Source organism: Bacillus sp. ISL-51 (assembly GCF_018613535.1).
Classification (GTDB): Bacteria; Bacillota; Bacilli; order Bacillales; family Bacillaceae; genus Bacillus.
The window spans coordinates 172410-403095 of sequence record NZ_JAGGQB010000006.1 but is presented as its reverse complement, the minus strand read 5'-3'; the positions used below and the strand labels follow the sequence as shown (position 1 = coordinate 403095).

At 45.1% G+C, this 230686-nt stretch carries 237 protein-coding genes, 3 tRNA genes, 1 other RNA gene, 9 pseudogenes and 5 other annotated features (2 of these 255 only partly in view); of the genes and pseudogenes, 46 read left to right on the top strand and 204 right to left on the bottom strand.

Annotated elements, in window-relative coordinates; translation table 11 throughout:
* Positions 1-758, bottom strand: the 5' portion of a protein-coding gene (locus J7E26_RS10705) for an STAS domain-containing protein (RefSeq protein WP_214798473.1). 85 nt of this gene lie to the left of the window's left edge; 758 of the gene's 843 nt are visible here — the first part of the coding sequence; it begins with the start codon at positions 756-758; its stop codon lies off the left edge, out of view.
* A 76-nt stretch (positions 759-834) separates the two neighbouring features.
* On the opposite strand from J7E26_RS10705, the gene J7E26_RS10700 reads away from it, so the two are divergent.
* Positions 835-905, top strand: a tRNA-Gln gene (locus J7E26_RS10700).
* Positions 906-967: 62 nt separating this feature from the next.
* Here J7E26_RS10700 and J7E26_RS10695 read toward each other — a convergent pair.
* Positions 968-1348, bottom strand: a complete 381-nt coding sequence (locus J7E26_RS10695) for a Spx/MgsR family RNA polymerase-binding regulatory protein (RefSeq protein ID WP_214798470.1) — start codon at positions 1346-1348, stop codon at positions 968-970.
* Between the two features lie 235 nt (positions 1349-1583).
* Here J7E26_RS10695 and J7E26_RS10690 point away from each other — a divergent pair, with 235 nt between their 5' ends.
* Positions 1584-1829, top strand: coding sequence for a DUF2626 domain-containing protein (locus J7E26_RS10690; RefSeq protein WP_061527523.1), 246 nt, complete (start codon positions 1584-1586; stop codon positions 1827-1829).
* A gap of 42 nt (positions 1830-1871) precedes the next feature.
* Here the strand turns inward: J7E26_RS10690 and J7E26_RS10685 are convergent, their stop codons facing one another.
* Complete coding sequence (locus J7E26_RS10685; protein ID WP_214798467.1) at positions 1872-2510, bottom strand: MBL fold metallo-hydrolase; 639 nt, start codon at positions 2508-2510, stop codon at positions 1872-1874.
* 153 nt (positions 2511-2663) lie between these two features.
* Here J7E26_RS10685 and J7E26_RS10680 point away from each other — a divergent pair, with 153 nt between their 5' ends.
* Positions 2664-2837, top strand: a complete 174-nt coding sequence (locus J7E26_RS10680; protein ID WP_064485276.1) for a DUF2759 domain-containing protein — start codon at positions 2664-2666, stop codon at positions 2835-2837.
* Between the two features lie 32 nt (positions 2838-2869).
* Here the strand turns inward: J7E26_RS10680 and J7E26_RS10675 are convergent, their stop codons facing one another.
* From J7E26_RS10675 to J7E26_RS10655, 5 genes are all read right to left on the bottom strand, one after another.
* Positions 2870-3184 (bottom strand): MTH1187 family thiamine-binding protein, encoded by a 315-nt coding sequence (locus J7E26_RS10675; protein ID WP_214798464.1) that lies wholly within the window; start codon positions 3182-3184, stop codon positions 2870-2872.
* Positions 3185-3190: 6 nt separating this feature from the next.
* Complete coding sequence (locus tag J7E26_RS10670; RefSeq protein WP_214798461.1) at positions 3191-4222, bottom strand: YqgU-like beta propeller domain-containing protein; 1032 nt, start codon at positions 4220-4222, stop codon at positions 3191-3193.
* Positions 4223-4294: 72 nt separating this feature from the next.
* On the bottom strand, positions 4295-5419 hold the full coding sequence (locus J7E26_RS10665; RefSeq protein WP_214798459.1) for a M14 family metallopeptidase: 1125 nt from the start codon (positions 5417-5419) through the stop codon (positions 4295-4297).
* A gap of 84 nt (positions 5420-5503) precedes the next feature.
* Complete coding sequence (glcK, locus tag J7E26_RS10660) at positions 5504-6466, bottom strand: ROK family glucokinase (RefSeq protein WP_214798456.1); 963 nt, start codon at positions 6464-6466, stop codon at positions 5504-5506.
* Between the two features lie 27 nt (positions 6467-6493).
* On the bottom strand, positions 6494-6709 hold the full coding sequence (locus tag J7E26_RS10655) for a YqgQ family protein (protein ID WP_214798453.1): 216 nt from the start codon (positions 6707-6709) through the stop codon (positions 6494-6496).
* A gap of 202 nt (positions 6710-6911) precedes the next feature.
* Here J7E26_RS10655 and nhaC point away from each other — a divergent pair, with 202 nt between their 5' ends.
* On the top strand, positions 6912-8276 hold the full coding sequence (nhaC, locus tag J7E26_RS10650) for a Na+/H+ antiporter NhaC (protein WP_214798450.1): 1365 nt from the start codon (positions 6912-6914) through the stop codon (positions 8274-8276).
* 78 nt (positions 8277-8354) lie between these two features.
* Here nhaC and J7E26_RS10645 read toward each other — a convergent pair whose 3' ends face one another.
* From J7E26_RS10645 to rpmG, 3 genes are all read right to left on the bottom strand, one after another.
* Entirely contained in the window at positions 8355-8528 is a 174-nt protein-coding gene (locus tag J7E26_RS10645; RefSeq protein ID WP_214798448.1) for a hypothetical protein, read from the bottom strand.
* A gap of 63 nt (positions 8529-8591) precedes the next feature.
* The gene (locus tag J7E26_RS10640; protein ID WP_214798446.1) at positions 8592-9146 is read right to left on the bottom strand and encodes a 5-formyltetrahydrofolate cyclo-ligase; all 555 of its coding nucleotides are present in this window, start codon (positions 9144-9146) and stop codon (positions 8592-8594) included.
* Between the two features lie 77 nt (positions 9147-9223).
* Positions 9224-9373: a 50S ribosomal protein L33 gene (rpmG, locus tag J7E26_RS10635; protein ID WP_003153056.1), complete on the bottom strand. Its 150-nt coding sequence runs from the start codon at positions 9371-9373 to the stop codon at positions 9224-9226.
* Between the two features lie 346 nt (positions 9374-9719).
* Here rpmG and J7E26_RS10630 point away from each other — a divergent pair, with 346 nt between their 5' ends.
* Positions 9720-10073: a hypothetical protein gene (locus J7E26_RS10630; RefSeq protein WP_003153047.1), complete on the top strand. Its 354-nt coding sequence runs from the start codon at positions 9720-9722 to the stop codon at positions 10071-10073.
* Positions 10070-10534 (top strand): MltG/YceG/YrrL family protein, encoded by a 465-nt coding sequence (locus J7E26_RS10625; RefSeq protein ID WP_214798443.1) that lies wholly within the window; start codon positions 10070-10072, stop codon positions 10532-10534. The genes J7E26_RS10630 and J7E26_RS10625 overlap by 4 nt, the downstream gene beginning before the upstream one ends.
* 106 nt (positions 10535-10640) lie before the next feature.
* Here J7E26_RS10625 and pstB (J7E26_RS10620) read toward each other — a convergent pair whose 3' ends face one another.
* From pstB (J7E26_RS10620) to J7E26_RS10580, 9 genes are all read right to left on the bottom strand, one after another.
* Positions 10641-11369, bottom strand: a complete 729-nt coding sequence (pstB, locus tag J7E26_RS10620) for a phosphate ABC transporter ATP-binding protein PstB (RefSeq protein ID WP_251034489.1) — start codon at positions 11367-11369, stop codon at positions 10641-10643.
* Positions 11370-11434: 65 nt separating this feature from the next.
* Positions 11435-12241 (bottom strand): phosphate ABC transporter ATP-binding protein PstB, encoded by an 807-nt coding sequence (pstB, locus tag J7E26_RS10615; protein ID WP_214798437.1) that lies wholly within the window; start codon positions 12239-12241, stop codon positions 11435-11437.
* 18 nt (positions 12242-12259) lie between these two features.
* On the bottom strand, positions 12260-13144 hold the full coding sequence (gene pstA / locus J7E26_RS10610; protein ID WP_214798435.1) for a phosphate ABC transporter permease PstA: 885 nt from the start codon (positions 13142-13144) through the stop codon (positions 12260-12262).
* Positions 13144-14073: a phosphate ABC transporter permease subunit PstC gene (gene pstC / locus J7E26_RS10605; RefSeq protein ID WP_214798432.1), complete on the bottom strand. Its 930-nt coding sequence runs from the start codon at positions 14071-14073 to the stop codon at positions 13144-13146. Before pstC ends, pstA begins: the two co-directional genes overlap by 1 nt.
* Before the next feature lie 47 nt (positions 14074-14120).
* A complete protein-coding gene (locus tag J7E26_RS10600; protein ID WP_214798429.1) occupies positions 14121-15023 on the bottom strand; it encodes a phosphate ABC transporter substrate-binding protein in 903 nt (300 codons plus the stop codon).
* A gap of 155 nt (positions 15024-15178) precedes the next feature.
* Positions 15179-17326 (bottom strand): peptidoglycan D,D-transpeptidase FtsI family protein, encoded by a 2148-nt coding sequence (pbpA, locus tag J7E26_RS10595; RefSeq protein WP_214798426.1) that lies wholly within the window; start codon positions 17324-17326, stop codon positions 15179-15181.
* 101 nt (positions 17327-17427) lie between these two features.
* Positions 17428-18717, bottom strand: coding sequence for an MFS transporter (locus tag J7E26_RS10590; protein WP_214798423.1), 1290 nt, complete (start codon positions 18715-18717; stop codon positions 17428-17430).
* Positions 18718-18833: 116 nt separating this feature from the next.
* Positions 18834-19439, bottom strand: coding sequence for a superoxide dismutase (gene sodA / locus J7E26_RS10585; protein ID WP_214798420.1), 606 nt, complete (start codon positions 19437-19439; stop codon positions 18834-18836).
* 174 nt (positions 19440-19613) lie between these two features.
* Positions 19614-20096 (bottom strand): DUF456 domain-containing protein, encoded by a 483-nt coding sequence (locus tag J7E26_RS10580; RefSeq protein ID WP_061521932.1) that lies wholly within the window; start codon positions 20094-20096, stop codon positions 19614-19616.
* A gap of 134 nt (positions 20097-20230) precedes the next feature.
* Here J7E26_RS10580 and J7E26_RS10575 point away from each other — a divergent pair, with 134 nt between their 5' ends.
* The 3 genes from J7E26_RS10575 to ispG all read left to right on the top strand — a co-directional run bounded on the left by J7E26_RS10575 (position 20231) and on the right by ispG (position 22638).
* Positions 20231-20995 carry a DUF1189 domain-containing protein gene (locus tag J7E26_RS10575; RefSeq protein WP_396019835.1) on the top strand — a complete coding sequence of 255 codons (765 nt, stop codon included), beginning with the start codon at positions 20231-20233 and terminating at the stop codon, positions 20993-20995.
* 90 nt (positions 20996-21085) lie between these two features.
* Positions 21086-21388 (top strand): LysM peptidoglycan-binding domain-containing protein, encoded by a 303-nt coding sequence (locus tag J7E26_RS10570; RefSeq protein WP_214798414.1) that lies wholly within the window; start codon positions 21086-21088, stop codon positions 21386-21388.
* 131 nt (positions 21389-21519) lie between these two features.
* A complete protein-coding gene (ispG, locus tag J7E26_RS10565) occupies positions 21520-22638 on the top strand; it encodes a flavodoxin-dependent (E)-4-hydroxy-3-methylbut-2-enyl-diphosphate synthase (RefSeq protein ID WP_214798951.1) in 1119 nt (372 codons plus the stop codon).
* A gap of 25 nt (positions 22639-22663) precedes the next feature.
* Here the strand turns inward: ispG and J7E26_RS10560 are convergent, their stop codons facing one another.
* Positions 22664-23047, bottom strand: coding sequence for a DUF308 domain-containing protein (locus J7E26_RS10560; RefSeq protein WP_214798411.1), 384 nt, complete (start codon positions 23045-23047; stop codon positions 22664-22666).
* 132 nt (positions 23048-23179) lie between these two features.
* Between J7E26_RS10560 and J7E26_RS10555 the strand changes: the two genes are divergently transcribed.
* Entirely contained in the window at positions 23180-23761 is a 582-nt protein-coding gene (locus J7E26_RS10555; RefSeq protein WP_214798408.1) for a hypothetical protein, read from the top strand.
* Positions 23762-23814: 53 nt separating this feature from the next.
* Here J7E26_RS10555 and zur read toward each other — a convergent pair whose 3' ends face one another.
* A complete protein-coding gene (zur, locus tag J7E26_RS10550) occupies positions 23815-24225 on the bottom strand; it encodes a zinc uptake transcriptional repressor Zur (protein WP_214798405.1) in 411 nt (136 codons plus the stop codon).
* A 119-nt stretch (positions 24226-24344) separates the two neighbouring features.
* Positions 24345-25226: a YitT family protein gene (locus tag J7E26_RS10545; RefSeq protein ID WP_214798403.1), complete on the bottom strand. Its 882-nt coding sequence runs from the start codon at positions 25224-25226 to the stop codon at positions 24345-24347.
* 118 nt (positions 25227-25344) lie between these two features.
* On the opposite strand from J7E26_RS10545, the gene J7E26_RS10540 reads away from it, so the two are divergent.
* A complete protein-coding gene (locus J7E26_RS10540) occupies positions 25345-25599 on the top strand; it encodes a DUF2624 domain-containing protein (RefSeq protein ID WP_214798400.1) in 255 nt (84 codons plus the stop codon).
* 27 nt (positions 25600-25626) lie between these two features.
* Here the strand turns inward: J7E26_RS10540 and J7E26_RS10535 are convergent, their stop codons facing one another.
* Together J7E26_RS10535 and J7E26_RS10530 are read right to left on the bottom strand one after the other, a co-directional pair.
* Positions 25627-26520 (bottom strand): deoxyribonuclease IV, encoded by an 894-nt coding sequence (locus tag J7E26_RS10535; RefSeq protein WP_214798397.1) that lies wholly within the window; start codon positions 26518-26520, stop codon positions 25627-25629.
* Positions 26521-26530: 10 nt separating this feature from the next.
* On the bottom strand, positions 26531-27847 hold the full coding sequence (locus tag J7E26_RS10530; protein ID WP_214798394.1) for a DEAD/DEAH box helicase: 1317 nt from the start codon (positions 27845-27847) through the stop codon (positions 26531-26533).
* A gap of 165 nt (positions 27848-28012) precedes the next feature.
* Here J7E26_RS10530 and vrrA point away from each other — a divergent pair, with 165 nt between their 5' ends.
* Both vrrA and J7E26_RS10520 read left to right on the top strand, forming a co-directional pair.
* On the top strand, positions 28013-28702 hold the full coding sequence (gene vrrA / locus J7E26_RS10525; RefSeq protein WP_214798391.1) for a VrrA/YqfQ family protein: 690 nt from the start codon (positions 28013-28015) through the stop codon (positions 28700-28702).
* A gap of 123 nt (positions 28703-28825) precedes the next feature.
* The gene (locus J7E26_RS10520; RefSeq protein WP_214798388.1) at positions 28826-29770 is read left to right on the top strand and encodes a 4-hydroxy-3-methylbut-2-enyl diphosphate reductase; all 945 of its coding nucleotides are present in this window, start codon (positions 28826-28828) and stop codon (positions 29768-29770) included.
* Positions 29771-29789: 19 nt separating this feature from the next.
* On the opposite strand, the gene J7E26_RS10515 is transcribed toward J7E26_RS10520, so the two are convergent.
* The 25 genes and pseudogenes from J7E26_RS10515 to rpsU all read right to left on the bottom strand — a co-directional run bounded on the left by J7E26_RS10515 (position 29790) and on the right by rpsU (position 52776).
* Positions 29790-30911 carry a Nif3-like dinuclear metal center hexameric protein gene (locus J7E26_RS10515; protein ID WP_214798385.1) on the bottom strand — a complete coding sequence of 374 codons (1122 nt, stop codon included), beginning with the start codon at positions 30909-30911 and terminating at the stop codon, positions 29790-29792.
* On the bottom strand, positions 30904-31554 hold the full coding sequence (locus tag J7E26_RS10510) for a tRNA (adenine(22)-N(1))-methyltransferase (RefSeq protein ID WP_311379496.1): 651 nt from the start codon (positions 31552-31554) through the stop codon (positions 30904-30906). Before J7E26_RS10510 ends, J7E26_RS10515 begins: the two co-directional genes overlap by 8 nt.
* A 182-nt stretch (positions 31555-31736) precedes the next feature.
* Positions 31737-32099: a cytochrome c550 gene (cccA, locus tag J7E26_RS10505; RefSeq protein WP_214798379.1), complete on the bottom strand. Its 363-nt coding sequence runs from the start codon at positions 32097-32099 to the stop codon at positions 31737-31739.
* Between the two features lie 349 nt (positions 32100-32448).
* Positions 32449-33570: an RNA polymerase sigma factor RpoD gene (gene rpoD / locus J7E26_RS10500; RefSeq protein WP_214798376.1), complete on the bottom strand. Its 1122-nt coding sequence runs from the start codon at positions 33568-33570 to the stop codon at positions 32449-32451.
* A gap of 195 nt (positions 33571-33765) precedes the next feature.
* The gene (gene dnaG / locus J7E26_RS10495; protein WP_214798373.1) at positions 33766-35577 is read right to left on the bottom strand and encodes a DNA primase; all 1812 of its coding nucleotides are present in this window, start codon (positions 35575-35577) and stop codon (positions 33766-33768) included.
* Between the two features lie 21 nt (positions 35578-35598).
* Positions 35599-36105, bottom strand: coding sequence for a YaiI/YqxD family protein (locus J7E26_RS10490; protein WP_214798370.1), 507 nt, complete (start codon positions 36103-36105; stop codon positions 35599-35601).
* Between the two features lie 257 nt (positions 36106-36362).
* Positions 36363-37175: a pyruvate, water dikinase regulatory protein gene (locus J7E26_RS10485; RefSeq protein WP_061527536.1), complete on the bottom strand. Its 813-nt coding sequence runs from the start codon at positions 37173-37175 to the stop codon at positions 36363-36365.
* Between the two features lie 24 nt (positions 37176-37199).
* Complete coding sequence (gene ccpN, locus J7E26_RS10480; protein WP_214798368.1) at positions 37200-37838, bottom strand: transcriptional regulator CcpN; 639 nt, start codon at positions 37836-37838, stop codon at positions 37200-37202.
* A gap of 103 nt (positions 37839-37941) precedes the next feature.
* Positions 37942-39981: a glycine--tRNA ligase subunit beta gene (gene glyS, locus J7E26_RS10475; protein ID WP_214798365.1), complete on the bottom strand. Its 2040-nt coding sequence runs from the start codon at positions 39979-39981 to the stop codon at positions 37942-37944.
* Positions 39974-40861: a glycine--tRNA ligase subunit alpha gene (gene glyQ / locus J7E26_RS10470; protein WP_214798363.1), complete on the bottom strand. Its 888-nt coding sequence runs from the start codon at positions 40859-40861 to the stop codon at positions 39974-39976. The genes glyS and glyQ overlap by 8 nt, the downstream gene beginning before the upstream one ends.
* Before the next feature lie 300 nt (positions 40862-41161).
* Positions 41162-41929 carry a DNA repair protein RecO gene (gene recO, locus J7E26_RS10465; protein ID WP_214798360.1) on the bottom strand — a complete coding sequence of 256 codons (768 nt, stop codon included), beginning with the start codon at positions 41927-41929 and terminating at the stop codon, positions 41162-41164.
* A 35-nt stretch (positions 41930-41964) separates the two neighbouring features.
* Positions 41965-42108, bottom strand: a complete 144-nt coding sequence (locus J7E26_RS10460) for a YqzL family protein (protein ID WP_007408286.1) — start codon at positions 42106-42108, stop codon at positions 41965-41967.
* 150 nt (positions 42109-42258) lie between these two features.
* Positions 42259-43164, bottom strand: coding sequence for a GTPase Era (gene era, locus J7E26_RS10455; RefSeq protein ID WP_214798356.1), 906 nt, complete (start codon positions 43162-43164; stop codon positions 42259-42261).
* Entirely contained in the window at positions 43145-43555 is a 411-nt protein-coding gene (locus J7E26_RS10450) for a cytidine deaminase (RefSeq protein ID WP_251034452.1), read from the bottom strand. Before J7E26_RS10450 ends, era begins: the two co-directional genes overlap by 20 nt.
* A 122-nt stretch (positions 43556-43677) precedes the next feature.
* Positions 43678-44052: a diacylglycerol kinase family protein gene (locus tag J7E26_RS10445; RefSeq protein WP_214798944.1), complete on the bottom strand. Its 375-nt coding sequence runs from the start codon at positions 44050-44052 to the stop codon at positions 43678-43680.
* A complete protein-coding gene (gene ybeY / locus J7E26_RS10440; protein WP_214798353.1) occupies positions 44033-44506 on the bottom strand; it encodes an rRNA maturation RNase YbeY in 474 nt (157 codons plus the stop codon). The genes J7E26_RS10445 and ybeY overlap by 20 nt, the downstream gene beginning before the upstream one ends.
* A 1-nt stretch (position 44507) precedes the next feature.
* Positions 44508-46640, bottom strand: a complete 2133-nt coding sequence (locus J7E26_RS10435; RefSeq protein WP_214798349.1) for an HD family phosphohydrolase — start codon at positions 46638-46640, stop codon at positions 44508-44510.
* 75 nt (positions 46641-46715) lie between these two features.
* Positions 46716-47675: a PhoH family protein gene (locus tag J7E26_RS10430; protein ID WP_214798346.1), complete on the bottom strand. Its 960-nt coding sequence runs from the start codon at positions 47673-47675 to the stop codon at positions 46716-46718.
* Positions 47639-48869: pseudogene (yqfD, locus tag J7E26_RS10425) on the bottom strand (sporulation protein YqfD). The gene J7E26_RS10430 and the pseudogene yqfD overlap by 37 nt, the downstream one beginning before the upstream one ends.
* 18 nt (positions 48870-48887) lie before the next feature.
* Entirely contained in the window at positions 48888-49169 is a 282-nt protein-coding gene (gene yqfC / locus J7E26_RS10420) for a sporulation protein YqfC (protein ID WP_003152966.1), read from the bottom strand.
* 56 nt (positions 49170-49225) lie between these two features.
* Entirely contained in the window at positions 49226-49657 is a 432-nt protein-coding gene (locus J7E26_RS10415; protein ID WP_214798340.1) for a hypothetical protein, read from the bottom strand.
* 27 nt (positions 49658-49684) lie between these two features.
* Complete coding sequence (gene floA, locus J7E26_RS10410) at positions 49685-50680, bottom strand: flotillin-like protein FloA (RefSeq protein ID WP_214798337.1); 996 nt, start codon at positions 50678-50680, stop codon at positions 49685-49687.
* A 22-nt stretch (positions 50681-50702) separates the two neighbouring features.
* Entirely contained in the window at positions 50703-52019 is a 1317-nt protein-coding gene (locus tag J7E26_RS10405) for an NfeD family protein (protein WP_214798336.1), read from the bottom strand.
* A gap of 122 nt (positions 52020-52141) precedes the next feature.
* Complete coding sequence (locus J7E26_RS10400) at positions 52142-52588, bottom strand: GatB/YqeY domain-containing protein (RefSeq protein ID WP_007408278.1); 447 nt, start codon at positions 52586-52588, stop codon at positions 52142-52144.
* 14 nt (positions 52589-52602) lie between these two features.
* The gene (rpsU, locus tag J7E26_RS10395; protein WP_003152957.1) at positions 52603-52776 is read right to left on the bottom strand and encodes a 30S ribosomal protein S21; all 174 of its coding nucleotides are present in this window, start codon (positions 52774-52776) and stop codon (positions 52603-52605) included.
* Between the two features lie 171 nt (positions 52777-52947).
* Here rpsU and J7E26_RS10390 point away from each other — a divergent pair, with 171 nt between their 5' ends.
* Positions 52948-53874 (top strand): Na/Pi symporter, encoded by a 927-nt coding sequence (locus J7E26_RS10390; protein ID WP_214798335.1) that lies wholly within the window; start codon positions 52948-52950, stop codon positions 53872-53874.
* Positions 53875-53912: 38 nt separating this feature from the next.
* Here the strand turns inward: J7E26_RS10390 and mtaB are convergent, their stop codons facing one another.
* The 12 genes from mtaB to gpr all read right to left on the bottom strand — a co-directional run bounded on the left by mtaB (position 53913) and on the right by gpr (position 67834).
* Complete coding sequence (gene mtaB, locus J7E26_RS10385; RefSeq protein WP_214798333.1) at positions 53913-55268, bottom strand: tRNA (N(6)-L-threonylcarbamoyladenosine(37)-C(2))-methylthiotransferase MtaB; 1356 nt, start codon at positions 55266-55268, stop codon at positions 53913-53915.
* Positions 55268-56038: a 16S rRNA (uracil(1498)-N(3))-methyltransferase gene (locus J7E26_RS10380; RefSeq protein WP_214798331.1), complete on the bottom strand. Its 771-nt coding sequence runs from the start codon at positions 56036-56038 to the stop codon at positions 55268-55270. Before J7E26_RS10380 ends, mtaB begins: the two co-directional genes overlap by 1 nt.
* 22 nt (positions 56039-56060) lie before the next feature.
* Complete coding sequence (gene prmA / locus J7E26_RS10375; RefSeq protein WP_214798329.1) at positions 56061-56996, bottom strand: 50S ribosomal protein L11 methyltransferase; 936 nt, start codon at positions 56994-56996, stop codon at positions 56061-56063.
* A gap of 23 nt (positions 56997-57019) precedes the next feature.
* Complete coding sequence (gene dnaJ, locus J7E26_RS10370) at positions 57020-58147, bottom strand: molecular chaperone DnaJ (protein WP_214798327.1); 1128 nt, start codon at positions 58145-58147, stop codon at positions 57020-57022.
* A 193-nt stretch (positions 58148-58340) separates the two neighbouring features.
* Positions 58341-60179 (bottom strand): molecular chaperone DnaK, encoded by a 1839-nt coding sequence (gene dnaK, locus J7E26_RS10365; RefSeq protein WP_214798325.1) that lies wholly within the window; start codon positions 60177-60179, stop codon positions 58341-58343.
* A 24-nt stretch (positions 60180-60203) separates the two neighbouring features.
* Entirely contained in the window at positions 60204-60770 is a 567-nt protein-coding gene (gene grpE / locus J7E26_RS10360) for a nucleotide exchange factor GrpE (RefSeq protein ID WP_214798324.1), read from the bottom strand.
* 59 nt (positions 60771-60829) lie between these two features.
* A complete protein-coding gene (gene hrcA, locus J7E26_RS10355; RefSeq protein ID WP_214798322.1) occupies positions 60830-61861 on the bottom strand; it encodes a heat-inducible transcriptional repressor HrcA in 1032 nt (343 codons plus the stop codon).
* Positions 61862-61941: 80 nt separating this feature from the next.
* Positions 61942-63081 (bottom strand): radical SAM family heme chaperone HemW, encoded by a 1140-nt coding sequence (gene hemW / locus J7E26_RS10350; RefSeq protein ID WP_214798320.1) that lies wholly within the window; start codon positions 63079-63081, stop codon positions 61942-61944.
* A gap of 58 nt (positions 63082-63139) precedes the next feature.
* On the bottom strand, positions 63140-64975 hold the full coding sequence (lepA, locus tag J7E26_RS10345) for a translation elongation factor 4 (protein WP_214798318.1): 1836 nt from the start codon (positions 64973-64975) through the stop codon (positions 63140-63142).
* 133 nt (positions 64976-65108) lie between these two features.
* On the bottom strand, positions 65109-65447 hold the full coding sequence (locus tag J7E26_RS10340) for a YqxA family protein (RefSeq protein ID WP_214798316.1): 339 nt from the start codon (positions 65445-65447) through the stop codon (positions 65109-65111).
* A gap of 17 nt (positions 65448-65464) precedes the next feature.
* Entirely contained in the window at positions 65465-66661 is a 1197-nt protein-coding gene (gene spoIIP, locus J7E26_RS10335; RefSeq protein ID WP_214798314.1) for a stage II sporulation protein P, read from the bottom strand.
* Positions 66662-66727: 66 nt separating this feature from the next.
* Positions 66728-67834 carry a GPR endopeptidase gene (gene gpr, locus J7E26_RS10330; RefSeq protein ID WP_214798312.1) on the bottom strand — a complete coding sequence of 369 codons (1107 nt, stop codon included), beginning with the start codon at positions 67832-67834 and terminating at the stop codon, positions 66728-66730.
* A gap of 203 nt (positions 67835-68037) precedes the next feature.
* Between gpr and rpsT the strand changes: the two genes are divergently transcribed.
* On the top strand, positions 68038-68304 hold the full coding sequence (gene rpsT, locus J7E26_RS10325; protein WP_003152876.1) for a 30S ribosomal protein S20: 267 nt from the start codon (positions 68038-68040) through the stop codon (positions 68302-68304).
* A 17-nt stretch (positions 68305-68321) separates the two neighbouring features.
* Here rpsT and holA read toward each other — a convergent pair whose 3' ends face one another.
* Together holA and J7E26_RS18620 are read right to left on the bottom strand one after the other, a co-directional pair.
* Complete coding sequence (gene holA, locus J7E26_RS10320; protein WP_214798310.1) at positions 68322-69362, bottom strand: DNA polymerase III subunit delta; 1041 nt, start codon at positions 69360-69362, stop codon at positions 68322-68324.
* A gap of 39 nt (positions 69363-69401) precedes the next feature.
* Positions 69402-69554: pseudogene (locus J7E26_RS18620) on the bottom strand (hypothetical protein).
* A 40-nt stretch (positions 69555-69594) separates the two neighbouring features.
* Here J7E26_RS18620 and J7E26_RS10315 point away from each other — a divergent pair.
* On the top strand, positions 69595-69729 hold the full coding sequence (locus J7E26_RS10315; RefSeq protein WP_003152870.1) for a YqzM family protein: 135 nt from the start codon (positions 69595-69597) through the stop codon (positions 69727-69729).
* On the opposite strand, the gene J7E26_RS10310 is transcribed toward J7E26_RS10315, so the two are convergent.
* The 3 genes from J7E26_RS10310 to J7E26_RS10300 all read right to left on the bottom strand — a co-directional run bounded on the left by J7E26_RS10310 (position 69726) and on the right by J7E26_RS10300 (position 73347).
* Positions 69726-72095, bottom strand: a complete 2370-nt coding sequence (locus tag J7E26_RS10310; RefSeq protein WP_214798308.1) for a DNA internalization-related competence protein ComEC/Rec2 — start codon at positions 72093-72095, stop codon at positions 69726-69728. The genes J7E26_RS10315 and J7E26_RS10310 overlap by 4 nt on opposite strands.
* A 2-nt stretch (positions 72096-72097) precedes the next feature.
* Positions 72098-72667, bottom strand: coding sequence for a ComE operon protein 2 (locus J7E26_RS10305; protein WP_214798306.1), 570 nt, complete (start codon positions 72665-72667; stop codon positions 72098-72100).
* Positions 72668-72732: 65 nt separating this feature from the next.
* The gene (locus J7E26_RS10300; protein WP_214798305.1) at positions 72733-73347 is read right to left on the bottom strand and encodes a helix-hairpin-helix domain-containing protein; all 615 of its coding nucleotides are present in this window, start codon (positions 73345-73347) and stop codon (positions 72733-72735) included.
* A 57-nt stretch (positions 73348-73404) separates the two neighbouring features.
* Between J7E26_RS10300 and comER the strand changes: the two genes are divergently transcribed.
* Positions 73405-74226, top strand: coding sequence for a late competence protein ComER (gene comER / locus J7E26_RS10295; protein ID WP_214798303.1), 822 nt, complete (start codon positions 73405-73407; stop codon positions 74224-74226).
* A 69-nt stretch (positions 74227-74295) separates the two neighbouring features.
* Here comER and J7E26_RS10290 read toward each other — a convergent pair whose 3' ends face one another.
* From J7E26_RS10290 to J7E26_RS10255, 8 genes are read right to left on the bottom strand one after another with little or no spacing between them, the layout of a single operon-like run.
* Positions 74296-75036, bottom strand: coding sequence for a class I SAM-dependent DNA methyltransferase (locus J7E26_RS10290; protein ID WP_214798301.1), 741 nt, complete (start codon positions 75034-75036; stop codon positions 74296-74298).
* Positions 75033-75389 (bottom strand): ribosome silencing factor, encoded by a 357-nt coding sequence (gene rsfS / locus J7E26_RS10285; protein ID WP_214798299.1) that lies wholly within the window; start codon positions 75387-75389, stop codon positions 75033-75035. Before rsfS ends, J7E26_RS10290 begins: the two co-directional genes overlap by 4 nt.
* A gap of 16 nt (positions 75390-75405) precedes the next feature.
* A complete protein-coding gene (gene yqeK, locus J7E26_RS10280; protein WP_214798297.1) occupies positions 75406-75966 on the bottom strand; it encodes a bis(5'-nucleosyl)-tetraphosphatase (symmetrical) YqeK in 561 nt (186 codons plus the stop codon).
* A complete protein-coding gene (locus tag J7E26_RS10275) occupies positions 75956-76525 on the bottom strand; it encodes a nicotinate-nucleotide adenylyltransferase (RefSeq protein WP_214798295.1) in 570 nt (189 codons plus the stop codon). Before J7E26_RS10275 ends, yqeK begins: the two co-directional genes overlap by 11 nt.
* 10 nt (positions 76526-76535) lie before the next feature.
* Positions 76536-76826, bottom strand: a complete 291-nt coding sequence (gene yhbY, locus J7E26_RS10270) for a ribosome assembly RNA-binding protein YhbY (protein WP_214798293.1) — start codon at positions 76824-76826, stop codon at positions 76536-76538.
* Complete coding sequence (gene aroE / locus J7E26_RS10265) at positions 76820-77662, bottom strand: shikimate dehydrogenase (RefSeq protein ID WP_214798291.1); 843 nt, start codon at positions 77660-77662, stop codon at positions 76820-76822. The genes yhbY and aroE overlap by 7 nt, the downstream gene beginning before the upstream one ends.
* A 19-nt stretch (positions 77663-77681) precedes the next feature.
* The gene (gene yqeH / locus J7E26_RS10260) at positions 77682-78782 is read right to left on the bottom strand and encodes a ribosome biogenesis GTPase YqeH (protein ID WP_214798289.1); all 1101 of its coding nucleotides are present in this window, start codon (positions 78780-78782) and stop codon (positions 77682-77684) included.
* Between the two features lie 2 nt (positions 78783-78784).
* Positions 78785-79303: a YqeG family HAD IIIA-type phosphatase gene (locus J7E26_RS10255; RefSeq protein ID WP_061521878.1), complete on the bottom strand. Its 519-nt coding sequence runs from the start codon at positions 79301-79303 to the stop codon at positions 78785-78787.
* A gap of 357 nt (positions 79304-79660) precedes the next feature.
* Here J7E26_RS10255 and sda point away from each other — a divergent pair, with 357 nt between their 5' ends.
* Positions 79661-79801, top strand: coding sequence for a sporulation histidine kinase inhibitor Sda (gene sda, locus J7E26_RS10250; RefSeq protein WP_003152850.1), 141 nt, complete (start codon positions 79661-79663; stop codon positions 79799-79801).
* Between the two features lie 129 nt (positions 79802-79930).
* On the opposite strand, the gene J7E26_RS18475 is transcribed toward sda, so the two are convergent.
* From J7E26_RS18475 to J7E26_RS10240, 3 genes are all read right to left on the bottom strand, one after another.
* The gene (locus tag J7E26_RS18475) at positions 79931-80065 is read right to left on the bottom strand and encodes a hypothetical protein (RefSeq protein ID WP_285288978.1); all 135 of its coding nucleotides are present in this window, start codon (positions 80063-80065) and stop codon (positions 79931-79933) included.
* 73 nt (positions 80066-80138) lie between these two features.
* Complete coding sequence (locus tag J7E26_RS10245) at positions 80139-80843, bottom strand: SGNH/GDSL hydrolase family protein (protein WP_396019836.1); 705 nt, start codon at positions 80841-80843, stop codon at positions 80139-80141.
* Positions 80844-80940: 97 nt separating this feature from the next.
* The gene (locus tag J7E26_RS10240; RefSeq protein ID WP_214798285.1) at positions 80941-81675 is read right to left on the bottom strand and encodes a polysaccharide deacetylase family protein; all 735 of its coding nucleotides are present in this window, start codon (positions 81673-81675) and stop codon (positions 80941-80943) included.
* A gap of 276 nt (positions 81676-81951) precedes the next feature.
* Here J7E26_RS10240 and J7E26_RS10235 point away from each other — a divergent pair, with 276 nt between their 5' ends.
* Positions 81952-82578, top strand: coding sequence for a TVP38/TMEM64 family protein (locus J7E26_RS10235; protein WP_214798283.1), 627 nt, complete (start codon positions 81952-81954; stop codon positions 82576-82578).
* Between the two features lie 403 nt (positions 82579-82981).
* On the opposite strand, the gene J7E26_RS10230 is transcribed toward J7E26_RS10235, so the two are convergent.
* Positions 82982-84238, bottom strand: a complete 1257-nt coding sequence (locus tag J7E26_RS10230; RefSeq protein WP_214798282.1) for an MFS transporter — start codon at positions 84236-84238, stop codon at positions 82982-82984.
* 53 nt (positions 84239-84291) lie between these two features.
* Positions 84292-84530: a binding site (T-box leader), on the bottom strand.
* Between the two features lie 194 nt (positions 84531-84724).
* Between J7E26_RS10230 and sigK the strand changes: the two genes are divergently transcribed.
* The gene (gene sigK / locus J7E26_RS10225) at positions 84725-85453 is read left to right on the top strand and encodes an RNA polymerase sporulation sigma factor SigK (protein WP_214798280.1); all 729 of its coding nucleotides are present in this window, start codon (positions 84725-84727) and stop codon (positions 85451-85453) included.
* Positions 85454-85790: 337 nt separating this feature from the next.
* On the opposite strand, the gene J7E26_RS10220 is transcribed toward sigK, so the two are convergent.
* The 8 genes and pseudogenes from J7E26_RS10220 to J7E26_RS10185 all read right to left on the bottom strand — a co-directional run bounded on the left by J7E26_RS10220 (position 85791) and on the right by J7E26_RS10185 (position 91584).
* Positions 85791-86156 (bottom strand): hypothetical protein, encoded by a 366-nt coding sequence (locus tag J7E26_RS10220; protein ID WP_214798278.1) that lies wholly within the window; start codon positions 86154-86156, stop codon positions 85791-85793.
* Between the two features lie 374 nt (positions 86157-86530).
* Positions 86531-86788 (bottom strand): hypothetical protein, encoded by a 258-nt coding sequence (locus J7E26_RS10215; RefSeq protein WP_214798276.1) that lies wholly within the window; start codon positions 86786-86788, stop codon positions 86531-86533.
* A 93-nt stretch (positions 86789-86881) separates the two neighbouring features.
* Complete coding sequence (locus J7E26_RS10210; protein WP_214798274.1) at positions 86882-87115, bottom strand: hypothetical protein; 234 nt, start codon at positions 87113-87115, stop codon at positions 86882-86884.
* Positions 87116-87463: 348 nt separating this feature from the next.
* Positions 87464-87919: a sigma-70 family RNA polymerase sigma factor gene (locus J7E26_RS10205; RefSeq protein ID WP_214798272.1), complete on the bottom strand. Its 456-nt coding sequence runs from the start codon at positions 87917-87919 to the stop codon at positions 87464-87466.
* Between the two features lie 102 nt (positions 87920-88021).
* Entirely contained in the window at positions 88022-88645 is a 624-nt protein-coding gene (locus J7E26_RS10200; RefSeq protein WP_214798270.1) for a hypothetical protein, read from the bottom strand.
* A gap of 9 nt (positions 88646-88654) precedes the next feature.
* On the bottom strand, positions 88655-90736 hold the full coding sequence (locus J7E26_RS10195; protein ID WP_214798268.1) for an RHS repeat domain-containing protein: 2082 nt from the start codon (positions 90734-90736) through the stop codon (positions 88655-88657).
* 131 nt (positions 90737-90867) lie between these two features.
* A pseudogene (locus J7E26_RS10190) lies at positions 90868-91073 on the bottom strand (XtrA/YqaO family protein).
* 82 nt (positions 91074-91155) lie between these two features.
* A complete protein-coding gene (locus J7E26_RS10185) occupies positions 91156-91584 on the bottom strand; it encodes a RusA family crossover junction endodeoxyribonuclease (RefSeq protein ID WP_214813308.1) in 429 nt (142 codons plus the stop codon).
* Between the two features lie 29 nt (positions 91585-91613).
* On the opposite strand from J7E26_RS10185, the pseudogene J7E26_RS10180 reads away from it, so the two are divergent.
* Positions 91614-91763 (top strand): annotated as a pseudogene (locus J7E26_RS10180) (transcriptional regulator); the annotation flags it as partial.
* A gap of 563 nt (positions 91764-92326) precedes the next feature.
* Here the strand turns inward: J7E26_RS10180 and J7E26_RS10175 are convergent.
* Positions 92327-92725, bottom strand: coding sequence for a hypothetical protein (locus J7E26_RS10175; protein ID WP_214798264.1), 399 nt, complete (start codon positions 92723-92725; stop codon positions 92327-92329).
* Between the two features lie 127 nt (positions 92726-92852).
* Between J7E26_RS10175 and J7E26_RS10170 the strand changes: the two are divergent.
* The 3 pseudogenes from J7E26_RS10170 to J7E26_RS10160 form a co-directional block, all read left to right on the top strand.
* Positions 92853-93370 (top strand): annotated as a pseudogene (locus J7E26_RS10170) (ImmA/IrrE family metallo-endopeptidase).
* Positions 93370-93768: pseudogene (locus J7E26_RS10165) on the top strand (sigma-70 family RNA polymerase sigma factor); the annotation flags it as partial. The pseudogenes J7E26_RS10170 and J7E26_RS10165, both read left to right, overlap by 1 nt.
* A gap of 339 nt (positions 93769-94107) precedes the next feature.
* Positions 94108-94251 (top strand): annotated as a pseudogene (locus J7E26_RS10160) (excalibur calcium-binding domain-containing protein); the annotation flags it as partial.
* 83 nt (positions 94252-94334) lie between these two features.
* On the opposite strand, the pseudogene J7E26_RS10155 reads toward J7E26_RS10160, so the two are convergent.
* The 5 genes and pseudogenes from J7E26_RS10155 to ybaK form a co-directional block, all read right to left on the bottom strand.
* Positions 94335-94595 (bottom strand): annotated as a pseudogene (locus J7E26_RS10155) (beta-xylosidase family glycoside hydrolase); the annotation flags it as partial.
* A 93-nt stretch (positions 94596-94688) separates the two neighbouring features.
* The gene (gene manA / locus J7E26_RS10150) at positions 94689-95639 is read right to left on the bottom strand and encodes a mannose-6-phosphate isomerase, class I (RefSeq protein WP_214798262.1); all 951 of its coding nucleotides are present in this window, start codon (positions 95637-95639) and stop codon (positions 94689-94691) included.
* A gap of 15 nt (positions 95640-95654) precedes the next feature.
* Positions 95655-97616: a fructose-specific PTS transporter subunit EIIC gene (locus tag J7E26_RS10145; protein ID WP_214798260.1), complete on the bottom strand. Its 1962-nt coding sequence runs from the start codon at positions 97614-97616 to the stop codon at positions 95655-95657.
* Positions 97617-97768: 152 nt separating this feature from the next.
* Positions 97769-99721, bottom strand: a complete 1953-nt coding sequence (manR, locus tag J7E26_RS10140) for a mannose transport/utilization transcriptional regulator ManR (RefSeq protein ID WP_214798257.1) — start codon at positions 99719-99721, stop codon at positions 97769-97771.
* 346 nt (positions 99722-100067) lie between these two features.
* Positions 100068-100550: a Cys-tRNA(Pro) deacylase gene (gene ybaK / locus J7E26_RS10135; protein WP_214798255.1), complete on the bottom strand. Its 483-nt coding sequence runs from the start codon at positions 100548-100550 to the stop codon at positions 100068-100070.
* Between the two features lie 348 nt (positions 100551-100898).
* Between ybaK and J7E26_RS10130 the strand changes: the two genes are divergently transcribed.
* Positions 100899-101705, top strand: a complete 807-nt coding sequence (locus J7E26_RS10130) for an MBL fold metallo-hydrolase (protein ID WP_214798253.1) — start codon at positions 100899-100901, stop codon at positions 101703-101705.
* Here J7E26_RS10130 and J7E26_RS10125 read toward each other — a convergent pair.
* Positions 101670-102185, bottom strand: coding sequence for a type 2 periplasmic-binding domain-containing protein (locus J7E26_RS10125; RefSeq protein WP_214798251.1), 516 nt, complete (start codon positions 102183-102185; stop codon positions 101670-101672). The two genes, J7E26_RS10130 and J7E26_RS10125, sit on opposite strands and share 36 nt — an antisense overlap.
* 323 nt (positions 102186-102508) lie before the next feature.
* On the opposite strand from J7E26_RS10125, the gene J7E26_RS10120 reads away from it, so the two are divergent.
* Complete coding sequence (locus J7E26_RS10120) at positions 102509-103726, top strand: MFS transporter (RefSeq protein ID WP_214798249.1); 1218 nt, start codon at positions 102509-102511, stop codon at positions 103724-103726.
* Between the two features lie 142 nt (positions 103727-103868).
* Here the strand turns inward: J7E26_RS10120 and J7E26_RS10115 are convergent, their stop codons facing one another.
* The 7 genes from J7E26_RS10115 to J7E26_RS10090 form a co-directional block, all read right to left on the bottom strand.
* On the bottom strand, positions 103869-107027 hold the full coding sequence (locus J7E26_RS10115) for a bifunctional cytochrome P450/NADPH--P450 reductase (protein ID WP_214798247.1): 3159 nt from the start codon (positions 107025-107027) through the stop codon (positions 103869-103871).
* Positions 107028-107055: 28 nt separating this feature from the next.
* Positions 107056-107622, bottom strand: coding sequence for a transcriptional regulator FatR (gene fatR / locus J7E26_RS10110; RefSeq protein ID WP_214798245.1), 567 nt, complete (start codon positions 107620-107622; stop codon positions 107056-107058).
* A 209-nt stretch (positions 107623-107831) separates the two neighbouring features.
* Positions 107832-108371, bottom strand: a complete 540-nt coding sequence (locus tag J7E26_RS10105; protein WP_214798243.1) for a class I SAM-dependent methyltransferase — start codon at positions 108369-108371, stop codon at positions 107832-107834.
* A gap of 173 nt (positions 108372-108544) precedes the next feature.
* A complete protein-coding gene (locus tag J7E26_RS18265; protein ID WP_214798241.1) occupies positions 108545-108700 on the bottom strand; it encodes a hypothetical protein in 156 nt (51 codons plus the stop codon).
* Positions 108701-108872: 172 nt separating this feature from the next.
* Positions 108873-109013 carry a YrzI family small protein gene (locus tag J7E26_RS10100; protein ID WP_003152787.1) on the bottom strand — a complete coding sequence of 47 codons (141 nt, stop codon included), beginning with the start codon at positions 109011-109013 and terminating at the stop codon, positions 108873-108875.
* Between the two features lie 389 nt (positions 109014-109402).
* The gene (locus J7E26_RS10095) at positions 109403-110203 is read right to left on the bottom strand and encodes a formate/nitrite transporter family protein (RefSeq protein ID WP_214798239.1); all 801 of its coding nucleotides are present in this window, start codon (positions 110201-110203) and stop codon (positions 109403-109405) included.
* A 262-nt stretch (positions 110204-110465) separates the two neighbouring features.
* Positions 110466-110834: a Na-translocating system protein MpsC family protein gene (locus J7E26_RS10090; protein WP_214798237.1), complete on the bottom strand. Its 369-nt coding sequence runs from the start codon at positions 110832-110834 to the stop codon at positions 110466-110468.
* Between the two features lie 305 nt (positions 110835-111139).
* Between J7E26_RS10090 and fdhF the strand changes: the two genes are divergently transcribed.
* Positions 111140-114082 carry a formate dehydrogenase subunit alpha gene (gene fdhF, locus J7E26_RS10085; protein ID WP_214798235.1) on the top strand — a complete coding sequence of 981 codons (2943 nt, stop codon included), beginning with the start codon at positions 111140-111142 and terminating at the stop codon, positions 114080-114082.
* Positions 114083-114101: 19 nt separating this feature from the next.
* A complete protein-coding gene (locus J7E26_RS10080; protein WP_214798233.1) occupies positions 114102-114593 on the top strand; it encodes a helical membrane plugin domain-containing protein in 492 nt (163 codons plus the stop codon).
* A 41-nt stretch (positions 114594-114634) separates the two neighbouring features.
* Here J7E26_RS10080 and J7E26_RS10075 read toward each other — a convergent pair whose 3' ends face one another.
* From J7E26_RS10075 to J7E26_RS10055, 5 genes are all read right to left on the bottom strand, one after another.
* Positions 114635-114865, bottom strand: a complete 231-nt coding sequence (locus J7E26_RS10075) for a YrhC family protein (RefSeq protein WP_061522874.1) — start codon at positions 114863-114865, stop codon at positions 114635-114637.
* Between the two features lie 83 nt (positions 114866-114948).
* Complete coding sequence (locus tag J7E26_RS10070) at positions 114949-116091, bottom strand: bifunctional cystathionine gamma-lyase/homocysteine desulfhydrase (RefSeq protein WP_214798231.1); 1143 nt, start codon at positions 116089-116091, stop codon at positions 114949-114951.
* Position 116092: 1 nt separating this feature from the next.
* Positions 116093-117016, bottom strand: coding sequence for an O-acetylserine dependent cystathionine beta-synthase (locus J7E26_RS10065; RefSeq protein WP_214798229.1), 924 nt, complete (start codon positions 117014-117016; stop codon positions 116093-116095).
* A 46-nt stretch (positions 117017-117062) separates the two neighbouring features.
* Entirely contained in the window at positions 117063-117758 is a 696-nt protein-coding gene (gene mtnN / locus J7E26_RS10060; RefSeq protein WP_214798227.1) for a 5'-methylthioadenosine/S-adenosylhomocysteine nucleosidase, read from the bottom strand.
* Between the two features lie 20 nt (positions 117759-117778).
* Complete coding sequence (locus J7E26_RS10055) at positions 117779-118420, bottom strand: class I SAM-dependent methyltransferase (protein WP_214798225.1); 642 nt, start codon at positions 118418-118420, stop codon at positions 117779-117781.
* A gap of 184 nt (positions 118421-118604) precedes the next feature.
* Here J7E26_RS10055 and J7E26_RS10050 point away from each other — a divergent pair, with 184 nt between their 5' ends.
* Complete coding sequence (locus tag J7E26_RS10050; protein WP_061528568.1) at positions 118605-118808, top strand: YrzA family protein; 204 nt, start codon at positions 118605-118607, stop codon at positions 118806-118808.
* A gap of 47 nt (positions 118809-118855) precedes the next feature.
* Here the strand turns inward: J7E26_RS10050 and J7E26_RS10045 are convergent, their stop codons facing one another.
* From J7E26_RS10045 to J7E26_RS09985, 13 genes are all read right to left on the bottom strand, one after another.
* On the bottom strand, positions 118856-119566 hold the full coding sequence (locus J7E26_RS10045) for a YrrS family protein (protein ID WP_214798223.1): 711 nt from the start codon (positions 119564-119566) through the stop codon (positions 118856-118858).
* A gap of 63 nt (positions 119567-119629) precedes the next feature.
* Positions 119630-121384: a peptidoglycan D,D-transpeptidase FtsI family protein gene (locus J7E26_RS10040; protein ID WP_214798221.1), complete on the bottom strand. Its 1755-nt coding sequence runs from the start codon at positions 121382-121384 to the stop codon at positions 119630-119632.
* 51 nt (positions 121385-121435) lie between these two features.
* Positions 121436-121909 carry a transcription elongation factor GreA gene (gene greA, locus J7E26_RS10035; protein WP_214798219.1) on the bottom strand — a complete coding sequence of 158 codons (474 nt, stop codon included), beginning with the start codon at positions 121907-121909 and terminating at the stop codon, positions 121436-121438.
* A 254-nt stretch (positions 121910-122163) separates the two neighbouring features.
* Positions 122164-122799: a uridine kinase gene (gene udk / locus J7E26_RS10030; RefSeq protein WP_061522883.1), complete on the bottom strand. Its 636-nt coding sequence runs from the start codon at positions 122797-122799 to the stop codon at positions 122164-122166.
* 6 nt (positions 122800-122805) lie between these two features.
* Positions 122806-124074, bottom strand: coding sequence for a peptidase U32 family protein (locus tag J7E26_RS10025; RefSeq protein WP_214798217.1), 1269 nt, complete (start codon positions 124072-124074; stop codon positions 122806-122808).
* 17 nt (positions 124075-124091) lie between these two features.
* On the bottom strand, positions 124092-125021 hold the full coding sequence (locus tag J7E26_RS10020) for a peptidase U32 family protein (RefSeq protein ID WP_214798215.1): 930 nt from the start codon (positions 125019-125021) through the stop codon (positions 124092-124094).
* A 5-nt stretch (positions 125022-125026) separates the two neighbouring features.
* Positions 125027-125680, bottom strand: coding sequence for an O-methyltransferase (locus J7E26_RS10015; protein ID WP_214798213.1), 654 nt, complete (start codon positions 125678-125680; stop codon positions 125027-125029).
* A 150-nt stretch (positions 125681-125830) separates the two neighbouring features.
* Complete coding sequence (gene mltG, locus J7E26_RS10010) at positions 125831-126922, bottom strand: endolytic transglycosylase MltG (RefSeq protein WP_214813306.1); 1092 nt, start codon at positions 126920-126922, stop codon at positions 125831-125833.
* Between the two features lie 112 nt (positions 126923-127034).
* On the bottom strand, positions 127035-127316 hold the full coding sequence (locus J7E26_RS10005; protein ID WP_214798209.1) for a DUF1292 domain-containing protein: 282 nt from the start codon (positions 127314-127316) through the stop codon (positions 127035-127037).
* 18 nt (positions 127317-127334) lie between these two features.
* On the bottom strand, positions 127335-127751 hold the full coding sequence (gene ruvX / locus J7E26_RS10000) for a Holliday junction resolvase RuvX (protein ID WP_214798207.1): 417 nt from the start codon (positions 127749-127751) through the stop codon (positions 127335-127337).
* An 8-nt stretch (positions 127752-127759) separates the two neighbouring features.
* A complete protein-coding gene (locus J7E26_RS09995) occupies positions 127760-128026 on the bottom strand; it encodes an IreB family regulatory phosphoprotein (RefSeq protein WP_214798205.1) in 267 nt (88 codons plus the stop codon).
* An 84-nt stretch (positions 128027-128110) separates the two neighbouring features.
* Positions 128111-130747 (bottom strand): alanine--tRNA ligase, encoded by a 2637-nt coding sequence (alaS, locus tag J7E26_RS09990; RefSeq protein ID WP_214798203.1) that lies wholly within the window; start codon positions 130745-130747, stop codon positions 128111-128113.
* A 330-nt stretch (positions 130748-131077) separates the two neighbouring features.
* Positions 131078-132139 carry an AI-2E family transporter gene (locus J7E26_RS09985; RefSeq protein ID WP_214798200.1) on the bottom strand — a complete coding sequence of 354 codons (1062 nt, stop codon included), beginning with the start codon at positions 132137-132139 and terminating at the stop codon, positions 131078-131080.
* 231 nt (positions 132140-132370) lie between these two features.
* On the opposite strand from J7E26_RS09985, the gene J7E26_RS09980 reads away from it, so the two are divergent.
* The 4 genes from J7E26_RS09980 to J7E26_RS09965 are packed head-to-tail and all read left to right on the top strand — an operon-like array spanning position 132371 to position 135331.
* Complete coding sequence (locus J7E26_RS09980) at positions 132371-133099, top strand: amino acid ABC transporter ATP-binding protein (RefSeq protein WP_214798198.1); 729 nt, start codon at positions 132371-132373, stop codon at positions 133097-133099.
* A 21-nt stretch (positions 133100-133120) separates the two neighbouring features.
* On the top strand, positions 133121-133948 hold the full coding sequence (locus J7E26_RS09975) for a transporter substrate-binding domain-containing protein (protein ID WP_214798196.1): 828 nt from the start codon (positions 133121-133123) through the stop codon (positions 133946-133948).
* A 57-nt stretch (positions 133949-134005) separates the two neighbouring features.
* The gene (locus J7E26_RS09970) at positions 134006-134656 is read left to right on the top strand and encodes an amino acid ABC transporter permease (protein ID WP_214798194.1); all 651 of its coding nucleotides are present in this window, start codon (positions 134006-134008) and stop codon (positions 134654-134656) included.
* A gap of 18 nt (positions 134657-134674) precedes the next feature.
* Positions 134675-135331 carry an amino acid ABC transporter permease gene (locus J7E26_RS09965; protein WP_214798192.1) on the top strand — a complete coding sequence of 219 codons (657 nt, stop codon included), beginning with the start codon at positions 134675-134677 and terminating at the stop codon, positions 135329-135331.
* A 35-nt stretch (positions 135332-135366) separates the two neighbouring features.
* Here the strand turns inward: J7E26_RS09965 and J7E26_RS09960 are convergent, their stop codons facing one another.
* The 8 genes from J7E26_RS09960 to cymR all read right to left on the bottom strand — a co-directional run bounded on the left by J7E26_RS09960 (position 135367) and on the right by cymR (position 142132).
* Entirely contained in the window at positions 135367-135498 is a 132-nt protein-coding gene (locus tag J7E26_RS09960; RefSeq protein ID WP_064485278.1) for a YrzQ family protein, read from the bottom strand.
* 21 nt (positions 135499-135519) lie between these two features.
* Complete coding sequence (locus J7E26_RS09955; RefSeq protein ID WP_003225893.1) at positions 135520-135711, bottom strand: hypothetical protein; 192 nt, start codon at positions 135709-135711, stop codon at positions 135520-135522.
* A 12-nt stretch (positions 135712-135723) separates the two neighbouring features.
* On the bottom strand, positions 135724-136182 hold the full coding sequence (locus tag J7E26_RS09950; protein ID WP_214798190.1) for a PRC-barrel domain-containing protein: 459 nt from the start codon (positions 136180-136182) through the stop codon (positions 135724-135726).
* Between the two features lie 114 nt (positions 136183-136296).
* Positions 136297-138660: an SF1B family DNA helicase RecD2 gene (gene recD2 / locus J7E26_RS09945; RefSeq protein ID WP_214798938.1), complete on the bottom strand. Its 2364-nt coding sequence runs from the start codon at positions 138658-138660 to the stop codon at positions 136297-136299.
* Between the two features lie 35 nt (positions 138661-138695).
* Positions 138696-139316 (bottom strand): tetratricopeptide repeat protein, encoded by a 621-nt coding sequence (locus J7E26_RS09940; RefSeq protein ID WP_251034476.1) that lies wholly within the window; start codon positions 139314-139316, stop codon positions 138696-138698.
* An 89-nt stretch (positions 139317-139405) separates the two neighbouring features.
* A complete protein-coding gene (gene mnmA, locus J7E26_RS09935; protein WP_214798186.1) occupies positions 139406-140521 on the bottom strand; it encodes a tRNA 2-thiouridine(34) synthase MnmA in 1116 nt (371 codons plus the stop codon).
* Between the two features lie 36 nt (positions 140522-140557).
* Positions 140558-141697 carry a cysteine desulfurase family protein gene (locus tag J7E26_RS09930; protein WP_214798184.1) on the bottom strand — a complete coding sequence of 380 codons (1140 nt, stop codon included), beginning with the start codon at positions 141695-141697 and terminating at the stop codon, positions 140558-140560.
* 18 nt (positions 141698-141715) lie between these two features.
* The gene (gene cymR / locus J7E26_RS09925; protein ID WP_003152730.1) at positions 141716-142132 is read right to left on the bottom strand and encodes a cysteine metabolism transcriptional regulator CymR; all 417 of its coding nucleotides are present in this window, start codon (positions 142130-142132) and stop codon (positions 141716-141718) included.
* A gap of 195 nt (positions 142133-142327) precedes the next feature.
* Here cymR and J7E26_RS09920 point away from each other — a divergent pair, with 195 nt between their 5' ends.
* The 3 genes from J7E26_RS09920 (at position 142328) to J7E26_RS09910 (ending at position 145055) form a co-directional block, all read left to right on the top strand.
* Positions 142328-143596 (top strand): replication-associated recombination protein A, encoded by a 1269-nt coding sequence (locus tag J7E26_RS09920; RefSeq protein ID WP_214798182.1) that lies wholly within the window; start codon positions 142328-142330, stop codon positions 143594-143596.
* 120 nt (positions 143597-143716) lie between these two features.
* Positions 143717-144322, top strand: coding sequence for a TetR/AcrR family transcriptional regulator (locus J7E26_RS09915; protein ID WP_214798180.1), 606 nt, complete (start codon positions 143717-143719; stop codon positions 144320-144322).
* Positions 144315-145055 carry an SDR family oxidoreductase gene (locus J7E26_RS09910; RefSeq protein ID WP_214798178.1) on the top strand — a complete coding sequence of 247 codons (741 nt, stop codon included), beginning with the start codon at positions 144315-144317 and terminating at the stop codon, positions 145053-145055. Before J7E26_RS09915 ends, J7E26_RS09910 begins: the two co-directional genes overlap by 8 nt.
* A gap of 45 nt (positions 145056-145100) precedes the next feature.
* Here the strand turns inward: J7E26_RS09910 and J7E26_RS09905 are convergent, their stop codons facing one another.
* The 5 genes from J7E26_RS09905 to J7E26_RS09885 form a co-directional block, all read right to left on the bottom strand.
* Positions 145101-145865: a tRNA threonylcarbamoyladenosine dehydratase gene (locus J7E26_RS09905; RefSeq protein ID WP_214798176.1), complete on the bottom strand. Its 765-nt coding sequence runs from the start codon at positions 145863-145865 to the stop codon at positions 145101-145103.
* A 70-nt stretch (positions 145866-145935) separates the two neighbouring features.
* A non-coding RNA gene (gene ssrS / locus J7E26_RS09900) (6S RNA) lies at positions 145936-146128 on the bottom strand.
* A 61-nt stretch (positions 146129-146189) separates the two neighbouring features.
* On the bottom strand, positions 146190-147968 hold the full coding sequence (aspS, locus tag J7E26_RS09895; protein ID WP_214798174.1) for an aspartate--tRNA ligase: 1779 nt from the start codon (positions 147966-147968) through the stop codon (positions 146190-146192).
* A 17-nt stretch (positions 147969-147985) separates the two neighbouring features.
* On the bottom strand, positions 147986-149257 hold the full coding sequence (gene hisS / locus J7E26_RS09890; RefSeq protein ID WP_214798172.1) for a histidine--tRNA ligase: 1272 nt from the start codon (positions 149255-149257) through the stop codon (positions 147986-147988).
* A gap of 72 nt (positions 149258-149329) precedes the next feature.
* Positions 149330-149574 (bottom strand) — a binding site (T-box leader).
* 59 nt (positions 149575-149633) lie between these two features.
* On the bottom strand, positions 149634-149804 hold the full coding sequence (locus J7E26_RS09885; protein ID WP_214798170.1) for a YrzK family protein: 171 nt from the start codon (positions 149802-149804) through the stop codon (positions 149634-149636).
* A gap of 130 nt (positions 149805-149934) precedes the next feature.
* Between J7E26_RS09885 and J7E26_RS09880 the strand changes: the two genes are divergently transcribed.
* Positions 149935-151491 (top strand): N-acetylmuramoyl-L-alanine amidase family protein, encoded by a 1557-nt coding sequence (locus tag J7E26_RS09880; RefSeq protein WP_214798168.1) that lies wholly within the window; start codon positions 149935-149937, stop codon positions 151489-151491.
* Positions 151492-151519: 28 nt separating this feature from the next.
* Here J7E26_RS09880 and dtd read toward each other — a convergent pair whose 3' ends face one another.
* From dtd to J7E26_RS09840, 8 genes are all read right to left on the bottom strand, one after another.
* Positions 151520-151963, bottom strand: a complete 444-nt coding sequence (dtd, locus tag J7E26_RS09875) for a D-aminoacyl-tRNA deacylase (RefSeq protein ID WP_214798166.1) — start codon at positions 151961-151963, stop codon at positions 151520-151522.
* Positions 151964-151975: 12 nt separating this feature from the next.
* Positions 151976-154180 (bottom strand): RelA/SpoT family protein, encoded by a 2205-nt coding sequence (relA, locus tag J7E26_RS09870; RefSeq protein ID WP_214798165.1) that lies wholly within the window; start codon positions 154178-154180, stop codon positions 151976-151978.
* A 157-nt stretch (positions 154181-154337) separates the two neighbouring features.
* Complete coding sequence (locus J7E26_RS09865) at positions 154338-154850, bottom strand: adenine phosphoribosyltransferase (RefSeq protein ID WP_214798163.1); 513 nt, start codon at positions 154848-154850, stop codon at positions 154338-154340.
* A 5-nt stretch (positions 154851-154855) separates the two neighbouring features.
* Positions 154856-157216 (bottom strand): single-stranded-DNA-specific exonuclease RecJ, encoded by a 2361-nt coding sequence (gene recJ / locus J7E26_RS09860; RefSeq protein WP_214798161.1) that lies wholly within the window; start codon positions 157214-157216, stop codon positions 154856-154858.
* A gap of 55 nt (positions 157217-157271) precedes the next feature.
* The gene (locus J7E26_RS09855; RefSeq protein WP_214813303.1) at positions 157272-157598 is read right to left on the bottom strand and encodes a LapA family protein; all 327 of its coding nucleotides are present in this window, start codon (positions 157596-157598) and stop codon (positions 157272-157274) included.
* A 73-nt stretch (positions 157599-157671) separates the two neighbouring features.
* The gene (locus tag J7E26_RS09850) at positions 157672-158169 is read right to left on the bottom strand and encodes a cation:proton antiporter regulatory subunit (RefSeq protein WP_214798159.1); all 498 of its coding nucleotides are present in this window, start codon (positions 158167-158169) and stop codon (positions 157672-157674) included.
* Between the two features lie 126 nt (positions 158170-158295).
* Positions 158296-160515: a protein translocase subunit SecDF gene (gene secDF / locus J7E26_RS09845; protein WP_214798157.1), complete on the bottom strand. Its 2220-nt coding sequence runs from the start codon at positions 160513-160515 to the stop codon at positions 158296-158298.
* 36 nt (positions 160516-160551) lie between these two features.
* Complete coding sequence (locus J7E26_RS09840) at positions 160552-160848, bottom strand: post-transcriptional regulator (RefSeq protein WP_214798155.1); 297 nt, start codon at positions 160846-160848, stop codon at positions 160552-160554.
* A 114-nt stretch (positions 160849-160962) separates the two neighbouring features.
* Here J7E26_RS09840 and spoVB point away from each other — a divergent pair, with 114 nt between their 5' ends.
* Positions 160963-162519 carry a stage V sporulation protein B gene (gene spoVB / locus J7E26_RS09835; protein ID WP_214798153.1) on the top strand — a complete coding sequence of 519 codons (1557 nt, stop codon included), beginning with the start codon at positions 160963-160965 and terminating at the stop codon, positions 162517-162519.
* A 7-nt stretch (positions 162520-162526) separates the two neighbouring features.
* Here spoVB and J7E26_RS09830 read toward each other — a convergent pair whose 3' ends face one another.
* Complete coding sequence (locus J7E26_RS09830) at positions 162527-163183, bottom strand: DUF421 domain-containing protein (RefSeq protein WP_214798151.1); 657 nt, start codon at positions 163181-163183, stop codon at positions 162527-162529.
* Positions 163184-163363: 180 nt separating this feature from the next.
* Here J7E26_RS09830 and J7E26_RS09825 point away from each other — a divergent pair, with 180 nt between their 5' ends.
* Positions 163364-163750 carry a TIGR04086 family membrane protein gene (locus tag J7E26_RS09825; protein ID WP_214798149.1) on the top strand — a complete coding sequence of 129 codons (387 nt, stop codon included), beginning with the start codon at positions 163364-163366 and terminating at the stop codon, positions 163748-163750.
* 48 nt (positions 163751-163798) lie between these two features.
* Here the strand turns inward: J7E26_RS09825 and yajC are convergent, their stop codons facing one another.
* The 8 genes from yajC to J7E26_RS18470 all read right to left on the bottom strand — a co-directional run bounded on the left by yajC (position 163799) and on the right by J7E26_RS18470 (position 169011).
* Entirely contained in the window at positions 163799-164059 is a 261-nt protein-coding gene (gene yajC, locus J7E26_RS09820) for a preprotein translocase subunit YajC (RefSeq protein ID WP_214798146.1), read from the bottom strand.
* Positions 164060-164091: 32 nt separating this feature from the next.
* The gene (tgt, locus tag J7E26_RS09815; protein ID WP_214798144.1) at positions 164092-165237 is read right to left on the bottom strand and encodes a tRNA guanosine(34) transglycosylase Tgt; all 1146 of its coding nucleotides are present in this window, start codon (positions 165235-165237) and stop codon (positions 164092-164094) included.
* 27 nt (positions 165238-165264) lie between these two features.
* Positions 165265-166293 carry a tRNA preQ1(34) S-adenosylmethionine ribosyltransferase-isomerase QueA gene (gene queA / locus J7E26_RS09810; protein ID WP_214798142.1) on the bottom strand — a complete coding sequence of 343 codons (1029 nt, stop codon included), beginning with the start codon at positions 166291-166293 and terminating at the stop codon, positions 165265-165267.
* A gap of 25 nt (positions 166294-166318) precedes the next feature.
* Entirely contained in the window at positions 166319-166519 is a 201-nt protein-coding gene (locus tag J7E26_RS09805; protein WP_214798140.1) for a DUF2905 domain-containing protein, read from the bottom strand.
* Positions 166512-167516: a Holliday junction branch migration DNA helicase RuvB gene (gene ruvB, locus J7E26_RS09800; RefSeq protein WP_214798138.1), complete on the bottom strand. Its 1005-nt coding sequence runs from the start codon at positions 167514-167516 to the stop codon at positions 166512-166514. The genes J7E26_RS09805 and ruvB overlap by 8 nt, the downstream gene beginning before the upstream one ends.
* A 10-nt stretch (positions 167517-167526) precedes the next feature.
* On the bottom strand, positions 167527-168132 hold the full coding sequence (gene ruvA, locus J7E26_RS09795) for a Holliday junction branch migration protein RuvA (RefSeq protein WP_214798136.1): 606 nt from the start codon (positions 168130-168132) through the stop codon (positions 167527-167529).
* A gap of 136 nt (positions 168133-168268) precedes the next feature.
* Positions 168269-168745, bottom strand: coding sequence for an intercompartmental signaling factor BofC (locus J7E26_RS09790; RefSeq protein WP_214798936.1), 477 nt, complete (start codon positions 168743-168745; stop codon positions 168269-168271).
* 143 nt (positions 168746-168888) lie between these two features.
* A complete protein-coding gene (locus J7E26_RS18470; RefSeq protein WP_285288977.1) occupies positions 168889-169011 on the bottom strand; it encodes a hypothetical protein in 123 nt (40 codons plus the stop codon).
* A 187-nt stretch (positions 169012-169198) separates the two neighbouring features.
* Between J7E26_RS18470 and J7E26_RS09785 the strand changes: the two genes are divergently transcribed.
* Positions 169199-170647, top strand: a complete 1449-nt coding sequence (locus J7E26_RS09785) for an alanine/glycine:cation symporter family protein (protein ID WP_214798134.1) — start codon at positions 169199-169201, stop codon at positions 170645-170647.
* Between the two features lie 41 nt (positions 170648-170688).
* Here J7E26_RS09785 and J7E26_RS09780 read toward each other — a convergent pair whose 3' ends face one another.
* From J7E26_RS09780 to nadB, 5 genes are all read right to left on the bottom strand, one after another.
* Positions 170689-171294 carry a YhcN/YlaJ family sporulation lipoprotein gene (locus tag J7E26_RS09780; RefSeq protein ID WP_214798132.1) on the bottom strand — a complete coding sequence of 202 codons (606 nt, stop codon included), beginning with the start codon at positions 171292-171294 and terminating at the stop codon, positions 170689-170691.
* Between the two features lie 134 nt (positions 171295-171428).
* Complete coding sequence (gene safA, locus J7E26_RS09775) at positions 171429-172595, bottom strand: SafA/ExsA family spore coat assembly protein (RefSeq protein WP_214798130.1); 1167 nt, start codon at positions 172593-172595, stop codon at positions 171429-171431.
* Positions 172596-172722: 127 nt separating this feature from the next.
* Entirely contained in the window at positions 172723-173829 is a 1107-nt protein-coding gene (nadA, locus tag J7E26_RS09770; RefSeq protein WP_214798128.1) for a quinolinate synthase NadA, read from the bottom strand.
* Positions 173816-174679 carry a carboxylating nicotinate-nucleotide diphosphorylase gene (gene nadC, locus J7E26_RS09765; RefSeq protein ID WP_214798126.1) on the bottom strand — a complete coding sequence of 288 codons (864 nt, stop codon included), beginning with the start codon at positions 174677-174679 and terminating at the stop codon, positions 173816-173818. Before nadC ends, nadA begins: the two co-directional genes overlap by 14 nt.
* Positions 174661-176226: an L-aspartate oxidase gene (gene nadB / locus J7E26_RS09760; protein WP_214813300.1), complete on the bottom strand. Its 1566-nt coding sequence runs from the start codon at positions 176224-176226 to the stop codon at positions 174661-174663. Before nadB ends, nadC begins: the two co-directional genes overlap by 19 nt.
* Before the next feature lie 103 nt (positions 176227-176329).
* Between nadB and J7E26_RS09755 the strand changes: the two genes are divergently transcribed.
* Together J7E26_RS09755 and J7E26_RS09750 are read left to right on the top strand one after the other, a co-directional pair.
* Positions 176330-177481 carry an IscS subfamily cysteine desulfurase gene (locus J7E26_RS09755; protein ID WP_214798124.1) on the top strand — a complete coding sequence of 384 codons (1152 nt, stop codon included), beginning with the start codon at positions 176330-176332 and terminating at the stop codon, positions 177479-177481.
* The gene (locus tag J7E26_RS09750; protein WP_214798123.1) at positions 177478-178020 is read left to right on the top strand and encodes a transcription repressor NadR; all 543 of its coding nucleotides are present in this window, start codon (positions 177478-177480) and stop codon (positions 178018-178020) included. The genes J7E26_RS09755 and J7E26_RS09750 overlap by 4 nt, the downstream gene beginning before the upstream one ends.
* Before the next feature lie 28 nt (positions 178021-178048).
* On the opposite strand, the gene pheA is transcribed toward J7E26_RS09750, so the two are convergent.
* The 20 genes from pheA to valS all read right to left on the bottom strand — a co-directional run bounded on the left by pheA (position 178049) and on the right by valS (position 196043).
* Complete coding sequence (gene pheA, locus J7E26_RS09745) at positions 178049-178906, bottom strand: prephenate dehydratase (RefSeq protein WP_214798121.1); 858 nt, start codon at positions 178904-178906, stop codon at positions 178049-178051.
* Positions 178907-178920: 14 nt separating this feature from the next.
* On the bottom strand, positions 178921-179364 hold the full coding sequence (gene thrR / locus J7E26_RS09740; RefSeq protein WP_007408173.1) for a transcriptional regulator ThrR: 444 nt from the start codon (positions 179362-179364) through the stop codon (positions 178921-178923).
* A gap of 53 nt (positions 179365-179417) precedes the next feature.
* A complete protein-coding gene (gene obgE / locus J7E26_RS09735) occupies positions 179418-180704 on the bottom strand; it encodes a GTPase ObgE (RefSeq protein WP_214798119.1) in 1287 nt (428 codons plus the stop codon).
* Positions 180705-180735: 31 nt separating this feature from the next.
* Positions 180736-181314, bottom strand: coding sequence for a sporulation initiation phosphotransferase B (locus tag J7E26_RS09730; RefSeq protein ID WP_214798117.1), 579 nt, complete (start codon positions 181312-181314; stop codon positions 180736-180738).
* A gap of 315 nt (positions 181315-181629) precedes the next feature.
* Positions 181630-181914 (bottom strand): 50S ribosomal protein L27, encoded by a 285-nt coding sequence (gene rpmA / locus J7E26_RS09725; protein ID WP_003152662.1) that lies wholly within the window; start codon positions 181912-181914, stop codon positions 181630-181632.
* Positions 181915-181926: 12 nt separating this feature from the next.
* Positions 181927-182268 carry a ribosomal-processing cysteine protease Prp gene (locus tag J7E26_RS09720; RefSeq protein ID WP_214798116.1) on the bottom strand — a complete coding sequence of 114 codons (342 nt, stop codon included), beginning with the start codon at positions 182266-182268 and terminating at the stop codon, positions 181927-181929.
* A gap of 2 nt (positions 182269-182270) precedes the next feature.
* Positions 182271-182579: a 50S ribosomal protein L21 gene (rplU, locus tag J7E26_RS09715; protein ID WP_003152660.1), complete on the bottom strand. Its 309-nt coding sequence runs from the start codon at positions 182577-182579 to the stop codon at positions 182271-182273.
* A 13-nt stretch (positions 182580-182592) separates the two neighbouring features.
* Positions 182593-182666, bottom strand: a sequence feature (ribosomal protein L21 leader region).
* 58 nt (positions 182667-182724) lie between these two features.
* On the bottom strand, positions 182725-183591 hold the full coding sequence (locus tag J7E26_RS09710; protein ID WP_214798115.1) for a M50 family metallopeptidase: 867 nt from the start codon (positions 183589-183591) through the stop codon (positions 182725-182727).
* The gene (locus J7E26_RS09705; protein ID WP_214798114.1) at positions 183584-184387 is read right to left on the bottom strand and encodes a M23 family metallopeptidase; all 804 of its coding nucleotides are present in this window, start codon (positions 184385-184387) and stop codon (positions 183584-183586) included. Before J7E26_RS09705 ends, J7E26_RS09710 begins: the two co-directional genes overlap by 8 nt.
* A gap of 137 nt (positions 184388-184524) precedes the next feature.
* Entirely contained in the window at positions 184525-185328 is an 804-nt protein-coding gene (gene minD / locus J7E26_RS09700) for a septum site-determining protein MinD (RefSeq protein ID WP_214798113.1), read from the bottom strand.
* Between the two features lie 2 nt (positions 185329-185330).
* Complete coding sequence (gene minC / locus J7E26_RS09695) at positions 185331-186011, bottom strand: septum site-determining protein MinC (protein WP_061523004.1); 681 nt, start codon at positions 186009-186011, stop codon at positions 185331-185333.
* 52 nt (positions 186012-186063) lie between these two features.
* Complete coding sequence (gene mreD, locus J7E26_RS09690; protein WP_214798111.1) at positions 186064-186582, bottom strand: rod shape-determining protein MreD; 519 nt, start codon at positions 186580-186582, stop codon at positions 186064-186066.
* Positions 186579-187451, bottom strand: coding sequence for a rod shape-determining protein MreC (mreC, locus tag J7E26_RS09685; protein WP_214798109.1), 873 nt, complete (start codon positions 187449-187451; stop codon positions 186579-186581). The genes mreD and mreC overlap by 4 nt, the downstream gene beginning before the upstream one ends.
* A 30-nt stretch (positions 187452-187481) precedes the next feature.
* Complete coding sequence (gene mreB / locus J7E26_RS09680) at positions 187482-188495, bottom strand: cell shape-determining protein MreB (protein ID WP_061522939.1); 1014 nt, start codon at positions 188493-188495, stop codon at positions 187482-187484.
* 91 nt (positions 188496-188586) lie between these two features.
* On the bottom strand, positions 188587-189282 hold the full coding sequence (gene radC, locus J7E26_RS09675; protein ID WP_214798107.1) for a RadC family protein: 696 nt from the start codon (positions 189280-189282) through the stop codon (positions 188587-188589).
* A 31-nt stretch (positions 189283-189313) separates the two neighbouring features.
* Entirely contained in the window at positions 189314-189883 is a 570-nt protein-coding gene (locus J7E26_RS09670) for a Maf family protein (RefSeq protein ID WP_214798105.1), read from the bottom strand.
* A 141-nt stretch (positions 189884-190024) separates the two neighbouring features.
* Entirely contained in the window at positions 190025-191029 is a 1005-nt protein-coding gene (locus J7E26_RS09665; protein ID WP_214798103.1) for an SPOR domain-containing protein, read from the bottom strand.
* Between the two features lie 132 nt (positions 191030-191161).
* Positions 191162-191908 carry a prepilin peptidase gene (locus J7E26_RS09660; protein ID WP_214798933.1) on the bottom strand — a complete coding sequence of 249 codons (747 nt, stop codon included), beginning with the start codon at positions 191906-191908 and terminating at the stop codon, positions 191162-191164.
* Between the two features lie 138 nt (positions 191909-192046).
* Positions 192047-193342, bottom strand: coding sequence for a bifunctional folylpolyglutamate synthase/dihydrofolate synthase (locus J7E26_RS09655; RefSeq protein ID WP_214798101.1), 1296 nt, complete (start codon positions 193340-193342; stop codon positions 192047-192049).
* A 58-nt stretch (positions 193343-193400) separates the two neighbouring features.
* Positions 193401-196043: a valine--tRNA ligase gene (valS, locus tag J7E26_RS09650; RefSeq protein WP_214798099.1), complete on the bottom strand. Its 2643-nt coding sequence runs from the start codon at positions 196041-196043 to the stop codon at positions 193401-193403.
* 58 nt (positions 196044-196101) lie between these two features.
* Positions 196102-196325 (bottom strand) — a binding site (T-box leader).
* Between the two features lie 170 nt (positions 196326-196495).
* Between valS and J7E26_RS09645 the strand changes: the two genes are divergently transcribed.
* Positions 196496-196687, top strand: a complete 192-nt coding sequence (locus J7E26_RS09645) for a hypothetical protein (RefSeq protein WP_045926471.1) — start codon at positions 196496-196498, stop codon at positions 196685-196687.
* Positions 196688-196700: 13 nt separating this feature from the next.
* On the opposite strand, the gene ysxE is transcribed toward J7E26_RS09645, so the two are convergent.
* The 8 genes from ysxE to hemA form a co-directional block, all read right to left on the bottom strand.
* A complete protein-coding gene (gene ysxE / locus J7E26_RS09640) occupies positions 196701-197723 on the bottom strand; it encodes a spore coat protein YsxE (protein ID WP_214798930.1) in 1023 nt (340 codons plus the stop codon).
* 33 nt (positions 197724-197756) lie between these two features.
* The gene (locus tag J7E26_RS09635; protein WP_214798097.1) at positions 197757-199253 is read right to left on the bottom strand and encodes a LysM peptidoglycan-binding domain-containing protein; all 1497 of its coding nucleotides are present in this window, start codon (positions 199251-199253) and stop codon (positions 197757-197759) included.
* Positions 199254-199386: 133 nt separating this feature from the next.
* Entirely contained in the window at positions 199387-200676 is a 1290-nt protein-coding gene (gene hemL, locus J7E26_RS09630) for a glutamate-1-semialdehyde 2,1-aminomutase (RefSeq protein ID WP_214798095.1), read from the bottom strand.
* A 28-nt stretch (positions 200677-200704) separates the two neighbouring features.
* On the bottom strand, positions 200705-201679 hold the full coding sequence (hemB, locus tag J7E26_RS09625) for a porphobilinogen synthase (RefSeq protein WP_214798093.1): 975 nt from the start codon (positions 201677-201679) through the stop codon (positions 200705-200707).
* A 2-nt stretch (positions 201680-201681) separates the two neighbouring features.
* On the bottom strand, positions 201682-202461 hold the full coding sequence (locus J7E26_RS09620) for a uroporphyrinogen-III synthase (protein WP_214798091.1): 780 nt from the start codon (positions 202459-202461) through the stop codon (positions 201682-201684).
* Positions 202451-203392 (bottom strand): hydroxymethylbilane synthase, encoded by a 942-nt coding sequence (gene hemC, locus J7E26_RS09615; RefSeq protein ID WP_214798089.1) that lies wholly within the window; start codon positions 203390-203392, stop codon positions 202451-202453. The genes J7E26_RS09620 and hemC overlap by 11 nt, the downstream gene beginning before the upstream one ends.
* A gap of 35 nt (positions 203393-203427) precedes the next feature.
* Entirely contained in the window at positions 203428-204258 is an 831-nt protein-coding gene (locus tag J7E26_RS09610; protein ID WP_061522992.1) for a cytochrome c biogenesis protein, read from the bottom strand.
* A 7-nt stretch (positions 204259-204265) separates the two neighbouring features.
* A complete protein-coding gene (hemA, locus tag J7E26_RS09605; protein ID WP_214798087.1) occupies positions 204266-205633 on the bottom strand; it encodes a glutamyl-tRNA reductase in 1368 nt (455 codons plus the stop codon).
* 184 nt (positions 205634-205817) lie between these two features.
* Here hemA and J7E26_RS09600 point away from each other — a divergent pair, with 184 nt between their 5' ends.
* Positions 205818-206309 carry a hypothetical protein gene (locus tag J7E26_RS09600; protein WP_214798085.1) on the top strand — a complete coding sequence of 164 codons (492 nt, stop codon included), beginning with the start codon at positions 205818-205820 and terminating at the stop codon, positions 206307-206309.
* 33 nt (positions 206310-206342) lie between these two features.
* Here the strand turns inward: J7E26_RS09600 and yihA are convergent, their stop codons facing one another.
* The 13 genes from yihA to ilvB all read right to left on the bottom strand — a co-directional run bounded on the left by yihA (position 206343) and on the right by ilvB (position 223444).
* Positions 206343-206930 carry a ribosome biogenesis GTP-binding protein YihA/YsxC gene (gene yihA / locus J7E26_RS09595; protein ID WP_214798083.1) on the bottom strand — a complete coding sequence of 196 codons (588 nt, stop codon included), beginning with the start codon at positions 206928-206930 and terminating at the stop codon, positions 206343-206345.
* Positions 206927-209251 carry an endopeptidase La gene (gene lon / locus J7E26_RS09590; protein WP_214798082.1) on the bottom strand — a complete coding sequence of 775 codons (2325 nt, stop codon included), beginning with the start codon at positions 209249-209251 and terminating at the stop codon, positions 206927-206929. Before lon ends, yihA begins: the two co-directional genes overlap by 4 nt.
* Before the next feature lie 190 nt (positions 209252-209441).
* A complete protein-coding gene (gene lonB, locus J7E26_RS09585; protein WP_214798080.1) occupies positions 209442-211100 on the bottom strand; it encodes an ATP-dependent protease LonB in 1659 nt (552 codons plus the stop codon).
* Between the two features lie 148 nt (positions 211101-211248).
* Positions 211249-212511, bottom strand: coding sequence for an ATP-dependent protease ATP-binding subunit ClpX (clpX, locus tag J7E26_RS09580; RefSeq protein ID WP_061522998.1), 1263 nt, complete (start codon positions 212509-212511; stop codon positions 211249-211251).
* A gap of 271 nt (positions 212512-212782) precedes the next feature.
* Positions 212783-214057, bottom strand: a complete 1275-nt coding sequence (gene tig, locus J7E26_RS09575) for a trigger factor (RefSeq protein ID WP_214798078.1) — start codon at positions 214055-214057, stop codon at positions 212783-212785.
* Positions 214058-214283: 226 nt separating this feature from the next.
* On the bottom strand, positions 214284-215291 hold the full coding sequence (ddcA, locus tag J7E26_RS09570; protein WP_214798076.1) for a tetratricopeptide repeat protein: 1008 nt from the start codon (positions 215289-215291) through the stop codon (positions 214284-214286).
* Positions 215292-215410: 119 nt separating this feature from the next.
* Positions 215411-216010 carry a 3-isopropylmalate dehydratase small subunit gene (gene leuD, locus J7E26_RS09565; protein ID WP_214798074.1) on the bottom strand — a complete coding sequence of 200 codons (600 nt, stop codon included), beginning with the start codon at positions 216008-216010 and terminating at the stop codon, positions 215411-215413.
* A 14-nt stretch (positions 216011-216024) separates the two neighbouring features.
* Positions 216025-217443: a 3-isopropylmalate dehydratase large subunit gene (gene leuC / locus J7E26_RS09560; RefSeq protein WP_214798072.1), complete on the bottom strand. Its 1419-nt coding sequence runs from the start codon at positions 217441-217443 to the stop codon at positions 216025-216027.
* 49 nt (positions 217444-217492) lie between these two features.
* Entirely contained in the window at positions 217493-218590 is a 1098-nt protein-coding gene (leuB, locus tag J7E26_RS09555; protein WP_214798070.1) for a 3-isopropylmalate dehydrogenase, read from the bottom strand.
* Positions 218591-218610: 20 nt separating this feature from the next.
* A complete protein-coding gene (locus tag J7E26_RS09550; protein WP_214798068.1) occupies positions 218611-220167 on the bottom strand; it encodes a 2-isopropylmalate synthase in 1557 nt (518 codons plus the stop codon).
* A complete protein-coding gene (gene ilvC, locus J7E26_RS09545; RefSeq protein ID WP_214798066.1) occupies positions 220154-221182 on the bottom strand; it encodes a ketol-acid reductoisomerase in 1029 nt (342 codons plus the stop codon). Before ilvC ends, J7E26_RS09550 begins: the two co-directional genes overlap by 14 nt.
* A gap of 22 nt (positions 221183-221204) precedes the next feature.
* The gene (gene ilvN / locus J7E26_RS09540; protein WP_003152598.1) at positions 221205-221723 is read right to left on the bottom strand and encodes an acetolactate synthase small subunit; all 519 of its coding nucleotides are present in this window, start codon (positions 221721-221723) and stop codon (positions 221205-221207) included.
* Positions 221720-223444 (bottom strand): acetolactate synthase large subunit, encoded by a 1725-nt coding sequence (gene ilvB, locus J7E26_RS09535; protein WP_214798064.1) that lies wholly within the window; start codon positions 223442-223444, stop codon positions 221720-221722. The genes ilvN and ilvB overlap by 4 nt, the downstream gene beginning before the upstream one ends.
* A 110-nt stretch (positions 223445-223554) precedes the next feature.
* Positions 223555-223807: a binding site (T-box leader), on the bottom strand.
* A 415-nt stretch (positions 223808-224222) separates the two neighbouring features.
* Here ilvB and J7E26_RS09530 point away from each other — a divergent pair.
* Positions 224223-224558, top strand: coding sequence for a DNA helicase (locus J7E26_RS09530; RefSeq protein WP_214798062.1), 336 nt, complete (start codon positions 224223-224225; stop codon positions 224556-224558).
* A 47-nt stretch (positions 224559-224605) separates the two neighbouring features.
* Here J7E26_RS09530 and J7E26_RS18260 read toward each other — a convergent pair.
* The 3 genes and pseudogenes from J7E26_RS18260 to J7E26_RS09520 form a co-directional block, all read right to left on the bottom strand.
* Positions 224606-224791, bottom strand: a pseudogene (locus tag J7E26_RS18260) (hypothetical protein).
* Positions 224792-225250: 459 nt separating this feature from the next.
* Positions 225251-226417 carry an MFS transporter gene (locus tag J7E26_RS09525; RefSeq protein ID WP_214798060.1) on the bottom strand — a complete coding sequence of 389 codons (1167 nt, stop codon included), beginning with the start codon at positions 226415-226417 and terminating at the stop codon, positions 225251-225253.
* A 338-nt stretch (positions 226418-226755) separates the two neighbouring features.
* Complete coding sequence (locus J7E26_RS09520; RefSeq protein ID WP_003327077.1) at positions 226756-226902, bottom strand: hypothetical protein; 147 nt, start codon at positions 226900-226902, stop codon at positions 226756-226758.
* A gap of 53 nt (positions 226903-226955) precedes the next feature.
* On the opposite strand from J7E26_RS09520, the gene J7E26_RS09515 reads away from it, so the two are divergent.
* Positions 226956-227294, top strand: coding sequence for a site-specific integrase (locus J7E26_RS09515; protein WP_214798058.1), 339 nt, complete (start codon positions 226956-226958; stop codon positions 227292-227294).
* A gap of 90 nt (positions 227295-227384) precedes the next feature.
* On the opposite strand, the gene J7E26_RS09510 is transcribed toward J7E26_RS09515, so the two are convergent.
* The 6 genes from J7E26_RS09510 to J7E26_RS09485 form a co-directional block, all read right to left on the bottom strand.
* Positions 227385-227458, bottom strand: a tRNA-Arg gene (locus J7E26_RS09510).
* 135 nt (positions 227459-227593) lie between these two features.
* Positions 227594-227667: transfer RNA gene (locus J7E26_RS09505), tRNA-Arg, on the bottom strand.
* Between the two features lie 112 nt (positions 227668-227779).
* Positions 227780-228289, bottom strand: coding sequence for a YfcE family phosphodiesterase (locus tag J7E26_RS09500; RefSeq protein ID WP_214798056.1), 510 nt, complete (start codon positions 228287-228289; stop codon positions 227780-227782).
* A gap of 17 nt (positions 228290-228306) precedes the next feature.
* Entirely contained in the window at positions 228307-228903 is a 597-nt protein-coding gene (locus J7E26_RS09495) for an XTP/dITP diphosphatase (RefSeq protein WP_214798055.1), read from the bottom strand.
* A 12-nt stretch (positions 228904-228915) separates the two neighbouring features.
* On the bottom strand, positions 228916-229653 hold the full coding sequence (gene rph, locus J7E26_RS09490) for a ribonuclease PH (RefSeq protein WP_061523020.1): 738 nt from the start codon (positions 229651-229653) through the stop codon (positions 228916-228918).
* A gap of 110 nt (positions 229654-229763) precedes the next feature.
* Positions 229764-230686, bottom strand: the 3' portion of a protein-coding gene (locus J7E26_RS09485; RefSeq protein ID WP_214798054.1) for a GerMN domain-containing protein. Its footprint extends 163 nt past the window's final position; 923 of the gene's 1086 nt are visible here — the last part of the coding sequence; the start codon falls outside the window, past its right edge; the stop codon is at positions 229764-229766.

Below are 230686 nucleotides of genomic sequence, written 5' to 3'. Positions count from 1 at the left end.
AGCTTTACGACGGTTTGGGCGATTTCCGGACGGATGCCCGAAAGCGTCGTCTCAATGCCGAGAAGTTTTGTGCTGTCGATGACTTTAAAAATTTGATAGGCAACCATCGTATCAACAATCGGCACGCCGGAAATATCCAAGAACAAATAAGAAAGCCGTAACGAGGCACATTGCTCAAGCACTGATTCTAAAATGATTTTTGCCCGGTACGTGTCAATCTCGCCGACTAGGGGCAAAATGCCGATGCCGTCTGCAATCGGCATAATCGGCGCGCTTAATTCATTTATCATTTCTTTTTGTGCGTTTAATTGAGTAATCGTAACTTTATGATATTCCTCCGTAAATACTTCAATAATGTGGTCGATCGCCTGATTCAGCCGCTCGCCCCACTGAAAAACAGCATGATTCGACGGCTGCTCTGACATGGTTTCGCTGCATGTCTGTATCCGTTTCCAGACAAGGGTTCGGAATTCCTTAAGACTTCCGACGCTTTCATACACCGGTACCTCATGGACGGCGCGGTCCCTTGCAAATTGCAGCCCCCACATGGTCAGCTCCTCTTTTTCCTCGTCTTTTCCGACTAATGCTTTTGCGACAATTGTCAGTAAGAGGCGGTGCTCTTTTTCCGCTTCCTGATCAGCTGCGTTCCGCCCGGGCGGTGATTCCCGCTGACCTGCTGCCGTCAGCAGCCATTGATGTGTAATTCCCCCGGATTCATCTGTTAATGTTTGAAATAACGCTTCATTTAAATTTTCCACAGGTCTCCTCCATTCTTGTTTCGTTATTTTTTATGTATAAAAGCCCTCGGGCCGCACATACTACAATTACTGTCGGTGGGCTATAGCCAAGCGGTAAGGCAATGGACTTTGACTCCGTGATCGTTGGTTCGAATCCAGCTAGCCCAGTCTGCTAACCGCAAAAAACGAAGATTAGCTGATATTTTGATCAGCGGATCTTCGTTTTTCTCTTATGATACAGATTGATGTACTGTTTTTTTCTTTGTGAGCTTCATCAGCTCTCCGGGATTATAACCGATTACCAGTTTTTTATGATCGATGAGAATTGGCCGGCGCAAGAGCTTCGGTTTTTCAATTAACAGCTCCAGCACTTCATTTACAGTCATTTCTTCGATATTCAGATTCAGATTTTTAAAGGTTTGGCTTCTCGTCGCTAAAATTTCATCAATTCCTTCTGTCGTTAAAGATAAAATGTGCTTTAATTCATCGATTGTCGGTGTCTCCCTGAATAAATGGCGTTCATTAAAATCAATATTGTGGGCTTTTAACCAATGCTTCGTTTTCCGGCATGATGTGCAGCTTGGATATGAGTAAAAAATAAGATCTTTCATTTTTAAAAATTCCTCCCTCAAATGATCCGTCTCTTTGTTAACATAAGTACCCTGAACCTTTTTTCGTTAAACTCATTTCAAAAAGTTTTTCAGATTCTTTTTTAAAAGGACGGCATATCATAAGAACACAGGGAAAGACATAAATTCCACAATAAATATAATCATGAAAATGTTTACATTTTTACTGCCGATCTATTATAATGATGACAGATAGACTCTCGGGAGGGGATAAGGAATGAATCGCATGTTCCGGGTGTTAGGATTTTGGACGGGAATTTTTGCAGTCATGTTTTTTTTAGGTGATATGAAGGACGCATCTCTCTTGTTTTTTGGACAGACGATCTTTTTCGTATTTCTTTCTTATTTAAATTTAACTGAACGAATGTATATTTATATTTTCGGGGCGTACTTAACCGTGTTCTTCGCCGGATTTACATATTACTCTATTTTTATTATGACACCTGGCGGCGGGAGCCACTGATCTAAAAAGAGACAGACCGATAACGGTCTGTCTCTTTTTCTCTTATAAGGAAAATCCGTTGATAAACGGATTTTGCTCCTGTTCCGTCTGTACGTCTGTTTCCGGGCCGTGCCCGCTTAACACAAGCGTATGCTCCGGCAGCGTCAGCAGCTTTTGGTGGATGGACTTAAGCAAAACCTCTTGGCTTCCCCCATGTAAATCAGTGCGGCCGATGCCTCCCTGGAAGAGCACGTCGCCTGAAATCACCAGATCGGCGTCCTTCACATAATAAGAAACGCTTCCGGGTGAATGTCCGGGCGTAAACAAAGTCTCCAAATGAAACGGCCCGATGTCAAGTGCGCCGTCTCCTTCAATCAGCCGGTCGGCGGGCCGTGCCGTTACGGCGATGCCCCGTAAAATTCCCGACCCGTTTAGTGAAGGGTCTTCCAGCCACTTTTCTTCATTTTTATGAAGATATACGGGCACATTCCATTTGTCTCTTACATCATCAAGCGCGCCGATGTGGTCAAAATGGGCGTGGGTCAGCAAGATGGCCAGCGGCTTCAGATTTTTTTCTTTTATGTAATTGTTGATTTTATCCGGTTCGCCGCCCGGATCAAAAATGAGACATGATTGATCTTCACTGATCAGAAAATACGCATTTGCCTGAATGGGGCCTGCCGGCATCCGTCTCCATTTCACTTTCATCACCTCTTTATGTATATGCCCCTATTATGAAGGTTTTCAGCAGAAGATTCAATCAATGTATGCCCAAAACGCTATCGACAAACAAAATGAAAACGGTTAAAATAAAATGGAAAGATTTTCAGGTCCCAATGACAAAGGAGGCGCATGATGTTACTTGTTGTAATCTTCGGCCTTGTCGCGTTATTAGCTGTATTAGGAGTCCTGCGGGCTGTCAGACAGAGAAATATACTGGGATTTCTATTTGCCGGCGCCACGTTGTGCGTGTTTGGCTGGTTTGCCGTTATGACCGTTGTAAACAGCGGCTATCCGACTGTACATTAAAACCTGTATCCAATGGGATACAGGTTTATTTTTTATTTCTGTAAATGTTTGTTGACGCTTATAATTTTACTCTCCAGAGTCGTTTCTTTATCCCTTCTGTCATCGATGCGGATATTGGTCGCCACTCTGTGGAGGCCTTTTTGGAAAGGAGCTTCATGAATGTCCTGAATCACCGCAAAAAGGTCGCTCAGCTCCCCTTCGATTAATGTGTTCATCGGAGTGAGCTGAAATTTGATTTTCCCTGCTGCTTTATATCCCTCCAATATTTTCTGAACGTCCGCTACATACGCGCTGACGCTCGGCGTCTCAGTTCCGATCGGAATAATTGTTACATCTGCAATGGCCATCTGTATTCAAACTCCTTTTTCATTTGTTATGATGGGTTCCATCATACCTGTTGCCAGTGAAATCACACGGTCATATGTGTAACCGTATAAAGCATATTCCCCGTTTGGAGAAAGCTGAATCGGCTCCATTGCCGCATGCCCAAGCACCGTCCGCTCCTTTTCATCCTTCAGGTCAAAAACGATGAGCTTATATAAACGGCCGTCAGGCTTAAACGTGTAAAACCGCTTATGTTTTTGATCGTAATCATATTCCATCGGTGCCGGGCTCTCATATTTCATTTGAAGCGGGAAGCGGTGTGTGACGGCTTTCGGCGCTTGAAAAATAAACTCACCTGTTTGTCTGACGGCAACCGTCATCCCTAAATAGGAATCGGCTGCAATGACGTGATCGAGCTGCTTTTTCTCTTTTTTTGATTGTAAATCGTACGAATATAAGAGGCCCTCTTTATCGCTTTTCCCTTGTTTGATATATTGAAATCCTTTAGAGGACGTCCAATGGATAAAAGGGGTTTGCACCGGGCTGTTTCGCAGCATGCGGTTTTTCAGATCTGCCGTGTAGGTTTTAAAGTCCCAGGTTTCAGTAAAAACCGTAATCATCATTTTATACGGGTCGTGCGGATTCCAAGCGGTCTCTAATTCATATGTGTTAAACGATTGGTGAAACAGATTGTCACCTTGCCTGTTTAACAGCACCAGCTCGGTCCGCCCGCTGTATGTAACCTGTACGAGAATCATTTGTTCTTTCTGGTTAATCTTTACATTGACAATATGGCCCTTTGTTTCATAAAGCCTTTTTGATTTGCCGCTAAACAGGTCATATGTGAACAGCCGATGATGCGCATTATCAGACGATGTATAAAGAATGGTCCGGTCATCCACCCATCCATCCGCTTTCTCCGCTTCATTTTTGCAGAGCGGAATGATTTTCTGTTCTGCTGATTTCGCCGATACGCCTGTGTCATGCTGCTGATGAGATGGTTCACAGGCCGCTAAGCACAAAGCGAATGCGGACAGCAGAACAAAAGACAAATATCTCACCAGCCTTCCCCCCCATTCTTTTCTATTGTCCCATATTTGTTTATGTAAACAAATGAGAAATTTCATCGTGACTCAAAAAATAAGCGACCTCCATAAAATGCCTTTCGTCGCTTTATAAATATCAGCAAACATATGAAAAGGCAAAGGATTTTTTCCTTTCCCGAGCTCAACTGTATAGCCTTCTTTTCCATATTGCTGAATAAACCAATCTCTGAAGCCGGCATGGCTGTCGATATCCCTTATGCCTTGATAGCGGTTTTCGCTTATTGCTTCAAACTCCCGAACAACTTGATACGATTCTTCCGGCTCAATCCCCATGTATCCCCAATAAATTTCTTCCCCCTGTGTATGAAGGGCGATCAGTCTGTCAGGCGGCTCTTCCGTAATCAAACGGTGCATGGCTGCCGCCTCCGGTTCGGTCAGCGGAGCAGTGCCCGGAAAATCACGGTATGACGAAGCCTTTGGTTTGCGCTGGCGTTCAATGTCCCAATGAGCAGGAAAATGTTTATTTAAATCGACACCGTTAATATTGGCCTTCCATTCGCGAAAATCAGGGCGGTGTTCATTCAAAGCAGACAGACATTCACTTTTTCCCGATAAAGCGTCACTTCCATAAAGGACGAGGTTAACACCGTCCGGGTTCACCATCGGGACGAAAGACAATGATGTCCGGCTGAATATGTCAAGAGCAGAACACCCGAATACGGTTTTATTTTCGCATAATGCCGCACAGTATTCTTTAAACCATCTGAATGCAACAGACGTCGTAATCCATTCATTGGCATGAAAAGATGCGTTCATGTGCACTTTTTTCGGGGCTGTATTCGCTCCTGCCCTCAGTTCATACAGCGGATTGCCTAGAACGGAGAAGCCGATTTGCCGGCATGTGACAAACGGAAAGACGGCTGTTATGTTTTTTATTTCTGCTTCTGCCGCTTGAGCGCCGTAAATCCTTTCTTCCTTCAGCCAGTTATCAGCAGGAAGAATTTTTTTGCAGGTGCCGATAAAACGGGACAGCTCACTCAGCGTCTCAATTACACCGTCTGAATGCTTATTTATGACATACCCGGGACAGAATAATTCATCGCTTTTCGCCGTTTCGTTAGCGCTTGCCAGAAGCCTTTTATCAATGTGAAGCAGCTGTGCAACGTCAGACATATTTTGTTTTACTTCAGGCTTTACACGAATTCCCGCCATGTTCATCCCCCTTTTTTTGTTACTATATGACAGAGGGGATAAAAAAAGAAAGCTGCCCGCTTTTATGGGCAGGCAGACTTTCTGTCAGCAGTTTTGATGCTTCAGCCATTCATTTTTGGCAATCCACGCCCCGCCAATGACTCCGGCGTTATTGCCAAGCGACGCAATAGTAATGTCCGCAGCTTCTGCTGAACGCGGGAAAGCGGTTTTTTTAAAAGTCTCTTCCACTTTTGCCCGCAGAAGCTCACCGGCTTTTGAAACGCCTCCGCCGAGCACAATTTTTGTCGGATTCATGGCGCTTGCCAGATTTCCAAGCACAAGCCCGAGATGCTTTGCTACGTAATCGACGACTTCTAACGCCGTCTCATCCTGTTGCTCTGCCGCTTCAAATACGTCACGGGCCGTCAGATGGCGTACCTGGGACAGCGTCGACTTTTCGGCCGTTCCAAGCTTTTCTTTTGCGATCCTGACAATCCCGGTTGCGGACGCGATCGTTTCAATACAGCCCGACTTTCCGCAGTTGCACGGAGCCCCGCCCTCCGGAATGCTGCAAATATGGCCGATTTCTCCGCCGGCGCCGTTTTTTCCGTGAACGATCTCTCCATTCACGATAATGCCGCCGCCGACTCCCGTGCCGAGAGTAACCAAAATAACATCTTTTGCCCCGTCGCCGGCGCCTTTCCACATTTCTCCGAGTGCGGCGATGTTGGCATCGTTTTCGATGACGGCCGGAATGCCCGTTTCCGCCTCAATGTGATCTTTCAGGGGATAGTTTTTCCACCCCAGGTTCGTTGTTTCATAGACCATTCCCGTCGCCATTTCGACAGGGCCGGGCGCTCCCATGCCGATCCATTTTACAATTCGTTTCGGCCTGTTCAATTCCTCCAGCTTTTGGTCAATGGTCTTTGCTATAGTGACTGTAATTGTATTTCCCGATTTATCGGTCGGAACCTCCCATTTATGCTGAATTTCGCCGTACATATTAATAAACGCCAGCTTGATGGTTGTTCCGCCCAGATCAATACCCGCAAACCATGTCTCTTCCATAACTGTCTCCTTTTCTTATCATAACCACTATTTAACCTGTCTGTTGATCCGTTCTGATTCCTGCTGGAGAACACTTGCGGCCTTTTGCCATAGTTCTCTTTCAATCACGTTCGACAAGTACATCTCCTTTAATTCATCTTTCATAAAATCAATTTCCGCTTCTCTGTCACCGAAATATACAATATGCCCGAATGACTTTAGCAGCTGCTGTACGTCATAAAATGTATTCATCTTCTTCACCATTTCTTTTCTTCATAAAGTAAGCGTATTTCATCTCTGTTCCGTGCGTCAAGCAAAAAACGCATGGAGAAAATATCCTTGGGTTATTTCGATCATTTTATATTCATAATTGTAAAAAAACACGCATTTTTGCTTTTTTCTGTTACAATACTTTCGTGCCCAAAAGCACAAAAGGATTAGAGTTTTGATTTGATGGGGTGTTGTTTTGAAACCAGAAAAAAGGCTGACTTTCCTTTCAGCCATCAGTTTATTTCTTTTGATGTTAGCAGTCATTATTTCCTGTCTGTTTTTCTTTCATACCGAGCCGCATATTCCGCTGTTTTTCTGCATCGTCATTCTTTCAGCGGCCGGTTTATGGTACGGCTTTTCATGGGAGAGCCTTGAAAAAGGGATAGTGAACGGGATTAAAAACGGTGTACAGCCCATTATCGTGCTGGCGCTGATCGGTGTTTTAATCGGCGCGTGGATGTACAGCGGCGCCATTCCGACAGTTACCGTTTACGCTTTATCGATTATTCAGCCGAGCCAGCTGCTTTTGACCGCATTATTTTCCTGCATGATCATCAGCACGCTTGTCGGTTCCAGCCTGACAACAGTCAGTACAATCGGTGTTGCGCTGTTAGGAGTAGCCAGCGCGGCGGGAGTTCCGCTTGAATGGACGGCAGGGGCAGTGATCTGCGGGGCTTGCTTCGGTGATAAAATGTCACCGATGTCCGATACAACCAACTTTGCCGCCGGAATTGGCGAGATTCCGATTTTTACGCACATTCGCCATATGATGGGCACAACCGTCCCGGCTTTACTGATTACAATTGTACTCTTTTATTTTCTCGGTTTATCCGTTTCTGCGAATGCTGCCTCAACTCAGAATATTGAAGCTGTCATTACCGGCATTAAAGAGGCCGCACACGTCACTCCCTGGGCGCTGCTTTCTCCTCTTTTGGTGATCGTGCTTGCGGTCAGACGGATTCCGGTGGTTCCGGTGCTTACTGCCGGCATTATTTCTTCAGGCCTTCTGACAGCTGTTTTTATTCCTGACAGCAGTATTCAGGGATTCATGTCCGCCCTTCAAAACGGCACGATGTTTAAAACCGGCAGTCAGGCGGTTGCAAGCATTATTAACAGGGGCGGGCTCCAATCCATGATGGGATCCGTCTCTCTGATCATGATCGCTTTCGCTCTTGGCGGCTTGATGGAAAAAATAGGTTTGATTTCTGCACTGTTACAAGGTCTGACAAAAGGCGTCCATACGAAAGGAAGGCTCGTGCTGGCGACGGTCTGCTCAAGCATAGGAGTGAATCTCGCGACAGGCGAGCAGTATTTATCGATTTTAATTCCGGGGCAGTCATATAAACCGTTATATGACAGGCTCAATATTAAACGGGTCCATCTTGCCCGGTCGCTTGAAGACGGCGGGACATTGATCAATCCATTGATTCCTTGGGGCGTAAGCGGCGCTTTTATGGCAAGCGCGTTAGGGGTTTCTGTGATAGACTATTTACCGTTTACCTTTTTCCTTTATATCTCTCCAATGATTTCAATCTTGCTCGGGTTCCTCAAAAAAACCTGACAAAACGTTAACGCCTGCCGGCCGCAATCGTCGGCAGGTTTTTTTGCGTGAAAAAATCCCGCTTTAAAACGGGATTTTTTAAAATGCCTGCTGAATAAATTTATTTCTGATGAACGGTATCTTTAAAAAGAAGTGAATAAACGATTGTCTGATTCTCGGCTTGCTGAGCACGCTGTTCATAAGACGGTAGCGATTTTGATAAACAGCAAAAACAGAAACGGCGCATAATGAATAGATCAACAACTTTTTCATAATATCCCTCCTGCCCCTATCGTTTGTTAAATAACGATAATTATTCTGAGCGGGAGAAAAATTTCAGGTGATGGTTTCACACTCGGTCAATAAAATGTCAACCGGAATATCGTGGGGCATTCGGGGAATATCATTTGTGAGCTGGCAAGCAAAAAAAAGTGAAACCGTACGCCCATTATAACCGGCCAGGAAACGATCATAATATCCTCCGCCATAACCGATTCTGAAGCCTTCCCGGTCAAAGCCTACGCCGGGCACGATCACCAGATCAATGTCCTTTTGCTTCACTTCCTCCGTCCGGCTTACGATCGGTTCACTGAGACCCGAATAAACGATTTCAAGCTGATCCTCTGAGGAGAAGGTGCGAAACTGCATGGCTCCTGTATCTGGTGAGCATTTTGGAATACACACTTGTTTTCCCTCTTTCCAAGCCTGTTCAATTATCGGCCGCGTCGGGATTTCCAGGCCTCTCGAGATGGTGATGGCGATCATGCGTGCTTGTTCCCATTCTTTTAAAGAAAAAAGCTTTTCTCGTATGACGAGGGATTTGGCTTCCCATTCACTTTCTGTTATTTCTGAAAGCTTTGTTTTTATTTTTTTTCGGATTTGTGCTTTCACGTTTCTCAGCCTCCTGAAAGACAAAAAAGCCAGAACTTTTATCAAAGCTCCAGCTTTTGTCACCGTTATTAAACAGCTTATTTTGTTTCACGGTGTAACGTAGATTTTTTATCACGTGGGCAATATTTTTTAAATTCAACGCGGTCTGGATTGTTGCGTTTGTTCTTTTTAGAAATATAGTTACGCTCACCACATTCAGTGCAAGCCAAAGTAATATTAACGCGCATTATTTTCCCTCCAAACTAAATATCATTTACTTATTCAGACTTATATATAATACCACTATAATGGACGGAAAGCTAGAGCTGTTTTGATGAAATGTTTTTTATTAAGAAGAAATCATAAGATCATTCTCAGGATGCTGAAACCGGCCTGCCGCAAAGCGATGACAGAAAATGACGAAACAGGCCAAAAAAGGGCTTTTTACTGCGAATGTTATAGTGAAGCAAACGGTTATGCGCCAAACACAAAAGATTTCTCGACAAATTTCCGTTTTTTTCTCTAATTCCTTTTGAATGCCGGCGTTTTATGGTATAAAAAAGAAGGGCAAATAATAATAGAAGGTGATGAAACGTGGAAATTGCTATTATTGCGTTGTTTATCGTCAGTATAGCGCTTATTGCATTCTCATATTCTCAAAGAGATCCGATGAAAGATGTAGAACAGGAGCTTGAAACGCTTCAGCTCTCCGCCATGCAGGAAATTTACAAATTAAAAAAGAAAATGACGGTGCTTGAAGAAGAATTGCTGGAAACCAACCTAGTCATCCGCAAAGCAAAAAGCAGCGGCATTAACCAAAAAATCGCCAAACAAATCATTTCAAAATACAATAACGGGATGTCTGCTGAGGCCATCGCCAAAGCAGAGCACGTGTCTGTCGAGGATGTCAATACGATTATTAAAGACAACGAGAAGGTGCTCGTATGACGAAACGGGGCATTCAGGCTTTTGCCGCAGGCATCATTTTAGCGACTGCCGTCCTCGCCGCTGTCTTTTATTTGACTGACAACAGCCAAGCGTCTGCCGTCAAAACTGAAAAAACGGCGCTGACCGAAAAAGAAGTAAACAGTTACCTCGACTCTCAGCAAAAGGTTTCGGTCAACCGGGACGACTATCAAAAACTGCTTGATTCAAAAGAAAAATCCTTAGACACAGACCAAAATTCAGATACAAAAAAAGAAAAGAAAACATATAAACTGACGATTAAAGACGGAATGAGCACCGCTGATGTGTCGTCCATTCTTGAAAAAGAAGGAATTATTCCTTCTGCAGAAGACTTTAATGATTATGTGATTGACGCGGGCTATCATAAAGAAATCCGCGCCGGCCATTTTAAAGTAGATTCAGGTATGAGCTTCAAAAAACTTGTCAAAACATTAACCCGCTAAAAAAGCTTGCTGGCATCATCCATTCAGGTGGATACGGCCGACAGGCTTTTTTTTAATGAACGGCAAAATCAAAATAGGCCCGGTCATTTGACCAAGCCCTCCTTTTTCAGCCGAATTTTCCGGTTATATATTCATGTGTTTTTTGATGATCCGGCCGCGAAAAGATTTTGCCCGTATCGCCGCACTCTACCAGCTCTCCCATATAGAAAAACGCGGTTTGATCAGAGACCCTCGCTGCCTGCTGCATATTATGCGTCACAATGACAATGGTATAATTTTCTTTCAACTTCAAAATGAGCTCTTCAATTTTCCGGGTCGAAACGGGGTCCAAAGCAGACGTCGGTTCATCCATTAATAGCACATCCGGCTTTGTCGCCAGCGCCCTCGCGATACAAAGACGCTGCTGCTGGCCCCCTGATAACGAAAGCGCCTGCTGATGCAGACGATCCTTCACTTCATCCCAAAGCGCCGCTGCCTTCAAAGACTCCTCTGCGATTTCAAGCAGCTTTTTCTTGTTTTTTTCACCGTGAATTTTAGGTCCGTATACGACATTTTCAAAGATAGATTGCGGGAACGGATTGCCTTTTTGGAATACCATACCGATCTGTTTTCTTAATTCTGCTGCATCTGTTTTTTCCTTCAGCAAGTTGTGCCCGTTATAAAAAATATCACCCGTCACTTTGACGTTCGGAGCCATTTGCAGCATTAAGTTTAATGTTTTAATAAAAGTAGATTTGCCGCAGCCGGACGGCCCGATAATGGCAGTGACCTTATTCTGTTCAAAGCCGATATTTATGTCTTTTAAAGCGTGATGGGCGCCGTACCATACGTTCATCCCGCAAATCTCATACAAATGCTGTGTATTTACAGCTCCTTTCACAACGCTCACAGCCCTTCCCCCTATCCGAACTTCCCGTTAATATAATCATCTGTCTTCTGCGTCTTAGGGCTCGTGAAAATCTGTTCTGTCTGCCCGTATTCCACCACTTCTCCGTTTAGAAAAAAAGCCGTGCGGTCTGAGACCCTCAAAGCCTGCTGCATGTTATGTGTAACGATAATAATCGAATATTCTTTTTTTAGATCTGTCAAAAGCTCCTCGATCCTGGCGTTTGAAATGGGATCAAGGGCCGAGGCCGGTTCATCCAAAAGAAGCACGGCCGGCTTCATGGCAAGCGTTCGCGCAATGCACAGCCGCTGCTGCTGGCCCCCTGATAACGAAAGGGCTGACGAATGCAGGCGGTCTTTCACTTCATCCCAAAGCGCCGCCTTCGTCAAGCTTTCTTCCACCGCCTCATCCAGCACGGCCTTTCTTCGTTCTCCCGCATACCGTAATGCATGCGTAATGTTATTGTAAATCGATTTTGGAAAAGGGTTCGGTTTTTGAAAAACCATTCCGATTTCCCGTCTGAGCTGCACGACATTAATCGTTTCTCCTAAAATATTCAGGCCCTCATAAAGGATTTCTCCTTCGCTTTTGGCAGACGGTATAGAATCATTCATTCTGTTGATCTGCCTCAGAAACGTCGATTTGCCGCACCCGGACGGGCCGATAAGGGCAGTGACCGCATGTTTTTCAATATCCATATTTACATGCCGGACCGCTCGTTTTTCGCCGTAAAAGATGGATAAATCCTTAACCTCCAAAACCGAAGTCCCCGGCGCTAACATTGTCTGTTCCGCTTCTTCCTTTACGATGTGGTCAATCATGTTTTCGCCCCTTTTCAATTAATTTGCCGTAAGCTTCTTATAAATAGCTGATCCGAGCCATCTTGCCGAAAGATTAAACAGCAGCACCGAAATGACGAGCACTGCTGAGCCGCCGTTAGCAATCGCTTCCGCATCGGGAATAATACCTTGAGTATTGACACTCCATATATGAACCGCCAGCGTCTCAGCCGGTCTGAAAATGTTAAAAGGAGACGTTTCAGAAAACGGGTTCCAATCAGTAAAGTTCAGCCGAGGCGTCGTCAGCCCCGCCGTAAATAATAATGCCGCCGCTTCCCCGAAAACTCTTCCTGATGCCAAAATGGCTCCTGTCATAATTGAAGGAATCGCACTTGGAATCATGACGGTCTTCACGGTATGCCATCTGGACACGCCTAAAGCGAGAGAGGCTTCTTTCAGTTCCTTTGGCACTGCCGTGAGCGCCCCTTCTGTCACCCGCACCATAACGGGCAGATTAAAGACGGTTAATGCGAGCGCGCCGCCGATAATGGTGTATCCCCATCCTGTCAGATTCACGAACATCAGCATACCGAACATGCCGATGACAATTGACGGGAGAGAAGACAGAACTTCAATACACGTTCTGATAAAATCAGTGATTTTATTTTGCGGAGCATATTCAGCCATAAACACGCCGCCCCCTACGCCGAGCGGGATCGTGATCAGCATCGTCAAAAACAGAATGTAAAAGGAGTTAAACAGCTGATCGCGTATTCCCCCGCCTGAGGCAATGGCGCTTGATTTTGTTGTGATGAAATGCCAGCTGAGCTCAGAAACACCGTGAATGATAATATACAGAAACAATCCTGCCAAAATTGCCGCGATGACAGCGGCACATAAACCGAATACACCGGTCGCCAATTTATCCGTTACTTTCCGGTTCATTACACTTTCCTCCTAGATGACAAGTAGCGTATGAGTAAAATAAACAGAAACGACATGACGAGAAGAACAAGCCCCATAGACCATAATGTGTTATTTTCGATACTGCCGTATGTGGTATGGCCCATGTTTAACGTGATGATGGTTGTTAATGTCCCCGCCGTATCAAGCAGACTTTCCGGCAGGAGCTTTGTATTCCCGATCACCATCTGTACAGCCAGAGCTTCTCCGAACGCTCTTGCCATCCCGAGAACGACAGCGGTCAGCAAGGTCGGAAACGCCGCCGGGATGAGCACCTTTCTGATTGTCTGCCACCTCGTCGCACCAAGCGCATATGAACCTTCACGAAGATGCTTTGGAAGTGACGCGAGCGCATCGGCAGAAATCGATGTGACCGTCGGCAGAATCATAACGGAAAGCACGATTGTTCCTGCCAATAAGCTGTGGCCCGTTCCGCTCGTTTTAAAAGAGCCGATAAACGGAACCAATACTGTAAGACCTATGAATCCATAAACGACAGACGGAATGCCGACAAGCAGCTCAATAACCGGCTGAAGCACTTTTTTCCCCCATGTCGGCGCAATTTCCGTCATAAAAACGGCACCCGCAATACCGAGAGGCGCCGCAATCAGAGCGGAAAGAACCGTAACGGCAAATGAGCCGAAAATAAAAGGCAGCGCGCCGAACTCAGGTTTTGACTGGGTTGGATTCCACTTCAGACTTGTTAAGAATTCAATCGGGCTTACACCATTTATAAAAAAAGATTGCAGCCCCTTTATGCCGAGAAAGATTGTAATCGCAGCTGATGCGAGAATGATTATTGCCGCACAAACCGACACAATCACTCTTCCCCGGACTTCATCCAATTGCCTGTTTTGCTTTGAGCGGATTAAGCGTTCGCTTACAGACTCTTTTTCTCTATGATTTATCATTTGTTTACACTCCTATAAATGAGAGAGGCGGGAAGCCCGCCCTCCCCTCAGCTTTGCTTGCCGCTTGCGTCCCGTGTGACTTTCATATCTGAGATCGGAATGTAGCCCTGATCTTTCACGACGCTTTTCTGTACTTCATCACTGTGCAAATAGTCGAGAAATGTTTTCGTAAGGCCTGACGCTTCACCTTTCGTATAAGAGTGTTCGTAAGCCCAAATCGGATATTCTCCGGTTACGACATTTTTCTCTTCCGGTTTGATGCCTCCGATTGATAAAGGCGTTACTTTGTCATCGTTTATATAAGAGAACGCTAGATAACCGATCGCTCCCGGTGTTTCTGCAATGATTTTTTTCACTGTGTTAGAGGAATCCTCCGTTATGCCCTCTGCCGGATCTGCTCCGTCCAGCGCATATTTGACAAATGTAGCTCGTGTTCCTGATGAATCAGGGCGGTTGACTAGCGTGATCTTTTGATCCTTGCCGCCAAGTTCTTTCCAGTTTTTGATTTTACCTGTAAACACGTCTGTCAATTGTTTTTTCGTTACATCCTTCACACCCGTACCGGGGTTGACTGCAGCAGCCATTGCCACTACCGCTACACGGTGGTCTTTTAGGGCTTTAGCATCAATGCCTTCCTTTTCTTCGGCAAAGACGTCTGAGTTACCGATTTGAACCGCACCCTCGGCTACTTGAGAAAGCCCTGTGCCAGAACCTCCCGCTTGCACCTGCACATCAGCATCCGGATTTTTCTCCATAAACTTTTCCGCCGCTGCCAGTACTAACGGCTGCATGGCAGATGAACCAGAAATGGTTAAAGAACCTGATGCTTTTTTGTCTTCACTTGCAGATTGACTGTCTGTCTTGCTGCTTTCCTTTGCATTTCCGCATGCTGCAGCCACGATCATAACAGCAGCCATCAGAAGCATAAGCATCCATTTGTTTTTTTTCATTTCCTGAATTCCCCCTGCGTATAATGTGTAATTTGTCCTACACGTATAGACTAAAGGGTTCATGTAAAAAGCGTATAAATCGAATGTAAAGGTTTTGTAAATCTAAATGTTTTTTTGTATAAAAAAAACGCCCACATGTTGTGAGCGTTTTTCTTTTAGTTACTTGTATTGCCGTTTTCAGCTGCTTTTTGAATTTTATCTTCGTTTTTTTGCTTCGTGTTATCATCTTCTTGTTTCTTTTTCAGCTCGAAGTATTTGTCTAATGCTGCTCTCCCAATATCATCTGTAATTGAATACCGGGCACTGTAATCAATATAGGCCCAAGGAACGACTACAGAAATGGCTACTTCCGGGTTATCAGCAGGTGCATAAGCGACAAGAGTTGTATTATAAGTACCTTCACCCGTCTCTGATTTGTCAGGACCGTCATAGAAAGATTGGGCCGTACCTGTTTTTCCGGCAGGACTGTATTTTGCGGTTGCAAAATCAGTGGCGGCTGTTCCTTTTGTCATTACACGTCTGAACCCAGCCTGCACTTCTTTGATATCTGTAGTATTCATATCGATTTTGTTTAATACTTGAGGCTGAACAGATTCAACTACAGCCCCGATTCCTTTTTTGGCATCCGGCTGTCTGACTTCTTTCACAAGCTGAGGCTTTAAACGATAGCCCCCATTGGCAATAGTTGATACATATTGCGCCATTTGCAGCGGTGTGTACGTATCATACTGACCGATCGCAAAGTCTAATAGAAGACCGGAAATTCTTTGTGTGCCTTGATACCCGGTTGCTTCATTCGGAAGATCAATTCCTGTCTTAACGCCAAGTCCGAATTGATTGAAGTAATATCGGAACGTATCAAATGCCTTCATATCAAGCGGCAGCGACTGGCCTTTTCTATATTCCCCTTTACCGAGAGCAATCGCTGTTTTAAACATAAAAACGTTTGATGATTCTTGGAGCGCTTTTTGAATATCTACCGGTCCTAAATTCGTCCACGATTTTTTCGGCTTACTGCTCCCTTTGAAATACAAAGGTTCATCCTGAAAAACGGTGTTCAAATTAATCGCGCCCGTTTGGAGTCCCGTTAATACAGTCGCTCCCTTAACGGCTGACCCCATCGCATAGGAGGAAGTCATTGCGCCGAGGGCATAATCATCAATCTTGTACTTTCCGTGATCATTCGTAATCTGTTTACCCGCCATGGTCAGAACTTCACCGTTTTTCGGATTCATCATAACGACAAATGCGCGGTCCAGCAGCTTTGTACTCGGTCTTGCTTTTGCTGCTCTTAAATTTTTCTCAATAATTTTTTCAACGGACTTCTGCAAGTCCATATCAATGGTTAAAACTAAATCCTTGCCGGCCTCTCCTTTCGTTATCACTTTGCTTCCCGTGACATTGCCGGATGAGTCGGTCAGGTTCTGCACTTTCTCTTTTTGGCCCTGCAGCAGACTCTCATATTGGTACTCTAAATAGCTTTTTCCGACCCTGTCATTACGGCTGTAGCCGAGTGACAAATAATGCTCAAGCAAATTGGACGGAAGGCCTTCATTAGAACTGGACACACTGCCGAGCAGCGTGCGAATCAGGCTTTTGTAAGGATAAGACCGCTCCCAGTCAGACGTCACATCAACCCCCGGCAATTCATCTAAATGCTCGCTGACAACTGCCATTTCTTTTGCCGACACGTCTTCATTTTTGATGTATTGCGGCGTCAGTGAATACCCGGAGTCCATTTGCCTTTTTATCGCTAAGATCTGCATGTCTTTTGAGGTGAGCTCATTCAGCTGTTTGTCCGTGATGCGTTTAAGCTGAAGCTGGTATAAGTCATCGTCAGACAGTTTTTTGTCCTCAACTTTTTGTTGTTCTTTGGCCGTAATCAGTTTCTTTGCCTCTTTCGGCCTTGTTAAAATCCAATAATCTTTTTTATCCCGCTCTGTCACCTTTTTGGTGCTTACCTTAATCATCCCGGACAGCTTTTTCGCGATTTTTAAACGCTGCGCCTGAGTGGTTGAGGTGGAGCGTGTATATGTAATCGCATTTAAAGCTTTATTCGTTACGATGGGATTGAGGTTCCGGTCATATATTTTCCCTCTCGGAACCGCCGTGCTGACATCGGATTCCTCCTGTTTATTGGCGGCATTTTTATAATCATCGCCTTGAACGATCTGCTTGATGCCAAGCTCTACGATAATCCAAGTAAAAATAAGAAACGCGGTCAAAAACAATAGATTAAGCCGTATCGGCAGTGTTTTTTTCTTTTCTTTATTTCCTGCTATTTTATTTTTATTTCTCCTCATGACATCACCTTTTCTTATTTACAGAAAGAAATGACACCCTCGATTCAGGTGCCATTTTCATTCTAAAGGTTTTTTCGATATTTTTCTACAGATAACCCCTTTTATCTTTCTCCTTTTATAAAATTCGGTTCAGCAGCCCGTTTTTGACGGTCTTCTTCCACTGTTTCATCAGAGGTTTCCGTGTCCAGCTTGATATCTTTTATGAAGTAGTAAATCAGCGGGTGGCCGGCTCCGAGCAAAACGAGCGCCGTCGGTATCCCTACATCCTCTTTCAGCAGCGTAACGATAAGGAGGAAGCAAAGAATCGAAACGATTCGACCTGCATTTAAAAATAATTCTCTGAGCACGATGTATTCAATTCTCGCCTTTCTGGCCAGCCGCGCCCGCCCTATTACATCGTATGTAAGCGAGACGTATGGCACGAGCAGCACCGGATAGCCGATCGCAATAAACACTCCGTATATGAGGAGGGTGGTGAAACTCATGTGAAAAAGGATGAGAAACAGCGCGCCGTACAAAATCAATCCTCCGATAAGAATCGCCTTTTTTCTCGATCTTTTTTTAATGAGCCTTGAAGCGAAATAGTAAGCAAAAAAAGAAACGGCGGAATTAACAAGCCCGAAGGTTCCGAGCGCCAGCTCACTGTTCGTCGCAATAAATACAAATACGCTGATCAAAAAGACAAAAATCCCTTCTCTCAAGCCCTGAAAAAAATGCGCATTGGTAATCCGCCGCCAATTCATATTCGTATGCCGCTCATCAAAAACCTTTTTCAGCATAAACCGCCCTTTTGATTCTCTGCGCTTCAGAAAAAAACTCATCACGACGGCGAGGGCGAATAAACCGAGAGACAGGCTGAAAATGATCGTATAACCCGTATTATTTGTAAGTCTTGAGATGACATATCCGGCTACAATCGGACCGATCATACCCGCCGTCGATGACAAAATGCCTAAAAACCCGTTGAAAAAATCTCTCGTTTCAGGCTCTGTAATTTCGAAAGTCAGCACATTAAAAGCCAGCCAGTAAAAACCGTATCCCACTCCAAGCACTGCACCTATCAATACAAGACGTGAAGCAACGGTCTCCCCGGCAAGCAGTACACTTAAATAAAAGGCGGCCAAAAAAATAACGCCGAATCTGAGGATAAACACCCTGTCTATTTTTTTGGCCAGCCGGCCGGCCAAAAGAAAGGTTAACGGCTGCATCGATACGATCGATAAATTGTATATGGCTAAATCAATAAATTTTCCTGACTGCTTCCACAAATACACGTTGACAAATGTATTTGACAGCGCGATGCCCAGTGAGTAAAGGCCGCCAATCGTCAATAATAGCAGCAGACCTTTATTTATTTCGATGTCGCCAATTACTTTTTTTAATTTGCTCATCATTGACTCCCCTTTACTACACATTAGTTTGTCTCACTCAAACCGAGATATGTAAAAGGAATAAAAGTCAATAAAAAAACAAGGCCTCACCCAGGGAGGCCTTGTTATGCTTGCATTTATTTTGCTTCGCTGTAAAGGCGGGCAACTTCATCCCAATTTACAACATTCCAGAAAGCTGAAATGTAATCAGGACGGCGGTTTTGGTAGTTCAGGTAGTAAGCATGCTCCCAAACATCAAGACCGAGAATAGGCGTTTTGCCTTCTGAAAGCGGTGAATCTTGGTTTGGCGTGCTTGTAATTTCAAGTTTTCCATTGTTTACAACAAGCCAAGCCCAGCCTGAGCCGAAACGGCCTGCAGCTGCTGCCGCGAATTTTTCTTTGAATGCATCAAAGCTTCCGAATACGCTTTTAATCTCTTCAGCAAGCTCTCCTGTCGGTTCGCCACCGCCATTTGGAGATAAAAGAGTCCAGAATAAAGAGTGGTTTGCATGTCCGCCCCCGTTGTTGCGGACTGCCGTGCGGATGTCTTCCGGCACTGCGTTTAAATCAGCGACAAGCTCGTCTACAGATTTCTCTGCAAGCGCTGATCCTTCGATCGCTTTGTTTAAGTTCGTTACGTATGTGTTATGGTGCTTCGTATGGTGAATCGTCATTGTTTCCTTGTCAATATGCGGTTCTAAAGCATCATAAGCATAAGGCAGTTCTGGAAGTTTGTAAGCCATAATTTTTTCCTCCTTTAATATATGTACTGAAATGCCGCTTTTAGCGAACTTTTCTAATTTCAATGTAACAAAAGAAAGCGTGGTAATCAATGAAAAAGCTCACAATTCAGCGATTCCAGCAGACATAATACACTTTATCCGATAATGCCTGCCGTTAAACCTTCCGTAAGCCGTTTACAGCACCGTCCACAAAAAATACCCGATCATAAAAAGCTGGATGACGCTTTTGGCGACGACACTCGTTAAAAATCCGATTAATGATCCTAATCCGACTTTCACCGCTGATTTCATATCCTTTTGATGAACAAATATTTCAGCGCAGACAGCTCCGATAAACGGGCCTAATATAATTCCGGCCACGGGAATGACAAAGGGTCCGATCAATAGGCCGATCGTGCTTCCCCAGATGGCAGCCCTGCTCCCTCCGTACCTTTTGACGCCAAGTAAATTTGACACATAGTCGGCGGCGAATAAAACCGCGGCAAAGACTGCTTCAACGAGCCAAAACAGATAGGAATATGGACTGAATGAAAACAAAAATCCGTAAAGGATAAATCCGGCCACAATAAAGATAACACTCGGAATCGCCGGATATACAAGGCCGATAAAAGCGACGGCAAAAACAACGGCGATTATCAGCCAATATAAAATACTCATTTTTAAAAACCTCCTCTGACTGCTTTTTCTTATTATGTATGATTCCTTATCCTGCTTTAAATACTCTCACTTGTGTTCATCCCCGGTGAACGATACAATAAGCAACATATACCAGTTTAGGCTAGGAAGTGAAGATGTTGAACATATTTACGGCTTTATTAAAAAGTACATACTCTCCGAGAGATATTGCAAAAACACGGTTTCAGGGGATAGGAAAAGCGATCCTTTACGTATTTTTGCTGTCTCTCCTTTTTACGGCCCCGAGCGCGTACTACCTTTGCTCCGGCACCGTGAACTCAATGAACGGTTTCAAAACCGTGTTAGAGAAGGATTTCCCTGATTTCACGATTTCAAACGGAGAATTAAAAACCAAAGCTGCCGCACCAAAGGAATCTGAAGCAAACGGATTTGTCATGGTGTTTGACCCAACAGATGCCTATGGCACTAAACAAATAGAAGCTAAGCAAAACGCAATCGGCATTCTGAAAAATAAAATGGTGCTTGCGATAGACGGACAGGCCACAGAAATGAATTATTCATTAATGCCGGCGGATCTGACAAAAAAAGAGATCATGTCAGCCTTAAATCAGAATAAAACAATGATTGTCACTGTTCTTTCCATATTGTTATACATCATTACCGCCGCCGGAAAATTTATTGAAGTATCATTCCTTGCCGTCATCGGCCTGTTTTTAAAAAATGCCCAAAGAAAAACACTGAACTATCAGCAGCTTTGGAAGCTATCGGCATATTCAATTACACTCTCCACCATATTTTTTACCATTATGCGGGCGCTTGTCATTACGGTGCCGAGTGAATTTATAGTAAATTGGTTTGTAAACTTTATCATCCTGTTTCTCGTCTTAAAAGAGATACCGTCAAAAAAAACATCTGTTTAAACGGAGACTGCCTCTAGGCAGTCTTATTTTGTCATGAACAAAATGGGACAAGCATACAATGAAGTAAAACGTATGCGGGAGGCGGATGATATGAAGCGGTTTACCTTTGTTTTCGGCAGTTTATTTGTGATGTTTATTATATTTTACGATCTCAAAATCGGAACCATTCCCTCTCAAGACCTTCCTGTATACGCAGCGGCCGCACAGCCGGCAAAACAGGACGCGGGATACAAAACGGTCACTGTCAAAAAAGGGGATACGGTCATATCGATAGTCGGCGCAACCAAAACGCCTGACGATATCGTAAAAGATTTCGAAGCGCTGAATCCGAATGTAAAAGCAAATGCCATTCAAGCCGGTGCGGCTTATAAATTCCCTGTCTACCGTAATTAAACGTTAATTTCTTGTCAGTTCGGCAAATACACTGTTACAATATAACATGTAAATAGAAGTTGCCTGAAAACGTATGAGGACTGACTTACAAGCGGTAACTACAATTAAGGAGCGATTGACAAGTGAGTGAAATCACCCATCGTACAAAAACGCGTCCCGTCAAAGTGGGACCTTTAACAATAGGCGGAAATAATGAAGTTGTCATTCAGAGCATGACGACGACAAAAACACACGACGTAGAAGCAACAGTGGCGGAAATCAACCGTTTAGCCGAAGCCGGCTGCCAAATCGTGCGGGTGGCATGCCCGGACGAACGCGCTGCTAATGCCATTGCGGATATTAAAAAACAAATTTCCATCCCCCTCGTTGTGGATATTCATTTTGATTATAAGCTCGCATTAAAAGCCATTGAGGGCGGCGCTGACAAAATCAGAATCAATCCGGGAAATATCGGCCGCCGCGAAAAAGTGGAAGCCGTCGTAAAAGCGGCGAAAGAGAAAGGAATTCCGATTCGGATCGGGGTTAACGCAGGCTCTTTAGAAAAACGGATTTTAGAAAAATACGGCTATCCGACTGCTGACGGAATGGTTGAAAGTGCGCTTCATCATATTAAAATTCTGGAAGACCTTGACTTTCATGACATCATCGTCAGCATGAAAGCATCTGACGTGAACCTTGCGATTGAAGCGTATGAAAAAGCGGCAAAGGCTTTTGATTACCCGCTTCACCTCGGGATCACAGAATCAGGCACGCTGTTTGCCGGAACGGTAAAAAGCGCGGCCGGACTGGGCGCTATTTTAAGCAAAGGAATCGGAAATACAATGCGTATCTCCTTAAGCGCCGACCCGGTTGAAGAAGTGAAAGTGGCCAGAGAGCTGTTAAAATCATTCGGGCTTGCTTCAAACGCTGCCACGCTTATTTCATGCCCGACATGCGGACGGATTGAAATTGATCTGATCAGCATCGCAAATGAAGTGGAAGAATACATCTCGAAGGTAAAAGCACCGATCAAAGTGGCGGTTCTCGGATGCGCCGTAAACGGTCCCGGAGAAGCCAGAGAAGCAGACATCGGCATTGCCGGCGCCCGCGGCGAAGGACTTCTTTTCCGCAAAGGCGAAATCGTCCGCAAAGTTCCTGAGGAAACAATGGTCGACGAGCTGAAAAAAGAAATTGACAAGCTTGCTGAAGAACACTACGCAAAGCTTGAAGCGGAAAAAGCAAAATTACAGCAGGAAACACAAAAAGCTTGACGGATATCCGTCAAGCCTTTTTGTGTTAGAAAAACGGTGTGATAAAGATGCCGAGCACCAGAGAAACAATACCGATTCCCATCGCCCAGCCGCCTAAAGCGCCCGCGCCTCTTCTTCTTGCGATATAGCCGACGATAATGCCGCATGCTCCTAATAAAACAGGAAGCACAAACAGTGAGATGATCGAAAGGGCTAATGCTGCGTACCCTATCCCACGGCCTTCATTTACATTTGTGTCGCCGCGGTCATCATCGCGGTCGCTGATTCGGTCAGAAGCACGGTAAGGCTCTGCGATTTCAGCAGCTGTTTCTTCTGAATAAACATCACGCGTTATATCTGTACCTTCAGAACCATGGTCCACATAATAGTTGTTGCCTTCGCGTTTTTCGTAATCGTATGCCACCTTCAATTCCCCCTTCTCTTTTATTAAAGGAGCTTTTTTAGTTTTCACCTTTTTTCCGGAATCATGTTTGCTAAACTTTTCTGTTATTGTTAATTGTTTATGTTACACTGAAAGGGATGAAAATATAGGAGTGTGGACATGTTACGTTTAGGTATAGATATTGACGGCACGATTACGGCACAGGATACGTTTGTCCCTTATTTAAACCGCTCATTTCACCTTTCCATTACTTTGGATGATATGACTGATTATGATTTGACTAAGCTGCTGAAGATTACGACAGAAGAATTTTGGGATTGGATGAATGTCCATGAAGCAGCCATTTATAAAGAAGCAAAACTTGCGGATTTCGCCAAACAAGCGCTGGACGGGCTGAAAGAAGAGCACCGTCTCATATATATTACGGCAAGACGCGGTCACTTGGCGGATGTGACATTAGACTGGTTCACAAGCCGTGACATTCACTATGACCATGTCGAGCTTGTCGGCGGACATCATAAAGTGGAAGCTGTCAAAAAGCATGACATTGATTTGTTTTTTGAAGATCACCACGGCAACGCCACGATGATCGCAAAAGAAGCCGGCATTCCGGTGATTCTGTTTGACTCCCCTTACAATCAGCTCCCCATCGATTCAAATATTATCAGAGTTAACAATTGGCTTGAAGCCGTTTCATGGATAGATCAAAACAAACACAGCCTTCAGCGGGTAAAGAGCTGAGAAACGGAGCCTCTGTATAATAAAAAACCTCCTGGCGGGCAGGAGGTTTTTTATTATTGGCACGCAGGACATGTTCCGTAAATTTCAAATTTATGGCCGCTGATCTCATACCCTTCCAAATCATCGTGAAGCTTATCCATCGGACAGGACTCAATTTCCTTCGTTTTCCCGCAGGTTAAACAGATAAAATGGTGATGGTGATGGGTGTAGGAGCATGTAAAACGGAACAGTTTTTCTCCGGAAAGTTCCGTCGTTTCCAATATGCCGAGCTCTTCATATAAAGAAAGATTTCTGTATATAGTATCAAAGCTTAAACCCGGATAGTCATCATTTAATGCGGCAAGCACGTTTTTTGCGGTCAAATATTTATCAGAATCAGCAAAAAGCTGAAGCATGTCTTCACGCTTGCTCGTATATTTATACCCTTTTTCTTTCAGCAGGTTCAACGCTTCTTGTACGTTCATGAGGTCCTCCCCTTTACTTCACATATCGCTCCAAAAAGAAAATGGCAGCTGATCAGCAGGCCATTTTCTTATGATGTATAAAATTATACCTATAAAATTAATAAAAGTAAATGAAAGCCCTAGTGGATCGCAGTTTTGAACTTGCCTCCCCTGGTTTCATGGGTATTCATAATCGTAATAAACGCATTTTTATCGATTTCAAAAACAATGGATTTCAGTTTCGTCACTTCCAGCCTTGTCACAACCGCATAAATGACTTCTTTCGTTTCATCTGTATATCCGCCTTTTCCCTGAAGCTTAGTAGTTCCCCGTCCAAGCCGGTGCAATATAGCATCTGAGATCTCAGCATATTGCTCTGCAACAATAATGACTGCTTTCGTTTCATCAAGCCCCTGGATGACGGCATCAATCGTTTTCATGGCAATATAGTAAGTCATGAAAGAATACATTGCCTGCTCCGGACCGAACACAAAACCGGCCCAGATAAAAATAAACACATTGATGAGCATAACGAATTCCCCGACTGAAAAGGGCAGCTTTTTCGTGAGAAGGATACCGAGTATTTCCGTACCGTCCATCGAGCCTCCGTTTCGGATGACAAGGCCTACCCCGAAACCGAGCAAAAGCCCCCCAAATACCGTCGCCAAAATCGGCTGGGTGGTGATCGCTTCCACATGGTGCAAAGAGGATTCAATTAAAGCTAATCCGACAATTCCGATAACTGTGGAGATTAGAAATGTTTTTCCGATATATTTATACCCGAAAATCATAAATGGAATGTTGAGTAAAACAACGAATAAAGCGAAATTGAGGATGGGATTGGACATAAAGAGGTGGTCTAAAATTAGTGAAACACCGATAATGCCTCCGTCGATAAAATTATTAGGGACCAGAAACAATTCAATACTTACAGCCGCTGAACCCGCCCCGATCAGAATCATAATGACCCTGAAGATAAAGTGTAAAAATGATTCTTTTTTATGTTGTTTATTTGGGGACATAAAATCTCCTTTCCTGTAATAACTATTTTAAATAGCATATATCTCTATTTTACCATTAAAAGCTGTAACATTTTAATGATTTGCTCAATACATTATCTCTAAAGAGGTGAAATTGCCAATGATTTTAATTCAAAGAATTATTTTGCAGCGGCTCAATCAAGTCACTGCAGACGATTTGCTGAAGTATTCTAAGCAATACGGCATCAGTCTTACAAGAAACCAAGCTGCGGAAGTTGCGGAACTGATGCACGGTAAAAACATTAATATTTTTGATGAGCAGGAGCGCTTACGGCTGCTGAAAAAAGTGGAAACGATAACCTCTAAAGGAACAGCCCGGAAAGTTGACGAACTTTTCAATCAATTCACAAGTTAAAAAAGGAGGGACAATTGTCCCCCCTTCTTATTGAGCCAATATTTTTTCGAGCAGCTCCTCGTCGAACTGCTTTTCTTTCAGCATTTGAATTTCAAAACGGTATGGAGGTTTTTTATTTTTCTTATCTTCGCCTACATACGGTGTTTCAAGGATTTTCGGAATGCCGGCAAGCTGCTCATGATGAACGATATATTGAAGAGCGTCAAAACCGATTTCTCCAAAGCCGATATTTTCATGCCGGTCTTTTCTCGCCCCTCTGACATTTTTACTGTCATTAACATGAAGCACTTTAATCCTGTCGATGCCGACAATTTTGTCGAATTCATTCAGGACGCCGTCAAAATCATTGGCAACGTCATATCCCGCATCGTGTGTATGGCATGTGTCAAAACAAACGGAAAGATGCTCATTGTGCGTGACGCCTCCGATAATCTCGGCAAGCTCTTCAAAGCTTCTGCCACATTCAGACCCTTTGCCTGCCATTGTTTCGAGCGCAATTTGAACATTTTGATTCGGTTCAATGACTTCGTTTAAACCTTCAATGATTTTTTTTATGCCCGTTTCTGCTCCCGCTCCGACATGGGCGCCCGGATGAAGCACGATTTGCTTTGCGCCGATCGCTGCCGTTCTTTCAATTTCAGAACGGAGAAAATCAACCCCCAGCTCAAATGTTGCCGGGTTTGTCGTGTTTCCGATATTAATGATATAAGGCGCATGCACGACAATTTCATCGATGCCGTTTTCCTTCATATGGGCGCGGCCAGCCTCGATATTGAGGTCTTCTATTTTTTTACGCCGCGTATTTTGGGGTGCGCCCGTATAAATCATAAACGTATTCGCCCCGTATGAGACGGCCTCCTTACTTGCGGCAAGAAGCATATGCTTTCCGCTCATCGAGACGTGCGAACCTATTCTCAGCAACCCGATTCCCCTACTTTCCTTTGTTAGATTGATTTCTTCTCTGTTTTCTTTTAATTTTTTCCATTTCGTAGCCCATTTTCTTTTTATAGCCCGGCTTCACTTTTTTCGGTTTTTTCACAAGGCGCTGAGCGATTTGGTCAGCTTCATTTTGCGTCTTTTTCCGTTTTTTACGGCGATGGCGGTCATCACCTTTTTTCCATTCGCCGTTTACAAGCTCTGCATAGTCAAACTCGATGCCCATTTTTTCAAGACTGACGAGCGCGTCCTCATCGGAAATCTCATAAATGGTCAGCGCTTGTCCTGAAGAGCCGGCGCGGGCCGTTCTTCCGACACGATGGACATAAAAATCCAGATCATCCGGAAGCTCATAGTTTATGACATGGCTTACGCCTTTAATGTCGATCCCTCTGGCTGCAAGGTCCGTTGCGATCACGTATGTGAATTCAAGATCATTAATCTGTTTCATGACTTTTTTACGCTCACGCGGCGTTAATCCTCCGTGCAGGAGGCCGATCTTCATTCCTTTTTCCGTCAGATACCGCGCAATATGGTCAGCGGTGTTTTTCGTGTTTGCAAAAACAATGCCTAAATAAGGGTTTATATGTGACATCATGTCAAAAAGCAGCTTGTCCTTATCACGCTGTTTGGAAGGAATTAAAACATGCTCGATTTTATCTGCAGTGATTCTTTTCGGCTCTACATGCGCGTATTTCGGATTCTCCATATATTTTTTCAAAAACGGTTTCAGCTTTTCTGGGATCGTAGCCGAGAAAACGAGCATCTGCAAGTTTTCAGGCATCCGGGATCCAATGTAATCAACGTCTGCTAAAAACCCCATATCAAGCATGAGGTCAGCTTCATCAATAACAAGGGATTCCGCTTTGTAAACATTCAGTGCCTGTGCCTTAATGAGATCCGCAATGCGGCCCGGTGTACCGACAACGAGATGAGGCTGTGTTTTCAATTTGTCAATTGATTTTTGTTTGTCTGTCCCGCCGATAAAGCATTTTGACCGAATCGGCTGGTCTGTTGCACCCTGAGTAATTTTCAGCGCTTCCTGATGAATCTGATTGGCAAGCTCTCTCGTCGGCGCTGTAATGACAGCCTGTACAACGTCAGAACTCGGATCAATCCGGTTCAATAGAGGCAATAAGTAAGCGTGGGTTTTCCCTGTTCCCGTCTGGGATTGCCCTATTACGCTTTCGTTTTTCAATACAGCAGGTATCAGCCGTTTTTGAATATCTGTCGGTTCATAAAAACCGAGGCGGTGAACTGCATCTATAATAAACGGTTTTAAGTTGTATAGCTCAAATTTCGTTTCTTTCATTTTTCCCAGCTCCTTAAAGCGGCACATTATGTGTCCATCATCACATTATAACCGATTTTACTTAAAAACACCATGTCTTGGGGGAACCTGTTTTTTGAGACTGAAAAGCAAATGCCCCCTTCGATGCATATTGTAATAGCAGAGAGACAGAAAGGAGGTACAAGTATGTTTCCACAGCAGCCGATGAGAAATATAGCGCAGCAGGGCCGACAGATGATGAACCCGCGGATGATGGGAAGAGGAGCTTCTATGGCAGCCCGGCAGTTTTTCCCTCAGCAGCAGATTACAGGTGCAGGCGTAACAAACGGCGGCGCGGGCGGAGGTTTAAAAGGAATGCTGTCTAAGTTTTTGCCTGGTTCGGGAGGCGGGGCTGCGTCCGCACCAGCCGCGGCAAGCGGGGGCGCAAGCGCAGGCCTGCAAGGTATTCAGAATTTAGCCAGTCCGGCGTCACTGTCAAGTATGCTCGGCAACGTTCAAAAGGTGCTCGGCATGGCCCAGCAGGTTACGCCAATGATACAGCAGTACGGTCCTTTAGTCCGGAATCTGCCCGCCATGATGAAGCTGTACAGCCAATTAAGCAGCAATGATGATGAGACTGCAGAAAAGAAGGAGAACGAAACTGCCGAAACAAAAGAAGAAGCAGAAAAAGACGAAAAGGACGAAACAGAAAAAACGTCCGAGACAGATGACGATGCCAAATCAAGCACCTCTTCTAAAACAACAAAACAAACATCGAAAAAAACATCAGCGCAGGCTTCAGCCTCGAAAAAAAAAGAAGCGGCAGCGGCTGATTCAGCCGACCCGCCAAAACCAAAAAGAACATCAGGCAGATCGAAGCCCAAATTATATATTTAACATTCTTTGATATCTCACGGAAGATTAGCTATAATGAGATCAGAAGAATGCAAGATTAGAGCCGTTTAACTACGGCTTTTTATATTGCCTCTACACTCACTTTTTGATAGGAGGACATCTACATTGGACGTTATCAAAATCTCGCCGCGCGGCTATTGTTATGGCGTTGTTGATGCTATGGTCATTGCCAAAAACGCGTCACTCGATAAAAGCCTGCCAAGACCTATATATATACTCGGAATGATCGTTCACAATAAACACGTTACAGATGCATTTGAAGAAGACGGAATTTACACATTGGACGGCACAAACCGCCTGGAGATTTTAAAGCAGGTGGACAAAGGAACCGTCATTTTCACGGCTCACGGAGTGTCTCCCGAAGTTCGGAAAGCAGCTGAAGAAAAAGGGCTTGTAACGATTGATGCGACATGCCCCGATGTTACGAAAACACATGACTTAATTTTAAAAGTAAAAGCGGAAGGCTATCACGTCATCTATATCGGCAAAAAAGGACACCCTGAGCCTGAAGGAGCCGTCGGCGTCGCGCCTGAAATCGTTCATCTCGTTGAAACAGAGGAAGATGTCAGGAATCTCGATATCCAGGCAGAAAAATTAATCGTCACGAACCAAACGACAATGTCACAATGGGACGTCCATGACATTATGGAAGCGGTCAAGGAAAAGTATCCTCATGTGGAATACCATCAGGAAATATGCCTGGCAACACAGGTTCGCCAAGAAGCCGTATCAGAGCAAGCAAAAAAAGCGGACTTAACGATCGTCGTCGGCGATCCGAAAAGCAACAACTCAAACAGACTCGCCCAAGTGTCAGAAGAAATCGCAGGGACAAAAGCCTACCGGATCGGAGACCTCAGTGAACTAAAGCTTGATTGGCTCAAAGGTGTTCATACAGTCGCCGTTACCGCAGGCGCGTCCACACCGACGCCGATTACAAAAGAAGTGATCCGCTTTTTAGAACAATTTGATCATAACGATGAATCAACTTGGGGCGTTGAGCATAACGTGCCGCTCCAAAAAATTCTTCCGAAAGTAAAGATAAAAAACTGAGGCATCCGCCTCAGTTTTTTTATAAGAAGGTAAATGGATTTGTATCTGTTTCCGAAGCAAAAATACGCACCTCGTAATGTTTCTCCCCGGCCATGGCCGTTAGTTTGTCAGCTACGCCTTTTTTCATGATTTTTTCAGCGTAATGTCCAGGGTCAACGACGTTTAATCCCATCATCATCGCGTCATGCGCCACATGAAAATAAAGATCACCCGTCACGTAAACATCTGCGCCTTTTCGTTTTGCCTGATAAATATATTTATTCCCGTCTCCGCCGAGCACCGCTACTTTTTTAACCGTGCTGTCAGGCTCGCCGACCATGCGCACTCCGTTGACGTCAAACTTCTCTTTGACAAACAATGCGAATTCCTGAAGCGTCATGTCTTGCTGGAGTTTGCCGATGCGTCCGAGTCCTTTTTCAAGCGGAGACTGCTCTACAGGATAAATATCGTACGCCACCTCTTCGTAAGGATGGCTTTTCACTACCGCTTTCACGACGGCTTTTTCTAAACTGGCGGGGAAAACGGATTCAAGCCTTACTTCATGGACGAGCTCCAATTCTCCCGTGTGTCCGATAAACGGCTTAGCCCCGTCCAGCGGCTTAAAGCTGCCGATTCCCTCGGAAGAAAACGCGCAATGGCTGTAATTGCCGATATGTCCGGCCCCCGCATTGCCAAGCGCCGTTCTGACAGCTTCTTCATAGTCCTTCGGCACATACACGGCAAGCTTTTTAAGCGGGTCCGTATACGTAGGGACAAGCACTTCTGTTTCTGTAAGGCCGAGAGCCTCTGCAAGCAGGTCATTCACACCGCCGTCAGCCACATCCAGATTCGTATGGGCCGCATATACGGCGATATCATGTTTTAAACATTTTTCAATCAGTCTTCCGGCCGGCTGATCAGTCGTTATCTGTTTAAGCGGCCGGAAAATCGGCGGATGATGGGCGATAATTAAATCGGCCTGTTTTTCGATGGCTTCATCCACTGTATTTTCCAGAACATCAAGTGTGACCATCACATTTTTCACCGGCTTATTCAGACTCCCGATTTGCAAACCGATTTTATCTCCTTCAACCGCAAAAGCCTTCGGAGAAAATTGTTCAAATAACTGAATGATCTCTTGTCCGTTAATATGTTTAGGCATGTCCGATAACCTCCTTTAACAAAGCGATACGCTCTTTCAGTTCAGTTAATTTTTCATGATTCTGCCCGTCTTTCGCAGCACTGCTGATCTGTTCGTAAATATGTTCTGTATGCGTAAGCTCTTGACTCCATTTTTTGATGAAAACTTCATTTTTTTCCTTTAATAAGAACGGTCCCGCCAGCATTCCGGCGGCTATTGTCATATTTTGATACGGCGCATCCCGATCCCCGGATTCTGCGACGAGCACCTCATAACACTTTCCGTCTTCTTCAAGAATGGCTTCATCGATAAGTTCATAGCCTTCCCGATAAAGCCATTCTCTTATATGAACGGCATGAATATTCGGCTGCAAAATCAGCCGTTCACGCCCCGTTAATTTTGTTTTTCCCGTCTCCAAAATATGGGCGATAAGCGCTCCTCCCATACCCGCGATTGTAATGGCGTCGGCTTCTCCTTTTTCAATGACGCTGAGCCCGTCACCTTTTCTTACGGATATTTGAGGGCTTAAGTTCAGTTTTTCCACCTGCTGTTTTGCAGAAAGATACGGCCCGTCCGTAATTTCGCCTGCGATCGCACGGCTGGCCAATTTGTTTAAGACTGCATAGCAAGGAAGATACGCGTGATCCGACCCGATGTCTGCCACCGCCGCATTACGGGGGATATACTCCGCTACAGTCTGTAATCTTTTAGATAACTTCATTTCATTCACTATATCACAACTTTTCTCATGTTCTTTTTCCTCTACTATCATATAAAAAAACCGCCCGGAATCCAAGCGGCGGATAGAGTTTTTCATATGTCTTTTACAGGAGGCCTTCCGGCTGATTATTTAATCCCGGATACCCATTTCGCCATATCATCAAGTTTTTCGGCCGGGACGAGTCCTGCGGGCATTCCGTTGCCGCCTTTTTCAATTCTTGTTTTAATAGCAGCGACATCTTTTCTTTTTCCGACGCCTTTTAAGTTTGGCCCCGACACGCCTTCATAGTTTTCGCCGTGGCAGGTAATACAGTTCGCTTTATAAATCTCTTCAGGTGAAGCGTTTGCAGTTTCTTTTTCATCGGTCTTGCTTTCACCGCCGCTTGCGATTTGGTGCGCGTCCCCATTTCCTTTTACAGCCAAAAAGAAAGTCAAACCTATTCCAAGCACCGCAATCAGTAAAAAAGGAATCAGCGGATTCCATTTCATGTCTCCATCCCCCTTTTTCATTCTCCCCCTATGTAAACACTTCTAATTCTAACTTATTTTTACAAAAAGTAAATGGATTTGCAAAGCAATTTCATTGATTTCACAATTTATACAAAAAAGAAAAATAACTGATTTGTTTATCCAAATTTATCTTTATTCTATTGTATAATGAATTGTATACGCTTACAATAAAGAATATAAATAAACTTTCACATTCATTCCCCTCCAGACACACTGCAATTTAGCCAAAGCCCATTTGCAAAACATATGCTTATCCAGTAAAATAAAGGTATATTATCCATATATCTTTTTATATAAAAAAGAACGGATCAAAAAGACCCGTTCCATTCTATTCGAGAAAATCCTTCAGACGTTTGCTTCTGCTAGGATGTCTCAATTTACGAAGCGCTTTTGCTTCAATTTGGCGAATACGCTCTCTCGTTACTCCAAATACCTTGCCGACTTCTTCCAGCGTTCTTGTACGTCCATCATCAAGCCCGAAACGGAGACGCAACACGTTTTCTTCACGATCTGTCAACGTATCCAGCACATCTTCCAACTGCTCTTTTAACAGCTCATATGCCGCATGATCCGACGGAGACGTCGCTTCCTGGTCTTCAATAAAATCACCGAGATGTGAATCGTCTTCTTCACCGATCGGCGTTTCTAAAGAAACAGGCTCTTGAGCAATCTTTAAAATTTCACGTACTTTTTCAGGCGTAAGATCCATGTCCTCAGCAATCTCTTCCGGTGTAGGCTCTCTGCCTAAATCCTGAAGAAGCTGGCGCTGCACGCGGATTAATTTGTTGATGGTTTCAACCATGTGAACAGGGATACGAATCGTTCTCGCCTGGTCAGCGATGGCGCGTGTAATCGCCTGTCTGATCCACCAAGTTGCATACGTACTGAATTTATATCCTTTACGGTAGTCAAATTTTTCGACAGCTTTCATGAGACCCATGTTTCCTTCTTGGATCAAGTCTAAGAAAAGCATGCCGCGGCCGACATACCGTTTAGCAATGCTGACAACTAAACGAAGGTTTGCTTCAGCCAGTCTGCGTTTAGATTCCTCGTCACCCTCTTCTATTTTTTGAGCGTAGGTGATTTCTTCTTTAGCAGAAAGAAGATTTACCCGTCCGATCTCCTTAAGGTACATGCGGACTGGATCATTGATCTTTACACCAGGCGGTACACTGAGGTCATTAAGGTCAAATTCTTCTTCGGCTTTGGCAAGCTGTTGAATATTAGGATCTTCTGTTTCTTCATTTTCACTAATTAATTCAACACCTTGTTCTCCTAAAAATTCATAATACTCATCCATTTGGTCTGATTCAATTTCAAAGCTGGACATGCGTTCAGCAATTTCTTCATATGTTAAAACGCCACGTTTTTTCCCGGCTTCTGTCAACTGGTCTTTTACTTGGTCTAATGTGAGTTCTGTTTCTGTTTCGTGGGTTTGTTTATCAGCCATTATGGATCCCTCCTTCCAAAGCTTGCAACGAATTCTAAAAGCGGTATGTTTCTTATCCGTCCCCAAAGCATTATCTTTTTTTCAGCATGCGGGTAGCAGCGGATAATAAATGACAATTCATGGTGAGGTAAAGCGATCTATTTGCTCCTCCGCAAGGAATCATTGCCAACCTGAACGCTGTGCCTCTTTTTACTGTTATTTTAATGATCGGTTTAATGAGACAATTTCTTGAGCCAAAGACGCAGCTTTTATAAAGTCTTTCTGTCTCTCTGCATCTGCTCGTTCTGCTTCTTTTTCCTTTATCATTGACCATTTTCTGTGATCCAACACTTTTTTTACGTAATCGGATAACTCGGCCTCTGTCAGCTCCTCGTTTATTTGGAGCATCCATATATCTGAAAGCAGCTGGCTGATTTCCTCATCCTGCATTTTTGCCATGAGATACTGCGGCGTCAATTCAGCGCCTTCTTCATATACAGCGTACAGATATGCGGCCAGCGCACGATGTCCGTCAATGTTAAATTCAAAGCCGACACGTTCAATTACTTTTTTGATAACGTTTCGATCCTTAAGCATATGAGCAAGAAGAAGCCTTTCCGCATTCTCGTAGGCCGGACGCAGACGCCGCTGTTTCGCTTTTGTCGTAATCCGGGCCCGTCTCGTTTGCGTTTCGGCGTTTTTGGCGGCCGGTGTGTTTTGTTTCGAATAGATGGAAAGCTGTTCTGTTAACGATTCTTCAGAAAGGGAAAACTCGGATGCGAGCTGCTTCACATACATTTCCTGTTCAAGCGACCCGGAAAGAGCGCTGATCTCTTTCAGCACTTCTTTCATGTAAGCCAGCCGGTCTCCTTCGTCAGATAAGTTTTTCCCTTTCCGGAAATATTGCATTTTAAAAGCCATGACCGTGACGCTTGCCTCAACGATCTCGGTCTTGAATTTTTCTCCGCCCCGGCTTCTGATATAATCATCAGGATCCAGCCCGTCAGGCATCATGCTCACTCTTACTTTACAATCGGCTTTCTGAAGCAGATCTGCCGCTTTCAGCGTAGCTTCATAACCGGCTTTATCCGAATCGTAACAGAGAATAACCTCCTGAACGTTTCTTCTCAGGATCTTCACATGCTCTTCTGTAAGTGAGGTGCCCATTGTGGCGATGCTCTCTTTCACGCCCGAACTGACAGCGGAAATGACATCCGCAAATCCCTCAAACAGTACGGCTCTTTCCTGCTTTCTGATCGGCAGGCGCGCCTTGTGAAAGTTGTACAGAAGCTTTGATTTATGAAACAGCGGCGTTTCCGGGCTGTTCATATATTTCGGCTGCTGGCTCCCGAGCGCTCTTCCGGAAAAAGCTGCCACAGCTCCGTGATGATCATGGATAGGAAACATAATCCGGTTTCTGAAACGGTCAAAATATCCGCTCCCATCTTCCCTTCTGATCAAAAGGCCCGCTTTTTCCATCTGCTCTTCTTTAAAACCCCGTTTTGCTAAGAATTTCGTCATGAAATCCCATGAATCCAGCGCATAGCCGATTTCAAACTCATCTATGAGCTCTTTCGTAAAACCTCTTGATAAAAGGTAATCTAACGCTTCCTGGCCTTCCTTTGTGTTTATTAGCAAATGATGGTAAAATTTCTTAAGGAGCTCGTGAGCTTCAGCCATCTTTTGCTCTCCGGAAGATTCCGGCCGGGATGCAGAGTGAATCGTTATATCATCAGGGAAATCAATCTGATATTTATCCGCAAGGTGAGAAACGGCTTCCGTAAATGAATAGCCCTCCATCTGCCGTAAGAAAGAGAAAACGTTGCCGCCAGCTCCGCATCCGAAGCAATGAAAAATTTGCTTGTCGGACGATACAGAAAACGAAGGCGTGTTTTCCCCGTGAAACGGGCAGAGCCCAAAGTAGTTGCGGCCTTGCTTTTTCAATTGGACATAATCACCTATGACTTCAACAATGTCTGCCGACTGCTGCACCTGATCTACTACTTCATCTGGTATGCGGTTTCCCATCTTATAACACTCCGTCGTACATTATTCGATGTTTTGATTTGAAATCCCTTCATCATTCGACAGGATTTTTTTAAGCAGGGTAACAAATCGTTTCCGATCTTCTTTATTTAATTTTTTAGGTCCTTTGGAATAGATGCCGCTTCTTCTTAGTTTGCCTGACATATGACGGCTCATCAGAGCGAAGTCAATCGTGTCTTCTGTATAAGAACGGCCTCTTTCTGATAAAACGGTAACGTTTCTGTTCAAAAGCAGGGAAGCTAAACCGATATCCTGCGTAACAACGGCGTCTCCCGGCCGCACATGGTTTGCGATATATAAATCAGCCGCTTCTTTATGAGGATCAACGTATATCCAATTCTCGTCTTTGTTTCTGGAAAGCTGATAGTGTTCAAATGAGGCGACGAAAACAACCCGAACGCTGAATTGGGATGCAATAAGCAATATTTCCTCTTTTACCGGGCATGCGTCTGCATCGACAAAAATCGTCTTTTCTTTTTCATTTAGAAGACTAATTCTCCATCCCTCCATCAATCTCCTGCATAAAAACAAGCGAAATCGCATATGCTCCATGACTGCAGATCTATTCTGAGCGTTTGTCGAAAAATTTCCGGGAGTATTTCTTGACATCTTACCCGTAATAGTTTATTCGTATCCCACTAAGCTTAAACCTAAAAATAAACATTTTATCACAATTTTTTATTATAATACAAACTTCGCGAAGATGCCATCCTTTTTGGTTATTCCCTATTTGCATACCCAAAAACCCAGGATAAAGCGTCCTGAGTTTATCGGCCCTTTGTTTTCAGATGGTGAATGATATTAGCTGTTTCCTCAACCGCTTTATTCGAAACGTCAACGACTTGACACCCGATTCGGTCTACAATTTTCTCAAAATACTCCAGCTCTTCTTTAATTCTGTTAATGTTGGCGTAAATGGCTTTGTCGTTTAAGCCGAGAGATTTTAACCGTTCTTTTCGAATATGGTTAAGTTTATCAGGGCTGATCTTTAAGCCGATGCACTTTTTAGGATCAACGCTGAACAGCTCTTCCGGCGGGTCGACTTCAGGAACGATCGGAACATTGGCCACCTTCAGCCGCTTATGGGCAAGATATTGAGATAATGGGGTTTTAGACGTTCTGGATACACCGAGCAGGATGATATCGGCTTTTAAAATGCCCCTCGGGTCTCTGCCGTCATCATATTTGACCGCAAACTCGATGGCCTCCACCTTCTTGAAATAATCTTCATCAAGCTGGCGGACGCGGCCGGGTTCATATTTTGCCGTCAGGCCGTAGGCAGTTTCCATTTTATCAATAAGCGGGCCGATAATATCGTAATACAGAACATTGGCTTTTTCAGCTTCAGCAACTAAATATTCCCGAATCTCAGGAACGACAAGTGTGAAACAAATAATACCGCCGTCCGCTTTGGCGAGAGACACGACTTCATTAATTGTGCCGATATCTTCAACATAAGGAATTCTTCTGATATGCGTATCATCGGCGGAACCGTTAAACTGGCTGAGCGAAGCCTTTACCACGAGTTCGGCCGTTTCTCCGACTGAGTCTGATACTACATAAATGATGCGATTGTCCATGTTATCCCCCCGTTAGTTTTAAGCTTATATGATTTCATTTTCTGATAAACTGACGAGTATCTTCGTCATATTCGTTTTTGTAAACCTGCCGATGACCTCAAAGCCTTTTTCCGTTTCTTTAATAACGGGCAGCGCATCGATCTGTTTTTCAATTAAATACTTTGCGATGTCCATCACATAATCGTCGCGCCTGCACACGGCGATATTCGGCATTCTTGTCATAATGATATGAACAGGTATTGAGGCAAGTTCCTGCTGGCCGATGCTCGCCCGCAGCAAATCCTTGCGCGACAGCACACCGACTAAGACAGCATCACGATCCACGACAAATAACGTGCCGACATCTTCTAAAAACATGGTGCATATGGCATCGTATACTGAAACATTTTCATGGATGACGACGGGGATAGATTGAAAATCTTTTACTTGCAGCTTTTTCAGTTTATCCGCAAGCAGCTGATTGCCTGTTTTTCCCGTATAAAAATAACCGACTCGCGGACGAGCCTCTAAAAAGCCTGACATGGTGAGTATGGCCAAGTCTGGGCGCAGCGTGGCCCTCGTTAGATTGAGCTGTTCCGCAATATGCTCCCCGGTAATTGGGCCGTTTTCCTTTACAATCTGTAAAATTTGTTTTTGCCGTTTATTTAATTCGATCGTACTCACCACCTTTATGGAAGGTTTTCAATATCTATGATTTAAATCTTTGATGTTATGTAAAGGGGAAAAGACGATTGCCGATTACACAGCAACCGTCTTTTCCTTCTCTTTATTTTACAATAAGATGATTCATATTAGCAAAAGACTTGATCACATCTGCAAGTGAAGCCATTTGCGCTAAACGGTTGGTTTTTAATGCTTCGTTATCCGCATTTACCATCGTATGATTAAAGTATTCTTCAATCGGCTCTTTCAGGGTGCTGAGGGCGGCGAGAGCTGTTTCATAGTCTTTGGAGCCGAAACTCTCCCCGACGCTGTCCTTCGCTTTTTGATAGGCGTCGAACAGCTTTTGTTCCTGTTCATTTTCAAACAGGTCCGGTTTGATTTCGCGGCTTTCTCCTTTTTTGCTGATCGAGATGACCCGGCCGAGTGATTCAGCTGTTTCTTTAAAGCCCGGCGTCCCGAGCTGCTTCTCCAGCACTCGCGCTTTATGGACGGCTGAATACGGCTCAAGCTCTGTGCTGTCCAGAATGGCTTCAATTACGTCATGGCGGATCTCTTCAGCGTTTAAGACGTATTTCAGACGCTGTGTAAAGAAGTCGAGGAGTTCATTTTCTTTTTGCGTTTCTGTGAACGTTAAAAGCTCTTTGAACGAAATGCCCCAGTTTCGGTCTATAAGGATCGAAACGATGCCGCTTGCCTGGCGGCGCAAGCCGTAAGGGTCCTGAGAACCCGTCGGAATGACGCCGATCTTAAAGAAGGAAGCGATCGTATCGAGCTTATCCGCTAACGCGACAACTGCCCCTGTAAATGTTGACGGCACTGCCCCTCCGGCTGATCTCGGCATATAATGCTCATTTACCGCAGAAGCGACTGCCTCATCTTCACCGAGCATCCGGGCGTATTTCTCTCCCATTACGCCTTGAAGCTCTGGGAATTCGTAAATCATGTGTGTGACAAGGTCAAATTTAGAAATTTCCGCGGCGCGCTTAACAAGCTTTTGCGTTTGTTCATCAGCTTTAAGACGAACGGCAAGTTTGCCTGCTATGGCAGTCACTCTTCTTACTTTATCCGCAAGGGAACCAAGCTCTTCGTGGAAAACAATGTTTTCCAGCTTTTTCACGTTTTCATCAATGTTCAGTTTTTGGTCTTCTTTATAGAAGAATGAGGCGTCAGAAAGTCTTGCTCTCAGCACCTTTTCGTTTCCGCGCGCGACGTTTTCAATCGCATGGCTGTCCCCGTTTCTTACCGTAATGAAATGAGGCAGCAGCTCACCGTTCCCGTCTTTTACCGGGAAATAGCGCTGATGCTCTTTCATTGTTGTCACAAGCACTTCTTCGGGAATAGAAAGAAATTCCGTTTCAAAAGAGCCGTAAAGTGCCGTCGGATATTCCACAAGGTGATTGACTTCGTTAAGCAGGTCCTCATCGATCGGAATATTCCACTTGTTTTCCGCTGCAATTGAGTCAAGCTGCCTTTGAATCATATGTTTCCGGGCTTCGGGGTCTGCGATGACATGCTGCTCCTTCAGCTGCTCTTCATATGCAGACGGCGTATCAATAGATACTTCTTGACCGAGGAAGCGATGTCCTTGTGTCTTTCTTCCGGTTTTAACATTTGCAATTGCAAACGGAATGACTTCTTTCCCGAAGAGGGCGATCATCCATTTAATCGGGCGAATATAACGCAAGTCTTGATTTCCCCAGCGCATGTTTTTCGGAAAATGCATACTTGTAATCAAGTTTTCTAATTGCGGTAAAAGTGATTTCGTTTCTTGTCCCGCCTGGAATTTCTGAACAAAGACGTATTCCGTGCCGTTTACGTCTTTCATGTACAGATCATCCACACCGGCGCCTTGGCCTTTAGAAAAGCCGATGGCTGCTTTTGTCCAGTTTCCGTCTGCGTCAAGTGCGATTTTTTTAGCCGGGCCTTTTGCTTCTTCTTGAATATCAGCCTGTTTTTCTGCGACATCTTTTATATATACAGCTAGACGTCTCGGAGTATTAAAAAGTTTTACTTCGCCGTGAGCAATATTTTTTTCCACCAGCCAATTTGTCAGCTTTTCACCGAGCTGCACCATGCTGTCATGTAAAAAACGCGCAGGCATTTCCTCTAATCCGATCTCTAAAAGCAAATCTTGTTTACTCATGAGAAGAGCCCTCCTCTTTAAGCATTGGGAACCCTAGTTTTTCCCGTTCCTCATAATACGTTCTTGCTACTTTTCTAGCTAAGTTGCGGACACGGCCGATATAACCCGTACGCTCCGTCACCGAAATAGCGCCCTTTGCATCAAGCAAATTGAACGTGTGTGAGCATTTCAGCACATAATCATAGGCTGGATGCACAAGCCCGTTCTCCATTTGTCTGATCGCTTCTTTTTCATATGTGCTGAATAAATGGAAGAGCATTTCCACATCAGACGTTTCAAATGTGTAAACGGAATGTTCATATTCAGCCATCATAAATAAATCTTTAACCGTAAATCCTGACGTCCATTCCAGATCAAAGACATTTTCTTTATCCTGAATATAAGAAGCAAGACGTTCAATTCCGTACGTGATCTCGACAGAAACCGGTTTACACTCTATTCCGCCCACCTGCTGGAAATATGTAAACTGCGTGATTTCCATTCCGTCCAGCCATACTTCCCAGCCGAGGCCGGCACAGCCTAGAGACGGGTTTTCCCAGTTATCCTCTACGAATCGAATATCGTGCTCGAGCGGATCAATGCCGAGCGCGCGCAATGAATCAAGATAAAGCTCCTGAATGTTATCAGGGGACGGCTTGATGATCACCTGAAATTGGTGATGCTGATAAAGCCTGTTTGGATTTTCTCCGTAGCGGCCGTCTGCAGGCCGTCTGGACGGCTCAACGTAAGCCACCTTCCACGGCTCAGGCCCGATGCTGCGTAAAAATGTATACGGGCTCATTGTGCCTGCGCCTTTCTCCACATCATATGCCTGCATGAGAACACAGCCTTCATTGGACCAATGCTTTTGCAGGGTTAATATCATATCTTGAATGTTCATTTCAAGCACCTCCACTTTCTCATTCTTTTACACGTGCGGCCGCAATCAAAAAACTCCCGTCTCTATGCTTGCCAGCCGCAAACATAGGGACGAGAGTTCTCCCGCGGTTCCACCCTAGTTGCTGAGGATGTTCATCGCTCAGCCTCTTTTTAAAGGGTTGCTCAAGAATGCCTTTCGTTGCGCGCTCATCCTTAGCTCACACTGTCCTAAGGTCGCTTTTATGAGTTGGACGCAAGTACTTCTTTCTGTCACTGCAACATATTTTATAATAATTCATCATATAAAAAGATGGGCAGAATGTCAACTTTTGTTTTCACCCAAAAGGTTCTTCATGCTTTCCATTTGGTCTAAAAACCGTTTTGACTTTAAATAGAGCCCTGAATATTCTTCATAATACAGGTCAATAACCCGTTTTAATTCATTTTTTGTTTCCTGTTTCAAGGATACGCTGCCGAGGCGTCCGATGTCAAAGTAATAAAACAGCCTTAAAAGCCTTACCGTTTGCGGCGAAATGGGAATTTTGTACGGATCCTTTTCAAAGCAGCGGTGGCAGATGAACCCGTTATCCCTGACAGAAAAATGAAACGTTCCGTCCTGACTTTTGCAGTGGACACAATGATTCAGCTCGGGATACAGTCCCATGACGCCGAGCATTTTCATCTGAACGATGAAAGTGATCACATCCGGGTCCGTTCCTTCATTCAGCCTCTTAAAGGATTCGAGAATTAATTCGAATAAATAAGGGTTCGGTTTCTTTTCTTCGGTTCCTTTGTCGGCGAGTTCAGCAATAAAGGCGGCATATGCCGTTAAAAATAAGTCTTCTCTGATCGTTCTCATGCTGAGAATCATTTCACCTTGCTGGAGCGTGCCGAGTCCGGATGTTTTTTGCATTAAAAATGACCCGTACAAAAACGGCTGGCTGACTGCTGATAACCGGCTGTTTGTTTTCTTGGCGCCTCTTGCCATGACGCCGATTTTGCCGTGTTCCCTTGTCAGCAATGTCACAATCTTATTCGTTTCTCCGTAATCATTCGTACGGAGCACGATTCCTTCACATTTTGTCAGCATTTCCGCACCTTCCACTAATGGAGGGGCCAAGAGGTTTACAAAATTGGAAAATCAATTCGGGCTAGCTCATCTTCCGGTTCTTCGGGTCTTTCCAGGTTCTCTTTTTCCAGTTCTTTAAAAAGAAGGTACGTATCAACACTTCCTGTTTGAGAAAATACGTTCCAGGTAAAATTCAACACAAAAAACCCACCTTTCATAATTAAACTAGCTTGCCAATCCAAATTCTTACCCTTATCTTGACCTGGTGTCCCCCTTTTCATGTTAAACAAATTTTGCTAACGTATCCCTTTTCTTGTGAGGTAATCACACATCAGGCATGCGCTTAAATCTTAATATTCATCCTCTTTAAAACCGAAATCACGCAGCTGGGACATTTTATTCCGCCAGTCCTTTTGAACCTTTACCCACAATTCCAAGTACACGCGTGAGCCTAACAGCGCTTCGATATCGGCTCTTGCCCTTTTGCCGACTTCTTTTAAGAGGCTTCCTTTTTTCCCGATGACGATTCCTTTTTGGGAATCGCGCTCAACCACAATGGTAGCTGCGACATGGACAGAACCGTTTTCCTGCGCCTTAATGGACTCGATGCTCACCGCGATGCTGTGCGGGATTTCTTCCCTTGTGAGGTGAAGCACCTTTTCTCTGATCAATTCAGAAATAATAAATCGCTCAGGATGGTCTGTCACCTGGTCACTCGGATAAAACTGAGGGCCTTCCGGTAAATACGCTTCAATCTGCGCGAGCAGCGTTTCAACGTTATTGCCTTCCAATGCCGAAATCGGCACTATTTCCTTAAACGGATAACGCGTGCGGTACTCATCAATTAAAAGCAGCAGCTGATCAGGATGGATTTTATCGATTTTGTTTACGATTAAAAATACGGGCGTAGATGTTTGACGGAGCTTTTCGATAATAAACTCGTCGCCTTTTCCGTATCCTTCTTCGGCGTTAATCATAAATAACACCAAGTCAACTTCCTTCAGCGTGTTTTGCGCCACTTTCATCATAAAGTCGCCAAGCTTATGCTTCGGCTTGTGAATACCGGGTGTATCGATAAAAATGGTTTGTGATGTGCCTGTTGTCAGCACCCCTTGCACTTTATTTCTTGTCGTCTGGGGTTTGTCGCTCATAATGGCGATTTTTTGTCCGATGACCCGGTTTAAAAAGGTGGACTTTCCTACGTTAGGTCTTCCGATGATAGATACAAATCCTGATTTAAAGCTTTCGTTCGTCATGTAAATCCTCCGATGAAAATGCGCCTGGCAATAATTCTTCTGCAGTCATTTCTTTTATTTGTCCTTGTAAGTTGGTCAGGACCACGAGCATATCCTTTGGGCAGAGCTCGGAAATTACTTGTCTGCAAGCTCCGCACGGTGACACCGGCCCCGGTGTATCCGCTGCTACGGCCAGCATGCTGAATTCCGTATCTCCTTCAGAAACAGCTTTGAATAAAGCGGTGCGTTCAGCACAGTTGCACATGCTGTATGCCGCATTTTCAATGTTGCAGCCTCTGTACACTTTTCCGTCTTTGGTAAGAAGAGCGGCTCCGACTCTGAAGTTTGAATACGGCACATACGCTGTGTCCCGTGCTTTTAATGCCTCTGCAATAAGTTCTTGTCTGTTCATGTGTACATGTTCCTCTCTTACCTTTATCCTGTATGATACCGCTGTCACTTTTATTTTACATAATTGTTATTGGTTTTTCACGCCCATTTTTGGTAATGTAAAATAATTGTAAGAATCTTCTGCTAAAATAACTTCGGCAAAAAGATGAGTAAACCAATGATACACGAAATGACGGCAAATACGCAAACAGCTCCGGCTGCCGCGTCCTTTGCCGCTTTTGCGAGCGGATGATACTGATCTGTTACTAAATCAACAAGATGTTCTATAGCTGTATTCACCAGCTCCAGAGAAAGCATACCGCCGATCAGCATCAAAACAACGGCCCATTCAGCCGAGCTGAGCCCGATGAGGAAGCCGCAAAGGATGACGGCGCAGGCTGCGGCGATGTGAAATTGAAAATTCCGCTCCGACCGAGCCGTCTTCCGGATCCCCCTCCATGCGTGGACAAAGCTCTTTATAAACCGGCTCCACTCATTTTTATGATCTCGTGAGTCCATACTCATCCAGCAAATCCTTTTGCTTTGAAAACATTTCTTCTTCGTCTTCCTTAGTCATATGATCATAACCAAGCAAATGCAAAAAGCCGTGGACAGAGAGAAAACCGAGTTCCCTCATAAAGGAGTGGCCGTACTCTTCAGCCTGCTCTTTCGTTCGGTCAGCGCTGATAATGATATCTCCTAAAACAGGCGGCATTTCGGCGCCCACTATTTCGATTTCATCTTCCCCTTCTTCTTCAAGAGCAAACGAAATGACGTCCGTCGGGGTGTCCTTTCCCCTGTATTCTTTATTGATTTCTCTGATCTCCTCATTAGAGACAATTGTCACTGAGACCTCAGCCTGATCCTGAACTCCTTCTTTTTCCGCCGCAAATTGGAGCAGCTTTTCAACTTCTTTCAGCGAGTCGGCTGAGACGCTGTTTGTTTCATCAACGATATCTATCAGTAAACCCATTTTATTTCACCTTCTTCGTAGCCTCCGGATATTCAATCCGGGAGTGGAAAATTCCTTTTAATGTTGCGCAGAGCGTTTTAGCAATCGTATCCAGCTCTCGGAAGGTCAAATCACATTCCGAGAACTGCCCGTCCTGAAGCTTATCGGATATAATGCCCCTCACAAGCTTCTCGATGCGCTCGGGATTTGGATTGTGCATTGAACGGACGGCAGCCTCGACGCTGTCGGCCACTGAAATAATGGCAGCCTCTTTTGATTGCGGTTTCGGTCCCGGATAACGGAACTCTTCTTCTGTAATCTGGTCGCCCTTTTCCTTCGCCTTATAATAAAAGAATTTTAAAAGAGACCTCCCGTGATGCTGCTCTGCGATATCTACAAGTTCTTGCGGAAACTTATAGCTTCTGAGCATGTTCGCGCCGTCTGTCGTATGGGCGATGATAATATTTTTACTGAGCTGCGGAGAGAGCTTATCATGCGGGTTATCCATATTCATTTGATTTTCAATGAAATATTGCGGGCGTTTCGTTTTGCCAAGATCATGATAGTACGCCCCGACCCGTGCCAACAGGCCGTTTGCCCCTACAGCTTCACAGGCGGCTTCCGACAGATTCGCGACCATGACGCTGTGATGATATGTACCAGGTGTTTCCGTTAAAATCTTACGAAGCAGCGGATGGTTCGGATTTGACAGTTCAATCAGCCTCATCGTCGACAGAATGCCGAATCCCGTTTCGAAAAACGGCATAAGACCGATAATCAAAACCGATGCAGCCAGACCCGACACGACCCCCATCAGCATTAACGTCCCGATTTCAACAGCGGACAGCGCCGTGTTTTGTATTAATAAAAGCGAGAGCACAATAATCATATTAATAAACGATACGAACAGTCCAGCCTGTAAAATTTTAGATCTCGCATTATGTTTTCCTAAAAACAGAATGCCTGAAATGCTGCTGATTAAATAGTAAATACCGATTACATAATTAAACGTTCCCGTCACGCCCTGATTAAACATCATACTGCCGCAAATCGCTAAAATAATGCTCCCTAAAATAGCGAGTCTTTCATTAAGCAGCAGCCTGAATAATATGGCGCCGGCGGCGATCGGAACAAGATAACCGATATTGGTGTATTCGATTTTTTGAAACAGGCTGACGACTTCCATAATGACAAGAATCAGCGTTGTAATAATGGAAAATAACAAAAGTGATTTATTTTTCAGCTTAAGTTCCTGCTGCTGTTTCTCAAAATAGTAGACAAGCGTAGCAATAAACAGCCCGATCATCAGTAAGAGACCGGTGACAGGCTTTAACAGATTGGAATTGTTCAACAGCCCCGTTAATTCGAGCTTTCTGTATACTTCCCGGTCGATCAGGTCATTCTCCTCAACAAGAACCTGTCCTTGTTTGATCTGAACCGGCTGGACACTGTCAGACGCTTCCTGACGCTTTGCATCGGTCGCTTTCGGATCAAATACGTAATTCGGGATGACCGCATATTTTCCGATTTCAGTTGCCGCTGACAAATACTTTGACGGTACGGAAGCGCTTTTCAGTTCTTTTGCGACTTTTCCCTTCGCTTCCGCTAATTTTTCGGACGGTATCTCACTGCTCATCACCGTATTCACCGCAGTAATGACGGAATCCCTTACAAATGAGAAATCTTCATTGTTCGCATGAAGAAGCGCTTCAATAGTGCCTTCTGAAATGGATTCATTCACATCTTGAGTCAGCTTATTTTTCACCGACTTCACCAAGGATTTTTCCGAAGGGGCTTTTTTTTCTTTTTCAGCATCTTGTTTCACTTCGCTGATGCTGTCGAAAATAGACGTGATGAGATCAAGACGGTTGTCGGTGTAGCCTTTTTTCAGTGTGTATTGGTCCTCCACAGCGTCTTCGGCCGCCTGCTTTTTCGCTTCCGTTGCCTGCTGGTCTTCCACTGTTCCAGGCGCGTAGATGGTCTTATCACTGACTGAGAATAAATCCAAATTAAGTGATTCAGGTTTTACATGAATAAAGAGCAAGCCAAACATAATCGCTAACAGCAGCAAATACAACAGCACGTGGGCCGAACGGGCGTGCCTGAAACTGCGGAACTGTTTTCGGCCGCTTTTGCTCTTTCCCTTCTTTTTCAAAACAAGAACCTCCTCCCTGAAACATCAACACATCATAAAAATGACCCGATAACGGGAGATCGGGTCATTTTAGCATTACTTTTGCTTATCATAAGCTTCAATAATTTTCGCAACAAGCGGATGCCTGACCACGTCTGTCTGGTCAAGTTCAATCACGGAAATGCCGTTTATATTCTTCAGCATATCCTTCGCTACTGCAAGTCCCGATGTGACGCCTTTCGGCAGGTCAATTTGGCTTACGTCGCCCGTAATGATCATTTTAGAGCCAAAACCCAATCTCGTCAAAAACATTTTCATTTGAGCAGGGGTGGTGTTCTGGGCTTCGTCAAGAATCACGTACGCGTCGTCAAGCGTCCGCCCTCTCATGTAAGCAAGCGGGGCAATTTCAATGACCCCTCTTTCTAAAAGACGTTCCGTATGGTCGCTTCCCAGCACATCATGAAGCGCGTCATACAGCGGGCGCAGGTAAGGATCTACTTTTTCCTTTAAATCTCCGGGCAAAAAGCCGAGGCTCTCGCCGGCTTCAACAGCGGGTCTCGTTAAAATGATTTTTTTAATGAGGCCGTTTTTTAAGGCATGTACCGCTTTTACGACGGCCAAATATGTTTTACCGGTCCCCGCGGGCCCGATGCCGAACACCATGTCATTTTTTTTCATCGCCGCAACATATTCTCTCTGCCCGATGGTTTTGACACGGATCGGTTTGCCTTTTGCCGTTTTCGTAATTTCTTCTTCATACATGCTTTCAAAATAGTCAAGTTTATCTTTTTTTGCCATTTTCACGGCGTACAGCACATCACGTTCCGAAATCTCTATCCCCTTGCGAATTAAAGCGAGGAGCGATCCCAATAACCTGTCGGCAATTTGAAAAGACTCATCATTGCCGGAAACGTATACGGTTTCACCGCGTGTGATGATGCTTACACCCAGATCCTTTTCCATGAGCTTCAAAAAGGAATCTTGGCTGCCGAACAATGAAAGTGCTTCGTCCGGGCTTTTCAGTTTGTGATTAATCGCAAGTAAATGTTCTGCCATTCTTTAGTCTCCCTGAACAATAGGTGTGGTTTGAACGATATCTTCTATAACTTGGTAGAGAATAATCAACTTTACTTTACCATTCTCAACGGATTGGTGCAAAACTTTTTCACTTTTCACCTCATCGCTGTCGCCTAATTGTTTCTCTACATCCTGTTTGCCCATTTTAATTCCCGCTTTGACCGCCTGTTCTTTCGTATAGGTCCTTACCGAAGTTTCGCTTTCCCTCGTTTGCTCTTTTACATAAGAAATCGGAAGCTTCAGTCCCAGAAATTGAAACGGATGCTTTTCTTGCTCTGTTTTCGGATTTTTCAGCGGCTCCTCCTTAAAAGTTAATCCCCAAAAAGGCACGGTCCAGGATCCGAAAGCCAGCTTGTGCTTCGTCCTTACTTTACCCGTATATACCGTAAATGATGTTTCAAGAGGCACAGTTACATGTGACTTGTACCACGTTTCTCCGTAAATTTCCGCTTTTGAAGCGACTTTTTGCTGTTGATCTTCACTTCCGATCAAGCCTGAGACAAGCAGCTGTCCCTTCTCAACATGATCGTTCACAAAGGCCATCGGCTGTCCCTTTTGAACGAACATTCTTGTAATAATCGCTTTCTTTTTGGCTACGATATGGCGCGGGCTGATGTACTTTTCTTTTGTCGGCTCATTTTTTTCGACAACTTTCATATGAAGGGATGTGCCGTTTAATTCCACCCCGACCCACGTTATATTTTCAATTCCGTTTGTTAACGATTTTTGAATTTTTTCCGGTGTCATCATTAAAAATTGCAGACGTCCCTTTTCCACACCGATCTCTTCAAGGTGCTTCATCATCTGGTGTTCAGTTTCAGGCTTGGCCCCTTTAATATCAATTTTCCAGACCATGTTTGATAAAAGAAATAATATAATGAAAAAAACCGCAAATCCCGCGGTAAATCCCATATTCAGTTTTGATTTGAGAAGCAGAAAGGGAAGCCCTTTTCGTTTTGTGAAACTTGCTTTGCATTCATGATTTCTAATGACCCTCCTGAAGGCATGTACATCCTGAAGCTGAATCATAAGCAGGACATAGTCTTGCTTTTTTTTCACCGCATAAAGTGCGATATTATTTCTTGTGCATTCATTCAGCAGCCGTTCGATCCCTTTTCCTTTGACTTGCAGCTGGACTTTACCCGAAAAAAAAGACAGCCATTTATTTTTCACATCATTTCCCCCTCGGCTTTATGAGTCGACATATCGAACGTGATCTATCGTGCCTTCCAGTAAAATCTCTTCAGGAAGGATTGCCTTAATAACCAGGTTTTTTCCTGATATGATACATTGCCCCTGCTTCAGCATCAGTCTTACTTCTTCCTCGCTGAACAGTAAGAGGCCTCTGTGATTCTCTATGTAGATATGAAGTCTGCCGACCATTGTAATACGAGGCAGATCCATCATAACGTCCGGGGGAATTTCCAATGCTCTTGTCAGCCACGCCTTTACACGATTCTTTCTTTGCCCCATAAAAAAAGAACCCCCTTTCATCTCATATGTATGATTTGAAAAGGGGTTCTAACACTTTAATTTTTACGGATGCTCCGCATGGTATGGTGCGTTTTTTTTGCACGGGGCGGGCCGAAAACTTCTCCGAAAATGACGCCTTGCACCGCGGTGTCTTTATTTACTTTAAGGACATTTTTCTTTAGGGACGCGTTTCTGCCTCGTACGGCAGTGAGCTCGCGTTCAAGCCCTTTGAACGTCTGCTTTGTTTCCGAAAGTCTTTTTTCAGCTTCCCGTCTTTTTTGTTCAAATGGGTTTTCTTCTGAAACGACAGGGACTTCTTCCGGTTTATGCTGGTCAGCCGGCTGCTGTTCGCCAGGCTGTTTTTGAGCCTGCGGCGCAGGCCGTTTTTTGGCGCCCTGTTTCTCATCTTTGCTTTTTTTGCCGAATATCGCCGATATAATGCCGATAACGGCAGCAATAACGAGCGGGTTAGTCAGAATCTCCTGCATATAACGGCTCCCTCCTTATAAGAGAGGTTAGGATTGATGGTCTTCATCTTGCTGGTCATTTGTCAGCTTGCCGATTGAATCCCTCATGCCTGTGTCGGCATCGATATTTTTAATATTCATGTAATCCATGACGCCGATGTTTCCTTCACGCAATGCTTCAGCCATCGCAAGCGGCACTTCCGCTTCTGCTTCCACTACTTTGGCACGCATTTCTTCTACGCGGGCGCGCATTTCCTGCTCTTGTGCCACAGCCATGGCGCGGCGTTCTTCCGCTTTTGCCTGTGCAATGTTTTTGTCTGCTTCCGCCTGGTCTGTCTGAAGAATCGCTCCGATGTTTTTGCCGATATCAACGTCAGCGATATCGATTGAAAGAATTTCAAATGCAGTGCCTGAGTCCAATCCTTTTCCTAATACGGTTTGCGAGATCATATCAGGGTTTTCCAGCACTTTTTTATGATTGTTTGATGAACCGATCGTTGATACAATCCCTTCCCCGACACGGGCGACGATTGTTTCTTCGCCGGCTCCGCCGACGAGGCGCTCGATATTGGCTCTCACCGTAATTCTGGCTTTCGCTTTGACTTCAATTCCGTCCATGGCGACACCTGCGATAAACGGTGTTTCAATAACCTTTGGATTTACGCTCATTTGAACGGCTTCTAATACGTCCCGTCCAGCCAGGTCAATGGCAGCGCAGCGTTCAAATGTCAGCTCAATGTTGGCGCGCTGTGCCGCAATCAAGGCATTGACGACCCTGTCGACATTACCTCCGGCCAGGTAGTGGCTCTCAAGCTGATTTGTTGAAGCGGCAATGCCCGCTTTATGCGCTTTAATTAACGGGTTTACAACGCGGCTTGGAATAACGCGGCGAAGCCTCATTCCGATTAAAGTGAAAATGCTGATTTTGACTCCCGCCGCAAGCGCCGAGATCCAGAGCATCACTGGTACAAAGGTGAAGAACACGGCTAACACAATAATTGCGGCTGCGACTAATGCTAAAATCGCCAAGCTTGACAGTTCCATCTAATTCCTCCTCAAGGTTTATCTATAATTCTCTCACGACGATGCGCGAGCCTTCCACTTTTACCACTTTTACCTGCTTGTCTTTTTCAGTGAACGAGCCTTCTGAGACGACATCAAGGCGTTCATCGTCAATAATGACGGTGCCTGACGGTCTGAGGGCGGTAGCGGTCACGCCGACCTTGCCCAATAGCTCTGTCCGGTTTTGATTTGAAACATAACCGCTCTCTGTGCTTGTAGAATCAGTCAATATAAATTTCTTAAAGAATTTCATCCGTTTTCCCAACACCCTTGTTAATATGATAAAGGCTGTAATGGAAACAGCCGCGGCGATCAAGAGAGAAACCGCCATTACAGTAAAACTGCCTGCTGCGAGAAAAAGGCTTGTGATCACGCCTATGATTCCGAGGAGACCGATAATGCCTCCAGGCAGAAAGATTTCTAATAGGATAAAAACCAAACCTGCGACAAACAGGAATACGCTGTCATAGCCTGCAAAACCGGCGGCCAGATGTCCGAAGAAAAACAGCAGCAAAGCCGTAAATCCGACGGCACCCGGTATACCGACGCCCGGAGAGAACAGTTCAATGGTCAAGCCTAGAAAAGCTAAGGTTAATAAGACAGGCACAACAAACGGGTTTGTCAGCCATCTGCCCATTTTGTCGACGAAGCCTTCTTGAGCGTGCAGAACATCGGCTTTTTCAAATCCGAGCTTTTTATACAATGCTTCAAGGTTTGGCACGGTGCCTTCCGAATAACCGACTTCCTCAGCTTTTTCAGCATTCAGCGTCAGCAGTTTCCCTTTTGGGGCTCCCGCTTCCTTCGCATCTATTGCAGGGTCTGCCATTGCCAGCGCGTATTTCGGATTCCGGCTGTTCTTAACGGCTGCGTCTTCCATTTCCGCATGCCACAGTGACTGGGCTTTTTGATCAGCGGCGTTGCCTTTCCCGTCAATAATGGCGGCAGCCCCTATCTTTCCTCCCGGCGCCATATAAATATCGTCTGCTTGCAGCGCAATATACGCGCCTGCGGAAAGCGCCCGTTTATTTACGTAAGCGGTAACAGGCACATCCGCGCTATTTATAACATCTGCAATGTTTAAGGCAGATTGAACGGCGCCGCCCGGCGTATTAATATCAAGAATAATGTGTGACGCTCCGGCTTCTTTCGCCTCCTTGAAAGAGCGCGATAAGAACGAAGCAAGCCCCTTTTCGACATTATTCTCAACCGGGATGACATAAACCTCTGGATGATCAGCTTTTGCGTTCAACTGAACCCCTAATAAAGATAATACAAATAGGACCAATAGAGCAACAGCAATTCCGGTTTTTTTTCGGAACAAGGCCGATATACCCTCCTTCCCTTTTCGTTCTTCTTTATATACGTAACAAATGTACTTAAGTTTCATTTTTTTATGTATAAAAAAAGACATCTCTCTAGGAAAGATGTCTTTTTCTTTGTCAATTAAGACAATTGACTGCTGACAAGTCTGTTAATTACACTTCCGTCAGCTTTACCTTTTACTTTAGGCATAATAGCACTCATCACTTTGCCCATGTCCGCTTTAGAGCTCGCACCGACTTCAGCGATGGTTTCATTTACGATTGTCTGCAGCTCTTCTTCAGAAAGCTGCTTCGGTAAATAAACTTCTAAAATGTCCAGCTCTTTTTGAACTTTATCTACTAAATCTAAACGATTAGCGTTTGAAAATTCATGGAGGGAGTCTTTACGTTGCTTAAGTTCACGAGATAGGACAGTAAGTTCCTCATCCTCGGTCAAACTGTCTTTCTTAAGCTTAATTGCTTCGTTTTGAAGTGAAGCTTTCACCATTCGAACGACAGTCAGTTTGTCTTTCTCACGGCTTTTCATATACAGCTTCATATCCTGGTTAAGTCGCTCAAGAAGACTCATAAATCCACCCTCTTTTAGAATTTGCGTTTTCTAGCAGCTTCAGACTTTTTCTTGCGCTTTACGCTAGGTTTTTCATAAAATTCACGCTTTCTTGCTTCTTGCAAAGTACCTGTCTTTGATACACTGCGTTTGAAGCGACGAAGAGCATCTTCAAGCGATTCGTTTTTTCTAACGACCGTTTTTGACATTCTCTTTCCCTCCCTCCGAATACACCAATCGACTACCTTTAAAAAGATACACATATAAACATGTACTTTGACATTATAATATAAGCCATCAGTCAGGTCAACTAAGTGAGTTCACTTTTCCGTCATGAATGGCGCTGCTTGTCTATATAATGATGGAAAGGGGTGTTTCGTTTGCTGATACTGATCTGCTTTGCCGCACTTATCTTGGTTTTTTTAGCCGGAATGAGCCTGCTCAGGCAAGGGCTGATATCTTTAACGTATTCTAAAATTGAGAAGAGCCTGCTTCTGTTTACTGACCACCCTTTGAAAGCTTTTCTCATCAGCATCGTGTTTACCGGTCTGCTTCAGAGCAGCTCCGCCTTTATGGTCATTGTTATCGGATTTGTGAGCGCTGGCGCTTTGACTTTTAAGCGGACGATTCCGATGATTCTCGGAACGAATGTCGGCTCAACATTTACGACGCAGTTTTTGGCCATTAAGATGGATGTGCTCATCTGGGTGCTTTTCATCGGCGGCTTATTGTTTTTGCTCATTCGGAAATATCCGTTCAAACAGCTCGGAACAAGCTTTATGGGCCTGGGCATTATCTTTTTTTGCATCACGTGCTTCAGCCGCCTTGCCGTTCCGCTGACAGAAATGAAAGCAGGGGCCGAGGTGCTGCGGCATGTAAATGATTCAAACTGGTCCGCTCTTTTTATAGGCATGATGTTGACGGCAATCATTCATTCAAGCTCGGTATGCATCGGCATTTTAATGAGCTTTATGAACGAAGGGGTGATCGGTATTGAACAGGCGGTCAGCGTCGTTCTGGGATCTAATATCGGGACATGCGTCACGGCCGTCATGGCTGCTGTTTCAGGCGGTTATGCCGCCAGACAGACTGCCGGCGCCCACGTTTTGTTTAATGTCCTCGGTGTGCTGCTCGTATTTCCTTTTCTGTCAGCGTCAGCAGGCATCGTGGAACGGCTGTCAAGCGAACCCGCTCAAATGATTGCCCATTTCAGCCTTTTATTCAATGTCGTCACCGCCCTGTTGTTTTTACCGTTCACTGATCTGTTTTACCGGTTTATTGACAGGCTTATTCCCTCTAAACAATAAAAAACCGATGCAAAGGGAGCATCGGTTTTTTAGAAATATTAGGAAGACATACGCATTTTCTGTGTCGGTTCTTCCTCAACAATCCGGACAAACTGCCCTTCATTGTACGGATATCCCGCTTTTTGGATTTTAACTTTGACGAGTTTGCCGATCATGTCTTCCGTCCCTTTAAAGACGACTTTCATATAATTGTCCGTATAGCCGACAAACATGCCGTCTTCATCGGACTCTTTAAACACTTCTTCAGGAATGATCTCCAGAACCTCTCCTTCGTAATCAGAAGCGTATTCTTTGGCAAGCTGGTCAGAAAGCGCGATCAGCTTGTGAACCCGTTCATTTTTTACGGTTTCATCAACCTGGTCATCCATTCTGGCCGCAGGTGTTCCGGTGCGTTTGCTGTAAGGGAACACATGAAGCTCAGAAAACTTATGTTCTTTGATGAACTGATACGTTTCCATAAATTCTTCTTCCGTTTCACCCGGGAAGCCGACGATGACGTCAGATGTGACAGCAAGGCCCGGCAGTGCTTCTTTCAGCTTATTTAAGCGGTCCGCGAAAAACTCCATCGTATATTTGCGTCTCATCCGTTTCAGAACGGTGTTTGAGCCTGACTGGATCGGAATATGGAGGTGGCGGACAATTTTATCAGAAGCATCCAGCACCTCAATTACTTCATCAGTGATTTGGCTTGCTTCAATAGATGAAATTCTGATTCGTTTTAAGCCTTCTACTCGGGTATCCAATTCACGGAGAAGCTTTGCGAAATTGTAATCTTTCATATCCTCACCGTAGCCGCCCGTATGAATTCCCGTCAGAACGATCTCTTTGTAACCGGCATCCACCAGCTGCTGTGCCTGTTTAATGACTTCTTCGGGATCGCGGGAACGAAGCAGGCCGCGCGCCCAAGGGATGATGCAGAACGTACAGAAGTTGTTACATCCCTCCTGGATTTTCAATGACGCTCTTGTCCGGTCTGTAAAAGCGGGAACGTCAAGCTCTTCAAACACGCGCGCTTTCATAATGTTGCCGACGCCGTTAATCGGCTGGCGCTCTTCTCTGTACTGCTCTATGTAGCCGAGCATTTTTTCACGGTCCTGTGTGCCGACGACGATGTCAACGCCCGGAATGGCCATAATTTCTGCCGGAGACGTTTGAGCGTAGCACCCCGTCACGCAGATCACGCCGTCAGGATTTTGCCGAATAGCCCGTCTGATGACTTGGCGGCTTTTTTTATCTCCTGTGTTTGTCACCGTACATGTATTAATGACATATACATCTGCTGTCTGTTCGAATTCTTTTCGTTCATAACCCGCTTCTTTAAACAGCTGCCAGATTGCTTCTGTTTCATAATGGTTGACCTTGCAGCCAAGGGTATGAAAAGCAACAGTTGCCATTACTGATCACCTCTTAATAACTCTGTATGATAAGAAACTGCGCTTAACGCGTAAAGGGGCGCAGTTTCAGTCCGTAAAATTCTAGGTCCGAGTCCGCATAAGACGGCGCCTTTTTCTGAAAGCTGCTGTGTTTCAGATTCAGTTAAACCGCCTTCAGGGCCGAATACGATTAAAAGCGACGAACCATGCGGGAGGCTTTGCAGCACCGCAGCGAAAGCGCTCGATTCTCCTTGCTTTGATGCCTCTTCGTATGCAACGACACATTTATCGACATTCTCCGCCATCTCAAGCAGCTGCCGGAACGTATGAACGGTTTTCACGCAGGGAATTTCATTCCGGTACGACTGTTCGGCCGCTTCCTTCGCGATTTTCGTCCATCTCTCCCGCTTTTTCTTTGCTTTTTTGTCGTCCAGCTTAACGACGGATCGGGCGCCCTGAAAAGGGATAAACATGCTCGCGCCGAGCTCGGTCCCTTTTTGGATAATCCATTCAAGCTTATCACCTTTCGGAAGACCGCTGGCTATCAGAACCTTTACAGGCAGCTCACGATTTCTCCCCGTCCATTCAGACACAAGACATGATATGTGTTCTTTAGAAACAGCTTGGAGCTTACATAACGCTTCATGGCCGTCCTTTGAGCAGCAGATAATCCGGTCACCGGCGTTCATCCTCATGACGTTGGCAATGTGATGAACATCTTCGCCTGTTATTCGGAATTCGGGAGCTTCGTTCATCTCCTGCTTCGTGAGCTCGATAAAATATCGTTGCATACGCTGTGACACCTACTAACTGTTATTTTTTCGCGATGATGCTGACCCAATCTTCCATTGACAGAATTTCCGTGATTGTAAAGCCGGCTTTTTCCAACGCATCTTTTACTTCCTGTTTTTTCTGGCCGATAATGCCGGACGTAATGAAATGACCGCCGTCTTTCAGCAGGCCGTACGCCTGGGACGTAAAGCGGAGAATCACTTCCGCTAAAATATTTGCGACAATGACATCATGCTCGCCTGTGATGCCGTCCAAAAGATTGTTCTGCTTCACTTCAGCCGTTTCGCTCACTTTGTTCAATTTCATATTCAGGCGCGCGCTTTCGACAGCGACCGGATCAAGATCATACGCATGAACTGATTCAGCCTCAAGCATGGCAGCGGCGATGCTTAAAATTCCAGAACCCGTGCCGACATCAATGACACGGTCGCCTTTTCGGACAATCCGTTCCAGCGCCTGTATGCAAAGAACGGTTGTCGGATGCGTCCCCGTGCCAAACGCCATTCCCGGGTCCATTTCAATAATCAGTTCATCCGTATTTACCGGTGTGTATGTTTCCCATGTCGGAACGATCGTGAATTTTTCGGAAATTTTCACAGGGTGATAATACTTTTTCCACGCCGTCGCCCATTCCTCTTCGTTGACTTCAGAAATGGTGATTTTGTTTCTGCCTAGATCAATATCGTAAAGCAGCAGATTATTGATCGTTTCTTTAATGCCGTCGACCGTTTCGCCGAGAAAACTGTTAATCGGTAAATACGCTTTGACAATGACACCCTCATCGGGGTAATCATTGGGGTCGAGCTGGTAGATTTCCCCGTAAACATTCTCACGTTCTTTTATTAAATCAAGCGGATCTTCGATGACAACCCCGCTCGCACCAGCTTCATGCAAAATATTTGAGATGGGTTCGACCGCTTCATGTGTTGTGTGAATGCTGATTTCGGACCATTTCAAAACTACCAACTCCTATCCAATCATTACTCGCCTTTAAATGCGCGTTTTACTTTGTCAAAGAAACTCATTTCCTGCTCATCCGGCAGATTGCCGCTGACTTCAGCAAAATCGCGGATGATGTCTTTTTGTTTATCTGTCAGATTTGTCGGAGTGACTACCCGAACGGCAATGTGCTGATCGCCTTGGCCGTAGCCCCGGACATTTTGCACGCCTTTGCCCCTTAATCTGAATTTTGTTCCCGTTTGTGTGCCGGCTGGAATTTTCAGTTTCACTTTACCGTGAAGCGTCGGCACTTCCACCTCATCGCCGAGAGCCGCTTGGGCAAACGTTAACGGCATTTCGCAGTAAATATCGTCTCCGTCCCGCTCGAAAAACTCATGTGCGCGCACATGGAATACGACAAACAAATCTCCCGCTGGCCCTCCGTTTACGCCGGGTTCGCCTTGGCCCGGAACGCGCAGCTGCTGTCCGTCGTCCACACCGGCAGGAATGTTAACATTGATTTTTTTCCGCCTTTTCACTTTGCCCGTGCCGCCGCAGTCCGCACATTTGTTTTTAATGAATTTTCCGGTGCCTTCACAATGGTGGCAGACTCTTCTGTTGACAACTTTGCCAAACGGCGTGTTTTGTTCAACATTCAGCTGGCCGGAGCCTCCGCAATGCGAACACGTTTCCGGTTTTGTCCCGGGCTTCGCGCCGGAGCCTTTACATGTTTCGCAATTCTCTTCACGAGGGATTTCAATAATCGTCTCTTTCCCGAAAGCCGCATCTTCAAATGACAGGGTCATTGTATACTGCAGATCAGCTCCCTGCCGAGGCGCGTTCGGGTCCCGGCGTCTCGTGCCGCCGCCAAAGATGCTTGAGAAGATGTCATCAAAACCGAAGCCGCCGAAATCTCCTCCGCCGCCGAAACCGCCGCCGAAGCCCTGATTAGGGTCTGTATGGCCGAATTGGTCATATTGCGCGCGTTTTTGGTCGTCTGAGAGCGCTTCGTATGCTTCTTTTACCTCTTTGAATTTTTCATCTGCTCCGGATTCTTTATTGATATCAGGATGATATTTTTTTGAAAGCTTCCGATAGGCTTTTTTGATTTCATCCTTTGAAGCGCTCTTACTTACTCCAAGCACTTCATAGTAATCACGCTTACTCATCTCGCTTCACTCTCCCGAATTTCTCACATAAATTAGATTGTATCATTTTGAATTATGTTTTTTCAATTCCTTTTATCCCGGGCAAGAAAAAAAGTCAAAGCCAAGAGATGCCTGACTTTGACTTTCTGTCTGTTGAATCAGAATATGCTGTATGTTCTTTCTGCCGTCTGCCTGGGCAGCGTTAGAAAGAAACTTATTTTTTATTTTCGTCGTCTTTTACTTCTTCGTATTCCGCATCGACAACGTTGTCGTCCGCTTTTTTGCCTTCAGCGTTTGCTGCGCCTTCGGCTTGCTGCGCTTTTGCCGCTTCTTCATAAAGCTTCATAGAAAGCTCTTGAACGATCGCCTGAAGCTCATCTTTTTTCGCTTTGATGTCTTCAAATTCGTTCTTCTCGATCGCAGCTTTTAACGCGTCTTTTGCGTCGTTTGCTTTTTTCACTTGCTCTTCGTCCACTTTGCCTTCCAGGTCTTTTAACGTTTTCTCTGTTTGGAAAACGAGCTGGTCAGCTTCGTTGCGGACTTCGATTTCTTCTTTTTTCTTCGCATCAGCGTCAGCGTTTTCTTCCGCTTCTTTTACCATGCGTTCGATCTCATCGTCAGAAAGACCTGAAGAAGATTTGATTGTGATGTTTTGTTCTTTGCCTGTGCCTAAATCTTTCGCTCTTACGTTTACGATACCGTTTTTGTCAATATCGAAAGAAACTTCAATTTGCGGTACGCCGCGCGGTGCCGGCGGGATATCCGTAAGCTGGAAGCGGCCGAGTGTTTTGTTGTCGGCAGACATTTGGCGCTCCCCTTGAAGGACGTGAATGTCAACAGCCGTTTGGTTGTCAGCAGCAGTTGAGAACACTTGAGATTTGCTTGTCGGAATTGTTGTGTTGCGGTCGATCAGCTTTGTGAACACGCCGCCCATTGTTTCAATACCGAGAGAAAGCGGTGTAACGTCAAGAAGAACAACATCTTTAACGTCACCTGTAATAACGCCGCCTTGGATCGCAGCACCAAGCGCTACAACTTCATCAGGGTTTACGCCTTTATGTGCTTCTTTACCTGTTTCTTTTTTGATTGCTTCCTGTACGGCAGGGATACGTGTAGATCCGCCGACAAGGATGACTTTGTCGATTTCGCTTGCAGAAAGATCCGCATCTTGAAGCGCTTGACGGACCGGAGCCATTGTACGCTCTACAAGATGAGCGGAAAGCTCTTCGAATTTAGCGCGTGTCAGCGTCAGCTCAAGGTGAAGAGGGCCCGCGTCTCCCGCTGTGATAAACGGTAAAGAAATTTGCGTAGATGATACGCCGGAAAGATCTTTTTTCGCTTTTTCAGCCGCATCTTTTAAACGCTGAAGCGCCATTTTGTCTTTAGAAAGATCGATGCCGTTTTCCTTTTTGAATTCAGCTACGAGATGGTCGATGATGACTTGGTCGAAGTCGTCCCCGCCAAGACGGTTGTCGCCGGCAGTTGAACGGACTTCAAATACGCCGTCGCCAAGTTCCAGAACAGATACGTCGAACGTACCGCCGCCAAGGTCGTATACAAGAATCGTTTGGTCTTCGTCTGTTTTATCAAGTCCGTATGCCAATGCTGCGGCAGTCGGCTCGTTGATAATACGTTCTACTTCAAGACCGGCGATTTTACCCGCGTCTTTTGTCGCTTGGCGTTCTGCATCGTTGAAGTATGCAGGAACTGTGATAACAGCTTTTGAAACCGTTTCGCCAAGATAGCTTTCCGCGTATGATTTAAGGTGCTGAAGGATGATGGCTGACACTTCTTGAGGCGTGTAGTCTTTTCCTTCGGCCTCCACTTTGTAGTCAGTACCCATATGGCGTTTGACAGACATGATTGTGTTAGGGTTTGTGATCGATTGGCGTTTTGCCACTTCCCCTACTTGGCGTTCGCCGTTTTTAAACGCAACGACTGACGGAGTTGTGCGGTTTCCTTCAGCGTTTGCGATGACTGTAGGCTCGCCGCCTTCAAGCACTGCCACGCATGAGTTTGTCGTACCCAAGTCAATTCCGATTACTTTACTCACTTTGAATTACCTCCTGCTATGTAATTATTGATTCACTTTTACCATTGAAGGGCGGATAACGCGATCCTTCAGTTTGTAGCCTTTTTGCATTTCTTCAACGACAATGTTGCTGCCGAAGTTTTCATCTTCCACCTGCATTACGGCTTGGTGAAGGTTCGGATCAAATTCCTGACCGACAGCTTCGATGGCTTCAACGCCTTCTTTCTTCAGCGCCTCCATCAGCTGGCGGCGGACCATTTCCATACCTTGCAGCAAACTTTTTGTCTGCTCGCTTTCGGCGTCCACCTGTAAAGCCCGCTCAAAATTGTCGAGGGCCGGAAGAATTTCCGTCACGATGTTTTGAGAACGGTATTTCTGTGCAGCCTCCATTTCAAGGCGGTTGCGTCGTTTATAATTTTCAAAGTCTGCTTGAACACGCAAAAGTTTATTTTCCTTTTCATCAAGCAAACCTTGCAATTCATCGATTTGCTGTTGAAGGACTCCGTCTTCAGCAGCCGTTTCATCATGCTGTTCTTCTGATGCGGCTTGTTCTGCCATTTCTTCTTGTTCTTCTGTTTCAACCTGTTCTGCGGTTTGTTTTTCTTCTGACATTGTGTTCACCTCCCTCAAAAGATGTAAAAGGATTCCTGAAAATCATTGCCAAAATTCCCTTATTCATCATACAAATTTGTGAATGCTTTTGACAAGTCCGAAGTCACGTGCTGAAGCAGGCTGACGACTCTGGAATAGTTCATGCGCGTCGGGCCGATAATGGCAATTGATCCGATTTGCTTCGTATCAACGGTATATGTGGCCGTAATCAAGCTGCAGTTCTCCATTTCCTGGTAGTCGTTTTCTTTCCCGATTTTAATCGAAATGCCCGCTTTTGACGATTGAAACAGCTTCAGAACATCCTGCTCTTTTTCAATTAAAGACAGAAGTGATCGGACTCTTTCAATATCGTGAAACTCCGGCTGATTCAGCATATTGATTTTTCCGCCGAAAAACAGTTTCTCGACATGGCCTGCTGGATGAAATGAGGAACGCAGCGCCTCGAGAATGCTGTCATAGTTGGCAATGTGCTGCCTTAAATACATGACAACCTCTTTAAAAATTCGTTCATTCAGCTCATCCATCGGAACGCCGGCTAATCGTTCATTCAATATATTGACCAGTTTTTCAATATCAGACAGATCCATTTTTGCCGGGAAACTGATGGTGCGGTTTTCGACATGCCCCGTATTCGTCACAAGGATGGCAACCGCTTTATCCGGCTGGATCGGAACGATTTGAATCTGTTTAAGATAATTTTCGCTCAGCGTCGGCCCGAGAACAATGGATGTATAGTTTGTCAGTTCGGACAGGATCTGCGCTGATTTTTGAACGGTTTTTTCCAGCTCGAAGATTTTTTCTTTAAATATCGAGTGGATTAAATCCAGGTCGGTTTTTGTCAGCTTGACGGGTGACAGCAGATGATCGACATAATATCTGTACCCTTTTTCTGACGGAACCCGTCCTGAGGAAGAGTGGGTTTTTTCAATAAAGCCCAATTCCTCCAAGTCAGCCATCTCGTTTCTTATTGTTGCAGAGCTGAATGTAATTTCGTCTTTTTTTGAAAGAGTTCTTGATCCTACCGGCTGTGCTGATTGTATAAAGTCATTAATAATCACTTGCAGGATCAACAGCTGACGATTTGTTAACATCATCATCACCCCTGTTAGCACTCTAAGTCAGCGAGTGCTAATTCTATAACAAAAGTAACAAACCAAAAGAAAAATGTCAATTATAACTCACCCAAAAAAGCGCCAAAAACCTCATTTCCTAATAATTTACCTTCATGCGTTAATGTGACAGTCTCTTCCGTGTCCCGGATCAGCCCTTTTTCGGCAAGGTCTTTCAGGACATCAGGGAAGAGTTCATCTACAGAACGGCCGAATTTTTCCCGGAACGCTTTCTTCTTCACGCCTGACATTTTTCTGAGACCGAGAAACATTTCCTCCTCGATTTGCTCTTCTTTCGTCACCTCATGTGTGTCCCGGTAAGGCAGACCTTTTTCTTCGATCAGCTGCATGTAATGTTTCACAGGGCCGGCGTTGACGGTGCGGGTGCCGTTTATATATCCATGCGCCCCGGCGCCGAAACCGAAATAATCTTCATTGCTCCAATACGTCAAATTATGCTGTGATTCGTATCCGGGCTTTGCAAAGTTGCTGATTTCATATTGGCGGATACCGGCTTCGTTCATCTGCGTTATCACCGTTTCATACATTTCGGCTTCCTGCTCTTGGGCCGGCAGATGCAGGCGGCCTTTTTGCATTAAATTATAAAACACCGTTTTTGGCTCTACTATGAGCGAATAAACAGAATAGTGCTCAGCGTCAAGCGACAATGCCGTTTTGATGGAATTGTCAAGGTCGGCCAATGTCTGGTTCGGCAGGCCGAACATTAAATCCAGGCTGATATTATCAAAACCGAGCGCCCTCGCCCTTTCAAAGGAAGCAAAAACATCCTTTTGTTTGTGCACCCTGCCGATCTTTTGTAAAAGCTCGTCTTCAAACGTTTGGACGCCGAAGCTCAGCCGATTGACACCCGCGCTTTTAAGAATCTTTAATTTTTCGGCGGAAAGGTCATCCGGGTTCGCTTCAGCCGCAAACTCGATAAGGCCTGACGAAGGACGCAGGACGCGATGAATGGAATCCATCAGTTTTTCCAGCTGGGCCGGAGACAGGGATGTCGGAGTGCCTCCGCCGATAAAAATGGTGCGTAAGTCCGGGCGTCCCGTCCGCTCTATTGTATTTATCATTTCCTTCTCGAGTGAGTTTAAGTACTCATCGACGGGCTGGCTCTGAATAAAATATTTATTAAAATCGCAATAGTGGCAGATATGCTCACAAAACGGAATATGAATATAAGCTGATTTCACTCGGTACACCTTCTTCTTCACAGAAAGAAACCGCAGTGCTGGACTGCGGCGGCTTTTGTTATTTTTTGGGGCTGTCATCCATTTTAAGGACAGCCATAAACGCTTCCTGCGGCACTTCAACTGAGCCGACCTGCTTCATCCGGCGTTTTCCTTCTTTTTGTTTTTCAAGAAGCTTCCGTTTCCGCGATATGTCTCCTCCGTAGCATTTAGCCAGTACGTTTTTCCGCATGGCTTTAATGGTTGAGCGCGCCACGATTTTCTGTCCGATCGCTGCCTGCACGGGAACTTCGAATTGCTGGCGCGGAATCAATTCCTTCAGCTTCTCAACGATGACTTTCCCGCGCTCGTACGCGTAATCACGATGCACGATAAATGACAACGCATCGATTTTTTCTGTATTCAGCATAATGTCCATTTTGACAAGCTTCGAAGGCTTGTAGCCGATCAGTTCATAATCAAAAGAGGCGTACCCTTTCGTGCTTGATTTCAGCTGATCGAAAAACTCATAAACGATTTCCGCTAAAGGCATATCGTATACGATGCTGACCCGGTTGGCGTCTAAGTACTGCATATCAATAAAGTTGCCGCGTTTCCCCTGACAAAGCTCCATAACCGCGCCGACAAAATCATTCGGCACCATCATAGTCGCCTTGACATAAGGTTCTTCGACCCGTTCTATCTTTTGCGGGTCAGGCATATTTGACGGGTTATCCACCACGATTTTTTCGCCGTCTGTCATGTAGACGTCATAAATAACACTCGGTGCGGTTGTAATGAGATCAATTTTAAATTCACGTTCAATCCGCTCTTGAATGATTTCCATATGCAGCATTCCTAAAAAGCCGCAGCGGAAACCGAAACCGAGCGCTTGAGACGTCTCGGCCTCATATTGAAGTGATGAATCGTTCAGTTCAAGCTTTTCCAACGCCTCACGCAAATCATTATATTTTGCGGTGTCAATCGGATAAAGCCCGCAATACACCATCGGATTGAGCTTGCGATAGCCCGGCAGCGCTTCTGCCGCAGGTTTAACCGCGCTTGTGATCGTATCACCGACACGGGTGTCGCCGACATTTTTTATCGCTGCTGTCAGGTAGCCTACGTCGCCGACAGTCAGTTCATCAGCCGGCTGCGCTTTCGGTGTGAAAACGCCGACCTCGATCACTTCAAACTCTTTTCCGGTCGCCATCATTTTAATTTTCTGCCCCGGTTTTACCGTTCCTTCTACGACTCTGATATAAGCGACGACCCCGCGGTACGCATCGTAAAGCGAGTCAAAAATGAGCGCTTTAAGCGGTGCTTCCGGGTCGCCTGAAGGAGCAGGCACCTTCTCAACGATCTGCTCTAAAATATCCTCTATTCCAATGCCTGCTTTCGCTGAAGCGAGGACCGCATCTGAAGCGTCAAGGCCGATAACGTCCTCCACCTCTTGACGCACACGTTCAGGCTCTGCGCTCGGAAGATCGATTTTATTAATGACAGGAAGAATCTCAAGGTCATTATCAAGCGCCAGGTAGACGTTCGCCAATGTTTGCGCCTCAATCCCCTGTGCCGCATCTACAACGAGTATCGCACCTTCACAGGCGGCAAGGCTTCGCGATACTTCATAGGTAAAGTCGACGTGTCCGGGCGTGTCGATCAGATGGAATATATATTCTTCTCCGTCCTTTGCTTTGTATTTCAGCTGAACGGAATTTAATTTGATGGTAATTCCCCGTTCGCGTTCAAGGTCCATTGAATCAAGCAATTGTTCTTTCATTTCCCGCTGGGTGATCGCCGATGTTTTTTCTAAAATCCGATCCGCCAAGGTCGATTTGCCGTGGTCAATATGGGCGATGATGGAGAAATTCCGAATTCTTGACTGCCTCTCTAAACGCTTTTCTTTATCTGTCACAATCTATCACTCCTACTATTAAACGCAAAATACACTAGCTTAGATTATATCAATAGGATTGTAAACATTCAATTAAAACAAGAAAGAGAAAAGCTTCCTCATAAGGAGAAGTACGCTTTTCTCTTCGCTGGTGCTACCGGTTCAGCTTCAAAACCCAATCATACATGGCCTGCGCCGAGTCTGTCACAGTATTTGAAAGGGCTTCTCCGGCTTTTGAAAATAAGTTAAAGGTTTCAGCCTGTTCCAGCTGTTTTTGTTTTTCTTCCAAGTCCTTTGCCGTAACGGTTTGTCCGAGAATGGAAGCTTCTTTTTCCTGATGCTCTCCGTCAGTCAGAGTAAATGCCCCTTTTAAAGAAGGGTCCTTATAGCCCTTCATATCAAGCATTCCGTTGTTTGCCTGCTGCATACCAAACAAAACGCCTAAAAACATGACAGTGACAATCAGCAGGCATTTGCCGGTAAAGCGGATCATGTGAATCACCTGATTTCTTATTGTTTGTTCTTATCCCCTGATTGCGAGCTGACTTTTTCAGCATTCCAATACAATTCGCTGAATACATCCGCCATGGCATCCGCCGCGCGCCTCAGCTCATCAAGGTTGTTATCGACGCCTCCGAACTCCAGAAGAAGCGACCTGTCGTTTAAATCCTGGTTGTACACTCCATTATCGCCGGGAGAGCCTTTGGATAAAACACCGACGCTTAAACCCGGATATTTTTTCTCCATCAGCTTATGAAGCTCACTTGCGAGTTTATAGTTTTCTTCAAAATTAGCGCTTTTTTTGCCGACGACGATGGCGACTCTGGCATAGCTTTTTCCTTTAATTTCGGTTGTCGTATTTTTCTTCCGCCGGGAGTCTCTATGGATATCTATCGTATATTGCAGGTTTTTGTTTTTCGCGAGCGCGCTTTTCACGACGGGCCTTGATTCATCGTAGCTTCGCGCATAATTTAAACCATCTTTATTCAGCTGGGCCTGAATGTCGGTTTTATCTACGGTCGCGCCGACACCTTCTGCCTCAAGCGCCTTGCCGAATATATCTCCGACGAGCGTGACATTCGCTTTTGAATGGCGGGCATTATCCGGATTTGTTTCGCCTTTTAACAGCGGGAGATAGGATTCCGTGTTGTGGGTGTGATAAATAAAAACGACTTTTCGATCGCCTGTTGAATGTTTCGGCGGATCTTTTTCTTCTTTTTTCGTTTTGTTTTCGATTTCTGCGAGATTAACTTCTTTTTCTTTTTCCATTACCTTTGACGGGGGCGGGGATTCAGCCGGCATGTTTGTATAATCTGTCCCTTGGCCCGCCAAAAGGATTTCCGTATCAAATTGGGCAAAGCCCGGCAGCTCCCGGCCCAAAAAGCTGCGCGGGTCTTCCAAATTAATACTTGTCGCCAGCTTCAAGGAAAGCCGTGACAGGTGAAACGAGGTATCTTTTTGCGGAAGCTCTGACGCAAAATAATGATTTTCCATTCCGAGAAGGTGTGCAAACGCGTCACCCGGCAGTTCTCCGGCAATTCCATGAAGAGAATCGGAAGAAAGCCTCAATTCGGGGCGCAGGGACGTCAGCACACCGGATAATACGAAAATGACGATGAGGCTTGCGATAAATAGAAACATACCTTTGAGCGCATTTCCACCGTTTACTGTAACGACAATTTGACGGTTTCTGCGTTTTTTTCTCATTGTTCGAATCCCTCCAGCGCTTGTCTAGTAATTACTCTATGAACAAGCTAGAGGAAGTAGAACCATTTAGTGATTGTAAGAGCCTTTGTTGTCTTGTGACACTTTTCCGTGAAGCGCCGTGTTTAACCCGTTGGCCAGCACGTTCGCCATATCATCAATAAAGGTGTCGATTTCCTTTGGCGTTACCATCAGATTGTGCCCGAGCGGAGAAAGCACCTCATGAATAAGCTGGCGCTTTTCGTTTTCTTCCAGCGTGCCGACGATGCCGAGGAAGGATTGGCGTTCTTTTTCACCCGGAAGATCTTCATCGGTGAGCACTTTCTTTTTGCCGAAGTTCATCCCGGCCGGCACAAGAGATCTTGACGGACTGTCGTCTTTCATTTCTCTGCCAAAGTGCTTTAATATATAATCCACTGTGTCGCTTGCGATCGTGACTGCATCAACGACAGTCGGGACACCGATTGCAATGACGGGAATACCGAGTGTTTCCTTGCTCAATTCTTTTCTCTTATTGCCTACGCCCGACCCCGGATGAATGCCGGTATCTGAAAATTGGATGGTGGTGTTCACCCTTTCAACGGCCCTCGCCGCCAAAGCGTCAACGGCAATGACAAAATCCGGTTTTGATTCTTTTATCACGCCTTGGATAATATCGCTCGTTTCGATGCCTGTTAAGCCCATCACACCCGGTGCAAGGGCGCTGACAGGCCTGTATCCCTCCTGCACATTCTCCGGCTGAAGCTTGAACAAATGCCTCGTCACCAGCAGGTTTTCCGTAACAAGAGGACCAAGCGCATCAGGCGTTACATTCCAGTTTCCGAGCCCGACGATCAGACAGCTCGCCTCCTTGGGAATTTTTAAGCTGTTCAGATAAGCGGAAAATTCCTCGGCAAACACCTGGGTTACTTTCTCCTGCATTTCTGAATCGTGCTCTCTTACGCCCTGCGCTTCAATCGTGACATAACGCCCTTGTTTTTTTCCCGATATTTCGGCGCCTTCTTTCGTAATATCAACTGTTCTGATTTTAATACCGCCGCTGTCGCGTTCTTTCTCAATAAAACCTTTTATTTCTTTCTGCTGGTCAGCTTGTCCGTCTTTAAGCGCCTGTTTTGTTTCTACCGCTAAATCCGTCCGTATAAGAAATTGATTGACATCCAGTTCACTGTTTTTCACGGGGAAGACCTCCTTCAATCATCGTGATACATAGTGTTGCCATTTGTAAAACGAATCATGCGAATTCAGCCCTTCAACGAAAAATACTTTACATTTATATTGCAATCTAAAGTTCTGTTTGATAGAATACAATTTGTTCTATTGTGAAGAAGATTTAACCTTAAGACACTGTGCTACAGGTTGTATCTTAGGAGGTGAAACACATGCCAAACATTAAATCAGCGATTAAACGTACAAAAACGAATAACGAACGCCGCGCTCATAACGCGACAATCAAATCTGCTATGCGTACTGCAATCAAACAAGTAGAAGCTTCTGTTGCTAACAACGAAGCGGATAAAGCGAAAACTGCTCTTTCTGAAGCAGCGAAACGTATTGATAAAGCAGTGAAAACAGGTCTTGTACACAAAAATGCCGCAGCTCGATACAAATCAAGACTTGCGAAACAAGTGAACGGACTTTCTGCATAATACAAAAACGATCCCTTTTAACGGGGATCGTTTTTTTCATTTGCCTGAAGAAGCTGTAAGAGAAAGAGTTCGAGCAGCAGCTGCTTGTCCTTTTTTCCCGTTTTCATTTCATAATCCATTACGGCGAGTTTCTCCATAATGCGGCGCAGCTCTTCTTCGGAAAAAAGCCTCGCCTGATCTATTGCCAGCTTCACGCGGAATGGATGGACTTTTAAATTGGAGGCGATCTGCTTTTGCCCGTATCCCTGCCCGGCAAAGTATTTCGTCTGCAAAATAAGGCGGAACTGGCTTGCGATCAGCGCCATAATTTTGATCGGCTCTTCGTTTTGCTTTAAAAGATCATAAAAGATCTGCAGGCTTTCCGTCCGCTTCCTGTTCACGATTTTATTGATCAGTTCAAAAATATTCTGCTCCAAACTCCTCGCGACAAGCTCCCGGACATCCTCAAGCGTGATTTCCGGTCTGTCACCGGTGTAGGCGGAGAGCTTTTGGATTTCCTGATAGATGGATGACAGGTGCCCGTTTACGAGCAGCACCAAATGCTCGGCAGCGTCTGTTCCAATCGTTTTATTTTCGGTTTGCGCCAAATCGATTGTAAAATCAGTCGTTTCCTTTGCGTTCAGCTCCTTGGCCTCCATCATAAAGGCCTGCTGTTTCAGAGCCTTCGTCAGCTTTTTCCGCTCATCCAGCTTCTCATACGGGGCCACGATGACAAAAATGGTGTAAGGCGCGGGTTCTTTTATGTAAGCCTCCAAAGCGCTTGTATTATGCTCTATTTTTTCTTTCTTTTTTTCTCCTGTTAAAAAGGACGGATTTTTAAGAATGACCAGCCGCTTCTCACCCATAAACGGGAAGGTTTCGGCATCGGTAATGGCATGGTCAAGCGGGTCCTCTTCAAGATCAAAAACAGACAGGTTAAAATCTTTTGTCTCCTCATCAACGACAGCTTGTCTGATCCGGCTGACGGTCTCTTGGAGCAGATAAGTTTCTTTTCCGTACAAACAATAAACGGAGCGGACATCCCCTTTTTTCAGGGCTTTCCAGACATCAAATACCATGATCGTATGACTTCCTCTCTTTCTTGATCCTCTTCTATCCTAAATTGAGTTCGGCAAATAGTAAAGAGGAAGCTGAAAAGAACAGCTCCCTCATTTATAATAAACGCCTGATTCACAAGCCCCCGGGTCTGCTTGTAAAAAGGCGATAATCACAAGAACAGAAAACGTTACCATCACTTCTAGATTTTTCAAAACAATTCCAGTATACTAAGGGAAGTCAGGAGGGATGAAATTGAATGATTTTGAAAAAAACGTTCAAAGCAAACGAAATGATGCTGTAGACTCAGCTGTCGGTTTTGTCGTGTCCTTCGGATTTTTCGCCTTTTTGTTCGTGATGGCAACAGCCATCCACCTTATCGGCTCTTAGCCGCTTTCCGGGCTGCTGTCAATCGGCAGTCTTTTTTCGTTCGGCGCCCGCATTTCTTCTATATCATATGGAGGAAAGACAGAAAAGGTTCCAAATCCGCTTTTGAATCTGTATTGAATCGTCCCGCTGACATCGGTTCGGAGCACATTGACGGAATATGCCTTTAACCGGTCAAGCACCTCCTGATTCGGATGATGGTAGCGATTATGTTTTCCGGCTGAAATGAGAGCCGTTTTCGGTTTTAGCTGTTTCAAAAAAGCTTCGCCGGTGGAGCTTTTGCTGCCATGGTGCCCTGCCTTCAGTATATCGGCTTTCAGACTCGGAAAGGCATCAAGCACTTCCTGCTCGCCATTCATCTCTAAATCCCCCGTCAAAAGCCAGCTTACCCCGCCTAAGAACGTCCAAAGCACAAGTGATGAATCGTTTTTGCTCCTTGCGTCCGGCCCTTCAGGAGACAGCACCTCAAACCGCAAATCACCCGCTGTGATGGTATCGCCGCGCTCAGCCTCGGTAATGCTGATGTTTTCTTCTTTTGCCATTTGCAAAATGTCATTGTCCTTCGGTTTTTTCACAAATCCCACAGGCACTATTAAACGCTTTACTCTATGCTTTTTGATTAAAATCCCCGCTTCACCGATATGGTCCTGATCCGCGTGGGTCAAGATTAAAGCATCTAGCTTTTTCACTCCTTTTCCGTTTAAGAACGGAATCAAAACTTTTTCTCCGATAGAATAAGGATGGCGTTTTTCTTTCCACGCTTCGTCAGAATAAGAAAGCATTCCCCCTGTATCAATCATTATGGTTCCCCTCTGGTGCGGCGCGCTCATAAACAGACTGTCACCCTGTCCGATATCAAGCATATCCGCTTCCCCCTCAGGACTGAGATAAGGACGAATTGCTATATAAACAAAAACGGCACAGAAGAAAAGAGCGGATTTCCGCAGTCTGAGAATACCGTGTTTTTCAATCACTGCAAAAATAGTAAAAATGGAAATCGCCAGCAATATAAGTGACAGCAGGCTCGGTTTCGCAACAACGATTGTAAACGAATCAATTGATGCAGCAGATGTAATCAGCCTGTGCGCCCATACCATTACAAGATCAAACCAGTAAAACACAAACTCGCCTGCGGACCTTGATACTAAGAGCACGAGAAAGCCAATGACAGAACAGGGAATGACAAACAGCGTATAAAAAGGCACCACGATCATATTCATCGGAAAGCTGACGAGTGAAATCTGCTGAAAATAATAGAGAAGAAACGGCAGTGAAGTAAGCTCTGCAACAAATGAAGCCGTTGCAAGCTGGACAAGCTTTCCCCGGGCGTTCTTTAAAATGGCGGATGACAAAATTAAAGCGGCACTCACTGCGAAGGAAAGCTGAAATCCGATGTCCCAAAGCAAATAGGGATTGAACAGAAGAAGCAGTAAATATGACAGGGATATTGCTGCAGAAGAATGAATCCGCCGCTTAAATAGATTTCCCGCGACATAAAAGCCTAACATAAGTGATGCACGCAAAACAGATGGCGCGGCACCTGTTAACACCGTGTAGACCGGCAAAAAAAGCAGCAGCAAAACACCGGCTTTTTCTCTTGTGATCCCGATTCTGATCAGCACATAAAATAATCCCGCCGCAATAAGACCGACATGCATCCCTGAAATCGCCATCAAATGAACGATCCCCAGCTTTTGATAGGCGCTGAGTACATCGTCCTCTACCAAAAACCTTTCACCTACAGTCAGCGCCTCTGCGATCCCGGCGGATGATTCAGGGACATGACCGCGAATCACAGAAATAAAATACTTCCTGATATGCAGCAGTTTAAATGACGGTTTTTCAGACTTTGTACAATTTTGAATGGAGGAGACGGAGAAAAGCCAGTGAATATGCTGGCGGTAAAGGTACTCTTTGTAATCAAATCCGCCGGGAACCGTCGCATGTTTAGGCTCTTCTAAAGAACCTGTGAATGTGCAGCTCATGCCCGGTTCCAGCTGCGCTATTTTTCGTTTTTCTTCAAGAGACTGAATTTTGTAAGAGGCCGCCCATTTCTCTTTGTCACGTGTACGGATAACGGCTGACAGTCTGTCTCCGTCTATTTTCGGAATATCCAGTATGGCCGCATGTTCCGTATAATTCCCGGTCCGATATGCAGATACATTTGCTGAATCCGCAGCGGTATAAAGAATGAAATAAAGGCAAAAAGAGAAGAGGCAGACGATGGACAGTGTGCGCTGCTTTGTCTTTACAATGACAAAGAGCAGAAATAGGAGAAAAAAGAAAATGACAGAGAAGAAAATGGCGGCAGCAATTCCTGCAGTCGCAGAAACCGCCGCCAGGGGCAAAATAAGCAACTTGTATTTCATGCTTATACGTAGCTTGTGAACAGCTCATTTGCCTGTTCATGAATTTTTTTTAATTCGTCCTCTTTAAGCCCTGCATCTGTTAATTGCTGAATAAGGCCGGCTACGAAAGACAATTTTTCGCGGTTTTTCAGATCAATGATCATTTCATCCAGTTCAACCTGCTCTACTTTAACGCCTGCCTGGGCAAATAGTTCTCTAGCGTAAGGCTGGGTTTTGTAATCTTCCGCAAAATAGACCGTTTTTATTCCTGCCTGAATGATTGATTTACAGCACTGAATACACGGATAATGCGTCACATAAATCTCGGCTCCTTCCGTAGGAACGCCGAACTTAGAGCATTGTAATATGGCATTCATCTCTGCATGTATCGTTCTTTGGCAATGATTATCAATCAGCAGGCATCCTTCATCTGCACAATGGACGCCGCCGGCAATTGAGCCGTTGTATCCGCCCGCAATCATCCGCTTGTCTCTGACAACAGTAGCGCCGACAGACAGTCTCGGACATGTGCTTCTAAGCGCCAGTAAATGGCTTTGAGCCATAAAATATTGATTCCATGAGATTCGTTCCACAAGTGTTCCCTCCAAAAGTCGTGTTGCTGTCCTAAGTTTACATAGATTTTATCAAGATCGTCAATTCACTTTACCTTAATGGAAGCTTTTATTCTTTCAAATGACTTTTCTCCGATCCCTGATACATTCATAATGTCTTCAGCAGCCTGAAACCGGCCGTTTTCTTCACGGTACGCGATAATCGCTTCCGCTTTTTTTTGGCCGATGCCGGAGATGGTTTGAAGTTCGTCAAGAGACGCCGTGTTTATGTTCACTGGTGCGTCCTCCTTAGTACCCGCTGCTATTTTCGGCCCGCTCTCCTCTTCCCCTTCACTCGGGATGTAAATGATCGTGCCGTCCTGCAGCTGCTCTGCTAAATTAATATTTTTTTCATCTGCCTTTTCATTCATACCGCCCGCTTTTTCAATGGCTTGCGTCACTCTGTCTTTCGGCTTCATTTCATATACACCGGGCTTTCGGACAGCGCCTTTAATGTCGATCATGATCTTTTCTGTTTCAGTATCCTTTTTACGCTGAGCGGACGCAGAGTCGCTCTGCTCGAAAACGGACGGCTGTTTTACCGGTTCTTCTTTTTCCGGACGGAATATCAAAAAACAGACAATGATCAGCAATACCATGGCACAGGCGGCCAGTATTTTCATATGCCGCCGCATCCACTCTGCAACAATCGCTTTCGTCATATTGTTTTGCCTCCCTGCATAAGGTTTAAAGGATTAAGGGAAAAGGAGGGGAGAATCTTGAAGATAGGCTTTATCGGCACCGGAAATATGGGTACAATACTGATCGAATCGTTTATTGAATCAAACGCTGCCGATCCCTCACAAATTACCATTACAAACAGAACGATTGATAAAGCGTTAAAGATAAAGGAACGCTTCACCGGCCTTCATGTCACTGAAGACCAGGAACGGCTGGTAAGAGAAAATGAAATGATCTTCATCTGCGTGAAACCGCTGGATATCTATCCTTTGCTTAAAAAGCTCACACCGCATTTAAGAGAAGATCATATTTTAATCTCCATTACAAGCCCCATTCAGACAGAGCAGATTGAACACACGGTTCCGTGCCAGACAGCCCGTGTCATACCGAGCATTACGAACCGGGCCTTGGCCGGGGTATCGCTTGTTACGTTCGGCAAAAGCTGCAGCGACGCGGCAAAATCGCAAATTCATTCTCTGATGTCTCACATTTCAAAGCCTGTGGAAATCGAGAGCGGCATTACGAGAGCGGCCTCTGATATCGTCAGCTGCGGGCCTGCTTTTATGAGTTACCTTATCCAGCGTTTTATTAACGCGGCCGTCGAGGAAACATCGATTTCAAAACAGGAAGCTGTAATCATGTCGAAGGAAATGCTTGTCGGCCTCGGAAAACTGCTGGAGACTGAGCTTTACACCCTTCCGGCTTTACAGGAAAAGGTCTGCGTAAAAGGCGGCGTCACCGGAGAAGGGCTGAAAGCGCTCGAGAGCGGTGTGCAGGATATGTTCCACCGTGTTTTTCAGAATACACATGCAAAATATGAAGAGGATATTTCTTTAGTGGAAAAGCAATTTCACGTGTGAATCAGTATGCCATAGAAAGCGGAGATACCGCCAATCGCGAAAATGGAATTTTAAAAACCATCGTTCTGTTTAAACGATGGTTTTTGATTTGCCTGCCGTAAAGAATAGACGCTCAGACTCAGCTGAAGGAGGGTTATCCGTAAAATCAGCCGTGACCCTCTTCAGTTCAAATCCGGTGTCTGCAAGCATTTGTTCATATTCTTCTATATAAAAGGTTTTTTGCTCGTGCGTCTCATCATAGCGCTCATAGGCATGTCCGTTCCATACAAAAAAGGACATATCATGGATGACAGAAAGCCCTTCCTCCCCGGCAAAGCTTTGCCAGATGTAGCTGATTTGCTCATCCTGATCAGCATGGGTGCTGTTCGGAAAAAGCTCCGTCATTTTAAACGGAGAATGGACATCAAACAGAAGCAAGCCGCCTTCCTTCAACACTTGAAAAACACTTTTAAAGGTGCTTTTGACATCATTTTTCGTTTTTAAGTAATTTAAGGAATCACAGCAGATGACTACAGCGTCAAACTGCTCTTGAAAGCCGGAAAGCTCTCTCATATCCTGCTGAAGAAAAAGAATCGGCTGCTTTCCCGTTTTTTTCTGCTGCGCACAGCTCAGCATATCTTCGCTTAAATCAATTCCCGTGACTTCAAAGCCTTTTTCGGAAAGCCTGATTGAAATTTCTCCCGTTCCGCAGGCAAGATCAAGCACCCGTCCCTTTTCAGGAAGAGCGGCTTCAATCCAGCTTGCCCAGTCATCGTACGGCGCATGGGACATTAACTCGTCATAGACGCCGGCGAAGCCTTGGTAAATCATGAATTGAATCCAAGCTCAAGTTCTGCAAGCGGCGCGTCGCCCCACAGCTTTTCCAGATTGTAATAGCTTCTTTCGTCTTTATGGAATACATGGACGATAACATCGCCGAGATCAACTAATACCCAGCGGGCTTCATCAAACCCTTCCATCTTTTTCACATCGATGCCGTTTTCTTCTGCTTGATCTTTAATTTCACGTGCAATCGCTTGAACCTGCTTATCAGAATTCCCGTGACAGATTAAAAAGTAATCCGCAACGAGAGAAATTCCTTCCATGTCCAGTGCTAAAATATCCTCTGCACGCTTATCATCACAAGCCTTTGCTGCGATTTTTAATACGGAAGCTTGATTCATTCCCATATTCCTCCTGTCAATTTTGAGACACCAGCCAGTTGTAAGTTGCAAACGTCTCCGGATAGACCGGCTGGTTTTTTTTCATCAAAAATATCATTGTATTTTTCATCGCTTGTATCAGCGCTTGATTTAAATCGGTTTCCGCCAGTTTGCGCACATCATCAACCCCGGGAAATTTACGGCCGGGTTCAATATAATCGGCAACGTAAATGACTTTGTCTAAAAGGGTCATGCCGGGACGCCCTGACGTATGATAACGGATTGCGTCTAAAATGTCCGGATCGGTAACGCCGGCTTCTTTTTCAGCCAAATAGGCGCCTACAGGTGCATGCCAGAGCTCAGCGTTATACTCTAACAGATCTGCCGGCATTTTTTCTCTCACGATAATTTGCTTCATTTCCTCTTTTGGACGGAATTTCGCATAATCATGAAAAATAGCAGCCATTTCCGCTTTTTCAGGATCTGCTCCGAAGCGGCCGGCAAGGATAACCGCCGTATCTGTAACGCCGATTGTGTGGATGTACCGATGCTCGGTCAGCTGCTCTTTGACGCAGGCAAGTGCTTCCTCACGATTCATATAAACCATTCTCCTCTATATACCGCTTCACTTTATCAGGCATTAAGTATTGCGTCGGCTTTTTGGCTTTCAGACGTTCTCTCAGCATCGTGGACGAAACGTCAAATTCCGGAACGTCGGCAAATAGCAGCGGATACGAAGTCTCGATATGAAAGCCCGGACGCCTCACTCCGATAAATTGAATGAGTGTGAGCAGTTCATCTAGTTTATACCATTTAGGCAGAAATTCAATCATATCCGCCCCGATAATAAAGAAGAGTTTATCGTCCGGCCGCCGCTCCTTCAGTAAGCGGATCGTATCAAAGGTGTATGAAGGGCCTTCCCGTTCCATTTCGGCCAGCTCAAGCTTAAAATCCGGATGAGAGCCGATCGCAAGCTTCAGCATCTCTACCCGGTGAAAGCTGTCTGTGAAGTCTTCATTCTGCTTATGCGGGGGAATTTGGTTCGGCATAAACCAAATCTCATCGAGTACCGCCTGATACAGCACTTCATTTGCCATCAGGAGATGACCGTTATGCGGGGGATCAAATGTCCCCCCGAATATTCCGATTTTCTTCATGTCAACCACCTTACGGAAGCTCGATTTGTTTATTTTCCTTTGATTCTTTATACAGCACGATCGTGTTGCCGATCGTCTGCACTAAATGAGAGCGGCAGCCTTTGACAAGCGCTTCAGCGACATCGTTTTTATCCTCTTCGCAATTTTGAAGCACGCTGACTTTAATCAGTTCTCTTGCTTCCAGTGCTTCGGCAATCTGTTTCACCATGTTTTCGTTGACTCCGCCTTTTCCTACTTGAAAAATAGGTGTTAAATGGTGCGCTTTTGAGCGCAATAAACGTTTTTGTTTTCCTGTTAACATTGTGTTCCTCCTAGTTTTCCTTCAACAATTGCTCTCATTAACCCGCTGTCAGGCTCTTGTCCCGTCCATAGCTGAAAAGACAGCGCCGCCTGTTCAACAAACATGCCGACTCCGTCCAGGGTCGTTAAGCCCTTTTTCTCGGCTTCTTTTAAAAATGCGGTTTGAATCGGGTTGTAGACGATATCACAAACGATCGCGCTCTTTTTGGCGCGTTCCAGTGAGAGCGGTGCGTCGTCTGTATTCGGGTACATGCCGACAGATGTGGTATGAATGATGACATCATATTGTTCAAGCTGCTTTTCAGCTTCCTGTAATGTAAGGGCATGTTTATTTTGAAAAGAGGGAGCTGCCTCGATCAGCCGGCTTGCTTTTTCCGGGGTGCGGTTGCATACGTCAAACTGTTTCGGCTCAGCACGGACGATCGTCGTGAAGATGGCTCTCGCCGCTCCCCCCGCTCCTATCATTAAGATGGAAAGCTCCGATAGGGGTTTGTCCAATACCTTTACTAAGGACTTGAAAAATCCTTCCCCGTCAGTATTATACCCGATAAGCCTGTCTCCTTCTCTTTTGACAGTGTTGACGGCTCCGAGTACTTTTGCACTTTCATGGATATCATCCAGGTGCTCCATAATGGCCACCTTATGCGGAACTGTCACATTAATGCCGCTGATGCCGAGCGCCCTGATGCCGTTAACGGCGTCCTTGAGATCATGAGGTTCCACCTGAAACGCAAAATACTGCCCGTCAATATCCTTATCTTTTAAAGCCGCGTTATGAATATCGGGTGACATCGAATGCCCGATCGGATTTCCGATAACTCCGTACAATTGTTTCATGCTCCCTCTCCCCTTCTCTCTATATTAATGAACGGCGGACAAATACGTGAACGCCTTTCGGAGCGTATGCTGTGATTTTTTTATCTGCATCCTGAACCGTCACCCAGCCCAAACCGGAAAAAACGATATCCGTTTTCCCTTCCTTGATTGTAAACGTATGGGCTGTAAGCTCCGGAAATTCGTCCAGATCATCTTTTCCGGGCGGTGTAAGCAATTCCCCGGCATGCTTTTCGTATAAAGCATCAGCATTTTCAAGTTTTGTTCTGTGAATCATCAATTCATTCGGCATATAGCAGACAAACGCCGATCTATCGCCTGATACATAATCAAACCGGGCGAGACCGCCAAAGTAAAGCGTTTGTTTATCATTCAGCTGGAATGTGCGCGGCTTTAATTCTTTTTTAGGCGTAAGCACCTTCAAGTCACGTTTGTCCACGTAATGCGCCATTTGGTGATGGTTGATGATTCCCGGCGTATCATAAAGCGCTGATCCGTCATCAAGCGGGATTTCAATCGCATCGAGCGTTGTGCCCGGGAATTGAGAGGTGGTGATAATATTCTCTTCCCCTGATACTTCTTTAATAATCCGGTTGATAAACGTTGATTTACCGACATTTGTGCATCCCACCACATAAACATCCCGGCCTTCGCGGTAATATTCAATGGCGTCGATCACTTCTTTTATTCCTTGTCCGCGGGAAGCGCTGACCAAAAATACATCAAGCGGCTTTAATCCGTATTCCTTCGCTTCGCGTTTCATCCATTGAACGAGCCGTTCCCGTTTAAGAGATTTCGGCAGGATATCCGCTTTATTTCCGACTAAAAGGATCGGATTACCGCCGACAAAACGACTCAGCCCGTTGATCCAGCTTCCGTTAAAATCAAATATATCAACGACTTTCACAACCAGCGAGTCTGTCTCGCCAATGCTGTGCAAAATATTTAAAAAATCATCATCCGTTAATGAAACATCTTGAATTTCATTGTAATTTTTCAGTCTGAAGCAGCGCTGGCAGATCACACTCTCTTTTGCAAGCGATGCCTGAGGCGCATAGCCAAGACCGTTTTTATCCTCGGTTTGGATCGTTACTCCGCAGCCGATGCAAACAACCTTTTCCATTCCTAATCCTCCCACTGAATGTGCCCTTTGCGTTTTAAAGAACTCAATATTCTCCGTTCAATTTGGCGGTTAAAGCGTGTCACAACTCCGTCGGAGGAAGCGACAGGCACGACCAAAATGGTATGGTAGCCGTGTCTGTTTCCGCCAAGCACATCCGTAAGCAGCTGATCGCCGATCACGACACAGTCCTCTTTTTTCAGCTCCATGCTGCGGACGGCTCTCTTAAAGGCGCGTCCCATTGGTTTTCTCGCCTTATAGATAAACGGAATGCCAAGCGGCTCCGAGAATAATTTAACTCTTCGTTCATTATTATTGGAGACGATCGTTACTTTAATGCCGTGCTCCTTCATTTCTTCAAACCACTCTATTAAACGCGGAGTCGCACTCGGTCTGTCCCACTCAACGAGCGTGTTGTCAAGGTCTGTAATAATTCCTTTCACATTGCGTTCCTTGAGCTTTTCCGGTGTGATATGAAAAATATTTTTTACAAATTCGTCAGGTAAAAAAAACTTTTTTAACAAAACCCGCACCCTTCCCTTTTCTTTCTATCTTAAATTTGTCGAAACCGGTCGAACTTAAAAACAAAGTCGGCCTGAACAAAAAAATTTCGACAAAAATTGGGTTTCTTCACCAGTTGTGGATAAAATTACACACATTATCCACTCTTATTCCATCCGGATTTATACAAATTATAAACAAGATACTAACAAGTTATCCACTTATGAGTGTGGATAACAGAACGATTGTTCTTATTTGTAATTCATGGTAGATTAAAGATAACCTCAATGAATGGAACGCAACCTGCCATCATATGCTTACGCATGATGATTTATTCCAACTGATAAGGAGGTGCCACTCCCATTAATTGGGTATCCGGCATGAGAAAGCTTTCTGATGAGTTACTAATAGAATCTTATTTCAAAGCCAATGAAATGAATTTGAGCCGTGAATTTATCGAGTTAATTGAAAATGAAATCAAAAGAAGATCGCTCGGACATATCATTTCCGTTTCTTCTTAACAGAAAAATGACCCGGGCGCTTTCCTTTTTTTACTCAGATGACTGATATTATATCACTTCGGTTATGCGCATTACTACCACTTTCAACAAAAAACACCCCTAAAATAGAGGTGTTTAAGAGGACTGCTGTTATATGGCGAACCAATATCGGCCGCCCAATACGAGAAGAACGACGAGCAGCACAACAAAAAATGCGTATCCGTAACCCGCATTCACCCGCGGAGGCGGACATACAGGATACGGCGGAGGAAAACCGCAGTTCATAGCAATCGCCCCCAATTCATGTTTTAATACAGCCTATGAAACAGAAACAAAACGGTTTAGGCAGCTGTCGGAATCAGCGTTCCAAAACCCGCCCATTTTTTATGCCTTCATACACAATTCTCGCGCCTTTTGGCGTCATATGATTTCCTGAAGGATCTATCAGCCCTGATTGGATCAGCGCATCGTCTGTATCTTTGCCGGCGTCAGCGCGTATAAAGTGCTTCCAATTATCTATCAAAGGCACCTTTAAATTTTTGGCGACCTGCCTCGTGATGCCGTTATAGGAGTTGTGCCATTTTCTAGCGCCGCCTTTCGCTTTAAAGGCTGAAGCTTTATATCTTGAATAGTAGAAAAGATGATGCGTACCGTTTCCTTCTATAACAGGAATACACGTCATTAAAATCGGCTTAATGCCGTGCTTTCTGCTTTCGTTTATAAAATAAGTCAGATTTTCTTTAAACCGTTTTTTTGAGACTCTCGGTTTATTTTTGGTCAATATTCCCGCATCATTTGTTCCGAACATGATAAATACATATTCAGGCTTTCGGTCAAGCACATCGCTTTGAAAACGTAAGCGCGCATCCTCCGTTGTCTGGCCTCCTATGCCGGCATTGACAATAGACAGATGGCCGCGTTCTGCCGTTTTTAATATGTTTACCCACTGCTGCGCCTTTGGATAATCACGATAATCCCAGTTGGAGCCGCGCGTATTGCTGTCGCCGAACGCTACAACATTCTTCTCTATGTCTCCGGCACACCCCGACAATAGACAAATCATCGAAATAAAAAGTACAGCATATTTCATTTTCTCTCCCCCCAAACCTTACCTTTCTATGGTACACATCTCTTTCCCGGCTTTCAACGCGGCGCTCTTTTTAATGAATTTCAAACGGATCAAAGTCCGGGCCGATTAAGTCTGAGACTTTTACAAAAGTATATCCTTGCTTTTTCAGCTGCGGAATGATTTCTTTAAGGGCTTCAACTGTTTGTCGCCGGTTTCCTCCGCCGTCATGAAGAAGGATAATGTCGCCATCCCGTGCATTTGAAACAATATGCCTGACAATTTTCCCCTTGCCCGGTCTTGACCAATCCATCGGATCTTGGTTCCACGACCACATGACGATGTGATAGCCTTCTTTTAAGATGCTTTTAAAGGCGGTATGATTCAGCGAACCTCCAGGCGGACGAAATAACTTGTCCCCTTCTGGCTGAAGCGCTCTGATCTGCTGTGCAGAGCCGTGAAGCTCTTTTAAAATAGCCTTGCTTTTTAAACGATGAAAATAGACATGATTCATCGTATGGTTACCGATTTCATGACCTTCCGCCACAATACGCTTTGCAGTCACGGGGTATCTGTCAATATGGCTTCCGATACAAAAAAAGGTTGCTATGACGTTATGTTTTTTCAGCACGTCTAAAACAGCCTCCGTATAAACCGGATGCGGGCCGTCATCAAATGTTAAGGATAGCTTCTTTTTTTCAGACCTTATGTCCCAGTACACGTTTCCCGTTTTCTCCATGTCACTTCTTTTTAACGACTTTGCATCGGCAGAAACAGCAGTGAAACTTGTGAGAACGCATATGAAAATGATCAAATGAAAGCATCTCAACGTTTACACCTCCAGTAAACACTACTGTTAACGTGTCCCCTTTTTTAAAAATCATTCTGCCCATAAAATATGTACATGACCTGCTGCAGAAGCAGATGACATTGATTATGACAGCACCGCTTTCAGCTTGGCTATTGTTTTCGGGCCGTTTTTATAATGGATACCATTTTTATCCCTTACCTGATAAAGAATGCAGAGGCGCGCTTGATGGACAGCCTATTTTAATAGAAGGAGAAAGATTTGTGCTGTATACTAATCAAAGAGGTGAACATATATATGATAAAGAAGGGACTCAGCCTTGGAGTCATTATTGCTGTGATCATCATCGGCTTTATGCAAAAAGACGTTTGGCTCGATTTGATTAAGGCAGGCGGTATATACGCCATATTGCTTAGCATGCTTTTGGTCGCGGCTGACGTGTTTTTTCCGATTGTTCCGTTTGCGATTATCGCTGCTTTAAACGGGGCGGTTTTCGGCATTGTAAATGGGGTATGGATTACGCTGTCAGGTGCGATGTTCGGTACGATGGCATTGTTTTTTCTCGTTCGGTACGGATTCAGAGATTGGGCGAGGAAGAAGCTGATGGCTTACCCGGCCGTTTCGCATTATGAAGATTCCTTTCACCAGCACGCGTTTACGGCAGTTCTTTTAGGCCGGCTCATTCCGGTCATCCCGTCGCTGGCCATGAATACCGTCTGCGGATTAAGTAAAATCAGATGGGCGGTCTTTTTTTCTGCCTCACTGATTGGCAAAATTCCCAATATTATTATTGTGACCGTCGCAGGTGCTTCTTTCACAAGCAATAAACTGCTGTCTTTCGGGATTTACGGAGCATACATGCTTGTATTAATGGTGATCATTTATAAAAAGTTTCCTCACCTTTTAAAAGCATCGAAAAAATGAAGATTGTATATGAAAGGACAAACCGCCCTTTCATATACGTTATTTCTGCTGTACTTCGCCTCTCATTCTGATAACCTTCCCGTCTGGCTCCAAACCGAGCGCCTGCATATTTTTCTTTTTGTAAAATACCAGTGCCCCTCTGTTGCTTGGTGAAACTCTGAGGTGGTATTCCGTCACACCGTACGTTCGAAGAAAAAGCTATAACCGATTTCTTTATGTTGATATGTTTTGATCGACAGCTCGAGCTGTCCAATCGGCTGCTGATGATGATAAACCATCACAAAACCGTCAGGAAAACGTTTGATCTATCCGGACAGCCAGCCGAGATATTCTTCCCTGTAAAGCGTCAGCCGTTCCAAAGCTTGCTATAAAGGAATCCTTACGGAAGGAAACCGCTGTCTCTTCATGTTTGTTTAGTTTGATCCGCTGAAAATACACCAGAAGCCCTTCTTTTTGCGGAAATGAATAAGAATGAGCAAAGAACGACAGCCAGAAGCAGCATCACGGCGGCGCCTGCCATGACAATGTGCTGAATAGAGGCCCTGATCGCCAAAAATCCGAATAATCCCGTTATCAGTAGAATGAAGACGGCTGCAAATAATGAATAAAGGCTTCCGACCCTCCCCATGATGTCAACCGGGATATGCTTTTGGTAAAACGTCAAAAATCCTGTATTCGCAAAAGAGAGAAAAAAAGCAAGCAGAAAGAAGCCGAGAGCTGCCGTCCAAAAGAATTCGGAAAAGGCATAAATCATATACCCAACAGATACGAGCAAGGCGCCGATTCCCATTAATAAAGAAGTCGGCAATTTTTTGATGAGGATCACATTCACAAGCGCCCCTGCAATAATGCCTGCTCCCGCAACACTGACAAGAAATCCGTAATCCGCATCTGTCAGCTGAAGAACGTCTTTTGCAAACGCCGCTTCAAGCGAATCAAGAGCTGACGCCATCACTGTCATAACCAGACTGAATAAAAAATAAATAATCATGACATTTCTTGCAGTGCGGCTGAATCGGTACACAAGCTGCCAATCTTCTTTATATACCGCCAAAGAAAGCTTCTTTTGGCGTGCCTGTACATAAACATCCTTTTCGAGATTCGGCAGCATCATCGTGATGATACCGGACAGGCTTAAAGCTGCCGCATTCACCCAAATCGCAAAAATCGGCGTACCGGCGATAAAAAGCAGCCCGGCTGCAGCCGGTCCGAGAAGAAAAGCCCCTGATTCCAGCAAAGCCCGCAAAGAGTTGAATCGTTTTCTTCTGTCAGCAGGAATAAGTAAAGTCACATACGCCATCGAAGACGGCCGAAACATCGCATTGGCCATATTGATGAGAAACACAATACAATAAACAGAGTAGACAGACCATACGCTCAGCATCAGCGGCAGGACCATAATTAACGCAGCCCTGAAAAAATCAAGCGTACACATGATATTCCGTTTATTAAACCTGTCGATTAAGCTGCCGGCCCACACATTTGTCATCAAAACAGCCGCGGGCCTTATTAAATAGAGGACAGACACCGCAAATGCCGATCCCGTTTCTTTTAAGACAATCAGATTAAGGGATAAAAAATAAATCCATTCCCCGATGTTTGATACACCGATCCCGCCCAATAAAAGAACCGGGTAACCCCAAGACTTGATGCCCTTCATCTAAAACCCCTCCTTTATAAATTAAAAAACCCCCGCCCCCAAGACAATAAAGTCTTGAGGACGGGGTAAAAGCCCGCTATGCCACCTCAATTCGTTACGATGCCGTCACCATAACTTTTCCGGGTAAAGAAGCTTACTCGATAACAGGAGTAACTGCCGCATCATCCTCAACTCCCGATTCCGATGCGAAGCTAAGAGGCTTGCTTCAACAAATCCATTCATACTCCTTTCCAGCTCCCGGAGCTCTCTGCCATGAATGATATTTGTCTACTCTTCTCTGCAACGCTTTTTGGCTGTTTTCACTTGAGTTCCTTACTTTCTATTTTTTAACAATATATCGTCTAAAACCGTAAAAATCAAGCAGATGGAAGAAAAAAACATGCAGGAATGTCCCTTTGATTAATTTCCCTGTACAGACACAGACAGCCTTACCGCCACATACAGTTACATATAGGCTTTTGCCTACATAACTTTGTGGAGGTGAGGATGGTGACAGGTGTTTTTGCAGCGATCGGGTTTATTGTGAAAGAACTCGTGTTTTTAGTATCATACGTGAAAAATAATGCCTTTCCACAACCGCTCTCAAATAGTGAGGAAAAAAAATACTTAGAGCTGATGGCTCAAGGAGATGAGCACGCCCGCAACATGCTGATCGAACATAATCTTCGGTTAGTGGCTCATATTGTAAAAAAATTCGAAAACACGGGAGAAGACGCGGAAGATCTGATCTCCATCGGAACAATCGGGCTGATCAAAGGGATTGAAAGCTATTCAGCCGGAAAAGGCACGAAGCTTGCCACATATGCCGCACGATGTATTGAGAATGAGATTTTAATGCATCTGCGCGCCCTGAAAAAAACAAAAAAAGACGTCTCCCTTCATGATCCGATCGGCCAAGATAAAGAAGGGAATGAAATAAGCCTGATCGATGTTCTCAAGTCAGAAAGTGAAGATGTGATCGACACCATTCAGCTCAACATGGAGCTTGAAAAGGTCAAAAAATATATCGACATTCTAGACGACCGTGAAAAAGAAGTCATCGTCGGCCGATTCGGGCTTGATTTGAAGAAAGAAAAAACACAGAGAGAAATTGCCAAGGAGCTGGGCATTTCACGGAGTTATGTCTCGCGGATTGAGAAGCGGGCGCTGATGAAGATGTTTCATGAGTTTTACCGGGCAGAGAAGGAGAAGCGGAAGAAATCGAAGGGGAAGTAAGCGGTAAGCCGGGTCTGACATTCCGGCTTTTTCTGTATTTTTTAGGGTCATGATAAGTTCAATGATCAATTGATCCGCGGACGATTCCATTACAATATTACATGCCATCCCACTTGAGAAAGCAACTTTTTTGTTATCAATATGTAGTCATGATGGCAAGGTAGTCTTTATGCGCTTGAATGTACTTTTCTGCCATCTACATCCACCGTAGCCTCCTTTGAATTGAGTTGTTTTGGAAAGTAATTTCTAAAGTGAAAGGTACTCAAATCATTACATTGACTAAATTGCATATTCTGAGTATTAAAAAGCACAAAAAAGATACCTTTAAGGTATCTAGTTATAAAGTATTAAAAGAAGCCATTGACATAAAAATAGAGTTTAAGTGTCTATTGTCCTTATCTAGATCAACAACTTCTTCGAGACACTGTGCATAAAATTTAGTTCCAATTCCGGTTAACTTCCTTATTACGTGTTCATTCATTTCATGTTTTAACATATTTACCACGGAGTATTTTATTAGACCATTTAAATCACTTCTATCTATACTATTCTTTAAGAAATTAGCCGTATCAGCTGTAGTCTTTTTTAATTGTTCTCCCCCAAATTCAATAAGTAAAAAATCGTTATCTTTTTTAAAAGTAAGTTCATTTATTAATTTTAAATATTTTTCAAATTGACCTCTGAAATTATTAGGTAAAGGCACAGAATAATCATTTATCTTTAAAATTGTTATATTTAAGGTCTAGATTATTTTTTTCAAGTTGCAAATTATTTCATAGCGTACCCCAGTTAATATTATCAATTTAATGATTATTGCTGATCTAAATTTATTAAAATATCTTTTCTCTTCAAAGGCATTTATATATATATCATCTGAATTTAATGTTTCATCACATTGCTTAATGAGATCATTGACCTCTTCTTCAAGTAATGTATTAAAACCTCTACTGTCTTTTAATATAGAGTTGTTTGAGATAAATTCATTCATTTTATATCTATATGATGAATGATTGCTAGCTGATAAATTTAATACTCTCTTTCAAAGTCGAGGTTCTTGATACAATGTTCAGATTGGAGTTACAGAAAAAATTTTTTTATAACAACACTATACATATAAGCAGTTTCTTTTTTTAAAATTTTTTTCTTGCTCTGTGATCGATTTTCAATATTAAATTTTAAAGAATCAATTATCCCTTCTGTTCTAACACCTTGAAGAAAATCTATAATTGTATCATCAGTGACCTTTAAGTGTCTCAGGTAATCTTTAAGAGCCTTCAAATGAGTGAAATATGTATAAGGTACACTTTCAAGAAAAGACTCAAGTATTTGTTCCATTTTACTCATCTCCCATCTTATTATCGACGAAAGACAATAGTAATGGTAATATTCGCAAAATTTATCGACAAAAAAAGCACCCTACAGGATGCTTTATTTTCTGCTCTTTATGTAATCTTCCTTACTGATACCTAAAAGCTCCGCAGAATGCTCATCAGCTGAATGTTCTAAATGATGCATTTGGTATTTAACGAATTCTTCTTCAGTAAATACCTTTTTATCGATGAGAATATCAATTAGAGCTTCTATTGTGCACTGACGGTTTACCGATCCGCCTGCTAACTGTTCTAACAAATGTTGCTGATTAACATTAATTGTTCTTGTCATGTTTTCACCTCCCGCCTTAATATCTGCGAAAGGTTTCGACAAAGAACATTTTGTAGAATTTGTCGAACGATTACGCATTACACAGATCCTTTTTTATATTAAAATTGTTTCAAGCTTTTGTAAGCTAGGTGAGCGCGGCTCTCACGGTTAATCCGAACAGGTCGAAATCCTTACTCGCCTAGAGGGGGGTGTGGTTATGGAAATCCACATCAAAATTTCCCGAGAGTTTGCAGTCGCTATTTTGATTGCAATCGCTCATGCCTTTCTCCGTTAGGAGAGAGGTTTTTTGTTTTTTAATTTATTTCTAACGCGAATTATTAAACGCTCCGCGCCGACCTGCCCCCCATTTTACACTACAGATTTTTTCAGATTCAACAAACGCTCAAAGTGGCAATCTTGGCATAATTGGCTGATCAACTCGTCTTTCATTTTGCGTACAGTTTCCCGTGAGATACCTAAGTGAAGAGCAATAGCACGGTAACTCATCCTTTCCATCATGCAATCATAGATGACTTTATGCTGCTCCCCTTTGATCTTTTCTGTCCCCAACTCAACTGCATATACTCGTTCCTCATAGTACTTAAGACGTTTGAAAAGACGTTCTTCACTCATATCCATTTGCCGCTGCTCAGCCTGGCTCTTCCCAGGACTTCCTTTTGGCATAGCAGCTTCTAACCCATATTGTGCAACACCCCAATTCTTCATTGGAATTACTGAACCATAGAGTACCCTCTGCAATCGATGAACCTCTTTTGCCATCCAGTGATAGCTATTGATTAGATTTTCAATATCTTTTCGATTCATGATTGTGTCCTCCTTTTCCAAATAAAAAACGGACACCAAACAAACAGCGTAATACTGCAAGTTTAGTGTCCGGAGGCTTTCCATCTTGGACTATTGGTTTGTTTATAAGAATTTAGGATTTAATAATTGTTCAATCTTTTTCTTTTCTTTCTCTAAAACCTCTTGGTCCTTAAAATAAACTTTAAGTGTTAGTGAATCTGTAAACATAAACACCTTATCTCCATCAGCAAAAAATAAATATTGATTATTTCTCGCAGCCATCTTCCCTAATATTGAAAAATCACCTAAATTATCGATTTTATAACCTCTGCTTATTTCAACCAAGGTCGCCATATCATCATACAAATCATTAGATGATAAAAATTCCTTGTATTCTTTATATACAGGAGCTAGCTCATCTTCCTCAATATCTTCTAAATCAATTTCTCCTTCCCAATCATTGCTCAAATACGGAGTAACAATTGTTTGGTTGAAAGTTGATAAATAAGGAGAAATCCATTGAAAAAATTTATTTTCAATATCTATCCACTGTTGTTTAGAGATCTTAATATCTGAATACTCATTATCAACCGATTCAAAACCAAATGAATCATAAAAGTCTTTTATTTCAACAATGTCTTCTGGGAGACCAATAACAAGTTTATGGTGATTCTCCTCTTCATTTTCCCAATTAAAAAATTGATATTGAGATAAAACACTTAATAGTTTTGTTGTTTCTAATTTCATTTTTTCCACCTATTTAGATAAAATTTTTCCTTTACCGTCAAGTGAAGCGACACGTTTTCCACTCTTGTCTTTCAGTTTCCATTTACGTCCACCATGTCCGGCATTATCTTTTTCGATTGTCCAACCTGTTTTTGGATTCTTATAAGCTTTTTTACCTTTAACCTTTTGATTAAACGCTCCTAAATCTACATGGGAATCACTTTCTAACAATCTTCCTGGAATATCAAATCTTAAAACTGATCTATGGTGAGACCAAAGAGATTTTACACCCAGATAGCCTAAATAAATTGCTGCTGCCCCTATTACAACTTCTCCTACGCCTGGAATAGCAACTGCTGCTAATGCTATTGGTGTATTACCGGTCGGATCATAGTATCTTAACGGGTTGTTATTTGCATAATTATAACCATTCTGTGTGACTAACTGGTCTTCTGTGCCGTACCAGGCATCCCTTGATAAAAAGACCGCAGTAGAAGGGTTATAGTACCTGTTTTCTAGATAGTATAATCCAGTTTCTTTATCATATTTATAACCAGCATAATTGATATCATTATCTTTAGCATAGTAACCAGTTTGTTCAGTTATATTTCCCCATGAATCGTACTTATAGTTTGCAACTACTTGCCCTTTTTCATCAGTGATTTCAATCACATCACCTCTTAAATTATGGTGATAATAAAAAGTTTGATTTTCACTGAAGTCTTTGACACTATTAACTTCCCCATTTTTCAAGTATGTATAATACTTTGTAATGTTATGATTTGCATCAGTTTCATAAATCACTTTGTTATTACTGTCATCATACACATAATTGGTAACTTCGTCACCTACTTGCTTTTGTATCCTTCTGCTATACTCATCATATTTGTATTTGATAGTCTCGCCAGATTTTTTGTTAGTTGCTTCAACAAGACGTCCTGCTTCATCCCAAGTATATTTAAAAATATCATTTTCAATCAACTGACCGTTGTCATTGTATGAACTTCCTTGTGATTCAAATTGATTCAATTTATTAAATGTATAGCCGTTTAATGTTACTTTACCAGTTTTCCTGTCAGTAACTTCCTTACTAATACGGTTGCCTTTTACATCGTAAGAATATTTAATAATTTGGTCTTTAGAGGTTTCTTGTAATAGTTGATCATTATCATCATACTTATATTCTATTTGATCATCTTTTGTAGTATCAGAAACTATATTACCTTTTTCATCATATTCATATTTATCGTTACTTAAAACATTTCCTGCTTTATCAAAAACAGTTTTCTCCGTCATAACTCCCTGTTCGTTATAAGTAAGCGACTCTCTTAGACCATTCTTATAAGAATAACTTATTGGCTGGCCTTGATCATTATATCCGATATCAGTCTTACTGCCTTCTGATGCTATGCTAATTAAGTTGTTTTCCTCGTCATATTTATGATTTTCATTAATATAATTAGACTTATTCTTTACTTTAATTGAACTCAGAGCTAATTGATTATACTCCCAAGAGATGTCTCCATCATCAGTATGTAATTCTCTTAATCTTGATAAATCATCTAAAGTAGTGACTTTATTTAGCCCCTGCTCCTTATTTTGGACAGCATAATCAGTTAATTCACTACCAACTACTGTTCCATCATCTTCTTTTTCCCCGGCTTCCTTATCTACGTAATTAGATTTTTCCACAGTGTACTTATCAGTTTTATTTAGACTTAGGGAACTGACTTCTCCATCATCATCAAGGTTAAATTTTATTTCATCCTTTTCTGGATTTTTAATTTTTACAACTTGTCCGGCTTCGTTATATGCATATTCCGTAACATTTTTATCAAAATCAATTATTTTAACTACTTGATTTTGATCATTATACTCATAAGTAAGTTCATTTATAACTTTATTATTTTTGTCTTTTGTTGTTTCTTTAATAATATTTCCCTTATCATCATAGGTATAATATAACTTTGCTCCAGAATCGTCATATGTCTCTACTAACTTTTTGTTTAATTCTTCTGCATTGGCATAAGATGTTCCAACTCCTGTAACAAACATAGATGTTGATAGAGCAACGAGTGTTAACTTTGAAGCGAAACGAGTCTTTTTACTCACGAAAATTCCTCCTCTATGTAATTCAACCTATATATTTATATTACATCTCTAAATATTTTTCCATTTTTTTCGAACGACAAAATTCGACACTCGCTCTCTTGTAACAACATCTTTATGAAAAATTCTAACTATCATTTCACCTTAAACCCCATCTCATGATCAACCCTTGCAAAGCTCCCCTTTACAGTTTGAATAACAGTCTTACCGTGATCCGAAGCATCTAAGACATGAGCAGTTCCCCGATTCCCATCTAAAACGATAATCTGAACTTTCCCAGGGTCAATCTTCTGCTGAATAGTTAAGTCTTTTTTATGTTTGTTTCTCTTGGATTGTACACTTAAAGCGCCCCCCTGTGTTACGATAGAAGTACCAGTTCATATCAAGAACACTGAGGCTAAGCACTTCGGTGTTTTTTATTTTTAGACAGAAACCTCTTTTATCATGACCTCAACCCTCGGCTCCCCGCTATAAAACTTACTGACTTTCAAATCCACCACCTGACTATCATCTTTATAAATAAGATGGTTTAAAGCATCTTTCACACCCTTCACATAGTTATCAATATCAGGCTTCGTTGTCGGCCGCAGAAGACCATTTTCAGCTTGTTCTTTCTTCTTTTTTGAGTTTGAAACTGATTTTGGCATAGGTCTGTACACTTTGACATCCATTGCGACAGGGCCAGTAACCACATTTTCAGGTCGATGCTGAGACGCAACCAATGCTACATACTGTTTAAAATACTTTGATTTGGCTGGATCTCGCATATGCACCTTCCCATTTCGTATTGATCCACGCGGCCGTCCTTGTGCGACTGGCTCACCATATACAGTGAACTTAATGCAAACCAACTATTCTTTACCTCCCGTCAAGCTTCGGGAAATTATTCCAATACAAAGCAAAAAAAGTATTAAACGATCCTGAAGCGTTCCTTGCAGCAAAAGACGGAGAAATAACTGATGAGATCTTACAGAGTGCTTTGGAGATTATAACGGAGCAATTAAAAGAAAGACGGAAATCAGATAAATAAACGCCGTTAATTTATTATTATTTATTTCTGTTTATTATGTTTAATTCTGTTTACTAATAAGATATAGATACCCATTTATATCTCAATCATTTCCTCATTTATAAAGTGATTTTTTAACCCCTTAGAAACCCTTACATGACAAGGGTTTTTGTTGCTTTTCTCAATTATATTTTTATTTTTATTTTACATTTTCATATATAAAAATGAAGTGGTTGATTACATAAGGAGCATTTATTGTGAAGAGAACGATTGAGTTTGTTTTAAGTTTGATAGGGAGCATATTGGGTGTTATAGCATCTATTCTAGCTTTAGATATCTCCATTTGATTTATTTTTTATTTGATTAATATTTTGAAATGACAAGCGACCTTCTTGTTGTGGCATGGGTATCTTTGATCTTTTCATGCATAGGGAGCTATACTTATGATCATCCCTGAAAACATGGTATTTGTAAGAAAAGAAAAAACTGCTCCTACAGCAATTTAGAGCAGATTATAACACAACAGAACCGCGAGTGACGGTTCTGTTAGTGTAAATTCATACTTTAAATAAACTAATTCATTATTATTGAACAGTACCATAATCAAAATCAATATCTTTCTTGTCTAAATCCCCCTTAAAATTTTTAGCATAGGTCATGGTTAAATGTACGCTTTTATCTATCCACCAAGTTCCATCATCGGTATTCGTATCCCAAGTAACATCTATATCTCTGCCGTAATTCTCAAGAAACACCAAAGTCCCAACAGCTACTGTTTTTCCGTTGATCTTGTAATATATTAAAACAATTTTCTTATCGAATATACCTGTCCCGTGCTTTACGATTGTTAAACTGTAAGGCTTATTAGGACATTGCTCTTCAAGTATAAATTCAGGATTTAAAAATAACACATAACAGATGAATAAAATTGGCACAATCATTAACCTTTTTAATAATTTTTTATTGATATTAAACCCCTCCAACAAGAAAACTCCGTTTAGCAATCCATTTCATTTGGATACCCTTGCATCTTTTGGACGTTTTTCCTATAAAAAAAGTTGTGCCTCCCCTATAATATTTAACGAATCCAATTTTTAGATTGGTAAGGAGATTTTTCATCTTGAGGTATGCAAACAGCATTTAGAGGATTGGATTGAAAATTTATACAGGAAAATTGATATTACAGAACCTGAACAAATGAATTTTGAACGGATTGCGTAGCGTATCAGGCTTTCTTTTAAACCTGTTACAAGCTTCACACTAAACACAGCGGAATTTATAATATATCCTCGGACAGCGAAAAAGCCGAAGTGAACAATGGTATGATTTCGCTCATGAACTTTTCCATATATAGACATAAAGGTGATAAAAAAACAATGCCGTCAACTTGGACTGATTATTTGGAATGGCAGTCGAATTATTTTACATATCACTTTTGCATTCCAACTGTCATGTTGCGTAATATCAATCTTCCGTACATACAAACACATGCAATTGAAAATGTGGCTTGGCTATTTAAAGTATCCCCTTCGTTCGCGGAGAAACGTTTGACCATTTACTACAGAAAGCTGACACAACATTTATTTAATCAAACAGTTGCGGGAAATCTCTGCACCCCCCTTTTGTAATTAATAATGAGATTTTAATGCATCTGCGCGCCCTGAAAAAAACAAAAAAAGACGTCTCCCTTCATGATCCGATCGGCCAAGATAAAGAAGGGAATGAAATAAGCCTGATCGATGTTCTCAAGTCAGAAAGTGAAGATGTGATCGACACCATTCAGCTCAACATGGAGCTTGAAAAGGTCAAAAAATATATCGACATTCTAGACGACCGTGAAAAAGAAGTCATTGTCGGCCGATTCGGGCTTGATTTGAAGAAAGAAAAAACACAGAGAGAAATTGCCAAGGAGCTGGGCATTTCACGGAGTTATGTCTCGCGGATTGAGAAGCGGGCGCTGATGAAGATGTTTCATGAGTTTTACCGGGCAGAGAAGGAGAAGCGGAAGAAATCGAAGGGGAAGTGATGATCGGAGTTATCACAAAAAAAAGCAGGCTATGGTTAGCTTGCTTTTTTCGTTTCAAATTGTATATTAGTGAATCCGACACGGTTATTCCTTATTTTTAAGAAATCAATAGCGCCTCTCGCTTTCAGCCTTTTTATCCTTAAAAAATCGAAAGGGCCATAATGTTTTTGCGATATGACTATGACATCAATTTCGGCATTTCACTTAATTCATCCCCGGCTTTGTCAGTCGTTTTCGAAACCCCATTCGGCTCGCATGTTCAACCCGGACATTAGGGAAGGACGCAGAATGGCCGATCCAAGTGATTGGTTTTCGTGGTAAAACAAGGTCTCCGCGCTAACAGAAACATTTGCAAAATGCACTGAGTTAAGAAAGAAATATCCGAATGGAGGGCCTAGTTCCCACCCTGCTTATCAATCTAAAATGGACAGGGATCATGACAGCTATGCCTGTGAAATTTTCTGCTGTAAAGTAACTCCATAAGGTATTCTATGTATTTTTATCTGTTTTAGTAATCCTTATAGATAGAGTTGACATTGCTTTTTAAACACGAATTTTTTTAATGATATAGAAACATCAATTTCAAAATGGAGACTTTGCCAACGTCTGGCTACAAATGCCTGAGTAAATGTCGAGGTTAATGATTCATGACCGTATAATCGCAAATGATTTGGCACTTGAGTCAATGAACCTAATTCATTCGTGAATGGGATCCTTAAAGTTTGAAAATTGATATTTAATTTTAAATCCTCGAATTCATCAACTTCCGGATAGGTTGCTGGAAACATTTTTTCGGGTATAGAAGGTGCTTCTACCTCCAAACTTCCAATTAGAAATTACTTAATGTCCCGTCTGATTTAGACAAAAGGTTTTTCATATTTAAGAATGGAGTCAATCGCATTTAGAAGGGTTTAAAAATATCACAAATTAGACACTATACACTTTGCGTGACCCGAGAGTTTGAATTCTTCAATTCCGCAAGGCAGCATCATATGATCTCCTTTTTTAAAGTGATTTTCATGCTCGCCGGTGAAAATCCTGCCTTCCCCTTCAATCACACTGACAAGAAGGAAGGGTTTTTGCTGCTTTACGCTTGCTGATCCTGATAAATCCCACTTTCTCACTGAAAAATAAGGGCATTCAACCAATGCGGCCGTGAGCAAATCATCTGTTTGTTCATATTGAACAGTTTGCCGATCCGGGGCTGATGGAACATCTATCACTTCTATGCTCTTTTCCAGATGGAGTTCACGTTTCCTGCCGTCTGCATCTTTTCGCTCATAATCATATAATCTGTAGGTTGTATCTGCATTTTGCTGCGTCTCTAAAACGAGAATACCTTTCCCAATCGCATGAACGGTACCGCTTGGCACATAGAAGAAATCCCCCGGCTTTACCTTTACGCGGCGCAGGAGCTCATCCCATTCTCCAAGCTCGATCATCGAGAGCAGTTCTTCCTTTGTTTTTGCGTTGTGGCCGAAAATGATCTCTGCATCTTTTTCGCAATCAATGATGTACCAGCATTCGGTTTTTCCAAGCTCCCCGTTCTCATGTGTTTTAGCAAACTCATCATTCGGATGCACCTGAACGGATAAGTCTTGATCTGCATCTAGAATTTTTGTGAGAAGAGGGAAACGGTCCCCTTCAAGATGTCCGAATAAATGTCTGTGATGTTCCCATAATTCACTGAGCGTAAGCCCTTTGTACATCCCGTTTTGAACAACGCTTTGTCCATTTTTATGAGCGGCAAATGCCCAGCACTCCCCCGTTCGTTCTGACGGAATTTTATAGTCAAAAGCAGTTAAACCGGTGCCGCCCCAAATCCTTTCTTTGAAAACAGGCTTAAAAAATAAAGGTGCAGTTGTTGTCACGAAAATCCCTCCGATTTATATGATTTCATCCAGCAGCTCATATGCCTCTTCTTTTGTTTGCACGGAGAGCAGCCGCTTCCTGTAGCTGTCATCCATTAGTTTTCGAGATAACATCTGCAATATCTTCAGATGCTGATTCCCGCCGCTCTCTTTCGGTACGGCAATCATAAAGATTAATTTTGCATCTGATCCATCCAGGCTGTTCCAATCAACGCCTGATCGTTTTATTCCAAACGCAACACTCGGCTTCCTGACGGCTTCAGACTTCCCGTGCGGAATTGCGATATTCATTCCAATCGCTGTCGTTCCCTGCTCTTCACGATTCAAGATCGCTTGTTTAAATCCGCTCTCTGAAAGGAGGATACCTTTACGGGACAATTTTTGGATCATTTCATTGATAATGTCATCCCTGGTTTCCCCGGATAAATGTGGTTCAATCAGCTCTGTACTGATAATGTCGGTCAGTTTTTTGATTTCCGTCATCTCGGCTTTTCGGCTTTCAGCTTGAATGGGCTGCTGTATTTCTTTTGCTGCTGCCGCTTCACTTGAAACGGCAGGTGATGCAGCTTCGCTGTGGAGGGGGGGCGCATCCGTAATATCTTTTTTTAGTACATTGACAAACAGAGCGGTGACAAGAGATCCTGCAATCACGGCAATAAAAAACATCAATACATGATCAACCGCTCCAAGCACAGCAACTATAGGTCCGCCGTGTGCTACTCTGTCGCCCACATGGCCAGTCATGGCTATCACCGAACCAGTCATAGAACCCGCCATAATACTTGGAATGACCCGAAGAGGGTCCTGCGCCGCGAATGGAATGGCGCCTTCAGTGATACCGAAGAGTCCCATTGTAAATGAAGCTTTTCCCATTTCTCTTTCTGACGCAGCGAATTTTCTTTTCCCTAAAAATGTCGCAATCCCGAGGCCAATCGGCGGTATACAAATGGAGACGGCAATCGGTCCCATAATTTCATAATTTCCTTCTCCAATCATTGCCGATCCAAACAGAAATGCCACCTTGTTTACGGGACCGCCCATATCAAATGAGATCATTGCGCCTAAAATCAATGCCAGCAGGATCGAGCTCGAGCCTTTCATCCCCGCCAGCCAAACCGTTAAAGATGTGAACATTTGAGCCACTGGTGCGCCGATCAAAAACACAAACGCTAAACCTACTATCAGTGATGCAAACACCGGAATAATGATAATCGGCATAATCGGCTGGATTGCTTTTGGGACTTTTACTTTTTTTATCCCAAGTGCCGCATATCCCGCCAGAAATCCGGCAATAATTCCGCCGAGGAAACCGGCGCCGCTTGCGCTGTCGTAAAAACTTCCAGTCGCTGCAATATATCCGCCGATCATCCCTGGGACAAGTCCCGGTTTATCGGCGATGCTATATGCGATATATCCGGCTAAAATCGGGATCATGAATGAAAATGAAGCACTGCCGATCTGTTCAATTGTTTTCCAAAAAGAAGCATCCGGAATGAGTAAGCCTTTAGGTGTTTTCTCGCCTCCAATCGTCAATGCAACCGCTATCAATAATCCGCCGACAACGATGAAAGGAACCATAAAAGAAACGCCGTTCATTAAATGACGGTAAATAGGATTTTGTTTCTTTTCATGTTGATTGTTGGATTCCGATTTTGAAGCTGACCGATAAACCGGTATATCCCCGCTAAGTGCTTTCTGAATCAATTCTTCCGGTTTGCGGATGCCGTCCTGAACCCTGACCGACAGCAGTTTCTTGCCTAAAAACCGGTCTTTGTTTACTGAGCGGTCTGCAGCAATAATGATCGCGTCCGCTTCCCGAATCTCTTCTTCAGTCAGCTTATTTTCTACCCCGATCCCTCCCTGGGTCTCAACTTTGATGTCAACGCCTAATCTGTCTGCAGCTTTTTGCAGGTTTTCGGCTGCCATATATGTATGGGCGATTCCGTTCGGACAGGATGTAATCGCTAACAGTTTCATACACAAATCCTCCTTTAAAGTGTGAATAACAAGAGCTTGTCTCAACTGTATACCGAAATCACGCCGTTATAATCGCTTTTTTTTACCATAGGTTCCGGAAATAAAGGCATTTTTCCCTATAAACAAAAAAAGCAGGGAATCAATCCCTGCTTTTAATAATTCAAATAAGATAAGAATGTCATGACGTTTGTTTCTTTCGTCAGCTTCTGGACGAAGGCCGGCTGCTCGCTAAGGTATGAAAGTTCACTAAACAGCTGCCTTGTCATGTTTTGATCCTCATGTTTGACAGCCAGCATAAAAACGAGGGATGCTTTTTCAGTCCCCCAATCAAGCGGCTCTTTTAGTGTGGCAATTGCAATTGCTGATTGTTTAATATATTTAGAGTTTGCATGAGGAATGGCAATACCTGCCCCAATATTTGTCGACGACATTTTTTCTCTCATAACCGCATGAACGGCATACTCTTTTTCAACATAGCCTTTCTCATACAAAGCTGTCGACAGTTGTTCAATGACCTTGTAGCGGTGCTCTGCCTCTTGCTGCAAAAAAACCAGAAAAGGAGTCGTATCGTTCAGCATCTTAAATGTTTTTTGTTTTTGGCGGTGCGATTCATCAAGCTGATGCATAAATATACTCAATTTCTTCTCATCAGAAGGCTCCAAAAGCGGTGATACAACAATATGGGGAATTGTTATCTTCTCCAGCACTACCGTAGAAACGACAAGATCTATATCCTCATGCTTTTTTGTAAATTCCGCTAAATCTGCTTTTGCGATACAGGCCAATACAGCAATTTGATGAAATTTTCGTTCAATTTTCATTCGCAGCAATTGTGACATTCCAATGCCCATATGACAGACGATGATCGCTTTTTTATGTTTCTCACTGTTGCGATGCAGCCGTTCGATCGCTGCCTGAAAATGCAGTGTCAAGTATGCTGCCTCTTCCTCAGGGATATAAAGATCGAACGTTTGATTGATGTCTTCCAGAACGTCGATGATAATATGAAACAAATAAGGGTACATTTTTTTGATGTCATTGAGCATGGGGTTTGATACAGAAAGATCGTAGCTCAGCCGCTTTAACACCGTATTAAGATGAATGTTCAATCCGTTGATCAAATCCTGATCTTTATGGAAATCCATCATTTTCAGCTCTGAAACACGATTGATTAAATGCCTTACAACTTTGGGAAGCTCAGAATTTTCAAGATCATTTATCTCTTCTTTTTGTAATGGATAACGAACTTTTCCGCCTAATATATGTAAAGTTAAATATACGGCTTCTTCTTCAGGAAAGCGGATTGCAAACACCGGTTCAAGCCGTTTTAAACAAGCTAGTGTCCATTGATATTCTTTCTTCTTTTTTACTGCGGCCAGTTGTCTTGGGGAAATCGAGATCGGCTGCTTCATTTTGATTCGGCGGATCATTAACAATGTATGCAGCAGTAAACTCTCAAACGTTTCATCTGTGAAATAGATAGAATGCTTTTTCTGTAATAATTTGAGTTCTTTCGTCACAAAGCCTGAATCATGACTTAAGAACTTGCTTTTAATAAATTGGCTTGTAAACTCCGTATTATCAGCCAAATCCGCTATTCTTGCCAGTGCTTTTCTTTTATTTTTTTCGTTTCCTTCAATTTTTAATCCAAGCCGCTGCTTAGAAACCAGTGTGAGGTCAAAACGCTTCAGCCACTCTTCAACCTCACATAAATCCTTTTTAATGGAAGCTCTATTAACAAAATGCTGAGCGGCAATTTCTTTTGCGGAAACATGCTTCGGATTCATTAATAAGTCATAAGCTATTTGCAGGATTCTTTCTTCATCAGTCTGCTGCCTGGAAATAAAATGTTCAGTATATAATTGCCGCCTTAACCAGGCCCTTTCCTGTTCCTCTATATTTAAAAAGACGCCTAGCCCCGGTTTGCGAATGAGGTGAGCATAAGAATGTTCATGCAGATAATCCTCGATCGTTTTCAAATCATTCCTGATCGTTTTTTCAGAACACTTTACCCTGTCTGCGAAATCTTGCACAACTAAATAGTCATCAGGTTCAGATAACAACAGATACAAAATCTCTTTTTGTCTTGTATTTATGTATTTCATCTGTCTTTTCTATCCTTCCTGTTAGTTTCCACTTAAACAATCATGATATTATAAATATATATCACCCACGTAACCGTTTACATTATATAGTAAAATAAAAGCTTCAAATGTTTCGCTTTTTACCGGAGGTTCCGGAAAAAAGCGTTTTTTGTTTCTATACAGCTGCTATTTTCATAGTGTTATATATGGGCGTTTTTTGTACAGTTCTCAATCCTTCATTCAAGTTTTCGTATCTTTTTTTCACTCTGTTTCTCCTTGAGGGCCTTTTATTATTACGCTGTATTCTCAAAGCTGTTTATAATGGAAGATTCGGTTTCCGTTCATTTAACAAGCAATTTAATTCGTATTACACAACTTCAATAAATTTCGCACGGCATACTTTGGCTAAATCTTTTGGCGCTACTTTCAGCTGCATTCCGATTTTTCCGGCACTGACAATGATAAAATCCAGCGTTTCGGAGGATGCATCAATATAAGTCGGGAACCTTTTTTTCATGCCGATCGGTGAGCAGCCGCCGCGTACATAGCCAGTCAGCCCCAGAAGTTCTTTCATTGCAATCATTTCTATTTTCTTCTCACCTATTACCTTAGCTGCCTTTTTTAGATCTAATTCCTTGGCAACGGGTACAACAAAGACGTAATAACGATCTGCTCCTGCTGTTGCAACCAATGTTTTATATACATGCTCGGCAGAATAGCCGATTTTTTCTGAAACAGAGATACCGTCTGACGGCTGCCCGCTTTCTGTTTTGTAACCTAACAACTCATAGGAGATTTTTTGCTGTTCAATGATACGGACAGCATTTGTTTTTTCCGTTTTTTTCGCCATGCTCTTCCCCCGCTATCAAATATTCCTGAATTTATTTATATCCTTCCGGCTAATATAAAAATAGTAACATCAGAGCTATCACCTCTTCTACTAACCTGCATCTTTCATTAAGCATGCTATGAATATAACCAAAAGGAATCCAATCAAGGATTCAGTGAAGATATCATTTTGATCTCCTTTGATCCCGCCGCGGCTAATCATTTTGAGACCGGTAGCTATAAAAAAGAGCCGGAGGCCGATCTGCGGCCCCTCTGTTTACGATTGATTGTCATCATATGCTGGATTTTCACAAAGAAACATGTTACAACAGAAAGTGAATGATTATTCACTCAAGAAGGAGGGTTCGCTTTGCTGTTTCGAAAAAAGATGGATACGGGGAACATCAAGGACATTCATTTTGCTAACGGATCGATACAGTTTCTGTCAGTGAAACTTAATGTGTACAGTTATGTAATGGATGGCATTCTGATTGATTCAGGCGCGCAATCATTAGCGCCGCTGTTTCAACAATTTTTTCAAACACAATCATTTGACGGACTATATTGCACACATATCCATGAGGATCATACAGGCGGTTGTGCCTGGCTGCAAAAACAGCGGAATATCCCGATTTATTTGAACCAGCTGTCTGTGTCTGAAGCAGCGGAATCAGGAAAATATCCTTTATACAGAAAGGTCTTTTGGGGAACGAGGCAGCCTTTTTACGCACAGGAATGCCCAGAAACATTTTCATCACGCCGTTACTCTTGGGAGACAATCTTCACCCCCGGCCATTCAAGAGATCATACAGCTTTTTTGAACCGTTCAACAGGGCAGCTTTTTTCCGGTGATTTATACGTAAGCAGAAAAACAAAGGTGGTGATGGAAACTGAATCCATTCCGCAGATGATCAAATCTATAGAATACATTCTCACCTTTGACTTCAAGGAAATGTTTTGCTGTCATGCCGGATATATTGAAGACGGGAAGGATATACTTCGGCAAAAACTGAATAATCTGCATGAAGTGACTGATCAAGTCCGGCAATTGCATGAGAAAGGGATGCCGGCCGACGAGATTCATCAGCTTCTATTTCCCCGCAAGTATCCGATTACCTTCTTTTCGAAAGGACAATGGGATTCAAAACATATCGTCACTTCCATTTTGAAGGAATGACTGTTCAGTACGCTTTTTGTAATACTCCGCCGCAAACTGCTTAAAACGTTCCGCAGCCGGAGAGAGAGCCTGGTTTTTCAACTGAACCAAGGCAATTGTGCGTTCGCATTTATAATCGCGACCGGAAGAAAAACGAACGAAAAATATTGATGCTCCGCGGTTTTCGGCAGCACTGCAGCTCCTAAAAAACTGCGGCTCTAATATGGATGCAACTTCCTCACATTCAAATGCGAGATGCGGGTGAATATTCAAAACCCGGCACATCAGATCAAACAAATACTTCAGCCCGTATCCCGGTTTAAATCCGACAAAATCCTCGTCCTGCATCTCCTTCATTTTAAATGCGTTTTTCCGCCGCAAGCGGGTGCGTCTCAGGAAGCACCAGTTAAAGAGGCTCTTTCTCAAGCACCGTCCATTGCAAAAGCCGCCGGGGAGCGGCGGCGACCTGATGCAGATATCCGCATCCCCCTTTTTCCCCATTTTGCGAAGCGTTTCATTTGCTCCTTGATAGAGGTTACATTCGGATACTGCTTTTTAAACTCGGCAATCAACTGAGGCATTAATCGCAAACCGAGCGTGTGTAGAAATATACAGATATTTCGCTATGTTCCAGATTCATATTTTTTTTGACTTGTTCAATGCCCTCATTTAAAGTGCGCCGGGCTTGTTTTGCTTTTATCAGAAACTTCCTCCCCTTCTTTATAACTCAAACGCATTAATATAATAGTTATTATAAATTAGACACATCGTAATGAAAAGCGTACGATACATATATAACCATCAGCAAGAAAAGAGGGACATTCATGACGTTTATACAGCCTCATACAAAGGCCTACAGGCAGGCCAGCTTGGCGCTGTTTATCAGCGGCTTTGTGACATTTGCCACGCTTTACACGACACAGCCGCTTTTGCCTTTGTTTTCTGAGGAATTTCATATTTCTGCGGCAGCTGCCAGCTTAACCTTATCCATCTCTACAGCAGTATTGGCGTTTTCGTTATTAGCCGCAGCTTCATTATCTGACAGGTTCGGAAGAAAAAGATTAATGGTCCTCTCATTATCTGCCACGTCTATTCTCGGTCTGTTAACAGCCTTCAGTCCGGCTTTTCCGGCGCTTTTGGCGATGAGAGGGCTGCTCGGCATTTTCTTGGCAGGCGTTCCGGCTGTCGCCATGACGTATGTAGGCGAGGAGTTCGATCCTAAAGGCCTTGGGAAAATGATGGGCCTGTATATCAGCGGCACAAGCATCGGGGGAATGAGCGGCAGGCTCTTAACGGGGCTTCTGACAGATTTATTCGGCTGGCGGCAGGCGCTTGGCATCATCGGCATTCTTTCTATCGTGTTAAGCTTTTTATTTTGGCGCTCCCTTCCCGCTCCGCGCCATTCCGAAAAACGGGGCGTGAGCTTGAAGACGGCCCTCAAGGAATACGGGGCGGTCTTTCATCACAAACGGCTCCTTTTGTTAATTTCGTTAGGGTTTATATTAATGGGGAGTTTTGTAACCTTATATAATTATATCGGTTTTCAATTAATGGCGGCTCCTTATCATTTGTCACAAACCTTGATTGGATTTATTTTCGTTGTATATCTCGCGGGGACCTTCAGTTCTGTTTATATGGGGAAAAAAGCGGATCTGTTCGGCAGTTCCAAGATGATTAAGATTGCCATTTTCGTTATGCTGGCCGGCGCAGTCATCACCCTTTTGCCTCAGCTGACGCTTAAAATCGCAGGGATTGCTGTCTTTACATTCGGTTTCTTCGGGGCGCATTCCATTGCAAGCTCCTGGGTCGGCCGCGCCGCCGGTGATCATCGCGCGCAAGCCTCTTCTTTATACCTGCTTTTCTATTATATCGGTTCAAGCGTCGCGGGGTCATTTGGCGGGTTCTTTTGGACGCATTTTCAGTGGCTCGGCATTATTGCATTTATCTCGGTTATGCTTTTGCTTTCTTATCCGATTTTATTTTTGGCCGGGTTTCAAAAAAACGAACGGGACTGTTTTCATTTAAACAAACAAAAACGTTAAAGTTTTTGCGCCTTTGGTCCGATAATAAGAATAAGGCCGGCACGATACTCCCTATAACTATTCCTTTTGATTCAGTAGATTTCAAATATCGTGCCGGCTTTCTTCATTGTATGACGTCAGTCAGATGTGATGTCTTTCTCCTTTACACACCCGCCCAAACATCTTTCGCATATCTTCCTTCCGTTTGCAGCTTCTCAAGCCACTTCAGCGAAGCATTTCTATCGGTGTCCTGTACACTTTCATATGCACGCAGCAATACATTTTCCACAGCCGGGGCCATTTTGCTTCCGTCTCCGCATATATAGAGATGGGCTCCTTCATCAAGAAGCGCAATGATCTGTGAAGCCTCATGGTGCAGCATATCCTGTACATATACTTTACAATTCTGATCTAAGCGTGAATATGCCCGGTGCACAGTGACAAGCCCTGATTGCTCAGCTTGAATAAATTCATCCTTATAAAGATCGTCCTCTTCAGGGTGCCGGCAGCCGAAGTATAAATGAGCTTCGCCAAGGCTTTTTCCCGCCGCTTTTTCGGCAGCGCGCGCTTGGATGAACCCTCTGAATGGCGCGATTCCCGTGCCCGCTCCCACCATAATAAGAGGAGCCACTGTATTTTCAGGCAATTCGAACCCGGATTGCGGAGAACGGATGAAGCAGACTGCACGATCTCCCTCCTGTAATCCGGCTAAATAATTCGAAGCGACGCCCCGGTATTCACCCCGGCCGCTCCAAGACGGGGCCGTCACGACGCCGACCGTTATACTCACCTTCTCACTGCCGGCCTTTGGCGAACTGGAAATGGAATAATAGCGCGCTTTCAATGACGGAAGAAGTTCTAAAAACCGTTCAAACGGCATTTCACATGCCGGATAATCTTCTAAAAGGTCCAGCATCGTAATTCGTTTTTTCAGCACGTTTTCTTTGTATGCCGTACCGTCAGAATGAAGATGTTCCAACTCCTTCTGGTGCGGCGGGCAAACCGTGTATGCCGCAAGCTCACGAAGCTGCGCTCTTGTTGCCGGTTCCTGCAATTCCACATGTGACGCCAGCAGCTCTGAGGCATTGACGGGACGGTCCATCGGCAGATGAGGAACATGACGCCCGCTGATTTTAAAGAGCTGATGCGGGTCCAGACCGAAACGGCGTATCACGCGGTTTATGAGTTCATCACTGTTTTTCGGCAGCACACCGAGATGGCCCCCTTCTTGATACACTTCCGTTTCAGGAAGAAGCAGCTCAATGTGCCGGACAGACCGCGTACTGTTTCCTGTATGAAGCTCTTTATTTTTTATGACTTTCGCTTCAAACGCGTCATACGTTTTGGCAAGCGGCGTTTCAATCGCTTCATTCACAAACTCAATTGATAATAATGATCTATTTTGCTGTTCAGTGACATTTTCCAAATCAAAAGCCTTGATGATGTCTTGCCAAAACAAGTTCTCCCATGCTTCCTGACTGCTCTCAAAATCGTCGGCTCCGTCTCCTTCACCGATAGATGTGAGACGTTTTGCCCCTTTTAACTCAAGCGTTTTGTCTATAAGGCGGGGAATCCGCTGGTATGTGCTCGCCCAGTTGCGGTTTCCGCAGCCGAAGACGGCATATGAAACGCCATCCAAATCATGATCTTCAAGCGTATCCATCCACTTCACAAATCCTGCTGCATTATCAGGCGGAGCTCCGTTATATGAAGCCGTTACAATGACAACCGCCCCTTCAGAAGGCAGCTTTCCGATATAATCATCAAGCGGAGCCGTTTCGGTTGCAAAACCTTTGCTGCGGCCGATATCTGCGAGTTCTTCCGCGATTCCTTCCGCAGTGCCTAAATTTGATCCGTAAAGCACGAGAAGCGGAGTTCCGTGAGCCGGTATATCTTTCGGGACCTCTTTGGTACCGCTCGTCTCGGCTTGTTTCTCTGGTACAGGCTGAAGCGGGACGTCCTTCTTTTTCACCCGAATGGTAAAGTCGCCAGGCTTAATCGTTAAGGCTTCTTTAATGGATAGCTCATAATGTTTGTGATCAATCAGCTCAAAGTGCTTTAAGACGAGTCCGAGCACCATTGTCGCTTCATGCAGGGCAAACTGCATCCCGATGCATGCACGCTTTCCGTTTCCGAAAGGCTTATAGGCGTGATTCGGAATCGCAGCGGGATCGCTGAAACGCTCCGGACGGAACAATTCTGCATCTTCTCCCCACGCGCTTTTATCACGATGTAATTGCGGCGTTAAAATCGTCACCGGCTGCCCTTTCTCAATCGGATATTTCCCGCCAAGAACCGTATCTTCCTTCGCATATAATGAAAAGGCCGGAGCCGTAGGATAAAGCCGCAATGTCTCGTTTAACACCATGCGGATATATTTTAACTGCTGAATCTGCTTATAATCAGGGAGGTCTCCCGTTAATACCTGTGCGGCCTCCTGACTGGCTTTTTCTAATTTATCTTTGTTTTTCAGCAGACAGCAGATCGCAAAGGAAAGCAGCCCGCTTGTGGTTTCATGCCCTGCGATCAAAAACGTAATAATTTGATAGCGGATATTTTCATCATCCAGCGTTTCGCCCGTTACCGGGTCTTTGGCATCAAGCATCAATGACAAGAGGTCAGTCAGGTTCTCATCCGGGTTTTCCCTCCGCTCGGCTATGATCTTATCAACAAGCGAATTCATCACTTCGATATCTTGCTGGAATTGATGTCTTGTTTTGACCATCAGCTTATCTTGAAGGCTGTGCCTTTGAGATTGGCGCATCGACTCTTGCAGCGCGCGAAGCATGCTTATAATGAAAGGATGCTGTGTGTCGCGGTAAAAGCTGTTAAAACGAAAATGAAATCCGCACAGCCCGATTGTATCTAAAGTCAGGCGCGTCATATCTTCAGCGACATCAATCTCTTCTTTCGGATTCAGTCTGCTCCATTTTTGTACGAGCTGCATTGCAATATCCAGCATCATAGAATGATAGCCTTTCATTGCTTTTTGGCTGAAGCTCGGCAATAAAATCCGATGTGCTTTCTGCCAGTTCTTCTCGTTTGACCAGCTTGTAAATAATCCGTCACCGGCAAACTCCCGTACTTTCAGCAATCCTTTGCCGAGGTTTTTGTCAAATCTTGATTCATCACACACTTCAGCTGCCAGTTCATGGCCTGATACGAACACCGCAGCAGAGCTTGGAAATTCAAAACGGAAAATCGGACCGTATTCTTCGGCGATTTTCCAAAGCGATTGCGCCAGTTTCTCTTTTTCTATATGGGGGAGATTTTTAAGTGGTCCGTACGTTTTCGGCTGAGGTATAGCGTTCAATTGTGTCATATTGTTCTTCCTTCCCTTCGGCGATTAGTTAATGATTCCTGATAGCATCCCAGCAGCACTGCTCTAATTCTTTCAGAAATGGCTTTGTCGTCTCAACGCTGCCCGTTCGGACCAGCTGATAGAGTTTGAGATAAGCGCCGAGCACGATCGCCATCAGCACATTCGACGGCAAATTGCGAAGCACCCCCTCAGACTTGCCGCGCTGAAAATATTCGCCCAGCATCTTTGTTAATTCATCAAGGAGCTTATGACTCGTTTCATTTAAAAAGTAAGCATCCTTATTCGTTTCAAGGAAAAATAGCGCATACTCACTTTCCTTCGTAAAATCAATGAGACAATAAAAAAGATGCTGAAACCCTTCTCTTACAGATATTTTTGAAAAATCAGTTTTGAATTTTTCAGTAAAACGCTGAACGCTTTCCTGATAGAGAACATTCACAAGCGTTTCTTTACTGTCGAAGTAACGGTAGATCGTTCCAGTTCCGACATCGGCCTGAGCGGCAATCATCGGAATTGTCGTCGCGTCAAAGCCTCTTTCAGTGAACAGAGTGAGCGATGCTTTCATAATGAGATCAACCTTGTTTGAAGATGTCATTACACCCCTCCCTTTCAAATAGGAATGAATATTCATTCCGCTTGTTCAAAAATATATAACATAAGGTCATCTGATTATCATTGTATAAGAAAAAAACCTTTTTTAATATACAATATATCTGAAAAAATCGAAAATAAGAAAATATGCCCAATTTATTAAAAAGAGCTGCAATGACTTATGCAGCTCAATTTATTTCCCGAGAAATGATTCTATTTAATGGCAGTAATAAAATGGAATGAATCTCTGCTGACAACTGAAATCTCTCTGAAATATTGATCGCGCAGCAGCTGAATTACGTCTTTTTCACTTAATTCAGATGGCTGAAGGACAATGTACAAGCAGCCGTCGATTTGAAGCACGCGGTACACTTCTTTTAATGCAAGCTGGTAATCACTGACCGTTTCAGCAGTATGTAAAGAAAATACTTTATGAAAGCTGCGGTCATCAAACGGGATGCTTTCAGGGCGCCCCAGCTGGATGTCTCCCGTTCCGGCCTTTATGGCGGAACGGTTTGCGCGTGCCGTTTTTCGCAGTTTTCTTTTCGAAGATTCTATGCTTTTTAAACTGCCTTTTTCAAGCTGTCCGATTATTTTTTTAAATACCTTTCCGTTTCCGGTTCCAATTTCCAGAATGCGGTCATGTTCCTGTATATCCATCATAATTTGCTGAATGACTGTTTGTGCTGGTTCTGATTTTGCCAAGTATTTCGCGCGCATTCTTTTTAATGCTGAAGATGTGTGTTGCAACATTGTATAACACCCGCTTTTCTTTTCCTGTCATTTTAGTATTTAAAGATAATAATCACCTCGTATTAGTATGAGGTACTAATTAGACGCATTTCTTTTGATAAACGTTTCGATTTATTTGAAATTTACATTAGTTTTCATAAAAAAAGACGGAAAACGTAGGTTTTCCGTCTGCTCTAGTACCAATAATAAGGTGATATATATCCTCTTTGCCAGGAAATCGCCGCCATTCTTTGCCGGCGATACGGGTTGCCATAGCCGTGTTTAAAAGAGTGGGGCATTGACGCATACCCGTGTCCGATGGATGGAAGTCTGTTCTGGTCGTCCTGCACGCCATCACCTGCTTACCTATTTTTCTTACTTTACCATCGTATGCAGGCCGGCTGCTCAGTGACAGCAGAATTCAGCTAAACCTGGTCCTTCTCCATTGTATAATGAATCAACAGCTCAATTCTGAACATTGTCATCTCCTCCTTCTTCTCCATTTTGTCTCTTGCGGCTGGTTTAGTTCATATAAAAGTGTTTCAGCTGGCGTTCTTTCGCTTCATTATAGAACTCCTCGACTTGCTGTTCTCGTTCATACTCTTCAGCGCTTTTAAAACGTTTTGAAATGGTTAGTGTTAAAAAGAAAAGGTTAATGGTCATCATCGCTCACCCCCTTTCATTGTCCGCACAAGCGAAAATAACCCGCAGCAAAGTCAACACGTGCCGCGGGCAGACTGAATCCGCAGACAAAAGAAGACTGTCGCTTCTTTAACCTGCGGGGAGCTGCGAATGTCCTGATACTCCAAATTAACGTGCAGAATGGGCAGAGGTTAAGGAAGGACACGAACTCTTCCACAGGCTGAATCGATTCGAATTTAGGTTCGGCTTGCTGTTTAACGAAGACATTTGATCCAACCTCCCTTTGCTTTTTCTTCCTTTGTAAGTATATCCACCAAATACCAATTTGTAAACATTTTTTTCAAGATTTGGACTGAAAATGTGCTGGATTTCCACTTCAATTGTCCTTGTTATCCGTCAGCTTTCTTATGTCAGGAAGCTTTTTTCATACCTTGTTTTTCGCGGTCTTTTTTCGAATAAGCAATAAAATAAATAAGGCCTACAAACACCGCGCCGCCGATGACATTTCCGATAAAAGCCGGGATCAGATTGCCGATAAGCCCGCCCCATGTAAAAGAGCCTGCAAAAATGGCGGCGGGAATGATAAACATGTTGGCGACAACGTGCTGGAAACCAATCGCAACAAACGCCATGATCGGGAACCATATGCCCGCGATTTTCCCCGCTCCGTCTTCCGCGCCGAAAGAAAGCCATACGGCAAGGCAGACAAGCCAGTTACAGCCGACAGCCGAAACAAGCACTTTTCCAAACGGCATATCCAGTTTTCCTTGTGCGACCGCAATCGTTTTCTCCAAATAAGGACCTGTTTCTGTTAATCCGACGACATGGCCGAAAAAGTAAGCGACAAACAGCGCCCCGACGAGATTCATTAACGTAATGATGATCCAGTTTTTGACCAGCGCTCCGGCTGAAATTCTTTTAGAAAACAGCGACATGGCCACCACCATCATATTTCCCGTAATCAATTCGGCTCCGGCAAGAACGACGAGCACCAATCCGACCGGGAATACGGCCGCACCGATTAAACTTGACAGACTGCCCCATTCTTTCGGAAGGTCACCGATTACGCGAATATCAAGCAAATAACCGAAGGCGATAAATGCCCCTCCTAAAAATCCTAATACAAGCAGCGAAGAAAGTGGTGAATTTACTTTTTTCACCCCTGCTTCGACCGCAAGCTCCGCTATTTCGTTCGGTTTACGAAAAGCCATCATTAAACCCCTCCATTATCAATTCATCCGGCAGTTTTCAAAAGGAACTCAATAAAAAAGGCAGCATTCAAATAGCCCGTCAGAAACGGGGTTTGAATGCTGCCTAACTTGTATGCATACCCATACAACAATATCAAGCAGAATTAAAATATGCGATATAGAATATATACAGACCATGCACACATTCCATGAATTCGTCCTTGTACCACTGCTAGCAGTCATATCATATCAAATGTGACAATTTCATGTCAATTGAATTTTTTCAGCTTTTGATTTCTTCTCTGTGCTCTTCAATTGTTCGGTCAAATACAAATACAGACACCGCAATATTCTCTTCGATCTTGATGTCTGAAAACAGATGAACGAGCTTTGCGCCGATGAGCTCTTCCAAGCCCTCTGGCGTTTTTTGTGAATACAGCTCCTGAATTAGACTCGTCCGCGCTGCATGAACCATTTCTCTCCCCTCTGGCGTGCGGGCGATAAACTGCTCACTTGCGCTTAAATTGCCGTAAAGCGTTGACACCGCCATGTTCTCCACAAAAACGGTATGAATGCGCTCCGGACCTTTTCCGAATAATTCTTTGCGCAATTTGCGGATGATATCGTTAAACTCATGAATTTTTTTAGACATATTGTCCCCCTCCGATTCAAGCCTATGAAAGACATTCCCGGTTCCCCTTGTGACATTTCACCTGGTTAAAGTTTTCCTTTCGTATTGTATTATAATAAATATCATCTTATAATAAAAGCAGTGTTGATGGATTTGTAATAGGAAACGTGTTATGAATCTATCGTTTTTATACAAATTGGATTGGTCTGTTAGTAAGGCTTGCTAGTGAACTATTCCGCCATGCGTGTTTATACTGACTTCTGGACAAGAGGCCGGTGTATATGTGCATGGCTTTTTTCGAGTTTAAAAATGGAGGGGAATTGGAAGTGACAGACGTTCAGTCTATCCGTGTCAATATTGATGGCACCGAGTACAAAGCACCAGAGGGGTCTAAAATTTTAGATATTTTGAATCAAAACGGCATTGACATTCCGCAAATATGCCATGTACCGGAAGTAGATCCGATTCAAACATGTGATACATGTATTGTGGAAGTGAATGGAAAATTACAGCGCTCCTGCTCTACAATTGCCGAAAACGGAATGTCTATTTCGCTCACGGCAGGCAGAGTGAAAGAGGCGCAGACAGAAGCAATGGACCGCCTGCTTGAAAACCACTTGCTTTACTGTACGGTTTGCGATAACAACAACGGAAACTGTACGCTGCATAATACGGCGGAAATGATGGGCATTGAACATCAAAAATACCCGTATACGCCGAAGGATGATTCGAAGTGTGCAGTGGATATGTCTCACCCGTTTTACCGCTATGATCCGAACCAATGTATCGCCTGCGGGCAATGTGTTGAAGTATGCCAAAACCTGCAGGTGAATGAAACCCTTTCAATTGATTGGGAGCGCGAGCGTCCGCGTGTCATTTGGGATGAAGGCGTCGCGATTAATGAATCGTCCTGCGTCAGCTGCGGCCAGTGTGTCACAGTCTGCCCTTGTAATGCGCTGATGGAAAAATCAATGCTCGGTCAAGCCGGATTTATGACAGGCATAAAACAAGATGTCATGGAGCCGATGATTGATTTAGTTAAAAATGTGGAGCCTGACTACACAAGCATCTTCGCCGTTTCAGAAGTGGAAGCCGCTATGCGCGATACACGGACGAAAAAAACTAAAACGGTCTGCACGTTCTGCGGAGTCGGATGTTCATTTGAAGTATGGACGAAAGGCCGCGACATTCTTAAAATCCAGCCCGTTTCGGACGCGCCGGTTAATGCCATTTCAACTTGTGTAAAAGGGAAATTCGGCTGGGACTTCGTGAATTCAGAGGAACGGATTACAAAACCGCTTATCCGAAAAAACGGAACATTTGTTGAGTCTTCATGGGAAGAAGCGCTTGACCTTGTTGCTGAAAAACTGGGAGCTATCAAAACGGAGCACGGCAAAGGTTCTGTCGGTTTCATTTCTTCCTCTAAAATAACGAATGAAGATAACTACGTGATTCAAAAATTGGCGCGTCAGGTATTTGAAACAAACAACGTGGATAACTGCTCCCGCTACTGCCAGTCTCCGGCGACGGACGGTTTATTCCGCACCGTCGGTATGGGCGGAGACGCAGGCACGATCAAAGATATTGCAAAAGCCGGGCTTGTAATCATTGTCGGCGCCAATCCGGCTGAAGGACATCCGGTTCTTGCCACGCGCGTAAAACGCGCCCATAAACTGCACGGCCAAAAATTAATTGTTGCCGATCTGCGCAGAAATGAAATGGCAGAACGATCTGACATCTTTATCAGTCCGAAACAAGGGACTGACCAGGTCTGGCTTATGGCGGTAACGAAATATATGATCGATCAGGGCTGGCATGACCAAGCGTTTATTGATGAAAACGTCAACTACTTTGAAGATTATAAAGAAACGCTGAAAAAATATACATTAGATTATGCGGAAAGCATCACCGGGCTTTCTAAAGAAACCATTATCAGCATTGCCGAGATGATTCGTGATGCTGACGGCACATGTGTCCTGTGGGGGATGGGCGTTACCCAAAATACAGGCGGTTCCGATACGTCTGCGGCGATTTCCAACCTGCTGCTTGCGACCGGAAACTACCGCCGTCCTGGTGCGGGCGCGTATCCGCTTCGGGGCCATAACAACGTTCAAGGTGCTTGTGATATGGGAACATTGCCGGGCTGGCTTCCGGGATATCAGCATATTACCGATGATGAAGCACGCGCGAAATTCGAAGAGGCCTACGGTGTTGACATTGACGGCAAACCGGGTCTCGATAATATCGAAATGCTTCATGCCATTGAAGAAGGCAAAATGAAAGCCATGTACCTTGTCGGTGAAGACATGGCGCTGGTGGATTCAAACGCCAACCATGTCCATGATATCTTATCAAGCCTTGATTTCTTTGTGGTGCAGGATATTTTCCTTTCCAGAACTGCGCAATACGCGGATGTGATCTTACCTGCCGTTCCTTCTCTTGAAAAAGACGGAACATTTACCAATACAGAACGCCGTGTACAAAGATTGTATCAGGCGCTTCCGACGCTCGGCGACGCAAAACCAGATTGGTGGATTATTCAAGAGGTCGCCAATCGTTTGGGGGCTGACTGGAATTACACTCATCCAAGCGACATTTTCTCAGAAATGGCGAGCCTTTCTCCGCTGTTTGGAAAAGCAAGCTATGACGTTCTTGAAGGCTGGAGCAGTTTCTTATGGGGGAGCTTCACCGGAGAAAGCACTCCGCTTCTTTATGAAAACGGCTTTAACTTCCCTGACAAAAAAGCCCGTTTTGCGCTGAGCGACTGGGTGGAGCCTGCCGTATTCCCTGAGGAATATGACCTTCATATTAACAACGGCCGGATGCTTGAGCATTTCCACGAAGGAAATATGACGAACAAATCAAAAGGCATCCAGTCTAAAGTGCCGGACGTATTCGTTGAAGTGTCACCGGAGCTGGCGGCTGAACGCGGGATTTGCGACGGAACGCTGATCCGCCTCGTCTCTCCTTTTGGCGCGGTTAAATTAAATGCGCTTGTGACAGACCGTGTCCGTGCAAATGAGCTGTACCTGCCGATGAACTCAACGGATAAAGATTCGGCGATTAACTTCCTGACAGGACCTGCATATGATTCACGCACGCATACGCCTGCCTACAAGCAGACAAAGGTCCGCATGGAAGTGCTCGGCTCCTGCGACACTCCGCCGCTGCCGAAAACAAATCCAAGGAACAAAAAACGCCATCCGCAAAACGGCGTTGAAGCGGAGCGAAAATGGAATCGTCCGGGGTATGTTCATTTAACCGATTAAGGAAAGGAGGAAACAAGTTATGGCGAGTCCTATTACTGCGATACAAAAGGAAACAAAAACAGAAGAACAGCTGAAAGCTGAAAAACTGGAAGAGCTGAAAACTCTTCTCGCAGAAAACGAAGAAGCCGTCACCAAAACGATGGCGATTATGGGAGAGTTGAATGGCTTGGGTATTTTCGATGCCGCAAACCATATGCTGCAGGCGAAAGAGGAAATTGCGAAAATCGCACTCGGGCAGATTTCCCGTGAACCTGTCACAAATCTCCTGAATACCATGATGGCCGCAGGAGGCGCTTTATCAAAAGCAGATCCCGAATTTATGGGCAAACTTTTAGAAAGCGTGATGGCCGGTACGGATCAGGCGCAAAGCTTTTTGAAGGAGGACCGGAAAGTCAGCATATTTGAGCTGATGAAAGCGGTCAGTGATCCCGATATTAACCGCGCGCTCGGCTTCGGTCTTCAATTTTTAAAAGGGATGGGAAAAGAATTACGCGAAAAATCATCCGAGTAAGAATCAAAATAAGCCATTGTCAAAGGACAATGGCTTATTTTTTATTCATCGGCTTTTTCCAGCCTCTTTTTATATATAAGTGAACGGTCAACGCAAAAATAAGCGCCCGCTAAAAATACACAGTCAGTTAAAAACATCAGCATTTTCTGGCTCACCGTCAGCCCTTGTCCGGGAAGAACCGCGCCGATATAAATGAAGGTGCTGACCGCAAGCAGGATAAACGCGTAATGCTTAAAATCTTCTTTTAACGATTTCAGTCTTTTCTTCTCCATATAAGGTCACCTGCCAGTTTCATAGTATAGAAACATTATAATATAAGCCGGCAGCCGATAGAGAATGTAAATCTATCCAATCATTATGCGAGCGAATCAAGCGCCTGCTTCACATCCGCTGCTAAATCCTCCATATCTTCAATTCCGACTGAAATTCGGACAAGTCCGTCAGTGATGCCAAGTGCAAGACGGCGGTCACGCGGAATTGAAGCGTGCGTCATTCTGGACGGCACAGAGATTAAACTTTCGACCGCTCCTAGGCTTTCAGCAATTGTAAACAGGTTCAGCTTTTCCAGAAATGCATCTACCCGCTCGCTGCTGCCGATATCAAAGGAAATCATACCGCCAAAGCCGGTGCTTTGCGCCTTTGTCAGCTCATGCCCCCGGTGATTGGGTGAACCCGGGTAGTATAACGTCTGAACGGCATCATGCTGCTCAAGCAGCTCAGCAATTTTTCCGGCGCTGTGATTGATGGCGTCCATTCTGAGCCCGAGCGTTTTGATGCCTCTTATAAGGAGCCAAGAATCCTGCGGCCCTAAAACGCCGCCTGTTGAGTTTTGAACATAATGAAGCTTTTCGCCAAGCTCTTTATCAGCTGTTACAACTAAGCCGCCGACGACATCGCTGTGGCCGCCGAGATACTTTGTCGCGCTGTGCAGCACGATGTCAGCGCCGAAACTGAGCGGCTGCTGGAAGTACGGCGTATAAAACGTATTATCGACAACGAGAAGCACGCCCGCTTCTTTTGCGATATCAGACATCAGTTTGAGGTCTGTCACTTTCAGAAGCGGATTTGTCGGTGTTTCAATATAAATCGCTTTCGTATTCGGGCGAATGGCTTTTTTAACTTCCTCTTTGCTGCTTGTATCAACAAAGTCCGCTTCAATGCCGAAACGGTTGAGTACGCCTGTCATAACACGGTATGTGCCGCCGTATACATCATCGGTCAATATGACATGGTCGCCGCTGTCAAACAGCATCATAACAGCTGTAATCGCTGCCATGCCTGAGCTGAACGCATATCCTGCCGCGCCGCCTTCAAGTTCTGTGATTAAGCTTTCAAGAGCAGTTCTCGTCGGATTGGCTGTTCGGGAATATTCATAACCTGTATGCTCGCCCGCTTTCGGCTGCTGGTACGTGCTTACCTGATAAATCGGTACGGAAACCGCGCCTGTTTTTTCATCTCCCGTAATTCCTCCGTGCACCATCAATGTTCTTTTTTTCATCTTACTGACCTCCTTGAAAAATGTTTTTGCTTATATAACGATCGCTGCCGTCAGGAAAAATCGTAATGATATTTGCCCCGCGGGGCGCTTTTTTCGCTTCTTGCAAGGCTGCATAGAGGGCGGCGCCTGATGAGCTTCCGATTAGAAGACCTTCTTTTTCGGCCGCTTCTCTCACTAGTGAAAATGCCTTCTCATCCTCTACCGTATAAATGGCATCAAAATGGCTTCGCTCCATATAATCAGGAATAAACTCCATCCCGATCCCTTCTGTTTTATGGGCATAAGGCTCTCCGCCGTTGAGGATGGAGCCTTCAGGTTCAACGATAACCGTTTTAATGCCGGGATTTTTTTCTTTTAAATAGGCCGCAGTGCCGGCAAAGGTGCCGCCGGAACCCGCGCCGGCGACAAAGGCATGAATATTGCCGCTGAGCGCCTCCCATATTTCAGGCCCTAACGTCTTATAGTAAGTCAATGGATTTACTCGGTTTTTAAATTGCAAAACGGCATAAGAATTATTGATCTCCTTCTCCAGCTGCAGTGCTTTTTTGATTGCTCCCTGCATCCCGTCTTCCCGGGGTGTATGCACAATCTCCGCTCCGAGCGCTTCCATGATTTGCTGTTTTTCTCTGCTGAAATGCTCCGGAACACAAAAGATAGCGCGAAGCTGATGCTTTCTGGCGCTGAGAGCGAGTCCGATCCCGGTGTTGCCGGCAGTCGCTTCAATCATGACGCCGCCTGATTTTAATTTGCCTGATTGGAGGGCATCTTCAATCAGCATCTCACCCAGTCTGTCTTTAATGCTTCCGCCCGGATTCATCATCTCAAGCTTAGCATATACCGCTGTTCCCTCAGGAACATCAAAATGATTCAGCCGGAGCAGCGGCGTATTTCCGATGAGCTCTGTGACATCCGTTATCACGTTCAATATATGTCCTCCTCTAAAAGGCGGAGGAGAACTCGAGTCCCCCCGCTTAGTGAATACGTTTGATTACATTCAGGACAAGCTCTGTTGAATGAACGGCTGCCTGTTCTAAAAATTTATCAAATGAAACATCAGATTCTTTTCCGGCAATGTCAGATAAAGCTCTAATGACAACAAAAGGAGTTTTGAATTGGTGGCACACCTGGGCGACAGCGGCCGCTTCCATTTCCACAGCATACAAATCCGTAAACTTGGCGCGTACATCTTCAACCCGTTTCGGATCGTTCATAAAGGAATCACCTGTAGCGATCGTGCCTTTTGCCACTTGAATTCCGTTCAGTTCAGAAACCGCTTCCTCGGTGATGCTGATCAGCTTTTCATCAGCTTTATACGCGGCAGGAAGACCCGGCACCTGTCCGTATTCATAGTCAAACGCCGTCACATCCACATCATGATGGCGGACATCTGTAGAGATGACAACGTCTCCTACATTTAAGGTATGATGGAAACCGCCCGCTGAGCCTGTGTTAATCACATAATCAGGTTTGAAACGGTCAAGCAGCAGCGTCGTGCTGATCGCCGCGTTTACTTTTCCGATGCCTGATTTTAAAAGGATCACTTCGACGCCTTCATAGGTGCCCGTTGTAAATTCGCAGTGAGCGATTGTTTCCTGTTTCGCATCTTTCAGTTTGCTTCTTAAAATGGTAACTTCCTCTTCCATTGCTCCGATGACTGCCAGTTTCATTTATACACAATCCCTTCAATTTACCGTTTTATCGCCTCCATTATCCAGACAAAGTCATTCTGCTGCGTAAATCGCGCAGTAAATCCCTCGGCTGAAAAGATGGTTTTCATCGTCCCGAGTGTCGGATAATGTTCCGTCTTTAAATCGTTCGCCAATTGATGATAGCCGTTTCGGCCGGCTTTTGCTATTGCTTGAACATATGCTTCAGCATCCTCAAAGACGGTATCGGCAAACACTATTTTATCATGCTTCTGAAGGATTGTGCCATACTGCTTTACAGCCGTTTGCTTTTCTTCATCAGTTAAATGATGAAATGCATACGAGCTGACGATGGTATCTATTTGAAAAGGCGGATCGGGAAACTCGAGAAAATCTCCGTCACTGAACACAGCTTTATCAGAAAGCTTGTCAGCTGCCAATTTCCTCATGGACGGAGACGGTTCTACACCAAACACTTTTTTGTTCGCATTGACTAATTTTGCTGTTAAATTACCCGTGCCCGGCCCGAATTCTAAGACATTTGATCCGGAAAGGCTGACGATGGTATCAAGGATATTTTCATACCCTCTGAACACCTCCGCATATTGTTTGTCAGCCCCTTGCACAGTTGCATCATAAGTCGCTGCCCAATCTTCAAATAAAGGAATAAATTCACGGCCCATATATTTTCACACTCCATATTTTATAATTCCTATGAGTATACTATGGTTTAATGATGGAACAGTTCCTATCCTATCACAAAAAAGAAAAGAAGGGTACTAAAATACTTTGGGATGATTGCGCAAATACGGTAAAAAGGCTTATACTTTCATATGATCGTTAAGAAATCGGGAGGGTCTTTTTGCGATGAATTTTCAATTAGATTTAATAAAAGATAAAGTAGAATTTTTTGAAGCTGCTTCTTTACAGGAGCTGGAAAAGAAGATTAACGTTCAAATTGAAAACAACCAGGCGATTATGCTTCGTGTCCGTTCTGTTTCCCATCAGATGACGGCTGTTGACGGCAGAATCATATACAGCGCGGCGGTGCATTTTTCCGCTGATGTGTGACAGTCAAATCAAAAAGCAGCTGAATTGGATCAGCTGCTTTTTTGTGTTTATTTTAATGTTTCTACTTTTGTCGGCTTCCAGCCTTTTTTGTCTTCCCACGTAATGGTGACCTGGTATTTTTTTCCGTTCGTTTTGTCCAAAATTCTTCCCTTTGCATCTTGCGGGCTTCCGTTGTTTCCAAGCCACAGCACGGTCATGTTATCCTTTGACACACCAGTCGCGTAACCCATGGCGTCAAGCATTTCTGACCAGTCTTCAGAGCTTGAATCATACGTCGCCGCATGTTCGCCAGTCTGTTTTGTACCGACGGGTTTCCATTTGGAATTGACAATGGTTTTTTCAACATTGCTTGATGAACCACCCTCTGTTACAGTAGCTCCTTTAAACGGATCGCTTGATTCTGAGTCCTTTTTGCTTTTGTCAGCATCACTTTTAGATGAATCGTCTTTTTTGCTGTCGGAATCTGAAGCTGAGTCAGATTTATCCGCTTTATCTTTTTTGTCATCGTCTGATGAGGTATCTTTTTTACTGTCTTTTATGTCTTCATCCGATTTTTGCTGCGTTTTGCCTGAAGCCGGAGATTCCTGCTTTTGGCTTGTGTCCGCTTTTTCGCTCACGTCGCTTGACGGGCTGTTGATGAAGAGGCTGACTGCAACAACGACAATAAGAATAGATACGATAGCGATTAAAATGTTAAGCACCAAGTTTGCCTTCCTGCGCTTATCACGGTTTTCAAAACGAGATTGTTTATTGCTCAATCATTCTGCACTCCTTTATCCCTCTTGCTCAGCATATATTTTACCACGGGCTGAGCCGTTGTTCTATGTCTGATTTATTTCATTTTGATGTACCTTTTTAACAATATCATAAAACACTGTATTTGTCAGAGCCTTATCCCCCGGGGTGTCCATGTGCAGGACGACGAGAGCGTATTTCGGCTTGTCGGCAGGAAAATATCCGGCAAACCACTTGTGGTAAAGCGTTTTTTTATCCTCCGTGAACATTCCCGTCTGAGCCGTGCCCGATTTCCCCGCTACAGCGTAAGGCAGATCCTGAAATCTTCTGCCCGTTCCTTTTGGAGATGCGACGACTTCCCTGAGCGCTTTTTGGAGCTGCTGCGCCGTGTACTTGTCAATGTTCTTGCCCTTTAACGTCTGTTCTTTGAATGCAGCCATCGTCGTGCCGTTTTTGTATTCAATCTTGTCTGCGATCTTGACTTGTTTTTTCTCACCGCCCCGTGCGATCGTAGCCATCATATTGGCGATCTCAAGGGGTGTTACTTTCACGTTTTTTTGCCCGATGGCTGTCTGTGCAACGGCTTTTTTCACGGTTTTATCCTTTTGGTCTCCCCAAATGACGCCGCTTTTTTCATTGTATAATTGCCGGAAATCGTCTTCGCGGTACAACTTGCCTTCCCATCCCGCCCGCTGTGTGAGACCGAGCTTTTCCGCCATGTTCTCAATCACGGACTTGTCCTTTTTGATCATTTCTTCCGCAAGGCTTGTGAACGTATAATTGCAGCTTTGGGCAAAACTTTCGCCAAAATTGAGTGTGCCTTTATCGTCCCCGGGCTCTCCGTACAGATTGAGGCTGCAATTAAAGGTGCTGCTCGGCTTCACCGCATTTCGTTCGATTGCCGCTGCCGCGATAACCGTTTTAAATACAGAACCCGGATAAATCGGCGTCAGCATGTAATTTTGCAATGTCTGCTGCTTTGACACATCGGCGTCGGGCTTTGATACCATTCCGAGAACATTGCTTTTTTCAATATCTAAGAGGACTGCTCCCCCCTTTTTTAAACCGCGGTTTTTTAATACATCTTCCATTGCTTTTTGAATGTTCCGGTCAATGGTGGTTTTTACTTGCAGCGGATAAAATGCGTTTGCTTCAGCCGTATATTTGACGTCCATTCCGAACAAAGGGTTTCCCCTTCCGTCCACATGATACAAAAGCTTTGTGTCATGATCCGCCAGTAAAAATTCATCAAATGTCCGTTCCATCCCGCTTGTCCCGATTTTCGCCGTTATCGGCAGTTCTTTTCGTCCGGGATATTTCTTTTTGAGAAGCTCCGGGTCCTGATTTGTCGTGCCTAAAAGGTGTGCGGCTATGTTGGTTTCTTTGCTGTCTTTCATATATACGCCGTAAATGCCGGGATATTTCAAAGAATTGATATTTGAGACAGATTGTTTTGACAGATGCTTTATTTTTTTGCCGTTTAAGATCACGGGTTTTTTCGCTTCAGTGAGCATTTGCTTAAGATCTTCCTGCTTCATTCCGAGGATGGCCGAGACCCGTTTAATCGGCCAATCCTGTGTCACGAGAAACGGAAAAAGGACGACGGCCGGCTGTTTTTTTCCGGTCAGCTCTGTACCGTTCCGGTCAAGAAAAGGCCCTCTGCCGTCAGAAATCAACACCTCTTCAGTCCGCTGCTGGACGCTCTCTTGAAGCAGATTAATATTTGATTTTGAAAAAGATTCAGTAAAGAACAGCTGGATTTCAGCAAGCCTGGCGAGCAGAAAGAAAAACACCAGCAGAAAACAAATGACGGCTGTCTTCAGCCTTTTCGATACGATCATAAAAACACCTCATCCACATTTTGGACGAGGTGTTTCATTGTTAAACGGATCTTATGAAATTTTCACAATTTTCACGAGCATTTCTCCGCCCGGCGTCTGTACTGTGACTTCATCGTCCACTTTTCTGCCGAGCAGGCTTTTCGCGATTGGCGAGTCGTTTGAAATTTTTCCTTCAAACGGGTCAGCTTCAGCGCTTCCGACGATGGTGTAAGATTCTTCTTCACCGTCAGGCAATTCAATGAATGAGACTGTTTTTCCTAAGCCGACTACATTTGAACCGCCGTCGTCTTCAATGATCTTCGCATTGCGGATCATGTTTTCCAGCGTTGTGATACGCCCTTCCACAAATGCCTGTTCTTCTTTTGCAGAATCGTACTCAGAGTTCTCGGAAAGATCTCCGAAGCTTCTTGCGATTTTAATGCGTTCCACTACTTCTTTACGTTTAACCGTTTTCAATTGCTCTAATTCTTGTTCAAGTTTTAGTTTTCCTTCTTCAGTCATCGGAAAAACTTTTTCTTGTGCCATGTTCCTTCACTCCTTGGTGGTTGTCCCTCAACAATAACGTTTGATTATGTATGAGAGCATGAACGAAAAAATCAAGAATGAGAACACAGGGCAGTCCTCGTTCTTCTCTCCCATATAGGTACTGTTTATCTTAAACTGAATGGTGCGTTTTCTGCAAATATTTCGGTTTATAAACAGGGAAAGAAGGGAACTGTCGCATTCCCTTCCAGCCTATACATAATATGGTCTGAGTTATTTATGTCTATGCTATGGTATTACAAAATTGCATTTTGTTCAAGGATCGTTTGAATCTTCGTGACCATCAGATCGATTGCGACGTGATTTTGGCCGCCCTCCGGAATAATGATATCCGCATAGCGTTTTGTCGGCTCTACGAACTGATTGTGCATCGGTCTGACGACGGACACATATTGTTCGATGACTGAATCAATTGAGCGGCCTCTTTCGTTAATATCTCTCATAATCCGTCTGATGATACGAAGATCGGCGTCAGTATCGACATACAGCTTAATATCCATTAAGTCGCGAAGTCTCTTATCTTCTAACACGAGAATGCCTTCTAAAATAATAACATCCTTCGGCTCAACCGGAACGGTTTCCTCAGAGCGCGTATGAATTTTATAGTCGTAGATCGGTTTTTCAATCGGCCGGTAATTCAAAAGCTCCTGAATATGCTCGATTAAATAGTCATTATCAAATGCGAGCGGGTGATCGTAGTTTGTGTTCAGCCTTTCTTCAAAAGGAAGATGGCTTTGGTCTTTATAATAAAGGTCTTGCTGGATCATTAAAATCGAGTGCCCTTTAAACTGTTCGTAAATGGAACGGGTGACGCTTGTTTTTCCTGATCCGGAACCTCCTGCGATGCCTATAACTACAGGACTCTTACCCATTAGTAATTACTTCCCCTTTCTCATCATGTTGCTCGGATAAATCTTTTTGTCTACTTTAAAAGTAACGATTTGCAGGGGGTGGCGGGCAGCATCAAGCACGTTTCCGTCTTCGTCCCAAATAGTGCCGATGGTGTATGTGAAATTCTCGATTTCCGGTCCGAAAAATTCCACTTCGTCACCTTGTTTAAAGAAATTGCGCTGCTGGAGCGTCACCATTTGAGTTTCTTCGTTATATTCGAGCACAAGGCCGGCAAAATCAAATGTTGTTTTCTTTCCGTGCTCTCCAAACATCTGCTCCTCAAAGCCCGGTGTGCCTTCAAAGAAAGCGGGCGCTGTATCTCTGTTTGCGCACTTATCCAGTTCTTCAAGCCATTCTTTTTGGATGACAAAGTTTTCAGGATCGGCGCAGTATGCGTCAATGACTTTGCGATAGACGCTGACAACCGTTGCGACATAATGGATAGATTTCATCCGGCCTTCAATCTTCAGGCTGTCGATGCCCATCTCGATCATTTGCGGAATGGATTCAATCAATTTTAAATCTTTCGGGCTCATTGCAAACGGCGCGTCTCCGTCATCGTACAGTGCGACCGCGTTTGCTCCGTCTGTCTGATACAGATCGTAGTCCCAGCGGCACGACTGGCAGCAGCCGCCGCGGTTGGAATCACGCGCCGTCATGTGATTGCTCAATACACAGCGGCCTGAATAGGCGATACACATTGCACCGTGGATAAAAGTTTCGATTTCTATATCCACTTTCTCTTTCATCTCTTTGATTTCCAGTCCGCTCGTTTCACGGGCCAGCACCACGCGGTCAAGGCCTTCTTCTTTCCAGAACTGGACCGCTTTCCAGTTTGAAAGAGACTGCTGCGTGCTGAGATGAATTTCTACGTCCGGCGCCACTCTCCGGCATGTTTCAATGATCAGCGGATCAGCGACGATGATCCCGGCCACCTTCGCGTCTCCTAACGCTTTTAAGTATTCCTCAAGACCGTCCATATTTTCATTATGGGCAAAAATGTTTGTTGTCACGTATATTTTCGCCCCGTATTTTTTGGCGAATTCTACGCCCTCTGCAATTTCTTCTATAGAGAAGTTATCAGCATTGGAACGCAGTCCGTATTCCTGTCCTCCGATAAAAACCGCGTCCGCCCCGTAGCGGACGGCGATTTTTAATTTTTCCAGGTTTCCTGCCGGAGCAAGGAGTTCAGGTTTTTTCGTAATGACGCGTTTTCCGTTTACGACTTTGGAAATGGTTTGATTTTGTGCAGTCATCCGTTACACCCTCCTTTTTAATAGACCGTTTCTTTAAAGAAAAATCCTGTGTCTATCTTTCTGTTCACAGGCTGAATGCTTTCAATCCGCTCTATCCAGCTCTCTTTTTGATCTTCGTATGCTTCCCGGCTGTCAGCGCATAAATCAATCGCTTCCCTGTACATGCGGGTCACTTCAACTAAGTATTCCGGAGACTTCAGGACGCCGTCGATTTTAAATGAATCCACGCCTGCGTCAATCAGATCCTCTAATTCTTCTATGATGCACACATCGTTCGGGCTCATGATATGCGTGCCGTTTTCATCCTCAAAAATCGGATATTTATTGCCCCGTTCTTTGTCATGCAGAAACATGCCCGCTTCTTTTTTCTTCTGTTCAATGTCCATGTTCTTGCCTTGGTATTCGAAATAATGGCCGACTAATGAACGTTTTGACTGGAACATGCAGGTCATGCCGTGGACTTGAACTTCAATTTCCACTTCGGCATTTTCTTTAATCTCAACGATGCTGTCCATATTTAATTCCTTTGCCAGCACCGCGCGGGCTGCGCCTTTGCGGCCCCAATAGTTGCAGGAGTAATAGTTTGTTCCCGTTGTTTCGGTGCTCCAGTGGAGCTTGAGGTCAGGAGCTGCTTCCCGCGCCGCCATTAAAACGGCCGGATCTCCGAATACAGCCGCATCGACGCCGGCTTCTTGCAGAAAGGCAAGGTAGCCGTTAAGCCCGTCCACTTTTTCATTATGAAAAATGGCATTGACAGCCGCGTACACTTTCACGCCCTCTTTATGGGCAATAGCTGCAGCTTCTTTAATATCTTCTCTTGAAAATTCCCCGGCCAGTCTCAGGCCGTATCTTTGTTCCCCGACTAAAATCGCAGTTGCGCCTGCTTTTATAAGCGGCAGAATATCCTGTACCGCTGTCGGCGTTACCAAGAGCTCAGGTTTTTTCATGATCGTCACCTCTTCTTTTTACTAATGGCAATACCGTCTCCGATCGGCAGTAAGACCGTTTGATAGTCAGGACGGTTCATCAGCCAATGGTTATATCGATCGATTTTTTCGACAAGCTTCCGTCTTCTTTTCGGCTCAATTTGTGAATGGTCCTCCGCCACCAGCCCTTTAAACAGCACGTTATCTGTAAAAATAACCCCGTCCCGCGCAAGCATCGGTTCATAGAGCTCAAAAAAGTTCGTATATTGGCCTTTGGCCGCGTCGATAAAAATCGCATCATAAGGAGCCGTGACACGTACAGACTCCGAAAGCTCCAGCGCATCCCCGTATAGTACGTGAATCCGATCATCCATTTCAAAGTCTTTTATATTGTTCACAGCTTCTTCATAACGTTTTTCATCACGTTCAATCGTGTAAATGTCCGCTTCCGGCAGCTCTGATGCCATACGAATCGCGGAATATCCGATTGCCGTACCGATTTCTAAAATATTTTTCGCCTGTTGAATAGACAGCATTTGAAGCAGCACCTCGATGCCCGCTTCTTCCATAATCGGAACATGATGTTCTTTTGCATAGGCTTCAAGCTTTTTCACTTTATCAGGCCGAGGCTTCAGCAATGCGTTTATATACTCATTTATTTGTTCATACCGATCATTCACGGCAAACAGCCTCCGTTCTAAAAAGGAGCGCCCCAATCGAATCCGCGGGGGGCACTCTCTAAGACACTTCTTTATCCATAAGTAAACAACCCGATATATTTTATCATAAAACCTTTTAGAATGGAATAAAAGGAGAGCTTTTGCCCTCCTTTATTCGCTGTCTTTTTTGGAAATATACTTTTCCTTCGCCTTATTATGTTCTTTTAAAGTTTTCGTAAAAACAACTTCACCGTTTGATTTTGCCAAGAAATAGAGGAAGTCGGTTTTTTCCGGGTTAAGCGCTGCTTCCCATGAAAAATCGCCGGCATTGGCAATCGGCCCCGGCGGCAGGCCCTTATGTTTGTACGTGTTGTACGGAGAATCGATTTTCAGATCTTTATAATAGACACGGCTTTTATGTTTGCCCGCCGCATATAAAACAGTCGGGTCGGTTTGGAGCGGCATCTTTTCTTTAAGCCTGTTGTAAAATACGCTTGCGATTTTATGGCGGTCGGCTTTCGCCGTTGCTTCCTCTTCAATGAGCGATGCCATCGTAAGTGCGTTATGCACGGAAAGTTTCTTTTTCGCAAGCACCGATTTGTACGTTTCGACGCGGGTGTTTGTCTCCTGAACCATAGCCGTCAGAATCGCGTCAAGGGATGTATCCGGATCGTTAAACGGGTATGTAGCCGGATACAGGTAGCCTTCGAGCGGATGCTTCAGCTTCTTATTGGAAAGTGCGTCCGTTATCGTATCGGGAAATTGTTTTTTCAATTTGGCTATGAAGGTTTCGTCATCAAGCTTAGCCATGACTTGTTGTTTTGAAAATGACGTTTCCTTTGCGATCGCGTCGGCTATTTGGGTGAGCTGCTTTCCCTCCGGAACGGTGATTTGGAACGCATAGCCCGTTGAGCCTGCGGTCAGTTTTTTGATAATCGCATCCGCGTCCATTCCTTTGTTCAGGTGGTAGTAACCGGCCTGAAATCCGGAAGCCCCTTTATATTTTACATAAAGCTGAAACGCTTTCTTGCTTTTGATGACATGCTTATCCTCAAGGACAGCCGCTATAGCTGATACCGATGATCCGCTCGGAATGTTAATATTTACTGTCGTTTTACTGCCTTTTTCAACTGGCGCAAGCAATGATTTTCCATAGAAAAAAGCACCGCCGATGATGATGAGAACAGCAATCACGGAGGACAGTATTATAGTCATTTTTTTGTTTTTTTGCAGAACTGAATTTTTAGGCTGATTGATATTCATACAAGTTATTTCCTCCCAACAGCTCCTATACTACATGATTCGGGTGCATTCGGCAATTTATTACAAACAAAAAAAGCCGGAGCACTTATCGGCTCCGGCTTTTACTTTCGGCTTATTCTTCGTCTTCATCCGCTAAAAACGTATTCAGCGTTTCTTCGATCATTTCCCACTCTTCATCGGTTTCGATCGGCATCAGTTCGCCGTCTTCTCCGTTTTCATTCGGCTCGAAGCTTGAAGCGTGAATTTCGATCTCTTCATCATCCTGAGCATCAATCGGATAGTAAAGTACGTAAGATTTGTTAAATTCGTCGTTTTCAAATGTAAACAGCACTTCACAAAGCTGTTCGTTTCCTTGATCATCGACAATCGTAATGTGTTTTTCGCCGTGTTCCATTATTTTTCACCTCTGGCTTTAGTTTAGGCTGTCCAAATATCCTTGAAGAATCATGACAGCCGCCATTTTATCAATGACTTTTTTTCGTTTTTGCCTGCTGACGTCAGCCGCGATCAGCATTTTTTCAGCCGCCATCGTCGTCAGACGCTCGTCCCACAGCACAACAGGAACATTGTACGTTGTTTCAAGCAGTTTCGCAAATGTTTGGCTGGCTTCGCCTCTCGGGCCGATCGTTCCGTTCATGTTTTTCGGAAAGCCGAGCACGATTTTATCTACAGTATAGTCCTTTATCAGCTCGGATAAACGGGCAAGCCCGTATTCTCCTTCCGCTTCGTTTATTTTTATCGTCTCGATGCCCTGGGCCGTCCAGCCCATCTCATCGCTCAAAGCAACGCCGAGTGTTTTCGTTCCCAAATCAAGTCCCAGTATTCTCATGAGTTTGTTTACGCCTCTTTATGCTGTTCTAGATAGGATTTTACCAATTCCTCAATTAATTCGTCGCGTTCCAATTTACGAATTAAGTTCCGGGCGTCGCGATGCCTAGGAATGTATGCAGGATCTCCTGACAGCAAGTATCCGACAATCTGGTTGATAGGATTGTACCCCTTTTCCTGAAGCGCGTCATATACCGTAATCAGCACTTCTTGGACGTTTGTTTCAGCAGAATCATCGGAGAAATTAAATTTCATCGTTTTATCAAACGAGCTCACCGCTTTGCACCTCTTTCCCAAATTCGCAGGCAAAGTTCAGCCTGAGGTCCTCATCTTATCATCATTCTACACTAGTTGAAAGGATTATAAAACGGATTTTATCCAATCTTCTGCAGAAGTGAGGGCCTCTTCCAATTTCTCAGGCTGCTTTCCTCCGGCCTGCGCCATGTCCGGACGGCCTCCGCCGCCTCCGCCGCAAACTTCCGCTGCTTGTTTGACCATCTTGCCGGCATGAAGCCCTTTTTCGATCAGATCTTTTGTTACCCCTGCTGAAAGATTGACCTTATCATTTTGCACCGCTCCCAGGATAATAACCGCAGAACCGAGTTTTGCCTTCAATTCATCCACCATTGTACGCAGGTGGTTCATATCTTTGGCGTTTACTTTTTCAGCAAGCACTTTCACACCGCCGATGTCTTTTACTTTAGACAAAATGGCGCCCGCTTCCACATTGCCGAGCTTGCTTAAGAGTGATTCATTTTCTCTTTGCGCTTCTTTCAGCTCCGCTTGAAGAGATTGAATGCGTTTCGGCACGTCTTTTACGTTTGCCTTTAATTCATCTGCTGCCTGATGAAGCAGGTCAAGCTGGCTGTTCATTTCCTGATAAGCGCCTTTTCCGGTTACGGCTTCGATTCTTCGTGTGCCGGCCCCGATTCCTGATTCAGATACGATTTTAAACAAGCCGATTTCAGCCGTATTATTGACATGGCAGCCGCCGCAAAGTTCGAGGCTGTAATCCCCGACTTGAACAACGCGTACGATATCACCGTATTTCTCGCCGAACAGAGCCATTGCGCCCATTTCCTTTGCTTCACTGATCGGTTTAAGATCAATCGCTACAGGAATGCTTGCCCAGATTTTTTCGTTCACAATCACTTCAATGCGTTCAAGTTCTTCTTTTGTCACTTGGCCGAAGTGGGAGAAATCAAAGCGAAGCCGGTTTTCCGTTACGAGTGAACCCGCTTGGTTGACGTGTGTGCCGAGGACATCTTTGAGCGCCTGGTGAAGCAGGTGTGTTGCCGTATGGTTTTTTACAACACCGCTCCTCATTTGATCCTCAACATCCGCCGTAACGCTGATGCCTTTTTGAACAGTTCCGCTTTCCACTGTGCCTTCGTGCACGTGCTGGCCGTTCGGCGCTTTTTTGACGTCTTTAATTTTCACGACGGCCTGCCCGCTTCTCAGCACGCCCTTATCGCCTATTTGTCCGCCGCTTTCGGCGTAAAAAGGCGTTTCATCAAGAAGAATCTGAACCGTATCCCCTTCATGCGCCTCTTCGATTAATTGTCCGTCCTGAAGAAGCTCGATTACTTTGGCCTCAGCCTTTGTACGATCGTATCCGACAAATGTGCTTTCAACTGTAATATCGCGCAATGCGCCGCCCTGCACCTGCATGCTGCCGACATCTTGACGAGCGTTTCTGGCGCGCTCGCGCTGTTTGTTCATTTCTTCTTCAAAGCCTTTGTGGTCAACCTTCATTTGTTCGTCTTCTGCGTATTCCTCTGTCAATTCGACCGGGAAGCCGTACGTATCGTACAGTTTGAACACATCTTTTCCTGAGATGATCCCGCTGCCGCTTTCTTTTTCTTTTTTCATGACGTCGGATAAAATGGCAAGCCCTTCATTCAGCGTTTCATGGAAGCGTTCTTCCTCCGTTTTAATGACTTTGGCGATAAAGTCTTGTTTTTCTTTTACTTCCGGATAGAAGGCCGCCATAATGTCAGCTACAGTCGGAACAAGCTCATACATAAACGGACGGTTGATGCCGATTGTTTTCGCATATCGCACAGCGCGGCGCAAAAGTCGTCTCAGTACATAGCCGCGCCCTTCATTTGAAGGAAGCGCTCCGTCGCTTACCGCAAAGGCTACTGTTCTGATATGGTCGGCAATGACTTTAAATGCCGTGTCCTTCACATCGTCCTTGCCGTATGTTTCTTCAGAGATACGTTCTGTTGCTTCTATAATCGGCATAAACAAATCGGTGTCAAAGTTGGTCGGAACGTCTTGGATGACAGAAACCATCCGTTCAAGCCCCATGCCCGTATCAATATTTTTCTTCGGAAGCGGCGTATAAGTGCCGTCCGGATTGTGGTTAAACTCAGAGAACACTAAGTTCCACACCTCAAGATAACGGTCATTTTCCCCGCCCGGATACAACTCAGGGTCAGATGGATCATTGCCGTATTTTTCGCCGCGGTCATAGAAAATCTCTGTATTAGGTCCGCTCGGGCCCTCGCCGATATCCCAGAAATTCCCTTCCAGACGGATGATTCTTTCTTCGGGTACGCCGATTTTTTTCGCCCACAGGTCATATGCTTCTTCATCCTCCGGGTGCACCGTAACGGATAAAAGCTCTTGGTCAAAACCGATCCATTTCTCGCTCGTTAAAAACTCCCACGCCCAAGTAATGGCTTCTTCTTTAAAGTAATCCCCGATGGAAAAGTTTCCGAGCATTTCAAAAAAAGTATGGTGGCGCGCTGTTTTCCCCACATTTTCAATGTCATTTGTGCGGATTGATTTTTGCGCGTTTACGATTCTTGGATTTTCCGGCACGACACGGCCGTCAAAGTATTTTTTCAGCGTCGCAACGCCGCTGTTGATCCACAATAAAGACGGATCTTCATGCGGCACCAATGAGGCGCTCGGCTCTACGGCATGGCCTTTTTCTTTAAAGAAATCTAAAAACATTTGACGCACTTCAGCAGATGTTAAGTGTTTCATCGAAATTCCTCCTTATCACTACCCGAAATTCTCTTTTGCGACAGCAAAAAAGCCCTCTCCCTATGCAAACTATGCGTTCACACAGGGACGAGAGCTGTCTCGCGGTACCACCCTGATTACAGGCTCAGCCGGCCCGTCACCTTTCATCCCGTAACGCAGGACTGCGGCAGCCTTTAACTGCACTCAGGATTAGCTTCTGCCGCTCTTCTGTTAAAGCTCCTTTCAGCATATTGGAGCTTCTCTCTTAAACAGGGCTTCGGCGTACTCGTATCCGTCACTCGAGATTCGTATGTATTCTACTCGAAATTATAGACAAGCAAGGCCCGAATGTCAATGTTCCGTCCTTATCCGCAAAAAGTGAATGGCCATCACCTTTAACACAGCTGTTGCCGGGACGGCGAGAATCATGCCGGGAATGCCAGCAAGTTCTCCCCCTGCCAAAAGCGCAAGCATAATAACGACGGGATGCATTTTGAGACTTCGGCCGACAATGAGCGGGCTTAAGATATTGCCTTCTATAAACTGCAGAATAAAGATGGTGACAATGACGACGATCACAGCCTTAACCGACAGCGCCAGCGAAAGGAGCAGCGCCGGAACCGCACCGATAAACGGGCCGAAATACGGAATCACGTTAGTAATTCCGATAATGAGGCCTAAAATGAGCGGATAAGGAAGACCGAACAGCCAAAAAGAACCGCCGGCCAAAAGTCCGAGCAAAAAACAAACGAGCAACTGGCCGCGGATATAGTCGCCGAGAGAATCATCGACATCCCGCAAAAACTCACTGCCCCTTTTTCTCCACGACTTCGGGGTCAAATACCAGACTGTCTTTTTCATTAAGTTAATGTCTTTGACCATATAGAAAACGAGAAAAGGAATCGTCGCCGCAATCAGAATATAATCAAGCACAAAACGAATGCTTCTGACGGTGCTTTCAATCGTCCCGGCGAGAAAATCTTCCGTCTGCTGAATCATTTTGTCCATCCGGTGATGCATGCCGTCCGGCCAATGATCCGTATGATTATGCAAATGCCGCAGCATGCGGTTGTAGTTTTCAGCAAGGTCCGGGATGCTCGCGGACAAATCCGTCAGCTGTTCAATTAATACGGGCACCCCTTTATAAACGCTCCAGCCGATCCCGCCGAAAAACAGACAATAAATCAAAAGCAGGCTTAAAGTTCTAGGCATTCCTTTTTTGTGAAGCCATTCAGTAATCGGAAGCAGCAGATAAGCGATAAATACTGCAATGAATATAGGAATAAAGAGAGATTTTATAACAAGCCATAAGGGCGACCATAACATATCGAGCATACAAAAGACATACACTGTTAACAATACAAGCAGACATATTGCCACCCACATTAAGAGCTGCAGCGGTTTTTGAAGCATTGTGTTTCACCTCTTGCTTTATCTTTTGACAGAAAGCAGGAATTATTCCCGCTTCGTAAATGTCAGCCTAATGACGCAGACCTCTTGATCGAATAAATTATCAGAAATTACAAAAAATTTTAATGTGAATCAAAAAAATCTGAATAATACACCGTAACGTTAATATGATCAACATATAAAGATAGTAAATATGACACAACTTGTCTGAAATTTTTGTTTAGGAGGATTGCGATGATCTCATTTCAGGATGTAAATAAGCACTACGGAGATTTTCATGTACTGAAGAACATTCATTTACACATTCAAAAGGGAGAGGTAGTGGTTGTCATCGGCCCTTCCGGTTCAGGAAAAAGCACGCTTCTCCGCTGCATTAACCAGCTGGAAACAATTGACGAAGGCATCTTGACGGTAAACGGCACCGCCATCCACGACAAAAAAACGGATATTAATAAAGTCCGACGCAATATCGGTATGGTGTTTCAGCATTTTCATTTGTATCCGCATAAAACCGTATTGCAAAATATTATGCTTGCACCGATGAAAGTGCTGAACCAATCAAAAGAGGAAGCAAAAGAAACTGCCTTATATTATTTGAAGAAAGTCGGCATTCCGGACAAAGCGGATGCTTATCCATCACAGCTTTCAGGCGGGCAGCAGCAGCGCGTGGCCATCGCCAGAGGACTTGCGATGAAGCCTGAAGTCATGCTGTTTGATGAACCGACGTCCGCGCTCGATCCCGAAATGATCGGAGAGGTGCTGGATGTGATAAAAACTCTCGCAAAAGAAGGCATGACAATGGTTGTCGTCACTCATGAAATGGGATTTGCCAAAGAAGTCGCCGACCGCATCGTATTTATCGACGGCGGGTCAATCTTAGAAGAAGCTGCACCGGCTGAGTTTTACGCCAGCCCTCGCGAGGAGAGAGCGCGTTTATTCTTAAGCCGTATATTAAATCACTGATAAAGAAACGGGGGAACTTTAATGTCACGTGCAAAAAAATGGTTATCTTTCGGATTGATCTCACTTTTGGCCGTCTTCATGTTAGCCGCTTGCGGAGGCAAGGAAACGGGCGGAGATTCAAAGGGGAGCAAAAAAGATACATTGGCCGCTATTAAAGACAATGACAAAATCGTCTTCGGCGTCAAAACCGACACCAGATTATTCGGCCTGAAAAACCCAAGCTCCGGAGATATTGAAGGTTTCGACATTGATATCGCCAAACAAATCGCCAAGGATATTTTAGGCGATGAGAAGAAAGCAGAGTTTAAAGAAGTCACATCCAAAACGAGGATACCGATGCTGCAAAACGGCGATATCGATGCCATTGCCGCAACAATGACGATAACGGATGAACGCAAAAAAGAAGTTGATTTCTCAGATGTCTATTTTAAAGCCGGGCAATCCCTGCTCGTCAAAAAAGGAAGTAAAATGAAAAGCACCGCTGACCTCAGTAAAGGCTCTAAGGTTTTGGCGGTAAAAGGCTCAACTTCCTCACAAAATATCAGGGAAAAAGCGCCTGATGCGACAGTGCTTGAATTTGAAAATTACGCGGAAGCTTTCACTGCGCTTAAATCAGGACAGGGAGATGCCCTTACAACCGATAACGCCATTTTATACGGCATGGCTGATGAAAATAAAAACTACCAGCTGACAGGCGGCACTTTTACCGATGAGCCGTACGGAATCGCCGTAAAAAAAGGCCAATCCGGCCTCGTAAAGGAGATCAACGCCTCTTTGAAAAAAATGAAGTCTGACGGAAGATATGACGAAATCTATAAAAAATGGATAAAAGAAGACCCAGCGAAATAGAACCATCCGCGGGATGAGCAGATATGCTCATCCCCATTTTATAAGGAGTGAAAAAGCGTGAATATTTCTATTTTAGCCGATAACTTCGATATGTATCTGGACGGTTTTTTCCACACGCTGCTCGCAAGCCTGATCGCACTCGCCGGCAGTTTTTTGCTGGGCGTTCTGATTGCCGTTATGAGAATGACGGCTTTTAAACCATTTCAATGGGTCGGAACAGCGTATGTGGAATTCATCCGAAATATTCCCCTCCTCTTAATTACGTTTGTTTTCTATTTCGGCCTGCCGAACGCCGGGCTGCGGCTTGACGGCTTCCAGGCGGGAACGATCGCGCTGACCATATATACGTCCGCTTTTATCGCAGAAGCAATCAGGGCCGGGATTCAGACCGTCGCCAAAGGACAAATGGAAGCGGCCAGATCCTCTGGCTTTACATACGGCCAGGCGATGAGACACATCATCCTTCCTCAGGCGATTAAAATCGTAATTCCGCCGCTCGGAAATCAGTTTTTAAACCTTGTAAAGAACTCCTCTATACTCGGGGTGGTGGCGGGATTGGATTTAATGTATCAGGCGGATCTCGTTTCCTCCAGCACACTCGTTGTATTTGATGTGTACATCTTTGCAGCGCTCTTTTATTTAATTTTAACGATACCGCTCAGCCTCGGTGTTCATTATTTAGAAAAACGCCTCGGAAAAAGTTATTAACGAAGGAGAGTGAGAGCCGTGGACTTCATCGGCGCCTATACGCCGGACCATCTGCTGTTTTTATGGAACGGATTTTTGATTACGCTTTATGTTGCTTTTATTTCAATTATACTCAGTTTTATTTTCGGGCTTGTCGCCGGCACTTTGCGCTATGCGAAAATTCCGATTGTCTCCCGCGTTATTGCGGCAGCCGTTGAAACAATTCGAAATCTGCCGCTGTTATTAATCATTTTCTTCACGTTTTTTGCCCTGCCGGAAATCGGGATGAAACTGGAGATTACAGCGGCTGCCATCACCGCTCTGACCATATTCGAATCGGCCATGCTGTCAGAAATTATCAGAAGCGGTTTGCAATCCGTTGATAAAGGACAGATTGAAGCGGCTCGCTCATCAGGCCTGACCTATACGCAAACGCTCTTTCTCGTCGTGATGCCGCAGGCGCTCCGCCGCATGGTCCCGCCGATTGTGAGCCAATTTATCTCTTTGTTAAAGGATACGTCTCTCGCGGTCGTCATCGCTCTTCCCGAATTGGTTCATAATGCACAGATATTAAACGAACAAAGCGCAGACGGCGGTTATTTCTTCCCGATATTTCTGCTGGCGGCCTTTATGTACTTTGCGGTCAATTACAGCCTTTCACTTGCTGCCAGACGGCTTGAAGCCAGACAGATGTAAAAAGGATACTCCTGAAAGAAGTATCCTTTTTCACATTAAAACATTTTCATGACACGTCGTCTCATCCGTTTCATGCCTTTTTTGTTCATCATATCTGATTGAGAGGCCATGCGGTACATAATGGCTCCCGCTCCTAAAGCCAATAAAGAGGTCATTGTTTTACCCATCGCGCGTATCTCCTTTCAAAACTAAAAATTGATACTGCGTTCATCTTCAGAAAACAAATCATCAAGACTGCTTAACGTGCCGTCTTCCTCTACTTGATGTGTCGCAATTTTGCCCTTTGCCACCGTCAGTTCAATGAAACAGCCCCAGCAATAATATTGATTTACGCCGATTTTGCCAATATCTTTACTTTTGCAGTTTGGACATATAAGCACAGACTACACCTCTTATCCGTTCAGGACGATGCCGTCTTTCCCTATTTCGATAAGCGTATCAGCTGCACGCCGCACTTGGCGTTTGCCTGCCAGATCTGAAAAGAAGCCGTCCGAGAGTTCATATGCTACGATTATGCCCTTGTCCATACAAAAGTATACATCTTCCATAAGCCCCATCATTTCACCCTCAGGCGATTTCACCGGCTGCATCTTAATCTGTTCAAAGGTGAAACAGCTCTTCGGCAAAGGCTGCAGGTGGTCTGTAACGGCAAAAACGGCTTGCTGGTTCATATCACTTATATCAGAGGCCTGCAAAAATAGATGGCGGTAATGAAACAGGCGTTTCTGCTCAAGAACAAAACCGAGAAACTGTCCGTCAAGAGAGAAACACACATCCGATATCATCCCGAGATTACGGCTAGTGCGTTCGGCATATACAGTGCGTCCTTCAGCTGCATGGCATGTTCTCAAAGTGTGATCAACCACCTTTTGTTGAACACGTATAGGTTTTGCCAAGAAGCCGGGCACCATACTTTGAAATGACTTCCACAATAAAAACCCGGCACATGTTCATGCCGGGTTTGTTCACGCTTCTTCTTTCATAAAATCAAACGGCGTAATGCCTTCCATTCCGATATTTGCATCATATACACTGAACGGCAGCTCTTTTTGCAATGCCGCCAGCTCTTCATCCATCTCTTCCGTCTGCTGAGCCAGCCTGTTTTTGAGCGACGTTTGCCTGACGGTTGCATCATTATTTTTGACGCCCCACTCAAGCGCTTCTTCCTCTCCGCAAAGAATCAGAAATTTTTTCGCCCTTGTAATGGCTGTATACAGCAGATTTCTCCTGAGCATCCGGTAATAGCCTTTGACTACCGGAAGGACGACAATCGGAAATTCGCTTCCTTGAGACTTATGAATTGAACAGCAATAGGCGTGTGTAAATTGGCTGAAATCTTTTTTCGTAAAAGTGATTTCATTGCCGTCAAACGAAACGACCGCCATGTCTTCTTTTTCCGTATTTTCTTTGGCATAAAAGATGGACACGATTTCGCCGATGTCACCGTTAAACACATTGTTTTCCGGCTGATTGACAAGCTGCAATATTTTATCTCCCGTCCTGTAGACAACATCTCCGAATTTCAGTTCACGCTTTTTTTCTTTCGGCGGATTCATAATGTCTTGAAGAAGTATGTTGAGCTCGTTAATTCCGGCTTTTCCCCTGTACATCGGCGCAAGAACTTGGATATCCTTTGGTGTATATCCCTTCTTTAACGCGTTTGAGACGACCTTATCAACAACCTCTTTAATTTGCGAGGAATTGCAGCGGATAAACGAGCGATCCTTTGTCGGCGCCGTCAGTCCCTTAGGCAGCATTCCTTTTTTCATATCATGGGCGAGCTCAACGATGGATGATCCTTCAGCCTGTCGGTAAATGTCGGTCAGGCGGACCGTCGGCAGCACCTCCGAGGCCAACAGATCTCTTAACACTTGGCCCGGCCCTACAGACGGAAGCTGGTCTTCATCACCGACGATAATCAGCTGAATGTGCTTGGGGAGCGCCTTAAACAGATGGTTCGCCAGCCAAATATCGAGCATACTCGCTTCATCTATAATAAGCAGTTTTCCCTCAATCGGCTGATCTTCATTATAAGTAAAGCCTTCAGCCCCGTTCCAGCCGAGCAGCCTGTGAATCGTGACAGCCGGCAGACCCGTAGATTCGCTCATCCGTTTTGCGGCTCTTCCCGTCGGGGCGGCAAGCAGCACCGGAAATGCTTCGTCTTTTTTATAATCTGCCGGATCGAGCGACACACCGTGCAGTTCGCTGTATAATTCGACAATTCCTCTGATTACGGTAGTTTTTCCGGTGCCGGGTCCTCCGGTCAGCAGCAGCATCGGTGATGAGAGCGCCTTTTGAATCGCATCCTTTTGGCTCGGGGCGTATTGAACTTTCATGCGCTCTTCCAATTCACCGAGTGCCAGCAAAAATTCTGATTCGGGAAATTGATCAGCGTACTCAGTTTGGCCCGCAATATCGAGCACGCGCTTCGCAACGTTCTGCTCCGCGTAAAACAAGGACGGGAAATAACAGCGTTCATCTTCTATCACGATATCTTTATGCTCCCCTAAAGCGATGATGCCTTCGGCCGCGTCCATTTCCGACACGCGCCCGCCGTCGGAAGATTGATTTAAAAGCGTTTGTGTGTTGATGATAAGCTGTTTTGTTTCTATGTACGTATGCCCCTCTGAAAGGCACGTCGATTCAATGGTGTATAAAATAGCCGCTTTAATCCGCTCAGGGTGGTTTCCGGACAGCCCCATTTTTCCGCCCAGCTCATCCGCTTTTACAAAGCCGATGCCTTCCACATCCTTCACAAGCTGATAGGGATTTTCCTGAATTTTTTCAAGCGTCTCTGTTTCGTAAGCCTGATAAATTTTCATGGACAGCTGCGGCCCGAACCCGTATTGGTTCAGAGAAATCATAATCTGCTCCAAGCCCTGATGGCGCTGAAGCTCGCCTGCAAGCTTATCCGCTTTCTTTTTTGACATTTTCGGCACATCATAAAGAACAGAAGCATCGGCCAGAATTTTATTCAGTGCGCCGTCTCCCAGCTTTTTGACGATTTCTTCTGCCGTTTTTTTACCGATGCCCTCAAACAGATCACTTGATAAATAGTGGATGATGCCTTCTTTTGTGGTCGGAATTTCTTTTTTAAAATGCTCTGCCTGAAATTGCAGGCCGAACTTAGGATGCGTTGCCGTTTTTCCGTAAAACGTGTAGGTCTCTTCTTCTTGCAGCAGAGGGAAGTAGCCCGTTACGGATACGACCTTGTCTTCAATCGCTTCAGACGTTTCGGCGACTTTTACTTTCAGTACCGTGTACAGGTTGGTGTCATTATGATAAATGACAGTATGAATGGTGCCTTTTACAAACGGCTCTTCTTCCATTTTCAGCTGATCCACGAGCCTTCCCTCCTTCTCGATTATGATTGGGCGATAAGCTGTTTCGCATGAAGCGCGAGCATATGATCCGGCTGTATTTCAAGCGTGCGTTCAAGCATCTGAAGCGCCTTTTCGCGATCTTCTTTATACGCATAGGCGACACCCGCATTATAAAACGCATCTGCGTGATCTGGGTCCTGCTCAATTACTGCATTGAATTGCGCCAGCGCTTCATCAAGCATTTCTTCATTTGCCAGGCACATTCCGAATTGGAAACGGGCCTCCGTGTCATTTTCATTCAGTTCAATAGCACGCTGCAAATAGGGCAGCGCAAGCTTCGGCTGCTCTAATTTAACGAGAACGGTGCCGAGCATATAAAACAAGTCGCCGTTTTCCATACCTGAACGGAGTGCTTTTTCAAACATATCCTTCGCTTCCGGATAAGATTCTTTCATGACATATACATTTCCCGCTCCATAATATGCCGCTGCCGCTGAGCTGTCCAGTTCAAGCGCTTTGTCATAAAATTTAAGCGCCCGTTCCAATTCATTTACAGAGGAAAGCAAGTTCGCAAAGTTAATGTACGGCACCGCATCTTGGGCATTTTCTTCGATAGCCTTTGTAAAGGCTTCGGCCGCTTTTTCGTAATCGCCTTCCTGCATGGCGTCAATTCCGATTTTATTATAATCCATTCCCCATCTTCCTTTCGCTAAAAAACCCCAACATGCGAGTTGAGGTTTTTTTACATGTGTTATACGTACCACAATTTCGTTCCGTCTTTATAGACATCGTCAATCGTTCCGCCTCCAAGGCACTCTTCACCGTCATAAAAGACGACGGCTTGTCCCGGCGTCACGGCGCGAACCTGCCCGTCAAACACGATTTCCGCTTCATCTGCGCCCGTCATTTTCACGGTAACTTTGTGATCTTCCTGACGGTAGCGGAATTTCGCCGTGCAGCTTATTTCACTTCCGTCCATTATGCCGGGACGCGTCCAGCTGACATTTGTCGCTGTAATCTTATCAGAATACAAAAGCGGATTATGGAACCCTTGATCAACGTAAAGAATATTTTTTTCAAGATCTTTTCCGACCGCAAACCACGGCTCGCCGCTGCCGCCGATTCCGAGGCCGTGCCGCTGGCCGATCGTATAATACATCAGGCCGTCATGGCGCCCCTTCACTTCTCCGTCCATCGTCATCATATTGCCCGGCTGAGCAGGGAGATATTGGCTGAGAAACGTTTTGAAGTTGCGTTCGCCGATAAAGCAGATGCCCGTGCTGTCTTTTTTCGCTGCCGTCGCAAGTTCTGCTTCTTTGGCGATTTCCCGGACGCGGCTCTTTTGCAGATCACCGATCGGGAACATCACTTTACTGAGCTGCTCTTGGCTGAGCTGATTTAAAAAGTAGGTTTGATCTTTATTCTCATCAAGGCCGCGGAGCATGCGTACTGAATCCCCGCTTCTGTCAACCCGCGCATAATGGCCTGTGGCGAGATAATCCGCGCCGAGTGATAAAGCATGCTCTAAGAAAGCCTTAAACTTAATTTCTTTGTTGCACATGACATCCGGATTTGGGGTTCTTCCGGCTTTATATTCATCCAGGAAATATTGAAACACCTTTTCCCAATATTGTTTTTCAAAATTGACGGCATAATACGGAATCCCGATTTGGTTGCAGACACGGATGACATCTTCGTAATCTTCCGTCGCCGTGCAAAAACCGTTCTCATCCGTATCGTCCCAGTTTTTCATAAATATCCCGATTACATCGTAGCCCTGCTCTTTTAACAAAAGGGCTGCCACGGAAGAGTCGACGCCGCCTGACATTCCGACAACGACTCTAGTATCCTCCGGCCGTTTTTCCATTTGCATTCACTCCATTAAAAACGTAAGTCCGCTTTTTTAAGCAAGCCGTTTGACAACGGCGGCAAGCTTTTCGGCGGCTGTTTCGATTTGTTCCGCCGTATTGCCGAGGCCGAAGCTGAGGCGGATTGACGAGGTCAGCCTGCCGCTCTCACTTCCGAACATGCCCGTAAGCACGTGGGACGGAAGAACGGATCCCGCGGTACACGCAGACCCGCTTGATACGGCAACGCCTTCCATGTCAAGATTGACCAGCAGCGCTTCCACCGGCACACCCGGAAAATAAAGATTTAAAATGTGAGGCAGGCTGTTCTCGGCATCTCCATTCACCTCTGCCTTGACGCCGGCTTTTTCCAGCGTGCTGATAATGATGTTCTTAAAATCCTTAAACAGTGCGGTTTTTTCTTCCCGCTCACGGTTTGAAAGAACGACCGCTTCCTTTAACCCGGCGATGCCCGGTACATTTTCCGTACCTGCGCGCCGCTTTCTTTCCTGCTCTCCGCCAAGAAGCATCGGTGACAGCTTCACCTCTTGATTTACATATAAAAAGCCTGTCCCTTTTGGTCCGTTTAGCTTATGACCGGAAACAGACAGCAAGTCAATTCGGCTTTTATTCACGTCAATCGGCAGATAACCGAACGCCTGAACGGCATCTGTGTGAAAATAGGCTTGATGTCCGCTTAACAGCTCTCCGATTTCGTCAATCGGCTGAACCGTTCCGACTTCGTTATTGCCATACATGACGGTAACAAGGATTGTATCATCACGAAGCGCTTCTTTCACCTGATTTGCACTGATCCTTCCTGAAGGGCCCGGGATCAGGTATGTCACCTCAAACCCGTCTTCTTCCAGCTTTTCGCAGGCATGCAAAACGGCATGATGCTCAATAGCCGTCGTAATGATATGCTTTCCTTTGTCTTTCCGGGCAGCAGCGGTTCCGAGGATGGCTAAATTATCAGCTTCCGTGCCGCCGCTTGTAAAAATGATTTCCTGTTCTTTCGCGCCGATTTCCCGTGCGATATCCGCTCTCGCTTCGTCTACCCATTTGCGTGATTCTCTCCCGAAGGAATGAATGCTTGACGGATTGCCGAAACTGCCGAAGAAGAGCGGTTTCATTTTTTCCAGCACACGCTCATCCATTGGAGATGTCGCGGCATGATCTAAATAAATCCGTTCCATTGTTTTTACACCTCTGATTTAAATATAGAACATGTAGGCTTCCTGCTCGCCGTCTGTGTAGCTCGCAAGGTCTTCTAACGTTGTGCTGTCCAGCACATCTTTTACGGCATCGCGGATGCGGATCCATAACTCCCGTTTGGCAGGCTCTTCATCCTCGAGCACTTCCACCGGACTGATCGGCCCTTCCAGCACCCTGATAATGTCTCCGGCCGTTATCTCCTCAGGCTGGCCGCCGAGCACATAGCCGCCGTAAGCGCCTCTGATGCTTTTTACGAGTCCTGCGTTTCTGAGCGGTGATACAAGCTGTTCTAAGTAATGCTCCGAAAGGCTGTTTGTTTGGGCAATGCTTTTGAGCGAAGTCGGGCCGTCTCCGTGCTTTTTCGCCAATTCAATCATAATGGTGAGCCCGTATCTTCCCTTTGTCGATATTTTCATTATGAACACCCCAGTCAATTCTAATTGTTAATTTATACAAGTAAATGGATATGAATAATCTGTTTAGTGTCTTATAGACCAACTGTTATTATAACATAACTTACCCTAATTTTCATTGGCTCACGCGGACTGAGACACCCCCCCTTTTCTAATCGTTATTTTTCCGTTACCCTGTATATGTAAGGAGAGATGATCATGAAGCCATTGGCGTATCGGATGCGTCCTACCAAAATAGAAGATATTATCGGCCAAGAGCATTTGGTCAAAGAAGATAAAATCATCGGCAGAATGGTGCGTGCCAAGCATTTATCATCCATGATCCTGTACGGGCCTCCGGGGATCGGCAAGACTTCGATAGCCACTGCCATCGCAGGCTCGACAAGCATCGCATTCCGGAAACTGAATGCCGTGATTCACAACAAAAAGGACATGGAGATTGTCGTTCAGGAAGCGAAAATGTCCGGGCAGGTCATTTTAATACTTGATGAAGTTCACAGGCTTGATAAGGGAAAACAGGATTTTCTGCTGCCTTATTTAGAAAACGGCATGATTATCTTAATCGGCGCAACGACAGCCAATCCCTACCACGCCATTAACCCGGCCATCAGAAGCCGGACGCAAATATTTGAGCTTGAACCTTTAACGCCTGATTTAATCAAACAGGCGCTGACAAGAGCGCTGACAGATGAACACCGGGGACTCGGTTCTTACCGCGTTGCCGTCGATGACGAAGCGATGGATCATTTCGCCGGCGGCTGCGGCGGAGATGTCCGTTCAGCCTTAAACGCGCTTGAGCTCGCCGTGTTATCAACGAAAGAGTCCGACGGCGGCACCATCCGCATTACGCTTGAAACTGCGGAAGAATGCCTCCAGAAAAAAAGCTTTTCCCATGATAAAGACGGAGATGCACATTATGACGTCTTATCCGCGTTCCAGAAATCGATTCGCGGCTCTGACGCAAACGCGGCCCTTCACTATTTGGCGCGCCTTATTGAAGCGGGAGACCTTGAAAGCATATCACGGCGGCTTCTTGTCATCGCCTATGAAGATATCGGACTTGCAAGCCCGCAGGCCGGGGCCAGGGTGCTGAGCGCCATTCAGACCGCAGAGCGGATCGGCTTCCCTGAAGCGAGAATACCGCTGGCTAACGCGGTCATTGAGCTGTGCCTTTCACCAAAATCCAACTCCGCCATTTTAGCCGTTGATGAAGCGATCAAGGATATCCGGTCGGGAAAAATCGGAGACGTGCCGAAGCATTTAAAGGATGCGCATTATAAAGGGGCGGAAGAGCTCGGACGCGGAATCGGCTATGAATATCCGCACAACTTTGAGAACGGCTGGGTAGAGCAGCAATACTTGCCCGACCCGCTAAAAAACAAGCAATATTATAAGCCGAAACAAACGGGTAAGTTCGAAGCAGCTATAAAGCAGGTATATGAAAAATTAATGAAACAGAAAAAATAATCAGGCAAGGACACAACGATGTGTTCTTGTCTTTTTTATACAAAAAAACAAATGACAAAAATTAAAATATGTCATTTGTTATCTTCATGTGCTATGATCCTATCAGGAGGCGGTATTTACATGAATGAAAAGGTAAACAAAAGAGAAATATTAGACGCCGCTGAACACACGTTACGGCGATTCGGGCCGAAAAAAACCTCTGTCACCGATATTGCAAAAGCCCTGAACGTAAGTCACGGAACGATCTACAGGTACTACCCCAGCAAAACGGCATTAAAAGAAGCCGTAACGGAGCGCTGGCTTAAAGAACAGATTTCAGCCCCTCTTCAAAGTCTGTTAACAGATTCAGAAAATGAATCACCTGATATGCTGTTAAAAGCGTACGTGCTTAAGCTCATTTCACTGAAACAAACGTACGCAAAACAAGTTCCGGAAATGTTTGACATGTATGCCGAGGTGACAGCCCGCTCTGCCGGTCTCATCAGCCGGCATATCAAAACGATCATCGGGCAAATCAGAAGCATAATCCAAAAAGGAATGGAAAATGATACGTTCCAGTCTATCGCAGATGACCTTGCCTGCTCTGTTTTTTATGCGACGGCGCGTTTTCATCATCCCGCCCATGCTTATGAATGGAATGGTGAAACTATCCGGGAAGATTTTGAGCAAGTATGGAAGCTGATCAGTGAAGGTTTCTTAAAAAAGGGAGGAAAAGAACATGACTGACGTCAACGGAAAAACGGCTATTGTCACGGGTGCTTCAAGAGGAATTGGAAAAGTCATAGCCGAACAGCTCGCCAGTTCAGGCATAAAGGTCGCTGTGAACTACGCAAACCATTCTGAGCAAGCTGAAGCCGTTGTGAAAGGAATTCGCGCAAAAGGCGGAGAAGCCAAAGCCATCAAAGCGGATATCAGCAAGCTTCCTGAAATTGAACGCCTTTTTACAGAAACGATCAGCACATTCGGAAAAGTCGATATTCTTGTGAACAATGCCGGAATGATGAAAACGACGATGCTGAAAGACGTTACCGAAGAGGAATTCGACCGCCACTTTTCCATCAACGCCAAAGGGACATTTTTTGCCTGTCAGCAGGCAATGAAATATATGGAAGACGGCGGCAGGATCATTAATATATCCACATCCGTCCTCGGTCAGATGTTCCCCGGGTACAGCGTGTACGCAGGCACAAAAGGCGCGGCAGAACAATTCACAAGACAATTAGCGAAGGAATTCGGCGCTAAAAACATTACGATTAACGCCGTGGCGCCGGGTCCGATCAATACTGAGCTGTTCATAGCAGACAAAACAGAAGAACAAATTTCCGCGCTGACAAAATCAAATGCTTTTCACCGATTAGGAGAAGCAGAAGACATTGCCGGCGTAATCGGGTTTCTCGTCAGCGAACAGTCCGAATGGGTGACAGGCCAGACGATTCGGGTGAACGGCGGATTTATTTAGATAAAAAACAGCCTTACTCACTAAGGACTAAGGCTGTTTTTCTTTTTATTTATCTTTTACTCGTTTGATTTCAATATCCTTTAAAAGTTCCATCACGACATGCCCGCCCATAATCAGGCCGGCCACCGATGGAACGAAAGCGTTGGAAGACGGCGGCATTTGCGCTTTGCGGATTTTCGCTTCATCATTCCCCACTTCTTTTCTGACCTCTTCCCGAATGACGATCGGACTTTCATCAGAAAAAATGACCTGTACGCCTTTTTTAATTCCTTCTTTGCGAAGCCTTGTCCGGACGACTTTGGCAATCGGATCAGTATGCGTTTTGGAAATATCAGCGATTTGAAAGCGTGTCGGGTCTGTCTTGTTTGCCGCTCCCATGCTGGAGATTAACGGAATGTCCCGTTTGAGGCATTCCTTCATTAAATGGATTTTATAATGAATGGTATCTGACGCATCAATGACATAATCAAGAGGATAGTCAAAAAATTGCTCATACGTCTCTTCCGTATAAAACATTTTTAAAGCAATGACATCACAATCGGGGTTTATATCGGCAATCCGCGCTTTCATTAAATCCGTCTTCGGCTGACCCACCGTTGACAAGAGCGCGTGTATTTGGCGGTTTACGTTTGTAATGTCAACGTCATCTTTATCGACAAGCAAGATGCGCCCTACCCCTGATCTCGCCAAAGCTTCGGCTGCAAATGAACCGACTCCGCCGACGCCGAGAACGGCCACTGTGCTGTTTTTCAACGTATCCAGCCCTTCTTTTCCAATCGCTAACTCATTACGGGAAAACTGGTGTAACAAGAACCTCACTCCACATTCTGGTTTTATAGGATCACGGCTTAAAGAAGCCGCTGTTTCAGGACATAAAAAATAAAGTCCCAATTGTGCCGTTGCAGCTTTCCTTCGTTTTGAACCCGCTCTCAGCAGGTGGGTGCCCTTTTTTAAATCTTGTAAGTCCTCTTTACCGAATGAAAAGAGGCATGTACGCCATTTAAAAATGCGGGCTCCCAAATCAAAAAAATGTTCGGTCAAAACTAGGTATACAACTAACACATCAGGACTTTATTTAACTTGTCAAAATCATATCACAGCAGATTTTGATTTTCAAGAAACAAACTGCTCATCTTAATTTTTCACTTTACTTTTGACAGAAAGGTGAAGTTCATCAAGCTGGGCGTCGCTTACTTCTCCCGGCGCTTCTGTCAGCAGGCAGCTCGCGCTTGCCGTTTTCGGGAAGGCGATTGTATCTCTTAAATTCGTGCGGCCCGCAAGAAGCATAACCAAACGGTCCAAGCCAAGGGCAATTCCGCCGTGCGGAGGAGCGCCGTATTCAAATGCTTCGAGAAGATACCCGAATTCCTCAACCGCTTGTTCTTTTGTGAAGCCGAGGAGCGCAAACATTTTTTCTTGAATATCCTTTTCGAAAATACGGATCGAGCCGCCGCCAAGTTCGTAACCGTTTAAGACAAGGTCATAGGCTTGCGCCTTCATGTCCTCAGGCGCGGTTTCAATCAGCTCAAGATCTTCACGTACAGGCATTGTAAACGGATGGTGCGCCGCATAAAAACGGCCTTCTTCCGCGTCATGCTCTAATAGCGGCCAATCAACGACCCATAAGAAATTGAAGAGGCTTTCGTCGATCAAGCCGCGTTCTTTTCCGAGCTTCAACCGAAGTGCGCCAAGCGATTGGGCGACAATCTCAAACTTGTCAGCGCCAAACAGCAGCAAATCGCCTTCAGCAGCGTCAAGCGCTTCAATCAGCTTCGCCTGCTTCTCTTCATCAAAGAATTTCGCAATCGGGCCTTTAACGCCTTCAGTTTCAACTTTTACCCATGCAAGGCCTTTGGCGCCGTAGTTTCCGGCAAATACGCCGAGCGCATCGATATCCTTTCTGGAGTAGTCGCCGGCTGCGCCTTTGACATTGATGGCTTTGACAACGCCGCCGTTTGCAACGGCTGATGAGAACACTTTAAATTCGGTATCCTTCACAATGTCGGATACATCCGTCAGCAGCATGCCGAAGCGTGTATCCGGTTTATCGGAACCGTAACTGTTCATGGCTTCATCGTAGGTCATGCGCGGAAGCGGAAGTGAGACTTCGACGCCCTTCGTTTCAAGCATGACCTTCGCCATCATTTCTTCTGCGAGAGCCATGATGTCTTCTTGGCTCATGAAGGACATTTCGATATCGATTTGCGTAAATTCAGGCTGACGGTCGGCACGCAGGTCTTCATCACGGAAGCAGCGGGCCACTTGATAATAACGCTCAAAACCTGAAACCATCAGCAGCTGCTTAAAAATTTGCGGTGATTGCGGAAGGGCGTAAAACTCTCCTTCATGCACCCGGCTCGGCACTAAGTAATCACGTGCGCCTTCCGGTGAGCTTTTCGTTAAAATCGGTGTTTCAATATCAAGAAATCCATTTTCATCCAAGAAATGGCGGATCGCCTTCGTTACCTGATGACGCATTTGCAGCGTCTGGAACATGGCCGGACGGCGCAAATCCAAATAGCGGTATTTCAAACGGACGTCCTCTGAAACGTCATCCGCCTGATCGCTGATCACAAACGGCGGTGTTTTTGCCGCACTCAGCACCGTTACCGATTCAGCCTTAATTTCGATTTTGCCTGTTTTCAAGTTTTGATTCACTGTGCCTTCTTCACGGGCAACAACCGTTCCTTCGATATCAAGCACGTATTCATTTCTGATACCTTCCGCAACGGCAAGGGCTTCCGCTGATACGTCAGGATTAAATACCACTTGCACAATGCCCGAACGGTCACGCAAATCAATAAAGATCAAGCCGCCGAGATCACGCCGTTTCTGCACCCATCCTTTCAGTTTGACGGATTCGCCAATCGATTTTTCAGTGATATCGCCACAATAAAATGTTCTTCCAAACATAGCGTTCCTCTCCTTCACTACTTTTGATCTGCCTTTAACACTTGTATCAGCTCATCTAAAACCACTTCACGCTGTTCTCCGGTGTCCGCATTTTTCAAATTGATTTTGTTTTGGGCAAGTTCGTCTTCCCCTAAAATCGCTATAAAACGCGAGCCCAGACGGTCAGCTGTTTTGAATTGGCCCTTCATTTTTTTGTTTTCATAATCAATTTCGCTTGAAATGCCGGCTTCTCTCAGTTTGTACACGAGAGAAACGGAATGATCCTTCGCTTTTTCTCCAAGTGTGACGATGTAGCAGTCAATTCCCTGATTGACAGGAAGCTCCGTTTTCTCGGCGTCAATCGCTGCCAGGAGGCGCTCGATGCTCATCGCAAAACCGATACCCGGCGCTTCCGGTCCGCCGATCTGCTCGACAAGCCCGTCATAGCGGCCGCCGCCGGCAAGTGTTGTAATGGCCCCAAAACCTTCTGCATTGCTCATGATTTCAAACGCAGTGTGATTGTAGTAATCAAGCCCTCTGACAAGGTTCGGATCGATCTCAAACGGAATGCCGAGCGCTGTTATATATTGCTGCACCTTTTGAAAATAAGCTGCCGATTCATCATTTAAATAATCAAGAATAGACGGTGCCGTTTTCATAAGCTCATGATCTCTGTCTTTTTTGCAATCGAGAATTCTGAGCGGATTCGTGTGCAGTCGTGACTGGCAGTCTGAACAAAATTCGCCGATGCGCGGTTCAAAATGTTTGACGAGCGCTTCCCGGTAGGCCTGACGGCTGTTTTGATCACCGAGGCTGTTCAGCACGAGCTTGACATTTTTCAAGCCGGCTTTTCGGTAAATGCTCATCGCAAGCGCGATTACTTCTGCGTCCACGGCCGGATCTTTAGAACCGATGGCTTCAATCCCGAATTGATAGAATTGGCGGAAGCGTCCCGTCTGCGGGCGTTCATAACGGAACATCGGCCCGACATAGTAAAGTTTCGTCGGCTGAACCGGATTCGCAAATAATTTATTTTCGTTAAACGCGCGCACCGCAGCAGCCGTGCCTTCAGGACGAAGCGTCAAGCTTCTGCCTTTTCGGTCTTCAAAGGTATACATTTCTTTTTGCACGATGTCTGTAGATTCACCGACGCCTCTGGCGAACAGTTCCGTATGCTCAAAAATCGGCGTGCGGATTTCTTTATATTGATAAGTACGGCATGTGTCTCTCATAATTTGTTCAACGAACTGCCATCTGTCTGATTCACCCGGCAGTATATCCTGTGTGCCTCTTGGAATGTGATATGCCATTTTACAGGCCTCCTTCATTGTCTTTCTTAAAAACATGAAATCAAAAAACTCCCGCCCCTACTATACATGTATAGTAGGGACGAGAGTTATACCCGTGGTGCCACCCTAGTTGGAATGCCTCAGCATCCCCGCTCTGGCCCTTAACGCAGGTTCACGTCCGCTGCCTAATAACCGATGCATCAACATGCAAAAGCGTTCAGCAGGAAACCTCCGGAGTGTTGTTTCGAGAAAGATGCAGTGCGGATCCGCTTTCAGCCCGGGACGGTTCCTCTCTTCTCCATGCATTCTTACCTACTCTTCTCCATTATCGGTTCAAATAGTTATAATTTCTTATGTACATCAATTTCTATTATAATAATGGGATTACACTGCTCTGTCAAGTTTTATTCCGTCTGTTTCTTTTTGAAACGGCTTCTTTCGATAAGAGCCCGAACTCTGAAGACGTCTCTTCAAGATAGCCGGTCTGTCCCGCCTCGGCCTGTTCACTGAAGTGCAGATTTGCTTCTGTATCGTGCAGCGCGCGACCCATTTTTGGTTGATATTTCATGATTTGCACACCTTTTCGCTGTATTTACGACTAGTATAAACAAATCATTTTATTTTTATTTAACATTCAGCAAGGAAATTACGATATTATACAAGAATATATTTTAGTTAGTTCAGAAAGGAGGACAGCCATGAATAAGAAAGCTCTTGCTCTTATTTTATGCAGCGTCATCATCACAGCACTTCTCCCGTCATTTCATACCGTTATTGCCGCAGAAGGAGAAGCCGTCATCGCAACAGACAAGATCAATGTCAGAGGCGGTCCCGGCCTGAGCTATGGAATTATAGCTGAAGTGAAAAAAGGAGAAAGATATCCGATCCTCAAAGAAGAGGGTGACTGGGTGCAGATTCAGCTGAGCTCCGGTAAAACCGGATGGGTCGTCTCCTGGCTGATATCAAAAACAACCGGGGGGACAAGCAGTGCGTCCGCACAAAGCGGAACAGTCACTTCCACTGACCCTGACCTCCGTATCAGAAAAGGGCCCGGGACTTCGTATGAAGTCATCGGCAAGCTTCCGCAAGGCGCACATGCGTCCGTGCTTGATAAAGACACCGGATGGGTGAAAATTTCTTATCAAGGTACGGCAGGATGGGTTTCTTCCGATTACGTCACAGCGGAAAGCGGCGGACGGGAGACGAAAGAGAATTCATCCCAGAGCGGTTCAAAGAGCGGGACGGTCGGCGTTTCCTCGTTGAATGTCAGAAGCGCAGCGTCACATGGTTCAGCAATTATCACAAAATTATCCCGCGGAACAAAGGTAGCGATTTTGAGCGAAGACCACGGGTGGGTGAATATTGAAGCAAACGGGCAAAAGGGCTGGGCGGCGAGCCACTACATCTTAAGGGAGTCTGATTCATCAGACAGCGCTTCCGGCTCGGGCGGCTCTGACAGCTCAAGCTCCGTGAAAAAAGCATATATCGTTTACGGCGGGACGAATTTAAGAAGCTCGGCCTCGACCTCTGCTTCCATCGTGGAACGGGCCAATAAGGGCGCATCCTACCCTATTATCGGCTCGAGCGGCAAATGGTATGAAGTCCGGCTTGAAAACGGCCAATCGGCTTATGTGGCCAACTGGGTCGTCCAAACGTCAAAAACCGGGGAGGAATCCGGCGAAGCACCGGCTCCTAAAGCCTCAGGCGGAAACGGATCCCTCAAAAACAAAACGATTGTCGTTGACCCAGGACACGGCGGAAAAGACAGCGGAACGATCGGCTACTCGGGACAATTCGAAAAAAACTTAACGATTAAAACCGCTAAGCTTTTAGCAGGAAAATTGAGGGCTGCCGGTGCAAATGTGTATGTCACAAGGCAGGATGATACGTTTATCAGCCTGCAGTCACGTGTTTCAACTTCTCATTACCGGAATGCAGATGCCTTCATCAGCATTCACTATGACAGCTATGCTGATACGTCAACCCGGGGCAGCACGGCTTATTATTACAGTCCGTCAAAGGATCGTGAGCTTGCCTCAGACGTTCACTCCGAAGTGGTTAAGCGCTCGGCTATTCCCGACCGCGGCGTATTATTCGGAGACTATTACGTGCTGAGAGAAAACAAACGGCCTGCCATGCTGTATGAGCTCGGCTATCTCAGCCATCCGCAAGAGGAAACGATTTTACATAGCGGTTCTTACCAGGAAAAGGTGACTGACGGAATCGAAAGCGGATTGGAACATTATTTTCAGTAACAAAAAAAGCTGCCGTTTGGCAGCTTTTTTATTGTTTAGAATCCATAATCAATGTGACCGGTCCTGAGTTTGTCAGCTGAACATCCATCATGGCTCCGAATGTTCCGGTTTCGACTTTGATCCCTTTTTCACGAAGAAAGTCGTTCCATTTCTCATAAAGGTGCAGAGCCTGATCCGGTTTGGCCGCATTCATAAAATTCGGGCGGCGCCCTTTTTTCGTCTCACCGTAAAGCGTAAACTGTGAGACTGATAAAAGCTCTCCGCCTATGTCTAAAAGCGATAAATTCATCTTCCCGCTTTCATCGTCAAAAATCCGCAGTTTAACAATTTTTTCAGCTAAATAAGCGGCATCTTCCGCAGTATCTTCATGAGTGACACCGACAAGCGCCATAATGCCGGGACCGATCCGGCCGACTTCGGCACCGTCAACTGTCACGCTAGCTTCTGTTACGCGCTGAACAACTAATCTCATTGTAAGCTCCTTTTAATTCATTACCCGGCGTACTGAATAAATGTCTCTGATCTGCTTGATCCGCTCGACCACTTTGTGCAGATGATTGATGTTTTGAATAAAAATCGCCATATGAATCGTTGCCACTTTATTGCGGTCGGATTTGCCGGAAACAGATGATATATTTGTTTTCGTTTCATTTACGGCTTGAAGCACCTCGTTTAACAGCCCGCGGCGGTCATAGCCTAAAATCTCGATTTCAACATTATATTCCTTGCGCTTTTGAACCTGTGATTCATGCTCCCATTCGACTGGAATCAGACGCTCCTGCGCTTCATTGGTTTTCACGTTCGGACAGTCGTCACGGTGAACGGATACACCGCGGCCCTTTGTAATAAAGCCGACAATATGGTCTCCAGGCACCGGGTTGCAGCATTTTGACAAACGAACGAGAAGGTTGTCAATGCCTTTTACGCGGACACCCGCTTCCCGTTTTCTCCCTTGCGGATACTGTTTAGGCTCGGCAGTAACCTCTTGAACGATTTTTTCCTGCTCTTCCTGATCACGCAGTTTCCGTTCTTTTTCGGTGAGCCTGTTGGCCACCTGCAAAGCAGTGATGCCGTTATAACCGACCGCGGCATACATATCCTCTTCATTTGAGAAATTGAACTTATCGGCAACCTTTTGAAGATTTTCGAGCGTTAAAACATCCTTCACTTCAAAATCAAGGTTTTTGATTTCTTTTTCGACCAGCTCACGGCCCTTTTCGACGTTTTCTTCACGCCGCTGTTTTTTAAAGAACTGGCGGATTTTATGTTTCGCCTGCGATGTCTGGGCGAGTTTGACCCAGTCTTGGCTCGGTCCGTACGAATGCTTGGAAGTCAAAATCTCGACAATGTCTCCCGTTCTCAGCTTATGATCAAGCGTCACCATTTTCCCGTTGACTTTCGCTCCGATCGTTTTATTGCCGATTTCCGAGTGAATTCTGTAGGAAAAGTCGATCGGAACAGAGCCTGACGGAAGCTCTATGACATCGCCTTTTGGCGTAAACACGTATACCATGTCAGAAAACAAATCAATTTTTAATGATTCCATAAATTCTTCCGCATCGGTTGATTCGTTTTGGAATTCCAATATTTCACGGAACCAGGAAAGCTTTTTCTCAAAAGTCGCTTCTTCGTTTGCCGCCTTGCCTTCTTTATATGCCCAGTGAGCCGCAACCCCGTATTCAGCGATTTCATGCATCTCAAATGTTCTGATCTGGACTTCCAGCGGGTCGCCTTTAGGCCCTATCACAGTCGTGTGAAGGGATTGATACATGTTTGGCTTAGGCATCGCAATATAATCTTTAAATCTGCCCGGCATCGGCTTCCAGCAAGTGTGAATTATGCCGAGCACCGCGTAGCAGTCTTTAATGCTTCCGACAAGAATACGGACGGCGAGCAGATCATATATTTCATTGAATTGTTTGTTTTGCAGCGCCATCTTGCGATAAATACTGTAAATATGCTTCGGACGGCCTGAGAAGTCAGCTTTGATATTGACTTCTTCAACACGTTTTTTCACTTCATTGACAACCTCATCCACATAAAGTTCGCGTTCCGCGCGCTTTTTCTTCATGAGGTTTACGATTCTGTAATATTGCTGAGGATTCAAATAACGGAGAGCGGTATCCTCAAGCTCCCATTTAATTTTAGAAATCCCGAGGCGGTGTGCCAAAGGAGCAAAGATTTCAAGTGTTTCATTTGAAATTCTCCGCTGTTTCTCCTGCGGAAGATGCTTTAACGTCCGCATATTATGAAGGCGATCCGCCAGCTTGATCAATATGACTCTTATATCCTGAGCCATAGCGACAAACATTTTGCGATGGTTTTCCGCCTGCTGTTCTTCTTGAGATTTATACTTAATTTTACCGAGCTTCGTTACACCGTCTACAAGCATCGCCACTTCTTCTGAGAATGCTTCCTTCAGGTCATCGAGGGTGACATCCGTGTCCTCCACCACATCATGCAAAAATCCGCCCGCAATTGTGGATGGGTCCATTTCAAGATCAACGAGAATACCCGCTACTTGAATCGGGTGGATGATGTACGGCTCACCTGATTTGCGGTACTGTTCGCGATGCGCGTCATGTGCGTACAGGTAAGCTTTCTCAACAAACACAATCTGCTCCTCCGGCAGATAGGTGCGCGCTTTATCTATTACTTGCTCGGCAGTCAATACTTGTTCGTTCGCCATGGAATCACCTTTTTTAAATGTAAACTGTATTAGTTTATTATCAAGAAAAAAACGAGAGATGTAAAGGGCAGAAGTTCAAAACACCTAAAGATTCTGTCAGGATGATGAAATAATAGGAAAAAAGCACCCGGTCATGAGTGCTTTTTCCATTATGCGGTTAATATTTCATTAACGTTAAAATATCGTAATCGTCAAGCTTTTCTCTGCCGTTAAGGTAAGAAAGCTCAATTAAAAACGCGATTCCCGCAACGACGCCGCCAAGCTCTTCAACAAGCTTAATCGTCGCCTCGATTGTGCCGCCTGTTGCCAATAAGTCATCAGTAATCAGCACGCGCTGGCCGGGCAAAATGGCATCTTTATGAATGGTCAGCACGTCTTTTCCGTACTCCAAGCCGTAATCGACTTTAATGACTTCACGCGGAAGTTTTCCTTCTTTACGGACAGGCGCAAAGCCGACTCCGAGCGCATATGCGACAGGACAGCCGATAATAAAGCCCCGTGCTTCCGGTCCGACAACTAAATCAATTTCTTTTTCTTTTGCATATTCAACAATTTGGTCAGTCGCATATCGATAGACGTCGCCTTTGTCCATCAATGTCGTAATATCTTTAAATTGCACGCCCTCTTTCGGATAATCGGGCACAATTGTTACGTATTTTTTAAGATCCATCTGTTCTATGTCCTCCTCGTACTTTCATAAGCCTCTGAATCTTGATTCATCAGCTTATTCAGCCATTCCTTCAGCTCTTTGGCCGCGGAATAATTCAGCTTCTGGTCTAATTCCATCAGCTGCTGTTTTACCTGATAGGTTTGCGAGTCTGCCAGATCGCGTTTTTTCGCGCCGCTCACTACAGACAGCACACCATCTTCTATTTTAACAAAACCTAGATCAAAAAACACCTTTGTCATGAAATTGATTGTGTCAATTGACCAACCTCTGTGTCTTGCAAGATCTGAACCATGCTTCTGCAAGTCAAAAGTGCCTCTTTTCAAGAGAAACGCATAAAACCACTTGAAATCATTTCGCGACGGAAATGAGGACAGGAAATGTTCTTCATGATTGATAAAAATAAAATAAATCCGTTCCGGTTTCTTTCCGTTAAGCAAGCTTTTCAGCCAGTCCGCTGATGGCGGCACATCCAGAAAAACGGCATATTTTCCGTCAAGCTGAAGCGCTTTTGCCTCAGCCTCCGATTTGATTTCATACAGCTCACCGCGCAGCTCTTCTGTCCGGAGCTGCTGATTCGTTTTCCCGTTAAAACTGATCAGCACTCTTTTATCCTTCGGAAGCGCAGTGACCGTTTCTTCCCATGCCCGCTTGCCTCTTACATCAAAAAGCTGCCATTCAAAAACCGCAGCATCTTTAATCATAAGCTGTGGTTTCTTTCTGTTGTTCCATTCATTAATGGACATTTCACCGACGATGGTAATATTCGATCCGGGCACAAGCCCCGCTTCAAGCTCGCCTTTGTTAAAGCCGACGCAATCAAGCATGGCGGAATCATTTTTCACCGTCATTTTTACATGGTTTTTATTCGCTCCGATCAGACGGACATCTTCCAGCACCGCATTTTCCACCATCACATGCGGTTTCGGATTTAGCATTCCAAACGGCGACAGCATATTCATTTCGGTTATGCTCTCGACGGTAATGTCTTCAACACCGCAAACAAGATCAACGTCTTGAACGGGGATAAAATCCTCTTCCGTAAGCGTTTCTTCAGCCATTTGATTAAGCCTGTCCCTTAAATCAGGCACATCTTCGGCCTTCAGCGTCATCCCTGCAGCCATCGGATGTCCGCCGAAATGGGGAAGAATATCTCTGCAGTTTGAAAGGCTTGAAAAAAGATTAAAGCCCCTGATGCTCCGCGCAGAGCCTTTTGCAATCCCTTGTTCTTCATCAATGCCCAGAACAACCGCAGGCCGGTAAAAACGCTCTGCAAGCTTGGAGGCAACAATACCGACAACCCCCGGATTCCAGCCGGCTTTTGCCACAACAATCGCCGACAGGCTCCCGCTTTGCTGCTGAACCATTTCAACGGCCTCTTCCGTCATGGTTTTCACCAACTTCTGCCGCTCTTTATTCAGCTGGTCGATATTTGCTGCCAGTTCCTCCGCCTCAAAAAGGTCTTCAGTCATCAGCAGATGAACGGCGGGATCTGCCTGTTCAAGTCTTCCGACGGCATTAAGCCTCGGCGCGACCTGAAAACCGATCGTTTCCTCATCTGCTTGTCCGATATCTCCGCCGGACAGCTTAATTAAAGCCTGCAAGCCCGGACGGTTTGTTGTCCGAAGCCTTTCTATTCCCAGCGAAGCGATTAATCTGTTTTCATCATGAAGCGGCACCAGATCTGCAATCGTGCCGATAGCTGCTAAATCAAGGAGAGCTTCCGGCAAGGAGCCCGTGAGTGCATGGGCAAGCTTAAACGCCACACCGACGCCCGCCAATTCTTTAAACGGATAGCTGCATCCGGGCTGCTTCGGGTGGACAATCGCATAAACGTCAGGAAGCGCAGGGCCCGGCTCATGATGGTCGGTGATAATGACGTCTAAGCCCAGCTCTTTCGCGACCTCCGCTTCGTGAACGGCGGCAATGCCCGTATCAACCGTGATAATAAGCGAAAATCCCCGCTCTTTTATGGAACGGAAGGCATGTTCATTCGGCCCGTAACCTTCTGTAAAACGGTCCGGAATATAGAAATCAACATTAGCCGAAAGCTGACGGAGCGTTTTCAGCATCACTGACGTGCTTGTGACTCCGTCGGCATCGTAATCTCCATAAATCATAATCGGCTCACCGCGTGAAACCGCCAGCTTAATCCGATCAACCGCTTCCTGCATTCCTTTCAATTCAAACGGATCATAAAAGTCTGCATCCTTTGTATGTAAAAACAGCCTTGCGCTTTCTGCAGTGTCAAAACCTCTCTTCACAAGCAGAGACGCCACAAGAGGTGTTATGTCCAATTGTTCTGTGAGTGATTTGACCTTATCCTGATCTGGCTGCTGGATCTCCCAGCGCATTTTTGACGCTAACATAAATTCACCCCTCAACCACCCTATTATACTAGAGCGGACTGAGGGGTTTCAAATGTTATTCTAATCCTTTTTTCTCTTTCAGCATTTCTTCCGGCTGCGCCGCAGGTTTTTTTTCGTTTGTTTCAGCTGTCAATTCCGGAGCGGATCGGTTTTCTTTCCGCAGCATTTTAATTTCACGCTTCAATTTCATAATTTGAAAAATCCCGACGGAAAAGACGATGAGCGCCCCCATTAAAACGGAGCCTAAAATGACTAAAATAAGCGGCCATTCAGAGGTTCCGAACAGATAATCAACCTCAACCGCCCTTACATTAATGACCGCGAAAATGGCGACGATTAAGGTAAATATCAGAGCAAATATAATCGTCCATTGTTTATTCATACGTCAGCCTCCAGACTGTTGATTTCTACATGTTGTTCCCTTATCTTCCTGCTGGTAAACCTGCATTAAGATGTCAGTTTTCCTGAGCAGTGAACTGTTCGCGAATCAGCTTTTTCAATCCGCTTCTTTCACCGGATATCACCAGAGTATCTCCCTCTTCAATCAATGTATCAAAGCCGGGGCTTAGCTGCTTTTGCTGATTTTTCTTCACGATGGCAATGATTTGGACATTGTAATGCTTCTTTATATCCAATTCTCCGATGGTGCGGCGGACAGCCGGCGCTTGAGGCTCCGTTTTAAACCATTCAATAATCAGGTCATCGAGCGCAACTTCCACAGATTCCAGCGGTTTCGGTTTATACGTCATTCCGCCTAATATCGCAGAAATCTGCCTTGCCTCTTCGTCATTAAATTCAATAGAGGCCGTACATTCCTCATGATCGTTCTCATCGAAATAATAGAGCTCTCTTCTGCCGTCATTATGAAGTATAATACTGATTTTATCTTGATTTTTCGTAATGATTTCGACCTTCTGACCGATGCCCGGAAGCTCCGACTCACGAACCTTCATAAGAACCCTCCTACATGTTTTTCCAATGATGATTGATTATGTAAGCGTATGTCATTATAGCAAATGCCGGTTTCAAGTTCAATGAACGTAAAAGCAGGCTGCCTTCTAAAGACAGCCTGCTTGCCGTTATTCTTCGATTGATTTTTTCTTCGTAAACTCTTTTCCTTTCCATACAAGCCAAAGCTGTGCGGCAATGTAAAGAGAGGAGTAAACGCCCGTTAATAAACCGATTAATAATGCGATAGAGAAGTTTGTAATGGACGATGAGCCTAAAATGAGCAGTACCACGACAACAATCACAACGGTCAAGACCGTATTGATCGAACGGGTAAAGGTTTGCTGCAAGCTCAAATTCACGATGTGATTCAATTCGGCAAATGATTTCGGCTTGCGCTTTTTCATATGCTCGCGAACCCTGTCAAATGTAACAATCGTATCATTTATTGAGTAACCGATAATGGTGAGAATCGCGGCAATAAAGGTAACATCAACTTCAAGCCTTGTGATGCTGAAAAACGCAACAATAAAGAAAGCGTCATACAGCAATGATACGATTGCCGCGATAGCCATTCTGTACTCAAACCGGAACGACACGTAAATAATGATGCCGATGGAAGCAATCGCCACCGCGTATAAGGCGTTGCGGGCCAATTCTTTTCCTACCGTCGGCGATACTGTGCTGACATTCGGTTCCGCCCCGTATTTATCTTTGAAATACGTTTTGATTTCGGCAATTTTTTCTTTAGAAGGCTCACCGACAAACCGGGCCGCGGCAACATGATTCTCTTTCCCCGACAGCACTACGTTTTCCGGCTTCATGCCGAGGGAGTCAAAATCATGTTCAACCTGCTGCGCCGTTAAGGAATGATTGCTTTGTACATCAATCCTCGCGCCGCTTGCAAAATCGATTCCCAGATTGAGCTTAAAGATGAGTAAGATGATAATTCCCGCAACGGTAACGGCGCTTGAGAAAATAAAGAAGTATTTTCGTTTGCTCGTGAAGTCCCATTTTTGGAACGCCGTATGCGGCTCTGTGTTTTCGTCCGTTTTTTGAATGTCCATAATGTGTTTTTTATTAACGCCGAACCAGCCTTTTTTCCGGTCGAGCCATCTGCTTTCCACGAGAAGGGACAGCAGAAATCTTGAAAGGAAGACAGCCGTAATGAAGCTTGTCAAAATCGACAGGATCAGCATCGTGGCAAACCCTCTTACAGAGCTTGTCCCGAATATGAAGAGCACGACCGCTGCGATGATTGTTGTGATATTCGCATCAAAAATCGTTGCAAATGACCGTCTGTTTCCGGAACGGAATGCCGATCGGACGGATTTCCCGAGTTTCAGCTCTTCTTTAATCCGTTCATACGTAATGATGTTGGCGTCAACCGCCATCCCGACACCTAAAATAAGCGCCGCGATACCAGGAAGCGTCAGCACTGCCTGCATCCAGTCAAAGACTTGGAGCGTAATATACACATATACAGAAAGCGTAATGACCGCAATGAGTCCCGGCAATCGGTAGAAAAGCAGCATAAATAAGAAAATCAGTGCAATTCCGATGATTCCTGCTTCTACTGTGTCATGTAATGCCTGCTGTCCGAATTGCGCCCCTACTGAGGTTGAATATTTTTCAGTCAGTTTAACCGGCAGCGCGCCGGCATTTAAAATATTCGCCAAGTCCTTTGCTTTTTGAACGGTGAATTGGCCTTCAATCGTAACATCCTTTGTATTTAATTCCTGACTCACGTTCGGAGCGGATACATATTTCGGATGCTTTTTGCCGACTTCTTTTTTAAATGAATCGCCTTTATTGTAATCCAGCCAGATGACAAGTTGGTTGTTAGGCGTCATTTTCATGACTTTTTTCGTCACTTCTCCGAACTTGTCCGCATCCTTCAGCTTAACGCTGACGATCGGCTCGTTCGTCGTAGGATTGAATGTTTGTTTCGCGCCGTTTTCCACAAGGTCTGAACCGTTCAGAAGCTCCTTATCGTTTGTATCCCTGAAAGAGAGCTGCGCTTCCGTTGACAGGATTTCACGCGCCCTGTTCTGGTTGGTCACACCCGCAAGCTGAACGCGTATGCGGTTATTCCCTTCGATTTGAATGTTCGGCTCACTGACGCCGAGAACGTTGGCCCGGCGGTTTAATGCCTCCACCGTGCTGACGAGCACATCTTTTGTTATTTTATCGCCTTTTTTGACGGGCTGCACATCGTACAGAACTTCAAACCCGCCGCGCAAATCCAATCCTAATGTAATATTGTTTGCAGCCGGTTTTGTAAAATACCCCAACCCCGTGCCGATTACTAATACAATCAGGAAAAACGCAATCAAGCGTCCTTTTTTCATTATGTATTTCCTCCTTAAACCTATGCCGTCAAATCACTATCTCAGTAATTCGTCCAAAGCTTCCTGGCCCTCTTCGCTTTCCAGCCAATTAGACGTCTTAAATGCTTCTACGGTTGCATAGTTCATAAAATCGCCAATTTTCACTGATAAAATACCGCCGGCCAATTCATACAGCGGCAGCTCAGCATTCTTTTTCCATTTTTTATGTATTAAGTATGACCATAAACTCTCGTGCTCAACATCATCGTAGCCAAGGATTTTGAACTCTTCAAGCTTACTGTACAAAAAAGGCCGTAAATGATCTTTATACATTTCGGCGGGATGTTTATCCACTGAACGCACGCTCCTTTTTTCATTTTTCATGAAGACTTGTCATGCTTGGACGACATTGGCGCATATCTTTATTGTATATGATTCCAGGTAGTTTGAGAAGGCAGGGGTTTGAAAATGGCAAAACAGACTTTTTTAAGGGGCACTCTTATTCTCATCGCAGCTGGGATGATTACAAGAATGCTCGGCTTTGTCAACCGGGTGGTTATCGCCCGGTTTATCGGTGAAGAAGGAGTCGGCCTGTACATGATGGCTGCTCCCACCTTTTTCTTGGCCACCACTTTGACCCAATTCGGCCTCCCGGTCGCCATCAGCAAACTTGTCGCTGAAGCCGGCGCCCGGGGAGACCAGCAGAAAACCAAAAATATTTTAGTCATGTCTCTTACCATCACCGGGATATTGAGCCTCATTTTCACGCCGCTGTTTTTATGTTTTGCACCCGTTATGGCAGAAACGATGCTGACAGATAAACGGACGGTATACCCGCTGCTGGCGATTACACCGGTCGTGCCGATTATCGCCATCTCCAGTGTGCTGCGGGGTTATTTTCAAGGAAGGCAGAACATGAATCCGCTGGCGCTTTCTCAAGTGCTTGAGCAAGTCGTGCGCATTTCTCTCGTCGCGGTCTGCACCGCCATTTTCCTGCCGTACGGAATTGAATATGCCGCAGCCGGAGCCATGATTTCTTCTGTCATCGGAGAGCTTGCCTCTCTTATATATCTATTCATTTGTTTCAAATACAAAAAGACAATCAAAATCAGGAAACAGTTTTTCCAGTCCATTGTAAACGGAAAAGAAACCTTTATGCAGCTTATGAGCGTATCGCTGCCGACGACCGGAAGCCGTTTTATCGGAAACCTGTCATGGTTTTTCGAACCGATTGTCGTCGCGCAGAGCTTGGCGATTGCAGGGGTGGCCACCGCTGCGGCAACCAGTCAGTATGGGGAGCTGACCGGATTTGCCATGACACTTTTAACCTTGCCCAGCTTTATTACCTATTCTCTGTCAACTGCGTTAGTTCCTGCGATCAGTGAAGGGATGGAGCAAAAAAAGTTGCAGGTTGTCGAATATCGGCTGGAACAGGCGATGCGGCTCTGTCTTTTAAGCGGGGGAATTTCGGTAGTCATTTTGTTCTCCTTTGCCGATGAGCTGATGTCCGTCATGTACGGATCAACAGGTGCGGCGGTGTTTATTAAAGTCATGGCGCCATTTTTTCTGCTTTATTATTTTCAGGGGCCCCTTCAAGCTGTGCTGCAGGCGCTCAATTTAGCAGGAGCCGCCATGATGAACAGTTTTATCGGCGCCGTTGTCAAAACCGCACTTATTTTTGTCCTGGCTACCAGGCCTTCTCTCGGCATTATGGGCGCGGCGTTAGCGATTGTGACAGGAATGGTGCTTGTTACCCTTTTGCATGCTGCCACCGTGAGCAAAGTGCTGCCGATCAGCATTAAGATTAAAGAATACGCGCTGTGCTTTGCCGTAATTTTTATATGCGGGTATGCGAGCAGTTTCTTAAAGCAAGCTGTCCGCTTTTCAGGGTCTGAAGCGGTTAATCTCGCAGGCTGGATCGCCATGACCGTTCTTTTATATATCGTGCTGCTGCTTTTATTCCGTCTGATTAAAAGGGAGGAGCTCGGCCGGATTCCTGTCATCGGCCGGCTTGTGACGCGCTGAACCCAGTTTAGGACTTCCCTTTTTCGTCCTTTATGTCAATAAAAAAAACGCCGTCTGTAAACGTGCAGAATGCAATCTCAGAAGGATCGCTGCAGCCTCTTTTCGCCAAATTTTTTTCGAGCCATTGTTTATCTTTTCCGATTCTGTCTAAATGCTCGTTTTGAATAATCCCGTCGACAATAAGCGGTGTTTCGAGCTGTTTATGCTTATTGTTTTTCTTTTTGACGATAGAAAGTTTTCCTGACGATTCCAAAACGGCGTATGACACGTCGGATATTCTTTCGATATTATTTTCTCTCAGCTGCATGAGTAAATCGTCAAAATTGTAGCGTTGCGATCTCATCGCCCGTTCGTCAATTTTTCCCTGCTTAATGATAATCGTCGGCTTGCCGTCAAGAAGCTGCCGTATTTTTTGGCTTTTGAGCGAAATATAAGCAAGACTTACTTGAATAATCATTAAAATGACAATCGGTACAATTGTATGCAGGAGCTTATCCTTTACGTTTTCAATCGCCAAAACGGCAATTTCGGCAATCATAATAGAAACGACAAGATCTAAAATGCTCAGCTCTCCGATTTCCCGCTTGCCCATCAGCCTGAAAATCACAAGAATGATAAAATACAGCACAATCGTACGAATCGTAATAATGAAAATATCTTCCATATCGCACCTCCAACGGTCATAGCTTTTGCCAACCTCTCTGATTTATGTAAGAAATGCGCTGAACATGATGCTTTTACGTCTAATTCGAACATTCAGAGAATACATTTAGAAAAAGACGAGCCCGGGCCTGGCTGATGACGCTTTACAAACATCAGTCCGGTGGGCGGAGAGGAGATAAGGATGGAAGAAACAAAACAAGTGGGAAAAGGCGTTTTATACGGCTTAGTCGCTATTTTTGCAGCCATGCTTCTTACGAGTTTGGCCATTTCGCTTTTACTGACCGTCACATCACTGGAAGAGTCTTCTTTCAGCTGGCTGATCACCTCCCTTTCATTTCTTTCTTTATTTGCGGGCGGATTTATTTCAGGCGGAAAAGCAAAAGAGAAAGGCTGGATGATCGGGGCGATAACCGCGGTTTGTTTTTCCTTAATCATTTTGCTGTTTCAGTATTTAGGATTTGGAAAAACGTTTACTTCAGGACAGCTGCTGTTTCATCTCGGGTTTTTAGGAATCAGTATGCTGGGCGGAATTTTCGGGGTGAATTTAAAAGGAAGCAGATCAGCATAAAAAAAGAGCGGAAGCCCCGCTCTTTTTTATTATGTATAAGCTTCGCTGTTACTCAGCAGAAGCTTCTCTGATCGCGCGGCGGTCAAACGTTAAACGGGTGTTTTCACCTGTTTTGATGACGACCTTGCTTTCATCAATTGATTCAACAGTGCCGTGCAATCCTCCGATTGTCACCACTGAATCTCCTTTTTTCAGCTCTTCCTGCATCTGGCGCACAGCCTTTTGCTGCTTTTGCTGCGGACGGATCAGTAAGAAATAAAGAACCGCAAACATTAAGATAATAGGAACGATTGTACCTAATGTACCCATATGTGTCCCTCCTTTCGAAAAGTATGTTTTATTTAGAAGCTTTTCGCATTTGGCTTGTTATAGCCGTAACGCTCAAAGAACTCTTCTCGGAAATCACCCAGACGATCCTCACGAATAGCCTGTCTTACCTGCTCCATTAAGTGTAACAGAAAATGAAGGTTATGGTAAGTTGTTAATCGAATTCCAAACGTTTCATTGCAGCGGATCAAATGTCTGATGTAAGCGCGTGAGTAATTTTTGCATGTATGGCAGCTGCACTCTTCATCAATCGGACGGAAATCCCGCTCATATTTAGCATTTTTCATATTCAGCCGGCCTTCATTGGTAAACACCGTGCCGTTTCGGGCAATACGTGTCGGCAGCACGCAGTCAAACATATCAACTCCGCGGATCGCCCCGTCAATTAAGGCATCCGGCGAACCGACGCCCATTAGGTATCTCGGCTTGTCCTTCGGCAAAAGCGGCGTCGTAAACTCAAGAACCCGGTTCATGACATGCTTCGGTTCGCCGACAGACAATCCGCCTATAGCATAGCCCGGAAAATCAAGGGAAATCAAGTCTTTCGCGCTTTGTGTCCGTAAATCTTCATACTCTCCGCCTTGGACGATGCCGAAGAGGCCCTGCTCATCTGAGCGTCCATGGGCCTTCAGACAGCGTTCCGCCCAGCGGCTTGTCCGCTCCACAGACCGTTTCATATAATCATACTCTGCGGGATACGGCGGGCATTCGTCAAACGCCATCATAATATCAGAGCCGAGCGCATTTTGAATTTCCATCGCTTTCTCCGGAGATAAAAACAGCTTATCTCCATTTAAGTGATTGCGGAAATGAACGCCTTCTTCTTCGATGTTGCGGAACTTACTTAATGAAAAAACCTGAAAACCGCCGGAATCCGTTAAAATAGCGCGGTCCCAGTTCATGAACTGATGAAGTCCGCCCGCTTCTTTGACGATCTCATGTCCGGGGCGGAGCCATAAATGGTAGGTGTTGCTTAAAATAATACCCGCATCCATTGATTTCAGCTCGTCAGGAGACATTGTCTTCACCGTTGCAAGCGTTCCTACTGGCATAAATACCGGTGTCTCAAAGGAGCCATGGGGCGTATGCACTCTGCCCAGACGCGCTCCCGTTTGTTTGCATTCCTTTATAAATTCATAACGTATAGGTTGTTCAGCCACTTGATATGAGGCCTCCTGTCATTCAAATTAGATAATCAGCATGGCGTCGCCAAAGCTGAAGAAACGATATTCCTCTTCTACCGCGTGGCGGTATGCATGAAGAACATGATCTCTGCCGGCAAGCGCAGAAACAAGCATAATCAGCGACGATTTCGGCAGGTGAAAATTTGTGATCATGCCGTCTATCGCTTTAAACTCGTAGCCGGGATAAATGAAAATGGAAGTCCAGCCGCTTGAAGCGGTGAATGTGCCGTCATTGTCGCCGGCAATGGTTTCAAGCGTGCGCGTTGATGTCGTTCCGACTGACACAATGCGGCCGCCCGCTTTTCTGACCTCATTTAACGAGGCGGCGGTTTCTTCCGTCATCTCATAAAATTCTGCATGCATATTGTGTTCTTCCACTTCATCCGCGCTGACCGGACGGAATGTCCCGAGCCCGACGTGAAGAGTGATAAATTCTATCCGTACGCCTTTTTGCTTCAGCTCGTCCAGGATTTCTTCCGTAAAATGAAGCCCGGCTGTCGGCGCGGCGGCAGAACCGATTTCCTTTGAGAAAACGGTTTGGTAACGTTCTTTGTCATCAAGCTGCTCTTTTATATATGGCGGCAGCGGCATTTCACCGAGCGATTCAAGCACCTCATAGAAAATTCCGTCGTAACGGAACTCCACTTTTCTGCCGCCGTGATCAAGCTCTTCTGTGCAAACCGCTTTCAGCCGGCCGTCGCCAAACGTCAGAACCGTGCCTTTTTTCACACGTTTCGCCGGCTTTACAAGCGTTTCCCATCTGTCGTTTTCTTCCTGTTTTAACAAAAGGAGCTCCACTTTTGCTCCCGTATCTTCTTTTGTGCCGAATAATCTGGCAGGCAGAACACGGGTATTGTTCAATACGAGACAGTCCCCTTCTTTAAAAAAGCTGACAATCTCTTTAAATGAACTGTCCGTAAGCCCTCCCGTATGTTTATCAAGCACCATCAGCCGTGAAGCGTCACGCTGTTTCAGCGGCACTTGGGCAATTAAGTGATCAGGGAGTTCAAAATCAAATAAATCGACTTTCATCATTTCACCTTTATTCTGTCTTTTGTTATTTCATTCTGCTGAAAAGATTGAGTAAGATTGATAATATCACACTGATTATAATACAAGTAACAACGGGAAAGAAAAATGTTACGTTCCCTTTTTTGACGAAAATATCTCCGGGCATCCTTCCGACAAAATGCCAGACTGCTCCGGCAATAAGCAAAACAGCACCAAGAACCATGAGAATTTTAGGAAATTCAATCATAGCGGGGCGCCTCCAATCGAAAATGCTCATACACAGCCCGCGTCACGATCCGCCCTCTCGGCGTTCTTTGGAGAAATCCGATTTGCAGAAGATACGGTTCGTATACGTCCTCTATTGTATGCGGTTCTTCGCCGATTGTCGCGGAAATCGTATCAAGCCCCACAGGACCTCCGTTGAATTTTTCAATCATACCCGTTAAAAGCTTGTGGTCGATATGGTCAAGGCCGAGCGCGTCAACTTGAAGACGCTCAAGCGCATCGTGAGCAATTTCTTCTGTGATGCTGCTGTCGCCTAACACTTGGGCAAAATCTCTGACCCTTCTGAGGAGCCGGTTTGCGACCCGCGGCGTTCCCCTTGAGCGCCTGGCAATTTCTAAAGCAGACGCTTGTTCTATATCCACTTCAAATACCTCTGCCGTTCTCGAAACGATATCTGTCAGCTCTTCCTGCGTATAATATTCAAGACGCGACAGCACCCCGAACCGATCTCTGAGCGGCGCCGTTAAAAGACCGACCCTCGTCGTCGCGCCTACCAGCGTAAAAGGCGGAAGATCGAGACGGACGGATCTGGCGGAAGGGCCTTTTCCAATAACGATATCGAGGCAGAAATCCTCCATCGCAGGATACAGCACTTCTTCGATTGAGCGGTTCAGTCTGTGAATTTCATCTATAAACAGTACATCACCAGGCTCAAGCGCCGTCAAAATCGCAGCTAAATCGCCGGGTCTTTCAATCGCAGGCCCTGACGTGGTCCGCATCTCTACGCCCATCTCATTGGCCACAATGGATGCAAGCGTTGTTTTCCCGAGCCCAGGCGGCCCGTATAAAAGAACATGATCAAGCGTTTCCTGCCTCATTTTTGCCGCATCGATAAACACGCGCAAATTTTCTTTTACCTTCTGCTGGCCGATGTATTGCGCGAGCCTTTGCGGCCTGAGGCTTTGCTCTATTATTGATTCATGGCTGTCTGCTTCACTTGAAACGAGCCGTTCATCCATGAACATCACCTTACTTTAATAGTTTTTGCAATGCTTTTTTCACATATTGATCTGTGGAAAGCGCCGTTTCCTCTTTTAAGTGAGGAAGCACTTTCTTAATCTCTTTCTCGGCATAACCGAGAACCCTGAGCGCTTCAAGCGCCTCGTCGAGCGCCGTCTCAGCCTCTTGTTTTTCAATGCGTTCTTCATGATTGAACAAGTTGTCGATCATTTCAGGCACTACATCGGCAAGCTTCCCTTTTAAATCCAGAATGATCTGCCGGGCCGTTTTTTTGCCGACGCCGGGAAACTTCACCAAAAAGGCTTCATCTTCCTGTTCAATCGCTTCAATGACCGCCCCCGGATCACCCGAACCGAGTATCGCAAGCGCCCCTTTCGGCCCGATGCCGGTGACGTTTAACAGCTTTGTGAAAAGCGCTTTTTCTTCACGCGTTGAAAAACCGTACAGGGAAAAGGCGTCTTCTTTAATATGATGGTACGTAAAAATGGTTTCTTGATTGCTTACCTTATAGATAAACGGATTCGGTGTGAAGATCTGATAGCCGATTCCGCCGTTTTCAATCACAATGTACTGGGGAGATACGTAATCAATCGTCCCCTTCACGAATTCAATCACACCTATTCACCTCTTTGACTGCTTTTCATTGTACCATAAAAACAGCCAAAGTCTTAAGAAAAGTTAACGTATGTTCGCTTTGCCTCCCTTCTCACGTCAGAAAAAAAAGACATGGGGAACATGTCTTACACAAAAGTCATCCGCTGTATGTCTTAATATGATCGATGACGCTCTCAAATTCTGCTTTTGTCCTGTACGGTATGCCGTTTTCCAAGTGTTTTTGCAAATGGCTTTCCAGCCGTTCTAAATCAATCTGAAAGAAGGACTGGATCGGCTCCGCTAAAGAGTCGGGACGGCCGTGAAAAGTGGAAATGACGCCCCCGTCCGTGATGCCGATATATCCGTTGACTTTGCTGAGCGGAGAGATATCATCTACATGTTTGCGGAACAGCACAAACCCTTTTTTCTGTTCAACAAGCGTCCATCCCGCATAGGCCGCCCAAAAATCCTCCATCGCCAAAACGGTTTCATCCGTATGTTCAATGCCGACATCTCCGTCTAAATAGACCCTTTCCAGCTGCACGTGCACCCGCAGCGGCCCGTAATGCTCGACTTCCGCTCCAAACGCGCGGGACTCCCCTGTAAAAACGGCTGCGGCTGATAATATAAGCATAAACAAAAGACGTTTCACCAAAAACACCTCTTTATTCAATCAAACTCTTTATGCTAGTTTGACCAAAGATGCGGCGGCTTAACCATTCTTTCCTTTGCATCCGCAAAAAAGCAGCCCTCCCGTCCGAAGGCTGCCTTGCCATGCTATTTGCGCTTACCTGCAATCAGTTTCATTTGCCCGGCCGTCAGCTTGAGGCGATAGCCCCTGACGGTTAGATACGCTTCCCCTGCCCCGCAGCTTTGGTCATACTGGTTTGTTTTTTTCATTCCGGCCCCTCCGTCTCTTTCTTCTTGCTTTCATCTTATCAAGGCGATATGAAGGGCATTTTAAGAAAATGTAAAGAAATGATGAAGATGGTTTTTTAATAATGAGGGAGAAAATATCCCAAAAAAATTGTGTAAATAGTCATGCCGCGCCATAATCCAAATATACGACAAACGAGGGGGAATCTGATTGGCAGAGTTTACAGCAAGCTTAAACGGTATTTTATGGAGCACGCCCGTTATTTATATTTTGTTAGCCGTTGGCCTTATCTTTTCCATTTTGACCCGGTTTTTGCAAGTCCGGCATATAAAAGAGATGGTTCTTCTGATGTTTCAGGGAAAAAGCTCTGAAGCCGGCGTATCGTCATTTCAGGCATTATCTATTGCGCTCTCAGGGCGCGTAGGGACGGGGAATATTGCCGGCGTGGCAACAGCCATAGCATTCGGCGGTCCCGGCGCCGTGTTTTGGATGTGGGTCATCGCCTTTATCGGTTCAGCCAGCGCCTTTGTCGAGTCCACCCTCGCGCAAATTTATAAAGTAAAAGAAAACGGCCAGTACAGGGGCGGTCCTGCTTATTACATAGAAAAAGGAATCGGAATCAAATGGTTTGCCGTATTGTTCGCCTTTGCCGCACTCATTGCCATGGCTGTCCTGATGCCGGGTGTTCAATCCAATTCGATCGCGGAAGGAATAAATAACGCATTTGGCATCAGCCCCATTTTTACGGGCTGCTTCCTCGTGCTGCTGCTCGGTTTTATCATTTTCGGCGGAGTGAAACGGATCGCTCAGGCCGCGCAGATGATCGTTCCGTTCATGGCCTTGGGTTATATCCTTTTGTCACTGGTCATTATATTGATGAATATTACGGAGCTGCCCGCGGTTATCGCACTGATTTTCAAAAGCGCGTTTGCATTGGATTCTGCGTTTGGCGGACTCATCGGAATGGCGATTTCCTGGGGAGTGAAACGGGGAATCTATTCTAATGAAGCAGGGCAGGGAACAGGAGCGCATCCGGCGGCCGCCGCAGAGGTTTCTCATCCGGCCAAGCAAGGTTTGGTTCAGGCTTTTTCGGTTTATATTGATACGCTGTTTGTCTGTTCGGCAACCGCATTTATGATTTTATTTACAGGGATGTTTAATACTCAGGCAGAGGACGGCTCGTATATTGTCAACCATGTCAAAGGAGTTGAAGCAGGCCCCGGTTTTACTCAGGCGGCAATTGATCAAGTTATGCCGGGATTTGGTGCAGGTTTTGTCGCAGTCGCTCTTTTCTTCTTCGCTTTTACGACCATTATGGCTTATTACTACATCGCCGAGACCAATATCGTCTACTTAACACGGGGCGGAAACAACAAATGGGCGATGCTCGGCTTAAAAGCAGTCATTCTTATCGCAACGTTTTACGGAGCGGTTAAAACGGCAGATATCGCCTGGGCGCTTGGAGATGCCGGGCTGGGAATCATGGTATGGCTGAATGTCATCGCCATTGTCGTGCTTGCAAAACCGGCTTTGCTTACATTAAAGGACTATGAAAAACAGAAAAAACAAGGGCTTGACCCTGTGTTTGATCCTAAGGCGCTCGGCATAAAAAACGCTGTTTTTTGGGAAAAGGAGTATGCTGATAAACGGGTGTCTTAATATGTAAACACTGCCGGATGACATCATCCGGCAGTTTGCTTTTAACGGCTGTTTTGATTCATGTCGCGCAGCCTTGTAAATGTTGCATTATCGGTAAACACTTGAATCGTGCGTCCGTCTGCAAATTTTTGCGCTGCCTTTTTGACTTGCTTATCATTATGTTTCGTAAAAGGATGGTTCGTTCTGACAGCGATTACGACTCGGGTATCGGTAACAATGACCTGAGCATCCTGAACGCCGTTTACTTTTTTCACACGGTCTGCAATGTTTGCTGCCGTTCTGATATTTCCGGCATTGTCATAGCCATTGTATGACATCGCAGCCGGGTTGTTAACGTTACGGCTGTTACGGCCGTTATAAGTTCCGTCCGTTGTTAACGGAACGCCGTCATTCGGTGCATAGCGATCGGTCACATTCGTTGTGTTATGACGCCCGTTTCGATTTTCCATCATTTCGGAAATTGGACCTTGGTGGTCCATTCCGTTCTGACGTCTGCCGATATCATTATCATTTGAATAGTACCCGACAGGACGGGTTGTCTGATTATGATTGTAACGCCCATCATTCATGGCATTGTTTGCTCCGCATGCTGATAAGCTTGCTGTCACGACCAAAAGGCCGGCTATCGTCGTCAATTTTTTACCCAATGGAAAAACCCCCCGTGGATTCATCACTATCTGAGCGTTTCCGCTCATGTTTAGGATGTGCGGCAAACGGGGGGTTTAAGCTTGTCAGTTATGACCAGCATAAAAAAAGGAACGACATACATCGTCCCGAATGATTAATCTTCTTCTTCCTCCGGCCGGCCGAACATTTGGTTTGCGCTCGGCTGATTCGGCGTGACATTTGGGGCTGCTCCGCCGTAAGGCATATAATGCCCGGCATACGCTCCCATATTCGGATAAGCCTGCACAGGCATAGTTGCATAATGGTGATGTCCTCCGTGATGGTGATGATGATGTGAATCATGACAGCCGCAATCATCATCCTTATATTTTCCATCCTCATGTCCATGAGGCGCATTCGCATAATGATGCGCTCCGCTTCCCGGATAACCGCCGTAATATGGCATATGAGCGTACGGTGTGCCTCCATAAATTGGTGCAGCCGATGATTTATAGCCGTCATAATGGCCGTGCTCCGCATTCTCAAGAGCCTGATTTTCATATCCGCCGTATCCAGCCGGTGAAACATAGCCCGGATGGAACCCGTATGAATATGGCATCGGATAGCCTCCGCCTATCGGATAGAAAGGGTGGCACAATCCTGAACCCGGCAGCACCGGCGTGACCGGAACCGGACATGGGCAGCAAGGCATCGGGTAATGCATATACGGCTCAACCATCGGCATGGCTGGAATATTAGGCATATTCGGTATGTTATAAGCCATATTTTCTTCTTCCAGCTTACCGGCTTCAGGCGCCTTCGGCATATTAGGCATATTCGGGTAATTCGAGTTTTCCATATTGATCATTGCCTCCTGTTGTGGAAATTTATTCTTGTCAAACTCATTCTCTTTCTGCTCGACAAAATGCGTCACTGGCTCCTCCGGCTTAGGAGGCGACCACGGCTGAAACAGCTGATTGGATGGATAATATTGATTCATATCAGCTTCCGGCAGTACATTTTCATGCTTTTCGGGCATTGGCGGCACATACGGCACTGGCGGCTTTTCTTCTTCCGGCATTGTATCTTCAATGTCCACAACTGATTTCGGCTTTTCCTTAGCGTATGGATGCTCGTGCTTTTGCACTGAAGGCCCGAAATGTGCCTTAGGTTCTTTTCTGACCGGAACGGCTTCTGAAGGCACTTTTATCTTCATTCCAGGCATGATTAAGTCTGGATTGCTGAGCTGAGTATTCAGTTTTTTTACCTCTTCAAAATCAACTCCGTATTTTTCAGCTATTTTCCAGAGCGAATCGCCTTTTTGAACGATATGAATTTTCAACGTTTTCCCCTCCTATGCACAAAACGTGAACGGTTCATTTGTCATTACAATATGTTTCTTCACAATATATGCCTACGTACAAGGCATGATGATTAAAAATTTTGAAAGGAGGGGAATTTTTTCATATTTACGTATGTTTCAGCATTCTGTTTAACGCCCGCAATGCTTCTTTTTGAACGGCCTTCGGCACTTTGATAACGCCTGTCGGCTCGCCTTTTTCCAGCTGCTCTAACGACCACAGTAAATGAGGCAGGTCAATTCTGTTCATCGTCAGACATGGGCACATATCAGGATTCAGCGATTCAATTTGTTTATCCGGATGCGACTGAATGAGGCGCTGAACAAGGTTCATCTCCGTCCCAATCGCCCATTTGCTGTTCGGTTCAGCCCGTTCAATCGTATCAATGATGTATTTGGTAGAGCCGCTGTCATCGCTGAGTGAGACCACCTCCCGCGAGCATTCAGGATGAACGATAATGCGAATCTCCGGATCACGCTTACGCAAATGAGAAATATTTTCCGCGGTAAACTTTTCATGGACGGAGCAATGCCCTTTCCACAGAATGACCCTTATCTTTTCCGGGTGTTCCTCAGTGAGCAATTGTTCCTGTATCGGGTCCCATACAGCCATATCCTCTAACGGGATACCGAGATCATAAGCCGTATTTCTGCCCAGATGCTGATCCGGCAAAAATAAGATTCTTTTCTTTCGCTTAAAAGCCCATTCCAGCACTTTCCGGGCATTTGAAGAGGTCACAGTCGCCCCGCCATGCCGCCCGACAAACGCCTTAATTTCCGCAGTAGAATTGACATACGTTAAGGGGATGATGGTGTCTCTGTACAAACGCTGAAGCTCTTCCCATGCTTTATCCGTCTGCTGTATATCTGCCATGTCTGCCATCGAACAGCCCGCGCGCATATCAGGCAAAATAACGGTTTGGTCATCTGCGGTCAGCATATCTGCCGTTTCAGCCATAAAATGTACGCCGCAAAACACAATATATTCCGCTTCTTTATTTTTTTCCGCCACCTGGGCAAGCTGAAGGGAGTCACCCGTCGTATCGGCAAATTGAATGACCTCATCCTTTTGATAGTGATGGCCGGGAATGAACAGACGCTTCCCGAATTTTCGTTTCACTGCAGCGACCCGATCCTCCATTTCCCGAACGGTCAGCTCTTTATAACGGCTCGGCATGAATTCATTTGATTTCGTCATGACATCAAAGATTGACATTTTCCAGTCCCCCTGTTTTTGATACTGCAACATCCATACTGATGTCGGCGCTTTTGACAGAATGAGTCAGAAACCCTAAGGAAATGAACTGAACGCCCGTTCCCTTATAAGCAGGCAATGTCTCAAGCGTGATTCCTCCGGATGCTTCCGTTTTGATATGGCCCGGAGTCATTTTCGCAAATTGCCGGACGGTTTCAGGCGGACAATTATCAAACATAATGACATCCGCTCCGGCCTCAATCGCTTCTTGAAGCTGCTGCTCTGATTCAATCTCAACTTCTATCGCAAGCATATGGCCCGCTGTTTTCCGCGCCCGTTCCATAGCCGCCTTTATTGAACCGCACGCCGCGATATGGTTATCTTTAATCATGATGCCGTCATATAAGCCGAACCGGTGGTTGTGCCCTCCCCCTATTCGAACGGCATATTTTTCAAGCATTCGCAGCCCCGGCGTCGTTTTTCTCGTATCGCAAAGCTTAATGGCCGGATCATCCAGGCGTCTTTTGGCCTCATCGGTCATTGTCGCGATGCCGGACATTCTCTGAATGAGGTTAAGAATGACGCGCTCCCCGGTAAGAAGTGAAGCTGCAGGTCCTTCTAATGAGGCAAGAATGTCTCCTTTTTTCATCCGCTCTCCGTCTTTTTTGATGAAATCGATGCGGATTTTACTGTCTAAAAGCCCGTAACCTTCACGGATAATTGCAGCTCCGGCAAATACTCCGTCAGTTTTGGCGATCATTTCAGCCTTACACCGATGATCTGAAAAGATCGCTTGTGATGTGGCGTCCCCCGATCCGATATCCTCCTGAAAAAAATGAGTCAGCATTTTCTTTAGCTGCAGAACGTCCATTGTTTCCAAATCCCTTCGTTTTTTCTGATGACTGTTTCTGATTTCGAATGAATGATTTGTTTTCCGCGCCACTGTTCCTCCGTTTGCGGAAAATCAGATCGAAAATGGGCTCCCCTGCTTTCTTCCCGCAGCAGCGCAGAGGCTGTCACAAGTTTTGCGGCCTGCCATAAGAAAGAAAGCTCTGCTTGTTCAATTGTGATATTCTTCACATTGATATGATCCACAGATACTGCAGAAAGCCATTTTTCCATCGCCTGCAATTGTTCCTTTTCTCTGACAATGCCGGCTGCATTTGTCATTCCGGCTTGGAGCTCTTGAAGCGGGATATCCGGTACTGAACAGGTCATGTCCGGTTCCGCTGATGCTTTTTTAAATCTTCCATTGACCGGCTTTCGAATGATATGCTCAGCCGCTCTTTGCCCGCTCGCCAGCGCCTCCAGCAGTGAATTGCTTGCAAGCCGGTTCGCTCCGTGCAAGCCGGTGCAGGCGGTTTCTCCTATTGCGTATAGGTCAGGCACAGCGGTTTCTCCCCATATATTGACTTTTACACCGCCCATCAAAAAATGCATCCCCGGGGCTACAGGTATTCCTTCGCTGATATCGACACCCGCTGCTTGACAAATGCCTGTTATGGTCGGAAATCGCTTTTCAAAGCCGGAAATTCGGCTGCAATCCATGCTGATCGGATTATTTCTCATCATCTCTTCGTGAATGACTCTTGAGACAACGTCTCTTGGCGCCAAATCTTTCAGCGGGTGCCTGCCGGCCATAATCCGGCGCCCTGACAGGTCCGTTAAACAACCGCCCTCTCCTCTGACCGCTTCAGATATAAGCCCGTGTGCGGCTCCGTTTTTGATAAGGAGCGTCGGATGAAACTGGGTGAATTCCATATCCGTTATCTCCGCCCCCGCCCGGTAAGCAAGCGCGATTCCGTCTCCCGTTATAGCAGAATCGTTTGTATGATGCTGATAAAGATTGCCGCAGCCGCCGGATGCGAGCACTACATAGTCCGCTCTTCTGTATGAAACCAAGCCCTCCGCATCCCTCACAGCAACCCCGGCACATCTGCCGTGCTCAATCAGCAGATCTACTGCCATTTCTTGTTCAATGATTTGTATTCTGCTGCTAAGCTGCTGAAGCAGAAAATCAACCAAGATTCGTCCGGTGGCGTCTCCTCCGGCATGCAGAATTCTTCGGATTGAATGAGCCCCTTCTTTACCGAGGCTCACTTCTCCGCATGAATCAAGATCAAATGGAAATTGGCTTGCCGTCAGCTGATTGATGATTTTTTTCCCGCTCTTCAACAGTTCCCGGACAGCTGTCACATCATTATGGCCGCAGCCCGCGTACAGCGTATCGTTTACATGGGACTCGATGGAGTCTTCTTTTGCGTAAGAAGCGGCAATTCCGCCTTGGGCATAATGTGAATTGCTGTTTTTAACCTTTTTTTTCGTGATGACAGTCACTTGGTATGACGGGGGCAATGAGGAAGCAAATGAAAGTGCGGCCGTCCCCGAACCAATGACAATAATTGTTTTTTCAGACATACATCGGCCTCCTGTTGTTTACACCTGTCTTGACACCTATGTTTACACAACGATAAAATAAACTCAAGCATTTTTTATCATGAACGGATAGGAGACTGACTACATGATTTATCTTGACTACGCAGCGTCAGCGCCTGTGCGCGAAGAAGCCCTGCAAGTATTTCAGCGCCTCAGCACGGAAGTATACGGAAATGCGAGCAGCCTTCATGACGCCGGCGGAAAAGCGGCCAATGTGCTCACATACTGCAGAAATTCTTTAGGGGAGCTGCTCGGAGGAGAGGCTGACGGCATTTATTTTACAGGCGGCGGAACGGAAGCAAACATACTGGCGGTTCAATCATTGTTAAATGCCCTTCCTGCCGGAAAAAAACATTTTATTACGACCGCCATGGAGCATCATTCCATCCAAAATGCCGCGGCTTTTCTGTGTCATCAGGGGATCGACGTCACTATCATGTATCCAGATCAAAACGGGGTTATTACCGAGGACATATTGGCAGCCCATATCAGGCCTGATACAGGGTTGGTTTCCATTCAGCATGCCAATTCAGAAACAGGGCTCATTCAGCCGGTGCAGCGCCTGGCGGCATTTCTCCATAAAAGAGGGATTCTCCTGCATTGCGATTGCGTGCAAACCTTTGGCAAATTGCCGATTCATGCCGATGAGACCGGAATAGACGCCCTTTCCGTTTCGAGCCATAAGGTGTACGGACCTAAGGGGGCAGGCGCCGTTTATATTCGGCCCGGTGTCAGTTGGAAGCCGGTTTATCCCCATACAGTACATGAAAATGGTTTTCGGGCCGGTACGGTCAATGTGCCGGGAATCGGCGCTTTTACGGCTGCTGCGGAATATGCAGTGAAGAATATGAAAAAAAACTGTCTGCATGCTGAAAGCTTGCGGCATTATTTGTTTGAGCAAGTCCGTCTTCGCAGTCTCCCCGTCTCATTCTCTGCTGAGGAGACGGAGGGCGAATGCCTGCCCCACATTGTCGGGTGTTTTTTTCACTCCTTTGAAGGACAATATGTTATGTTAGAATGTAATCGAAACGATATTTGCATCTCAACGGGCAGCGCTTGTTCCGCCGGGCACCACGGCCCTTCTTCGGCTATGAAGGCATTGAAAAAAACCGAACGGGACGCGCGGCGGTTTATCCGGATTTCATTCGGGAACGAGACCACATTTGACCAGCTCGATATGTTATTACATACGTTTACGGCGCTATGGGAGCAAAGGAAAGGAGAATCAGCAATTTGACAGAAGGAACAAAGCTTACGGGGGCAAAAAGACGCGAGACGCTGCTTCATTGGCTGAAAGAAGCCGGCTCACCATTAACAGGGGGAGAATTAGCAAAAAAAGCGAACGTGTCGAGACAAGTCATCGTGCAGGACATTTCGCTGCTGAAGGCAAAAAATGAGCCGATCATCGCAACCAGCCAAGGCTACTTATACATCAGCCGGACCGCGGGCGGCGAAAAAGACGCAGAACGGATTATCGCCTGCATACACGGACCGGAGCGGACGGAAGAAGAGCTTGAGCTCATCGTCGACGAAGGTGTCACCATAAAGGACGTAATCATTGAACATCCCGTATACGGCGATTTAACAGCTTCCATACGGGTCAGCACCCGTAAAGAAATGAAACAGTTCATGAATAAAATTAACTCGACAAACGCCGCTCACCTGTCTCAGCTGACCGGAGGCGTGCATCTTCATACTTTGAGCGCACCGACAGAAGAGCGGATCGATCAAGCCTGCCAGGCGCTGGATGACGCAGGAATATTAATAAAGGATTAAAAAAAGCCCTCAAGCAAGAGGGCTTTTTTTACAGACGGTAGGATTGATAAGTTCCGAGAAGCTTGACCCGGCAGCCCAGGGCTTCCAGTTCTTGAACGGCACCCGGAATGAGCACCTTATCCATCGCCTGTTCAATATCGATGATAAAGAAATAGTTGCCCAGACCGGTTTTTGTCGGGCGCGATTCAATCTTTGACAGGTTTAAGTTTCTCCATGAAAAAGCAGACAGCACCCTGTGCAGGGCGCCTGATTGGTCATCCTGAGGGAGCGTCACCATCAGCGTCGTTTTCGGTCTTGAAGTCAGCTTTGCGTTCACTTCAAATGAGACATCTTTTTCAGGTGAAAGAATGACAAATCTTGTGTGATTGTCCTGATAATCCTGGATGTCACGCTTGACGATGCGTAATCCGTATGTAGCGGCCGCCATTTCATTTGCAATTACACCGATCGGAAGTTCAGGGTGCTCACTGACAAATTTAGCCGCCGCACCAGTTGATTTTGCATACTCATAAGGAACAGACGAAAAATGCCGGTGAAGAAATTTGTGGCATTGCGCGATGGCGTGAGAATGGGAATAGATTTTCTCAAGGTGTTTCCACTCACTTTCTCTCGAAGGGTGGATGAGCAGATGCTGGTGAATCGGCAGCGTCATTTCCCCCACGATCGATAAAGGCTGTTCGTGAATCAAGTAGTCTATCGTTAAATTAACCGATCCCTCCAGCGCATTCTCTAAAGGAACAAAGGCGAGATCAACTTCCCCTGCAACCGCCGCATCCATGCATGCCGGTATCGTATGGTACGCAGCTTGTGTCATACTGTTTTGAAAGCAAGAACTGACTGCTAGATGTGTAAATGTAGCTTCTGGACCTAAATAACCGACTTTCATGATTTCTTCTCTCCTTACGCACCTGACCCTAAGATTTCAACTTTTTCTATAAAATCAAATTTTCTCAGTTTATTCATTAACGTATGAATGTTTTCCTCCATTGCGGACGTGCTGATTGAGAGCGTTACATTCGCCCTGCCCTGAAGCGGAATCGTCTGGTGGATGGAAAGCACATTGCTTCCAGAGTCAGCTACCGCCTGCAAAAGCTGGGATAACGCGCCTGACCGATCCTCCAAATGAAAGAAAAGTGTGATTATTTGTTCTTTAACCATTGTGTAAAAAGGGAAAACCGCATCTCTGTATTTATAAAAAGCGCTTCTGCTTAAATCCACTTTTTGCACGGCGTCTGCAACTGACTCAGCTTTTTTTCTGTCGAGCAGCTTTTTAACTTCGAGGGTCTTTCGCATCGCATCAGGCAAAACATCTTCACGGACTAAATAAAATGTCTCTTCTTTCATTTGCACCCCTCCCTCTTACATCAGAGAGCCTGCAAAGCAAGCTCTCCTTCTTTTTAATCAATAAATTCAAATTCAAATTCCAAGAGCCTGATGATATCTCCGTCTTTTGCTCCCTGTTCTCTCAGCGCTTCATCAACGCCCATTCCGCGCATCTGTCTAGCAAAGCGCTTGACGGATTCGTCACGGGAGAAGTCAGTCATCTTAAACAGGCGTTCAAGGCTGTCTCCTGAAAGCACAAATGCACCGTCAGGATCGCGGGTGATGTTAAACGGCATTTCTTCATCTTCCATCGTGTACAAGACACGGTTTTCCGCCAGTTCTTCCTCATCATACAGCGGGAATTCAGGCGTTGTTTCCAATTGGTTAGCGACTTCAAACAGAAGCTCGCGGAGCCCTTCTCTCGTCACCGCACTGATCGGGAAGACAGGATGGTCATCCTGAAGCTTTTCTTTAAACGCCTTTAAGTTTTCAGCTGCCTCAGGCATGTCCATTTTATTTGCGACTATAATTTGCGGGCGCTCTGTCAGCCGCAGATTATACTCACTGAGCTCCTGATTAATGGTCAGATAATCCTCATACGGATCGCGGCCTTCCATCGCCGACATATCAATCACGTGGACAATGACGCGCGTCCGTTCGATATGACGGAGAAATTGGTGGCCTAACCCGACCCCTTCATGAGCCCCTTCAATCAAACCGGGCAAATCCGCCATGACGAAGCTTCTCGCGTCATCTGTTTCCACCATGCCCAGATTCGGAACAAGCGTTGTAAAATGATAATCCGCGATTTTCGGTTTTGCCGATGATACGACAGACAAAAGCGTAGATTTTCCGACACTCGGGAAACCGACGAGGCCTACGTCTGCAAGCACCTTTAATTCAAGCACGATATAGCGCTCTTTTCCGGGTTCTCCGTGCTCTGACAGCTGCGGAGCCGGATTGGCCGGTGTCGCAAAGCGGGTATTTCCGCGTCCGCCGCGTCCGCCTTTTGCAATGACGGCGCGCTGGCCGTGCTCAGTCAGATCGGCAATGACCTGCTTTGTATCATCATCTGTCACGACTGTGCCGGGCGGAACTTTAATCACCATGTCATCCGCGTTTTTACCGTGCTGATTTTTAGACATGCCGTGCTCGCCGCGGATGGCTTTGAAATGTCTTTGGTACCGGAAATCCATTAACGTGCGCAGCCCTTCATCGACCTCAAAAACGACGTCGCCGCCTTTTCCTCCGTCGCCGCCCGCAGGCCCGCCTTTCGGCACATATTTTTCACGGCGGAACGCAACCATTCCGTTACCGCCGTCGCCGCCTTTTACATATACTTTCACCTGATCTACAAACATAATATCCTCCGTTCTAAACCGTAAAAAACCGCTAGTTCATCCCAATTTCGGCCACACATTCATGGCCCGTCAGCTCAAATTGCATCACATCAAAGTCCTCACATCGGGATTTGCGAAAATCATCAAAAACATCTGCATTTGCAATGGTTCCGTGAAAATCGAGATATAAAATAAGCTGTCTGTCAGGGTGATCCGTTTGAAGCGATACGGTCAGATGATTTTCACTTTCATTGCTTACCGCCAGACCGAACAGATGAAACAGTTTTCTCATCAGGTTCGACAGCTTTTGATCATATGCCGATAAATCTTTTATCTCTCCGAGCACTTCGTATTCAAGCCTCATATATTGGGACTTCCAATTAAACGTCAGAAAGTCAAACGCCAAGTGCGGGGTTTTCAGGTTTGAGAGCTTTGATTCATGCTTTGCATCTATGACCATTTCGTCAATGATTTCAACAACACGGTCATACTTCTGCAAGCTTAAGTTTCCTTTAATAAGCTGAAGCTTATTCATCCAATCATGCCGGAAATGACCCATTAAACGGATCAGCTCGTTGGTTAAAGCCGCTTCGCTTATAGGTTCTTCTTGTTTCTTCGATACATCCTTCATTTTCGCACTCCCAATCATTTAATTTCTTTTTAGGAGTCTTGATAAGTGTGTACTATGAATTATAACAGAGAAGGCTTTGTTAGAAAAACACTTGTTTTTCCTGGTTCATCATGTTCCTTTTTTGAATCGGCATGCGTTTTGGATGCCAGGCAGAAACATTGTTGTATCACTGCTTGGGGAACATATCCAGTGGGTGAGAAGCTGGTGTTCTCATTCTAGGCGGGGTTCACTCGCACATCCTCTGCTTTTCATTCTTGATGTTACTCCGCTTACTGCAAAAAAAACTCCAGTCAACGACCGGAGTTTTTTGTGTCATTATTGAGCTACAGGATATACGCTCACTTTTTTGCGGTCACGGCCGAAACGTTCGAATTTAACAGTTCCGTCGATTTTAGCAAAAAGAGTGTCATCTCCTCCGCGGCCCACGTTTTCACCTGGGTAAATTTTCGTTCCGCGTTGACGGTAAAGGATAGATCCGCCTGTAACGAATTGACCGTCTGCACGTTTAGCACCTAAACGTTTAGATTCAGAGTCACGTCCGTTCTTTGTAGAACCTACACCTTTTTTAGAAGCGAAAAACTGAAGATCTAATCTAAGCATGTAACTCACCTCCTATATTTGGTTTGTAGTCAACCGTAAATGGTCATTGTAATCCCGCTCGATTGTCTCAAGAGAAACAATCATGCCTTCAATCAGCAGCTGCGCTTTTTGAAAAGCTTCCTGATCAGCGGCTTCAGGGAATTCAAAATAGAAATAACCCCCGTCCTGACCTATATCAAGAATCGGTTCGAGAGGAGCCAGCGCGATAACCGCATTGACTGCCCCGAAGACGACAGCTGTGACCGCGGCGCAAACGAGATCTCGTCCATGTTCAGCAAAATCGGCATGCCCCGTCATTTCAAAGGACAAAACGCCCTCTTCTGTGCGGGATCTTCGAATTGTTGCCTGAATCATGCTTACGCGTTGATTTTTTCGATTGTCAATTTAGTATAAGGCTGACGATGACCTTGTTTTTTATGAACATTTTTCTTTGGTTTGTAACGGAAAACTGTGATTTTTTTCGCACGGCCTTGTTTTTCAACTTTAGCTGTAACTGTCGCGCCTGCAACTGTTGGGTTGCCGACTTTCACGCTGTCTCCGCCAACAAACAATACGTCTTCAAACGTCACTGTTTCACCTGCTTCAGCAGCAAGTTTTTCGATGTAAACAGTTTGACCTTCTTCAACTTTGATTTGTTTTCCGCCTGTTTTAATGATTGCGTACATTCTCTGCACCTCCTATTAGACTAAGACTCGCCAGCAGCAGGGGGCTAAAGAGCTCTTAACACCTGTACCGAGCGGTTGTAGCAATGGTGCTACATCCATAACATTAAAAAATATATCAAAACAGAAGACATATGTCAATCTATTTCTAGTAAGGCAGCAGCAGTTCTTCCATAGAGGAATCTGTCCGCTTATCGGCAAAATAAGCGTGCAGCACTTCATTCTCATCAAGCTGGCTGAGTTTCTCGCCGGCTTTTTCAATGATGATCGGGTGCTTGCATCCCCGCTTAAATTCAGCCATCACGTGCTTAACCTTGGCATCAGCCTTGACCGTCAGAGGGAGCAGCATCTCAACATCGCGGTTGTTTCCGTAATATCTCTCCAATAGAAACCGCATCTGAATATAATGCCTTTTCCGATATTCATCCCACAAGGAAGCCGCGAGAAATACGAACAGCACCCAGGCGCTGATCTGCAAGGGAACAGCCAGTACAATCCAGCAGCAGAGCAAAAACGCGAAAGCGGCCGAGGTCTGGACACTGAGAAGATGCGCTCTTTGAAAAGCCATTTGTTTTGAAAAGTATAAAAACACCATTTTTCCTCCGTCAAGCGGCCAGATCGGCAGCAGGTTGATAAAAAGAATCGACAGGTTATAAAATGTAAACATCTCGAATGTCTGCTGTCCGACTATGCCTGACCCAAAAAGGAGCCAAGCTGCCGCCTGAAGCCATAAATGCTGCAGCGGGCCGGCCAGAATGACCGCAAATTCTTCCTTGAGCGGCCGGTTTCCGTGCTCCTCCACTTCAACCGTCCCGCCGAAGGGAAGCAAAAAAATCCGTTTAATCCGCCACGAAAAAAACACGGCCAGAGCAGCATGCCCCAGCTCATGAACGAATACAACCAGCAAAAGACATAACAGCGCTTTAATGTGCCCTGTCACAAGCCCAAGCCCCATAATAATCCAAAGAAAAGGATGAACGTGAATTTTTAAGATCAGACTCAGCCATTTATTCATCAAATGTGATCACCTGAATCGGATCTATGAACTTGTCTCCTTCTTGCATCGCAAAATAGTATTGGCCTTTATTCTTATCGTCAAGCTTGATGGAACCGATCTTTTTGCCTTTATCGATAAAATCATACAGAGACACGTTAACGTCTTTAAGCTGTCCGTAAATGCTGCAGGTATTGTCAGCGTGCTGCACCTTAACCGTCAATCCTGTTTTCTTATCTTTATTGACTTCAACGACATAGCCCTCTTTTACACTATCAATTGTATCGCTGGCCGTTTCTACGATTACGCCTTCCCCATTATTCTGAAAGTCCTCCTGGATTTTGCCTGCAGCAGGTACAGCAAGATCATGGCTGACCGCTACTTGGCCGCCCTTTTTTTTCGTGCCGGGTGTGAGAAAAGCGAGCGGATTTCCGAATGCGGACTCAAACCAGTGGCTCACGGCAGCAAACTGAAATTCTTTTTGAAAAGTTTGCGCAATAGCCGGCTTGATTTGAGCCAAAGGCTGTTTGTCAGTTTTATAGGCAATAGCGGAGATAAGAACAAGACACGCCGCCAGCAGGCATTTTAAAATGATAGAATTGGTATTAATCAATGGATGCCTTCCGTTGAATTCCGGCGGATGTTCCGTTTCATAGCTCGGAAGGAGCCTGTGCTTTTCTTGTTCCTTGACTGCCTGCCAAGCGGGGAGCTTTTGTTTCTTCTGAGCGGTTTGGACGGCAGCAGGGCGTTTTGGACCGGGCTGCTGCTTTCTTCTTTTGGCCAGTCTTTTTCTAATTTCATCAGCTCTGTGACTCATCGCTATCATCCTTTGCAATCGTTGGGTTTGTACATCCTATGCCTTGTCCAATGCAAATATGCGCCTTGCTGATGATAAACAAAAAAAAAGACCTGACAAGCTGCCGCTTCATCAGATCCTTGTGTTCTATTATTTTATTATGACCGCACGCCGAAAAATGACTTTATTTTCGCCATCATTCCTTTTTGCTGCTCTTCAAGCACCTGTAAAGGAACGGATTCTCCTAAAATACGCCGGGCAATATTGCGGTATGCAATGCTGGCGCGATTTTTTGAATTCATTGCAATCGGTTCGCCGATATTTGATGCTTTAATCACTTCATCATCGTCAGCGACGATTCCGAGCAGATCAATAGAAAGATGATGAACAACCTCGTCGACATCCATCGTATCCCCGTTTTTCACAAGGTGACTTCTGATGCGGTTAACGATAAGCCGCGGCGGTTCAATTTCCTCCTGCTCCAAAAGACCGATAATACGGTCGGCATCCCGCACCGCTGAAATTTCCGGCGTTGTCACAACAATCGCCTTATCAGCTCCGGAAACGGCATTTTTATAGCCTTGTTCAATTCCGGCGGGACAATCAATGATGACATAATCAAATTCCTGCTTGAGCTGCTGCACAAGCGATTTGATTTGCTCAGGAACAACAGCCGTTTTGTCGCTTGTCTGGGCAGCCGGCATCAAATGAAGCAGATCATCAAAACGTTTATCCTTAACAAGCGCCTGATGCATCTTGCATCTGCCTTCAATTACGTCAACTAAGTCATATATAATTCTGTTTTCAAGACCCATTACGACATCAAGGTTGCGCAGTCCGATATCTGTATCTACTAAACAGACGCGTTTCCCTAAAATGGCTAAGGCGGTACCGAGGTTTGCAGATGTTGTTGTTTTTCCTACTCCGCCTTTTCCCGAAGTTATTACGATAGCCTCACCCAATTTCACATTCCTCCCTCAAGCCTTGTTAGATCAGGTCTTAAATGAGCCAAATGTTGAAGGCGTTCAATGACCATATTTCCGTCTGTATCTAAATAAGCACATTCCATGTCGTTCCCTTTTTGAATGTGGTCTGGGGAGCGATTTAACACGTGATTGATCCTTAATTGTGTCGGCAGCATTTCGGAAGCAGCGATCACGGCCCGGCTGTTTCCGTTATAACCGGCGTGGGCAATTCCTTTTAATGAGCCGAGAACAAATATATTCCCTCCGGCCTTAACCGTTCCGCCGGGATTCACATCTCCGATCAATAGCAAATCTCCCGTCACGTGAAGCACCTGCCCTGAACGGACAATTTTAGAAACCGAAACAATCTCCGCTTCCTCTTTCATGCGCTGCGCTTCTTCTTTAGCGATGACTTCACTGTCAATTGAATGAACGACTAAATCTTTCTTTGACGCGATCAGATCAGTGAGCTGTTCTTCCTGTTCCTGATACAGATAGCGATGTCCGAGTTTAATATGAACACTGATTTTTTGACCTTTGCCATCAGTATATTGTTCAATCGACAGCATACTTTGAAGACCATCGAGAAGCTCATCAAAAGAACACGCATCATCCAGATGCAATGTTAAGCCGTTTTTTGTTCCTTTTATTGTTACATATTGCTGCTTTTTGGTCTTCACAATGTTCACCTCAACAACATACTCTTTTCGTCAAAAAAAGATAAAATCCTTTTTACTCATCTCTTAATTCTTTCTTTAGACTTATATAAAACAGCCTAAAAGGCAGGACTAACACAATTGCGCCTGCAATATTCAGTAAAACGGTCGGTAAAAACCGCTGAATGACAAATTCATTGAACGTCATTGTGCTTCTGTGAATTAAACTCTGAATCCCGTAGACGTAAAATTCAAGCACACATACGCCGAGCACCGCCACAAGAATGACCATTAAAGCGTTCGTCTGCAATACTTTAAACGCTTTGGCAGCCAGGTAGCATAGGCCGGCAAAACCGAACATATAAACTCCTAAAACACCCGTATACGTGATGTCATAGAGAAGACCGAAAATGAATCCATAAATGACCGCATGTTTTTGATTGATGAAAGCGGACATAAAAATTAAAACAAGCAAAAGAAAGTGCGGAACAACCTGCTGTTCGTCGGAAACGAAAGGAAAATGCACCAAATCAGTATAGATGCTTTCCCCAGAAAAGACCAGCATCATAATCAAAGGGAGAAGGAAACGTTTCACGATCCTTCCTCCCCTGTATCAGAAGTTGCTACGCTGCGGTTCACCACAATAACATGGTCTAAATCATACAGGTTGGCAGCCGGTTTGACGTACGCGATTTTGGTCAGTCCGTAAGAATCAGATTCAACGTCAGTTACTTCGCCGACTGTCAACCCCTGAGGAAATACACCGCCCGTTCCGGAGGTTTCCACAAGATCGCCCTTTTTCACTTCGCGCTTTTCATCCGGCTCAAGAATGGTCATTTTAAGGGTTTGTTTCTTTTTGTCATACCCTTCAATTAAACCGTAGCCTTTACTGCCTTTTTTACCCGAGATTTTGGTTGCCACTCTGTTGTTGCGGTCAACATCGCTTAGCAGCTGAACGGCAGATGTAAAGTTGTTAAGCCCGCTGCTTTTAATTTTCCCGACCAGCGCGCCTTTTTCGTTTGTGACAGCCATGTCTTTGGCCACTTTTTGTTTCGATCCCTTATTAATCATGATTTGCTTGTACCATTGATCAGGGTTTCTCGCGATAACGGTCGCTAAAATCGGTTCATAATCGGTAATCGATTTGACGTGTCCGAGTTCATCAAGCAATTTCTTGTTTTCATCTTTCAATTCTTGGAGCTTTGCTTCATATTGCGTCTGTCCGTCCAGTTTTTCTCTTAAACGTTCATTTTCTTTGTATGTGTTTTTCAGGTCTTCTATGTCCCCGAAGAACCCTGCAAAATATTCGGCAGGCGTGTGAAAAATATTTTGAAATACTCCCGTCGTATCACCGATCAGCTTTTCAGGCCAGGTGGTATTACGGCCGTTCTTCAGCGAGAATCCAATCATAGCCACCAATATGATAATACACAGAAGTAATAGCATTAACCGTTTATTCGGCATCGTGTTACACCTCTTCTATTTAACTCCTGATTATCTTGTTTTCCCTTTGAAAAGATGGATGTGCTCCAGTGCTTTTCCAGTACCGATCGCAACACAATCAAGCGGATCTTCAGCGATAAGAACCGGCATTTTCGTTTCGTCACTGATGACTTTGTCAAGGTTTCGAAGCAGCGCGCCTCCCCCTGTCAACACAATGCCTCTGTCCATAATATCAGCGGCAAGCTCAGGCGGTGTTTTTTCAAGCGTGCTCTTCACTGCGTCAACGATAGAAAGAACGGTGTCACGCAATGCATTTGCAATTTCGGTTCCCGTAATTTCGATTGTTTTCGGCAGGCCTGTCAGCAGATCGCGGCCGCGAATTTCCATTGTTGCATTTTCTTCGCCCGTTTCCGCTGAACCGATCTCCATTTTGATAGCTTCTGCCGTACGGTCCCCGATCATCAGGTTATATGTTTTTCTGATATAGCTGATGATCGAATCATCCATTTCGTCACCGGCCACGCGAATGGATTGAGATGTAACAATGCCGCCTAATGAGATAATTGCGACTTCCGTTGTTCCGCCTCCGATATCAACGACCATACTGCCCGTCGGCTCCCAAACAGGAAGGTTTGCACCGATGGCAGCCGCAAACGGTTCTTCAATCGGGTAAGCGTCACGTGCACCGGCTTGTCTTGTCGCGTCGATGACAGCGCGTTCTTCAACCGCTGTAATACCTGACGGCACACAAACCATAACGTATGGCTTTCTCGCAAATAAACCTTTATTTTTCACAGCTTGATTAATATAGTATTTCATCATTGTCGCAGTTGTTTCATAATCAGCGATTACGCCGTCTTTCATCGGACGGAGGGCCACCACGTTACCCGGTGTGCGCCCAATCATGTTTTTAGCGTCGTTACCGACAGCCACGATTGATTTCGTATCCGTTTGCAGCGCAACGACAGACGGCTCTCTTACAACAATTCCTTTACCTTTTACAAACACAAGCGTATTCGCAGTTCCCAGATCTATACCAAGGTCTCTTGTACCAATTCCGAACATATGTATGTATCTTCCTTTCTTAAAGCAAAAATACCCTAAAGGGAAAAACTCATAAAATCTATTATATCTTAAATTAACGAAAAAAAAAGTGTTACAAATATCCTTTTTCCTTTAAACTCACAAATTTTTTATCACCAATGACCAAATGATCCAACAGCTCGATGCCGATTAAATTTCCGCATTCAAAAAGCCGTCTTGTTACCTCAATATCTTCCCTGCTTGGTGTAGGATCTCCTGAAGGATGATTGTGAACGCAAATGAAGGACGCGGCGGATCGTTTGAAAGCTTCTTTAAACACCTCCCGCGGGTGGACAATAGATGAATTCAGACTTCCTATAAAAACGGTGCGTTTATGAATGACTTGATTTTTGGTATTTAAATATAAACAGACAAAATGCTCCTGGGATAAAAAGCGCATATCCTCCATCACAAAATTTGCCCCGTCTTCCGGTGAGCGGATGACGTAATGTTCCTCGGCGGATGTCTTATGAATGCGGCTCCCCAGCTCAATTGCGGCCAGTATTTGAACGGCTTTCACTGTGCCGATTCCGGGAATGCTCGACAGCTCTTGGGCGGAGGCGCCTTTTAACAGGCGCAGGCCGTCAAACGTGCGGAGCAGCCGGTGAGAGAGGTTCATTACAGATTCATGCTTTGTCCCCGTTCTTAATAGGATTGCGAGCAATTCATTGTTTGACAGATTTTCGGCTCCGCAGTGCAGAAGCCGTTCTCTCGGTTTTTCTTTTTCTGGGAAATCTCTGAGTTTTAACGGCAGATCGCAGATGATCAAGCCCTCCTTATTCCCCTTCCCCGTTTGAACATCAAGCTTTTATATTAAATTCTTTCAGGGCTCTCATTGTTTTTGAAACAGGAAGCCCGACGACAGAATGGAAATCTCCGTCTACCTTTTTCACTAAAAGCGCGCCTTTTCCTTGGATGCCGTATGCACCTGCTTTATCCATCGGTTCTTTAGTTTCGATGTAATTCTGTATTTCGTCTTCACTGAGCGGCCAAAAGGTCACTTCCGTCGTTTCAGAGAACGTTTTTTTCCGGTCTCGCGCCTGGATGCTGACCGCTGTAATGACTTGATGGCTTCGGCCGGAAAGCCTCCGCAGCATATCTGCCGCCTCTTTTTTGTCACGCGGTTTGCCGAGGCACTCACCGTCTATACAAACCATCGTGTCAGCTCCGATAACGACTGCATCGGGATTTTCGCCGGCTACAGCCCCGGCTTTTTGCTCAGCCAACCATTGGACGTTTTCTTCCGGTGAAAGGTTTCGATTTAATTTTTCATCTACATGGCTCACAATAATGCTGTAAGGTATCTGAAGAAGATCAAGGAGTTCTTTTCTTCGCGGAGATTGTGAGGCGAGTATTAAGCGTTTTGTCATGATTGTCATCCTTTCAGGGTTTGCTTAAGAAAAAAAGATACTTGTCTATCCTACCAAATCAAACCCGCATCTACAATTTCAGAAAAATAACTTTTTCATGACAAAATAAAAAATCCCGCCTAGATGACGGGAGGAGAAATATTATTTTACAACGCTCAACAGTTCCTGCTGAGCCTTCCAGCCTGACTCGGGACTTGGCGTTTCAAGTTCCTTCAGCGCTTGAAGCAGAGCCTCTTTTTCCTTTTTGTCAGCCGCATCTCCGCTGTTTACCGCTTTTGTGATTTTGGCCACATCGGCTTTTGCTACTTCTTTACCGATGATCGCTTTGGCGGACAGTTCGGATGCTTGTTTAAAGGAATCCTCCATATCGGATTCGACCGCAAAGGAAAGCTCTTTTCCTCCCCAAGCCTCAAAATCATTGTCTATCAGCGTCTGCCCCAATTGCTGTGATAGGCTTTTTTCTGCTGAGAGGCCGGCGATCACATAGGTGTATCCGTCGTCTTTTGATAGAGAGACTGCTGAATATCCTTTTTCAGTCAGCTGGTCAACTAAGGTTTTGGCTCCTTTTTCCGATGAAAATTTTCCCGCTTGCACCGCATATGTCTTATAATTCCCCTCTGCCTGTCCCGAATTGCTTGTGTCACCCGTTTCTTGTTTGTCAGATGCTGAGTCTCCCGCTTTTACCGTCTGCCCTTGTGAGCCTTTGTCAGCTGCTGCCGGGGCAGACGCCTCTTTACTGCCGGACATATTTAAGGCGACAAGGCCGAGGCCGGTTCCTAAAACTGCGGCAACGGCAATCGTTGTGACCGCTCTTTTTACGGGAGAGGATGGGTGCTTCTTTTTTGAGTACATATGGCCTCCCGCCTTTTTCTTTTGGTATGGCGGAACGACTTTCGGATCATCCTCAAAAACGTCCTTTTCCCCCTCGTCATCCCAGTTAAAATCATCTTCCTTAGGGTCTTCATGAGAGGCTGCAGTCTCCTGCTCCGCCTTTTTAGTTTCCTCCCAATTCGAAAATGTGACTGTTTTTTCTTCTCCGGCTTTCATTTCCTCTTGTCCATACATGGTTTCTTCTTTTCCGTTAATAGTCACTTTAAGGGCATTATTTTTTGCTTTGCTGTTCTTTTTGCTTTTCCTTTTTTTCACCGTCTCTTCCCCCTCGCTTTCGTCTTGGCCGTACCATGAACTGATCATGTTTCACACTTTAGCATAGGCGAAAAAAAAAAGAACAAGACTTTTGTCGTCTTGTCCAAAAAACGTTCGCCAAATTTTTCAGCATCAGCCGGAGGCCAGATGGATATAGAACGAAAACAGCTCCTCTCCGTATAAATAACTCACGATACTGCCTGCTGCGATGGCCGGCGCAAAGGGGAAAGGCTGCTTTTTTGCCAGCCTTCCGCCAAGATGAGCACACGCCCCGTATACGGCTCCGATGATAACGGACAGAAAAAACGCAATGAGCACGAGCTTTACGCCAAGCGCAAGCCCGATAACCCCGAACAGTTTTACATCTCCTCCGCCGATCCCGCCTTTACTGGCAAACATGATAACGGCAAGCAGAAGAAAACCGCAAACTGCTCCGGCAAGCCCTGCATACCATGAACCAAGCGGGGAGAAAAATCGTCCGGCAATGAAAAACGGGAGAAAAAACAGCAGAACCTTGTCAGGAATCAGCATATAATGCAGATCCGTCACAGTGACAATAATCAAAAGAGAGAGAAACAGAAGAGCGACAAACAGTTCTGCCGTCAAACCAAAGCGGATACCGGCAGCCGTAAACAAACAAGCCGTCCACCATTCAACCGCGGGATACATCAGTGACAGCTTTCGCCGGCAGCTTTTGCACCTTCCTCTCTGCACGGCATAAGAAAAAACAGGAATCAATTCAGTCCAAGAAAGCGGGGAGCGGCAAAAAGAGCAGGCTGAGCGCGGGTAAACAATCGAGATCCGCATCGGGATGCGGCACGCTGCCGTATAAAAAAAAGAACCGAGGATTAAACCGAGGGCAAATAGAATGAAAAGCATCATCTTGACCACACCTTTTCTATCAATCTGGCTCAGATTGTAGCATAGAGAAACGCAAGGCCCCAAATGCACAAAAATGGCTTTTGCATTTAGAAAAGCCCGGCAGAACCGTAATTTGTCCTGCCGGGCTTTTTACGGCTAGGAGATAAGCCGTTTTCTCATTTCTGAAATAAAATACAGTGATCCGGTAATGATGATGATGTCATCTGCTCCGTCTTTTTGTTCTATCCATTCTTTTACGCTGTCCGGGTCTTCATCAAAGCTTTTATTCGCCAGACTGCTTGCGTCATAAAGGTCTTTCGCGCTTGAAGCACGCGGGAAGTCAAACGACGTAAAGTGAATAGAGTCTGCAGCCGTTTCAAGCTTCTTGATCATTTCCTGGTACGGTTTGTCTTTTAATGCGCTGAAGACGACATGAATTGTATTGCCAGCAAAGCGCTGCTTGACGGTTTCGGCCAGTTTTTCTATTCCTTCTTCGTTATGAGCGCCGTCCGCATACACAAGAGGACGTTCTTGAAGCCGTTCAAATCGGCCAGGCCATGCAGCTTTTTTCAGCCCGTTCCGCAATGCTTCTTCCGGAATGTCGGCATATGTTAACCGGTTCAGCCATTCAGCCGCCAAAATCGCCAATGCCGCGTTCTGCCTTTGATGAATGCCGATCAATGAGGTTTGAATATTTTCATAGCGTTTCACATCGGTTTCTAACGAAAAGGATTCGCCGGACAAAAGCGCTGCTTCGTTAAAAAGACTGCACGTTTCATATAATGACTGATACGGGGCCTGCTTTTCTTCGGCCTCGGCTTCGATGACGCCAAGCGCCTCCGGCTGATTGACGCCTGTAATGATCGGAATGCCTTCTTTTATAATACCGGCCTTTTCCCCAGCAATCGCCTCAATGGTATGGCCTAAAATCGCCATATGGTCATGCCCGATGCTTGTAATAACGGTCAGCAGCGGTTCAACGATATTGGTTGAATCGTATTTTCCGCCAAGCCCCGCTTCGAAAATGACAAAATCAATGCCGCTTTGTTTTGCAAAATATAAAAATGCACAGGCCGTGATGATTTCAAATTCTGTCACCGTTCCGGCATCCGTCTCATCCAGTTCATCCACAAAAGGTTTAATTTCGTTAACAAGCTGTCTCCATTCCTCATCAGAAATCGGCGTGCCGTTGACGCTGATACGTTCATTAAACGTAATGATATACGGAGATGTAAACGTGCCTACCGTATAGCCGGCTTCTTGAAGCACGGAACGGATAAATGAGACGGTTGACCCTTTTCCGTTTGTGCCCGCCACATGAATGGCGCGGATTTTCTTCTCGGGGCGGCCCAATTTTTCCATAAGCCTTTCCATACGGAGAAGGCCCGGCTTTACGCCGAATTTGAGCCGGCCGTGAATCCAGCTGATCGCTTCTTTGTACGTATTAAACAATGAAATCCCCTCTTTTATACAACAAGGCGGTTTCTTAGGAAACCGCCCCGTTCGTTATTCAGCCTTTCAGCTCTGCCATCCGCAGCCGGACAGCCTCGCGTTTTGCCGTGTAGTCTTTTTCTTTCTCACGTTCTTCCTCAATGACATGTTCAGGAGCCTTTTTGATGAATCCTTCGTTGCCGAGTTTTTTCTGAACGCGTTCGACTTCTTTTGTCAGCTTGTCGAATTCTTTTTGTAAACGAGCGATTTCTTCATCAATATTAATGAGCCCTTCAAGCGGCAAAATCACTTCCGCTCCGGTTACGACTGCTGTCATCGCTTTATCGGCCGCATTGATACCGGTTCCGATTTTCAGTGTGCTCGGGTTTGTGAAGCGCTCAACGTAAGAGCGGTTCTTCTCAAGGCGCTCAGCGATGTCCTCTGTAGATGTTTTAATATAAAGCTCAACCTGCTTGCTCATCGGCGTATTGACTTCGCTGCGGATATTGCGGACTGAACGGATTAATTCAACAAGCAGTTTCATATCTGCCGCGGCTTCTGTATCCGTATGTTCCGGCACCGCAACAGGCCAAGAACTGATTGTAATCGATTCGCCCTCATGAGGAAGGTGCTGCCAAATTTCCTCCGTCAAGAACGGCATGAACGGGTGAAGCAGACGCATCGTCTGATCAAGCACGTATGCCAAGACAGAGCGGGTGGTTTTCTTCGCAGCTTCATCTTCCCCGTAGAGCGGAAGCTTCGCCATTTCAATATACCAGTCGCACACATCATCCCAGATGAAGTTGTACAAATGGCGTCCGACTTCACCGAATTCATAACGGTCCGCAAGCTGAGTCACGTTTTCAATCGTTTCGTTCAGTCTTGTCAGAATCCACTTATCGGCAACTGATTTTTCTCCGGAGAGATCAAGCTCATCATAGGTCATGCCGTCCATGTTCATTAATGCAAAACGGGATGCGTTCCAAATTTTATTTGCAAAGTTCCATGTAGACTCCACTTTTTCGTAGCTGAAACGGAGATCCTGCCCCGGAGAGCTTCCGGTAGCTAAGAAATAACGGAGAGAATCTGCTCCGTACTGGTCGATGACATCCATCGGATCAACGCCGTTGCCAAGCGATTTACTCATTTTTCTGCCTTGTTCGTCACGGATTAAGCCGTGAATCAGCACGTCTTTAAACGGACGCTCGCCCGTAAATTCAAGGCCTTGGAAAATCATGCGGGATACCCAGAAGAAAATAATGTCATACCCTGTTACAAGCACATCGGTTGAGTAATAACGCGTAAAGTCTTCCGCGTTTTCGTCAGGCCAGCCCATAGTGGAAAACGGCCAAAGCGCGGAGCTGAACCACGTATCAAGCACGTCTGCATCCTGCTCCCAGTTTTCGCTGTCTTCCGGCGCCTCAAGGCCGACATACACTTCCCCTGTTTCTTTATGATACCAGGCCGGGATGCGATGGCCCCACCATAATTGACGGGAAATACACCAATCGCGGATGTTTTCCATCCAGTGTAAGTATGTTTTTTCGAAACGGTCGGGAACAAAGTTGACTTTCTCTTCTTTTGTCTGAAGCTCAACCGCCGCATCGGCAAGCGGCTGCATTTTGACAAACCATTGCGTGGACAGATACGGCTCAACGACCGCGCCGCTTCTCTCACTGTGGCCGACAGAGTGCATATGCTCTTCAATTTTAAAGAGAACGCATGATTCCTGCAGGTCTTTGACGAGTTTTTTGCGGCACTCAAACCGGTCCATTCCGTTATATGCTAACGCATTTTCATTCATTGTTCCGTCTTCATTCATGACGAGAATCCGTTCTAAATTGTGGCGGTTGCCGAGTTCAAAGTCATTCGGGTCGTGGGCAGGCGTGATTTTAACAGCTCCTGAACCGAATTCCATATCGACATAATCATCGCCGACGATCGGAATTTCACGGTTTGTGATCGGCAGAATAACGGTTTTGCCAATCAAATGCTTATAGCGCTCATCTTCCGGATGAACCGCAACCGCCGTGTCGCCAAGCATCGTTTCCGGGCGGGTGGTCGCAATTTCAATTGAGCCTGAACCGTCCGCTAACGGATAGCGCAAATGATAAAATGCGCCCTGCACATCCTTATAGATGACTTCAATATCGGATAATGCCGTTTTTGTCGCCGGATCCCAGTTGATGATATATTCGCCTCTGTAAATCAGGCCTTTTTCATACAGTTTGACGAATACTTCACGCACTGCCTTGTTCAGTCCTTCATCCAGAGTGAAGCGTTCGCGTGAGTAATCGAGTCCGAGACCCATTTTGGCCCATTGGCTGCGGATGAAGTCAGCGTACTCTTCTTTCCACTTCCATGTTTCTTCAAGAAATTTTTCGCGGCCTAAGTCATACCGGCTTGTGCCCTGTTCACGGAGCTTTGCCTCAACTTTTGCCTGAGTGGCGATACCGGCATGATCCATGCCCGGAAGCCACAGCACGTCATAGCCCTGCATACGCTTCATTCGCGTCACGATATCTTGCAGCGTCGTATCCCACGCATGGCCGAGGTGCAGTCTGCCTGTCACGTTTGGCGGCGGAATGACGACAGAGTACGGCTGTTTCGTCTGATCACCGCCGGCTTCGAAATATTTTCCTTTCAGCCAAAAATCGTAGCGGCCTTTTTCAATGGCTGCCGGATCATATTTTGTCGGCATTGTTTGTTCGTTTGTATCCATCATAACCCTCCAGCATGTTTAGAAATGGCTGAGCAACTAAAAAAGAGCCTTCATCCCTGTAAAGGACGAAAAGCTCTTTCGCGGTACCACCTTTTTTCATGAACAGCAAGTGTTCATGCACTTAAACGGATAACGGGTGCGGCCCGAATTTCTCTACTTGGTATTTCAAGAAATTATGCTCCCGGGCGACCTTCCAATGAGACGTCATAAGAAGCCTTTCAGCATAATAGCTTCTCTCTCTTCATGCGTCTTTCTTGTACTCTTCCCGTTCTCAGCAGGTGTATTTATCAGCTCATGATCTTGTTTATTTATGTTCTTTATTATAGTAAAAGTGTTTTTGATTCGTCAATCATCTTTTCCAAAAACCATTGCCGTCATACATAAATGGGCATGCACCCCGCCCTTTTTCTTCACATATGATCAAGTAAAGGCGACTTTTAGGAGGATGTGCCGTGAGGAAAAAATTTAATTCTTATTCGCTGCCGCCGTGGGCCAGACAGGTCCGCCTCGTATCCGCGCAAGTCATTATACCCATCACGATTTTTCAAGGTATCAGAACGATTTTCTTTCCGACGACCTTTGATGTCCTGCTGCTTGCCATTCTGCTGTTTTTAGCGTGCGCTTTACATTTGGAATGGATATAAAAAAACGAGTCCGTCATGAAGTGGACTCGTTTTCAGCCTTTATTTTTTTCTCCTGCTCCATTTGATACACCTTCGTGAGAAAAGGCTCAATATTTTTCATTTGCCAATACGCCCTTAACAATTGAGTGCATTCGTCTTTTTCTGTACCCCTTTGATCTGTTTGATACCGATTGAGCACTTTGTACACGCCGGACGGATAAGCCATGTAGCTGAGAAACAGGCTGATTTCCGTTTCGCGAAGGGAAAAGGCTTTGTGATACGTATAAAACCACTCCAGACACTCCGGGCAGGCTTTCGGATAGCTTCTGAACAATCTGGAGTAAAAGCCAAGCAGATCGTTTTGAGGAGGCCCCAGAGAGGCTTTTTCGAAATTCGTGAAAAAGCCGGCCCCCACATCATTATAAAGAAAGTGGCGGCTTGATAAGCTGCCGTGATTGATCACCGCTCTTGACGTTTCTTTGTCCTTCGCTGCTTCATACCACTCTTCCAGCCGTTCGAGAGCAAAGTTCACAGCGGAAATCGTTTCTGCAAGATACGTTACAGCCTGCAGCTCAAAAGGAGAAAGGTACCACTCGTTTTCGACCCTGTCGGCAAACTGCTCGTAGACAAGCTTGTCATTTTCCCAATCTCTTTTCGTCATTTCATAAAAGCTGCTGATTTCCTCCGGTCTGATTGGGATATCCCGTACGGTCGCGGAGTGGAGCCTTGCGATTTCTTTAAAAAGATAAACGTGTTTTTGATCCCGCTCTTCTTCCTCATCATATTGCAGCCAAGGCATTAAATAATAGGAATCCTCCGCCCGGCTCCCCGAAAAAAACTCGCCCGCACGCGTGCGGTAGACCGGAACGAATGAACGATATCCTTTCTCCTCGATTTCGACCATATGATCCGTGAATTGCCTGCTGCGGGCCGGCTCCAGCTGTTTCAAAGCAAAAATGCCGTGATTTGTGCAGACTTTCCACACACGCGGGCTGACAGGCTCGATATATTCAGCCTCCAGCCCGTATTCCTGAAGCACTGATTGGACTGCTTCCATTCCATTCACCACATTTTTAAGGCCTCTTGCTGCTTACGCATGGCTGTTATTGTATTCCGGTATATATAGAATCTGCCCTTCTTCCAGCTCATCATCAAACGATAAAGCATTCATTCTGATCAGCTGCTGGGAGGTGATGTCATAACGCTCACACACGCGTTCTATCGTATCCTGCTGCTGGACAATACAAATTTTCATTCTTGAAAACTTTTCGTCTTCCCTTGTAAATAACTTTGTCAAATAATGAGAATTTGTATGTTCCTTCTGCTCTGTTTCCGCTTCCTGGTCTTCTCTTTGAACCGCTTGAGGCTCCGGCTCTTCAGGTTCAGAAGGTATCTTTGAAAACTGGAAGGACAAATCAAGAGGCGGCTCCTCTTTTTGTTCCTCCTCAGACGGAGCCACCTTCCTTACTTCAATTTCAAAGCCTTCATCAGTCTGCTCCTCTTCCTCCAGCAGCTTTGGAGCGCTGTAAAACTCCTGCTCTTCCTGCTCAGGGAGAAAGGCGCGATAAGCGGGCGCCAGCTCATCTTCCGGCTCATCTTCCGGCTCATTAGCAGCCTCCTCTGCGCTTTCTTCAGCCTCTGTGTCAGCTTTCTCCGCCTGATGACGGAGAAGCAGTTCAGGTTCAGGCTCTTCCTCTTGAAGGACGGGTAATTCCTCTTTTTCAGCTTCATCTTCTTGGGACCTCAAAGAAATATTAAGGGGAAGCGGCTCAAGATACTCTTCCCGCTGCTCCGGTGTTTCAGCTGGTTCCTCTTCAGAATCCGAATCGTCCCTCTCGGCCGTCACAACTTGCGGCTCTTCAGCTTCATCCGGCTCTTTTTCATGAAGAACAGGAGCAGGGGGAGGCGGCTCAGTAAATGAGACAGGTTCGTCTTCCTGTTCTCTGAGGAAAGGAGCTTCCTCTTCTTCCTTCGCTTCTTCATGCTCCTCGGTTTCAACTTCAACCGCGGCATCCTCCGGCTCCTCTGATAGATGCTCCGGCACATGGCGCATCATTAATTCAGGTTCGTTTTCCTCTTCTTCCGCCCCATGTTCAGCAAGGTGTTCAGCCTCTTCTCTTGCAAATTCAGGAGCCACATACAAAGGCACCTCCGGCTCCTTCTGTTCTGTTTCATCTAGCAGCCCTTCAATCGCTAAATCGGCCTGAATGGTTAAAATCCGTGAATCCGTTAATTGATAATCAAACGCATCGATAAAAACAAAGACGTCATTTAAGTGGCTTACTTTATTTTTCGGAATCGTGATGTCCACCGGGAAACAATGAAGGAGTTCAGCCGTGCCGTCCTCCCTCGCTTTCACTTCATCTACAAACCTCAGTTCTGCTGCCTGTTCTTCAAAATGTCCGTTGTGATCTATGTTGTACTCGCCAGTAAGTTCTAATGATCCTTTAATTGAGACGTAATTATTTACTTCCTGTACCCTGATGTCAGGATCTAATGAAATCGAAAGTAACTCAGAAACTTCCTGTCCTTTTTGGAAACAGATTGATTCTTCAACAGAAAATTGCAAACGGTGATTATGCGGCAAGTTCATATCCTCCTTTCATCTAATCCTTAAAATTAGATGTCACTAAAGGTGTATGCCGCAGACCGTGGAAATATGATAAGGGGGTTATTGAAAAAAAGCCGATACAAGGCAGGCTTGCATCGGCTTTTGGAGATTAACGGCTGATGCTTGAAAATACTTTTTCAGCCGCTCGAATGGTTTGTTCAATATCCTCCATTGTATGTGCAGTGGAGAGGAATAATCCTTCAAATTGAGATGGCGGAAGGAATACGCCTTCGTTTGCCATCCCTTTATAATACTTAGCGAACAGCTGCAAATCGGATGATTTGGCTGCTTCATAGTTAATAACAGGTTCGTTTGTGAAAAAGAAGCCGATCATTGAACCCGCACGGTTAAAGGTATGCGGAATGCCGTTTGCTTCAGCAGCTTTTGAAATGCCTTCTTCAAGCAGATCGCCTTTTTTCACGAACTCTTTATATGAATCAGGCGTAAGCTGCTTCAACGTCTCAAGGCCCGCCGTCATCGCAAGCGGATTTCCTGATAACGTTCCGGCCTGATAGATCGGGCCGCTCGGAGCGATTCTCTCCATAATTTCTGCTTTACCGCCGTACGCACCGACTGGAAGGCCGCCCCCGATTACTTTGCCGAGGCATGTTAAGTCAGGCGTCACGCCGAAATATCCTTGAGCGCAGTTATAGTCAACACGGAAACCGGTCATGACCTCATCAAAGATTAACAGTGTGCCGTTTTGTTCTGTAATGTCTCGCAGGCCTTGTAAAAATCCTTCCTGCGGGGGAACAACACCCATGTTTCCGGCCACTGGCTCAACGATTACACCGGCAATATCTTCGCCGAACTCCTTGAACGCAAGCTTAACGCTTTCCAAATCGTTGTACGGCACGGTGATCGTATTCATTGCGATCCCTTCCGGCACTCCCGGGCTGTCAGGAAGCCCGAGCGTCGCAACGCCAGATCCTGCTTTAATCAGCAGCGAATCGCCGTGGCCATGATAACAGCCTTCGAATTTCAAAATTTTGTTTCGGCCGGTATATCCCCGTGCCAGACGCAAGGCGCTCATTGTCGCTTCTGTGCCTGAGCTGACCATCCGTACGATTTCCATAGAAGGAACACGGTCAATGACCAATTTGGCAAGCTCGTTTTCTGCTTCTGTAGAAGCGCCGAAACTTGTACCGTATTCTGCTACTTTTTTAAGGCTTTCGACGACACGGTCATTTGTATGTCCTAAAATAAGCGGTCCCCAGCTCAGCACGTAATCAATATATTCATTGCCGTCAATATCAAAAATTCTCGATCCTTTGCCGCGCTGCATAAAAATCGGGTCCATATCAACTGATTTAAAAGCGCGGACAGGGCTGTTCACGCCGCCCGGCATCAGTTTTTGCGCTTTCTTAAAAGCGGCTTTTGATTTTTCATAGCTTCTCATCTGCCTCAGCTCCCGTCAAATGAAATAGTTACTCAGCAAGCCATTTTGCTGCGTCTTTCGCATGGTACGTCATAATCAAATCAGCACCTGCGCGTTTCATGCTCGTTAAAATTTCCAACACCATTTCTTTTTCTTTAATCCAGCCGTTTTGCGCCGCAGCTTTTACCATCGAATACTCTCCGCTCACATTATAAGCGACAAGCGGCAGATGATGGCGGTTTTTCACATCCCGCATAATATCTAAGTAAGACATTGAAGGTTTGACGATTAAAAAGTCAGCGCCTTCGGCAACATCAGATTCCGCTTCCCGAAGCGCTTCTAAGCGGTTGGACGGGTCCATCTGATACGTTTTCCGGTCACCGAATTGCGGCGTGCTGTCCGCAGCGTCACGGAACGGACCGTAAAATTCACTGGAATACTTTACGGCATAAGACATAATCGGAATATTAGCGAAACCCTCTTTGTCAAGCGCTTCTCTGATAACCGCGACAAATCCGTCCATCATATTTGAAGGAGCGATGATGTCGGCGCCCGCCTTAGCCTGGCTCACTGCAGTCTGCGCCAGCAGTTCCAGTGATTCGTCATTTAAAATTTCTCCGTCTTTTACAACCCCGCAATGGCCGTGATCCGTATATTCGCACAGACACGTATCAGCGATGACAATCATCTCAGGATAATGCTTTTTAATTTCCGCTATGCCTTTTTGCACGATGCCGTGATCATGAAAAGCCTGAGTTCCGCAGGCGTCTTTTTCTTCAGGCACGCCGAAAACGATGACAGATTTAATGCCGAGTGATATAAGTTCAGCCATTTCGTCCTTCAGTAAATCGAGTGATACATTATAAACACCCGGCATTGAAGGAACCTCTTTTTTTCCTTCGAGGCCTTCGACGACAAACAGCGGGTAAATAAAATCGGACGGATGCAAACGTGTTTCTTTTACCAATTCTCTCATCGTTGCGTTCGCGCGCAAACGGCGGTGTCTGTTAAATGTTTGATTCATCATCATCTTTCCTTTCTCGACATGCTGCACATGACGTCCAGCATTCCTTCTATCGTATATATCTTAGGCACATGGGACGAAATTCCGTATTCCAGCAGCGCCTTCTCTGTCAGAGGGCCGATGCTGATATATGCCGTCCCGTGATTCTCCCACACTTTTTCTTTGTCCACCGCATGCATAAAGGTATGCACAGCTGATGAACTTGTAAACGTAATATAATCAAAATGAGAGCGGGATGCAGCCTGTCTCAGCTCAGCCATGCCTTTTTCATCCTGAATGGTATTGTATAACACCCATTCCCTAATCTGATAGCCAAGAGGCTCGAGCTCCGTCTTTATGACATCCCGTGATAAATTGCCCTTTATGACTGTAATGGGTTCCGTTACAGCCGCGTGCTGCTTTAAGGTATCGGCCAAACATTCGGCCACATACTCATCAGGCATCACATCTGCCGTGACTCCGCGTTTCTTCAAGGCGCGGGCCGTCTTCTCACCGACTGCGGCAATCTTTTTCAGGTCCGGAGCAGATACTCCGTTCTCGGCAAGATAGGAAAAAAAGAACCGGACTCCGTTTACGCTTGTGAAGACAAGCCAGCCCGGCTCAGAAAGGTCTTCCCGAAGCCTGTCCGCACATTCGCCGGGGAGCGCTTCCTGAAAAGTAATCAGCGAGGCTGAAACAGCCGTTCCGCCGAGTGCCTCCACTTTTTTTCGGAACGGAGCCGCCTGCTTTTTATTACGGGTGACAAGCACGGTCTTTCCTTTTAAAGGAAGGTCATTCACCATCCTGATCCAGCTCCTGTTTCACACGATCGATTAATGCTTTAGCTCCTTTGTCCGCCATTATCGCTGCACAGTGTTTCCCGATCTCTTCCGGATCGTGTCCGGCTGTTTTTTCTTTAAAAATCGTTTTTCCGTCAGGAGATGCCACAAGCCCGACCAACTCAACCTCATCCTGGTCATTTATTGTCGCATAACCGGCGATCGGCACTTGGCAGCCGCCCTCCATTGCATTCAAAAAGGCCCGTTCGGCTGATACAGTGCGTGTTGTATACTCATCGGTAAATTTCGAGAACAGCTTCAGCAGCTCTTCATCCGACTCCCTGCATTCAATCGCAAGAGCGCCTTGCCCGACTGCGGGAAGACAGCGTTCCGGTTCGAGGAACTCCGTCACGACATCATCTTTCCAGCCCATTCTGGAAAGCCCTGCGGCAGCTAAAATAATAGCATCGTAGTCCTCTGTCTCAAGCTTTTGAAGTCTCGTATCTATATTACCTCTGATCCACTTAATTGTAAGGTCAGGACGCTCAACAAGCAGCTGTGCGCTTCTTCTTAAGCTGCTCGTGCCGATGATTCCGCCTTTTTTGATATCATCCAGCTTTTGATGCCCCTTTGAAATCAGCGCATCACGCGGATCCTCACGTTTCGGTATACAGCCTATGGTAAGGCCCTCAGGCAAAAGAGCGGGCATGTCCTTCATACTGTGAACCGCCATATCAATCTCCTTATTTAACAGCGCCTGTTCGATTTCTTTCACAAACAATCCTTTACCGCCCACCTTTGACAGCGTGACATCAAGAATGCGGTCGCCTTTAGTGACAATCTCTTTAATCTCAAATGTATAGGAAGGATTCAATTCCTTCAGTTTGTTAATCACCCATTTTGTTTGGGTCATTGCCAGTTTGCTCCGTCTGGAACCTACCTTAATCGTTCTCATTTTCTTTCCTCCCGAATCTGTTTGGGAACTTGATGTTAGCTGAACCAATGGAATTGCGACAGGCTTCCGAGCAGGAAGTAATTAATCATCAGCACGAGAAAACAAGCTGAATTCCACAGCGCCGCCACTTTTCCCTGCAGTTCCTTAATCAATCTGATATATAGATAGTAGCTGTATAAAAGCAGCACAATAAATGAACCGAGCACCTTTGAGTCAAACCAATACAGTGTTTCCAGCGACACATACGCCCAAATCACGCCTAAAATCAAGCTTAACAGCAGCATCGGAACCCCGATCACATTCAGAACGTAAGCCATATAATCAAGTTTTGACAAATCTTCAATTCTCAACAGCCATTTTCCCCATTTTTTCTTCTTTAATAAGTAATATTGAAACTGGTAAAGCAGCGAAAAGACAAAGGAAAGGGAAAAAGCTCCGTATGAAAGAATCGCCATGGTAATATGGATTACCAAAAGTTCTGACACAAGCTGGCCCGAAAAGGCAGCTGAATGCTGATCGGTCGGTGAAAACGTATGGATCGCTATCATCGAGAAGCCGATTACGTTCGTAAAAAACACGATAAAGTCAACGCGCAGAATCTGCGTGACAACAAGTGAGAGTGTGACAAGCACCCACGCATAAAAATAAAGAGCTTCTGTAATATTTAAGACCGGAAATCTGCCCGTCTGCCACATAAAATAGGAAAGATAAACGGTTTGCAGAGTCCAGACAATAGAAAGCAACCAGAAGGCCATTTTCCCAGCCTTCCGGTTGTGTTGAAGAAAATCTATAAAATAAAAAAGGACGCTTACTGCATAGATAACAATCGTGCCTTCATTAAGTCTTGCCATTGCTGTATCAATCATACAGCCCTCACTCACTTACAAGTCGGCCAAAGCCCGCTTTTGTTTCTACCTTTTGAAACGAATGAACCGCCTGGCGGTTATCGAGGCTTTTGTCCAACTGGCGCCCGGCCGCTTCTTCAATATCAAAGATCTGCATAAACAGCTTCAATTTCTCCTCAGAATCAGCCTCGGCCGCAAGCTCTTTCGCTTTCAGAATCGGGTCGCGGAGCATTTGATTAATGATGCTTTTCGTATGTTTGCTTAACAGCTTTTTCTCTCTCACAGTCAGATGCGGGAGCTTGCGTTCGATGCTCTGCATCGTATCTGACTGGATAGCGAGCGCCTTTTCCCGCAGCGCTGAGATGACCGGCACGACGCCGAGCGTATTCAGCCATTGCTTAAACTCAACAATTGCCGCTTCAATAAACAGCTCGACTTTCTCAGCTGTTTCACGGCGTTCTTTTAAGTTTGCTTCGACAATTCCTTCAAGGTCATCAATATCGTACAGGAAAACACCTTCAAGATCGTTTAACGCCGGATCAAGGTCCCTCGGCACGGCGATATCGACCATGAATAGCGGACGGCCCTTCCGCTTTCTGCCGGCCTTTTCCATCATATCTTTAGACACGACAAAATCACTTGCACCTGTTGAGCTGATTAGTATATCGGCTTCAGCGAGTGCATGTTCAAGCTGATTTAAGCTGCGCGCTTCTCCGGAAAAACGGTCCGCAAGCTCTTTTGCTTTTACGAATGTTCTGTTGATGACCGTTACCTTGCCGATCCCCTGGCCGTGCAGATTTTCTGCGGCAAGCTCTCCCATTTTTCCCGCACCGAGAATTAAAATGTGCTTGCTGGACAGAGAACCGAAGATTTTTTTCGCAAGCTCAACGGCAGCGTAACTGACGGAAACGGCATTTGCGCCGATATCCGTTTCAGCGTGCGTGCGTTTGCCTACGGTCACCGCCTGTTTAAACAACTCATTAAAGATCGTGCCGATTGTTTTTTCATTCTGCGCAGTTTTAAAGCTGGAACGGACCTGGCCGAGTATCTGCGTTTCTCCGATCACCATGGAATCCAAACCGCATGCCACACGGAATAAATGCTCAATCGCCGCATCGCTCTCATAGAATTTCAAAAACGGCGACAGCTCTTCTTTCGGCAAAGAAAACCATTCAGATAAAAATGTCTTTATATAATAACGGCCGGTATGAAGCTGATCCACCACCGCGTATATTTCAGTGCGGTTGCAGGTGGAGACGATAATGTTCTCCAAAACGCTTTTTTCTTCTTTTAAACGGAGCATCGCTTCTGCAAGCTCATCCGGCTGAAAACTTATTTTTTCGCGTATTTCAATAGGGGCGGATTTATAATCTACTCCCACAACAAGTATATGCATAACTTTTTCATGCACCCCCAGCACTTCGTGTTAATTTATAATCATTCTAATTTATAATGATTATAACATAGTTTCTTTCTGAAATTGTGAACAGATTTCAAAAATGTTGTGCTATAGTATAAAAAGCTTCATTTCCTACTGTATTTATCATACTAAAAATCCTTTACAGCGGGTAGGTGATAGAATGAGAAAAAAATCAATTTTATTTCCAGGGCTTCTGCTTGCCGCGTCAGTATTCGCATGGCTTCAAAGCGGACAGGTCCAATTGTTCCCGAATCAAGACGAATGGCCGGTGCTTCTTATACTGCTTGGCCTCACCATGCTCTATCAGGGCAAAAAAGAAGCAGCACCGCCCCATGTCCTTATTGGTATGCTTCTCTTCGGTATAGGTTTACACTTTTTCGTTAAGCCTGAAGTTCCATGGTGGCCCGGAGATTTTGAAATGCTGATCTTCGTATTCGGATTTTCATTATTTGCAGCAGCCAGAAAAGAATATGTATACGAAGCTGTTTCAATGATTTGTTTTTCCCTCTTTTTGTACTTCTTTAAACAAATAACGGCCTGGCTTGAGTCCGTACATATTCCAACAGAGTATTTCAAAACATACTGGCCGTATGTTTTTATCGGAATCAGCCTTTTTCTATTGTTTATCAGACGGAACAAAACTATACGATAAAACCCAAAACGCGGCGCGTTTTGGGTTTTTCATTTAGCGGCTGATCGCTTTTTTAATAGCTCCCCAAGCCTCTTCTTTTCCTTTTTTCGTTTCAGAGGAGAATAGAATCAGCTCATCTTCAGGATTCATATCAAGCGTTTGCTTGACGACCTTTAAGTGCTTGTCCCATTTCCCTTTTGGAATTTTGTCTGCCTTTGTCGCGATGACAATGACCGGAATTCCGTAATACTTCAAGAATTCATACATGTTCACGTCATCCGCAGACGGGGCGTGCCTGAGATCGACAATCTGGACGCAGGCTTTCAGCTCTTCACGGGTTGTCATATAGGTTTCGATCATTCTTCCCCATGCTTCCCGCTCACTTTTTGAAACTTTTGCAAATCCGTAGCCCGGAACATCGACGAAATGCAATTCATCATTAATGATATAGAAGTTTAAGGTTTGTGTTTTCCCCGGCTTCGACGATGTTCTGGCAAGATTTTTCCGATTGATTAACGAGTTGATAAAAGATGACTTTCCTACATTTGATCTTCCGGCCAGCGCGATTTCCGGGAGTCCCCCTTCAGGGTACTGCTCGGGTTTGACCGCGCTGATCACGATTTCTGATTTTGTGACTTTCATTTCTTCTCTCCTACTAAGGAATATTCCAAAACGTCATCAAGATGCGAAACGAATATAAACTTCAGCCCATCTCTGACGCTTTCCGGGATATCCTCTATATCTTTTTCATTATCTTTAGGCGCAATAATAGTGGTCAGGCCGGCCCTGTGCGCGCCAAGCGCCTTTTCTTTCAGTCCGCCTATCGGGAGCACGCGCCCGCGCAATGTGATTTCACCCGTCATGCCGACCTCGCGTGACACCGGGCGCCCCGTTAATGCGGAAACGAGCGCCGTAGCCATTGTGATTCCGGCGGAAGGACCGTCTTTTGGCACCGCTCCTTCAGGGACGTGAATATGAATATCATGTTTTTCATGGAAATTCGGGTCAATTCCGAGCTCCTCTGCTTTCGAACGGACATAACTGAACGCAGCCTGCGCAGATTCCCTCATCACGTCACCGAGCTTCCCGGTCAGGATCAGCTTTCCTTTCCCCGGAGACAATGAGACTTCAATTGACAGCGTGTCACCGCCGACTGTTGTATATGCAAGACCCGTTACAACACCGACCTGATCTTCCGTTTCCGCCTGTCCGTACCTGAAAATCCGCTTTCCGATATAGTCAGCCAGATTTTTTTCTGTGACGGTAATCCGTTTTCTTTCTTTAGCGACAATGGCTTTTGCGGCCTTCCGGCAAATCGCGGCAATCTGGCGTTCAAGCGTTCTGACGCCGGCTTCTCTCGTATAATAGCGGATGATATCTATAATGGCTTGATCCCGAATCTGCAGGTTTCCCTTTGTCAGACCATGTTCTTTGATCTGTTTCGGGAACAGGTGGTCTTTTACGATTTCCAGCTTTTCAGTCTCAGTATAGCCGGATATGTTGATGATCTCCATTCTGTCTCTGAGAGGGCCCGGAATGGTGGCTAAGTTATTCGCCGTAGCGATAAAAAGCACCTTTGACAAGTCAAACGTCTCTTCAATATAGTGATCGCTGAATGTGCTGTTTTGCTCGGGGTCGAGTACTTCAAGCATTGCCGAAGACGGGTCTCCCCTAAAATCAGAAGACATTTTATCGATTTCATCAAGGAGAAAAACCGGATTCTGTTTGCCGGCTTTTTTCATGCCTTGAATGATGCGTCCCGGCATGGCTCCGACATATGTTCTCCGATGACCGCGGATTTCAGATTCATCACGGACACCGCCAAGTGAAACCCTTACAAAACGGCGGCCCATACTCGTACTGATCGATTTTGCCAATGATGTTTTTCCGACCCCGGGAGGTCCTGCCAAACAAAGAATCGGTCCCTTCAGCGTTTTCGTCAGCTGCTTAACCGCTAAATACTCAAGGATCCGTTCTTTTACTTTTTCTAAGCCGTGATGCTCCTTGTCTAAAATCTCACCCGCTTTTTTAATATCGAGCTTATCCTCTGTTTCATCCGACCACGGCAGGGCGATAAGCCAGTCAATATAATTGCGGATAACGGAGCTTTCAGCGGAACTGGACGGAACTTTTTCATAGCGGTTTAATTCCTTAAGGGCCGTTTCTTTGACGCGTTCGGGCATGCCTGCCTCTTCAATCTTTTCCGACAGCGTCTGAACCTCTCCCGTTTTCCCTTCTTTATCGCCGAGCTCCTTTTGAATGGCTTTCATCTGTTCGCGCAAGTAATATTCTTTTTGTGTTCGCTCCATCGAACGTTTAACGCGCTGACCGATTTTTTTCTCTATTTCCAGCACTTCTTTTTCATTATTGATGGAACGGATGACCTTATTTAAACGCTCTTTGATATCAGCCGTTTCTAAAATATCCTGCTTGTCCTTTAATTTGAGCGGCAGGTGGGAAGCGACGATATCTGCCATCCTGCCAGGCTCTTCAATATCAGTCACAGCCGCGTATGTTTCAGCGGAGATTTTTTTAGAAATTTTTATGTACTGGTCAAAGTGGTCCAGCAGCGTACGCATCAGCGCTTCGTCTTCCACGTCTTTAGAATCGTCCTCATGCATCAGCTGTATATCCACCGAAGTATAGTCTTCGAGCTCATTGTATTCAAGAATCTGCGCACGCTGAATCCCTTCTACCAACACCCGGATCGTACCGTTTGGAAGCTTCAGCATCTGTTTAATTTTAGTATAAGTGCCGACAGTGAAAATGTCCTCTTCACCCGGTTCATCTATCGAAATATCCTGCTGAGTGGCTAAAAAAATCATATGATCATGCATCATTGCCTGTTCAAGAGCCTGAACCGACTTATCACGGCCCACATCTAAATGCAAAACCATCGTCGGATATACCAATAAACCTCTTAAAGGGAGGAGCGGGATGCTGCGTTTTATATCTTCTGCCATTGACTGACACCTCCGTGACTTTAGTATGAACCATTATAATACAACTTTTTCATCGTTGTACAATTCCGGGATTGGAAATCACCGAATTACGCGTCTTGCAATAAAACAGTCTCTTCGTAGTATACCCTTTCTTTCTGTTTCGAAAAAGGAAAAGATGTCCTTCATAAAAAAACCCCATTGTAAAATGGGGTTAGACGGATTCTTTATTAATTTGAATGTCAAATGGTTTTTGTTCTGAAGGCGGATCGACTAATATGACGTCAAGCACCTCTTGGAACGTTTTGACCGCTTTAATGGTGATGCCGTCAATTCGTTTCAAAATCGATTGCTGGTTTTCATATGGGATAATAACCGTTTTCGCTCCAGCCTGCTTCGCCGCCTTGATTTTAGGTATGACACCGCCAATCGGTTTTACAAGTCCCGCGAGACTGATTTCTCCCGTCATGGCTACAGTATGATCAATAGGAATGCGATGAATGGCGGAAAAAATCCCCGCGGCCATCGCTATGCCCGCTGACGGGCCGTCAATCGGGCCTCCGCCGGGAAAGTTAACATGAATGTCATAGTCTGACGGTTTAATCCCCATTGTGCGAAGAACCGTTAAAACATTTTCCACCGATCCCTTCGCCATGCTTTTACGGCGGATCGACTTAGACTGGCTGCCGATGCTCTCTTCCTCTGCGATTCCCGTGATATTCAGGCTGCCTTTGTCCTGCGCAGGCGTGACATTCACTTCGATTTCAAGCAAAGCGCCGCTGTTCGGTCCGTAAACGGCAAGCCCGTTTACGATTCCGACTTGCGGTTTATCAGCGATTTTCTGCTCATTTTTAGGCGTGAGCTGACTCGAATGGACGACCCACTCAATATCTTCTATTGTAATCTCTTTTCTGTCCTCAGTGACCGCCATTCCTGCGGCAATCTGAATCATATTGACGGCTTCACGGCCGTTTCTCGTATACGTTGTCAAAACACTGAGAGCTTCATCAGAAATGTCTTTCTGAATTTTGTCCGCCGCTTTTTTCGCTACGGCTTTTAACTCATCCTTCTCAAGCTCGCGGAAAAACACTTCAAGGCAGCGCGAACGGATGGCCGGCGGGATTTCATTCGGCATTCTCGTTGTCGCCCCGATCAAGCGAAAATCCGCGGGAAGCCCGTTTTGAAAAATGTCATGAATATGATTCGGAATTTGTGTATTTTCCTCACTGTAATACGCACTGTCTAAAAATACTTTCCGGTCTTCAAGCACCTTCAGCATTTTGTTCATCTGAATGGGATGAAGTTCACCGATTTCATCGATAAACAGCACACCGCCGTGCGCATGTGTCACAGCCCCTTGCTTCGGCTGCGGAATACCGGCCTGGCCCATCGCGCCCGCTCCCTGATAAATCGGGTCATGCACGGAGCCGATAAGCGGATCGGCAATTCCCCGTTCATCAAAACGCGCCGTTGTCGCATCAAGCTCTACAAAAACAGCCTGCTCTTGAAATGGCGACTGTTTATGTTTTTTCGCCTCTTCTAACACCAGCCTGGCAGCAGCCGTTTTTCCGACCCCCGGCGGCCCGTAAACGATGACGTGCTGCGGATTAGGACCGCACAGCGCGGCTTTTAACGCTTTAATTCCGTCCTCCTGGCCGACAATGTCCTGAAAGCTTTTCGGGCGCACTTTTTCTGATAAAGGCTCTGATAAACTGATTGCCCGCATTTTCCGCAGCTGCTCCATTTCCTTTTTTGATTCTTTATCTATTGTCACTTTTTGTGTACGTTGATTTTTGAGCAGATTCCAAAAATATAATCCGATGACAATCCCAAAAAACAGCTGTACGAATAATGCGATCCCTGTCCAACTCATGCTGGTCCCTCCTGAAAAAACGATTTATGTATCCAATTCATTCCTCTGCCGATAGTATCGCCCAGTGAAGCACGGAATAAACATTTTCAGAAGGTCCCGAACAAGAAAAAAACCTCCTGAATCGAATGATTCAGGAGGTTTCATGATGTTACGCTGATGTTTTATCTTGGCCGACTACAGTACCGTCCTTTAAAACAAGGCGAGGTGCTTCTCCGTCTGCCACTGTCGCTCCGGTAATAACGCATTTTTCAATGTCGTCACGGGACGGCAGGTCAAACATGACGTCAAGCATGATACCTTCAATAATAGAACGCAGGCCGCGGGCGCCTGTTTTTCGCTCGATCGCTTTTTTCGCGATTTCAGACAATGCCTCTTCTTCAAATTCAAGCTCGACATCATCAAGTTCTAACATTTTTGTATACTGTTTGACGAGTGCATTTTTAGGCTTAGTCAAAATTTCGACCAATGCCGTTTCGTCAAGCTGCTCAAGGCTTGCAATAACAGGAAGACGACCGATAAATTCAGGGATCAGCCCGAAACGGAGTAAATCTTCCGGTAAAACTTTAGAGAGCAGCTCTTCTTTTTCTAAGTCGGCTGCTTTATTGTCAGAACCGAACCCGATCACTTTTTGTCCCAAACGGCGTTTAATAATTTGTTCGATGCCGTCAAAGGCACCTCCGCAAATGAACAAAATGTTAGTCGTGTCGATCTGAATGAATTCCTGATGAGGATGTTTGCGTCCTCCTTGCGGCGGTACGCTCGCAACTGTTCCTTCAAGAATTTTCAGAAGCGCCTGCTGGACGCCTTCACCTGATACGTCACGTGTAATAGACGGATTTTCAGATTTTCGCGCCACTTTATCAATTTCATCGATATAAATGATGCCTTTTTCCGCTTTTTCCACGTCATAGTCTGCTGCCTGAATAAGTTTCAGGAGAATGTTCTCCACATCCTCACCCACATAACCGGCCTCAGTTAAAGATGTAGCGTCTGCGATTGCAAACGGTACGTTCAAAATACGCGCAAGCGTTTGGGCAAGAAGCGTTTTTCCGCTTCCCGTCGGTCCGATCAATGAAATATTACTTTTAGAAAGCTCAACATCATCCACTTTACTGTTGGAGTTGATGCGTTTGTAATGGTTGTAGACCGCAACCGCAAGTGATTTCTTCGCCTGATCCTGTCCGATGACATATTCATTCAGGATCTCACGGATTTCCTGCGGCTTCGGAACGTCTTTAAATTCGACTTCTTCTTCAGTACCGAGCTCTTCCTCTACGATCTCTGTGCAGAGCTCGATGCATTCGTCGCATATATATACGCCCGGTCCTGCAACAAGCTTACGAACTTGATCTTGAGTCTTTCCGCAGAACGAGCATTTTAATTGTCCTTTTTCCTCGTTGAATTTAAACATTCTTTCACCCCTTAATCTTGTCTCACTTTTTCTTTTACCTGAAGGGCAAAAGAAAACGGTTCTTGAAACGATCGAGTATGTATTGCATTTTACCATACTTTCCAATAAGACGGTAACAATGTGTTTCGCACTTGCACATTCTATATGTATGACAAAAAACAGCCCGGCAATGACTATCTTGCCCCAAGAAAAAGAGTTATATCATAATTGTACAAAACAAGGCACGAATTACTCGCGCCCTGTTTTATTATGTCTATTATTATGAACCATATTAACGGTTTTCTACAAGAAAATCAATTGCTTTTCGAACTTTTAAATCTTCTTTCATCGCGTCAGTTGAGCCGATGGCTTGTTTGATGTTTTCAACAGGCATGTTGTATGCTTCAGCCATTTTAGTAAGCTCAGCTTCAACTTCTTCGTCTGTTACTTCAAGATTTTCAGCTTGAGCAATCGCTTCAAGAGTCAGGTTTGATTTTACGCGTTTCGCAGCATCTTCTTTCATTTGCTCTTTTAACGCGTTTTCGTCTTGTCCTGAGAATTGAGTGTAAAGCTCAAGGTTCATGCCTTGCATTTGCAGACGCTGTTCGAATTCTTTCAGCATACGGTCAAGCTCAGTGTCGATCATCGCTTGAGGCACGTCAGCTTCAGCGTTTTCAGATGCTTTCAGAACAAGCTCTTCGCGCAATTTAGCGTCAGCTTCGTTTTCTTTAGCTTCTTCAAGGCGTTTTTTTGTTTTCTCCGTTAATTCAGCAAGCGTTTCAACTTCTTCGTCAATGTCTTTTGCGAATTCGTCGTTAAGTTCAGGAAGCTCTTTCGCTTTGATTTCATGAATTTTCACTTTGAAAACGGCTGGTTTTCCAGCAAGCTCTTCAGCATGGTACTCTTCAGGGAATGTTACTTCAACATCCTTTTCAGCGCCAGCTTTAAGTCCTGTAAGCTGCTCTTCGAAGCCAGGGATGAATGAACCGGAACCTACTTCTAGTGAGTAGTTTTCCGCTTTTCCGCCTTCAAATGCTTCTCCGTCTACGAAACCTTCAAAATCAAGAACGACTGTGTCGCCGTTTTCAACAGCGCCTTCTTCTTTCACGACAAGCTCAGCCTGACGCTCCTGAAGCGCTTTTAGTTCGTTTTGAACGTCTTCGTCAGTTACGGCTGTGTCATCTTTTTCGATTCCTAAGCCTTTGTAATCGCCAAGCTTCACTTCAGGTTTTACTGTCACTTTCGCAGTGAAGATTAAGCTTTCGCCTTTTTCGATTTTTTCCACATCGATTTCAGGACGGTCTACAGGCTCGATACCCGCTTCTTCAATCGCTTTAGGGTATTCTACAGGAAGTAAAATATCCAGAGCATCTTGGTAAAGAGCTTCAACGCCGAAACGCTGTTCGAATAAACCGCGAGGAATTTTCCCTTTACGGAATCCAGGAATAGAGACTTGCTTAACTACTTTTTTAAATGCATCATCAAGAGCTGTTTTGAACGTTTCCGCATCAACTTCAACCGTTAAAACGCCTTCGTTGCCTTCTTGTTTTTCCCATTTTACAGACATGTGTTTCCCTCCAAAAATCTATTCAGGTTGTGTCGGTCTTCCATTCTAAAGCAATCCGCGGCTTTGTCAAAGAAAAAACCGCTTTGATCAGAATCATTATGTATACATTTTATAATGAACTGGCAGCCTGTCCAACCGTATTTCTCATTTCAGTTAAACCGCTATACATAAATACAACCACTATATTATAACATAACGCCTATCGCTTTCAACTATATGGCGTGATTTACAAATAAGAAATTTCTTCAATATCCTTAATCATCGTGCATGCTTCCTCCAGTTCTCGGCTGCTGAACTCGTACATCATGTGGAGTTCTTCCATCTCAATGTCAATGCCGTGCATCTCATAACCTACCTTATGGAGAGCGGCCGCCCATAAATCAGCGTTCAGCAGCTTGGGCTGAAAAGGATGCAGCACATACAAATGCCTTCTCCACAGCTCTTCAACGGCGGCATATAATGTAGGATTTTCATTGCCGAGGGTTTCATCAAGCACCCGCAGAACGCGATGTAAAATCGGCGCAGCATCAGGCTGAACCGTCTCACTCGGAATGGCAGTCATCGAATCGCCGAACTTTGTGATATGAACCGGTTTACTGTAGTCATGCTCGGCCATGAGAGTCAGAATCATCGTTTTTATAAGCGGGTGTGCACCCGGGTCTTGAAGAATCGTTTTTAACAGGCCCGTATATTTCGCGATATTGCGGTCTTTGAGTGAATGAATCAGATTCATTTGCTCAGCGGGGCTTTCCAGCACTTTTTCCGCATTGAGGACATCCTCATATTCTTCTTCCGCCCATGCCTCATCCTGCTGGGCAGGGTCCGTCATTTTCCGGCTGAATTCAAGCAGACGGTAAAATTGCTCCGCGCTTTCGGCAGGCAGCTGGTTTTCTTCCAGCACGGCTTCGATAGTGCTTTTGACTTCTTCATACTTTTTCAGCTGAATTAAGATGGTCATGTATACTTGCAGCACGGTAAAATAATGGCCGTACCCTTCATTCAGCATCTTTTCGCAAACTTGTTTTGCTTCTTCCAATTCCCCAAGCTCCAAAAAACAAATTGCCATTCCTAAATGCACGTCGGATTCAGTATCGTCGTGGCTCATCGCCTCTGAAAAGAACTCAAGGGCCTCTTGATACTTTTTGTCCTTCATGGCGGCCATTCCTTTATCCACCAAACGTTCCTTCAGACGGGGGAAAGGAATTATATTTGCTTTTCTTTTGTCATGCGTCATACCTATATTTCCTTTCAGGCGCTTATTTTGTTCAAGTGTATCAACACACGTAAGGAAACACAAGAAAGGATGGCATGTCAGGCAAAAAAAGCTGCCGAACAAATGTCGGACAGCTTTTTTCAGGCTTGAAGCCAAGAGCTTCTTTTTGATTCAAATTGCTGAATGTCATCCTCCAGCAAAAGCGTTAATGAAATTTCGTCATAACCGTTAACAAGCATTTCCTTCCAATGCGGATCGACGTCAAAAGAAATCTCCCGCCCCCCGCTGTCGCGAATGAGCTGGTTTTCAAGATCGACCGTCATCTCCAGTGACTGATTCTCATACTGGCCTGCGAGCTCTTTCCAGCTTTCATACGGCATACGAATCGGAAGCATACCGTTTTTGAAGCAGTTTTGATGGAATATATCAGCAAATGACGGCGCGATAATAATTTTGAACCCGTAATCGTCGAGCGCCCAAGGAGCGTGTTCCCGGGATGAGCCGCATCCGAAATTCTCTCCGGCAATTAAAATAGAAGCTCCTTCGTATGCCGGCTGGTTTAATTCGAATTCAGGGTTAGGCTCGCCGTTTTCAAGGTATCTCCAGTCAAAGAACGCGAAGCGCCCGTATCCGGTTCTTTCAATTCTTTTCAAAAATTGTTTCGGAATAATCTGATCCGTATCGACGTTAATCCGGTTTAAGACGGCCGCTTTTCCTGTATGTGTTTTTAAAGGTTCCACTTTTAGCGCACTCCTTACACAACTGTTTTTTCTTGATAAAACTTTCTCACATCGACGAAATGTCCGTGAATAGCGGCCATTGCAGCCATAGCCGGACTGACAAGATGTGTTCTCGCGCCTTTTCCTTGTCTTCCTTCGAAGTTGCGGTTAGAGGTGGAGGCGCATCGTTCTCCCTCAGGGACGACATCATTGTTCATGCTCAGACACATGCTGCATCCTGATTCTCTCCATTCAAAACCCGCATCCAGGAAAACGCGGTGAAGCCCTTCTTCCTCAGCCTGCTGCTTGACGCTTTGAGAGCCGGGTACTACAATGGCTCTGACGCTTTCAGCGACTTTCTGTCCTTTGATCATTTCCGCCGCCTGGCGAAGGTCTGTCATACGAGAATTTGTACAGGACCCGATAAAGACATGTTCAACTTTAATGTCTTCAATTTTTTGATTCGGTTCAATCCCCATGTACTCGTACGCGCGGATGGCCTCTTTTTGATCATCTTCTGACTGAATGCTGTCAGGCGCCGGAATCTCGGCATCGACAGGCAGAACCATGCCGGGGTTAATGCCCCACGTCACCATAGGAGAGATCTCGCTGCCGTCCAATACGATGGAATGATCATAAACAGCTCCCGGATCAGTTCTTAATGCTTTCCATTCTGCCGCTGCTTTTTCAAACTCTTCGCCTTTAGGCGTGTATTTGCGGTTTTTACAATATTCGATCGTTGTATCATCAGGAGCAATCAATCCTGCTCTTGCACCCGCTTCAATTGACATGTTGCAGACCGTCATGCGCTCATCCATTGACATGTTTCTGAATACTTCCCCGGTGTATTCAATCACATATCCCGTACCGAATCTCACCCCGTATTTGCCGATGACTGACAAAATAACATCCTTTGCGGTCACTCCTTTTTGAAGCGTGCCGTCAACGCGGACCTCAAGCGTTTTCGGCCGCTGCTGCCAAAGTGTCTGAGTAGAAAGGACATGCTCAACTTCACTTGTGCCGATCCCGAATGCGAGAGCGCCGAATGCACCGTGAGTCGATGTATGGCTGTCTCCGCAAACGATGGTTTTTCCGGGAAGTGTCAGACCCAGTTCAGGCCCGACAACGTGGACGATTCCCTGGTCCGCGCTGTGCAGATCCGCAAGGCGGACGCCAAACTCCTCACAATTTCGTTCAAGCGCTGTCACTTGGCGTTTTGCGACTTCATCTTTAATGTCAAACCGGTTGACCGTCGGAATGTTGTGGTCCATCGTCGCAAACGTATTTTGCGGCCGTCTGACCTTTCTCCCCTTTTGCCTTAACCCTTCAAATGCCTGAGGAGATGTCACCTCATGGATTAAGTGCAGATCAATATAGAGAAGGTCGGGTTTTCCTTCACTGCTTTTTACTACATGCCGATCCCAAATCTTTTCGATGATTGTTCGAGGCATCATCTTTATTTCCTCCCTCTACCTATGAACTAAGACCGCTTCCTTAAAGCCGTCACACTATCGATTTTGTATGCGCGCAGGCTAATGCCGCTTTTACTTCTTCAGTGATCTCACGAGTGCCGGAATATTCAGCGCCTCTCGCTATATCTCGTGTCCGCTTGCCGTCTGCAAGCACCTTGCTGACTGCCTGCTCTACAGCCCGGGCTTCGTCTTCAAGACCGAATGATGTTCTCAAAAGCATCGCCGCCGATAAAATCGCCGCAAACGGATTGGCCATTCCTTTACCCGCGATATCAGGCGCCGAGCCATGCACGGGTTCAAACAAGTGAAGCCCTGAGCTTGATAAGCTGGCTGACGGCAGCATGCCGAGCGAGCCTGTAAGCATAGATGCTTCATCGCTCAAAATATCACCGAACATATTCTCTGTCACAATTACATCAAACTGATTCGGAGCATAGATCAGCTGCATCGCGGCATTATCGACAAGCATATGTTCAAGCGTCACATCAGGAAATTCTTTCGCGATCTCATTTGCTGTTTCGCGCCAGAGCCTGCTTGATGAAAGTACGTTGGCTTTATCAACTGACGTCACCTTTCCTTTTCTGCCGGCTGCCATTTTAAAAGCCTCTCTGACGACGCGTTCGATTTCTTCCTTTTTATAAAAAAGCGTATCGACTGCTTCCTGCTCTCCCGCTTCATTGACATACTGTCTGCTCGGCTGTCCGAAATAGAGGCCGCCCGTCAATTCGCGGACGATCACAAAATCGACGCCATTAATGTATTCTTTTTTTAATGGGGATGCTTCAGAAAGGCTTTCAAATACTGTCACGGGACGCAAATTTGCAAACAAGCCGAGTTTTTTTCTGATCCCGAGCAGCCCTTTTTCAGGTCTGAGTTCAGGAGGGTTTTGGTCCCATTTCGGTCCGCCGACCGCCCCGAGTAAGATCGCGTCCGATTTTTCACAAAGGGCAACCGTTTCCTCAGGGAGCGGGTTTTGATGTGCATCAATCGCTGCTCCTCCAATCAGCCCGTTTTCAAATTCAAATTCATGTCCGAATTGTTCGGCAACACTTTTCAGCACATCTGCGGCTGATTCCGCCACTTCCGGTCCGATCCCGTCACCGGGAAGCAAAGCTATCCGTTTCTTCAAATGAACCGTTCTCCTTTCGATTACGAGCTGACCGCAGTCTGTCTCTTTAATCCGTCTATATTACAGTCAAAGACCAATTGCCGGTTAACAGCATTCAGATAGGCTTTCGCAGAGGCCTCCAGAACATCCTGCGCAATGCCCCGCCCTGACGATTCCTTTCCGTTTACAGTCACTCTCACGTATACTTGGGCTAAGGCGTCTTCGCCTTTTCGGTTAGATTGAATGCGGTAGTCCAAAAGCTTAATATCTTTATCGATGCAGCGGCCGAGCGTATTATAAACGGCTTCTACACTTCCGGCTCCCGTTGCGGCTTCTTGAATCAGCTGCTCATTCTCCTGATTTTTCAGAGAAACAGTGGCCGTCGGCACCTGTGAAGTGCCGTAATGCACTTGCAGAGACAAAAATTCATAGCCGACCTTTTTGTCTGTCACTTTTTCTTCTAAAATAAGAGAAATCAAATCATCATCAGTGATTTCTTTTTTCTTCTCAGTCAACTCTTTAAACATCGTAAAAAATTTGTTGATTTCTTCAGCATCAAACTGGAATCCCAGCATGTTCAGGCGGTCTTTGAACGCATGGCGCCCGGAATGTTTGCCGAGAACAAGCGCATCTGCAGTTACGCCGACAAGCTCAGGTGAGATAATTTCATATGTTGATTTTTCTTTCAGGAAGCCGTCCTGGTGAATACCGGATTCATGTGCAAAAGCATTATCTCCGACGATTGCTTTATTGCGGGGAACAGCCATACCCGTCAGTTTGCTGACAAGATCACTCGTCCGCTTCAACTCGTGAAGCGTGAGAGATGAATCAGCTTGATAAACATCATTTCTGACATGTAGCGCCACGGCGATTTCTTCAAGCGCCGCGTTTCCGGCTCTTTCACCGATTCCGTTTATGGCGCATTCAATTTGGCCGGCCCCGTTTTCAATCGCAGCCAGTGAGTTAGCCACCGCCATCCCGAGATCGTCGTGGCAATGAGCTGACAGCTTTACCTGATCGATATTCGGAACGTTTTCTTTCATATATTTAAAGATGTTTCCGTATTCCGCAGGTGTCAGGTACCCGACTGTGTCAGGCAGGTTGATTACACTTGCGCCGGCATCAATGACTTTTTCCACTATTTCCGCCAAGAATGGAAGCTCGGTCCGGCAGGCGTCCTCCGCCGACCATTGGACAATCGGGAAGCGTTCTTTCGCATACTTCACCATCTCAACGGCTTTATCCGCAACCTCTTCACGCGTCATTTTTAATTTGTGCTTCAGGTGGATGTCAGAGGTCGCGATAAAGACGTGAATCCGCGGGCTGACACCGTCTTTCAGCGCTTCCCAGGCTGCGTCGATATCACCTTTCACAGAGCGGGCAAGCCCTGTTACGGAACAATTTTTAATCGTTCTTGCGATTTCCTGTACGGCTAAAAAATCTCCTCGGGATGAAGCGGGAAATCCCGCTTCAATAATGTCCACCCCGAGTCTTTCAAGCTGCTTGGCTATGGTCAGCTTCTCCCGGGCGTTCAGGTTAACCCCGGGAGACTGTTCACCGTCACGAAGCGTCGTGTCGAAAAAATTAATTTTGCGCAACGGAGACCACCGCTTCCTTCTTTTTGCCTTGTTTGACAAACGGCATCATTTCACGAAGTTTTTTGCCGACCACTTCGATTTGATGTTCGTTTTCACTAGTGTTGATCGCGTTGAAACGCGGACGGTTTACTTGGTTTTCTACGATCCATTCTTTTGCGAATGTGCCGTTTTGAATGTCAGTTAATACTTGTTTCATAGATTCTTTTACTTTCTCATCGACTACGCGCGGGCCTGATACGAAATCTCCCCACTGAGCCGTATCGGAGATTGAGTATCTCATGCCCGCCAATCCTTCTTCGTACATCAGGTCTACGATTAGTTTCAATTCGTGCAGACACTCAAAGTATGCGAGTTCAGGCTGATAGCCGGCTTCTGTCAATGTTTCAAAACCTGCTTTGACAAGTGACGTTAATCCTCCGCAAAGAACAGCCTGCTCACCGAATAGATCTGTTTCTGTTTCTTCTTTAAATGTTGTTTCTAAAACACCTGCGCGCGCTCCGCCGATTCCTTTGGCGTAAGCAAGAGCGGTATCTTTCGCTTCGCCGGATACATCTTGATAGATGGCAAACAATGCCGGCACCCCTGCGCCTTGCTCGTACGTTCTTCTGACAAGATGGCCCGGTCCTTTAGGCGCTACCAGGAATACGTCTACGTCGGCAGGAGGTACGATCTGATGGAAATGAACGTTAAATCCGTGCGCGAAGACCAATGATTTTCCGGCAGTCAGTTCATCTTTAATTTCAGCTTCATATACTTTTTGCTGCTGTTCGTCAGGAAGAAGAACCATAATGATGTCTGCTTGTGCAGCCGCTTCTCTTACTGAGCATACTTTGTGTCCGTCTTCTTGGGCCTGCGTAAAAGATTTTCCTTGTCTGACACCGACAACTACGTCAATTCCGCTTTCTTTTAAGTTGAGCGCATGTGCATGCCCTTGTGAACCGTAACCGATAATTGCTACTTTTTTGCCTGCCAATACGTTCTCTTTGATATCACCGTTATAATATACTTTTACCATTTTAATCTCTCCCTTGTTTGTGTTATACAATTGAAATTGTTTTATTGGATGACGCCTTTTGCTGGGTTCCCCTCGCAAAAGCCGTTGTGCCTGTTCTCGCGATTTCTTTAATGCCATAAGGCTTGAGGAGCTCAATGAGCGCTTCAATTTTGTTAGATTCGCCGGTGACCTGTACGACGATGCTGTCTCTTGAAACATCAACGACGGAGGCTCTGAACGGTTCAATGATTCCATTGATTTCCGTCCTTGCCGACGGGGCTGAAACGACTTTAATTAAAGCCAGTTCCCGCTGTACGATAGATTGGTTTGTAATATCAGTCACTTTCAGCACATCAATTTGTTTGTTAAGCTGCTTTGTCAGCTGTTCGACATCATTTTCGCCTTCCACATGGACGACAAATGTAATCCTTGAAACACCGCTGGTTTCTGTGTGGCCGACAGTGATGCTTTCGATATTATAGTGTCTTTTTGTAAACAGGCCGGTGATCCGGTTTAAAACCCCGGAGCGGTTTACCACCGTTAATGTAATAATGCGTTTCAAGGTTTCACCCCCACCATTTCATGAAGTCCTTTGCCGGGCGCAATCATCGGAAATACTTTTTCCTCCCTTGCGACCCGAACGTCAATAACAACCGGCTCTTTTGATGTCAGCGCTTCTCGCAGCTGTTCATTCGCTTCCTCTTCTGCCGAAATTCTGATGCCTTTAATGCCGTAGGCTTCTGACAATTTCACAAAGTCAGGCTGCGCTGAGAATTTCGATTCAGAATAGCGCTCTTCGTAAAAAATTTCCTGCCACTGCCTTACCATACCCAGACATTCATTGTTTAAGATGACCACTTTCACCGGAAGATTCAGCTGCCTGATGACATCTAATTCCTGCAGCGTCATTTGGAATCCGCCGTCCCCTAAGACAGCGACAACCGTAGCGTTTTTATCGGCCAGCTGCGCTCCGATGGCTGCCGGAAGACCGAAGCCCATCGTGCCGAGGCCTCCTGATGTGACCCACTTATCGGCTTTTTGGAAAGGATAAAATTGAGCGGTCCACATTTGGTGCTGACCGACGTCTGTCACTACAATCGCCTCACCGTTTGTGAATTGGTGAATATACTCAATCAGTTTTTGAGGTTTAAAGCCCTCTTCTCTGTTCTCTGTATACCAAAGCGGATATTCTTCCTTCCACTCTGTCAGCTGCTGCTTCCATTCATCCGTTTGCCCTTGTTTTCCGTTTTGCTTCATTAATTCCTGAAGAACGATTTTACTGTCGCCGACTACCGGAATTTGCGTTTCGATAATTTTCCCGATTTCCGCAGGATCAATATCGATATGAGCCACTTTGGCAGACTTTGCGAAATGCTTCAGATTTCCGGTAACGCGATCGTCAAAGCGTGCGCCGATGCTGATGAGAAGATCACAGTGATAAAGCGCCATATTGGCTGTATATGTGCCGTGCATTCCCGCCATTCCCAAAAAGAGCGGGTGGTCGGCAGGGAAGCCGCCAAGACCGAGAAGTGTATGCGCTACAGGAATTTGCTGCTGCTCAACATAATTTTTTAAATCTTCTGAAGCTTTACCGTGCAAAACGCCCGCACCGGCTAAAATGACCGGTTTTTTCGCACTGCTGACAGCCTCTACGAGCTTGCGGATCTGCAGGTAGTTAGGCTCTTTTACCGGCTGATATCCCGGCAGATTCACCTTGTGATCATATCTGAATTCACCTTCAAAGGACGCTACATCCTTTGGAATATCTATTAATACAGGACCCGGTCTGCCCGTCGTCGCAATATGAAAAGCCTCTTTGATGATGCGCGGAAGATCTTCCGGATGGCGAACCTGATAGCTGTGCTTCGTAATCGGCATTGTAATTCCTAAAATATCAGCTTCTTGAAAGGCGTCACTGCCGATCACCGAAGTGGCCACCTGCCCGGTAAATACAACGAGCGGCAGAGAATCAATCATCGCATCCGCAATCCCCGTCACTAAGTTTGTCGCGCCAGGCCCCGAAGTGGCGATAACGACTCCGGGTTTGCCCGATACCCTCGCATAGCCTTCAGCCGCATGAATCGCGCCTTGCTCGTGGCGGGGGAGAATGTGAACCATTCCTGAGTGATACAGCTTATCGTAAATCGGAAGAACGGCTCCTCCCGGATACCCGAAAATCATCTCGACATTTTCTTTCTTTAAAGACTCAATCAGCATTAATGCCCCGTTCATTGTCTTTGTACATTCGGCAGACAAGGCATCCGCCTGTACATTTGTTCCCATTTCATTTCCTCCTTTTCAACGTCTTAAAATGAATTCAAAATCCCGCGTCAGCTGACGCAAACAAAAAAGCCTTCTCACCCACATTCAGCCAAGCATTTCATGCGATAGCCAAAAGGGGCGAAAAAGCTTTACTTTCCGCGGTACCACCCTTGTTTACGGTCTTTTACTGACCGTCTCATGGATAATTTCTATCCGTTTTGATAACGAGTAAACATAACAGTTCACTCGGCCGAGTCCTACTCTTTACATTTCAGACCGGCACTCTGAGGCGAGTTCACTTTGATTTGTTTTGCCGGTTCTCAGCGTTCCCGGCTCTCTGTGAAAAACTTCAGCAAAGCTACTTATCCTCATCTGCGCTTTTTATTATTGCAGCTCTCTTCACTCGAAAAGACCCTTCAACCTTTGTTTTTTTCAGTGTTTTATAAGTTTTCTCTTTAGTGTGAATCATTTGTTTATTTTTGTTTGAACTCATATTACGCCCGTTTGAAGGCAGTGTCAACAGCATTTTTATAATTATTAGATAATTTAGATTAATCAATCTATTTTGTATACGCTTTCATTATTGATTTATAAGGATCTATAAACATTAAAAGTTTTTATAATTTTTTTGTTAATCTCCTAAGATTACCCGAAAATTTTCTGCCTTCATACGAACATGTCATATTTTATTACGCATTTCTGCCGTGGGACTTGTAAGATAATCCGCTCGAATGATACAGGCTCTTTACGGAGATATAAGCATACACTGTTCTTATCTTGCGAAGAAATGAGTGATGTAATGAATAAGATGTTTTCAGGCATGCAAGGTCTGCCTCCCGGATTTCCGCCTTTACCGGTCCTGCCGCCCCAGGCTTATTATCCTTCACCGCCGATGCAGACATATCCTTATCACCACGTATCTCCTTACCAGCATGGAGGATACCCCGCACACGGCTACGGACAGCAGCCGATGCAAAGCACGCTGGGATACAGCGCACAGCAATACACCCCTTATCCGGCATTGACTGATATTGGGGGAAGCGTCAGCACCGGGTCACATCCGGGCGCCATCGGAGCCGGCAGCTTTAGCGGCGGACATTCCGGAGGCTTCAGCGCGCCGGGCGGATTCAGATAACGGAAACCGGCCGAATAAGGCCGGTTTCTCTATCTCTGTCCGTCTGTTTACAATGTATATCGGTCATTCCATCGATTGACTTCCTGCTCCATATAATAGTCATCTCTCGACACTTCTACAATGCTTAAATGGCATTGAGTGATCAAAAATTGTTTACATTCCTAAAACAGCTCTTCTTTTCCGCAAAAAATCGTTTCTATATTGTTATTTTTATATGCAAATGCGTACTTCAAACGTATATTCCTCCCGCTGTCTTTCTATATGAAGAAAAGAAACACAGAATTCTATTACCTAAGGCCGCCTTAAGATTATTTACATATATTTATTACGGTAAATAGTTAATTAGGTTTCATATATATAAAAATATTTTACATTTGTTTCTTTTAATACGAGTCATTAGTTACGTATTTAATAAAATTCGAACTAATAATCATTCAAAACAAAAAAACCTCAAACCCAGCATAAGGTTTGAAGTTTTTTTCATACGTCCCAGGAGAGATTCGAACTCTCGACCGACGGCTAGAAGGCTGTACCATTTAGTTTTTACATTTTTATAGAATGTTCAGGAATACTTTTAAATAAACGTTTGTAAGCCTTTTTTGTTTTATGGTGAGTTAAAATTCCTCTACTTTTCATCGTTTTTTTGGATTTCGGTATCCTAACGGGATACCTGATTTGTTTTTATATCGATTTTATATATTTTTATACCTTTTCTTTTCATTTGAAAAATCCTTATAGACTAAAACAGCAACAAAAATAAAACTTAGACTAACAACCCGGAAGATCATCTCTAAACTAATCCATTCAGCTAAAATCCCTAATACAAATGCGCTAACTCCAACACCAACGTCAAAACTGGAAAGAAAGGTTGCGTTGGCAGCGCCGCTTTTTTCTTCACTTACCTTTTGAACCGTCCATGTTTGTAAACATGGCATAACAGTTCCATAACCAGCGCCAAATAAAATCGCTGCAATAATAAGATAAAGATTATTTGTCGTATAAGACAGCATGACAAGTGACAAAAATCCTAGAACTGCTGCCACAACGATGATAGACCAAGGTCCTTTTTTGTCATACCATTTTCCTGTAAACGGACGCAGTAAAGTAGAGACAGTCGCATTGATAAGGAAGAATAGAAAAATATGATCTAATCCCTTTTGTTTTCCAAAAAGAACTAAAAAAGTAATGATCGCTCCAAAACTAAGTGTTGTAATAACCGTCAGTAACGCTGGGAACCATGCGTCTTTTTCAAAAATCGCTTCAAAAAATTGAAATGGCTGCCTCTCTTGTTTAACAGGAGCAGGTGAATATACAAATTGAAGCGCAATTACTGCCAATAGACTGAGTACTACGGATGACCAAATTAAAATATTGAAGGAAAAAGAGCCATAGATAAGGATACCTACACTCGGCGCAATGATAGCCCCGACCGTTGTTGAAATAGAAAAATACCCTATACCTTCTCCTAACCGTGTCTTAGGAATTAAATCGACTACAATTGTACTATTGGCTGTGGTTGATACCCCCCACGCTGCGCCATGGAAGAGTCGTAACAATAGCAAAAGCCAAATAATATGAAGAAAAGGATATAGCATTGTAATAATCATTAAAGCTATACTTGCAATAATGGCAAGACTTTTCCGTTGGTTATCAATTAAATAGTACCCTACAAAAGGTCTGATTAGAACAGCGCCTAGTGTAAATAATGTTGTCATTAGACCTACTTGAATGGAAGAGGCATTCATGCTTAACAAATAGGCTGGTAAAATAGGCAGCAACATTTCAAACCCTATAAATACTAAAAAGTTACTTATAAATAAAAATAGAAATGATTTATTAAAGATTTTTTGTTTTTTCATATTATTACTCCTCGCTTCTAATTATTTTTCTAAATTAGAAGCGTTTGGAACACTGAAACGTTTCTATATTGCCTAAGTTTTTTAAACAATTATCTCACCCTTTCTAAAACTCCTGGGACCACACCAATTATTGCAACTTGGTTTTTCATTATTTGATGGTTCCTTACCTGATCTTTGTCCACTTTTTCATGAATTTCATCCAACAAGAGACTGTATACACGTATTCATCTCAATTCTTCACCTGTATAACGCAAAAAGACGCCATATAAAACCGGCGTCTGGTTATTGCTTAGTATTTAATCAAGATGCACAAACCATTTAAGGGTTTTCTGCAGATTCTAAAATAAAAAGACAAAAAGCTTCCGGTCGCTGGTCTCTATATGAAGTTTGCTTAAAAAAGGACAGACTGGTCCCATTGAAAGTAAATCTCCTAGATGTAAATATGACTTTACTTCTGTTGCAATTCTTCTGAAAACAGCTTCCATGACTTTTTGCCTCCTTTCTTAGTAGTAGTAAATAGTTTTATCTATTTTAATATATGTTGATAAAAAAGCAAATTCATCTGAGGAACAGTTATTGGCAATTAATCATACAAGCTGCTGCCATTTTAGGAGCGCGTGAAGGAGAGACAGCTGCAATCGAAGATAAGCATCTAGACTTCACTAACAACGTTATAACGATTGACCAAGCATTTGTAACAGTTGAAGGCCAAGGTTTGATTTTAAAATCTACGAAATCTGATAGAGCGAGAAAAGTATCTGTACCTGCTGAGCTAATGAAGGCTTTTAAAAAGTTACGTTTACTAAAGCTAGAGCAACAAATGGAAAATGAAAAATTTATGGAAGTGGCCAGGACATCTATTTTTATTCTCCAATGAATATGGACACCCTTACAGATATGAGCTCCTTTGCAAAATGTATAAAAAATAAAAACCTTACAAACAGCGTGGTTGTAAGGTTTTTTGTAGCGTCCCAGGAGAGATTCGAACTCCCGACCGACGGCTTAGAAGGCCGTTGCTCTATCCAGCTGAGCTACTGGGACATGAAAATAATACAATTCCGATAATCATTTTAACATAGTTTTAATACAATTACAACATGTAAAAAGACAGGTTAATCGATAAAAAAGGCCAGCGCTATCAGGTTTCACTCTGATTTCACCAGCTCTTTTTTCGTACGTCCCAGGAGAGATTCGAACTCCCGACCGACGGCTTAGAAGGCCGTTGCTCTATCCAGCTGAGCTACTGGGACAGCTTTTACTTATGTATCAGCGACAAGATTTATTATATACAGGTTCAAAAGATAAGTCAATGATTTTTTAGAAACTTTTTCATGGGGAAGAAATGATTCTTCCCCATGAACATTAAAAGCAGATTTTATTTTCCATGCCGCTGATTTCCCGTCCTGATTCATCATAAAAAGTCACGTTTGCTTCATCATTTGACAAGGTAAGAATGGCATAGCTCTTGACATTTCGCACTCTCGGCAGGCGGATGCTGCCCGGGTTGATCAAAAGCTTGCCGCGCAGCATTTCACTGCCGGCAATATGTGAATGCCCAAAGCAGATGATGTCCGCTCCCAGCTCTTCCGCCCGGTAGAAAACAGTTAACAGAGACTGTTTAATGCCGTGAAGATGTCCGTGAACAACGAGGATTTTTCTTGAGCCTGCGGATATAAGGAGTTCGTCCTTAAACCCGCCGCCCATATCACAGTTGCCTTTTACTGCATGATACGGTTTGAGCGCCGGATGTGCGGCTTCGAGCTCTGAATCACCGCAATGAATCAAAAGATCAGCTTCAGCCTCATGCCGCTTGGCAATTGCGCTCAGCTCGTCCTCGAGCCCGTGGCTGTCGCTTATGACCAAAACTTTCATAGCAAAACGCCCTCCTCTTACGAATCCAGCAGTTTTGACAGTTTTTTGAGCGCGTCAGCTCTGTGGCTGATTTTGTTTTTTTCAGCGCTTGTCAGCTGAGCCATCGTTTTATCTTTATCCTTCACGATAAAGACGGGATCATAGCCAAAGCCGTTGTTTCCGGCAGGCTCTTTTGCGATATACCCTTCAACGTGCCCTTCGACTGTTTTTGTTTCCCGTCCCGGCATGCTGACGGCCAGCGCGCAGCGGAAACGGGCGGTGCGCTGCTCTTTTTCAATGCCTTTTAATTCAGAAAGCACCTTTTCTATATTGGCCGTATCGTCTTTTGATTCGCCGGCATAACGGGCGGAGTATACGCCCGGTCTGCCGCCCAGATTGTCTACCGATAAACCTGAGTCGTCTGCAATGACCATTTTGTTTACGGCTTTGGCGACGGCCTCTGCTTTTAAAATGGCGTTTTCTTCAAAGGTTTGTCCGGTTTCTTCTATGTCTTCCGTAAATCCGATCTCCGCCAATGAGAAGACGCTGTAGCCTTTCGGTTCAAGTATCTCCTTAAATTCTTTTACTTTTCCAGGATTGTGTGTCGCAATAATTGCTTCTTTCACGCTGATCAAGCCTTTCTATCGTTATTTCAGTTCAGGCAGCGAATCTCCCAGCACTTCTTTTTGCTTTTGAATGAGTGTTTGGATTCCTTCTTCCGCAAGGCTTAAAAGTCCGTTTAAATCCTCGCGTGAGAAGGTAGCTTCTTCTCCCGTTCCCTGAAGCTCCACAAAACGGCCGCTCCCCGTCATAATGATATTCATGTCAACTTCAGCCGCAGAGTCTTCTTCATAATTTAAATCTAAAAGAAGCCCTTGCTCTTTATCAATTCCGACAGATATGGCCGCAAGATAATCTGTCACCGGAGACGTTTTGATGACGCCGGTTTTTACGAGTTTGCCGATAGCGATGGCCATTGCCAGAAATGCGCCGGTAATGGAGGCGGTTCTTGTGCCGCCGTCGGCCTGAATGACGTCGCAGTCAATCCAGATCGTCCGTTCGCCGAGCTTCTCCAAATCAACGACAGCCCGAAGCGCACGCCCGATCAGACGCTGAATTTCCATCGTTCTGCCGGACACTTTTCCTTTTGATGATTCTCTTATCGTTCTTTGATTTGTTGCGCGCGGGAGCATGCTGTATTCCGCGGTAATCCAGCCTTTTCCCCCTCCCCGTAAAAATGGCGGCACCCGGTCCTCCACTGATGCGTTACAGATGACCTTTGTATTCCCCGCCGTAATTAAAACAGAGCCTTCCGGGTGAGTGATAAAATCCAAATCAAATGTGATGGGACGCAGCTCATCATGCTGTCTTCCGTCGTGTCTCATATTTTACCTCCGATTATATGTACATAAACCTTTTTGTTCCGGATGATGAATAAAGAAAGAGGCAGCCGGAACGCTAACCTCTTTTTTACTAGTATATCAAAAATCCCAAATTAAAAACTACCCGTATTCACTTGTGACGGTCTTGAAACAGGTTTTGAAAGGGATTCTCCTTTTTCATTCACAAGTTCTGATTTTCCGTTTACTTTTATAGAAACACTTTTTACCGACGGCTGCTCCGTTAATGTCAGCACAATGCTGTCCAGCACGCCCGAGGACACCATTTTTGTTTTTTCATCTGCGCTTCCGTAAATTGAGCTGTTAAAATCCAGCGTGACCTGCCCGTCTTTTACTTTCGGCTTGCTGAGCAGTTTGACATCGTTATTGAAATCGGTCAGCAGCCCGCTTGCTTTGCCCGGCCCGTCTGCCAGTTGTTCTATGGCGGCGGCAATGTCATTTTTCTCCGAATTCTCAATCCGTTTTGTGACAGGCACGTAATACTCGCTGTTCTCTGTTTCCGCCAAGTAATAGACAGTAAGAGGATGCGTATCCGTCAGATCGTTAACACCGGCCGTTTCAATATTAATCCCGTCTTTTCTGCTTACATCGCTTGTAATCGGAGTGCCGCCCACAGGCATTTCTTTCAGCTCATGTCCGTTGATCCTGAGCTGGACTTTGTCTATTGAGCTGAATTGAGTGAGTGTCCATGTAACGGACTGAAGGATTTTTTGCTCATCTTCCTTTTTATAGTTTTTAAACTCTTTAGAGAAATCAGCGACTGCGGTGCCGTCTTTTTTAATGTCAACGTTAACCGTCGTATCGGCGGGGAGCACGGCTCTGAAGCCATTCGGGAGAATTTCCGATACAGGTCCGCCCTGTACCAGATACTCAAGCGCCTGCTTCGCGCTTCCTTCGCTATTCGGAAGAGGCAGCGTCTGTGCCGCAACGTAGCCGTTTTTATCAATCAAATACAGCTCTCTCATTACCGTATTCGCGGGCTGCTCGGCTTTAGAGGTGCTGTTTTTTTCTGATTGCT

Bases quoted from the DNA above. Each gene is read 5' to 3' on its own strand.
- yqeH (WP_214798289.1), bottom strand. From the start codon at position 78,782: ATGGAAAAGGTTGTTTGCATCGGCTGCGGAGTAACGATCCAAACCGAG.
- J7E26_RS09660 (WP_214798933.1), bottom strand. From the start codon at position 191,908: ATGCTTTTCATTCTATTTGCCCTCGGTTTAATCCTCGGTTCTTTTTTT.
- J7E26_RS10445 (WP_214798944.1), bottom strand. From the start codon at position 44,052: ATGGACTCACGAGATCATAAAAATGAGTGGAGCCGGTTTATAAAGAGC.
- yihA (WP_214798083.1), bottom strand. From the start codon at position 206,930: ATGAAAGTCACAAAATCAGAAATCGTGATCAGCGCGGTCAAACCCGAG.
- relA (WP_214798165.1), bottom strand. From the start codon at position 154,180: ATGGCGAACGAACAAGTATTGACTGCCGAGCAAGTAATAGATAAAGCG.
- rpsT (WP_003152876.1), top strand. From the start codon at position 68,038: ATGCCAAACATTAAATCAGCGATTAAACGTACAAAAACGAATAACGAA.
- yqeK (WP_214798297.1), bottom strand. From the start codon at position 75,966: ATGAATCGTGAGGAAGCACTTGCCTGCGTCAAAGAGCAGCTGACCGAG.
- J7E26_RS09520 (WP_003327077.1), bottom strand. From the start codon at position 226,902: ATGGAAGCTGTTTTCAGAAGAATTGCAACAGAAGTAAAGTCATATTTA.
- rpsU (WP_003152957.1), bottom strand. From the start codon at position 52,776: ATGTCAAAAACGGTCGTTAGAAAAAACGAATCGCTTGAAGATGCTCTT.
- J7E26_RS09865 (WP_214798163.1), bottom strand. From the start codon at position 154,850: ATGGATCTTAAAAAATACGTAACAATTGTGCCCGATTATCCGAAAGAG.
- mreB (WP_061522939.1), bottom strand. From the start codon at position 188,495: ATGTTCGGAATTGGTACAAGAGACCTTGGTATAGATCTGGGAACTGCG.
- J7E26_RS10490 (WP_214798370.1), bottom strand. From the start codon at position 36,105: ATGGAGGGATGGAGAATTAGTCTTCTAAATGAAAAAGAAAAGACGATT.
- J7E26_RS10005 (WP_214798209.1), bottom strand. From the start codon at position 127,316: ATGGAACACGGCGAAAAACACATTACGATTGTCGATGATCAAGGAAAC.
- J7E26_RS09880 (WP_214798168.1), top strand. From the start codon at position 149,935: ATGAATAAGAAAGCTCTTGCTCTTATTTTATGCAGCGTCATCATCACA.
- J7E26_RS18470 (WP_285288977.1), bottom strand. From the start codon at position 169,011: ATGAAAAAAACAAACCAGTATGACCAAAGCTGCGGGGCAGGGGAAGCG.
- J7E26_RS09530 (WP_214798062.1), top strand. From the start codon at position 224,223: ATGAATAAGATGTTTTCAGGCATGCAAGGTCTGCCTCCCGGATTTCCG.
- ruvX (WP_214798207.1), bottom strand. From the start codon at position 127,751: ATGAGAATACTGGGACTTGATTTGGGAACGAAAACACTCGGCGTTGCT.
- J7E26_RS10095 (WP_214798239.1), bottom strand. From the start codon at position 110,203: ATGGCTTTTCGTAAACCGAACGAAATAGCGGAGCTTGCGGTCGAAGCA.
- J7E26_RS10540 (WP_214798400.1), top strand. From the start codon at position 25,345: ATGATTTTAATTCAAAGAATTATTTTGCAGCGGCTCAATCAAGTCACT.
- J7E26_RS10290 (WP_214798301.1), bottom strand. From the start codon at position 75,036: ATGATTTACCAAGGCTTCGCCGGCGTCTATGACGAGTTAATGTCCCAT.
- clpX (WP_061522998.1), bottom strand. From the start codon at position 212,511: ATGTTTAAATTCAACGAGGAAAAAGGACAATTAAAATGCTCGTTCTGC.
- nadB (WP_214813300.1), bottom strand. From the start codon at position 176,226: ATGTCTGAAAAAACAATTATTGTCATTGGTTCGGGGACGGCCGCACTT.
- J7E26_RS09830 (WP_214798151.1), bottom strand. From the start codon at position 163,183: ATGGAAGATATTTTCATTATTACGATTCGTACGATTGTGCTGTATTTT.
- hisS (WP_214798172.1), bottom strand. From the start codon at position 149,257: ATGGCATATCACATTCCAAGAGGCACACAGGATATACTGCCGGGTGAA.
- J7E26_RS10210 (WP_214798274.1), bottom strand. From the start codon at position 87,115: ATGACAAGAACAATTAATGTTAATCAGCAACATTTGTTAGAACAGTTA.
- J7E26_RS10625 (WP_214798443.1), top strand. From the start codon at position 10,070: ATGACGAAACGGGGCATTCAGGCTTTTGCCGCAGGCATCATTTTAGCG.
- yqfC (WP_003152966.1), bottom strand. From the start codon at position 49,169: ATGGGGCAAAGAAAGAATCGTGTAAAGGCGTGGCTGACAAGAGCATTG.
- rph (WP_061523020.1), bottom strand. From the start codon at position 229,653: ATGAGACACGACGGAAGACAGCATGATGAGCTGCGTCCCATCACATTT.
- sigK (WP_214798280.1), top strand. From the start codon at position 84,725: ATGGTGACAGGTGTTTTTGCAGCGATCGGGTTTATTGTGAAAGAACTC.
- dnaG (WP_214798373.1), bottom strand. From the start codon at position 35,577: ATGGGAAACCGCATACCAGATGAAGTAGTAGATCAGGTGCAGCAGTCG.
- cymR (WP_003152730.1), bottom strand. From the start codon at position 142,132: ATGAAAATATCGACAAAGGGAAGATACGGGCTCACCATTATGATTGAA.
- J7E26_RS09610 (WP_061522992.1), bottom strand. From the start codon at position 204,258: ATGATTGATACAGCAATGGCAAGACTTAATGAAGGCACGATTGTTATC.
- J7E26_RS10200 (WP_214798270.1), bottom strand. From the start codon at position 88,645: ATGAAATTAGAAACAACAAAACTATTAAGTGTTTTATCTCAATATCAA.
- J7E26_RS10415 (WP_214798340.1), bottom strand. From the start codon at position 49,657: ATGCAGGAGATTCTGACTAACCCGCTCGTTATTGCTGCCGTTATCGGC.
- holA (WP_214798310.1), bottom strand. From the start codon at position 69,362: ATGGTATTTGATGTCTGGAAAGCCCTGAAAAAAGGGGATGTCCGCTCC.
- J7E26_RS10205 (WP_214798272.1), bottom strand. From the start codon at position 87,919: ATGAATCGAAAAGATATTGAAAATCTAATCAATAGCTATCACTGGATG.
- valS (WP_214798099.1), bottom strand. From the start codon at position 196,043: ATGGATACAAACGAACAAACAATGCCGACAAAATATGATCCGGCAGCC.
- J7E26_RS10090 (WP_214798237.1), bottom strand. From the start codon at position 110,834: ATGTCTAAAAAAATTCATGAGTTTAACGATATCATCCGCAAATTGCGC.
- J7E26_RS10545 (WP_214798403.1), bottom strand. From the start codon at position 25,226: ATGTCCCCAAATAAACAACATAAAAAAGAATCATTTTTACACTTTATC.
- mtaB (WP_214798333.1), bottom strand. From the start codon at position 55,268: ATGGCAACTGTTGCTTTTCATACCCTTGGCTGCAAGGTCAACCATTAT.
- hemC (WP_214798089.1), bottom strand. From the start codon at position 203,392: ATGAGAACGATTAAGGTAGGTTCCAGACGGAGCAAACTGGCAATGACC.
- fatR (WP_214798245.1), bottom strand. From the start codon at position 107,622: ATGACATCTTCAAACAAGGTTGATCTCATTATGAAAGCATCGCTCACT.
- lonB (WP_214798080.1), bottom strand. From the start codon at position 211,100: ATGAGTTGGACAGGGATCGCATTATTCGTACAGCTGTTTTTTGGGATT.
- J7E26_RS10145 (WP_214798260.1), bottom strand. From the start codon at position 97,616: ATGAAACTGTTAGCGATTACATCCTGTCCGAACGGAATCGCCCATACA.
- cccA (WP_214798379.1), bottom strand. From the start codon at position 32,099: ATGAAATGGAATCCGCTGATTCCTTTTTTACTGATTGCGGTGCTTGGA.
- lon (WP_214798082.1), bottom strand. From the start codon at position 209,251: ATGGCAGAAGATATAAAACGCAGCATCCCGCTCCTCCCTTTAAGAGGT.
- J7E26_RS10025 (WP_214798217.1), bottom strand. From the start codon at position 124,074: ATGACTGCACAAAATCAAACCATTTCCAAAGTCGTAAACGGAAAACGC.
- J7E26_RS10680 (WP_064485276.1), top strand. From the start codon at position 2,664: ATGTTACTTGTTGTAATCTTCGGCCTTGTCGCGTTATTAGCTGTATTA.
- J7E26_RS09515 (WP_214798058.1), top strand. From the start codon at position 226,956: ATGTTGATAAAAAAGCAAATTCATCTGAGGAACAGTTATTGGCAATTA.
- J7E26_RS10275 (WP_214798295.1), bottom strand. From the start codon at position 76,525: ATGAAGAAAATCGGAATATTCGGGGGGACATTTGATCCCCCGCATAAC.
- sda (WP_003152850.1), top strand. From the start codon at position 79,661: ATGAGAAAGCTTTCTGATGAGTTACTAATAGAATCTTATTTCAAAGCC.
- J7E26_RS09985 (WP_214798200.1), bottom strand. From the start codon at position 132,139: ATGCTTCAAAAACCGCTGCAGCTCTTAATGTGGGTGGCAATATGTCTG.
- obgE (WP_214798119.1), bottom strand. From the start codon at position 180,704: ATGTTTGTAGATCAGGTGAAAGTATATGTAAAAGGCGGCGACGGCGGT.
- pstC (WP_214798432.1), bottom strand. From the start codon at position 14,073: ATGATAAATCATAGAGAAAAAGAGTCTGTAAGCGAACGCTTAATCCGC.
- vrrA (WP_214798391.1), top strand. From the start codon at position 28,013: ATGTTTCCACAGCAGCCGATGAGAAATATAGCGCAGCAGGGCCGACAG.
- J7E26_RS10310 (WP_214798308.1), bottom strand. From the start codon at position 72,095: ATGAAATACAAGTTGCTTATTTTGCCCCTGGCGGCGGTTTCTGCGACT.
- J7E26_RS10695 (WP_214798470.1), bottom strand. From the start codon at position 1,348: ATGAAAGATCTTATTTTTTACTCATATCCAAGCTGCACATCATGCCGG.
- J7E26_RS10080 (WP_214798233.1), top strand. From the start codon at position 114,102: ATGGCGAGTCCTATTACTGCGATACAAAAGGAAACAAAAACAGAAGAA.
- mnmA (WP_214798186.1), bottom strand. From the start codon at position 140,521: ATGGAAAAACGGCCGGAGGATACTAGAGTCGTTGTCGGAATGTCAGGC.
- rpoD (WP_214798376.1), bottom strand. From the start codon at position 33,570: ATGGCTGATAAACAAACCCACGAAACAGAAACAGAACTCACATTAGAC.
- rpmA (WP_003152662.1), bottom strand. From the start codon at position 181,914: ATGCTTAGATTAGATCTTCAGTTTTTCGCTTCTAAAAAAGGTGTAGGT.
- J7E26_RS10590 (WP_214798423.1), bottom strand. From the start codon at position 18,717: ATGAGCAAATTAAAAAAAGTAATTGGCGACATCGAAATAAATAAAGGT.
- mltG (WP_214813306.1), bottom strand. From the start codon at position 126,922: ATGAATATCAATCAGCCTAAAAATTCAGTTCTGCAAAAAAACAAAAAA.
- dnaJ (WP_214798327.1), bottom strand. From the start codon at position 58,147: ATGAGTAAGCGTGATTACTATGAAGTGCTTGGAGTAAGTAAGAGCGCT.
- hemA (WP_214798087.1), bottom strand. From the start codon at position 205,633: ATGCATATACTTGTTGTGGGAGTAGATTATAAATCCGCCCCTATTGAA.
- J7E26_RS10485 (WP_061527536.1), bottom strand. From the start codon at position 37,175: ATGGACAATCGCATCATTTATGTAGTATCAGACTCAGTCGGAGAAACG.
- J7E26_RS09755 (WP_214798124.1), top strand. From the start codon at position 176,330: ATGATTTATCTTGACTACGCAGCGTCAGCGCCTGTGCGCGAAGAAGCC.
- sodA (WP_214798420.1), bottom strand. From the start codon at position 19,439: ATGGCTTACAAACTTCCAGAACTGCCTTATGCTTATGATGCTTTAGAA.
- J7E26_RS10665 (WP_214798459.1), bottom strand. From the start codon at position 5,419: ATGGCGGGAATTCGTGTAAAGCCTGAAGTAAAACAAAATATGTCTGAC.
- pbpA (WP_214798426.1), bottom strand. From the start codon at position 17,326: ATGAGGAGAAATAAAAATAAAATAGCAGGAAATAAAGAAAAGAAAAAA.
- J7E26_RS10655 (WP_214798453.1), bottom strand. From the start codon at position 6,709: ATGGTGAAGAAGATGAATACATTTTATGACGTACAGCAGCTGCTAAAG.
- mtnN (WP_214798227.1), bottom strand. From the start codon at position 117,758: ATGAAACTGGCAGTCATCGGAGCAATGGAAGAGGAAGTTACCATTTTA.
- J7E26_RS10245 (WP_396019836.1), bottom strand. From the start codon at position 80,843: ATGATTTGTCTATTGTCGGGGTGTGCCGGAGACATAGAGAAGAATGTT.
- J7E26_RS09850 (WP_214798159.1), bottom strand. From the start codon at position 158,169: ATGAAGGTTCGTGAGTCGGAGCTTCCGGGCATCGGTCAGAAGGTCGAA.
- hemB (WP_214798093.1), bottom strand. From the start codon at position 201,679: ATGAATCAAACATTTAACAGACACCGCCGTTTGCGCGCGAACGCAACG.
- glyS (WP_214798365.1), bottom strand. From the start codon at position 39,981: ATGAGTAAACAAGATTTGCTTTTAGAGATCGGATTAGAGGAAATGCCT.
- J7E26_RS10575 (WP_396019835.1), top strand. From the start codon at position 20,231: ATGTTGAACATATTTACGGCTTTATTAAAAAGTACATACTCTCCGAGA.
- J7E26_RS09730 (WP_214798117.1), bottom strand. From the start codon at position 181,314: ATGAAGGATGTATCGAAGAAACAAGAAGAACCTATAAGCGAAGCGGCT.
- J7E26_RS10050 (WP_061528568.1), top strand. From the start codon at position 118,605: ATGAATTTTCAATTAGATTTAATAAAAGATAAAGTAGAATTTTTTGAA.
- J7E26_RS10450 (WP_251034452.1), bottom strand. From the start codon at position 43,555: ATGAACAGACAAGAACTTATTGCAGAGGCATTAAAAGCACGGGACACA.
- J7E26_RS09915 (WP_214798180.1), top strand. From the start codon at position 143,717: ATGAATGAAAAGGTAAACAAAAGAGAAATATTAGACGCCGCTGAACAC.
- J7E26_RS09940 (WP_251034476.1), bottom strand. From the start codon at position 139,316: ATGCAGGAAGGCGATTACGAAAAAGCGGCCGAAGCCTTTACAAAGGCT.
- J7E26_RS09720 (WP_214798116.1), bottom strand. From the start codon at position 182,268: ATGATTCAGGCAACAATTCGAAGATCCCGCACAGAAGAGGGCGTTTTG.
- J7E26_RS09825 (WP_214798149.1), top strand. From the start codon at position 163,364: ATGGAAGAAACAAAACAAGTGGGAAAAGGCGTTTTATACGGCTTAGTC.
- J7E26_RS09980 (WP_214798198.1), top strand. From the start codon at position 132,371: ATGATCTCATTTCAGGATGTAAATAAGCACTACGGAGATTTTCATGTA.
- J7E26_RS09790 (WP_214798936.1), bottom strand. From the start codon at position 168,745: ATGCTTATATTATCAGCCGCAGCCGTTTTTACAGGGGAGTCCCGCGCG.
- hemL (WP_214798095.1), bottom strand. From the start codon at position 200,676: ATGAGAAGCTATGAAAAATCAAAAGCCGCTTTTAAGAAAGCGCAAAAA.
- nadC (WP_214798126.1), bottom strand. From the start codon at position 174,679: ATGGACGTTCTGCAGCTAAAGAAAATGCTGACTCATTTTTTTCAGGAG.
- dtd (WP_214798166.1), bottom strand. From the start codon at position 151,963: ATGAGATTAGTTGTTCAGCGCGTAACAGAAGCTAGCGTGACAGTTGAC.
- pstB (WP_214798437.1), bottom strand. From the start codon at position 12,241: ATGATTGACCACATCGTAAAGGAAGAAGCGGAACAGACAATGTTAGCG.
- recJ (WP_214798161.1), bottom strand. From the start codon at position 157,216: ATGTTAGCGTCAAAAATGCGCTGGGAGATCCAGCAGCCAGATCAGGAT.
- J7E26_RS10380 (WP_214798331.1), bottom strand. From the start codon at position 56,038: ATGCAACGATATTTTATCGAGCTCACGAAGCAGGAGATGAACGAAGCT.
- ilvC (WP_214798066.1), bottom strand. From the start codon at position 221,182: ATGGTAAAAGTATATTATAACGGTGATATCAAAGAGAACGTATTGGCA.
- era (WP_214798356.1), bottom strand. From the start codon at position 43,164: ATGACGAACGAAAGCTTTAAATCAGGATTTGTATCTATCATCGGAAGA.
- J7E26_RS18475 (WP_285288978.1), bottom strand. From the start codon at position 80,065: ATGAACTGCGGTTTTCCTCCGCCGTATCCTGTATGTCCGCCTCCGCGG.
- J7E26_RS09710 (WP_214798115.1), bottom strand. From the start codon at position 183,591: ATGAATAAATGGCTGAGTCTGATCTTAAAAATTCACGTTCATCCTTTT.
- J7E26_RS09855 (WP_214813303.1), bottom strand. From the start codon at position 157,598: ATGAATAAACAATGGACGATTATATTTGCTCTGATATTTACCTTAATC.
- glcK (WP_214798456.1), bottom strand. From the start codon at position 6,466: ATGGAAGAGACATGGTTTGCGGGTATTGATCTGGGCGGAACAACCATC.
- hrcA (WP_214798322.1), bottom strand. From the start codon at position 61,861: ATGTTAACAAATCGTCAGCTGTTGATCCTGCAAGTGATTATTAATGAC.
- aroE (WP_214798291.1), bottom strand. From the start codon at position 77,662: ATGAAACAATTGTACGGAGTTATCGGAAATCCGATCGGGCATTCGATG.
- thrR (WP_007408173.1), bottom strand. From the start codon at position 179,364: ATGAAAGAAGAGACATTTTATTTAGTCCGTGAAGATGTTTTGCCTGAT.
- J7E26_RS10675 (WP_214798464.1), bottom strand. From the start codon at position 3,184: ATGGCCATTGCAGATGTAACAATTATTCCGATCGGAACTGAGACGCCG.
- spoIIP (WP_214798314.1), bottom strand. From the start codon at position 66,661: ATGAGAAAAAAACGCAGAAACCGTCAAATTGTCGTTACAGTAAACGGT.
- rplU (WP_003152660.1), bottom strand. From the start codon at position 182,579: ATGTACGCAATCATTAAAACAGGCGGAAAACAAATCAAAGTTGAAGAA.
- J7E26_RS10215 (WP_214798276.1), bottom strand. From the start codon at position 86,788: ATGGAACAAATACTTGAGTCTTTTCTTGAAAGTGTACCTTATACATAT.
- J7E26_RS10400 (WP_007408278.1), bottom strand. From the start codon at position 52,588: ATGAGTCTTCTTGAGCGACTTAACCAGGATATGAAGCTGTATATGAAA.
- J7E26_RS09975 (WP_214798196.1), top strand. From the start codon at position 133,121: ATGTCACGTGCAAAAAAATGGTTATCTTTCGGATTGATCTCACTTTTG.
- J7E26_RS09930 (WP_214798184.1), bottom strand. From the start codon at position 141,697: ATGGAACGGATTTATTTAGATCATGCCGCGACATCTCCAATGGATGAG.
- J7E26_RS10580 (WP_061521932.1), bottom strand. From the start codon at position 20,096: ATGAGTATTTTATATTGGCTGATAATCGCCGTTGTTTTTGCCGTCGCT.
- J7E26_RS10105 (WP_214798243.1), bottom strand. From the start codon at position 108,371: ATGTTGCAACACACATCTTCAGCATTAAAAAGAATGCGCGCGAAATAC.
- J7E26_RS09525 (WP_214798060.1), bottom strand. From the start codon at position 226,417: ATGAAAAAACAAAAAATCTTTAATAAATCATTTCTATTTTTATTTATA.
- rsfS (WP_214798299.1), bottom strand. From the start codon at position 75,389: ATGAATCAAGCTTCCGTATTAAAAATCGCAGCAAAGGCTTGTGATGAT.
- J7E26_RS09705 (WP_214798114.1), bottom strand. From the start codon at position 184,387: ATGAGTCACAGAGCTGATGAAATTAGAAAAAGACTGGCCAAAAGAAGA.
- mreC (WP_214798109.1), bottom strand. From the start codon at position 187,451: ATGCCGAATAAACGGTTAATGCTATTACTTCTGTGTATTATCATATTG.
- grpE (WP_214798324.1), bottom strand. From the start codon at position 60,770: ATGTCAGAAGAAAAACAAACCGCAGAACAGGTTGAAACAGAAGAACAA.
- J7E26_RS10300 (WP_214798305.1), bottom strand. From the start codon at position 73,347: ATGACGAAAGCGATTGTTGCAGAGTGGATGCGGCGGCATATGAAAATA.
- yajC (WP_214798146.1), bottom strand. From the start codon at position 164,059: ATGGGTACATTAGGTACAATCGTTCCTATTATCTTAATGTTTGCGGTT.
- J7E26_RS09920 (WP_214798182.1), top strand. From the start codon at position 142,328: ATGAAGCCATTGGCGTATCGGATGCGTCCTACCAAAATAGAAGATATT.
- J7E26_RS10055 (WP_214798225.1), bottom strand. From the start codon at position 118,420: ATGGGCCGTGAATTTATTCCTTTATTTGAAGATTGGGCAGCGACTTAT.
- queA (WP_214798142.1), bottom strand. From the start codon at position 166,293: ATGAAAGTCGATTTATTTGATTTTGAACTCCCTGATCACTTAATTGCC.
- manR (WP_214798257.1), bottom strand. From the start codon at position 99,721: ATGAAATACATAAATACAAGACAAAAAGAGATTTTGTATCTGTTGTTA.
- spoVB (WP_214798153.1), top strand. From the start codon at position 160,963: ATGGCAAAACAGACTTTTTTAAGGGGCACTCTTATTCTCATCGCAGCT.
- J7E26_RS09960 (WP_064485278.1), bottom strand. From the start codon at position 135,498: ATGGGTAAAACAATGACCTCTTTATTGGCTTTAGGAGCGGGAGCCATT.
- J7E26_RS10230 (WP_214798282.1), bottom strand. From the start codon at position 84,238: ATGAAGGGCATCAAGTCTTGGGGTTACCCGGTTCTTTTATTGGGCGGG.
- J7E26_RS10430 (WP_214798346.1), bottom strand. From the start codon at position 47,675: ATGGCAGAACATTTACTTGCGATTAATCACAAACTGAAAAGCCCGGAC.
- nadA (WP_214798128.1), bottom strand. From the start codon at position 173,829: ATGTCAATCTTTGATGTCATGACGAAATCAAATGAATTCATGCCGAGC.
- udk (WP_061522883.1), bottom strand. From the start codon at position 122,799: ATGGGTAAGAGTCCTGTAGTTATAGGCATCGCAGGAGGTTCCGGATCA.
- J7E26_RS10645 (WP_214798448.1), bottom strand. From the start codon at position 8,528: ATGAAAAAGTTGTTGATCTATTCATTATGCGCCGTTTCTGTTTTTGCT.
- J7E26_RS10530 (WP_214798394.1), bottom strand. From the start codon at position 27,847: ATGAAAGAAACGAAATTTGAGCTATACAACTTAAAACCGTTTATTATA.
- J7E26_RS10040 (WP_214798221.1), bottom strand. From the start codon at position 121,384: ATGATCGTATCGAAAAGGCTGAAGACAGCCGTCATTTGTTTTCTGCTG.
- ybaK (WP_214798255.1), bottom strand. From the start codon at position 100,550: ATGGCGAAAAAAACGGAAAAAACAAATGCTGTCCGTATCATTGAACAG.
- J7E26_RS09600 (WP_214798085.1), top strand. From the start codon at position 205,818: ATGAGAAAAAAATCAATTTTATTTCCAGGGCTTCTGCTTGCCGCGTCA.
- J7E26_RS10340 (WP_214798316.1), bottom strand. From the start codon at position 65,447: ATGATCCGCTTTACCGGCAAATGCCTGCTGATTGTCACTGTCATGTTT.
- zur (WP_214798405.1), bottom strand. From the start codon at position 24,225: ATGAACGTACAAGAAGCGTTGAACCTGCTGAAAGAAAAAGGGTATAAA.
- J7E26_RS09620 (WP_214798091.1), bottom strand. From the start codon at position 202,461: ATGGTGAATGACCTTCCTTTAAAAGGAAAGACCGTGCTTGTCACCCGT.
- tig (WP_214798078.1), bottom strand. From the start codon at position 214,057: ATGTCTGTAAAATGGGAAAAACAAGAAGGCAACGAAGGCGTTTTAACG.
- J7E26_RS10235 (WP_214798283.1), top strand. From the start codon at position 81,952: ATGATAAAGAAGGGACTCAGCCTTGGAGTCATTATTGCTGTGATCATC.
- J7E26_RS09910 (WP_214798178.1), top strand. From the start codon at position 144,315: ATGACTGACGTCAACGGAAAAACGGCTATTGTCACGGGTGCTTCAAGA.
- secDF (WP_214798157.1), bottom strand. From the start codon at position 160,515: ATGAAAAAAGGACGCTTGATTGCGTTTTTCCTGATTGTATTAGTAATC.
- J7E26_RS09805 (WP_214798140.1), bottom strand. From the start codon at position 166,519: ATGATTGAATTTCCTAAAATTCTCATGGTTCTTGGTGCTGTTTTGCTT.
- J7E26_RS10690 (WP_061527523.1), top strand. From the start codon at position 1,584: ATGAATCGCATGTTCCGGGTGTTAGGATTTTGGACGGGAATTTTTGCA.
- J7E26_RS10120 (WP_214798249.1), top strand. From the start codon at position 102,509: ATGACGTTTATACAGCCTCATACAAAGGCCTACAGGCAGGCCAGCTTG.
- recD2 (WP_214798938.1), bottom strand. From the start codon at position 138,660: ATGGAAGAAGAGCCGTTTGTAAAAGGCACCATTCATACTGTCATTTAT.
- ruvB (WP_214798138.1), bottom strand. From the start codon at position 167,516: ATGGATGAACGGCTCGTTTCAAGTGAAGCAGACAGCCATGAATCAATA.
- J7E26_RS10115 (WP_214798247.1), bottom strand. From the start codon at position 107,027: ATGACACAATTGAACGCTATACCTCAGCCGAAAACGTACGGACCACTT.
- greA (WP_214798219.1), bottom strand. From the start codon at position 121,909: ATGGCACAAGAAAAAGTTTTTCCGATGACTGAAGAAGGAAAACTAAAA.
- yhbY (WP_214798293.1), bottom strand. From the start codon at position 76,826: ATGTTAACAGGAAAACAAAAACGTTTATTGCGCTCAAAAGCGCACCAT.
- ybeY (WP_214798353.1), bottom strand. From the start codon at position 44,506: ATGGGTTTACTGATAGATATCGTTGATGAAACAAACAGCGTCTCAGCC.
- pstA (WP_214798435.1), bottom strand. From the start codon at position 13,144: ATGAACCGGAAAGTAACGGATAAATTGGCGACCGGTGTATTCGGTTTA.
- pheA (WP_214798121.1), bottom strand. From the start codon at position 178,906: ATGAAAGTCGGTTATTTAGGTCCAGAAGCTACATTTACACATCTAGCA.
- recO (WP_214798360.1), bottom strand. From the start codon at position 41,929: ATGCTGACAAAATGTGAAGGAATCGTGCTCCGTACGAATGATTACGGA.
- alaS (WP_214798203.1), bottom strand. From the start codon at position 130,747: ATGAAACACTTAACATCTGCTGAAGTGCGTCAAATGTTTTTAGATTTC.
- J7E26_RS09670 (WP_214798105.1), bottom strand. From the start codon at position 189,883: ATGACAAAACGCTTAATACTCGCCTCACAATCTCCGCGAAGAAAAGAA.
- ilvB (WP_214798064.1), bottom strand. From the start codon at position 223,444: ATGGGAACAAATGTACAGGCGGATGCCTTGTCTGCCGAATGTACAAAG.
- pstB (WP_251034489.1), bottom strand. From the start codon at position 11,369: ATGAACGTATGGTACGGCGCCCATCACGCTTTAAAAGACATAAATATC.
- ddcA (WP_214798076.1), bottom strand. From the start codon at position 215,291: ATGACGCATGACAAAAGAAAAGCAAATATAATTCCTTTCCCCCGTCTG.
- J7E26_RS10100 (WP_003152787.1), bottom strand. From the start codon at position 109,013: ATGACCATTAACCTTTTCTTTTTAACACTAACCATTTCAAAACGTTTT.
- glyQ (WP_214798363.1), bottom strand. From the start codon at position 40,861: ATGAACATTCAAGATATGATATTAACCCTGCAAAAGCATTGGTCCAAT.
- leuC (WP_214798072.1), bottom strand. From the start codon at position 217,443: ATGATGCCTCGAACAATCATCGAAAAGATTTGGGATCGGCATGTAGTA.
- J7E26_RS10020 (WP_214798215.1), bottom strand. From the start codon at position 125,021: ATGAAAAAACCTGAGCTCTTGGTAACGCCGACAGCGGTACAGGATATT.
- J7E26_RS10555 (WP_214798408.1), top strand. From the start codon at position 23,180: ATGTTACGTTTAGGTATAGATATTGACGGCACGATTACGGCACAGGAT.
- ysxE (WP_214798930.1), bottom strand. From the start codon at position 197,723: ATGGAAGCAGTCCAATCAGTGCTTCAGGAATACGGGCTGGAGGCTGAA.
- J7E26_RS10570 (WP_214798414.1), top strand. From the start codon at position 21,086: ATGAAGCGGTTTACCTTTGTTTTCGGCAGTTTATTTGTGATGTTTATT.
- J7E26_RS10070 (WP_214798231.1), bottom strand. From the start codon at position 116,091: ATGAAAAAAAGAACATTGATGGTGCACGGAGGAATTACGGGAGATGAA.
- J7E26_RS10075 (WP_061522874.1), bottom strand. From the start codon at position 114,865: ATGGAGAAGAAAAGACTGAAATCGTTAAAAGAAGATTTTAAGCATTAC.
- rpmG (WP_003153056.1), bottom strand. From the start codon at position 9,373: ATGCGCGTTAATATTACTTTGGCTTGCACTGAATGTGGTGAGCGTAAC.
- aspS (WP_214798174.1), bottom strand. From the start codon at position 147,968: ATGTTTGGAAGAACATTTTATTGTGGCGATATCACTGAAAAATCGATT.
- J7E26_RS10600 (WP_214798429.1), bottom strand. From the start codon at position 15,023: ATGAAAAAAAACAAATGGATGCTTATGCTTCTGATGGCTGCTGTTATG.
- floA (WP_214798337.1), bottom strand. From the start codon at position 50,680: ATGGAACTGTCAAGCTTGGCGATTTTAGCATTAGTCGCAGCCGCAATT.
- J7E26_RS10125 (WP_214798251.1), bottom strand. From the start codon at position 102,185: ATGGGGAAAAAGGGGGATGCGGATATCTGCATCAGGTCGCCGCCGCTC.
- J7E26_RS10515 (WP_214798385.1), bottom strand. From the start codon at position 30,911: ATGCCTAAACATATTAACGGACAAGAGATCATTCAGTTATTTGAACAA.
- J7E26_RS09500 (WP_214798056.1), bottom strand. From the start codon at position 228,289: ATGAAAGTTTTGGTCATAAGCGACAGCCACGGGCTCGAGGACGAGCTG.
- J7E26_RS09885 (WP_214798170.1), bottom strand. From the start codon at position 149,804: ATGAAATATCAACCAAAAATGGGTCGCGCGCTGCACGATACAGAAGCA.